This is a genomic window from Flavobacterium marginilacus (genome assembly GCF_026870155.1).
GTDB lineage: Bacteria > Bacteroidota > Bacteroidia > Flavobacteriales > Flavobacteriaceae > Flavobacterium > Flavobacterium marginilacus.
In genome coordinates this window covers 3575629-3806314 of record NZ_CP113975.1, presented here as the reverse complement: position 1 = coordinate 3806314, position 230686 = coordinate 3575629, and the positions used below count along the sequence as shown (strand labels likewise).

Annotated in this window: 199 protein-coding genes and 2 pseudogenes (1 of these 201 cut by a window edge); 73 read left to right on the top strand and 128 right to left on the bottom strand. The window is 33.7% G+C overall.

The window, feature by feature from the left end:
* From murQ to OZP07_RS15720, 5 genes are all read right to left on the bottom strand, one after another.
* Positions 1 to 465 carry the 5' portion of an N-acetylmuramic acid 6-phosphate etherase gene (gene murQ / locus OZP07_RS15740; RefSeq protein WP_281635849.1) on the bottom strand. The gene continues 351 nt to the left of window position 1, outside the view, so 465 of the gene's 816 nt are visible here — the first part of the coding sequence; its start codon is at positions 463 to 465; its stop codon lies beyond the left edge, outside the window.
* A 108-nt stretch (positions 466 to 573) separates the two neighbouring features.
* Positions 574 to 1749 (bottom strand): cation:proton antiporter, encoded by a 1176-nt coding sequence (locus OZP07_RS15735; protein WP_281635848.1) that lies wholly within the window; start codon positions 1747 to 1749, stop codon positions 574 to 576.
* A gap of 112 nt (positions 1750 to 1861) precedes the next feature.
* A complete protein-coding gene (locus OZP07_RS15730) occupies positions 1862 to 2350 on the bottom strand; it encodes an OsmC family protein (RefSeq protein WP_281635847.1) in 489 nt (162 codons plus the stop codon).
* A gap of 57 nt (positions 2351 to 2407) precedes the next feature.
* Entirely contained in the window at positions 2408 to 3076 is a 669-nt protein-coding gene (locus OZP07_RS15725) for a ZIP family metal transporter (protein ID WP_281635846.1), read from the bottom strand.
* 99 nt (positions 3077 to 3175) lie between these two features.
* A complete protein-coding gene (locus OZP07_RS15720) occupies positions 3176 to 3940 on the bottom strand; it encodes a class I SAM-dependent methyltransferase (RefSeq protein ID WP_281635845.1) in 765 nt (254 codons plus the stop codon).
* Between the two features lie 113 nt (positions 3941 to 4053).
* On the opposite strand from OZP07_RS15720, the gene OZP07_RS15715 reads away from it, so the two are divergent.
* The gene (locus tag OZP07_RS15715) at positions 4054 to 5217 is read left to right on the top strand and encodes a THUMP domain-containing class I SAM-dependent RNA methyltransferase (RefSeq protein WP_281635844.1); all 1164 of its coding nucleotides are present in this window, start codon (positions 4054 to 4056) and stop codon (positions 5215 to 5217) included.
* A 92-nt stretch (positions 5218 to 5309) separates the two neighbouring features.
* Here the strand turns inward: OZP07_RS15715 and OZP07_RS15710 are convergent, their stop codons facing one another.
* From OZP07_RS15710 to OZP07_RS15680, 7 genes are all read right to left on the bottom strand, one after another.
* The gene (locus OZP07_RS15710; protein WP_281635843.1) at positions 5310 to 6143 is read right to left on the bottom strand and encodes a hypothetical protein; all 834 of its coding nucleotides are present in this window, start codon (positions 6141 to 6143) and stop codon (positions 5310 to 5312) included.
* A gap of 49 nt (positions 6144 to 6192) precedes the next feature.
* Positions 6193 to 6426, bottom strand: a complete 234-nt coding sequence (locus tag OZP07_RS15705) for a hypothetical protein (RefSeq protein ID WP_281635842.1) — start codon at positions 6424 to 6426, stop codon at positions 6193 to 6195.
* A gap of 122 nt (positions 6427 to 6548) precedes the next feature.
* Entirely contained in the window at positions 6549 to 7280 is a 732-nt protein-coding gene (locus OZP07_RS15700; protein ID WP_281635841.1) for a hypothetical protein, read from the bottom strand.
* A 57-nt stretch (positions 7281 to 7337) separates the two neighbouring features.
* Positions 7338 to 7634 (bottom strand): hypothetical protein, encoded by a 297-nt coding sequence (locus tag OZP07_RS15695; protein ID WP_281635840.1) that lies wholly within the window; start codon positions 7632 to 7634, stop codon positions 7338 to 7340.
* A gap of 251 nt (positions 7635 to 7885) precedes the next feature.
* Positions 7886 to 8062: a hypothetical protein gene (locus tag OZP07_RS15690; protein ID WP_281635839.1), complete on the bottom strand. Its 177-nt coding sequence runs from the start codon at positions 8060 to 8062 to the stop codon at positions 7886 to 7888.
* 45 nt (positions 8063 to 8107) lie between these two features.
* Positions 8108 to 8620 (bottom strand): hypothetical protein, encoded by a 513-nt coding sequence (locus tag OZP07_RS15685; RefSeq protein ID WP_281635838.1) that lies wholly within the window; start codon positions 8618 to 8620, stop codon positions 8108 to 8110.
* Between the two features lie 56 nt (positions 8621 to 8676).
* Positions 8677 to 9570: a hypothetical protein gene (locus tag OZP07_RS15680; RefSeq protein WP_281635837.1), complete on the bottom strand. Its 894-nt coding sequence runs from the start codon at positions 9568 to 9570 to the stop codon at positions 8677 to 8679.
* 326 nt (positions 9571 to 9896) lie between these two features.
* Between OZP07_RS15680 and OZP07_RS15675 the strand changes: the two genes are divergently transcribed.
* On the top strand, positions 9897 to 10133 hold the full coding sequence (locus OZP07_RS15675; RefSeq protein ID WP_194639261.1) for a hypothetical protein: 237 nt from the start codon (positions 9897 to 9899) through the stop codon (positions 10131 to 10133).
* Between the two features lie 82 nt (positions 10134 to 10215).
* Here OZP07_RS15675 and OZP07_RS15670 read toward each other — a convergent pair whose 3' ends face one another.
* From OZP07_RS15670 to OZP07_RS15650, 5 genes are all read right to left on the bottom strand, one after another.
* Positions 10216 to 11046 carry a DUF6048 family protein gene (locus OZP07_RS15670; protein ID WP_281635836.1) on the bottom strand — a complete coding sequence of 277 codons (831 nt, stop codon included), beginning with the start codon at positions 11044 to 11046 and terminating at the stop codon, positions 10216 to 10218.
* Entirely contained in the window at positions 11018 to 11557 is a 540-nt protein-coding gene (locus OZP07_RS15665) for a DUF6452 family protein (RefSeq protein ID WP_228520764.1), read from the bottom strand. Before OZP07_RS15665 ends, OZP07_RS15670 begins: the two co-directional genes overlap by 29 nt.
* A gap of 12 nt (positions 11558 to 11569) precedes the next feature.
* Complete coding sequence (rlmD, locus tag OZP07_RS15660; RefSeq protein WP_281635835.1) at positions 11570 to 12982, bottom strand: 23S rRNA (uracil(1939)-C(5))-methyltransferase RlmD; 1413 nt, start codon at positions 12980 to 12982, stop codon at positions 11570 to 11572.
* 80 nt (positions 12983 to 13062) lie between these two features.
* Complete coding sequence (locus tag OZP07_RS15655) at positions 13063 to 13527, bottom strand: hypothetical protein (RefSeq protein WP_281635834.1); 465 nt, start codon at positions 13525 to 13527, stop codon at positions 13063 to 13065.
* Positions 13528 to 13681: 154 nt separating this feature from the next.
* Positions 13682 to 14257, bottom strand: coding sequence for a hypothetical protein (locus OZP07_RS15650; protein ID WP_281635833.1), 576 nt, complete (start codon positions 14255 to 14257; stop codon positions 13682 to 13684).
* A gap of 209 nt (positions 14258 to 14466) precedes the next feature.
* On the opposite strand from OZP07_RS15650, the gene OZP07_RS15645 reads away from it, so the two are divergent.
* Complete coding sequence (locus OZP07_RS15645) at positions 14467 to 14877, top strand: OsmC family peroxiredoxin (protein ID WP_194639255.1); 411 nt, start codon at positions 14467 to 14469, stop codon at positions 14875 to 14877.
* A gap of 79 nt (positions 14878 to 14956) precedes the next feature.
* Here OZP07_RS15645 and OZP07_RS15640 read toward each other — a convergent pair whose 3' ends face one another.
* The 5 genes from OZP07_RS15640 to OZP07_RS15620 form a co-directional block, all read right to left on the bottom strand.
* Positions 14957 to 15400, bottom strand: a complete 444-nt coding sequence (locus tag OZP07_RS15640; protein WP_281635832.1) for a hypothetical protein — start codon at positions 15398 to 15400, stop codon at positions 14957 to 14959.
* 12 nt (positions 15401 to 15412) lie between these two features.
* Entirely contained in the window at positions 15413 to 16399 is a 987-nt protein-coding gene (locus OZP07_RS15635; RefSeq protein WP_281635831.1) for an aldo/keto reductase, read from the bottom strand.
* Positions 16400 to 16508: 109 nt separating this feature from the next.
* The gene (cysM, locus tag OZP07_RS15630) at positions 16509 to 17396 is read right to left on the bottom strand and encodes a cysteine synthase CysM (RefSeq protein ID WP_194639249.1); all 888 of its coding nucleotides are present in this window, start codon (positions 17394 to 17396) and stop codon (positions 16509 to 16511) included.
* A gap of 1 nt (position 17397) precedes the next feature.
* Positions 17398 to 18189, bottom strand: a complete 792-nt coding sequence (epsC, locus tag OZP07_RS15625) for a serine O-acetyltransferase EpsC (protein ID WP_281635830.1) — start codon at positions 18187 to 18189, stop codon at positions 17398 to 17400.
* Positions 18190 to 18330: 141 nt separating this feature from the next.
* Entirely contained in the window at positions 18331 to 18960 is a 630-nt protein-coding gene (locus OZP07_RS15620) for a GDSL-type esterase/lipase family protein (RefSeq protein WP_281635829.1), read from the bottom strand.
* 228 nt (positions 18961 to 19188) lie between these two features.
* Between OZP07_RS15620 and OZP07_RS15615 the strand changes: the two are divergent.
* Positions 19189 to 19449: pseudogene (locus tag OZP07_RS15615) on the top strand (transposase); the annotation flags it as partial.
* Here OZP07_RS15615 and OZP07_RS15610 read toward each other — a convergent pair.
* The 11 genes from OZP07_RS15610 to OZP07_RS15560 form a co-directional block, all read right to left on the bottom strand.
* Positions 19424 to 19603 (bottom strand): hypothetical protein, encoded by a 180-nt coding sequence (locus OZP07_RS15610; protein WP_281635828.1) that lies wholly within the window; start codon positions 19601 to 19603, stop codon positions 19424 to 19426. The pseudogene OZP07_RS15615 and the gene OZP07_RS15610 overlap by 26 nt on opposite strands.
* Positions 19604 to 19929: 326 nt before the next feature.
* On the bottom strand, positions 19930 to 22392 hold the full coding sequence (locus OZP07_RS15605; protein WP_281635827.1) for a TonB-dependent receptor: 2463 nt from the start codon (positions 22390 to 22392) through the stop codon (positions 19930 to 19932).
* A gap of 229 nt (positions 22393 to 22621) precedes the next feature.
* The gene (locus OZP07_RS15600; protein ID WP_281635826.1) at positions 22622 to 23767 is read right to left on the bottom strand and encodes a PepSY-associated TM helix domain-containing protein; all 1146 of its coding nucleotides are present in this window, start codon (positions 23765 to 23767) and stop codon (positions 22622 to 22624) included.
* A gap of 85 nt (positions 23768 to 23852) precedes the next feature.
* Positions 23853 to 26180 (bottom strand): TonB-dependent receptor, encoded by a 2328-nt coding sequence (locus tag OZP07_RS15595; protein WP_281635825.1) that lies wholly within the window; start codon positions 26178 to 26180, stop codon positions 23853 to 23855.
* A 42-nt stretch (positions 26181 to 26222) separates the two neighbouring features.
* A complete protein-coding gene (locus OZP07_RS15590; protein WP_281635824.1) occupies positions 26223 to 26408 on the bottom strand; it encodes a hypothetical protein in 186 nt (61 codons plus the stop codon).
* A gap of 186 nt (positions 26409 to 26594) precedes the next feature.
* Entirely contained in the window at positions 26595 to 27788 is a 1194-nt protein-coding gene (locus OZP07_RS15585; RefSeq protein ID WP_281635823.1) for a PepSY-associated TM helix domain-containing protein, read from the bottom strand.
* A gap of 69 nt (positions 27789 to 27857) precedes the next feature.
* A complete protein-coding gene (locus OZP07_RS15580) occupies positions 27858 to 29987 on the bottom strand; it encodes a TonB-dependent siderophore receptor (protein ID WP_281635822.1) in 2130 nt (709 codons plus the stop codon).
* Positions 29988 to 30163: 176 nt separating this feature from the next.
* Complete coding sequence (locus OZP07_RS15575) at positions 30164 to 30652, bottom strand: DUF6265 family protein (protein WP_281635821.1); 489 nt, start codon at positions 30650 to 30652, stop codon at positions 30164 to 30166.
* Between the two features lie 148 nt (positions 30653 to 30800).
* The gene (locus OZP07_RS15570; protein ID WP_281635820.1) at positions 30801 to 33104 is read right to left on the bottom strand and encodes a DNA topoisomerase 3; all 2304 of its coding nucleotides are present in this window, start codon (positions 33102 to 33104) and stop codon (positions 30801 to 30803) included.
* A gap of 149 nt (positions 33105 to 33253) precedes the next feature.
* Positions 33254 to 33445 (bottom strand): hypothetical protein, encoded by a 192-nt coding sequence (locus tag OZP07_RS15565; RefSeq protein WP_281635819.1) that lies wholly within the window; start codon positions 33443 to 33445, stop codon positions 33254 to 33256.
* Between the two features lie 4 nt (positions 33446 to 33449).
* Positions 33450 to 34166 (bottom strand): DUF3667 domain-containing protein, encoded by a 717-nt coding sequence (locus OZP07_RS15560; protein WP_281635818.1) that lies wholly within the window; start codon positions 34164 to 34166, stop codon positions 33450 to 33452.
* Positions 34167 to 34312: 146 nt separating this feature from the next.
* On the opposite strand from OZP07_RS15560, the gene OZP07_RS15555 reads away from it, so the two are divergent.
* Entirely contained in the window at positions 34313 to 35074 is a 762-nt protein-coding gene (locus OZP07_RS15555) for a response regulator transcription factor (protein WP_281635817.1), read from the top strand.
* A 26-nt stretch (positions 35075 to 35100) separates the two neighbouring features.
* On the opposite strand, the gene OZP07_RS15550 is transcribed toward OZP07_RS15555, so the two are convergent.
* The 11 genes from OZP07_RS15550 to OZP07_RS15495 form a co-directional block, all read right to left on the bottom strand.
* Positions 35101 to 35244, bottom strand: a complete 144-nt coding sequence (locus OZP07_RS15550; RefSeq protein WP_281635816.1) for a DUF3995 domain-containing protein — start codon at positions 35242 to 35244, stop codon at positions 35101 to 35103.
* 301 nt (positions 35245 to 35545) lie between these two features.
* Positions 35546 to 36115: a hypothetical protein gene (locus tag OZP07_RS15540; protein ID WP_281635815.1), complete on the bottom strand. Its 570-nt coding sequence runs from the start codon at positions 36113 to 36115 to the stop codon at positions 35546 to 35548.
* A 43-nt stretch (positions 36116 to 36158) separates the two neighbouring features.
* Entirely contained in the window at positions 36159 to 37520 is a 1362-nt protein-coding gene (locus OZP07_RS15535; RefSeq protein WP_281635814.1) for an IS110 family RNA-guided transposase, read from the bottom strand.
* Between the two features lie 928 nt (positions 37521 to 38448).
* Positions 38449 to 39108: a DUF4304 domain-containing protein gene (locus OZP07_RS15530; protein ID WP_281635813.1), complete on the bottom strand. Its 660-nt coding sequence runs from the start codon at positions 39106 to 39108 to the stop codon at positions 38449 to 38451.
* Between the two features lie 156 nt (positions 39109 to 39264).
* Positions 39265 to 39654 (bottom strand): hypothetical protein, encoded by a 390-nt coding sequence (locus OZP07_RS15525; protein ID WP_281635812.1) that lies wholly within the window; start codon positions 39652 to 39654, stop codon positions 39265 to 39267.
* A gap of 802 nt (positions 39655 to 40456) precedes the next feature.
* A complete protein-coding gene (locus OZP07_RS15520) occupies positions 40457 to 40948 on the bottom strand; it encodes a hypothetical protein (RefSeq protein ID WP_281635811.1) in 492 nt (163 codons plus the stop codon).
* A 200-nt stretch (positions 40949 to 41148) separates the two neighbouring features.
* A complete protein-coding gene (locus OZP07_RS15515; RefSeq protein WP_281635810.1) occupies positions 41149 to 41787 on the bottom strand; it encodes a M949_RS01915 family surface polysaccharide biosynthesis protein in 639 nt (212 codons plus the stop codon).
* A 171-nt stretch (positions 41788 to 41958) separates the two neighbouring features.
* A complete protein-coding gene (locus OZP07_RS15510; RefSeq protein WP_281635809.1) occupies positions 41959 to 42780 on the bottom strand; it encodes a hypothetical protein in 822 nt (273 codons plus the stop codon).
* A gap of 692 nt (positions 42781 to 43472) precedes the next feature.
* Positions 43473 to 43913 carry a hypothetical protein gene (locus tag OZP07_RS15505; RefSeq protein WP_281635808.1) on the bottom strand — a complete coding sequence of 147 codons (441 nt, stop codon included), beginning with the start codon at positions 43911 to 43913 and terminating at the stop codon, positions 43473 to 43475.
* Positions 43914 to 44186: 273 nt separating this feature from the next.
* Entirely contained in the window at positions 44187 to 44366 is a 180-nt protein-coding gene (locus tag OZP07_RS15500; RefSeq protein WP_281635807.1) for a hypothetical protein, read from the bottom strand.
* Between the two features lie 232 nt (positions 44367 to 44598).
* Positions 44599 to 45057 carry a hypothetical protein gene (locus tag OZP07_RS15495; protein WP_281635806.1) on the bottom strand — a complete coding sequence of 153 codons (459 nt, stop codon included), beginning with the start codon at positions 45055 to 45057 and terminating at the stop codon, positions 44599 to 44601.
* Between the two features lie 259 nt (positions 45058 to 45316).
* On the opposite strand from OZP07_RS15495, the gene OZP07_RS15490 reads away from it, so the two are divergent.
* On the top strand, positions 45317 to 46324 hold the full coding sequence (locus OZP07_RS15490; RefSeq protein ID WP_281635805.1) for an IS110 family RNA-guided transposase: 1008 nt from the start codon (positions 45317 to 45319) through the stop codon (positions 46322 to 46324).
* 178 nt (positions 46325 to 46502) lie between these two features.
* On the opposite strand, the gene OZP07_RS15485 is transcribed toward OZP07_RS15490, so the two are convergent.
* From OZP07_RS15485 to OZP07_RS15420, 14 genes are all read right to left on the bottom strand, one after another.
* Complete coding sequence (locus OZP07_RS15485) at positions 46503 to 47399, bottom strand: IS982 family transposase (protein WP_281635207.1); 897 nt, start codon at positions 47397 to 47399, stop codon at positions 46503 to 46505.
* A gap of 87 nt (positions 47400 to 47486) precedes the next feature.
* Positions 47487 to 48008 (bottom strand): hypothetical protein, encoded by a 522-nt coding sequence (locus OZP07_RS15480; RefSeq protein WP_281635804.1) that lies wholly within the window; start codon positions 48006 to 48008, stop codon positions 47487 to 47489.
* 634 nt (positions 48009 to 48642) lie between these two features.
* Complete coding sequence (locus tag OZP07_RS15475; protein ID WP_281635803.1) at positions 48643 to 50466, bottom strand: DUF262 domain-containing protein; 1824 nt, start codon at positions 50464 to 50466, stop codon at positions 48643 to 48645.
* A gap of 6 nt (positions 50467 to 50472) precedes the next feature.
* On the bottom strand, positions 50473 to 51279 hold the full coding sequence (locus tag OZP07_RS15470) for a hypothetical protein (RefSeq protein WP_281635802.1): 807 nt from the start codon (positions 51277 to 51279) through the stop codon (positions 50473 to 50475).
* Between the two features lie 493 nt (positions 51280 to 51772).
* A complete protein-coding gene (locus OZP07_RS15465) occupies positions 51773 to 51946 on the bottom strand; it encodes a hypothetical protein (protein WP_281635801.1) in 174 nt (57 codons plus the stop codon).
* Complete coding sequence (locus OZP07_RS15460) at positions 51921 to 52385, bottom strand: hypothetical protein (RefSeq protein ID WP_281635800.1); 465 nt, start codon at positions 52383 to 52385, stop codon at positions 51921 to 51923. The genes OZP07_RS15465 and OZP07_RS15460 overlap by 26 nt, the downstream gene beginning before the upstream one ends.
* 171 nt (positions 52386 to 52556) lie before the next feature.
* On the bottom strand, positions 52557 to 53054 hold the full coding sequence (locus OZP07_RS15455; protein WP_194644224.1) for an SMI1/KNR4 family protein: 498 nt from the start codon (positions 53052 to 53054) through the stop codon (positions 52557 to 52559).
* Positions 53055 to 53651: 597 nt separating this feature from the next.
* Positions 53652 to 54092: an SMI1/KNR4 family protein gene (locus tag OZP07_RS15450; RefSeq protein ID WP_281635799.1), complete on the bottom strand. Its 441-nt coding sequence runs from the start codon at positions 54090 to 54092 to the stop codon at positions 53652 to 53654.
* Positions 54093 to 54153: 61 nt separating this feature from the next.
* Positions 54154 to 55515, bottom strand: coding sequence for an IS110 family RNA-guided transposase (locus tag OZP07_RS15445; protein WP_281635798.1), 1362 nt, complete (start codon positions 55513 to 55515; stop codon positions 54154 to 54156).
* 416 nt (positions 55516 to 55931) lie between these two features.
* Positions 55932 to 56528: a hypothetical protein gene (locus OZP07_RS15440; RefSeq protein ID WP_281635791.1), complete on the bottom strand. Its 597-nt coding sequence runs from the start codon at positions 56526 to 56528 to the stop codon at positions 55932 to 55934.
* Between the two features lie 189 nt (positions 56529 to 56717).
* Entirely contained in the window at positions 56718 to 57176 is a 459-nt protein-coding gene (locus OZP07_RS15435) for a DUF6985 domain-containing protein (protein WP_281635786.1), read from the bottom strand.
* 163 nt (positions 57177 to 57339) lie between these two features.
* On the bottom strand, positions 57340 to 57819 hold the full coding sequence (locus OZP07_RS15430; protein ID WP_281635797.1) for a hypothetical protein: 480 nt from the start codon (positions 57817 to 57819) through the stop codon (positions 57340 to 57342).
* A gap of 215 nt (positions 57820 to 58034) precedes the next feature.
* Positions 58035 to 58760, bottom strand: coding sequence for a hypothetical protein (locus OZP07_RS15425; RefSeq protein WP_281635796.1), 726 nt, complete (start codon positions 58758 to 58760; stop codon positions 58035 to 58037).
* A 282-nt stretch (positions 58761 to 59042) separates the two neighbouring features.
* Positions 59043 to 59426, bottom strand: coding sequence for a hypothetical protein (locus OZP07_RS15420; RefSeq protein WP_281635795.1), 384 nt, complete (start codon positions 59424 to 59426; stop codon positions 59043 to 59045).
* A 350-nt stretch (positions 59427 to 59776) separates the two neighbouring features.
* On the opposite strand from OZP07_RS15420, the gene OZP07_RS15415 reads away from it, so the two are divergent.
* Entirely contained in the window at positions 59777 to 59959 is a 183-nt protein-coding gene (locus OZP07_RS15415; RefSeq protein WP_281635794.1) for a hypothetical protein, read from the top strand.
* Here the strand turns inward: OZP07_RS15415 and OZP07_RS15410 are convergent.
* Positions 59956 to 60099: a hypothetical protein gene (locus OZP07_RS15410; protein WP_281635793.1), complete on the bottom strand. Its 144-nt coding sequence runs from the start codon at positions 60097 to 60099 to the stop codon at positions 59956 to 59958. The genes OZP07_RS15415 and OZP07_RS15410 overlap by 4 nt on opposite strands.
* 3 nt (positions 60100 to 60102) lie before the next feature.
* Here OZP07_RS15410 and OZP07_RS15405 point away from each other — a divergent pair, with 3 nt between their 5' ends.
* Positions 60103 to 60480, top strand: a complete 378-nt coding sequence (locus OZP07_RS15405; RefSeq protein WP_281635792.1) for a hypothetical protein — start codon at positions 60103 to 60105, stop codon at positions 60478 to 60480.
* An 808-nt stretch (positions 60481 to 61288) separates the two neighbouring features.
* Here OZP07_RS15405 and OZP07_RS15400 read toward each other — a convergent pair.
* The 9 genes from OZP07_RS15400 to OZP07_RS15360 form a co-directional block, all read right to left on the bottom strand.
* A complete protein-coding gene (locus tag OZP07_RS15400; RefSeq protein ID WP_281635791.1) occupies positions 61289 to 61885 on the bottom strand; it encodes a hypothetical protein in 597 nt (198 codons plus the stop codon).
* Positions 61886 to 62059: 174 nt separating this feature from the next.
* Positions 62060 to 62593 carry a hypothetical protein gene (locus OZP07_RS15395; RefSeq protein WP_281635790.1) on the bottom strand — a complete coding sequence of 178 codons (534 nt, stop codon included), beginning with the start codon at positions 62591 to 62593 and terminating at the stop codon, positions 62060 to 62062.
* Between the two features lie 175 nt (positions 62594 to 62768).
* Positions 62769 to 63473 (bottom strand): NHL repeat-containing protein, encoded by a 705-nt coding sequence (locus OZP07_RS15390; protein WP_281635789.1) that lies wholly within the window; start codon positions 63471 to 63473, stop codon positions 62769 to 62771.
* Positions 63474 to 63648: 175 nt separating this feature from the next.
* On the bottom strand, positions 63649 to 64521 hold the full coding sequence (locus tag OZP07_RS15385) for an XAC2610-related protein (protein ID WP_281635788.1): 873 nt from the start codon (positions 64519 to 64521) through the stop codon (positions 63649 to 63651).
* Positions 64522 to 65615: 1094 nt separating this feature from the next.
* On the bottom strand, positions 65616 to 66347 hold the full coding sequence (locus OZP07_RS15380; protein WP_281635787.1) for a hypothetical protein: 732 nt from the start codon (positions 66345 to 66347) through the stop codon (positions 65616 to 65618).
* A 729-nt stretch (positions 66348 to 67076) separates the two neighbouring features.
* Positions 67077 to 67535: a DUF6985 domain-containing protein gene (locus tag OZP07_RS15375; RefSeq protein WP_281635786.1), complete on the bottom strand. Its 459-nt coding sequence runs from the start codon at positions 67533 to 67535 to the stop codon at positions 67077 to 67079.
* A 795-nt stretch (positions 67536 to 68330) separates the two neighbouring features.
* On the bottom strand, positions 68331 to 68771 hold the full coding sequence (locus OZP07_RS15370; protein WP_281635785.1) for a hypothetical protein: 441 nt from the start codon (positions 68769 to 68771) through the stop codon (positions 68331 to 68333).
* A gap of 14 nt (positions 68772 to 68785) precedes the next feature.
* Complete coding sequence (locus OZP07_RS15365; RefSeq protein WP_281635784.1) at positions 68786 to 69268, bottom strand: hypothetical protein; 483 nt, start codon at positions 69266 to 69268, stop codon at positions 68786 to 68788.
* A gap of 214 nt (positions 69269 to 69482) precedes the next feature.
* On the bottom strand, positions 69483 to 70520 hold the full coding sequence (locus OZP07_RS15360; RefSeq protein WP_281635783.1) for a tyrosine-type recombinase/integrase: 1038 nt from the start codon (positions 70518 to 70520) through the stop codon (positions 69483 to 69485).
* A gap of 287 nt (positions 70521 to 70807) precedes the next feature.
* Here OZP07_RS15360 and prfA point away from each other — a divergent pair, with 287 nt between their 5' ends.
* Positions 70808 to 71884 carry a peptide chain release factor 1 gene (gene prfA / locus OZP07_RS15355; RefSeq protein ID WP_194644017.1) on the top strand — a complete coding sequence of 359 codons (1077 nt, stop codon included), beginning with the start codon at positions 70808 to 70810 and terminating at the stop codon, positions 71882 to 71884.
* Between the two features lie 134 nt (positions 71885 to 72018).
* Positions 72019 to 74217: a DUF5723 family protein gene (locus tag OZP07_RS15350; protein WP_281635782.1), complete on the top strand. Its 2199-nt coding sequence runs from the start codon at positions 72019 to 72021 to the stop codon at positions 74215 to 74217.
* Between the two features lie 286 nt (positions 74218 to 74503).
* Here OZP07_RS15350 and OZP07_RS15345 read toward each other — a convergent pair whose 3' ends face one another.
* Both OZP07_RS15345 and OZP07_RS15335 read right to left on the bottom strand, forming a co-directional pair.
* On the bottom strand, positions 74504 to 75157 hold the full coding sequence (locus OZP07_RS15345) for a porin family protein (protein ID WP_194644021.1): 654 nt from the start codon (positions 75155 to 75157) through the stop codon (positions 74504 to 74506).
* A 641-nt stretch (positions 75158 to 75798) separates the two neighbouring features.
* The gene (locus OZP07_RS15335) at positions 75799 to 77469 is read right to left on the bottom strand and encodes an IS1182 family transposase (protein WP_349293643.1); all 1671 of its coding nucleotides are present in this window, start codon (positions 77467 to 77469) and stop codon (positions 75799 to 75801) included.
* A 288-nt stretch (positions 77470 to 77757) separates the two neighbouring features.
* Here OZP07_RS15335 and pyrF point away from each other — a divergent pair, with 288 nt between their 5' ends.
* The 3 genes from pyrF to OZP07_RS15320 all read left to right on the top strand — a co-directional run bounded on the left by pyrF (position 77758) and on the right by OZP07_RS15320 (position 80419).
* Positions 77758 to 78579, top strand: a complete 822-nt coding sequence (gene pyrF, locus OZP07_RS15330) for an orotidine-5'-phosphate decarboxylase (protein WP_281635781.1) — start codon at positions 77758 to 77760, stop codon at positions 78577 to 78579.
* A gap of 139 nt (positions 78580 to 78718) precedes the next feature.
* Complete coding sequence (locus OZP07_RS15325) at positions 78719 to 79513, top strand: ABC transporter substrate-binding protein (RefSeq protein WP_281635780.1); 795 nt, start codon at positions 78719 to 78721, stop codon at positions 79511 to 79513.
* 108 nt (positions 79514 to 79621) lie between these two features.
* Complete coding sequence (locus OZP07_RS15320; RefSeq protein WP_194644027.1) at positions 79622 to 80419, top strand: alpha/beta fold hydrolase; 798 nt, start codon at positions 79622 to 79624, stop codon at positions 80417 to 80419.
* A gap of 227 nt (positions 80420 to 80646) precedes the next feature.
* Here OZP07_RS15320 and OZP07_RS15315 read toward each other — a convergent pair whose 3' ends face one another.
* On the bottom strand, positions 80647 to 81369 hold the full coding sequence (locus OZP07_RS15315) for a DUF4197 domain-containing protein (protein ID WP_194644029.1): 723 nt from the start codon (positions 81367 to 81369) through the stop codon (positions 80647 to 80649).
* 201 nt (positions 81370 to 81570) lie between these two features.
* Positions 81571 to 82425 carry a formyltetrahydrofolate deformylase gene (gene purU, locus OZP07_RS15310; RefSeq protein ID WP_194644031.1) on the bottom strand — a complete coding sequence of 285 codons (855 nt, stop codon included), beginning with the start codon at positions 82423 to 82425 and terminating at the stop codon, positions 81571 to 81573.
* A gap of 327 nt (positions 82426 to 82752) precedes the next feature.
* Here purU and OZP07_RS15305 point away from each other — a divergent pair, with 327 nt between their 5' ends.
* Both OZP07_RS15305 and OZP07_RS15300 read left to right on the top strand, forming a co-directional pair.
* Positions 82753 to 86193, top strand: a complete 3441-nt coding sequence (locus OZP07_RS15305; RefSeq protein WP_281635779.1) for a methylmalonyl-CoA mutase family protein — start codon at positions 82753 to 82755, stop codon at positions 86191 to 86193.
* A gap of 118 nt (positions 86194 to 86311) precedes the next feature.
* Positions 86312 to 87982, top strand: a complete 1671-nt coding sequence (locus OZP07_RS15300; RefSeq protein ID WP_349293642.1) for an IS1182 family transposase — start codon at positions 86312 to 86314, stop codon at positions 87980 to 87982.
* Positions 87983 to 88041: 59 nt separating this feature from the next.
* Here OZP07_RS15300 and OZP07_RS15295 read toward each other — a convergent pair whose 3' ends face one another.
* Positions 88042 to 88413 carry a T9SS type A sorting domain-containing protein gene (locus OZP07_RS15295; protein WP_281635778.1) on the bottom strand — a complete coding sequence of 124 codons (372 nt, stop codon included), beginning with the start codon at positions 88411 to 88413 and terminating at the stop codon, positions 88042 to 88044.
* Positions 88414 to 88599: 186 nt separating this feature from the next.
* Between OZP07_RS15295 and OZP07_RS15290 the strand changes: the two genes are divergently transcribed.
* The 3 genes from OZP07_RS15290 to OZP07_RS15280 all read left to right on the top strand — a co-directional run bounded on the left by OZP07_RS15290 (position 88600) and on the right by OZP07_RS15280 (position 91319).
* Positions 88600 to 89472 carry an AraC family transcriptional regulator gene (locus OZP07_RS15290; protein ID WP_194644037.1) on the top strand — a complete coding sequence of 291 codons (873 nt, stop codon included), beginning with the start codon at positions 88600 to 88602 and terminating at the stop codon, positions 89470 to 89472.
* Positions 89473 to 89745: 273 nt separating this feature from the next.
* On the top strand, positions 89746 to 90612 hold the full coding sequence (locus OZP07_RS15285) for an alpha/beta hydrolase (protein WP_281635777.1): 867 nt from the start codon (positions 89746 to 89748) through the stop codon (positions 90610 to 90612).
* 182 nt (positions 90613 to 90794) lie between these two features.
* The gene (locus OZP07_RS15280) at positions 90795 to 91319 is read left to right on the top strand and encodes a hypothetical protein (protein ID WP_281635776.1); all 525 of its coding nucleotides are present in this window, start codon (positions 90795 to 90797) and stop codon (positions 91317 to 91319) included.
* Positions 91320 to 91386: 67 nt separating this feature from the next.
* Here the strand turns inward: OZP07_RS15280 and OZP07_RS15275 are convergent, their stop codons facing one another.
* The 3 genes from OZP07_RS15275 to OZP07_RS15265 form a co-directional block, all read right to left on the bottom strand.
* Complete coding sequence (locus OZP07_RS15275; RefSeq protein WP_281635775.1) at positions 91387 to 93303, bottom strand: T9SS type A sorting domain-containing protein; 1917 nt, start codon at positions 93301 to 93303, stop codon at positions 91387 to 91389.
* Positions 93304 to 93390: 87 nt separating this feature from the next.
* Positions 93391 to 94341 carry a TerC family protein gene (locus OZP07_RS15270; RefSeq protein ID WP_281635774.1) on the bottom strand — a complete coding sequence of 317 codons (951 nt, stop codon included), beginning with the start codon at positions 94339 to 94341 and terminating at the stop codon, positions 93391 to 93393.
* A 126-nt stretch (positions 94342 to 94467) separates the two neighbouring features.
* Positions 94468 to 95484, bottom strand: a complete 1017-nt coding sequence (locus tag OZP07_RS15265) for a glutamine synthetase beta-grasp domain-containing protein (RefSeq protein ID WP_194644045.1) — start codon at positions 95482 to 95484, stop codon at positions 94468 to 94470.
* 383 nt (positions 95485 to 95867) lie between these two features.
* Between OZP07_RS15265 and OZP07_RS15260 the strand changes: the two genes are divergently transcribed.
* The gene (locus OZP07_RS15260) at positions 95868 to 98057 is read left to right on the top strand and encodes a glutamine synthetase III family protein (protein ID WP_194644047.1); all 2190 of its coding nucleotides are present in this window, start codon (positions 95868 to 95870) and stop codon (positions 98055 to 98057) included.
* A 140-nt stretch (positions 98058 to 98197) separates the two neighbouring features.
* On the opposite strand, the gene OZP07_RS15255 is transcribed toward OZP07_RS15260, so the two are convergent.
* Positions 98198 to 102946, bottom strand: coding sequence for a T9SS type A sorting domain-containing protein (locus tag OZP07_RS15255; protein ID WP_281635773.1), 4749 nt, complete (start codon positions 102944 to 102946; stop codon positions 98198 to 98200).
* 1094 nt (positions 102947 to 104040) lie between these two features.
* Between OZP07_RS15255 and OZP07_RS15250 the strand changes: the two genes are divergently transcribed.
* From OZP07_RS15250 to OZP07_RS15225, 6 genes are all read left to right on the top strand, one after another.
* Positions 104041 to 105165 (top strand): SDR family oxidoreductase, encoded by a 1125-nt coding sequence (locus OZP07_RS15250; RefSeq protein ID WP_281635772.1) that lies wholly within the window; start codon positions 104041 to 104043, stop codon positions 105163 to 105165.
* A 75-nt stretch (positions 105166 to 105240) separates the two neighbouring features.
* Complete coding sequence (locus OZP07_RS15245) at positions 105241 to 106125, top strand: OmpA family protein (protein WP_281635771.1); 885 nt, start codon at positions 105241 to 105243, stop codon at positions 106123 to 106125.
* 194 nt (positions 106126 to 106319) lie between these two features.
* On the top strand, positions 106320 to 107498 hold the full coding sequence (locus OZP07_RS15240) for an AIR synthase related protein (RefSeq protein ID WP_281635770.1): 1179 nt from the start codon (positions 106320 to 106322) through the stop codon (positions 107496 to 107498).
* An 88-nt stretch (positions 107499 to 107586) separates the two neighbouring features.
* Complete coding sequence (locus tag OZP07_RS15235; protein WP_194639620.1) at positions 107587 to 107943, top strand: hypothetical protein; 357 nt, start codon at positions 107587 to 107589, stop codon at positions 107941 to 107943.
* 20 nt (positions 107944 to 107963) lie between these two features.
* Positions 107964 to 108287 carry a hypothetical protein gene (locus tag OZP07_RS15230; protein ID WP_281635769.1) on the top strand — a complete coding sequence of 108 codons (324 nt, stop codon included), beginning with the start codon at positions 107964 to 107966 and terminating at the stop codon, positions 108285 to 108287.
* Between the two features lie 105 nt (positions 108288 to 108392).
* Complete coding sequence (locus OZP07_RS15225; RefSeq protein WP_281635768.1) at positions 108393 to 108995, top strand: GNAT family N-acetyltransferase; 603 nt, start codon at positions 108393 to 108395, stop codon at positions 108993 to 108995.
* A 138-nt stretch (positions 108996 to 109133) separates the two neighbouring features.
* Here the strand turns inward: OZP07_RS15225 and OZP07_RS15220 are convergent, their stop codons facing one another.
* Both OZP07_RS15220 and OZP07_RS15215 read right to left on the bottom strand, forming a co-directional pair.
* Entirely contained in the window at positions 109134 to 110441 is a 1308-nt protein-coding gene (locus tag OZP07_RS15220; protein WP_281635767.1) for an IS110 family RNA-guided transposase, read from the bottom strand.
* Between the two features lie 513 nt (positions 110442 to 110954).
* Positions 110955 to 112718, bottom strand: coding sequence for an ATP-binding protein (locus OZP07_RS15215; protein ID WP_281635766.1), 1764 nt, complete (start codon positions 112716 to 112718; stop codon positions 110955 to 110957).
* Between the two features lie 385 nt (positions 112719 to 113103).
* On the opposite strand from OZP07_RS15215, the gene OZP07_RS15210 reads away from it, so the two are divergent.
* Entirely contained in the window at positions 113104 to 113541 is a 438-nt protein-coding gene (locus OZP07_RS15210; protein ID WP_194639612.1) for a hypothetical protein, read from the top strand.
* Between the two features lie 76 nt (positions 113542 to 113617).
* Here OZP07_RS15210 and OZP07_RS15205 read toward each other — a convergent pair whose 3' ends face one another.
* The 6 genes from OZP07_RS15205 to OZP07_RS15180 all read right to left on the bottom strand — a co-directional run bounded on the left by OZP07_RS15205 (position 113618) and on the right by OZP07_RS15180 (position 119447).
* Complete coding sequence (locus tag OZP07_RS15205) at positions 113618 to 114835, bottom strand: peptidylprolyl isomerase (RefSeq protein ID WP_281635765.1); 1218 nt, start codon at positions 114833 to 114835, stop codon at positions 113618 to 113620.
* Between the two features lie 51 nt (positions 114836 to 114886).
* Positions 114887 to 116011: a peptidylprolyl isomerase gene (locus OZP07_RS15200; RefSeq protein WP_281635764.1), complete on the bottom strand. Its 1125-nt coding sequence runs from the start codon at positions 116009 to 116011 to the stop codon at positions 114887 to 114889.
* Between the two features lie 11 nt (positions 116012 to 116022).
* Entirely contained in the window at positions 116023 to 116661 is a 639-nt protein-coding gene (gene gldI / locus OZP07_RS15195; RefSeq protein WP_281635763.1) for a gliding motility-associated peptidyl-prolyl isomerase GldI, read from the bottom strand.
* Positions 116662 to 116665: 4 nt separating this feature from the next.
* Positions 116666 to 117670, bottom strand: a complete 1005-nt coding sequence (locus OZP07_RS15190; protein WP_281635762.1) for a DHH family phosphoesterase — start codon at positions 117668 to 117670, stop codon at positions 116666 to 116668.
* Positions 117671 to 117737: 67 nt separating this feature from the next.
* Complete coding sequence (locus OZP07_RS15185) at positions 117738 to 118994, bottom strand: chloride channel protein (RefSeq protein ID WP_281635761.1); 1257 nt, start codon at positions 118992 to 118994, stop codon at positions 117738 to 117740.
* Between the two features lie 66 nt (positions 118995 to 119060).
* Positions 119061 to 119447, bottom strand: a complete 387-nt coding sequence (locus tag OZP07_RS15180; RefSeq protein ID WP_115809958.1) for a RidA family protein — start codon at positions 119445 to 119447, stop codon at positions 119061 to 119063.
* Between the two features lie 612 nt (positions 119448 to 120059).
* On the opposite strand from OZP07_RS15180, the gene OZP07_RS15175 reads away from it, so the two are divergent.
* Together OZP07_RS15175 and OZP07_RS15170 are read left to right on the top strand one after the other, a co-directional pair.
* Positions 120060 to 120740 carry a PH domain-containing protein gene (locus OZP07_RS15175; protein WP_281635760.1) on the top strand — a complete coding sequence of 227 codons (681 nt, stop codon included), beginning with the start codon at positions 120060 to 120062 and terminating at the stop codon, positions 120738 to 120740.
* A gap of 430 nt (positions 120741 to 121170) precedes the next feature.
* Positions 121171 to 122634: a phage integrase SAM-like domain-containing protein gene (locus OZP07_RS15170; RefSeq protein WP_281635759.1), complete on the top strand. Its 1464-nt coding sequence runs from the start codon at positions 121171 to 121173 to the stop codon at positions 122632 to 122634.
* A 121-nt stretch (positions 122635 to 122755) separates the two neighbouring features.
* Here OZP07_RS15170 and OZP07_RS15165 read toward each other — a convergent pair whose 3' ends face one another.
* The 5 genes from OZP07_RS15165 to OZP07_RS15145 all read right to left on the bottom strand — a co-directional run bounded on the left by OZP07_RS15165 (position 122756) and on the right by OZP07_RS15145 (position 128071).
* The gene (locus OZP07_RS15165; RefSeq protein ID WP_281635758.1) at positions 122756 to 122938 is read right to left on the bottom strand and encodes a hypothetical protein; all 183 of its coding nucleotides are present in this window, start codon (positions 122936 to 122938) and stop codon (positions 122756 to 122758) included.
* Complete coding sequence (locus tag OZP07_RS15160; protein WP_281635757.1) at positions 122935 to 123531, bottom strand: recombinase family protein; 597 nt, start codon at positions 123529 to 123531, stop codon at positions 122935 to 122937. Before OZP07_RS15160 ends, OZP07_RS15165 begins: the two co-directional genes overlap by 4 nt.
* A gap of 180 nt (positions 123532 to 123711) precedes the next feature.
* The gene (locus OZP07_RS15155; RefSeq protein WP_281635756.1) at positions 123712 to 124971 is read right to left on the bottom strand and encodes a hypothetical protein; all 1260 of its coding nucleotides are present in this window, start codon (positions 124969 to 124971) and stop codon (positions 123712 to 123714) included.
* A gap of 43 nt (positions 124972 to 125014) precedes the next feature.
* Positions 125015 to 126658, bottom strand: coding sequence for a hypothetical protein (locus OZP07_RS15150; protein WP_281635755.1), 1644 nt, complete (start codon positions 126656 to 126658; stop codon positions 125015 to 125017).
* A gap of 3 nt (positions 126659 to 126661) precedes the next feature.
* Positions 126662 to 128071 (bottom strand): phospholipase D-like domain-containing protein, encoded by a 1410-nt coding sequence (locus tag OZP07_RS15145; RefSeq protein ID WP_281635754.1) that lies wholly within the window; start codon positions 128069 to 128071, stop codon positions 126662 to 126664.
* Between the two features lie 279 nt (positions 128072 to 128350).
* Here OZP07_RS15145 and OZP07_RS15140 point away from each other — a divergent pair, with 279 nt between their 5' ends.
* Positions 128351 to 129322 (top strand): hypothetical protein, encoded by a 972-nt coding sequence (locus tag OZP07_RS15140; protein WP_281635753.1) that lies wholly within the window; start codon positions 128351 to 128353, stop codon positions 129320 to 129322.
* Positions 129323 to 129407: 85 nt separating this feature from the next.
* Positions 129408 to 129911: a hypothetical protein gene (locus OZP07_RS15135; RefSeq protein WP_281635752.1), complete on the top strand. Its 504-nt coding sequence runs from the start codon at positions 129408 to 129410 to the stop codon at positions 129909 to 129911.
* Positions 129912 to 129920: 9 nt separating this feature from the next.
* Here the strand turns inward: OZP07_RS15135 and OZP07_RS15130 are convergent, their stop codons facing one another.
* Positions 129921 to 131495: a DNA methyltransferase gene (locus OZP07_RS15130; protein WP_281635751.1), complete on the bottom strand. Its 1575-nt coding sequence runs from the start codon at positions 131493 to 131495 to the stop codon at positions 129921 to 129923.
* A gap of 110 nt (positions 131496 to 131605) precedes the next feature.
* Complete coding sequence (locus OZP07_RS15125; protein ID WP_281635750.1) at positions 131606 to 131878, bottom strand: helix-turn-helix domain-containing protein; 273 nt, start codon at positions 131876 to 131878, stop codon at positions 131606 to 131608.
* Between the two features lie 159 nt (positions 131879 to 132037).
* Here OZP07_RS15125 and OZP07_RS15120 point away from each other — a divergent pair, with 159 nt between their 5' ends.
* Both OZP07_RS15120 and OZP07_RS15115 read left to right on the top strand, forming a co-directional pair.
* Positions 132038 to 132799, top strand: a complete 762-nt coding sequence (locus tag OZP07_RS15120) for a hypothetical protein (protein WP_281635749.1) — start codon at positions 132038 to 132040, stop codon at positions 132797 to 132799.
* Positions 132800 to 132858: 59 nt separating this feature from the next.
* On the top strand, positions 132859 to 133284 hold the full coding sequence (locus OZP07_RS15115) for a hypothetical protein (RefSeq protein WP_281635748.1): 426 nt from the start codon (positions 132859 to 132861) through the stop codon (positions 133282 to 133284).
* Positions 133285 to 133718: 434 nt separating this feature from the next.
* Here OZP07_RS15115 and OZP07_RS15110 read toward each other — a convergent pair whose 3' ends face one another.
* Complete coding sequence (locus OZP07_RS15110) at positions 133719 to 134006, bottom strand: hypothetical protein (protein ID WP_281635747.1); 288 nt, start codon at positions 134004 to 134006, stop codon at positions 133719 to 133721.
* A gap of 337 nt (positions 134007 to 134343) precedes the next feature.
* Between OZP07_RS15110 and guaA the strand changes: the two genes are divergently transcribed.
* The 9 genes from guaA to OZP07_RS15065 all read left to right on the top strand — a co-directional run bounded on the left by guaA (position 134344) and on the right by OZP07_RS15065 (position 145980).
* Complete coding sequence (gene guaA / locus OZP07_RS15105; RefSeq protein ID WP_281635746.1) at positions 134344 to 135873, top strand: glutamine-hydrolyzing GMP synthase; 1530 nt, start codon at positions 134344 to 134346, stop codon at positions 135871 to 135873.
* Positions 135874 to 135935: 62 nt separating this feature from the next.
* Positions 135936 to 137816, top strand: a complete 1881-nt coding sequence (locus OZP07_RS15100) for a LysM peptidoglycan-binding domain-containing protein (protein WP_281635745.1) — start codon at positions 135936 to 135938, stop codon at positions 137814 to 137816.
* Positions 137817 to 137906: 90 nt separating this feature from the next.
* The gene (locus OZP07_RS15095; protein ID WP_281635744.1) at positions 137907 to 139853 is read left to right on the top strand and encodes a PBP1 and LysM peptidoglycan-binding domain-containing protein; all 1947 of its coding nucleotides are present in this window, start codon (positions 137907 to 137909) and stop codon (positions 139851 to 139853) included.
* A 62-nt stretch (positions 139854 to 139915) separates the two neighbouring features.
* Entirely contained in the window at positions 139916 to 140317 is a 402-nt protein-coding gene (locus tag OZP07_RS15090; RefSeq protein ID WP_281635743.1) for an OsmC family protein, read from the top strand.
* 66 nt (positions 140318 to 140383) lie between these two features.
* Entirely contained in the window at positions 140384 to 140614 is a 231-nt protein-coding gene (locus OZP07_RS15085) for a DUF3820 family protein (RefSeq protein ID WP_194639588.1), read from the top strand.
* 248 nt (positions 140615 to 140862) lie between these two features.
* Entirely contained in the window at positions 140863 to 142476 is a 1614-nt protein-coding gene (gene pyrG, locus OZP07_RS15080; protein ID WP_194639587.1) for a CTP synthase, read from the top strand.
* Between the two features lie 120 nt (positions 142477 to 142596).
* Positions 142597 to 144492: a membrane protein insertase YidC gene (yidC, locus tag OZP07_RS15075; RefSeq protein WP_281635742.1), complete on the top strand. Its 1896-nt coding sequence runs from the start codon at positions 142597 to 142599 to the stop codon at positions 144490 to 144492.
* A 177-nt stretch (positions 144493 to 144669) separates the two neighbouring features.
* Positions 144670 to 145389, top strand: coding sequence for a toxin-antitoxin system YwqK family antitoxin (locus OZP07_RS15070; protein WP_281635741.1), 720 nt, complete (start codon positions 144670 to 144672; stop codon positions 145387 to 145389).
* 33 nt (positions 145390 to 145422) lie between these two features.
* A complete protein-coding gene (locus OZP07_RS15065; protein WP_281635740.1) occupies positions 145423 to 145980 on the top strand; it encodes a DUF4956 domain-containing protein in 558 nt (185 codons plus the stop codon).
* A gap of 44 nt (positions 145981 to 146024) precedes the next feature.
* Here the strand turns inward: OZP07_RS15065 and OZP07_RS15060 are convergent, their stop codons facing one another.
* Positions 146025 to 147902, bottom strand: coding sequence for a PEP/pyruvate-binding domain-containing protein (locus OZP07_RS15060; RefSeq protein WP_281635739.1), 1878 nt, complete (start codon positions 147900 to 147902; stop codon positions 146025 to 146027).
* Positions 147903 to 148362: 460 nt separating this feature from the next.
* Here OZP07_RS15060 and mnmA point away from each other — a divergent pair, with 460 nt between their 5' ends.
* The 6 genes from mnmA to OZP07_RS15030 all read left to right on the top strand — a co-directional run bounded on the left by mnmA (position 148363) and on the right by OZP07_RS15030 (position 155742).
* A complete protein-coding gene (gene mnmA, locus OZP07_RS15055; protein WP_281635738.1) occupies positions 148363 to 149550 on the top strand; it encodes a tRNA 2-thiouridine(34) synthase MnmA in 1188 nt (395 codons plus the stop codon).
* Positions 149551 to 149576: 26 nt separating this feature from the next.
* Positions 149577 to 151190 carry a S8 family serine peptidase gene (locus OZP07_RS15050; RefSeq protein WP_281635737.1) on the top strand — a complete coding sequence of 538 codons (1614 nt, stop codon included), beginning with the start codon at positions 149577 to 149579 and terminating at the stop codon, positions 151188 to 151190.
* Positions 151191 to 151201: 11 nt separating this feature from the next.
* Positions 151202 to 152146 carry an NAD(P)H-dependent flavin oxidoreductase gene (locus OZP07_RS15045; RefSeq protein ID WP_281635736.1) on the top strand — a complete coding sequence of 315 codons (945 nt, stop codon included), beginning with the start codon at positions 151202 to 151204 and terminating at the stop codon, positions 152144 to 152146.
* A gap of 38 nt (positions 152147 to 152184) precedes the next feature.
* Positions 152185 to 152598, top strand: a complete 414-nt coding sequence (locus tag OZP07_RS15040; protein WP_281635735.1) for a hypothetical protein — start codon at positions 152185 to 152187, stop codon at positions 152596 to 152598.
* 424 nt (positions 152599 to 153022) lie between these two features.
* On the top strand, positions 153023 to 154639 hold the full coding sequence (gene pafA, locus OZP07_RS15035) for an alkaline phosphatase PafA (protein WP_194639560.1): 1617 nt from the start codon (positions 153023 to 153025) through the stop codon (positions 154637 to 154639).
* 137 nt (positions 154640 to 154776) lie between these two features.
* Positions 154777 to 155742, top strand: a complete 966-nt coding sequence (locus tag OZP07_RS15030) for a c-type cytochrome (protein ID WP_281635734.1) — start codon at positions 154777 to 154779, stop codon at positions 155740 to 155742.
* Between the two features lie 56 nt (positions 155743 to 155798).
* On the opposite strand, the gene lysA is transcribed toward OZP07_RS15030, so the two are convergent.
* The 3 genes from lysA to gltB form a co-directional block, all read right to left on the bottom strand.
* Positions 155799 to 157025, bottom strand: coding sequence for a diaminopimelate decarboxylase (gene lysA / locus OZP07_RS15025; RefSeq protein ID WP_281635733.1), 1227 nt, complete (start codon positions 157023 to 157025; stop codon positions 155799 to 155801).
* Positions 157026 to 157347: 322 nt separating this feature from the next.
* Positions 157348 to 158802 carry a glutamate synthase subunit beta gene (locus tag OZP07_RS15020; protein ID WP_281635732.1) on the bottom strand — a complete coding sequence of 485 codons (1455 nt, stop codon included), beginning with the start codon at positions 158800 to 158802 and terminating at the stop codon, positions 157348 to 157350.
* A gap of 2 nt (positions 158803 to 158804) precedes the next feature.
* Positions 158805 to 163322 carry a glutamate synthase large subunit gene (gltB, locus tag OZP07_RS15015; protein ID WP_281635731.1) on the bottom strand — a complete coding sequence of 1506 codons (4518 nt, stop codon included), beginning with the start codon at positions 163320 to 163322 and terminating at the stop codon, positions 158805 to 158807.
* Positions 163323 to 163721: 399 nt separating this feature from the next.
* On the opposite strand from gltB, the gene sucC reads away from it, so the two are divergent.
* Positions 163722 to 164915: an ADP-forming succinate--CoA ligase subunit beta gene (gene sucC / locus OZP07_RS15010; RefSeq protein WP_194639551.1), complete on the top strand. Its 1194-nt coding sequence runs from the start codon at positions 163722 to 163724 to the stop codon at positions 164913 to 164915.
* 89 nt (positions 164916 to 165004) lie between these two features.
* On the opposite strand, the gene OZP07_RS15005 is transcribed toward sucC, so the two are convergent.
* Positions 165005 to 166150, bottom strand: a complete 1146-nt coding sequence (locus OZP07_RS15005; protein WP_281635730.1) for a geranylgeranyl reductase family protein — start codon at positions 166148 to 166150, stop codon at positions 165005 to 165007.
* Between the two features lie 187 nt (positions 166151 to 166337).
* Between OZP07_RS15005 and OZP07_RS15000 the strand changes: the two genes are divergently transcribed.
* Positions 166338 to 167903, top strand: coding sequence for a protein adenylyltransferase SelO (locus tag OZP07_RS15000; RefSeq protein ID WP_281635729.1), 1566 nt, complete (start codon positions 166338 to 166340; stop codon positions 167901 to 167903).
* 46 nt (positions 167904 to 167949) lie between these two features.
* On the opposite strand, the gene OZP07_RS14995 is transcribed toward OZP07_RS15000, so the two are convergent.
* Positions 167950 to 168417, bottom strand: a complete 468-nt coding sequence (locus OZP07_RS14995) for a DUF1456 family protein (protein WP_281635728.1) — start codon at positions 168415 to 168417, stop codon at positions 167950 to 167952.
* A gap of 171 nt (positions 168418 to 168588) precedes the next feature.
* On the opposite strand from OZP07_RS14995, the gene OZP07_RS14990 reads away from it, so the two are divergent.
* Positions 168589 to 170100 (top strand): thioredoxin-like domain-containing protein, encoded by a 1512-nt coding sequence (locus OZP07_RS14990; protein ID WP_281635727.1) that lies wholly within the window; start codon positions 168589 to 168591, stop codon positions 170098 to 170100.
* Between the two features lie 25 nt (positions 170101 to 170125).
* Here OZP07_RS14990 and OZP07_RS14985 read toward each other — a convergent pair whose 3' ends face one another.
* Positions 170126 to 170932 (bottom strand): alpha/beta hydrolase, encoded by an 807-nt coding sequence (locus OZP07_RS14985; protein WP_281635726.1) that lies wholly within the window; start codon positions 170930 to 170932, stop codon positions 170126 to 170128.
* A gap of 27 nt (positions 170933 to 170959) precedes the next feature.
* Here OZP07_RS14985 and OZP07_RS14980 point away from each other — a divergent pair, with 27 nt between their 5' ends.
* Entirely contained in the window at positions 170960 to 171391 is a 432-nt protein-coding gene (locus OZP07_RS14980) for a TerB family tellurite resistance protein (RefSeq protein WP_194639539.1), read from the top strand.
* Positions 171392 to 171434: 43 nt separating this feature from the next.
* On the opposite strand, the gene OZP07_RS14975 is transcribed toward OZP07_RS14980, so the two are convergent.
* The 14 genes from OZP07_RS14975 to OZP07_RS14910 all read right to left on the bottom strand — a co-directional run bounded on the left by OZP07_RS14975 (position 171435) and on the right by OZP07_RS14910 (position 184626).
* A complete protein-coding gene (locus tag OZP07_RS14975) occupies positions 171435 to 171785 on the bottom strand; it encodes a DUF5615 family PIN-like protein (protein WP_281635725.1) in 351 nt (116 codons plus the stop codon).
* Positions 171785 to 172015, bottom strand: a complete 231-nt coding sequence (locus OZP07_RS14970) for a DUF433 domain-containing protein (RefSeq protein ID WP_281635724.1) — start codon at positions 172013 to 172015, stop codon at positions 171785 to 171787. Before OZP07_RS14970 ends, OZP07_RS14975 begins: the two co-directional genes overlap by 1 nt.
* A gap of 76 nt (positions 172016 to 172091) precedes the next feature.
* A complete protein-coding gene (gene uvrB, locus OZP07_RS14965) occupies positions 172092 to 174080 on the bottom strand; it encodes an excinuclease ABC subunit UvrB (RefSeq protein WP_281635723.1) in 1989 nt (662 codons plus the stop codon).
* 58 nt (positions 174081 to 174138) lie between these two features.
* Entirely contained in the window at positions 174139 to 175143 is a 1005-nt protein-coding gene (gene rlmF / locus OZP07_RS14960; protein ID WP_281638482.1) for a 23S rRNA (adenine(1618)-N(6))-methyltransferase RlmF, read from the bottom strand.
* 178 nt (positions 175144 to 175321) lie between these two features.
* The gene (locus OZP07_RS14955; protein ID WP_281635722.1) at positions 175322 to 175471 is read right to left on the bottom strand and encodes a DUF2004 domain-containing protein; all 150 of its coding nucleotides are present in this window, start codon (positions 175469 to 175471) and stop codon (positions 175322 to 175324) included.
* Positions 175472 to 175535: 64 nt separating this feature from the next.
* Positions 175536 to 176432, bottom strand: a complete 897-nt coding sequence (locus OZP07_RS14950; RefSeq protein WP_281635207.1) for an IS982 family transposase — start codon at positions 176430 to 176432, stop codon at positions 175536 to 175538.
* Positions 176433 to 176506: 74 nt separating this feature from the next.
* On the bottom strand, positions 176507 to 176839 hold the full coding sequence (locus OZP07_RS14945) for a hypothetical protein (protein WP_281635721.1): 333 nt from the start codon (positions 176837 to 176839) through the stop codon (positions 176507 to 176509).
* A gap of 133 nt (positions 176840 to 176972) precedes the next feature.
* Positions 176973 to 177635 carry a thiamine diphosphokinase gene (locus tag OZP07_RS14940; protein ID WP_281635720.1) on the bottom strand — a complete coding sequence of 221 codons (663 nt, stop codon included), beginning with the start codon at positions 177633 to 177635 and terminating at the stop codon, positions 176973 to 176975.
* 146 nt (positions 177636 to 177781) lie between these two features.
* Positions 177782 to 178618: a DUF4249 family protein gene (locus OZP07_RS14935; protein WP_281635719.1), complete on the bottom strand. Its 837-nt coding sequence runs from the start codon at positions 178616 to 178618 to the stop codon at positions 177782 to 177784.
* A gap of 4 nt (positions 178619 to 178622) precedes the next feature.
* Positions 178623 to 181025, bottom strand: coding sequence for a TonB-dependent receptor (locus OZP07_RS14930; protein WP_281635718.1), 2403 nt, complete (start codon positions 181023 to 181025; stop codon positions 178623 to 178625).
* Between the two features lie 363 nt (positions 181026 to 181388).
* Positions 181389 to 182441, bottom strand: coding sequence for an alpha/beta hydrolase (locus OZP07_RS14925; protein ID WP_281635717.1), 1053 nt, complete (start codon positions 182439 to 182441; stop codon positions 181389 to 181391).
* Between the two features lie 77 nt (positions 182442 to 182518).
* Positions 182519 to 183790 carry an MFS transporter gene (locus OZP07_RS14920; protein WP_281635716.1) on the bottom strand — a complete coding sequence of 424 codons (1272 nt, stop codon included), beginning with the start codon at positions 183788 to 183790 and terminating at the stop codon, positions 182519 to 182521.
* Between the two features lie 6 nt (positions 183791 to 183796).
* A complete protein-coding gene (locus OZP07_RS14915; protein WP_194639524.1) occupies positions 183797 to 184024 on the bottom strand; it encodes a hypothetical protein in 228 nt (75 codons plus the stop codon).
* Between the two features lie 2 nt (positions 184025 to 184026).
* On the bottom strand, positions 184027 to 184626 hold the full coding sequence (locus OZP07_RS14910) for a TetR/AcrR family transcriptional regulator (RefSeq protein ID WP_194639522.1): 600 nt from the start codon (positions 184624 to 184626) through the stop codon (positions 184027 to 184029).
* A gap of 320 nt (positions 184627 to 184946) precedes the next feature.
* Here OZP07_RS14910 and OZP07_RS14905 point away from each other — a divergent pair, with 320 nt between their 5' ends.
* A complete protein-coding gene (locus OZP07_RS14905) occupies positions 184947 to 185957 on the top strand; it encodes an alpha/beta hydrolase (RefSeq protein ID WP_281635715.1) in 1011 nt (336 codons plus the stop codon).
* Positions 185958 to 186078: 121 nt separating this feature from the next.
* Here the strand turns inward: OZP07_RS14905 and OZP07_RS14900 are convergent, their stop codons facing one another.
* The 4 genes from OZP07_RS14900 to trmD all read right to left on the bottom strand — a co-directional run bounded on the left by OZP07_RS14900 (position 186079) and on the right by trmD (position 190278).
* Positions 186079 to 188316: an NADP-dependent isocitrate dehydrogenase gene (locus OZP07_RS14900; protein ID WP_194639518.1), complete on the bottom strand. Its 2238-nt coding sequence runs from the start codon at positions 188314 to 188316 to the stop codon at positions 186079 to 186081.
* A 288-nt stretch (positions 188317 to 188604) separates the two neighbouring features.
* Positions 188605 to 188955, bottom strand: coding sequence for a 50S ribosomal protein L19 (rplS, locus tag OZP07_RS14895; protein ID WP_194639516.1), 351 nt, complete (start codon positions 188953 to 188955; stop codon positions 188605 to 188607).
* Positions 188956 to 189162: 207 nt separating this feature from the next.
* A complete protein-coding gene (locus OZP07_RS14890) occupies positions 189163 to 189534 on the bottom strand; it encodes a hypothetical protein (protein ID WP_281635714.1) in 372 nt (123 codons plus the stop codon).
* A gap of 66 nt (positions 189535 to 189600) precedes the next feature.
* Positions 189601 to 190278 (bottom strand): tRNA (guanosine(37)-N1)-methyltransferase TrmD, encoded by a 678-nt coding sequence (gene trmD / locus OZP07_RS14885; RefSeq protein WP_281635713.1) that lies wholly within the window; start codon positions 190276 to 190278, stop codon positions 189601 to 189603.
* Between the two features lie 317 nt (positions 190279 to 190595).
* On the opposite strand from trmD, the gene OZP07_RS14880 reads away from it, so the two are divergent.
* Both OZP07_RS14880 and OZP07_RS14875 read left to right on the top strand, forming a co-directional pair.
* Positions 190596 to 192617: a M3 family metallopeptidase gene (locus tag OZP07_RS14880; protein WP_281638481.1), complete on the top strand. Its 2022-nt coding sequence runs from the start codon at positions 190596 to 190598 to the stop codon at positions 192615 to 192617.
* A gap of 105 nt (positions 192618 to 192722) precedes the next feature.
* Positions 192723 to 194393, top strand: coding sequence for an IS1182 family transposase (locus OZP07_RS14875; RefSeq protein ID WP_349293641.1), 1671 nt, complete (start codon positions 192723 to 192725; stop codon positions 194391 to 194393).
* 90 nt (positions 194394 to 194483) lie between these two features.
* Here OZP07_RS14875 and OZP07_RS14870 read toward each other — a convergent pair whose 3' ends face one another.
* Together OZP07_RS14870 and OZP07_RS14865 are read right to left on the bottom strand one after the other, a co-directional pair.
* Positions 194484 to 195131, bottom strand: a complete 648-nt coding sequence (locus tag OZP07_RS14870; RefSeq protein ID WP_281635712.1) for a DNA/RNA non-specific endonuclease — start codon at positions 195129 to 195131, stop codon at positions 194484 to 194486.
* Positions 195132 to 195160: 29 nt separating this feature from the next.
* Positions 195161 to 195604 (bottom strand): DUF1569 domain-containing protein, encoded by a 444-nt coding sequence (locus OZP07_RS14865; protein WP_281635711.1) that lies wholly within the window; start codon positions 195602 to 195604, stop codon positions 195161 to 195163.
* Between the two features lie 150 nt (positions 195605 to 195754).
* On the opposite strand from OZP07_RS14865, the gene OZP07_RS14860 reads away from it, so the two are divergent.
* The 11 genes from OZP07_RS14860 (at position 195755) to OZP07_RS14810 (ending at position 206100) form a co-directional block, all read left to right on the top strand.
* Positions 195755 to 197866 carry a M3 family metallopeptidase gene (locus tag OZP07_RS14860; protein ID WP_432419537.1) on the top strand — a complete coding sequence of 704 codons (2112 nt, stop codon included), beginning with the start codon at positions 195755 to 195757 and terminating at the stop codon, positions 197864 to 197866.
* 142 nt (positions 197867 to 198008) lie between these two features.
* Positions 198009 to 198524: a helix-turn-helix domain-containing protein gene (locus OZP07_RS14855; RefSeq protein WP_281635709.1), complete on the top strand. Its 516-nt coding sequence runs from the start codon at positions 198009 to 198011 to the stop codon at positions 198522 to 198524.
* Positions 198525 to 198535: 11 nt separating this feature from the next.
* Positions 198536 to 199072, top strand: coding sequence for an IS630 family transposase (locus OZP07_RS14850; protein WP_281635708.1), 537 nt, complete (start codon positions 198536 to 198538; stop codon positions 199070 to 199072).
* Between the two features lie 178 nt (positions 199073 to 199250).
* On the top strand, positions 199251 to 199814 hold the full coding sequence (locus tag OZP07_RS14845) for a CPBP family intramembrane glutamic endopeptidase (protein ID WP_281635707.1): 564 nt from the start codon (positions 199251 to 199253) through the stop codon (positions 199812 to 199814).
* A 147-nt stretch (positions 199815 to 199961) separates the two neighbouring features.
* Entirely contained in the window at positions 199962 to 200276 is a 315-nt protein-coding gene (locus tag OZP07_RS14840; protein WP_281635706.1) for a hypothetical protein, read from the top strand.
* A gap of 347 nt (positions 200277 to 200623) precedes the next feature.
* Positions 200624 to 201367, top strand: coding sequence for a hypothetical protein (locus tag OZP07_RS14835; RefSeq protein WP_281635705.1), 744 nt, complete (start codon positions 200624 to 200626; stop codon positions 201365 to 201367).
* A 185-nt stretch (positions 201368 to 201552) separates the two neighbouring features.
* The gene (locus OZP07_RS14830; protein ID WP_281635704.1) at positions 201553 to 201996 is read left to right on the top strand and encodes a hypothetical protein; all 444 of its coding nucleotides are present in this window, start codon (positions 201553 to 201555) and stop codon (positions 201994 to 201996) included.
* 212 nt (positions 201997 to 202208) lie between these two features.
* Positions 202209 to 204071, top strand: coding sequence for a TlpA disulfide reductase family protein (locus tag OZP07_RS14825; RefSeq protein ID WP_281635703.1), 1863 nt, complete (start codon positions 202209 to 202211; stop codon positions 204069 to 204071).
* A gap of 164 nt (positions 204072 to 204235) precedes the next feature.
* Entirely contained in the window at positions 204236 to 204595 is a 360-nt protein-coding gene (locus OZP07_RS14820; RefSeq protein WP_281635702.1) for a cupin domain-containing protein, read from the top strand.
* A 77-nt stretch (positions 204596 to 204672) separates the two neighbouring features.
* Positions 204673 to 205605, top strand: a complete 933-nt coding sequence (locus OZP07_RS14815) for a peptidylprolyl isomerase (RefSeq protein WP_194639491.1) — start codon at positions 204673 to 204675, stop codon at positions 205603 to 205605.
* 159 nt (positions 205606 to 205764) lie between these two features.
* Positions 205765 to 206100, top strand: coding sequence for a tRNA-binding protein (locus OZP07_RS14810; protein WP_194639489.1), 336 nt, complete (start codon positions 205765 to 205767; stop codon positions 206098 to 206100).
* A 1-nt stretch (position 206101) separates the two neighbouring features.
* On the opposite strand, the gene OZP07_RS14805 is transcribed toward OZP07_RS14810, so the two are convergent.
* The 8 genes and pseudogenes from OZP07_RS14805 to capB form a co-directional block, all read right to left on the bottom strand.
* Entirely contained in the window at positions 206102 to 206743 is a 642-nt protein-coding gene (locus tag OZP07_RS14805; RefSeq protein WP_228520768.1) for a YceI family protein, read from the bottom strand.
* Positions 206724 to 207254, bottom strand: coding sequence for a dihydrofolate reductase family protein (locus OZP07_RS14800; RefSeq protein WP_281635701.1), 531 nt, complete (start codon positions 207252 to 207254; stop codon positions 206724 to 206726). The genes OZP07_RS14805 and OZP07_RS14800 overlap by 20 nt, the downstream gene beginning before the upstream one ends.
* Positions 207255 to 207631: 377 nt before the next feature.
* The gene (locus tag OZP07_RS14795) at positions 207632 to 208450 is read right to left on the bottom strand and encodes a sulfurtransferase (protein WP_281635700.1); all 819 of its coding nucleotides are present in this window, start codon (positions 208448 to 208450) and stop codon (positions 207632 to 207634) included.
* A 357-nt stretch (positions 208451 to 208807) separates the two neighbouring features.
* The gene (locus tag OZP07_RS14790; protein WP_281635699.1) at positions 208808 to 209353 is read right to left on the bottom strand and encodes an RBBP9/YdeN family alpha/beta hydrolase; all 546 of its coding nucleotides are present in this window, start codon (positions 209351 to 209353) and stop codon (positions 208808 to 208810) included.
* Position 209354: 1 nt separating this feature from the next.
* Positions 209355 to 210179 carry an alpha/beta hydrolase gene (locus tag OZP07_RS14785; RefSeq protein WP_281635698.1) on the bottom strand — a complete coding sequence of 275 codons (825 nt, stop codon included), beginning with the start codon at positions 210177 to 210179 and terminating at the stop codon, positions 209355 to 209357.
* A gap of 101 nt (positions 210180 to 210280) precedes the next feature.
* Entirely contained in the window at positions 210281 to 211486 is a 1206-nt protein-coding gene (locus tag OZP07_RS14780; RefSeq protein WP_281635697.1) for an IS4 family transposase, read from the bottom strand.
* Positions 211487 to 211570: 84 nt separating this feature from the next.
* Positions 211571 to 211672, bottom strand: a pseudogene (locus tag OZP07_RS22270) (hypothetical protein); the annotation flags it as partial.
* Between the two features lie 212 nt (positions 211673 to 211884).
* Entirely contained in the window at positions 211885 to 213147 is a 1263-nt protein-coding gene (gene capB / locus OZP07_RS14775; RefSeq protein WP_281635696.1) for a cysteate-C-fatty acyltransferase, read from the bottom strand.
* 837 nt (positions 213148 to 213984) lie between these two features.
* On the opposite strand from capB, the gene OZP07_RS14770 reads away from it, so the two are divergent.
* From OZP07_RS14770 to OZP07_RS14735, 8 genes are all read left to right on the top strand, one after another.
* Positions 213985 to 215043 (top strand): cellulase family glycosylhydrolase, encoded by a 1059-nt coding sequence (locus OZP07_RS14770; RefSeq protein WP_281635695.1) that lies wholly within the window; start codon positions 213985 to 213987, stop codon positions 215041 to 215043.
* A 1235-nt stretch (positions 215044 to 216278) separates the two neighbouring features.
* Positions 216279 to 219482, top strand: a complete 3204-nt coding sequence (locus OZP07_RS14765; RefSeq protein WP_281635694.1) for a SusC/RagA family TonB-linked outer membrane protein — start codon at positions 216279 to 216281, stop codon at positions 219480 to 219482.
* A 10-nt stretch (positions 219483 to 219492) separates the two neighbouring features.
* On the top strand, positions 219493 to 221382 hold the full coding sequence (locus OZP07_RS14760) for a RagB/SusD family nutrient uptake outer membrane protein (RefSeq protein WP_281635693.1): 1890 nt from the start codon (positions 219493 to 219495) through the stop codon (positions 221380 to 221382).
* Between the two features lie 45 nt (positions 221383 to 221427).
* Positions 221428 to 224451: a SusC/RagA family TonB-linked outer membrane protein gene (locus OZP07_RS14755; protein ID WP_281635692.1), complete on the top strand. Its 3024-nt coding sequence runs from the start codon at positions 221428 to 221430 to the stop codon at positions 224449 to 224451.
* Between the two features lie 28 nt (positions 224452 to 224479).
* On the top strand, positions 224480 to 226216 hold the full coding sequence (locus tag OZP07_RS14750; protein WP_281635691.1) for a RagB/SusD family nutrient uptake outer membrane protein: 1737 nt from the start codon (positions 224480 to 224482) through the stop codon (positions 226214 to 226216).
* Positions 226217 to 226266: 50 nt separating this feature from the next.
* A complete protein-coding gene (locus OZP07_RS14745; protein WP_281635690.1) occupies positions 226267 to 227298 on the top strand; it encodes a DUF5627 domain-containing protein in 1032 nt (343 codons plus the stop codon).
* A 145-nt stretch (positions 227299 to 227443) separates the two neighbouring features.
* On the top strand, positions 227444 to 229117 hold the full coding sequence (locus tag OZP07_RS14740; RefSeq protein WP_281635689.1) for an endo-1,4-beta-xylanase: 1674 nt from the start codon (positions 227444 to 227446) through the stop codon (positions 229115 to 229117).
* Between the two features lie 6 nt (positions 229118 to 229123).
* Complete coding sequence (locus tag OZP07_RS14735; RefSeq protein WP_281635688.1) at positions 229124 to 230362, top strand: cellulase family glycosylhydrolase; 1239 nt, start codon at positions 229124 to 229126, stop codon at positions 230360 to 230362.
* The last annotated feature ends 324 nt before the right edge of the window (positions 230363 to 230686 follow it).

Here is a 230686-nt window from a genome sequence, read left to right as displayed (position 1 = left end):
TTTTTCGTTGCAGGCTTGTAATCCTCCAATAACATAGGGAGTTGTTCCCGACGCGGCGATGCCAATAACCACATCATTTTCATTAATATTGAATTCCTGTAAGTCAATCCAGGCTTGGGTTGCGTTATCCTCAGCGTTTTCTACGGCTCTGCGGATGGCTTTGTCACCACCAGCTATGATGCCGACAACCAGATCGAACGGTACTCCAAAAGTAGGAGGACATTCAGAAGCATCAACAACACCCAAACGTCCTGAAGTTCCTGCTCCAATGTAAAATAAGCGTCCGCCCAGTTTCATTTTGGCAACAATTTCGGTTACGAGTGTTTCTATCTGCGGTAAAGCTTTTTCGACGGCAATAGGTACGGTTTGGTCTTCTTTGTTGATATTGGTTATTAATTCTCGAACGGACATTTTTTCTAAATGTTCGTATTTTGAGGATTGCTCGGTGGTTTTGGTGAAAGTCATTGTTTTTAAGGTTCAAAAGTGTAAAACAAACACAGTTTATTTAGTATTACAAACTTAAATAAATTAATAGCAGAAAACGTCTTATAAGATAAATTTTAGAAGATGATTTTAATTGTTTTCATCCTCTGTTTTATGGCTCATAAGTCCAGACATCATTACTAATGCACTCAGAATTATGACTTGTATTACCAATGAATTATTGACTAAATCAATCACTTGATTGTCAGGAATTGAAAGGAAAAGTAAAATGGTAATCAGACCTCTTGGAGCAATAAATAAAGAAGGTTTGATGTTGATTTTAAATGCTTTAAGAGTGATGTAACGCAAAGCGAATATTCCGGAACAAATTCCAATTGCCCAGACGATGGTTGCTGTGTTTAATAATTCTTTCGTTTCTATTAAGTAGCCAAACAGCAGAAAAAATAAAGCTCTTACTAAAAAAGCAATTTCTGTGGTAAGTTCGTGGAATTTATGAACTTCTTTATTCAAAAGGTCTGGCTGTAGTTTTTGAATAAATTTATTGCTTTTAATCTCGTCAAGATTACCCAGAAAAATACCAAAAAGAAGTATGAAAATCAGCCCTGGTAAATGGTAAATTTTAGTAACAGCATATATGAGTACGATACTTAATATGATGGGAATAAATTTTACCGGATGTTTTATTTTGCTTAATAAAAACGCAAGTCCCAGCGTTGCCACAAATGATATGATAAGAATCACAAGTATTTCAAAAACAAAACCACCTACTGACGAAGCCCCAATATCGTCATTGAGTGTAATAAAATTAAAAAGGATTACTCCAAAAATATCCGATAAACTGCTTTCATAAGTGATGAACTCTTTATTTTTTGAGATAAGATTCTGTGCACTCGGAATAGCAATCGCACTGCTGATTACGGCAAGCGGAATAGCATTAGCCAATCCGATTTTGAAAGAAATATTACCAAAATAATAAAAAGCAAATGCAAGTCCAAAGCTAAAAAGGAGCATTGGTATTATAGCAACAAGTGCTGTTTTGCCAATAAATGGAAGTTTTGATTTGTTTAATTCCAATTCTAAAGAGCCCTCCAGAACAATTAAAATAAGTCCAACAGTTCCTAGAACGGGTAATATTGAGGTTAAATTTGGCACCCGAATTTCAAAAAAATCAGTTCCCTGTTTTACTGCCCAGCCCACGATTAGTAGTAATATAACCGAAGGGATTTTTGTTTTTGATGAAGTGATATCGAATATATAGGCAAGAATCAATAACAGACATATTGATATAATGATAGATGTTGTCATTTGTTGATTTTATGTTCAGTTCTATAAATATAGAGAAGAATTCTATTTTCGTTGTTTTGTAAATATAACGGATTTGTTGCAGGAAGCTACAACGAAAATGGAATTATTTGCTTCAGAAGTTTTCGATAACAGCAGAATTGGTACAAGCTGGAAAGTGAACAATTTTAAAATTACACGAATTTGCGATAAAACAAAGTTCGTTTGCTTTGGAATGCAATTCTAACGCTTCGGCAATTTTTTCTTTTTGCTGAATTACAACTTTTGGATACAATCGTACTTCTATAAAACGCCCCGAGCCATTTTCTGAAACTTCGAGAGTGGCTTCGGCATCGTCCTGATAGGAAAGGACATCAATTCCGTTTTGGGAGGAGATATACAAATAAGACATCATGTGACAGGAAACCACAGCGCTCAATAATAAATCTTCGGGATTGTATAAATTAGGATCTCCTTTGAATGCTTTGGCGGCCGAGAGGTTTAAAATTTCTTTTCCTTCAATGGTAATCTGATGGTTTTTAAGGTGTTTTTTTGAAGTCGAAATTGTTTCTTTTGGAACTGAAATCCAATTCAATTTTACTTTAAATAAATGTTTAAATCCCATGTTCTTTTGTGATTTATTATCAAACTTGTTTATAGCACTTTCGTGGCACGCCCAAATTTATAAAAAGCAAGCCAATACAATCCCAATTACAATCATCGAAACTTTGGCGATATTGAATTTGTGTCCTTCACTGCTTTCAAAAATGATAGTGGATGAAATGTGGAATAAAATCCCAATGACTACGGCGGTTATTTCTGTGTAATAATCATTCAATTGCGGAATGAAATCAGAAGCAACGGTGCCTAGCGGCGTCATGACAGCAAAGGTGATCATGAAGAAAAAGATTGCATTTCGGCTGAGTGATGCATTGATGAAAAAGGTCGTCAGAATAATGGCAATAGGGAAGTGATGAATGGCTATCCCTAATGCTAAATCTTGATGATGACTTACTGGAAATCCTTCCAAAAAAGCGTGAATACAAAGACTGATGAACAACAACCACGGAATTTGGTACATTTTGTCGTGGCCATGGACATGACCGTGTTCAGCACCTTTGGAGAAAAATTCCAGTATGATCTGGAACAAAATCCCCAGCATTATAAATACGCCAATATTGTGATTGTGGCTTTCGTAAACTTCCGGTAGTAAATGCATCACTGTAAGCGATAACAGGAACGAACCGCTAAAAGCAAGCAGAAGCTTTAGATTGGTTTTACTTTTTGGCTTTAAAAACAAGGCAATAAAGTAACCAAGAAGCACGGAAAGTAAAGGTAAAAGGTAGTTCATTTTTTGTTGTTGATTTGTTGAACTGTTTATTTGTTTTATCGTTTAATTGTGGTATTTGTTTAACCGATTAAAGAGTTAAACAATTGCTCGATTAAACAATTACTTAAAAATCATAATCAATCTTTCGCTTTCGGTTTTGTGGAATTTTTTCAGCTTATAATCACCAAAAATATCCAGTAAAAATATGTCGGCTTCGTTCATCATTTCTTCAAAGTCCTTTAGCGTAAGCGCTTTTACTTTTTCAGTGAAATGATATTTTTGATCTTTGTCTTCAAAATCAATTTCCTTGTAAATATGTCCGTCTTTCAGATAGCGTTTGATGTGAAAATCGATTCCGTCTACGTGTTTTACTTCTTCGGGAACCAAGTTATTGAGTACATTGGTAACATTCATAAAATCGATTACTGCAAAACCATATTCGGATAAGCTTTCCTTGATAGCTTTTAGAGTGGTGAGGTTATCCTCATCGTTTTCAAAATAACCAAAACTGGTAAATAAATTGAAAATAGCATCAAACTTATCTTCAAAAACCTCACGCATATCGTGTACCTGAAAATGCAGAGTTGCGTTGCTGTTTATTTGGGCTTCTTTTATGCTGTTTTCGGATAAATCGGCACCGATAACGTCGAAGCCTAATTGGTTTAAATAGATAGAATGCCGCCCTTTTCCACAGGCTAAATCCAGCACTTTGGCTTTCTCAGGAAGATTTAGGTAATGGGTGAGATTGTCCATAAACAGCTGGGCTTCTCTATAATTTCTTTCTTTGTAAAGTATGTGGTAATAAGGACTGTCGAACCAAGAGGCAAACCAATTTTCGGGATTGGCAGGGTTAATTTGTGCTTTGTTATTTACAGAATCGGACATTTATTCTTTTTCAATTAATTTAAGTCCCGCAAATTTAGTGTATTTTTGCAGAAAATATACTATTTCGGGCCGTTTGGGACTTGAAATTTAATTATTGGAATTTATACAGAGAGATGGAGAATTTTAAGATGATTGCCAAAACCTTTTTTGGTTTTGAAGAAATACTGGCAAAAGAACTGCAAATGCTGGGAGCTCAGGACGTGGAGCAGGGGGTGAGAATGGTGAGTTTTAAGGGTGACAAAGGATTTATGTACAAAGCCAATTTGTCTTTGCGTACGGCGTTGAAGATTTTGAAACCAATTTATTTTTTTAAGGCAAAAAACGAACAAGATTTATATAAAGGAATTCGCGGGACGAATTGGTCAAAATATATCAATGCAAACCAGACTTTTGTGATTGATACTACGGTGCATTCGGAGTATTTTAATCACTCGGAATATGTGTCACAAAAATGTAAAGATGCGATTGTAGATCAGTTTAGAGAAAGAACGGGTCAGCGTCCAAGCATTGATAAAGCTTTTCCAGATTTAAGAATTAATATTCATATTGATAAAGATCAGGTTTCGGTTTCATTAGATACCTCTGGAAATTCATTACATCAGCGAGGCTATAGAACCGCTACTAATATTGCTCCTATAAACGAAGTTTTAGCTGCTGGAATTTTACTGCTTTCAGGTTGGGATGGTCAGACAGATTTCTTGGATCCGATGTGCGGTTCCGGGACTTTCCTGGTTGAAGCTGCAATGATTGCCTGCAATATTCCTGCGAATATTAATCGTAAAGAATTTGCTTTTGAAAAATGGAACGATTGGGACAATGGTTTGTTTGATAATATTCAGGATAGTTTATTGAAGCGCGTTCGTGAGTTTCATTATACTATAAAAGGTTATGACAAAGCGCCATCTGCAGTTCAGAAAGCAAAAGACAATGTGAGAAATGCTAATTTGTCTGAGTATGTTTCTATACAGGAAAATAACTTCTTTGATACAGAGAAGAATTCGCAGGGAAAATTACAAATGGTTTTCAATCCGCCGTATGATGAACGTTTGGACATACACATGGAAGAATTCTATAAAAACATTGGCGATACTCTAAAGAAAAATTATCCTGGAACAAATGCCTGGTTCATCACAGGAAACCTGGAAGCCTTGAAATTTGTTGGATTGAAACCTTCCCGAAAAATAAAACTTTTCAATGCCAGTATTGAAGCCAGATTGGTGAAATATGAAATGTATGAAGGAAGCAAGAGAACGAAGTTTCAGATTGCTTCTGAATAATTTTTATAACTATAAAAAAGTCCCGATAATTACTATTTAGAATGGTGTTTATCGGGATTGACTTATTCTTAGAGAGCTGATTATGAATTATATTAATTTGACGCCCATACCTCAATTTGTCCCTTAGGCACAATTTTTTGGTATTTTGAAGTAATAGAAGGAACAATTTTATATTTATTATCCAATATTTTATTTGCTTCTATTGCGATTCCTTCATCTTCAGGATGAAAATATTTAATAATATTATTATAATTTCCCTTTACTTTATCGATTCTTGGAGCTGCCCATTGATTGTTTTTAAAGTTCTGTTGCAGATTTTCTGCATTTTTTGTTTCAAACGTAGGAGCATATTGAATATAAACTATCTTTTTTAGAATCGAACTGATAAGCGAAGATTTTAAACTATCATCTACTTGAGAAACTGGTTGCTGTAATTTAATGGTTGAGTTGTAGGTGATTTTTGGATACACTGAATTTGTTTTTTCTACACCATACAAACTGACAATTTTGTTCCATTTAAGAGTGTCATACTTAAATAAAAAGTCGCGAGGTATTTTGTATGATATTTCCTCGGTGTTTATAGCGACTTTTTTATTGCTATTTAATATAAGCGATTCAGCAAAACCAACTAACATTTCTTTATCCTGAATGGTTAATTCTCCATTTTCCGCATTATTACGTAAGTACCTTTCTAGTGTTAATAAAGTGAAATCAGAGTTTATTGTTGTCTTCATGGTGTCAGAAGATAATTTTTGTATCAATTCTCCAATCATTTTGTTTTCTTCAATCTTTTTCTCGAAAGTTTCTACCTTATTCGTTAGCCTAGAGGTTTGGTAAGTTACAACTGTACTAAAAATAGCGATGAGTGTAGTTGATAAAAATGTACCAATGACCCCCAATTTATCCCAAAAATCTTTATTTTCCATGATGTTTTTTATTTAATGGTTCTGTTGTTTTTAAATTCACTACTATCAGCTATATTCTACCAAAATTGTAGGTGATATTGAGAAAGCCAAGGAAATTTGATCTTTCTGTGTCGTATTTAACAGTAATTGGAATCCATAGATCTTTAGCTAATCGTATTCTAAATTCTAAATTGGCAGTAATGGTTTCATCATCTTCATCTGGCAATACGTTTTTATAGATTTTAGTATATTCTCCTAATGCTTTAATTTCAAAACAACTAGTTTTTTCAGGTTGGTTTCTCATTACTATAAAGTTTAAACCTGCCTTTCCATTAAATGAAATCCTTGGCATGCTAACTAAAGTAGTATCAGCATAAGTAAAAGTTCCCCTTATATCTATTTCTTGAGTCGATTTAGCAATTCCTTTTAAAAAAACCGAACTTGCTGAACATTTATTGAATTTTCCATCTGTATTTGTTGAACCATCTGCTGCAATAGTCCAAAGAGGTTTGCTTGCAATTTTATCAATTTCGGATTTTCGGATTTTCGGATTTTATTCAATGCCGCTACATATTCATTAATTTCTTCAGGTTTTGCGGCTTTATCGTCAAGTTCAGAAAGTGATTTAGATATTTTTTTGAACTCCGTTTGAATTTTAGTGTAATAAGGATTACCAGTTGTATCATTTACAACAGTAGCATTTATAATATCTTCACTAGCTTTGTTTAGTAAGTCAAGTTTCTTTTCATCTCGCAAACCAATTGCTAAATCAGATTGTATTTTTTGGAAAGTTCTGATGAATTCTTCCCTATGCTTGCCATATAAAGTTCTAGCCAAATTGATTGTTAAACTATCTCTATCATTGACAATTGCAAAAGTAAAACCTCCTGAAAAGCCTGTATATTTATAATTTTCATCAAAATTAGCTTTAGTATTAATTTGAAAGTTCCTTAAAAAATAAGATTTTTCGATAGTCAAATCTGATAATTTTGATATATCAGCATTATACATAATTTTAAAAAGTGTACTATTCAATTCTAAAGTTTTCTCTTTTTCAGAAAGATTTTTTGTTGACAATTGAATTATGTTGTAGAGAGCATCCTTGAAGTTACCTGTCTTAGCGTTCTCAATTTGCTTAAATAGATCTTGAGAAAACATGTTTGAGTAACTGAATATCAGTAAGAAAATATAATATTTTTTCATAAGCATATGTAATTAAATAAATACTTTAAAAATTTTAGAATAAATTGGGTTCGTGATATTATAATTTTTGTTGTTTTTTTGTCCGTAATTGTCGGTATAATCAACTTCAACATCAGTTTGCCCATTAATTGGATTTTCACCAGAAACTATTACATTGTATTCACCTTCTCCAATCATAAAGGTTTCATCAAAAGAACCATCTCTTTTTATACTTGTGTCATGATTACTATTGACTTTATCAATAAAAACCAAAATAGGAACAGGGACAGTTCCACCTTTAACATCTACTTTAATTCTAACACTTCCCATAATTGCTTAAGTTTAAATTAATCTTCTATTTTTTTTCGTTTTATAAAGTTTTTTTTTGAAGTTATTAACTTCAAAAAAGATTATCAATAATTTCAAAACTACAATCCATATTTATACGGTTTTTTATTGCAAAAAAAATAATAACCATTTAAGGTTGAGTTTTTTGTAAATTTTATAAAAAGTTAAGATTTCCTAAAAAAATATTCAATAAAATCTGATATTTCCTTTCCACAGGAATAATTTACACATCGTTAAAGTTTTAAGAGTAACTTCGGTGTCTCTCTCATGCCCGCAAGGACTTTATATACACACCAAGAAATAAATTCAGCACAGTCCCATGGATCTGTATAATTAAGATTGGTGTATGGAACTTTTGAACCCAAAATATATTTTTTACCAATATCTATTAAATATTTACTTGTATTCATGATTTTAAGAATTAAATAATTAGGTTTATTTTTAAGGAGAGATAGTTATTCTATAGCTTTTGACACTTTATTAAAAGCATAAGGCACGACCCCAAGTCCTAAACTCAATAAAACATTTGTAATACTTGAAAGGTCTGCTGTTTTACCCGTTAGAAAATAATTGTATGCCCAAAAACTGCAAAACGTAGATGCAAGTCCTACTGATATCATACCCGAGATAAAAGCCAAAAGTCGGCTTGCACTTTTAGGTTGTATTGTTTCTGTATTTGCGGTATTAGCTGGGTCAGGATCAGGATTCGGAGACGTAACAGTAATGGTTTCATTTTCTTTTAGAGCATCACCAATCTTATAATCTTCTTTTTTTAATTTTAAAAAAATAATTGAGGTTGTTATTACAAATAGTGCTATTGGAGCAAGTGAGATAATGATTTGATAAATATCTAATGAGTAAACTTTTGGATCTGCGTTTTCGGTAATGGCAAATGTGTCAAAGGTGGTCAGAAGCACACAAAGTGTTAAAAATGTTTTTTTACTACTTTTTTTAAGAGTTGTTTTCATAATTTCAAATTTAATTATACCTACTCTATTTCCTCTTTTCGGCTTGCGAGGGTTTATTATTTAAATTCCCCACTTTTAGCATCATATTTCATAGAAAACTTCCCTAGATCTGTTAACTTTTTTATTGTACCTCGTACAGTATTAATTCTCGTTTGATAATTTGTATTGCCTATTTGGCATAAGTTCGAAAAGGCTTTATCATAATTGCCATTGGAATTCAAGGCAAGTGCAATGCGGTCGCTTTTCGCTCTTCCCTGATGCCGAATGTCACAAATCATTTGACAAACATTTGCAGGAGCATTGTTTAATCCGTATCGGCTGTGATAGGATTTCATGTTTTCTTTATACATTTCTATTGCAGTTCCGACTTGGATTTCTCTATGCTTAGAATCATTAGTAGCCCAGTGAACAAGACGTGCTGCGCATATTAGTTCCTGATTTTCGATATCATTTAGTGTTGGGTTGAGATAATCCATTAATGGCTGAGTAGTAGAATCATTTTCTAAGGCAGAAAGAGTTCCATTAGATTTATAAAAAATCCTATTGTTGGATAATACTAATTTTGGAAAATAGTCAGTGGCATTTGGTAACTGCAGCAGTTTTCTGAAGAATTTTACAAAATCACCATTTGGAACATGAGCTCCATACTGCATAAAGCTAAAAGTAAATTGTGCTCTGTCGTAGGTATTTAAACATTTAAAAGAACCTGAACTTTCGGCCATTGCCGTTGGATAAATAAAATAGGCCCAAAATCCATATTTGGCAGCATAATCTGCTGGGTTATAAACTTGTCCTGCAGAAACCGAAGTGTTGAACAATCCAAAATTCCCTTCATATTGAGTTTTATTGCCAAAGTTGAATTTCGGTTCAGTTGAATTAATGCGCTGTGCATTGTAAGCTGTTCTTCCGTTAGAAGCAACAGTGCTTGTGATAGAAAAGTCAATTGCCATGATAGTATGTTTTAAAAATTGTTAGAAATTATCTTATCACTAATTTAAATTTTCAATAGAAGAAATTTAAATACAATTGTAATTTTGGGGCAAATTTTAAAAACATAGTCATTTGTTATTCAGTGACTTGTGTGTTTTAGTTTTGGTAGGTGCGTAAAGTTAATATATAAATTAATACAAAATTTAAAGGGGTTAATTATTGTTAAATTTATATTAATTGTATGTTTTTTTTGCTGTATAATTATGACTTAAAATAAAAAGAAGCAATTTCTGAGAAATAACTAGATTTTCTATTAATTTTGAGAAACATAATTAAATACAATAAAATGACAAAGTTACAAGTAAGAGCATTTCTATATAATCTAGGCTGTTTTGCTATATTGTTTATAACATTTCGATATTTGGTAGAGCAATACACCAATTTATCTGGTTTTTGGATTCCAATGACCGCTTTTCTTGTGGGGACATTTCTGTCTCCAAAATTTCAGGCTGCTAAAACCAAAGACGGTGAAAAACTATTCATGTCCTGGCTGTTTGTAAAAGGGATTAAGGAAATAGGATAGTTTAGTTAGACAAAAACAAAAAGAGCAAGATTGAAAATATACAGATTCAATTTTGCTCCTTTTTATGGATTCAATTTTAGGATTATTTCTTTTTAGGTGCAGGTTTTTTTGCGGTTACTACTTTTTTCTTATAAATTGGAATGAAATAAGAAACGGTATAATTAAAGCCAGCCCCAAAATTACCATCATATGTTCTGTTGAATCCAGGAATATAAAGACTTTCAAATCCGCTTGGCTGGGAATTCGTAATTAATGTTTTTAATTGAAATCCAAAACCAACATATACATTATTGAAAACTTTTACATTGATTCCAGCAGCTACTTCTATCCAGCTTGCTGTTAAACCGTCATAAGTTTTACCAAATTCAATACTTGAATCCTGTCCAAAATAAGGATTCGGATTATAAATGGAATAGCTGTTTAAACGCTCATTAAATGCACTGAAACCGCCACGGACTCCAAATGTGATAAGGTTTTCCATGTCCAGCCAATTGATATAGGCATTGTAGTTAAAACCTGCTTTGAGATAGGCTCCGGTAGTAGTAGTGTTTAATAAAGGGTCTTCAACAGTAACATCTTCACTTCCTACTTCACCATACGCATAATATTTTTTTGTCAGACGATAGTCAGCAACAAATGCTATTCCTTTATAATTTGAATCATAAAAGGACCGCGCAATTTTAAAAACATCGGCACCAAGAATCAAACCATAGCGGTCTGTTTTTGGTTTAATACTATCAATTGGCTGCTTGGGTTTGTTATCAGGATTCTTTTCAGTTACTGTTTTACCGTTGGCTCCTTTGACAATTATTTCTGCAGGTGGTGATGCGGTGGTTTTTTTTTCTTGCGCCTGAACAAAAAACAATGACAACAAAAAGAAAAAACTAAAAGAAAATTTTAATGATTGTTTCATTTTCGTATGTTATGTTGTTTTGCACTACTATCATGTATTTAATCCACATTTGATCCGCAGCTGCAGAATCGGTTAATGTAAAAGGATTGTCTGCGTCCAAATTAAATATTGTTTTAAATCCGCAGGCTCTTGAAACGTAAAAATTTTCACGTGAGTATTTGAACTGTAAATTATCTTCGTTTACAAGTAACGGATTTCGGTTGCCGTAATTGCTGATAAACCTGTATTTTACAAGATCAGTTTCTATATTTAATGGAAGCAGTATATTATTACCGCTTGTTATATATTTTGAATCACCTGATACTGATGGTGACAAAACCACACCTTCAGTCATACCTTCGCCAATTACTTTTAGATTATTAACATTTTTCAACACAGTAGGATTGTTATAATCATAAAACTGAATCAGCATTCTTGGTGTAGTGGGAGTAGTTGGGTCACAAATATCATCGGGCTCGCAGCTGGAAGAAGCGAAACCAAGAATCATTAAAAAAGCAAGTATTTTTTTCATTTATGCAGCGGCTTATCGTCTTTCCAAAAGTACAACATTTTCAACGTGATGTGTCTGCGGAAACATATCAACTGGGCGAACTCTTGTTACCTTGTATTTTTCATCCATCAAAGCTAAATCTCTGGCTTGTGTTGCCGAGTTACAGCTCACATAAACTACTTTTTGAGGGCCAATTTTCATAATCTGTTCTACAACATCCTTGTGCATTCCGTCACGCGGCGGATCAGTGATAATGACATCCGGGTGTCCGTGCTGTGCAATAAAAGTGTCGTTAAAAACAACTTTCATATCCCCGACAAAAAACTCGCAGTTGTCAATGCTATTGCGTTCGGCATTGGCTTTTGCATCTTTAATAGCGTCTGGTACACTTTCGACACCAATCACTTTTTTTGCTTTTTTAGATACAAACTGAGCAATAGTTCCAGTTCCGGTATATAAATCATAAACAGTTTCATTTCCGGTTAAACCCGCAAAATCTCTGGTTATTTTGTATAATTCGTATGCTTGATCCGAATTGGTCTGGTAGAAAGATTTAGCATTAATACTAAATTTTAATCCTTCCATTTCCTCAAGGATGTAATCTCTTCCTTTGTATAATTTAATATCAGTATCGTATAAAGTGTCATTTGCTTTATTGTTAACTACATATTGAAGGGAAGTAATCTGCGGGAATTTTTCGTAAAGGTGATCCAGAATCAATTCACGGTTCTTTTTATCGTTTTCAAAAAACTGAATCAAAACCATGATTTCTCCAGTCGAAGCTGTTCTTAGCATCAGCGTTCTCAATAAACCTTCGTGTGCTCTGGGATTAAAGAAAGTCAAACCGTTTGCATTTGCAAAAGTGCGGACTTCATTTCGGATGGCATTCGATGGATCTTCCTGTAAGTGACATTTGTTGATGTCCAGAATTTTGTCCCACATTTTTGGAATATGGAAACCAAGTGCATTTCTATTTCCTAAATCTTCTTCGCTTCCAATTTCAGCTTCGGTTAGCCAGCGGCTGTTTGAAAACGAAAATTCCATTTTATTTCTGTAAAAAAACTTTTTTTCAGAACCCAGAATGGATTCAAATTCAGGAAGTTCAATTTTGCCAATGCGCTGCAGATGATTTTTCACCTCATTTTGTTTAAAGAAAAGCTGCTGGCCGTAATTCATATTCTGCCATTTGCATCCGCCGCAGACACCAAAGTGTTCGCAGATTGGATCTACTCGATGTTCTGAAAACTCATGAAAATGAACTGCTTTTCCCTCATAATACGCTTTGCGTTTCTTGAAAGTCTGAACATCAACAACATCGCCGGGAACTACATTTGGAATAAAAACAACTTTACCATCGGGAGCTTTTGCAACCGAAACGCCTTTTGCACCAGCATCAAGGACTTTTATTTGATGAAAGACAACCTTGTCTGTATTTTTCTTTGCCATGGCGCAAAAATAAGGCTTTGGATTTATTTTTAGATTTTAATTTTAATTTTTTTTGCTAAAAATAAAAGCAAGAGGAGTCTTTATTGAAAATCATCATTCCAGTCTTTGGTGGTAACTGCCGAAATTTTATTTTCTGAGTTCATCGTCACTCTAAGCTCTTTATTTGCTTTAGCATAATCAAAAAGGGCTTTGAATCTATAAATGTTAGTATTGTCGGTCTTGTTTGGAACCATTTCTATAAAATCAAGATCTTTAAAATTACCATATTTCAGGCTGTATTTTGCACCAATTTCTTTGACTTTTTTTTCAGTTGAGTTGGCAATTACTTTATCTGTAGCTTCACTTTTTGAGAAAGGTTTAAATTTTGAAGTATTACAGGTCATTAAGACTCTTTTACCTAGTTCGTATGCTTTGTTTTTTTGAATCGCTTCTTCAGAAGTCATTTCATTAACAGAAACACTTTTGCCAATTAATTTACCATCTGCTTTTTTGGTTTTACAGCTGTAAAGTGCTAAAATGCAAATTAGTATAAATATTTTTTTCATGATTCAAGTTTTTTATTGAAACGAAATATTTATAATTAAAGTATAAAAATAATTGTACAGTTAGGACCTTATCCCGTTTTCCGCTGCACACGAGCGAAGCGAACTGACGAAGTAATCGGGCGCAGAGGATTTGTAAATGGATTTGAAGATGAGACTAATTCATAAAAGAGATTAGTGTTTTTTTTCCATTCTTTTGAATAAAAATTCTCTTGACTGGATCAATCTCAATCTTTTTATTTGAGTTTTCTTCATGTATCAAGATGTCATTGTAATACAGTTTTTCTATATAAGCATAAAATTTATCGGCACCAGAACCTTCTCCTTTTGTAAATTTAAAATTAACATCCAGAGTATCGGTATCAGTTTCTGTAATCCGTACAAAAATGGTATTTTTCTTAATGCCTTTTTTACCAGTAATACCAGTACTCCAGTAGTATTTATCAATAGCAGCGTCATATTCAATTGTTCCTCCCTGATAGACATATTTTTTTGAATTGTTCTTTGGCGGAAGAGTTGAAGGATTATATTTTCCTTCGTAGGCAATTGGCACAATGATGTTGTTATTTAGGTTAAGTAAATCGGTATTTGCTGGACTGCTAAAATAAAACTGCAATTGATTTTCTCTTACAAAAGGTTCTGCAGTTTCCGGATCCTGTTCTTCATTGTCAGAAGAACTACAGCTTATTATAGTAAGACAAAAGAAAGCTATAAAAATATTTAGCGTTTTCATTGGAGGATGTTTGATAAGCTATTAGAAATTGCTGTTTACAGAATAAATTGCTTTTTTTGTAAACAACTGCTTTACAAGTTACAATTTTTTAAATTAGCATTGTTAAATCTTTTTCAATAAGTATTATTTTTTAGTTAAATAAATTTATTTCTTACATTTTTTGTTAGTAAAAAACTTAATTTTGATTATTATCAATAAAAACAACAATTATGAAAAGAAATGCGACCGCAGTCTGGACTGGTTCCCTGAAAGAAGGAGCTGGAAAATTAACAACACAAAGTACGACCTTAAATAATACGCAATATTCATTCAAATCCCGATTTGAAGAAGGAGTAGGAACCAATCCCGAAGAACTTGCAGCAGCTGCACATGCAGGTTGTTTTACTATGCAGCTGACTGCTTTTATAGGAGAAACAAGCGCAGTTATTGAAAGCATAGAAACCAAATGCGATATTAGTTTAGTAGAAGGAACAATTAACAGTTCGCATTTAACAGTTAATGCTAAAATTGAAGGAATCTCAAATGAAACGTTTCAGGAATTAGTTACAAAAGCTGAGAAAAACTGCCCGATTTCAAAATTATTCAATACTGAAATCAGTACAACAGCAACTTTGCTTTAAAAGTAAACCAAGATTCTATCAAGAAATTAACCGCAAAGCAGAGCTTCATGAAAACTTTGCGGTTGATTTTTTTAATCAATTATGATTTTCTCTTTATGAATTCATAGTTAATGATGGTTAAAGAATAAAAAATACAATCTGCTGTAATTTTTCCTAAAATAGTTCCAGTAAAATAATTCCCTGTGATTGTAGGCGTCCAATACATACAGAAAGGCCGGATAAAAAAGAAATCCAAAATTGCAGGATAACCAAATTCCAGAAACAGATTCCAGATCAGAATCAGTATTTCCATGAAAGTAATCTTCTTGTTTTTTGCTTTATTTTCGGTAATTTTGGTTTTATACAATCTGTAAATCATTACACTATAAAACGCAGAATATTCGGCAAACGTAATTAAATAAGCAGTTGTTACCGCATTAAATATTTTACTAAACAGAGAAGCAGTCAATGCTGTGCTTGTCGCTGCAAGTTCAGAATATTTGTACCGATCAAACCATTCTTTGAAATTTGATTTTTTGGACATTTACATTTTCTTTTACCAAAGCTGATGTACCTGCGGTTTGATGTACTGCTCATAAATGGCGTTCATCGCACTGATTTTTTCAGGAGTCAGTTCGGGCATGTCGTATACAGAAAGATTAGATAAAACATGACTTTCCTTTGATGCGCCCGGAATAATACAGCTGATTTCGTTAAAACTTAAAATCCATTGCAGGGCAATAGGTGCTAAATTAGACGTCCCTGGGAAAAGAGCTTTTAGAGCATCAACAGCCTGTAAACCCAATTCATAATTAATACCTGAAAATGTTTCTCCTTTGTCAAAAGCAGCTCCGTCACGGTTAAAATTCCTGTGATCCTGTTCTCCAAATGAAGTTTTAGAATCATATAATCCCGTTAATAAACCACTCGCAAGCGGTACTCTTGCAATAATTCCGATGTCTTTTCTTTTGGCTTCTTTAAAAAATAATTCCGATGGACGCTGACGGAAAAGATTGAAGATAATCTGAACAGTAGTTACGTTAGAAAATTCGATAGCTTTTAAGGCTTCTTCTACTTTTTCTACACTGACACCCAGATTTTGAATTTTTCCCTGCTCTTTCAGACGGTCAAACATTTCAAAGATTTCAGGGCGGTAAAACACCTGTGTCGGCGGACAGTGCAGCTGAATAAGATCGATTGTTTCCAATCCCATTCTTTTCAAGCTGTCTTCCACATATTGCTGCAGTACTTTTGGCTGATAGCCTTCATTTACATGCGGATTGATATGACGCCCGCATTTTGTAGCCACATAAATGCGTTCAGAGCGGGAGCGAACGACTCTGCCCACTGCAGTTTCACTCAGGCCGTTTTCGTAAACATCGGCAGTATCAATAAAATTTACGCCTTTGTCAATTGCGGTATTGATTAATTCATCGGCGGTTTTGTCATTAAATGGCGAACCCCATTTTCCGCCCACCTGCCAAGTACCCAATGCTATTTCTGAAATATTAAAATTGGTTTTTCCTAGTTTGCGATAATTCATATTTTATAAGTTTCTAAGTTGCTGAGATACTAAGTTTCTGAGTTTTTAAATGTTGTTTTTTTAGCTTTTGTCTTAGTAACTCAGTAACTTAGAAGCTTAGAGACTTTTTTTAGTCAAATAAATCAGAAGATAAATAGCGGTCGCCACGATCACAGATAATGGCAACTACAACTCCAGATTCTAATTGATTGGCAATTTTTACGGCCACAGCAACAGAACCACCGCTGCTCATTCCTGCAAAAACACCTTCTTCTCTGGCTAATCTTTTGGTCATTATTCGGGCTTCTTCTTCGCTGATATCAATAGTTATATCCACTTTTGACCCATCATAAATTTTTGGCAGATATTCCTGTGGCCACTTTCTAATACCTGGAATTTGTGATCCATCGCTGGGCTGTGCGCCAATGATCTGGATATTTGGGTTTTTCTCTTTCAGATAAGTTGAGGTTCCTATAATTGTTCCGGTAGTTCCCATTGCAGATACAAAATGTGTTACAGTTCCATCTGTATCATTCCATATTTCGGGTCCGGTAGTTTTGTAGTGTGCTTTCCAGTTGTCGTCATTGGCAAACTGATTCAGCATGACATAGCCTCCTTCGGCAACTTTTTTGTCGGCATAATCTCTTGAACCAATGATTCCTTCGCTAGCCGGAGTCTGAATAACTGTTGCGCCATAGGCCTGCATGGTTTGTGTGCGTTCGATAGTAGAATCTTCGGGCAATACCAACTCGATTTCGATATTAAATAATTGGGCTATCATAGCTAAAGCAATTCCAGTATTTCCGCTGGTTGCTTCAATTAATTTGTCGCCTTTTTTGATCTCGCCTCTTTCGATGGCAGAAGCAATCATGTTGTAGGCAGCGCGGTCTTTTACGCTCCCTCCAGGATTGTTCCCTTCCAATTTTAATAACAGTTTTACGTTTTTATTTGCTACCAGATTGACGGTTTCAACTAATGGAGTATTACCGATTAATTCTGTTAATTTATAAGTATTCATTTTACTTTTTTTCTTTTATTTTGACTTCAGTTGTGGTGGTGTTCAATACGATTGAATCATGCGGAATTGATTTGGTTACCCATGAATTTCCACCAACGATACTATTTTTGCCTATAACGGTATTGCCTCCCAAAATAGTTGCATTGGCATAAATGCATACATTTTTTTCTACAGTAGGATGTCTTTTGGAATTTTTCATTTCCTTGCTCACGCTTAATGCTCCCAAAGTAACTCCCTGATATATTTTTACATTTTTCTCGATAACGGCAGTTTCACCAATTACAATTCCGGTGGCATGATCGATGAAGAAAGGTGAAGCGATGTCGGCACCTGCATGGATATCTGTTCCAGTAATTCGATGGGCATATTCGCTCATCAATCTTGAAAAAAGCATCAAGTCAAGCAAGTACAGCTCATGGCTCAATCTATAAATAGCAATCGCATAAAATCCTGGATAGGCAAGGTAAATTTCTTCAATTCCATTGGAAGCTGGGTCATTTTCTAAGATGTAAGAGGCGTCTTTATTTAGGTTTTCTAATACAACTGGAAGTTTATCTAAAAAGCTAACCCATGCATTGTCGCAGCAGTCTTGGGGCTTTTTGCAGGCCAAAGAAGCTATTTCTTTGAATTGTTTTTCTAATTCATCAATGCTTTCATTTAATGGCGCATTCGAATCAAATAAGGTGTAAAATAATTTTTCGGTAAACGCTTCAGTCTTCGTCTTTATGCTGTAATTTATAGTAAAATTACTTTTTAAAGCACTAATATTTTGAACAATCAGATCTTTGGTCATGATTATGAAATTGTATTGTTATTTATGAAGGCATAAAAGTAAGGTGTTTTTTAGAGAAAATAACAACGATTACTCAAAGAATTGGTTGAAGCATCACCGTTTTGCGAGATATAACAGAATCGTTTCTTTTTGGAAATTATATCACATTAAAATTTTAGATTCCAATATAGATTTCATAATAAAATATCCTTTTTTGTTTGGATGAACACCATCTTCGGAATAAATCGATTGCAATCCCTTTTGATCGTTCACCATGATCGAATAATAATCTACGTACAGAATATCATTTATTGCAGTATAATGCTGAATCATAGAGTTTAGTTTTACAATTTTTTTAGCGGGCTGTATTCCTTTTCGCCAAGGATAATCCAAAGCGGGCAGGAGGGAGCATAAAACGGGTTTAATGTTATTTACTTTGGCTAACTCACACATCGATATAAGATTCCCTAAAATAATTTCAAGAGTTGTCAGCCCAGTATTTCCTGCAATATCATTGGTGCCAGCCAAAATAATGACTTTTTCAGGTTTCAGTTCGATTACATCGGGTCTGAAACGCAATAACATTTGTGGCGTTGTCTGACCATTTATGCCTCTATTAATATAATTTTTGTTGATAAAGAATTCTTGATCATGGATTTCCCAGCCTGCTGTAATAGAATCACCAAAAAATACTATTCTTTTTTCTTTGACACACGAAGCTATAATCTGGGCATTTTCATCTTTGAATCTGTTTAAATATCCCCAATCTGGATTTTTGATTTTTTTCTCCATTATAATCTTGAAAGCAGAAAGCATTTTTTTTTTCAAAGTTAAAAACTAATCTTTAAAAATAAATGTTAGAAATTAAAATGATTTCAAGGACTTAATAACCTGAACTCGATTAATAATTTAGGGTAAAAACATTGAACAAAAAGGCAAAATCTAGTATATTTAAATTTCTGACAATTAAATATTTAACTAAACTCTACCTTATGATTTGTTTCTATAAAATTGCAGATATTAATTACAAGTATTCGAAATAATATGAAAAATAGTTTGATGGAAATGAGTGATAAAATTTTACTCCGTAAACGCTCAATAATAGAAACGGTTAACGATGAACTTAAAAATATTTGCCAAGTTGAACACTCTAGACATCGCTCATTTACCAACTTTTTGTCAAATCTTATCGCTGGAATAATTGCTTATAATTTTCTGCCTAAAAAACCTTCTTTGAAATACGAAACGGTTAAAACTAACCAATTGGCTGTATTTTATTAATCGAGTTCAGGTTATTAAGAAAAATAACTAATTCAATTAGTCCGGATTGATAAACATTGAACTCTTTAATTTGATTTGCTTCTTGTCCAACTGCAATAAAATGAGATCGGGAACCAATATCAATTCCTGCCGCATTTGTATTGAAAACTTGCATTTATTTAAAATTTTTCATAAATCTGTTTTTTTAAAAATGCGAGGAAATGTAATATCTTTGCAAAACTATTCTATACGAGATAACAATATATTTCATCATTAATTGTCTCAAAGGGTCTCCTGCCAGAGTTCTTTTTACATTTCTGCCAAAAATCTGTGAGGGGATAAATACACCATTTTAAACATAGGATTCACACCCCTCACAAATTAGCAACTCTTTGTCAAAGTAACACCTCTTTCTTGAAATCTGTAGCTAATTCGATCTGTTTGGTATTAGTTACGGATAGTCATATTGACTTAAATTTTTTGTTTTATATCCCAATACTCTTAGAACATATATCCAAGATTAAACATAAAGTTTCTAGGCGCACCAGGTCCAACCATATTGGCATTGGCTTGTGATACCACATACTCTTTGTTTTGGAGATTGTTCAGATTTAAGGAAAATTTCAGCTGCTTTATTTGATAATACAATGCTGCATCTATCAGTGAATAACCCGGCAGAATAAAATAAGCCAGTCGGGTGCTTTGTTTTGATGCAAAATTCGAACCTAAACCAACTCCGAATCCTTTGATACTTCCTTTTAGAATGGTGTATTTTGCCCAAAAACCTCCTTGATGATGCGGTGCCGCTTCTTTCCATCTGTCTACATCGGCGGGAACAGCAGTTTTGGTGATTCGTGCATCATTGTAAGCATAATTTGCATTTATGGATAGATTAGGCAAAATATTTCCAGTGATATCAACTTCAATACCTTTGGATGTTTCCTGACCTCTTTGTTCTAATAATTGTGTGTTTGTCGGATCATTGGCATTGACCAAAATATTGTTTTGATTGATCTTGTAAACAGCGATACTCGCTCCTAATTTTTTGTCAAACCAATCGCTTTTTGCTCCAAATTCGAACATTTTACTGGTAAGCGGGTCAAATGGGCCACCGTAAATTTCAGGTGCACCAATAGTTCCTGCGCTTTGTGGCTGAAACCCTTCTACATAGGTTCCGTAAATATTGATCTGCGGAATTACACTATACACTAATCCAGCTCTAGGAATCAAAGCATCCTGTTTCACTTTGGCTTCATTGCTTTTGGTGTAATTAGTAAAATCCGTATAAAATTCTTGTCTTAAACCTAACAAAAGCTGCAGTTTGTTCCACTTCATCTGATCTTGAATGTAGATACTCTGTGAAAAGTATTTTGTAGGAGCCGTTGTGGTTCTGGTTGTGAAATAATTATCAGTATTGGCAGCTGAATAATCTGGATTTGCTAAATTATAAAAAGGAACATTCGGAACTGGGTTTCCATTAGCGTCCAGCAGATACAAATTCTTTTTGGCAGGATTGTAAGTTGCTATTGAGCCGTTATTGGCAGCGTTTCTATAGCCTGATGCTACACCGTTTGTACCGCCAACGGGTACTAAACTTTGAATATAATCAGCTCCTAAAACTAATTTGTGTTCTATTTTTCCAGTACTGATATCATAATTTAGGTAAGCGGTAAGATTATCGTCATAACGGTTACGCATGCGTTCGGTTGTACTTTGCAATAAGAGCGAAGGAATTTCTTTTCCTGCACCATCAACTGCATAAGCGTTACCGCCTCTGTGTTCAACCATGTCTTCAAAGAATTTATACTTTAAATAAGACACATTCAATGAAAGCTTGCTGCTGAATTTATGGTTCATAATTGCCGATAAATAAAAGGTCTTTTCTTTTAAATAATCGCTCGCTCTGGACATACTCTGCGAAATAGGAGTGGTGAATAAACGGCTCGCTCCATCTGTTGAAGGGCCGTATAAAGGCTGTCCTCTTTCGGTTCTTCCTTTTATGATGCTGTAAACAAAATCGACATCAATTCTGGTCTTTTCGCTTGGGACAAAAGCGATGGTCGGTGCGATTGAAACATCTTCTCTTTCCTGTAAATCCCTGAAGGTTGCCGTGTTTTGATACGCTACATTCATACGGTACAGTATACTTTTGGATTCGTTCAAAGGTCCGGTTAAATCGGTTGTTGCCCGTATGGTCTGAAAACTTCCGACACTAACATTGGCTGCATTTCGATTTACGGACAGTGCTTTTTTGGTTACATTATTTATAGATCCGCCGGGTTCAGTATTTCCGTATAAAGCAGATGCGGGACCTTTCATGACTTCAACTCTTTCTAAATTGTTTAAGTTTAATGAATTAAAAGATCTTCCGCTTACTCTTAATCCATTAATGAACTGATAGCTGTTGCCCGAAATTCCTCTGATTGAAAAGCGGTTTTCAAAGTTATTAAGACTCACACCGCTGATATTTTTAAGCACATCATTGACACGAAAAGCCTGTCTGTCTATAATTAGTTCTTTGGTAACATAACTTACCGATTGAGGCAGGTCTTTTAGTGCAATACTGGATTTAGATGAAGCTACAGACATTTCGTTTCTATAGGTACGTTCGCGAAAGCCAGAAACAACAATTTCATCCAGCTGTCCGATATTTTCTTCTACTTCAAAATCAAAAGTATAATTTCTTTGACCGGCTGTTATTTCGATATCTTGTGTTTTCTTTTTTAGGCCAATTCCGGAGATGGTTATAGTATAGTTTCCTGGTTTAATGTTTTCGATTTTGTATTCACCGCTTTCGTCAGTTACTGCGCCTTTGCTGGTTCCTTTTAATTCTACATTTGCAAATTCAGCTGCTTTTCCCTGACTGTTTTTTACAGTTCCTTTTATTGCTGCGGTTTTTTGCTGTGCATTTACTATTACTGCTGATAGTAAAAAGAAACTCATTAGATATAAGAATCGTGGCATTCTTAATTTTAAATAATTCATGATTAAAGTAGATATAGGTTGTTTATTTTTATTTAGAATAAATAAAATTATTTTGTAGCAAATATAAAAATTAATAATTCTTTAACAAATGTTATTTAGATTAATTATGAATAATTTTGTTGAATAAAATTATCGCTGTTAATGTTTACTGGTATAGATATAATTGGCAGCAGGAGGGAGAATTAAGATCTAATTGCTGCTGCAATTTTTATTCGCCAGTTTCAGCAGGATCTTTTTTCTTTTTCTTATTGCGTCCCCACCAAATTAAAAAACCGGTAATTGGTAAGCCAGCCGAAACGAAACTTGCAAAAAACGCAAGCACTTTACCCGGAAGCCCTAATATACTGCCAACATGTAAATCGTAATTGATAGATCGAAATTTTTCCCCTGTGTTTTTGTTATCAAATGAATTTGTTTTAAGAATTTTTCCAGAATATTGATCGTATTCGATTGATGCATTGTTAAAGCAGTTTTCATATTTAATGAATGTATTAAATGCTGCAGCCGAATCTTTAGGTATAAAAAGAATATAATTGTCAGCTTTTGGGTGCAGCTGTTTAGTGGTATTATAAATTTTATCAAAGCTGTTTTTCGAATTAACCTGAGTAGTATCAGATACTGATTTTTCGCTTTTTTCAATTGTTTGGCCTCCGTTGAGAGCCCATTGCAGACCAGAATCATACCATTCAAAAGCCCAGATCAAACCAGTAAGCGCAATTATTAAAGCGAAAATCATCATATAATAGCCCAATATATTATGCAGGTCATAATTTTTGCGTTTCCATTTGGTAGTATCTTTCCATCGAAACCAAAAACGCTGTTTAGCTGCGCTTTTGTTTTTTGGCCACCAGAGAATAAGGCCTGTTATAAGTGAAATTACAAACAGAATTGTTGCTGTGCCTACGATAGGATCGCCAATGTCATGTTTTAAAAAAAGAGTCTGATGCAGCATTCTAACCACGAAAAAAAACTCAAAATTATAGTCTTCTAGCTTTTCAACCTTTCCTGTGTACGGGTCTATGTAGATGTACAGTCTGTCGTAATCGTCCCAGTACCAAATGCTGTTATTTTCTAATTTATTAAAACTCCAAAAAGCAACGGTGCGGTCTTTATTGTTATAAATTTTGCATCCGGAAATTGGATTTTCAGATTGGGTTTCTGCTATTGCTAACAGTTTACTGAAGGGCAGTGGTGTTTTTTTTACTTCATCTACATGATAATGTTTGTGAACAAGAGGCCGTAATTCTTCTTCAAAAACATACAAACAGCCTGTGATTCCCAAAATAATTACGATAAGACCTGAAGCCAGACCCAGCCATAAATGTATTTTTCCTATGGTTTTTTTAATTTTCATTGCTTATATGAATAGCTTTTTTATTTTAAAAGTAAAAACACCTCATAGCTTAATAGATTGAGGTGTTTTATAAAATTTAATCGGTTTAAAACTTGAATGTTAAGTTTGCTAAAAAGTTCGTAGGAGCCTGCGGTGCTCCCCAAGTACTCCAGTATTTTTCATTCGTTAGATTATTCAGTTTAATTCCGATTCTCCACGCAGGCTGTTCATAAAAAACGGTACCGTTGAAAATGGTATATGACGGAATGTAAAAGGTATTGCTGGTTGCCATGAAACTTTCATCCACATAATTGGCGCCAAAACCAATACCTAAACCTTTTAAAATACTCTGCGATTTATAAGAAGCCCAAAAGTTTACCATATTTTCAGGAGCATCGGCTGCTTTATTGCCTTGAAAAGTGGTGGATTTTACAATGCGGTTGTCATTATATCCATAGCCTGCTATAATGTCTAAACCAGGAATTGGGTTTGCAATCAGTTCAAATTCATATCCTTTGCTTACCTGCTTTCCGCCTTGTTCGTATGTCAAATCAGTATATCTCATTACAGCATTGTCATTTGTAATATTATAATAACTAACAGTGGTGCTTAGTTTTCTATTGAAAAGTTCTGCTTTTATACCTCCTTCGTATTGATTTGCATAAAGAGGATCTAATATTAACTGCTCACCGTTTGGCTGATTTACTGGTGCTAAGTTTTGGAAACCGTTCATATAATTTCCGAATATTGAGAGCTGATTTTTAATAACCTGATAAACTACGCCTAATTTTGGAGATAATGAATTTTGATTGTACGCTGGTGTGGTACCGCTTTCTTTACGGTCAAAATTATCTAAACGAAGGCTCAGCATTACCGAGATTCTGTCAGCATAACTTATTACATCCGAAACATAACCGCTGGCAGTATATTCGTTTCTTCCAGCTCTTATTGCTGGAATTCCTAGCAAGGCATCGATTTCTTTTTTTCTGATTGGAGCAAAATTTGTAGTTACATCAATCGTTCTGATTACTGCCGAAGTTGGCGTTGACGAAAAAGTATCGCTATAGTATCTGTAATTGAAACCAGCTAAAAATTTATGTTTAAGGATTCCGGTTTCGAACTCACCATTTATATTTTCCTGAATATTGGTATAATTACTTGATATTGGTCCAAAAACGGTTGCACGTGCAGTAACAACTGTCGGCGAAGTCCATGTTGGCAGAACCTGATAACTGTATTCTACGTTTTCGCTTACATAAGAAAATAAAGTTGTCGATTTCCAATGGTCAGCTATCTGATATTCTGCCTGAACAAATGCTTTTGAAGCAGATGATTTGGCATCAGCATCTTCATGAACCAGTGATTTTTTGTAATCCAATTTTACATCCTCAGGATTTGTTATGCCAGATGCAGCTACTGCACTTGGGTATAAAGGCTTAGTACTTTTAACATTGTATAATTCGGCATCAACATTAAAAGTAAGTTTTTCTGTTGCTTTAAAAGTAAGGCTGGGAGTGAAGGACAGGCTGTTATTAAACCCATAATCCAAAAAGCTTTTTTCTTTATTAACCCCGACATTTAGTCTAAAAAGTACATTTTTTTCTTTTGTAAGCGGTGTATTTATGTCGGCTGTAAGCTGATTTAGACCAAAACTTCCTCCAGTGTATGCTATTTCTGTTGACGCAGTTTCAAAAGGTTTTTTGGTAACCAAATTGACTACACCTCCAAAAGATGATGCCGAAGACCCGAATAAAGTTCCAGAAGGGCCTTTTAGAACTTCAATGCGTTCAACATTGGCAATGCCTACAGAAGAGCGTCCTGATAATGTTTCCATACCATTTCGCGAGTTAATACCAACAGTAAAGCCTCTCATTATAAGCGCAAATCCGCCGGAAGGATAATTAAGCGGTACTACACCAGGCGCATTCCTCATGGCACCGGCAATATCAACAGCAATTTGTTCTTGGAAAAGTTCTTTGGGTATCAGATTATAAACCTGTGGATTTTCCAGATTTTTCAGAGGCATTCTGGCAACGTAATCTGTTTTTTTAGAAACTCTGCTTTTTCTGCTGTTGATGGTAACTTCCTGCAATTCTTTGTTGGAAACTTTCAGCTGTAAATTAAGTGCAGCTGTTTCATGTTCTGTAATGGTTACTTCTTTTTCAATGGATTCGTAACCCGTTAACGAAACCTGCAGTGTATAAGTATCTGTTTTTACTCTGTTAAATTCGAAATTACCCGTTTCATTGGTAATCGTAAAGTATTTTGAATCTTTTAGAACCACATTTACATCGCTGGCTGGCTGTCCGTCTGAGGTAGTTATGATTCCTTTTATTTTTCCGTGATTCTGCTGAGCGAAAAGACTAACAGCCGAAAAGAGAAGTAAGCAGATTACAAGAATTAAATGTTTTATTCGAAGTTTTGAATTGTTCATTATAATTTAGATTTTATTTAATTTTTATTTAGCTGAAAAAATTTAATTCAAAAAATAAGTTTTGAATTGGTCTAATTCTGTATGTGACTGAGAATAATCGATAAACCATTTTTCTAATTTCTGAATATCTGACGGTGTCAAAGTATGGATTGCCTTTTGTAATTCCTTTGAAAAGAGCAGCGTATCAAAACTCACTTTCTCTAATATTAATATGGTATAATCAAACATGATGTATAGAATTAAAAGTTATTTATCATAAGTCTGTGTTTTATTAATTTCAAGCAAATTATTTTTATTTAGAATTAATAAAAATAATTTAATTTGTCCTAAAAAAATCCAGTCTGTAATAACTGGATTGTTCAAGTCTCAACTGCGTTTTTTGATGCTGAGATGTATTTCAGAAAGTTTTAATTACTATTCAATTACAGGATTTGTTTCTTTTTTCTTTTTCTTTCGTCCCCACCAAATCAAAAATCCAGTTATAGGAAGTGAAGCGCAGATTAAACTAAGAATAAATGCTAAAATTTTTCCAGGAAATCCAAAAATTGCTCCAACATGAATGTCATAATTTGCTGCTACTGCTTTCTCTCCTAAATTTTTATCTTTATGCGAATGAACATGAAGTAGTTCGCCCGAGTTTTCATCGAATATCAGACTGTGGTTAACATGATACGAATAAGACAATTGTTTGACAAAAACGGAATAATTTGGATGTTCGTGATCATCAATGTGCTCGTGGCCAAAATCCAAACTGTACGCAAAAGCATCTGGATATAATTCTTCGACTTTTTTGCCGATTTTGTCTAGAGTGTAGTCATTTCTTGCTTCTAAAGGAGCTTTGGTTTTAATATGTGAAAAATCAGGATAGGCTAAACTTCCGCCGGAAAATGTAATATATAGAATGGCTTGGATAAAAAAGAAAGAATAAAATAATCCTGTAAATGCTATCACAAAAGCTAATGAAGAAGCATAAAATCCTAAAATGTTGTGCAGATCATAATTCTTTCTTTTCCAGTTTTTTACTTTACTCCATTGAAAAGAAAAACGCTGTTTTCGGGCATTCTTGTTTTTTGGCCACCAAAGAATTATGCCTGAAATGAGCATAAAAACGAATATCAATGTCGGTATGCCTGTAACATAGGTTCCCCATTCGGATTTTAGCAAAAAGCTGTAATGTAACGATTTAATAATGCTGAAAAAATCCGCAGTTTCATCGTAAACACCCAGAATTTTACCTGTAAAAGGATTTACATAAACGGATTTGTAAACTACATATTCATCAAAGAAATTCCATGCTTCGGTATTGTGTTCGTAGTAGTAAAAAATATAACTTCTGCTTTTATCCATTGGAATATTTGCCCAATGCACAGGATATTTTTCCTTGGTAAATGCGTTTACTTTATCTTCCAGAATTTTTAATGGAAGTATTTTTTTGGAAGCTATATTTTGTTCTTTATGAAAAATAGCATCTTTTCGAAGATAATTTGTGATTTCTTCCTGAAACACATACAGACAGCCGGTGATAGCAATGATAAATACCAAGAGACCCGTTGATAGTCCGAGCCATAAATGCAGTTTTCCGATCGTTTTTTTGAACTTACTTTTCATTCGCAATACGTTAAAAAACTCCCCATCGAAATGAGGAGTCTGATTAAAAATCAATGCTAATTTCTAATACTAGAATTTATAAGTTAAACCAGCATATACACTTCTTAAACGTTGAGGCGTTATTGTTGACCAGCCTGAATAATATTTTTCATTTAAAAGATTATTGGCTTTTAAAGAGATACCGAATTTACTGGTGTTGTATGAAAGTACAGAGTTTAGTATAGTGTAACTTGGTAATTCGAATGTCCCAATATTTGACCTATTTAGAGTTGCATATTCACTAGCATAGTTCCCTCCAAATCCAAGAGCAAATCCTTTTAAACTGCCTTCAGGAAATGCATAATTTGCCCAAAAATTTATCAATGTTTCTGGACCTGCTTCTTCTGGTCTCATGTCTAAGTATCCTGAGCCTTCAAACACTTCATTTGTCATCTCACTTTTGTTGTTGCTAAAACCTGCAATTAAGTTTAAACCTTTGGTTGGGTTAGCAGTAAGACTAACTTCAAAACCTCTGCTATATACGGCTCCGCCTTGTATAAAGTTAGTAAAGGTGACAGGATCAGTTATTACTTTGTCTTTTACATCAATATCATAATAACTTATTGTTGCAGAAATGATGTCTTTGTATAAATTCGTTTTTAATCCAAATTCAAATTGATTGGCATGTTCAGGATCAAATGATCTCACACTTGTTTCACTGCCAATTGTAATCTGTTTTGGCAATACATTAGTAAAACCATTCATATAGTTTCCAAATAATGAAACCTTATCTTCAATTACTTGATACACTATTCCAAGTTTAGGAGACAATGCTGTTTGATCATTTGATTCGTCTCCTGTAATAGATTTAAAATTATCAATTCTTAAACTTACCATTGCAGAAAGACGATCTGTTACATTAAGAACATCTGAAGCATAAGCACTTAAAACTTGTGTTTCGGCCGTTGAATTTCCTTGAAAAGATCCTTTTAGTATTCCGTCAATACCGCCTTGAGTTAAATCTCCGGTATCAGTTTGGTCTTTAAGTGATACTACTCCATTGGCTAACCAGCCAGAACCTCCACTTTGGATTTTTGAACCAAAATAATCCAGTCCAACTACTATTCGATTTCTTAGAGAACCGATTTTGAAATCACCAATAAAGTTCTGCTGAATGTCAGTAGTATTGGTTTGGCTGTTTGCTTCATTAACGAATCTGCCAAAATGATCTCCATCTCCACCATCCCAAAGATAAGAACCATAACCTTCAGATTTAGTTGTACTTCTTGATAAAGCTGTTTGCGAAGTCCATTGGTCAGATATTTTATAAAACATCTGAGTCTGCATATTAAATGAAGGGTTGCTAATCGTTAAATCATTTGAAGTATATGATTTTTTATAATTTTGTTCGAATAAATCCATAGAATGGAATGATAGAGGAACATATCTATTTAAGAAAACCATTGGAGCATTTGCTGAGTTTCTGCTTGAAAATTCAGTATTTACTAAGAATGATAATTTGTCATTTACTTTATAACTCAAAGAAGGAGCAAAGAAAAAAGATTTACTGAATCCTGCATCCTGGAATGAATTCTCATTTTGATAAGCGGCATTAAGGCGAACAGAAAATCCTTGGCCTAAGGGAGCATTTATATCTGTCGTAACTCTGTCAAGCCCATAAGTTCCCGAAGTGTAACTTATTTCACCTCCAAAAAAATCATATGGTTTTTTTGTTACAATATTAATCAGCCCGCCGTAAGAGATTAAGCTGCTTCCGTATAAAGTTCCAGACGGTCCTTTCATTACTTCAATATTATCAACATTTATAGGATCTACTGTTGCATTTGTTACAGCTGGCAATCCATTTGTCATTGTAGGCTGTACTGCAAAACCTCTCATGCTAAAATACTCAGCGCCATCAGTACCACGGCCTGTAGATTCCCAGAGACGGGTAATACCTGTTGCATTTTTAAGAGCATCGTTAAGGTTTGTAACCACTTGTTCTTTCAATAATTCACTTGTAACGGTGTTGTAAACTTGTGGGTTTTCAATATCCTTTAGAGGCATTTTGGAAACGGTAGTGCTTTTTTCTCTTTTGTATTTGTACTTGTTGGTGATGTGTACTTCATTTAACTTACTTATGCTGTCTTTAGCAGTTTGCTGGGAATAACCAGCTATTGAAAAAAGCATAATGGTGGAGATTAAAATTACATTCTTCATTTTTATTTAGATTAATTTAAAATAACAGCGCAAATGTAAAAATTATACTTAATTTAACAATGTTTATTTAGATTAATTACAAATAAAAAAGATAAGTATGTGATTTACGTGTGTTTATAAAACAAAAAAACCTTACTTTTTGAGGTAAGGTTTCTTTTTTTGTAAAATTAAGACTGTTATTTTTCTGACTCAGCCTTTTTCATTCCGAATTTTTCTGCGCTTGGTTTGCCTAATTGGACTCCCGAAATGGAAGCAACAAGACTGTCTTTGCTTATTTGTGTATAAATGATTTTTTGAGGATAATCGTGTTTTGGATTTTCAAAAACCAATTGTTTTTCAGTTTTGGACGTTAGTCTAAAAGGAACTGCTTTGTTTTCGTTCTGTCCCTTTACAGTGGCGTTATAAAATAATTCTTCTCCTTTTTGCTGCAGTGTTATGGACTCAAAATGCAAGGTGTCTTTTCCTTTAATGAAAAATGATTCTCCTTGAAAAGTACTGTCATTGACTTGTTTCCAGTTTTCTGAAAGATCGCCGTCATCGATTTTGGATTCCCATTTCCCTAATAACCAATTGGCAGATTTTATTTGGTCTTTCTCTGCAGTTTCAGAGTTCTTGCAGGAAACAATGGCTAATAAAAGAAGTGTTAGAGTTGCTTTTTGAAACATATTGTGAGTGTTTAGGTGTTATTTTGGATATGCTAATTTATGAAAAATAGTTTGCGTTCTAAACCGCAAAGGGTACAAAGAATTATGCTAAGTTCGCAAAGCTTTGCGTTCCTTGCGCTTCCTTTGCGTTCCTTGCGGTTAAATAAATCTAAACACTTTTCGTTAAAATGTCGTAAACCAATTCTTTCGTTGGTTTTTGATCTTTTAGTTTTGCTCTGACTTCGTCAAAAGTTACTTTAAAATCACAGCCGGATTTGTACTCACCACAGCCATAAGCGGTTTTTCCTTTCAGAATAGTTCCTTTTTTACATTTTGGGCAGGTCAATGAATCTGAATCGGATGCTGTTTTAGCTTTTGGTTCCGTTTTCTTTGGTTCTAATTTAAGTTTATAATTTTCTTCAAAACGGATTAAGCCTTCAACGGTTTCAGAATCTAATTTGAAGCCTTTTATATTTACAGTTGATCCTTTTTGGACCAACCGTAAATATTGGTTTTCGGAAATTTTTTTACCTTCAAAGACATACGGCATCACAAAATCACAGCCCGATTTGTATTCACTGCATCCGTAGGCCGATTTCCCTTTTAGGATATTTCCTTTCTGGCATTTTGGGCAGGCTTCCGCCAAAATTCCATCGGCTTTCTTTTTTTCGGCTTTTACAGCTGGTTTATGAACCGCTGCAGCATGTGAAATATTGGCGCGTCTGGTCTCGCTCCGCACTTCATAGATCAGAGCTTCGACCATGTTTTTCATGTTTTTGATAAATGCACCAGCAGTAAATTCGCCTTTTTCAATATCTTTCAGCTGCTTTTCCCAAGAACCGGTAAGTTCTGCCGATTTTATTAATTCATTCTGAATGGTTTCAATCAGCTGAATTCCGGTTGGGGTAGGTAGTACCTGTTTTTTGTTCCGGACAATATACTGGCGTTTAAAAAGCGTTTCAATAATGTTTGCCCGAGTTGACGGACGGCCAATTCCGTTTTCTTTCATCAGTTCTCGCAGGTCTTCATCATCTACCTGTTTGCCCGCTGTTTCCATGGCGCGCAGTAAAGTAGCTTCGGTAAACTGATTGGGCGGTTTGGTCTCTTTCTGCAGAAAGGATGGCTGGTGCGGACCTTTTTCCCCCACAGTAAAACTTGGTAATATATCGGCTTCTTTTTCTTTGGCATTCGGATCTTCGAAAACTACGCGAAACCCTTTTTTCAAGATTTCTTTTCCGGTGGCTTTAAAAGTAACATCGGCCGCTTTCCCAATTACAGTCGTATTGGCAACCAAGCAATCGTCATAAAACACAGCGATAAAACGCTTCACAATAATATCATAAACCTGCTGCTGGTTGTACGGCAGATTGTTTTGCACTCCCGTTGGAATAATTGCATGGTGGTCTGTTACTTTTTTGTCGTTGAAAACCTTCGGAGATTTTTTTATTTTTTTTTCTAAAACCGACTGAGTTAATTGACTGTAATTCGTCAGATTTTTTAGAATTCCTGGTACTTTTGGGTAAATGTCATTTGGCAGAAAAGTCGTGTCAACTCTTGGATACGTAATTACTTTTTGTTCGTATAAAGTCTGCGCAATCTTGAGTGTTTCTTCTGCCGAAAAACCAAACTTCTGGTTGCAGTATACCTGCAAACCCGTTAAATCAAAAAGCTTTGGAGCATATTCGTTACCATTCTTTTTTTCGACAGAAACAATTTCGAAATCACTTTCCTTAACTTTTTCGGCCAGAATTTCTCCATCTTCCTTTTTTAGAAAACGGCCCTCTTCATAACTGAAAAGTGTTTCTCGGTATAAGGTCTGCAGTTCCCAGTAGGGCTGTGGCTTAAAGTTTTCGATTTCTTTAAAACGGTCCACAACCATTGCCAGCGTAGGTGTTTGTACGCGTCCGATAGATAACACTTGTTTGTAACCGCCGTGTTTTACAGTGTACAAACGAGTGGCATTCATACCCAATAACCAGTCACCAATGGCTCTGGAAAATCCAGCATAGTATAAATTGTCGTAATTGGCGGATGGTTTCAGGTTTTCGAAACCCTCTTTTATGGCTTCTGTGGTTAGGGACGAAATCCAAAGGCGCTGTATCTCGCCTTTGTATTGCGCTTCGTTCATCACCCAGCGCTGAATGAGTTCTCCTTCCTGTCCGGCATCCCCGCAGTTGATGACCACTTCGGCTTTGTCAAACAGACTTTTTATGATTTTGAACTGTTTTTGGATTCCCGAATTCTGCACCACCTTGGTTTCGAATTTTTCAGGAAGCATCGGCAGATTGTTTAGATCCCAGCTTTTCCAGTTGGGTTTGTAATCATGCGGTTCTTTTAAGGTGCATAAATGCCCGAAAGTGTAGGTCACCGCATAACCATTGCCTTCGTAATAGCCATCGTGCTTGGTATTGGCACCCAAAACGGATGCAATTTCGCGTGCTACACTTGGTTTCTCGGCAATACAGACCTTCATTTTTCTCTTCTTAATTTGAAGGCGAAATTAGGAATTTAGAATTTGGTATTGAAATGAATTTTTTATTGAGTTGTGTAAGTTATTTGCGAGGAACGAAGCAATCGCATTTAGTATATCCGTTTCAATGATTTGCTGTTTATAACTATTTTTTATTTCTCAGTTCGGTTTTTGCGGCTTTTGATCAGAGCGTAAATTGAGAATACAAAAATTATTAAGTATAGTGCGTCTAACAGCGGTTTTTGAAAACTCATATCTTCAAAATTAAAATGCTTGAACAATGCCGATCCTAAAATAATTGCTACTATGGCAAATGCAAATGACGGTATTTTTTTATTTTCCATGGTTTTAATGTTTTGTTAGTAAGTCAATTGATATTCCTATTGCTAATGTAAGAATAAAGAATGTTATCATTCCCAATAAATAACTGATTAATGCTTTGGAATAATTAGTTATCTTATTTTCTTCGAAGAAATTGCCTGTTGCCCATACTAAATAAATCATGCCAATCATTCCTGCGAGGCTCAATAATTTAAAATGAAAAACGCCTTCTATAATGGCAAAAAAAGCAAAAATCAGCATAGAAATTCCCATTGTAAAACATAACATTATGAGTAGTTCAAAAAAGTTATAACCATACTTTTTGAAGAACACTTTTAGCCAAATTGCAATGAATGTGCCAGTCAAAATATTCATATATCCATAATTTGCCTGAAGCCAGCCTAAAATTTTGACAAATGCAGATTTATCTAAACCTTCGTATTTAATATATTCATCTTCAATGTGAAAAAAATGGCTTATGAGCGTATAAATTAAGGATGTTAAAATTATGAAGATAACCGGTTTAACCAGACGGCTTCGGTTTTCGGAAATATAGTTTCTGATATTTTGTCCTGGATTTAAAAAAAGTTCTTTGATGGTGAATAAAATACCGCGGTCAAAATGTAAAACGTGCTCAATTTCGTGGCTAATATAATGTGCATCAATTCTTTTTAGTTTTGACGGCTGTCCGCAGTTTGGACAAAAGTTGTGATTTATCTCGCTATTGCAGTTTTTACAGGTCATTTTGTTTTTAATTATCAGGTAATTATTTTAAATCGGATTCGGATGAAGATTTTCTTTATCCAAAAAAGTGAAAGTTCCAAGCAAAAAAAGCGAATCGTTTTTAATTTCATTTTACACTTTTGTGTAGTTTTTACTACTTTTATAAAATGGAAAATGAAAAACACTCATTGCTCAACAGAAACAAAATAAAAGCAGTCACTGATGAAGACAAACTTCAGCTGAGCAATTATTTGGAAGTGGTAAAATCTTTTGCAAAAATAACGTATCAAAGTGTTTATGTGATCGATTATGAGAAAATGAAATTCGAATATGTTTCAGATACTCCTTTGTTTTTATGCGGTTATTCATCCGAAGAAGTACTTGAAATGGGGTATGAATTTTATTTTAAAAATGTTTACAAAGAGGATTTAGCGTTATTGAACACAATCAACAATGCTGGATTTGATTTTTATGATAAACTGCCAAATAATGAGGAGCGAAAATTATACAGTATTTCGTATGACTTTCATTTAAAAGGGAAATACAATAAACCAATTCTCATTAACCATAAATTGACACCGCTTTTTCTTGATCAAAAAGGGGCAGTTTGGAAATCATTGTGTTTAGTGTCGGTTTCTCATAATAAAAATGCTGGGAATGTTATTATAAACAAAGAAGGCTCGGCAGTTTTTTGGGAATTGGATTTATCAAACGAAGTCTGGATTGTAAAAGACAAATCGAAACTTAAAGACAAAGAACTGGAAGTACTTCGTTTGTATGCCCAAGGATTAACGATAAACCAGATTGCCGAAAAAATGTTTGTTTCACCCGATACGATAAAATATTACCGAAGAAAGATTTTTGAAATTTTTGATGTTAAAAATTTTACCGAAGCACTTTCTTTTGCGATAGATAATAAGATTATCTGAATTTTGAATCCAATCTTGGCTGTTTTTTATTTGATCAATTCTAAAATTAGTGTCAGTATTCCAATTATCAGACATAAAGGAGAAAAATATTTTGTGTCATTTTTGCCAAATTTGGCCAGCTTGATTTTTTTGAAAAAACCAACATAATTAAAATCTCCAATTGCCCGCAATGTAAAAATTCCTGCAATAATCCAGAGCCCGAATTTATAAAGCCATTGTGGTATGTCATGCCTATGTATTTAGCCGAACGAGAAAAGGGGGCTGGGCAATTGTACAGAGTCCGATTTTGAGTACCACCATCACTTTGAAACGCCTCAAACACCGTGGCTATCAATCCTTAACCGATGTTTACATCGAACTCAACCCATCTCTTTGCGAACCGCCGAGTACGTGACGCTCGGTGGTGTGAGAGGCGCACACCGTTCCTTTAGGGGCGGATCCGTCTACTCGATTAGCAGTAGTAATTTTACGCTATTTTTTCAAATAATTCATAAGAAATATTGAATCTTTTTTAAATATTATATTTGAAAATTCTTCTTGTTTTGTGCATATTTTTCCAATTTGATTTAAATTTAGACGTGTTGCTTTTAAAGAATCATTTTGGATTTGTTTTAACAAAGATTGAAATAGAAAAAATTGTTTGTTTTCATTGTTTGCAGATGGATACGCAAAAGTTATTGTTTTTCTATTTTCATATGTTATTCTTATATTTTTCGATAATCCACAATATAGTATTTGCTTTGAATTCTTAAAGATAAAATCTTCATCATTTTTATTTTTGCAAATTGCAATTATTGAATCTAATAAACTTTTGCGTATTCTCATTTGACAATTATCAATTTTTTTAGATGTTTCTGATTTGAATAAAGTTTCTGCAAATCCATTTTTGTTAATGCTCGAATAAGTTTGAAAATCTCTTGCATTATCAAAATAAGTTAATATTTCAATTTCTTTTATTTGAGTTGAATTTTCACAACTAATCAAAAAAAGAGAAGATAATAATATACAAAACATTCTACTTAAGACTGAATTTTCTCTCATTTCGTATGTTATTCTAACTAACGTTTTTGTAAATATCTAAAAACTAAATTGTTACAAAGTTAAAATCATCGACTTTGAATTGATGTTTTTCCATTTGTTTTTGTATTCTTCTTTGTACCGCTAGTTTTCTTTTTTCGTCTAAATATAAGTAATTTTCCGGATTATAGTAGGAGGTGTTTTTTACAATCATATTCCAAATGATTATACCTAATTTTCTTGCTGTTGCGCTTATGGCAGATACTCTTCCTTTTCGAAAATTAATTCGATGAAAAAAGTCTCTCAGAGGTGTTGATTCTTTTAAATTTCCGATGGCATTGGCAGCATTCCTCAGGGCTATTTTCAAGCGGTTACTCCCTTTTGGCACGCGAGAACTGAGTACTTTTCCGCCACTTATTTTATTGTTCGGAGTAAGTCTGAGCCAGCTTGCAAATTGTTTGGCTGTACCGAATTTTTTAATCCCTTCTAACCCCACTTCGCTCATTAATGTAAGTAAGGTTTGATGGCTGAATCCTTCTATCTTTAATAAATCTACTCCTTCGAAGTATTGATAGCCAATGAGGTTTAAATCAATATTTTTAGGTGTATTTTTATTAACTCTTTTATGAACTTTCGGATCCGTGTAATGTTGCTTTTTATTGTTGCTGCTGTCAATCTGGTCTTGAAGTAATTTTTTTATTTCTATATCGCAGTCTTTGATCTGATTTTGCAGATTTTGATACATCTGGTATTCCTGCTTTAGGGCAAATAGATAATCTTTACGGCCGTTGCTTTGGAGTGCTTTTTGCATTTCTGCTTCACTTTTTTTACAGTTTCCGTTTCTCAGGGAGGCTAATTTCTGAGAATCAGTTTCGCCATTACAAATGGCTTCTATCATCTTAAGTCCTGTCAAACCACAAATATCTTTAACAATTATATCCAGACGAAGGTTGAGTAAACGAAGGTATTTTTGCATTTTCTTGCTTGTGTCAGCAGCAACATCAATTAAACCGGCTCTGTGTCGGCAATAAGTTCGGAGTTGTTCAGTTTGTAAATCTGGCAAAAAACTTCCAGATAATAGGCCTATGGAATGTAATTTTTGTATCCATTGGCAGTCTTGTACATCGGTTTTCTTTCCTTTGATGTTTTTGGTAAATTTTCCATTGCACAATATCACTTGAAAACCATCGTTTATCAAAACAGCATATAATGCTTGCCAATAAGTGCCTGTACTTTCCATTGCTACAGTTTGGATGCCATTTCCTTTGAGCCAATCTGATATTGCTTTGAGGTCTTCATTATAAACACCAAACTCTCTTACGTGTTCTTCTTTTTGACCAATAGCTACAAAATGACTCCTGCTTCCGATGTCTATTCCTGCTGCTTGAGGATTGACAATCTCCATCAAAATTTGATTTTGTTCTTTCATTCTGATTCTGAACATTTAAATTAAAAAAATACTCAAAGAGGAAGTTCTTTCGGATAAATAAAATATTCTAATCGGGGTTACAAAAAAAATGTACCACCACTGGAGGTATCACACACTTCCCAACCAGGATTACACTCGTGCTATTACGCAACAGTTTACAAATCGGCCTTGCAATGAGCGTAGCTAATTTATGTTTTTTTGATTTTTTATGCAATGGCCGTTAGCTTCGGGAGGTAAGGCAGGCGGACTATGAGGGATTACCACCAACGTGATCGGGCTAGGCGAAGTGCCTTCTTTAGCCCGCTTCACTAATAATTGCTAAAATAGCCAAATTTTTTAATTTGTACTATTTTATCCATAGAAGCGGAAGGCATTTTGCTTAGCCCGTGTTATGCGTAGTTACTGATCTATTTACAATCTATATTTTTACTCAGTAACGGAGTTGGATAGACTATCTTATCTTTTCTAACCGCAATCAAAATCAATGAAACCAAATTATTTATTGTGCTTAGCAAACCTGCTAGGCGAAGTTAATAATGGGCTTTTAGGGCTCTATTTTTTTGTGATTTTAAGTTAGTGAAACTAAATGATTTATCCTATGTATTGACTTTGTCATTTATTTTTAATAACTTAGCCAAGTCTTGTACGTTGTCAAACGTATTGAAAGTGAACTTTCTACGATTCCCAATCGAAAGACTTGAAGCCTAAATGCTTTATTCTTTAAAATCACAAAAAAAATATCCCGAAAATTCATTGTGCAAGAAACTCCGTAGTCTACTGCCAATTACGCATAACGTTCCCTTGCTACAAGAGGTTTGTGATTAAATTAAGCCTTATTTTCGGATTTGCCAAATTTTCCAAGTACAAAACCATCTTTAAATTCAGCCTAATGCCCAAATCTCGTGTAACGGCTGTTGTGCGATGTTTTTTAATTCTCAGTCCACCAATTTTCAGCTTCACTCCAATTTTCAATCACTTCAGATGCCCTAAAGTTAAAAATATCTTCAGTAATTTCGGTGTTTTCATAATTATACCAATAATCATTTTTATTCTTTTCACTACCTAATCGGTGTCCATTAAAAAATGATATGTTTTTATTGTCAATATTAGATTTTGCTATTTCAACTGCAAATTGGGCACCAAACTGACTAAAAAGAAACCTTAGTAAATGAACATCATTGTTATTATTTCTTTTAAAATTCGGGAATGAACCTTTAAATCCTTTGGCTCTTAAAAAAGGAATTGTAATTTCTTTTAATGCTTTAGTTATTTTTTCTCTTTTTTCTTTTCTAGCTTTATTGTACAAGTTAAAGTGATGCTGATTTTTTGCGTTTATCAACAAGATAGATATGTTTTTTAGCTTTTCAGTATTTAAATGCTTTGTAAACGATTCATTTTCAATCACAATTAATTTTTCTTGTAAATTAATTGGATTATCAATTGATTCAATAATAGAGAAAGTTATAATAGAAATTAGCTTTTTATAGTCTTCAATTTCATTTTTAGGTTGAAATATATTTAATTGCGTTTCTAATATTTCCTCTACGGACTTTGAAATTGCATTTATGAATTCATTTATATCTAACATTTTTTATGATTTACGGCGGTTCAAAATATCGCACAACGTTCCCTTGCTACAAGAGGTTTGGGGTTAAATTAAGCCTTATTTTCGGATTTGCCAAATCTTCCAAATACAAGACCATTTTCAAATTAAGCCAAATGCCCAAATCTATTGTAGCAAGTGTTACCTGCTGTATCTTTTTAGCGGAATACTAATCACAGAATCTTTAGCATAGTAATTTTCAGTTTCTGCGTTGTATTCTTTCAGTAACATTTTTATAGTTAGTTTTTTGTCGTTATATTTTATTTTGCTCTTTTCGAATTGTAGGTTTTCCTCAAATCTAAATTCTCCAATTTTTTTCTCAAAAAGCAAGAATTCATTTTGAGTAATTTCATATTGACAGCAACCTGCTAGCAATCCACTATGAACTTTATAAATTTTAATATTTTCATCTTGAAATCTAACGTCGGGCGGTGAGATGAAAAACACAAAAAATGAAATTAAGATTCCGCCAAAAATTCCGTCAATTAGTATTGAAAAGAAAAGTAAAAGGGGAGAAATAAGATAAAACAAAAAATAAAACGCAATTTTTTTAAATGGTTTAAGATTAAAGAAAAACAAAACTATTCCGGATAAATAAAATAATATTTTGACAAATAATGTAATTCTATAATTTAAACTTATATCAAAAGAATTTCCACATAAAAAATTTACAATTAAGAACGAAACTGAAATTATATGAAATTTTAGAAATGTTTTTCTCATTTTGGTTATGTGATATAGCAGGTAACGTTCCCTTGCTACAAGAGGTTTGGGGTTAAATTAAGCCTTATTTTCGGATTTGCCTAAACTTCCCAAATACAAGACTATTTTTAAATTAAGCCAAATGCCCAAATCTCTTGTAGCAAGTGTTATAGGGCGGTTGTTTTTGTCGAAATTACGGTTTTTCACCTAAAACTTTCACGCTTCTGTTGGCAAAATCCAATTTTTGCGTTTCTGCTTTTCGGTTTATTATTTTCAATTATTTACTTTTCAAGTTTCTGTAGACAAGTTCCAACTTTCACGCTTCTGCTTTTCAAGCTTTCACATTTCCATTCCAACTTTCAAGTTTCCGCATTTCCATTCCAATTTTCACGCTTCTGCTTTGTAAACTTCCTGCGGAAACAAATGCTTATTTTCAAATTGTTTTTATCTGCGTAATTTCGGCACAACTGCCCTATAACGTTCTGGCGCTACACGAGGTTTGGGATTAAGAATGCGTAATCTTTCGGATTTGCCAAATTTTCCAAGTACAAAACCATTTTTAAATTCAGTCAAATACCCAAATCTCTTGTAACGGCTGTTAGGCGTTCGCTTTTTTTCGTGTAATTAATTTCTACTTATAAAATTCATCTTGTAGTTTCGTAAACTCTTTTTTTGAAAATTTAAATTCTGAATTCGAAAATGGACTTAATTGATTTAACATAAAGCTTTTAACTTGTTCGCTTCTAAGTACGTCGTAATAATGTCCTTTAACTAAATCATTGTCATTTTTATGTTTATTCAATATTTTTCTAATATTTATGTAATCTCTTTCGACTAAAGTTTTAAAAGCAATACAGCGTAACAAAGGAATTTCACATTCTGTGATTTGTATTAATTCTTCTTCAGTTAATTCGTTACGAAATACTTCATATTTTTTGTTTTGTTTTCCACTTCGATTAATTTCAATATTAGTGAGTCTAAAATCCCAAATTATATTTTTAACTCTTTCATTTTTAATTATTTCTTTTAGAAGTATAGTTGGTTCAAAGCTTTTCTCTTTTTCCACTTTCTTTGCGCAGTTAAGAAACAATAAAATCATTAAAATCAATAATATTCTTTTCATTTTTCAATTTGTTATATTGAAATTACAAAATGTATTTTCACGATTTCCGCTAAAGTGACGCCTAACGTTCCCTTGCTACAAGAGGTTTGGGATTAAATTAAGCCTTATTTTCGGATTTGCCAAAACTTCCCAAGTACAAGACCATTTTTAAAATTAAGCCAAATGCCCAAATCTCTTGTAGCAAGTGTTAGTGGTTGTGCTTATTGCCATTTCTGATTTATATTTTTATTCCACAATCTTTTTGCGTAATCTCTGTAATAATTTGGGGCTTCATTAAATGCTTTGTCAAAAGTGTAATTTCCACCATAATATTCTTTATCCGAAACTTTTACACGATTTTGACCTCGCATTGCTAATTTTAATTTTTCTTGGTACATTATAATTTTCATTTCGCAAGGACTTACATCACCGGTGCATGCGGTTTTGTACATTATCCAAATTTCGCCAATTCCGTCATTGTTTAAGTCTGTAATAGTCAATGTGTTTTTCAAGAAACTAGCTTCAATATCGACAGGACAATCCTTTACGAAATCGTATATTTTCCAATTCTGTTTAATACCGCTTTTAGAACGAATGTAATGATATGCGTAAATTTCAGAATCACGACCGTCATTTTCTGAGTTTTTGGTTTTAAATTCTCCTGTTTCACAAGTCAAGACAAAGTTTTCGCCTAATTTGTCATTCCAAGTTATTACGTTTTTAACTTTACCGTTATATTTAACTTCTTTTGGAATTTTGTTTATATCAATTTTAGTAACCGCAATTTTATTCTGTCCGATAATTTTTAAAGAACAGAAAACTAAAAAGAAGATAAGTTTTGTTTTATTCGGTATTTTCATAAAGTTCTTCATTTTCTAGCATAACCACTAACGTTCCCTTGCTACAAGAGGTTTGGGATTAAATTAAGTCTTATTTTCGGATTTGCCTAAACTTCCCAAATACAAGACCATTTTTAAATTAAGCCAAATGCCCAAATCTCTTGTAGCAAGTGTTGGTGGCAGTAATATTAATTATTCTCTTAGTTCTGGGTATATATCTAGCATAAAGAATCGCGTCATCAATCTTTCTTTAATTGCATCATTTTGATCCACAATTATACTTCTGGCAAAGTCTTTAATCTTCTTGGATGACCAATCCTGATATTCTCTAGTTTTTCGGAATTCTTCTTCTACTTGCATAAGTCTTTCTTCAATGCGTTCAGGAGTTAAATGATTTTGTTCATAGTTGTTGTAGACTTTTCTGAAGGCAAATTCAGTATTTTGGAATCTAAATTTTGAAGCATTTGGTGCATTTTGTCTATGTAGAGCAGTTTCAGCGACATTTAGGTCTAATGTATTAAGAAACTCAAAATAGAAGTTTGTAAAGTCTGCTAAAACTTCATCTTCATCAACCTTATCGAAAGGTCCAACAAATCCCCAAAAAGGAGCTTGAAGTTTTGGAGATATTGCGTTGTATATGTAGCCACCAAAACATGTAGCCATTGTTAAGAATAAATTATTCTTGCATAGAACATTTAGTTCAATCAATATTGGTTGCAATTCTTCCCAAGTTATTCTTTCGTAACTAGTGAGTTGTAATCCAGTTTTCGAGCCGTGCATTTCAAGATGGATTATCGGAGAAATATTCTCTGATATTACTTTGGTTCTTATACTTGAAATTGCATTAAAAAAATCCTGCTTGGAAACAACGGTAATATGGTCACAGTTAGCTTCCAAATTCTTGTTGGCCATTCCAGGATATATCGCTCGATTAAACAATCTGGTTCCTGTAAGCTCATCTTCTGGACGCAAACTTTCGATAACAAATATGTGTGAGAATTCTAATGGTTTCATTTTAGTGATATTTGTGAATTATTGCCACCAACGTGATCGGGCTAGGCGAAGTGCCTTCTTTAGCCCGCTTCACTAATAATTGCTAAAATAGCCAAATTTTTTAATTTGTACTATTTTATCCATAGAAGCGGAAGGCATTTTGCTTAGCCCGTGTTATGCGTAGTTACTGATCTATTTACAATCTATATTTTTACTCAGTAACGGAGTTGGATAGACTATCTTATCTTTTCTAACCGCAATCAAAATCAATGAAACCAAATTATTTATTGTGCTTAGCAAACCTGCTAGGCGAAGTTAATAATGGGCTTTTAGGGCTCTATTTTTTTGTGATTTTAAGTTAGTGAAACTAAATGATTTATCCTATGTATTGACTTTGTCATTTATTTTTAATAACTTAGCCAAGTCTTGTACGTTGTCAAACGTATTGAAAGTGAACTTTCTACGATTCCCAATCGAAAGACTTGAAGCCTAAATGCTTTATTCTTTAAAATCACAAAAAAAATATCCCGAAAATTCATTGTGCAAGAAACTCCGTAGTCTACTGCCAATTACGCATAACGTTCTGGCGCTTGTAGCGGTTGGGGAATAAAGATGCGAGGTTTTTCCATTAAACACAAACTTTTCAAGTACAAAACCATCTTTAAATTCAGCCTAAAACCCCAATCGCTACAAACGGCTGTTATGTGCTGGTTTTATTTACAGCCATTTGATTCCGCAATTAATTTGCCTTTTGTTAGACTATCTGTGACGAAATAAATGAATGACCTTGAATCTTCATCTTCTGTTTTTAATTTTGGATTTTTGACCATAATTTCAAATGCTATTTCCCTTTTCGATAGTATTTTTTCAATATCTATTCCTTTAATATTATAGTTATTATTTAAGTTTCGAAAATCTATGAGATTATTCAACAATTTACCTTTTTGTTTAATTTCAACATAATTTGAATCTATAAATTCAACATATCCCTCTTTTGGAATATATTCAGTTATTTTAATAGATTCAAAGTAATATCCTTCAGATAATACTTTGATGATTTTAGTATTATTATCAAATTCTAAATTATGTCTTTCGGGACAAATCCAACAACTTTGAAATAAAATGATTAACAATAGTAGCAAAATTTTTTTCATAATTCTTTTTCGTTGCGTTCTGTCAAACTAGCACATAACGTTCCCTTGCTACAAGAGGTTTGGGGTTAAATTAAGCCTTATTTTCGGATTTGCCTAAACTTCCAAGTACAAGACCATTTTTAAATTATGCCAAATGCCCAAATCTCTTGTAGCAAGTGTTACTGGAGGCTTGTTTTTGACCGAAATTATGAATTTAACCGCTGACTTTTCACGTTTCTGTTGGCAGATTCCAACCTTCACGTTTCTGCTTTTCGGTTCGTAATTTTCGGCTTATTATTTTGCTCTTCTATTTTTATTTTCGATTCCAATTTTCACATTTCCGCTTTTTAAGTTTCTGTCAGCAAATCCAACTTTCACGCTTCTGCTTTTCACATTCCAATTTTGACGTTTCTGCTTTTCGGTTTGCAATTTTCGGCGCAACGTTTTTCGGTTTTCTGCTTTTTCAAATTCCAATTTTCACGCTTCTGCTTTTTAAATTTTCTTGCGGAATCAAAACGCCTATTTTCTAATTGTTTTCTTCTGCGTAATTTCGGCACAAGTCTCCAGTAACGTCCCGCCGCTACACGAGGTTTGGGATTAAATTAAGCCTATTTTTCGGATTTGCCAAATCTTCCAAATACAAGACCATTTTCAAATTCAGCCAAATGCCCAAATCTCGTGTAACGGCTGTTAGTGGCTGTTTTTTTTAGTTTTCGTAGCTCGTTATTACTTCTGTTTTATATTTTAAATTTCGTTTTTTTTCTAGTTCTAGTACATCTGATAAACGAATTATATTCTTAAAATTCAATTTCGCATCATCTTCCCATTTTGCCAACTTAGTGTTGTTATTGAACTCTTTTAGGTTAATTGAATCATTTGCACCAAATTTTTCAAAAGAAGCATCAAGTCGAATTATATCTATTTTTCTATCAGGTCGGAAAACCATATACGCATCCATTGAAGAATTAAATCCACTAAATGAAGATTTAATAAATGTTGAATTTAAAGTGTCTGAAATATTTTGGTGTTTCCCTAATAAAAAATAGTCCTTTGGATAATCTGTAAATCGAGTAACTACTAATCCGTCATATTCGTAATAGATTTTACTTTCTTTTGAACAAGAAACAAGTGTTAGTATGAATGTCAAGAAGATTATTTTTTTCATTAGTATTTTTTTTGTTTGCAAAATAGCCACTAACGTTCCGGCGCTTGGCCTTTACTTTGTAAAAGCATAAATTTTGTAAATTTCTCAAAGGAAAGCAGAAGTGAACTACGCGCTTGGCCAGACTCATGATCCATACCTCGCATTAGTCTTCTGCTCCTCCTTGAGTTTTGTTGAATGGCTTCAAATAGAATGATAGACGACGGGTCTAATAAAGGCTTTAAAGCAAATTCAACTTTTTATTTCACTTAAAATCAAATGTATGAAAAACTATTTATTTTTTGTAGGGATTGATGTTTCTAAGTTAAAATTAGATGTTACTTTTCTTGAAAAACCATTAGGAAAGAAAACATTTCACTTTTTAGTAAGCAATGACGTCAAAGGGATTAAAGAGATTGTAAAGCAATTAAACAGCCGGAAAATTGCTTTGGAAAACGTATTGGTTAGTTTTGAAGACACTGGTGTTTATTCACTTCCTTTGGGATGTTATTTGACTCAGTACAAGATCGATTATTGGATGATTCCAGCCATTGAAATCAAACGCAGTAAAGGAATCTCCAGAGGGAAAACTGATAAAAATGACTCTAAGGATATTGCGTTTTATGCCTTAACACATTTGCACAAGCTACGATTAACACAGCTTCCAGAGTTATCATTAATGGAACTTAAATTACTTTTTACAGAGCGTGAAAAACTACTTAAAACCCTGCGTATCATAGGAAGTACCAGTGAAGGAATCGGCTACATCCCCAAAGAAGCTATGGATGATGTTTTAAAAATTAACAAAGTAGTTGTTAAACAGCTTCAAAAAGCAATCGAAAAAGTTGAACAGAAAATGAAAGAAATCATTCAATCCAATGAGCAGCTCAAATTGCAGAATGAACTCATCCAAAGTATCCCAGGAGTTGGACCACAAACTGCCTTGTATATTATCTTAGTTACCAAATCGTTTCAGTCCTTCGAAAACTGGCGACAAGTGGCTTGTTATGCAGGAGTGGCTCCATTTGAATACAGTTCGGGCAGTTCTATTAAAGGAAGGACAAAGGTCAATCATCTGGCAGATAAAAAACTAAAATCGTTACTGAATATGTGCGCTTTAAACAGCAAAAAACACGACACAGAACTTAAACAATATTACGAACGAAAAGTAGCCGAAGGAAAATCAAAAATGTTGGTTTTAAATAATATAAGATGCAAACTATTAGGACGAATTTTTGCAACCATTAACCGCGGAACACCTTATGTCAACATTAAAAAATTTGCAGCGTAATTTAGCATTTTTTACTTGGATTTTGCCATAGAATGCGAGGTTGCGAGCTTCGGAACCGTTTATTTTCGGTTAAATTAAAAATTTCTTGCGAAACGTAAACTTGAATTTACCACATAATTCGCAATCTCGCCAAACGCCTGTTAGCCGTTCGGTTTTTTCACTTGAAACCTGAACTCGATTAATAAAATACAGCCAATTGGTTAGTTTTAATCGTTTCGTATTTCAAAGAAGGTTTTTTAGGCAGAAAATTATAAGCAATTATTCCAGCGATAAGATTTGACAAAAAGTTGGTAAATGAACGATGTCTAGAATGTTCAACTTGGCAAATATTTTTAAGTTCATCGTTAACCGTTTCTATTATTGAACGTTTACGGAGTAAAATTTTATCACTCATTTCCATCAAACTATTTTTCATATTATTTCGAATACTTGTAATTAATTGGATTCCATCAACAAATAATAATTGAGAGAGTTTCTCGCTTATATATCCTTTATCACCAAATAGTTTTCCGAAAATAGCATTCAAAAAGCCCTCATTTTTCAGTGGCTCTCTATCATCTACGTTGGCTTGAGTTACAGCAAAACTTAACAATTCTCCTTTGTCATTAATGATGATGTGGAGTTTAAACCCATGAAACCAGCCCATTGTAGATTTCCCTGTAGTGGCAATACCTTTAAAAACTTTGTTTCTACTGATTCGTTTGTTTTTACAAACTCTAATTGGTGTTGAGTCTACAAACGAAATGCCTGTGCAATTGCCTAAGCAACAGGTTTTGGCAAAAATTGTCATTGGCAAAAGAACACTTTGCATTAGTTCTAAAAAGCGATTATAAGAAACTGTATTAGGAAATTCATTTTGCATATGCTTTTGGACATAAAAAATGTAATAATGCTTGAAACAGCGAAAACCACTCAAATGAAAAAGTAAATAAATTGTAATTACTTCTGATTTTGACATAATCGAAGGACGTTTGGAAGGTTTTCCTAGCAGAAAAGACTGTGTGGTTTTATCAAAATCTTTGCAAAATTCATCAACAATAGAAAAAATATCTGTAATTTTATCAAAACAAATCATAAGGTAGAGTTTAGTTAAATATTTAATTGTCAGAAATTTAAATATACTAAATTTTACCTTTTTCTACAAAATTTTCAACCAAAATTATTAATCGAGTTCAGGTTTGAAATAAGTTTTGTATTCATTTTCCGAATCTGTCATATCGATTTTTTTCGGCTTCAATTTTGGGTCAAACAAATATATTTGCCATAATTCGTCTTGTCCGTTTAATTCTAAAATTGCATTATTTCCGTTCTCCATTTCAAACTTGATTGTTTTACCATTTTTAATGTTTAAAACATTCAGTTTGTTTTTACGAAAAGTTTCAGTTGACTCATTCAAGTACCACATATAATCGTCAGCTCCAATATAAAAATCTTCCTCACCAACTTCTTTTTTACGTTTTTCAATTTGCTTGTCCGTTGGTTCGATAATAATTGCAGTTTGATTTTTTACTACAATTGTATCGATTCTATTTTTAGAAATTTCAGCATTATCATTTTTTTTAATTTCAACTTTTTTTTCCGAAATTGTTGTTACGCTATCCAGATTGTCTTCTTTGTGATTTACTATTTGGTTACAAGAAATTAATGTAAAAAATGCTAAGAAAACTGATTTATAATTCTTCATTATTTGTTGTTATATCTGCGTTCTACTAAACTGACGGCTAACGTCTTGGCGCTACACGAGGTTTGGGATTAAAGATGCGAGTTTTTTCGGATATGCACAAATTTCCAAAGTACAAAACCATCTTTAAATTCAGCCTAATGCCCAAATCTCGTGTAACGGCTGTTAGGAGGTGTTGTGACACGAACGATAAGCACGGCAGAAACTCTATTCCAATTATCTATTCCAATTGCGCAAAGTTTTTCCGCCTTCCAATATTCCGTTTCAATTTATTTCTGTATTTCCACTTCAAAAATCTTCAATTAAACCTCAAAAAAAATCGACAAAAATTTTCCGCTTTGCATGTCCATAAAGTGATTAACATTTGCTTGTCCGCAACTATTAAACATCAAGTTGCGCTTCAATTTTTCGCCAGCTCGGTTTCTGCGTCAGTTCAATATTTTCGTTCCTAAAATCCTAATTAAAACCGTCTGCGTCTCGTTCACGGAGCAATGCCTCCTAACGTCCCCTTGCTACAAGAGGTTTGGGATAAATTAAGCCTTATTTTCGGATTTGCCTAAACTTCCCAAATACAAGATCATTTTTAAATTAAGCCAAATGCCCAAATCTCTTGTAGCAAGTGTTGTAGGCAGTGTTTCTATATATTCTCTATACTCCAAATTTCTTTAATTAAGTTATTTATTGCTATAGTTCTGTTGTCAATTCCTTCTTTAAAGTTTGTTAATGAAGAAAAACCTTTTTGAATTAAATAATCTTGATTATCTAGATTATTGTAATAATTATTAGTTAAACAATTTGATAACTTTAATTCTTTTTTGAGTTTACTGACTTTAGTTAATTTGTTATCAGGCATAAATTCAATTGAGGTTGGATTTGGAATGAGTAAAAAATTTCCTAATTTTTTTTCAGTTGCATAATAAGTTTCTTCATTTTCAAAATGATTATTATACTTGTTGAATTCCCAAATAATTGGTGTTAAAACAAATCTATTATATTTTCTTGTTGCCATTAAATCATACATTTCAATGTCGTTGTTAGAATAGATATTATTTTCAACAAAAAGGGTACAACGTGCTAAAAGGTAATGAATAAACTTTCTATTACCATTGTTGTAGAAAAATTTATCTACTTCATTAATACTTTCTTTACTTGATGCTAATCTCTCTTTCAAAATCGTTTTTAATTCACTTACACTTGTATTACGTATGTCTTTAACTAAAGTATAAATTATGTATCTTAAAAATGATTGAGAACTACCTTTATAATTGATTGCTCTTGTTACTATAAGAATATCGATAAATGTTGAAACCGCTTTAAGTTTTTGCAAAATTGTTTCTTCATTATCAAGTTTATTTATTGATGACATCAATAAAGGATAGCTTAATGAAGATGCAATACCCCAATATGAAGTTAGATAAAGTCTTTCAATTCCATTTGTATATGAACTTTCATATATTTTTATTTTCTCATATAATGTTGAATAAAATTCAAAATCCCCTTTTATGAAGTAATAGAATTCATCAGAACTAGAAAGTCCAATCTTTTTGTGGTTATCTTTTACCCAAGTATGAAATCTTGTTCCTATTTTTTCAAAATCTTCATTTTCAGCACCACGAGCACCACTTCGAATTGTGTCTGCATATTGACTTCTTAACCAAGCTCTAATAAATTCTAAATCTTCTTGAGTTGAGTATTTATGCAAGTTTGAAATTTTTTCTTTCCAAATTACATTTAGTTCATCTATTTTAATTGGGTCTTTTAGATGTGTTAACAAGTAACCTTTTAACATTTCAGTTGGAGTTAGATTTAATCCTCTATCGTTCATTGTTTCAAAAATAGTATAAGCATTTTCATCACTATATGCTAGAATTTCTACAAAAACAACTTTTTCTTTTAGCCACTCAATAAATAAAGGTAGTTTGTCATTTTTTAACTCTTCCGAAAATATATTAGAAATATCAGTATATCTTTCAAACATATTTTTAATGGATTCGTCAGTTTCACTACTTATATCATAGTCTTCACTATTAAAAAGAGCTTCTAAAATTCTAGTTCTGTCTGGAACTTCAATATTATAAGTTTTTCTACCTCCTTTTTTCGAATATATTAATGGAATAATGTCTTCTGGATCATTACTATCTTTTTGAAGATTATGAAGATAAATAAGTAACAATGTAATAGAAGTTAGTCTTTGTTGACCATCAACAATCGAGCGAATGCTACCTTTTTCACAGATTACTACAGGACCAAGATAATAGGAATTATATTTGCTATTTATATCTTGAATTGTATTGCCTATTTCATAATTAGATAAAAAAGACGCTTCTAAATCCACTAATAATTGTTCAATATGTTTGTATTCCCATTTGTATTCTCTTTGGAAATAATCGACAATATATTTGTTTTGAAGTAATTCAAATAATTTTCTAGCGTTTGCTTGTATGTTGTTGCTTAAGCTCATAATATTTTAATCTAAAGATTTGATTAATAGTTTTAGCATATAATATGCTGGCTCATATATTTTTAAGTTGTCTTTATTGGGTTGAATTTCTCCGTGAAATAAAATACATCGTAAATTATATATTATTTCTATTATAGCTTGTGATAATAAATCTGTGTCATTTTTAAAAAATACACTTACAATATTTTGCATTGAATCCTTCTTTTTTTCTACAATTAAGGATTCTTTTATTTTAGGATTTATTTGTTTGAACCCATCTTTTAAGATTTCTTTATTTTTTTCACTCAACGCTAAAAAAGATGCGTCATTTATAAAATGCTCAAAATCATATTTTGTATGTTGATAGGTATAAATTGTTGCTCTTCTATTTTTTAAAACATCTACACGAATTTTTATGTTATGTGGTTGAATAGGAACTAATAATTCAATTTTAAAATTAAACTTGTTATAATCTTTTGTAAAAATTGGGTTAGGATTAGTTCTGAAATTTATTGATTTGAAACTTATAGAATTAGCTATATTGGGAACTTTACATCTTTCTAATTGCTTATGGAGTATTATTAGCTGATTTCTAAAAAAGATAGAATCCTCGTCGTCGTTTTCGAGTAAAGAAATTAATCTTGTTCTAAAAAGATTATCATCAGTTTTCACTTCTCTTAAGATTGCGCTATCTTGATTTTTAAATTGAGGATAGTTGTTACAATACCAAGCATTAAAAGGTAACCAACACTTAATAAATAATATAGAATATTCAAAATCACCGTTTGCAATTTGAAGCCATCTGTCTTTTTGGTCTATAAAATTATTAGCCATTTATATATTTATAAGTTATTTTTTACTACGATTTTTTTTAACATTGCCTACAACGTTCTCGCGCTACAAGCGGTTTGGGACTAAATTAGCGTTATTTTTCGGTTTAGCCAAATTCTTGCAAATACAAAACCATATTTCAATTAAGCCAATTGCCCAAATCGCTTGTAGCGTGTGTTATGGTGTGTAGCTTGACGATTGCTGAGCACGAACGATTTGACATTTCAATTATCGATTCCTATTTCGGTAGCTTTTCTGCCTTCCGATTTTCCGTTCCAAATAGTTTCACGCTTTTAAGTTTCAATTTCGGTTAATTCTCAAAAAAAAGCGACAAAAAAAATCCGCTTTCGGTTTTCCACAAAGCGGTTTAACGTTTGTTTGTCCGCAACAATTAAGCGTCGAATTTCGGTTCAGATTTTCGTCGGCTCGGTTTCTGTTTCGGTTTGTATTTTTCGGATTAAAACTCCTGATAAAAATTGTCTGTTGATCGTCGGAGCTATACACCATAACGTTCCCTTGCTACAAGAGGTTTGGGATTAAAAATACGTAATCTTTCGGATTTGCCTAAACTTCCCAAATACAAGACCATTTTTAAATTAAGCAAAATGCCCAAATCTCTTGTAGCAAGTGTTGGCGGTTCGGCTTTATTTCCGTCTAATATACTTTCCACTATTGGGATATGTTAGTTCCGTAAGATAATTTTCTTCTGTTAACCATTGATACCAGTGTTTATATTTTTTGTCTCTGAAATCAAAGATATTTGCAATTAAATATGGTTCATTCAACAAACCAGAATTAATTTCGATGTCAAAGTTAGCAATCTCTTGGTTGTCTTTTTTGTATGTGTAATAATCAAAATGAAGATAAATTTTTTTAAAGGTGCCTGAATTAATTTCAGATAACACTTCTTCATTTAAAACTAAGTCGCCAGGATAATAATTTATATAATATTTTTTATCATCTTTTTCTTTTCCTGTAGTTAAGTATAAATTAGCGATTTCGCCATAATTTAAAAGTCTATCATTCACTTCAATAATGAAATTCACGTTTTGAGAAAAACAAAAATTTGATATTATAAATAAAATAGATGTATAAATAATAGTTCTCATAATTGATTTCGGTTTTTCAAGCTGACCGCCAACGTTCCCTTGCTACAAGAGGTTTGGGATTAAATTAAGCCTTATTTTCGGATTTGCCTGAACTTCCCAAATACAAGACCATTTTTAAATTAAGCCAATTGCCTAAATCTCTTGTAGCAAGTGTTGGCAGATAGCCCATTTTTATTTTTCTGTTCCATCATAATTATATTCTTCAAGAGTCCATTCAATCATTACTTCGTTAATCCATTCAGCAAAATCTATATTACAAGTTTCAACTTCAGTGATATTTTCGTAATTGCAATCGTGTTGCCAAAATACAATAGGACATATTTCATTTTCAATTCTCAATAAATCTAAGCAATAATGATTTCCATAACCGTCAGGTGAAAATGGAAGAAAATATTTTGGCATCGGATTTCCTACTTCGTTATGTTCAAAATCATATATTTTGTCAAGGGAATTTTCTCCAAACTCTTTTCCAATTCCATAAATTTCAGTTGCGCTTAAAGAAAATCCATTATGTTTTTTAAGTAAGTATTTAAAATCTTTCGGTAGTTTATATCCGAGATTATTTTCGAAATCTTCAATTCGATTGTCTGTTATCGAAGTTTCTAAATTCAAAAGTGAATTAGAGAATTTTATCAACTCATTATAAATATTTAGAATTCTATTTTCCATTCAGAATTTTTCTTATGGGTTTCTGCCAACGTTCCCTTGCTACAAGAGGTTTGGGGTTAAATTAAGCCTTATTTTCGGATTTGCCTAAACTTCCCAAATACAAGACTATTTTTAAATTAAGCCAAATGCCCAAATCTCTTGTAGCAAGTGTTATAGGGCGGTTGTTTTTGTCGAAATTACGGTTTTTCACCTAAAACTTTCACGCTTCTGTTGGCAAAATCCAATTTTTGCGTTTCTGCTTTTCGGTTTATTATTTTCAATTATTTACTTTTCAAGTTTCTGTAGACAAGTTCCAACTTTCACGCTTCTGCTTTTCAAGCTTTCACATTTCCATTCCAACTTTCAAGTTTCCGCATTTCCATTCCAATTTTCACGCTTCTGCTTTGTAAACTTCCTGCGGAAACAAATGCTTATTTTCAAATTGTTTTTATCTGCGTAATTTCGGCACAACTGCCCTATAACGTCCCCTTGCTACAAGAGGTTTGGGGTTAAATTAAGCCTTATTTTCGGATTTGCCTAAACATCCCAAATACAAGACCATTTTCAAATTAAGCCAAATGCCCAAATCTATTGTAGCAAGTGTTAGCAGTAGCCATTTTATTCAGTTTGTTCTTCTTTAAACCATTTTTCCCCGTTATCCATTCTCATCAGAAAGTCAGTGAATGAATTTCCAATTTCAATATGATGCTCTTTGTCTAGGTCAATATAAGGAGTTAGCATTATTCTGATTTTACCGTCAACAAGTTTTTCAAGTCCGATAAATTCTCCACCACCATTATCTCCGATTCCTATAGTCATTTTAAGGTTGGCAATTATTTCATAACCCATATTATATTCCAGTAATTTACTGAAGTCCCAAAGTTTGAATGATTCTTCGCCAATTTGAGTTTCGTAAAAGGAATAATTTAAAAGGAATTCTTTATAATCGTTCGGCAATTCAAATCCTATTTGATTTTCAATTTCTTTAAAATCTAAGTTTTTAACTATTTCATTTTTTGGCCAAAAATACTTTTTAAGAATTTTATCAATTTCACTCATTCTTTTAATGTTTTGTGATTTTTGGATGGTTCTAACTAACGTTTTTGTAAATATCTAAAAACTAAATTGTTACAAAGTTAAAATCATCGACTTTGAATTGATGTTTTTCCATTTGTTTTTGTATTCTTCTTTGTACCGCTAGTTTTCTTTTTTCGTCTAAATATAAGTAATTTTCCGGATTATAGTAGGAGGTGTTTTTTACAATCATATTCCAAATGATTATACCTAATTTTCTTGCTGTTGCGCTTATGGCAGATACTCTTCCTTTTCGAAAATTAATTCGATGAAAAAAGTCTCTCAGAGGTGTTGATTCTTTTAAATTTCCGATGGCATTGGCAGCATTCCTCAGGGCTATTTTCAAGCGGTTACTCCCTTTTGGCACGCGAGAACTGAGTACTTTTCCGCCACTTATTTTATTGTTCGGAGTAAGTCTGAGCCAGCTTGCAAATTGTTTGGCTGTACCGAATTTTTTAATCCCTTCTAACCCCACTTCGCTCATTAATGTAAGTAAGGTTTGATGGCTGAATCCTTCTATCTTTAATAAATCTACTCCTTCGAAGTATTGATAGCCAATGAGGTTTAAATCAATATTTTTAGGTGTATTTTTATTAACTCTTTTATGAACTTTCGGATCCGCGTAATGTTGCTTTTTATTGTTGCTGCTGTCAATCTGGTCTTGAAGTAATTTTTTTATTTCTATATCGCAGTCTTTGATCTGATTTTGCAGATTTTGATACATCTGGTATTCCTGCTTTAGGGCAAATAGATAATCTTTACGGCCGTTGCTTTGGAGTGCTTTTTGCATTTCTGCTTCACTTTTTTTACAGTTTCCGTTTCTCAGGGAGGCTAATTTCTGAGAATCAGTTTCGCCATTACAAATGGCTTCTATCATCTTAAGTCCTGTCAAACCACAAATATCTTTAACAATTATATCCAGACGAAGGTTGAGTAAACGAAGGTATTTTTGCATTTTCTTGCTTGTGTCAGCAGCAACATCAATTAAACCGGCTCTGTGTCGGCAATAAGTTCGGAGTTGTTCAGTTTGTAAATCTGGCAAAAAACTTCCAGATAATAGGCCTATGGAATGTAATTTTTGTATCCATTGGCAGTCTTGTACATCGGTTTTCTTTCCTTTGATGTTTTTGGTAAATTTTCCATTGCACAATATCACTTGAAAACCATCGTTTATCAAAACAGCATATAATGCTTGCCAATAAGTGCCTGTACTTTCCATTGCTACAGTTTGGATGCCATTTCCTTTGAGCCAATCTGATATTGCTTTGAGGTCTTCATTATAAACACCAAACTCTCTTACGTGTTCTTCTTTTTGACCAATAGCTACAAAATGACTCCTGCTTCCGATGTCTATTCCTGCTGCTTGAGGATTGACAATCTCCATCAAAATTTGATTTTGTTCTTTCATTCTGATTCTGAACATTTAAATTAAAAAAATACTCAAAGAGGAAGTTCTTTCGGATAAATAAAATATTCTAATCGGGGTTACAAAAAAAATGTACCACCACTGGAGGTATCACACACTTCCCAACCAGGATTACACTCGTGCTATTACGCAACAGTTTACAAATCGGCCTTGCAATGAGCGTAGCTAATTTATGTTTTTTTGATTTTTTATGCAATGGCCGTTAGCTTCGGGAGGTAAGGCAGGCGGACTATGAGGGATTACTGCTAACGTCCCCTTGCTACAAGAGGTTTGGGATTAAATTAAGCCTTATTTTCGGATTTGCCTAAACTTCCCAAATACAAGACCATTTTTAAATTAAGCCAAATACCCAAATCTCTTGTAGCAAGTGTTACCAGTAGTTTTTTTGTTTTGCTTTGTTAATATTGATAATTTAGGGTTGTTAGAGTTCCTGTATATGTTCCTGTAATAGTATTTTGTGCATTTGAAAAAGAAAAATTGATTGTATAAATTCCATTATTATATGAAATGCTTGTTTGTCCACTTGTCATATCATCAGAACTTAGAGAAGTCCTCGAAACTAATGCTCCATTTTTAATCACAACATTTGTATTTATGCCGGTATGGTCAATAAATGGATCATTAAAATTCACATTAGTATGGGAATTTTTGACATTGTATGTTGTGTATTGAACGCTTCCAGGATTTAGACTTGAACAATACATATTAAAATCTATTAGCTGGGTTATTTTGTCTGAATAAATGAAATTATTATTTTGAATTGTTACCTCGTCATTTGTCAAAATAAGATAAAAGCTTCTCTTGTCATAAGTCACGTCAGTACCAGTATAATTTGGTTTTATAAATCCTTTTGTTAGATTTTTTTCTATACCGTTTACAATTAGTTTTCCACTATTTGTTGGAATGTTATTTATTGGATTATCATCACTTTTTGAGCAAGATGAAAATAGAATAATTGAAGTTAATAATTTAAAAATTAATTTTTGTTTTCTCATCGTATTATTTCTTATTTTTAGTAAAATTGCTGGTAACGTTCTGGCGCTTGTAGCAGTTGGGGATTAAAGATGCGAGATTTTTCCATTATGCACAATTTTCCAAGTACAAAACCATCTTTAAATTCAGCCTAAAACCCCAATTGCTACAAACGGCTGTTAGCGGTAGTCCTTTCTATTTATTCTGATTATTTACTCTTCAAAATCATCTGAATGTGAATTTGCTTTTATAAGCTTTTCTCCATTTTTAAATGATAATTGTAATCCGTGTTCAATTTCCCATTCGCATTCACAAGAAACACATAAATATATTGTTCCATTTTCACTCCAATGCAAAACTATTTCTCCAACTGTAACGAAATTCCATATTTCACTTTTAGTTTTCAAGTTTAGGTTTTTCGTATAACCCGCTTTTAGAATTTCTGCATAATATTCATATACTTTTTCTGAATCTTTATTTTTATCAGTTTCCGTTAATTTCAAAAAATTTTCAAAGGCTATTTCTGCATTTTGAATATATTCAGAATCTTTTTCTACTAATGTAATTTTTATTTTTTCATTACTAAAATATGGAATTTCTAAAGGAGAAGCTTCCAACCAATCGGAATCATATTCAGTTTCTTTTAAATCTCCGAAAATTTTTGATTTCATCGTAATTTCGTTTTTTGTAGGATTACCGCTAACGTTCCCTTGCTACAAGAGGTTTGGGATTAAATTAAGCCTTATTTTCGGATTTGCCTAAACATCCCAAATACAAGACCATTTTTAAATTAAGCCAAATGCCCAAATCTCTTGTAGCAAGTGTTAGGCGGCGTTATTTGTTGTTTATCAATTTTCTCGTTTCTGAATTAAAAATTTCTTTTGCTTCATACCAAGTTCTAGGCATTATACATTCTCCAATACTTACATAAATGATTTTATTGTCATCTTCAAGATTTTTGTTTTTTTCCTCAGTTTCTAAAAAACTATCCATTCCTGATGTTAAAATTATTGGCGTTTTATCTAAATAAAAAAGGTTCGAAATTTCACGTAATCTACTAATAACTGATTTATGTAATTCCTCATCAAAAGACTTATTTTTAGTATTAATTTGAAGTAAAACTAAATTGTCAAGTATAGTACAAGTGTGATTTTTCCAATTTGGTAAACTATCTAATTCTTTAAAAGGTTTCAAATTTTCAAAACAATGTGTTTGAATTTTATCGCTAATAGTTTCTGCAGAAACATTTCCATCAGAATTTTGGCTAAAAAGCAAGTTGTGGAAAACAATAATTATCAAAAACAGTTTTTTCATTTGTATGTTTTCTTTTTCAATTTTTAAGTTAGATTCTTTGATTTCGTGAGTTAATGTCGCCTAACGTTCCCTTGCTACAAGAGGTTTGAGATTAAATTAAGCCTTATTTTCGGATTTGCCTAAACATCCCAAATACAAGACCATTTTCAAATTAAGCCAAATGCCCAAATCTCTTGTAGCAAGTGTTAGCGGTTCGGCTCTTTATTCATAATGCTTTACAAGTACTTTTTCGCAACTTCTGATATTCTAATTAAATAATCATTTTTGATATTCATACTTAATTGTCTTGTGTTGATTAATACTCGATTTTCATTTTTGAATATTTTTAATTTTTCACTTGGATTTGATAAATCAGATTCAAATTTCACGTCAAAAAAATCTTCTATTTGATTATCTGTTAAATAGTCGGCACAAGCACATATTATTACATTAAACGATTTGTAATAATCATTTTTCAGTAATTCGATTCTATTAGAATTGTTGAAAGCTTTGATTTTACTTAATTTCGATGGTTCAAAATTAATTTCACTTAAAAAAGCATAGTCTAAAAACTCATTTTCATTTTTCTCAATTTGAGGATAAATGTTTTTCAATAATGTGTAATATTTAGTCCAAGTGTGTCCACCTTTCATTTTTGCTAAATATGGACGGAATACATTTATATAATGTTCTGAATCGTAAAATTTGGTTCTATTAGATATAATTCCATTTTCAATATAGTTTTTCCATTCATTTGGGTTTTCAATACTTTCATATTGTAATTGTTTCAGATTGCTTTCATCAAAACCTTTTTCTTTTCCTAATATCAAAATTTTGGAGTTTGGATTGCCAAAACCGACAAAATAGGGGTTAGGTTTGTTTAAATTATTTTCATCTTTATAGAATTGAGTACTTTTATCGAAGGCTAAATTCACTAAATTTTTAAAACTTTCATTATACATTTTAAAAGAGCTTTGATTACTGAATAATTTTTTTTTTGATTTATTCTTCGGATTTTCCTGATTCCAATGGAGCTGACCGCTAACGTTCCCTTGCTACAAGAGGTTTGGGGTTAAAAATGCATAATCTTTCGGATTTGCCTAAACTTCCCAAATACAAGACCATTTTCAAATTAAGCCAAATGCTCAAATCTCTTGTAGCAAGTGTTATATGAGGGCTATTTTAAACGGACTTTAATTTTCACCGTGAACTTTACACACTTCTATTTTTAGATTCCAACTTTTTTAGTTGTTACCAATTTTATGTTCATTTTTTTGCATTTCTTTTTCACAAAAAATAAAATTTAAACATATTCCGTAAGCTAATAGGAAAAAAATAAATAAAAATAGAAGAGTTATATAATCCCAAATTTGACTTTGTTTAATAATATCATTATAAAAATTATATTTTCCTAAATAATTTGATAACAGCAAAGCAGATACTACAGTAATTGTCAAATGCAAAATGAATATAATTTTTGAAAAAGATTCGGACTTTATATATTCTAAATATCTGTAAAAAGAATAATATTTGTTAATTATTTTAATCATAAAACAAATGCCAATTATAAGCATAAGCAATACGAATAAACCTAATCTAACTTCAGAATCTTGTTCGTTAAATCTCATAAATTATTAATTTTCAGTATTTGTGGTTTGTTTTCCGCTAATTTTAAGTTTCTGTTTTTTCAAGTTTCCGCATTTAGTTTTACAGTTAAATTTCAATTTAAAACGTCTGATTTATAATTTTTCTGCGGATTTTCGGATTTTAGCTCTCATATAACGTTTTGCTACTAGGCGATGTAGCGGGTTAATATTCACTATTTTATCTGTTTTGCGCCAAATTCAACAGATACAAAATTATTTTTAAATTAAGCCTAAAACCGCTATATTGCTTAGTAGCTGTTACCTGCTGTTTTTATTTTTACGTTGCAATTTAGTAATCTTTTTTTGTATGTTTGGTTTCTAAATATTTAATTATGAAAACAATTACAATTACTCTTTCCGATAATTTTGAATACGTTATATTTTCTAAACACGTTGTTTGGTTATCTTCTAACAAACAAGATGGTGGAACTTTTATTATGTTAAGTACAGGAATTAGAGTTCATACAATGATTGAAATCAAAACTCTTACTAAAATGCTCAAAGGAGAGGATTAGTTTAAAGTCAAGTAAATTTCTACATTCGCTTTTACACGTTCTAGTATTCCAATAATAGTTGCGTAATTTTTACCTTTTAGTTTTTCGACAATTTCACTTACTATTTCGTCGTTTGATTTTTCGTTAATTTTATTTTCCATTTTATGTTTTTTAGTTATAAACAGCACAGAGTTTTAAAAGTTCTTCTTAAAAACTATAATGATAAAAGTCATACAACTTCAAATGTAACAGAAGCTGGTAAATCACTAAGTGCTGAAGAATTACACAGAAGAACTTCGTATTCTTTGGATGATATTAATTTAATTTTAGCCTCTCTTTTAGAAGCTGAACTTATTGAACCTTATAATTTACACGGCAAAGTCGGAATTACTTTCTATTGTATTACCAATAAAGGTAAAAAGGCTTTTGCAAGTAAGGACTTTGTTTGGATTTATAAAGCTGACAATATTATTAAAGTAATTACTCTTATAATTGCAGTTTTAGGTCTGCTTAATTCTATTTTTGACTTTATAAAAAAATAGAGGCAATTAAAACAGAAACAGACAATATTAGATTTACAATATCAAACCAATCTATTTTTGATTTTTCCACGTTATTTTCAGTTTTTAATAACGTTACTTTTTCTGCGGATTTTCTGTTAAAATAGCAGGTAACGTGATCGGGCTAGGCGAAGTGCCTTCTTTAGCCCGCTTCACTAATAATTGCTAAAATAGCCAAATTTTTTAATTTGTACTATTTTATCCATAGAAGCGGAAGGCATTTTGCTTAGCCCGTGTTATGCGTAGTTACTGATCTATTTACAATCTATATTTTTACTCAGTAACGGAGTTGGATAGACTATCTTATCTTTTCTAACCGCAATCAAAATCAATGAAACCAAATTATTTATTGTGCTTAGCAAACCTGCTAGGCGAAGTTAATAATGGGCTTTTAGGGCTCTATTTTTTTGTGATTTTAAGTTAGTGAAACTAAATGATTTATCCTATGTATTGACTTTGTCATTTATTTTTAATAACTTAGCCAAGTCTTGTACGTTGTCAAACGTATTGAAAGTGAACTTTCTACGATTCCCAATCGAAAGACTTGAAGCCTAAATGCTTTATTCTTTAAAATCACAAAAAAAATATCCCGAAAATTCATTGTGCAAGAAACTCCGTAGTCTACTGCCAATTACGCATAACGTCCCCTTGCTACAAGAGGTTTGGGATTAAATTAAGCCTTATTTTCGGATTTGCCTAAACTTCCCAAATACAAGACCATTTTTAAATTAAGCCAAATACCCAAATCTCTTGTAGCAAGTGTTACCAGTAGTTTTTTTGTTTTGCTTTGTTAATATTGATAATTTAGGGTTGTTAGAGTTCCTGTATATGTTCCTGTAATAGTATTTTGTGCATTTGAAAAAGAAAAATTGATTGTATAAATTCCATTATTATATGAAATGCTTGTTTGTCCACTTGTCATATCATCAGAACTTAGAGAAGTCCTCGAAACTAATGCTCCATTTTTAATCACAACATTTGTATTTATGCCGGTATGGTCAATAAATGGATCATTAAAATTCACATTAGTATGGGAATTTTTGACATTGTATGTTGTGTATTGAACGCTTCCAGGATTTAGACTTGAACAATACATATTAAAATCTATTAGCTGGGTTATTTTGTCTGAATAAATGAAATTATTATTTTGAATTGTTACCTCGTCATTTGTCAAAATAAGATAAAAGCTTCTCTTGTCATAAGTCACGTCAGTACCAGTATAATTTGGTTTTATAAATCCTTTTGTTAGATTTTTTTCTATACCGTTTACAATTAGTTTTCCACTATTTGTTGGAATGTTATTTATTGGATTATCATCACTTTTTGAGCAAGATGAAAATAGAATAATTGAAGTTAATAATTTAAAAATTAATTTTTGTTTTCTCATCGTATTATTTCTTATTTTTAGTAAAATTGCTGGTAACGTTTGGCTAGTAGGCGATGGTCGGGGTTAAATATGCGTAATATTTCGGTTAATCACTATTTTTCCAAGTACAAAACTATCTTTAAATTAAGCCTAATTCCCGACTATCGCTTACTAGCGGTTATAGGCTGTACTTTTTTAGGTCATCCAAATTCCATATACAGCGATTACTGTCCAACTTCCGTAAACTTTTTTAAGAAAATAACTATGTCCACTCGCGCTGTGTGTAAATGTCGAGTAAATAACTGAAACAATGCAATTTTCGTAATTATTGTCAAAAATAGGCTCACTTATAGAGATTATTTTTTGTCTTTTCTTTGTTTTTATAAAAATTTCTTCAGCTTCTTTTTTAGTCAAACATTTTATGCTTTTTATAAGATCAGAGCTGTAATTCAATTCTTTTATTAATTCTGAATTCCAAATTCCATTATTGCTTTTTGCGACGTTTGCTTCAATTTCATTTAGTATTTTTTCAGGAACATCAAGACCAACTTCTTCTTTAAACTCTTTTAGGTCAAAAAAAGTTTTATATTTTTCACATTGAACATATATTCCTAATGTACCCTTTCCAATTTGTTCATCAATGATTTTTTTAAAAACGTCAGATTCTGAATTGTTTTGTGAAAAACTCAAAGTTGAAATAGTTAAGAAAAGCAAATAGTAAATTTTCATATTTTTCTTCTTACGATTTTTGGTAGTATAGCCTATAACGTTCCCTTGCTACAAGAGGTTTGGGGTTTAATTAAAGCCTTATTTTCGGATTTGCCAAAACATCCCAAATACAAGACCATTTTCAAATTAAGCCAAATGCCCAAATCTCTTGTAGCAAGTGTTAGTGGCTGGCAATTTATTCGGCTTCGTTTTCAAGTTCATAAATTCCTGTATCTGTTACTATAAAAGTTCCAATTTCAGTTTTTCCATATTGCCAAATTTTCTCTTCAAATGTTGCTGTTAAATTTATCTCTTTAGTTTTTAAGTCTAATTTAAAGAGTTTTTTGTTACCCATATTTGGAATGTATAAATTATTTTCGTCTACAAAAACACTTTCTGGATAACTAAGAGGTTCATAATTGTCTTCCCAACTGTATTCGCCAATTTTAAAAACTTCTTGTTTGTCAGTTAGACTTACTTGAGTTACTGTTTGTCCTGTCGGAAAAGCAAGCCATAAAAAATCAGGTTCTTGGAATTTTATATCATAAATTGGATGTCCTTCTCCAACTTCTATATCCCAATTTAAAATTGAATTTCCAAAGTTGTCAAAACCATAAATTATTCCTTCTTGGAACGTACAGAAATAAATTTCTCCATTATTACTTTTGGTTATTCTATAATTATGAACTTTTTCAGGTAATATTTCTTCAATTTTTTTATAGTTTTCTCCAACAACTGCTTTCGCAAAATATTCTTCATCTACTTTTCTTATAATCTTTGAAATGTCAAACGCATAGAAGTCGGGATTTACGCCGTTATTCCAGCTACAAATTAAAATTTCCCCTTGTCCAATGTCAAAGTTTCCTGTTTTTCCTTTATCTGTAATTTTTTTGAGTTTCACGTTTTCTTTTTTGCTTGCCACTAACGTTTGGTCGCTTGGCGATGTGGCGGACTAAGGAAGCCTAATCTTTCGGTTAATGACTAATTTTCCAAGTACAAAACCATCTTCAAATTAAGCCTAATCCCGCCATATTGCCAAACGACGGTTGGTGGTAGCCGTTCTTGTCGTCAGTTAGTTAAAAGTCCGAAAACCATTCATAGCTTTCAATTTTTTGATACTCCTTTGGAACTGTTTTTAAAACAACGCCCTCCTTTTCTGTCGGTCTATATGTTCCTTTTTTTGTTTTGATAAATTGTCCTTTATTGTTTGCATCTGGATAAATGAATTCAATTGTATCGACTTGAAGTCCATTCCATTTATACTTATAAAGTCCTACTTCTCCGGGGTGTCCATATTCTACGCCACGAATTATTTTCTCTTTCGCTGAAAATGTCGGATTGATAAATTCATAGTCATTAGTAAAATTTCCTTTGTCGGGTTGGTTTAAATAAACATTGTAAACGTCACGTCTACAACAACCTGAAGAAGGATACCAATGAACAAGAAAGTCTTTATGTCCGTCTCCATTTGCATCAAATATTGTGTCTCGGATATAAGTCATTCCGTCTTGTTCTCTGTTAATAAGTTGTTCAGCTTTGTCGTCTTGTACTTTGTATAAGTCAAGGTAAGTTGCCCAAGGAATGTGTCTGCGTAATAGAAAATACTTTTGATTGTCTTTGAAAAGTCTGCCGATTAAAATTTCTATTTTGATTGTGTAGGAACTGTCATCAGGTTGAATTTCGTATTCTTTTTTGAAATTATCAGTTTTGAATTCTGTTTGTGCAATTTTGAAAGCGTCTTTTAATGCTATGTTAAGACGTAAGCTATCAATTCTATTATCTTCTTCAATTTGTTTTTGTCTTTCTTCTTTCGTTAGCTCGTTTTTAGAGGTTGTTTTTGGAATACTGTCATTTTTAGTAATAGAATTTCCGTCTTGGTTTGCGGTCTGTCCACAACCCAAAATTATCGTCAAAATTACTAATGTTAATATGTTCGTTGTCTTCTTCATACGGTTACCACCAACGTTCCCTTGCTACAAGAGGTTTGGGGTTAAATTAAGCCTTATTTTCGGATTTGCCTAAACTTCCCAAATACAAGACTATTTTTAAATTAAGCCAAATGCCCAAATCTCTTGTAGCAAGTGTTATAGGGCGGTTGTTTTTGTCGAAATTACGGTTTTTCACCTAAAACTTTCACGCTTCTGTTGGCAAAATCCAATTTTTGCGTTTCTGCTTTTCGGTTTATTATTTTCAATTATTTACTTTTCAAGTTTCTGTAGACAAGTTCCAACTTTCACGCTTCTGCTTTTCAAGCTTTCACATTTCCATTCCAACTTTCAAGTTTCCGCATTTCCATTCCAATTTTCACGCTTCTGCTTTGTAAACTTCCTGCGGAAACAAATGCTTATTTTCAAATTGTTTTTATCTGCGTAATTTCGGCACAACTGCCCTATAACGTGATCGGGCTAGGCGAAGTGCCTTCTTTAGCCCGCTTCACTAATAATTGCTAAAATAGCCAAATTTTTTAATTTGTACTATTTTATCCATAGAAGCGGAAGGCATTTTGCTTAGCCCGTGTTATGCGTAGTTACTGATCTATTTACAATCTATATTTTTACTCAGTAACGGAGTTGGATAGACTATCTTATCTTTTCTAACCGCAATCAAAATCAATGAAACCAAATTATTTATTGTGCTTAGCAAACCTGCTAGGCGAAGTTAATAATGGGCTTTTAGGGCTCTATTTTTTTGTGATTTTAAGTTAGTGAAACTAAATGATTTATCCTATGTATTGACTTTGTCATTTATTTTTAATAACTTAGCCAAGTCTTGTACGTTGTCAAACGTATTGAAAGTGAACTTTCTACGATTCCCAATCGAAAGACTTGAAGCCTAAATGCTTTATTCTTTAAAATCACAAAAAAAATATCCCGAAAATTCATTGTGCAAGAAACTCCGTAGTCTACTGCCAATTACGCATAACGTTCTGGCGCTTGGCGAGGTTGGGGATTAAAGATGCGAGATTTTTCGGTTAAACACAAATTTCTCAAATACAAAACCAACTTTCCATTAAGCCTAAAACCCCAATCTCGCCAAACGGCTGTTAGTGGCTGGCGTTTTTTTTCTGTCTTTCATCAAACTCTTTTTCATAGCTTTCTGAGTTTTCAATTCTTTCAAAGCTTTCGAGTAGAGCAAAAAATTTGAAACCGTTTTGACTTGGTTGAATTGTAAACGCATTTATATTTCCTTCTGTATTATTGTCAATAGAAGGTACTCTTTCTAAAAGTCCGTAACTTATTAACCTTGGACCTAATCTATAATATAAAAATCCAGATTCGTCGTTAGTATTATCCCAATCCATTCCAGAACTGTAAAGAGGAATTGTTATTTTAAATAGAGTTAATAAATCTAACTCTTTTGAACCCATTTCTTTTTGCAAAACAGGTGGTATTTCTTCATATGATGTCAATAGGATATTATTCAAATTAGCAAATTTATAATCGCCAACTATTTGAGATAAAAATGATTTATAACCGTCATCTTTCTTTTTCAAAAATTTTAAATATAAGTAATATCCAATGAATATAATTCCTGCAGTGAGCAATAATACATATAGTTTAACTTCAAAATTGAAAAAATACTTGATAAACTCTTCTGCTGTTGAAACATTAATTAATTGACCAATAATTATGGCTAACAATGTAAATAAAAGTAAAATTCCATTAGCTATTACTTTACTAAAAACAGAATCTTTCCAAATATTTGAAAACTGGTTTTTTGACTTTTGATTTTGAGTTTCTTCTTGTGTAATCGTGTATTTTTTTTCTTTCTCCATTTTTTAAGTTGGATTTCTATGTTGAACGTTCTTCAACGCTTGCCACTAACGTGATCGGGCTAGGCGAAGTGCCTTCTTTAGCCCGCTTCACTAATAATTGCTAAAATAGCCAAATTTTTTAATTTGTACTATTTTATCCATAGAAGCGGAAGGCATTTTGCTTAGCCCGTGTTATGCGTAGTTACTGATCTATTTACAATCTATATTTTTACTCAGTAACGGAGTTGGATAGACTATCTTATCTTTTCTAACCGCAATCAAAATCAATGAAACCAAATTATTTATTGTGCTTAGCAAACCTGCTAGGCGAAGTTAATAATGGGCTTTTAGGGCTCTATTTTTTTGTGATTTTAAGTTAGTGAAACTAAATGATTTATCCTATGTATTGACTTTGTCATTTATTTTTAATAACTTAGCCAAGTCTTGTACGTTGTCAAACGTATTGAAAGTGAACTTTCTACGATTCCCAATCGAAAGACTTGAAGCCTAAATGCTTTATTCTTTAAAATCACAAAAAAAATATCCCGAAAATTCATTGTGCAAGAAACTCCGTAGTCTACTGCCAATTACGCATAACGTTCTGGCGCTTGTAGCAGTTGGGGATTAAAGATGCGAGATTTTTCCATTATGCACAATTTTCCAAGTACAAAACCATCTTTAAATTCAGCCTAAAACCCCAATTGCTACAAACGGCTGTTAGCGGTAGTCCTTTCTATTTATTCTGATTATTTACTCTTCAAAATCATCTGAATGTGAATTTGCTTTTATAAGCTTTTCTCCATTTTTAAATGATAATTGTAATCCGTGTTCAATTTCCCATTCGCATTCACAAGAAACACATAAATATATTGTTCCATTTTCACTCCAATGCAAAACTATTTCTCCAACTGTAACGAAATTCCATATTTCACTTTTAGTTTTCAAGTTTAGGTTTTTCGTATAACCCGCTTTTAGAATTTCTGCATAATATTCATATACTTTTTCTGAATCTTTATTTTTATCAGTTTCCGTTAATTTCAAAAAATTTTCAAAGGCTATTTCTGCATTTTGAATATATTCAGAATCTTTTTCTACTAATGTAATTTTTATTTTTTCATTACTAAAATATGGAATTTCTAAAGGAGAAGCTTCCAACCAATCGGAATCATATTCAGTTTCTTTTAAATCTCCGAAAATTTTTGATTTCATCGTAATTTCGTTTTTTGTAGGATTACCGCTAACGTGATCGGGCTAGGCGAAGTGCCTTCTTTAGCCCGCTTCACTAATAATTGCTAAAATAGCCAAATTTTTTAATTTGTACTATTTTATCCATAGAAGCGGAAGGCATTTTGCTTAGCCCGTGTTATGCGTAGTTACTGATCTATTTACAATCTATATTTTTACTCAGTAACGGAGTTGGATAGACTATCTTATCTTTTCTAACCGCAATCAAAATCAATGAAACCAAATTATTTATTGTGCTTAGCAAACCTGCTAGGCGAAGTTAATAATGGGCTTTTAGGGCTCTATTTTTTTGTGATTTTAAGTTAGTGAAACTAAATGATTTATCCTATGTATTGACTTTGTCATTTATTTTTAATAACTTAGCCAAGTCTTGTACGTTGTCAAACGTATTGAAAGTGAACTTTCTACGATTCCCAATCGAAAGACTTGAAGCCTAAATGCTTTATTCTTTAAAATCACAAAAAAAATATCCCGAAAATTCATTGTGCAAGAAACTCCGTAGTCTACTGCCAATTACGCATAACGTCTTGGCACTACAGCGGGTTTGGGGTTAAATTAAGCCCTGTTTTCGGATTTGCAAAATCTTTCAAATACAAAACCATTTTTCCATTAAGCCAATTGCCCAAATCCGTTGTAGTGGCTGTTATGCCTTCGGTTCTTTATTTATTCCAATTTTCGGTTTAGTTTCTGCACCATTTTAAAGTCAGAAACACAATTTAAACTTTAATATTATGATCTCTTTTGAAAACTTATTTAATTTTAACAGGCTTTTAAAACGCCAAAAAACTTTAAAATCTCTATCAGATAATATACACCTGCAACCAAAGTCCCAAGCCCTATTATCCAAGTCAAGCGATGAATCCACTTTTGCTGAAAAGATTGTACAATTGCAATATCGTTCAGTTTTTTATCCTGTGATTGGTTTCTTTCCTTTCGTGAAACATAACCGCCCTCGGCAATAAATGAAAGCCCTTCAAATGATATATTATATAAGTTACCACTTAATGTGCCCATTTTTTGAAAATCTTCATAAACATAATCATCTTTAACTAATTTCAATAAAGCGGAATAAAGTGTTTTGTCATCAATTTCTTTTAAAAATGCAGATTTATTTTTGACATCACTTTTTATGTGTTGGAATGTATTATGGTTAGTGTCTTTGAGATATTTTAAAAGAGCGTCTAATATTTCGAGTTCCATAAAATTATACTTTATTATTCCTTGTAATTTGGAGTATTCATAAAAACAACACTTTGGTTACCTAAAGTCATACCCATCATTTTACGTCCATTATGAAAAAACACGTTCACTTGTTTATTATTGTCAGAAGGAGAGGTGTATATATAGCTATCCATCCCTTTTATCATACCTAAACTTACTGGATTAATAAGATTAATTTCAGCACTTTGTCCATCAGGCTTATCAATAATTATTTGTAATTCGTCTTTTTTGCCATCAACAAAGAGTACATTAACTTCTGCTTTTGTAACATTCCCATTAGAGTATATATAATGATATACTTCAAATTGTTCATCGGTCGTTGGTTCTGCTTTTTTTACGACTGTGTTTTCATACTGTGATAAAGTATCTGAAGCTTTTGAATATTGTTCAGAATTTGGGTCGTACTCGTATTTTGGTTCTGGTGTTACGGTACTTGCTTCTTGTTTACCGCAAGAATAAAAACATAAGAGTAACATTAATGATGCTGTTGCCTTTTTAATCATCTTTTAAATTTAAGTATTATGAAAAACGTTCTTTTTTCTGCGTCAGTTCTGTTGAACTGAGGCATAACTATCTTATACACGAATAAAGCCAACTCTTTTTATTCTCAATTGGTATGTTATGCGCATGTTTTTAGTTTAACTTATGCATTTTATTTTTATTCGCTTTGCACAAATTTAAAATTATTTCTTACATATCGAAAGGGTTTATGATTTTTTTCAGCGATGTACTGCTTACGTGGGTATATATCATTGTTGTCTTGGGACTATTGTGTCCTAATAAATCTTGAATGTAGCGTAAATCGGTTCCGCTTTCTAATAAATGGGTGGCAAAACTATGGCGAAGGGTATGCAGACTAATCGGTTTTGTAATTCCAGCCTTTTTTGCAGATTGCTGTAATATTGATTGAGCACTTCTGCTACTGTATTGACCGCCATGCTGTCCTTCAAATAAAAAGGTTTTAGGTTTATAAATAGTGTAATATTCACGCAGTAATCCTAAAACTCTGTTAGATAATAAGGTGTACCGGTCTTTTTTGCCTTTTGCATTTTTAATATGAATCAGCATTCTTTGACTGTCAACATCAATGATTTTCATGTTTATAGCTTCACTGATGCGGAGTCCGGAAGAGTAAATTAAAGCCAATAAGGTTTTATGTTTTATATTAGCCGTCAGATCAATAAGCCTAAAGGTTTCTTCTTTACTCAAAACATTAGGCAGTCTTTTTGCATTTTTGGGACGGTAAATTTTATCAATCTCAATTTTGGTTTCCCGAATAGTTTGAAAAAATAATTTAACAGCATTGATAATTTGGTTTTGATAAGAAGCTGACAAATCATTTTTTAAAATATATTCGTTATTGAAGATCGTTATATCTTCATTGGTGATTTCAGCAATTGGTTTTTCCCGATAGAAAATCAAAAACGATTTCAAGGCTTCGCTGTAAGTAATAAGTGTATTTTCGCTATAACGTTTGGAGCGAAGCCATTGTTTGAATTTTTCTATGTTTTCAATCCCTTCAGCAGAAGGAATAGTCGGGAATAGGGTAGGGATTTTGAACCTGATCCGGTTTTCTTCAGTATCCGGTAAATGCCAGACACCTAAAGTCTGACTCCATCGGGCTCCATCTAATTGTTTGATTCTAGTTATTAAATCGGCATTTTTTTCAAAATAAACGGCTATCCGTTTTTCTTTTTTGTGCGTAATGGCTTGTGCTTTCCAGTTCATAAGGCGTATAGTTGATGGTTTTAAAGGTATTGATTTTTAGTGAAATAGTTTTGATTTGTGTTATTTTTCTGAAACGCAAAAACCTATCCTTGATGGGAGCGGCATCCTGTGGTCCTGTGGTTCAGGACCACAGATATAGGGGACAGCAGGAATCAGCTTCCAAAAAAAGACACTATAATTAAGCTGAAATTTAGTGACTAGCGGCACTATAAAATCTGTGAGTTTTAAACTTGAATCTTTACAAAAAAATATTGTAATTTTGCAGTCCATTAAAAGGAAAAAGAAAAATGTTAGATAGACTTCAATATGTAAAACAGCGTTTTGATGAGATTTCGGATTTGATTATTCAGCCGGATGTTATCGCTGATCAAAAACGCTATGTGCTGCTTAACCAGGAATATAAAAGTATCAAAGCCTTGGTTGAAAAGCGTGAAGAATATATTTTGGTTTTGGCCAATATAGAGGAAGCCAATGAAATTATTGCTGATGGAAGTGATGCTGATATGGTGGAAATGGCCAAAATGCAATTGGACGAAGCTAAGGAAAGACTGCCTCAGCTTGAAGAAGAGATTAAGTTCATGCTGATTCCGAAAGATCCTGAAGATGCCAAAAACGTGATGGTGGAGATTCGTGCAGGTACGGGTGGAGATGAAGCCAGTATTTTTGCCGGAGATTTATTCAGAATGTACACAAAATATTGCGAAAGCCAAGGCTGGAGAACTTCGGTTGTGGATATGAACGAAGGGACTTCGGGCGGTTTCAAAGAGGTGATTTTTGAAGTTTCCGGAGAAGATGTTTACGGAACACTGAAGTTTGAAGCGGGTGTACACCGTGTACAGCGTGTACCGCAGACGGAAACTCAGGGACGCGTGCATACATCTGCCGCGACAGTTATGGTACTTCCGGAAGCAGAGGAATTTGATGTACAGATTGATATGAACGATGTTCGTGTGGATTTCTTCTGTTCATCAGGACCAGGAGGACAATCGGTAAATACTACTAAATCGGCTGTGCGTTTGACACACATTCCAACGGGATTGGTAGCGCAGTGTCAGGATCAGAAATCACAGCACAAAAATAAGGACAAAGCTTTGACGGTTTTACGTTCCCGTCTGTACGAAATGGAATTGGCCAAAAAACAGGAAGAAGATGCTACAAAGCGTACTTCTCAGGTAAGTTCAGGTGACCGTTCGGCTAAGATTCGTACATACAACTATGCACAAGGCCGTGTGACTGACCACCGTGTTGGTTTGACTTTGTATGATTTAGGTAATATAATGAATGGTGATATTCAGAAAATTGTTGCCGAACTGCAGCTGGTGAACAATATGGAGAAATTGAAAGAAGCCAGCGAAGTTTTCTAATATAGATTACTTAAAAATAATAAACACTTAATTGGATTAAGATCGATTAAGTGTTTTTTTATGTTATTTTCGTACTGAATTTTAAAATTAACATTTATATAACCTTTATTAATTCTAATCTAAAAGCCAATTTAATGAAAAAATATTTATTTTTTGTTATTGTACTGTTTTCAGCGATTAAGGCCACGGCCCAATCTTATACTGGATATTTTCAGGATAATTATGCCGGTGTGCAGGGAGTATTGTTCAATCCTGCTTCGATTGCAGATTCTCGTTTTAAATCAGATATCAATCTTTTTTCTGCCAGTGGTACTTTAACTAATGATTTTTATGGTATAAGTCTGTTTGATTTATCGAAAGATTCTTATGATGTAGAAAAAGACGGGGTTAGGACTCCTAAAAAAAATAACGGAGGAATTGTTTTTGCTGATGTAATGGGGCCTTCGTTCATGTTTAATATTGCTCCAAAACATTCGATTGCCATTTTTACCAGAGCAAGAGCAATTGTAAATGCTACTGAAGTAAACGGTGAGCTTTATGACGAGCTAAAAGACGGTATCGATGATGCTAATAGTTTCAATATTCCTGTTGGCCACCCAAATTTAGTAGGACATACTTGGGGAGAAGTTGGTGCTTCTTACGCAGCGGTGTTATGGCAGAGCAAACAGCATTTTCTAAAAGGAGGTTTGACAGCTAAATATTTAGTAGGAGGGGTTAACAGTTATGCTAAAGGGTCGAATGTAACTGCAAGATTTACCAGAACAAATAATCCTTTAACCAGCAGACTTACTACAACAGGAGAATTAACACTTGGAAGCAGTCAGGATTTTATTACTGGTGATGATGATGTGAAATTCGACCCGGATTCAAAAGGATATGGTGCCGATTTTGGTTTGATTTACGAATGGAGACCAGATTACGAGTCTTATGATTTGAGTAAAGCCAAAGCAGTTGATAATAACTTTAAAGATCTGAATAAATACAAATTGCGTTTTGGGGTGTCTATTACCGACATTGGATCAATTAAATATAAACATGTAAAAGAAGAAGTTTATAATTTTAATAATACGCTTTCTCAGGCTCAGGTTGAATCGGCTGAAGATATTAAAGAGTTTTTAGCATTTTATACTAATTCGGTTATAACTTATAAAGATATAAATGTTGCGATGCCGACAGCTTTGCATTTGGATGCCGACTGGAACATTCATAATAAATTCTATTTGAATCTTAACGGAAACCTCAGCTTAGTTGATAAAGCAGGTTTGAACCAGACAAGCACAGCAAATGTATGGGCTTTGACTCCTCGTTATGAAACAAAATGGTTTACATTTTCAGTTCCTGTAAATTACATGGAATACAGCGGAACACAAGTAGGTGCTGGATTGCGTTTTGGACCTTTGTTTGTGGGATCTAGTTCAGTGATTACTAATTTGGTTTCAAAAGAGTCAAAAGCGGCTGATGTATATTTTGGTATTAAAATCCCGGTTTATCAGCACAAATTTAAAGATACAGACGAAGACGGAATCTTTGATAATGATGATAAATGTCCAAAACTTGCCGGACCTATCGAAAATAAAGGATGTCCATGGCCTGACAGCGACGGAGATTCTGTATTGGATCAGGATGATGCCTGTCCAAAAGAAGCAGGACCAGCCGAAAATAAAGGATGTCCTTGGGGAGATACCGATAAAGATACTGTTTTGGATAACGTTGATAATTGTCCTTCTGTTGCTGGATCGATTGAAAACAAAGGATGCCCTTGGGTAGATACTGATGGCGATTCAGTGTTAGATAAAGATGATAAATGTCCTGATGAAAAAGGATTGGCAGCAAATAACGGCTGTCCGGAGAGAGATGCTGACAAAGATGGAGTTCTTGATAAAAACGATGAATGTCCTACTGTTCCTGGACCAGAAAGCAATAAAGGCTGTCCTGAAGTAACTCAAGAAGCTTTGAAAGAACTTAAAGTTCAGGCAAGAGCAGTATTCTTTGTTACAGGAAAAGCAGTTTTACAGACAGCTGATAAAGGTCAGACAGACGGAAGACTTGATGCCATTAAGGAAATCATCAAAAATTATCCAAATGCAAAATTCTCTATCGAAGGACATACTGATAATGTAGGAAATGCAGCAGCTAATCAAAAACTTTCTGAAGCGAGAGCAAAAGCAGTTATGGATGCATTAATTGCTAAAGGTGTTAATCCTGAAAATTTATCATATAAAGGATTTGGAGCATCAAAACCTGTTGCCAGCAATAAAACTGCTGCAGGAAGAGCTCAAAACAGAAGAACTGAAGTAATCCACGTAGGGACTATTTATGAAGGGAAATTATAATTAAACTTTTGTTTTTTATATATAAAAAATGAGGTCTGCAAAGACCTCATTTTTTTTGTAAAATACTTTTTTTTCATAAATGGTATTATTAATCCTGCACTATAAACAAAGAGTTCAGAGTCTGCGATATTAGAAAGACTGCAGTTTGTACAATGAATGAAATGATTCCTGTTTCTTAGCTATTATACGAAATGAAAATATAAAATAATCTAATCTTTACTTCCTCTCCTTTGGAGAGGATTGGGGGGAGGAAAAATAATCAAACTATTTTATATTTCATTTGGTATTAGTTATTATTCATTTTGTAAGACAGATACAGACTTATGCTGCTGTTTTTTCCATCAGGTATGGTATAAGCAGTGCCTGCAAATTCTCTTTCTTTGCCTATTGCTGAAAATCCGTAATTGTAACGGGCACCAATTCCTATTGAATCAAAATCAAAACCGATTCCTCCTGAAATACCAATATCAGTTTTGCTGAAATCATCATTTTTATAAGTGTCTTTAAGGTCTATTAGATTTCCGTCTGCATTATTACTGACTTTGGCATCAATCAGATATGAAAAGTAAGGGCCTGAGTGAACAGTTAGGTTTTTGGTTATATTTATTTTTAGTAAAATAGGAACTTCGATATAGTTTAGCTGAAATTGTGTTTTTCCTGAGAAAACTGGATTGTTATAGGTTAGTTCTCCGCCTTTTTGTGTGTATAAAGCCTCTGGCTGTACAGAAATAATACCTGTTACAGGGAATGATAGATAAAAACCAGCATTAAAACTTGTCAATGCATTATTTTGGTTTACTTCTGTGTCATAAATTTTAGAAAAATTTACTCCTCCTTTTATTGAAAATTGGAATTCGCTTAGATCCGTCTGTGCATGAATATTGGTCAATGATAATCCCGTAAAAAGTAGTCCAGTTAAAAATTCGATTTGATTTTTCATAGTTTTGGTTTTTCATAGTTACATCAGAATCCTCATTCTTATGTTATATTATATTGGAGTTTTATATAGTTGTCATTCAGTGAGATATAGGCTATGTAAAAATATAAAACTTTTTTATATTAAGAAAATTTTTACTATTAAGTAGAGGTTATAATATTTTGGTTTTGTGAGCTTTGAGTTTTGGTGATTTTTAACTTTTTAGCTGCTTTCTGGATTTTTTTTTCTTTATTTCAGTTAATAATTGAGATAAGCATCTGTCTGAGTTAAGAACTGCCTATATAAAATTAATAATCCCTAAAAATTAAAAATTGGACGGATTTATTACAAATCGGCAATCCATTTTGTAATTTCATCTTTTGATTTACCAATTCTTTTTTGGATTTCCCCATACATTTCGTCTTCTTACCTTCTTCATACAATAAATCATCATCCGTAAGGTCAGCATATTTCTGTTTTAGTTTTCCCTTTATTTCATTCCAGTTTTCGCTTTAGCTTCTAAAAAAGTTTTTGCTACAGATTACAGATTTTAAAATCATTTTTTATCTATGAATCTGTGGCAAAATTTCATCAATTTTTGCAATCCAACCTTGCACTTTCAGTCTGCCTAACCTAATGAGGCTGTCCGAAAAGGACAGCTTTTTTTATGCTGCAAATTTCAAGAATCGATTTTGGGTTGGTTGATTAATGAAAAAATATTCTGTTACAGTATTTAAAAGGTAAATATGGTCTTTTAGGGCTCTATTTAGAACTCTGAAGGAAATTTTTAGATGAGTTTTCGACGCATCATTGTTCTTTGCTATCATTTTTCTAAAATTATGCCCGATAGCCATCAATAGAAATTCCATTTCCACTTTTTCGATGCTTGTGAAAGTAAACCGGTTGAATTTATTGTTGTTTTTTAGCTGTCCGAATACTGCTTCAACTTCTATTGGGCGTTTGCTTCGGTGTTCGAGTCCTTTTTCGCTTGTGAGCAGCTCTTTGGCTTTAGCCCTTAATTGGTTCAGGCGGTGGTTTATCTCTATTGTCCTGTTTCCTTTGGCTTGGTGACATAGACCTCTTAGCGGACATCCATGACATCTTTTTACTTGATAATAAGATACTTGTGATTCGTATCCGTTGGCCGATGTCCGTTTTCCACTGCCAATGTTTTCCATTCTTTGTCCCATTGGACACACATAAAAATCCTGCTGTATATTGTAGAACAAATTCTGGACAAGAAACGGATTGTCCTTCATTTTTTTCTTCTGTTCTTTGTGAAAATAATTATACTTTACATAGGCCGTTATATCTTTATTTTCAAGCATTTCGTAGTTTTCTTCGCTTCCATAACCAGCATCGGCTACAACTGTTTTGCTTTGTTTTTGATACATTTTTTCAAATTCCTCCAAATGGGATTTTAAAGTCGTAGTGTCGTTAGGTGTCTGATGAATGGTTACGTTGGTAATGAATTGATTTTCAGTAGAAATCTGAGGATTGTATGCAGGTTTTAACTGTCCGTTTTTCATATGGTCTTCCTTCATTCTCATAAAGGTAGCGTCAGGATCTGTCTTACTGTAGGAGTTTCTATTGCCTAAAATCACTAAATCTTTTTCGTATTTTTCAAGCTTTGGCAGGTGCTCTTCCTGAAGCTTTTGAAGCTCTTTGGTTATCTTCTTGTTGGGCTCTTTGAGTTTTTTATTGAGTTCTGATAATTTTTCTTTCAGCTCTTCCGAGTTTATTTTTTTTGGTAATTCTTCCTTGTTGACTTCTTGATTATCTGATAAAATACTGTTTTCAATGTCGGATAAGATACTGTTGATTTTTACTTCGAGCTTTTCTTTGTATTTCTCAATAGAACCCCGCCAGACAAAGGTGTATTTATTGGATTTGGCTTCTATTTTTGTTCCATCAATGTATTGGATATCCAGACTGACATAGCCCATTTCCACAAGCATTTTGACCACCTCTGCAAATAAATCTTTGATGTTTTCTTTTAAAATCTTTCCTCTAAAATCGTTAATGGTTCTAAAATCAGGAGTTGAGTTGCCTGAAATAAACATAAAATGAATGTTCTCAGTAAGTGCCTTTGCTATTTTTCGGCAGGAATAAGCGTTGCTTAAATAACTGTAAAACAAAACCTTAAGCATCATTCTGGGATGATAGGCCGAGGTGCCTCCTCCTTTATATATTTTAAGTATATGACTTATATCCAATGAATTGACAATCTTATCCACTAAGCGGACAGGATGGTTTTCTGAAATTTTATCAAAAATATTTATCGGAAAAAGTTCCGGTGTATTGATCGATTGCGATTTAAATATTACTTTAGCCATTGCTCGTTTTTTGTGCAACTCTAAGATACTATTTTAGATTAAAAACAGCAAAAAAAAGGCTGTCCTTACTTTTTGGACAGCCTCTGGTTTAGTTTTGTAGTGTTCATAATATTTCTTTAAAAATTAATAATTGATATATTCGTTTATTGAATCATTTTTCTTTTATGATATTTACAACTTTATCACAGCTTAGGCTCAAAACTCTTATACAATTGCTCAGTAATGTTGCAAAATTTCAAGTTTTTTAGATTCAACTTTGTAAATTTGCATCCCAGAACTAAACTTGATATGACAACACAACAGCTTTGCGAACAGATCAAAATCAAAAAATCATTTCTATGCGTAGGCTTAGATGTAGATTTGAATAAAATTCCGCAGCATTTATTAGAAACAGAAGATCCAATTTTCGAATTTAATAAGGCTATTATCGATGCAACTCATGATTTGGCAGTGGCATATAAGCCTAATACTGCATTCTTTGAGGCTTATGGAATAAAAGGATGGATTTCACTGCAGAAAACAATTGAGTATATCAATGAAAAACACCCAGAAATTTTCACTATCGCAGATGCCAAAAGAGGAGATATTGGGAACACGTCTTCGATGTATGCCAAAGCTTTTTTTGAGGATTTAAAATTTGACAGTGTGACTGTCGCTCCATATATGGGAAAAGATTCTGTTGAGCCTTTTCTTGCTTTCGAAAATAAACATACCATAATGCTGGCACTGACTTCTAATGATGGTGCTTTTGATTTTCAGACTTTGGAGGTGAATGGAAAGGAATTGTACAAACAGGTATTGGAAACTTCTAAAACATGGAAAAATTCTGAAAACTTAATGTATGTGATTGGTGCTACCAAAGCCGAGTATTTTACAGAAGTCCGTAAAATTGTTCCTGACAGTTTCCTGCTCGTGCCTGGTGTAGGCGCACAAGGAGGAAGTCTTTCAGAAGTTTGTAAATACGGAATGAATGATAATGTAGGTTTATTGATTAATTCTTCCCGAGCGATTCTTTATGCTTCAAACGGAACAGATTTTGCCGATGCAGCCAGAGCCGAAGCTTTGAAAATGCAGCAGGAAATGGAGGCTATTATTGGTTTAAAAGCTTAAATTGTTTAAGGTTTAAAGCAGTTCTCGCTTGAGAATAATTTAAACACAAAGTTCACAAAGACTTTCGCAGGGTTCGCAAAGTTTTTTGTGAACTTTGTTTTTTTCTTAGTGTTAAAAAAAAGTAATCCAAAAGTAAAAAATGAAACAATTAAAAGATCAGATCGGCTTTTCTCATTCTTTTGAAACGACTCCCAAACGCATTGTTTCTCTCGTGCCTTCCCAAACCGAACTGCTTTATGATTTGGGTTTGGAAGAAAATATTGCTGGAATCACTAAGTTTTGTGTGCATCCCTATCATCTCAAATCCACCAAGAAAATAGTTGGCGGTACCAAGAAAGTGAATTACGATAAAATCCGTTTATTGAATCCCGATATTATTATTTGTAATAAAGAAGAGAATACTCAGGGAATAGTCGAAGAATTAAAAAAAATCTGTACAGTGTGGGTGACTGATATTTTTACTTTAGAAGACAATTTTCAAATGATAACCGATTTTGGACAGCTCTTTGATAAGAGAACCGAAGCCAGAAAATGGAACGATAAATTGGCTTTTGCCTTGAGCGATTTTAAAAATTTTATCCAAGATTTTCCAATCAGGAACGTGGCTTATTTTATTTGGAAAAATCCATATATGACAGCTGGTTCAGGTACTTTTATAGATGAATTGTTAAAGCTGAATCATTTTCAGAATCAGTATGCTTCGCAGGAAAGATATCCCGAAATTGATCTTGAAAAAATGGATGCTGATGGAAGTTTGGATCTAGTGCTGCTTTCTTCAGAACCGTTTCCTTTTAAAGCGGAGGACGGTTATGATATAGTGAAATCTACAGATAATGCCCAAGCTGTTTTAGTGGACGGTGAAATGTTTTCATGGTACGGCACCCGATTGCTAAAGGCTTTTGATTACTTTAAATACTTACATAATAGCATTTAAAAAGTTTAGAAATCTAACAAATCAAAAGCGGAATGAACTAATAATCTGAAAAACCTGCAATTCAGAAGCCTAAAAAAGAACTATATTTGTCCAGCAAAAAAAACATAAGTGATTAATTATACATTATATAAGAACGAAAACAGCGATCAATGGGTCACGTTTGTGCATGGCGCAGGAGGAAGTTCGTCGATTTGGTTCAAGCAGATTAGAGATTTTAAAAAAAGCTACAATATTCTGTTATTGGATTTAAGAGGTCATGGAGAGTCCAAAACCACTTTAAAAACGGCATTCAAACAAAAATATACTTTTTCAGCCTTAGCTCATGATATTCTTGAAGTTTTGGATCATCTGAAAATTGAAAAATCACATTTTGTCGGAATATCATTAGGAACTATTCTAATTAGACAGCTGGCCGAAATGTACCCGGACAGAGTACAGAGCATGATTCTGGGCGGCGCTATCTTAAAAATGAATTTTCGTTCTCAGATTTTAATGCGTTTGGGGAATACTTTTAAATATGTACTGCCTTATTTGGTTTTGTATAAGTTTTTCGCATTTGTGATTATGCCTAAAAAAAATCATAAGCAGTCCCGATCACTTTTTATTACCGAAGCCAAAAAGCTGTACCAGAAAGAATTTATAAAATGGTTTAAACTCACAGCCGAGATAAATCCTGTGTTAAAGTGGTTTCGTCAGGTAGAATTGAATATTCCTACGCTTTATGTTATGGGAGAAGAAGATTATATGTTTCTGCCGGCTGTCCGTAAAGTAGTGGAAAGTCATTATAGATCATCCCAGTTATTTGTAATCGAAAATTGCGGACATGTAGTAAATGTTGAGCAGCCGAATGCTTTTAATACTGCAGTTTTATCTTTTATAAATAAACCAAAAATGGTCAGAGCGTAAATAAAAAATGCCTGCACCATTCTTGATGCAGGCAATTTTATGACTAACCAAAACCAAAATAATAAATAACCAGTTTATTACATTGCAAAGATCAGTATAATGTTTATGTTTTGCTGTTAAGGAATTGTTATTAGTTATTCTTAAAAAGTTAAGGTTTGAGATTTGTTTTTAACATATTAAAATTCTTATTTTTTTTTAATAAGCTGTTCTCTAGATTTGTATTGATTTTAATTTTTGTCCTGCAGTGCAAACACTTTTTTAAGAACATTTGATGTTCTGGCATTGATGTCGGTTCTGATGTTTTTTTCTTCAACAGCAATCATTTTAAATACTCCTTCAAGTGCTTTCTGTGTAATATAATCCGTAAGATCTGGATTTACTTTGGTAACAAATGGAATAGTATTGTACTGTTTTATGATTTTGGTCCAGATTACATCGGCGCCAACTTTACCAATTGACTGCTGCACCACGGGATTGAATTTTCCATAAAGCGGTGTCTGTGTCGATGACTGCAGATAAACAGTTGCAGCATTTTCATTTCCAAGCAGAATACTTTTTGCATCGGTTATGGTTATGTTTTTAATTGCTGTAACAAATATTGGAGTAGCTTCTTTTACAGCATCTTCAGCTGCTCTGTTCATGGCCAGTATGCCTTCATCTGCCAATTTTGACATGCCCATTTTTCGAAGTGTTTTGTCTAGTTTGGCTAATTCTTCGGGCATTAGGATTTTTACAGCTTCGTTTTTGTAAAAACCATCAAGAGCGGTCAGTTTCGAAACCTGTACCGATACGCCCTTGTTGAGAGCTTCTTTTAATCCGGCAGCAATATCTAAGCTGCTGTTGGAACTTGCTGCAGTGCTTATTTTATCTGTCGCTTTTTTTAAAATGTCTTTGAATTGTGCATTGCTGATTGCTGGCAGGATTAAGAACAGGAGTAGGGCTTTTTTCATTTTTGTTTTTAGTTAGCTGTGATTGATTGTTTTATAAGCCAGCTTTAGTTTTTAAGTATTATTTGTTTAGATTTTGTTTTTCTAATCGAAAATTGTATCAAGAATCTTTTTTGATAGTTATTGTACTGATTATTAAAGTTTTTTTTTAAAATCTGTGTAAATCTTTTTAATCTGTGGCTGACTCTATGCGTATTAGTGATATTAAGAAAACACAACCGTTTTGTTATTGTACACCATCGTTTTTCTTTCGGCATGTAATTTTATGGCTCTAGCTAGTACGATACGTTCCAGATCACGTCCTTTCATGATAAAATCTTCAATAGAATGGCTGTGGGAAACTCTTGAGATATCTTGTTCAATAATTGGTCCTTCGTCCAGTTCCTCTGTAACATAATGGCTAGTTGCACCAATAATTTTTACCCCGCGCTTAAAAGCGGAGTGATACGGTTTTGCACCCGGGAAAGCAGGAAGGAAAGAGTGGTGGATGTTAATAATTCTGTTTTTGTAAAGGGATATTAAATTTGGAGTGATAATCTGCATGTAGCGGGCCAGAACTATAAAATCAATATTAAATTCTTTTAATAGTTCAATCTGTGCTTTTTCGCCTTCTTCTTTGCTGTCTTTCGTAAAAGGAATATGATGAAACGGAATGCCAAAACGTTCGGCAGCGGGTTTTAAATCTTCGTGATTGCTTATGATTAAAGGGATTTCAAGAGGGAGTTCTCCAGCACAGTAGCGTCCTAAAATATCATACAGGCAATGATCATATTTTGATATAAATAAAGCCATTCTGGATTTTTGGTCTTGAGGATACATTGCCCAATTCATATTAAACGGAGAAGCAAGATTCTCCTGAAAATGGCTTTTTATAGATTCAATATTCCAATTAAGCTTACTGAATTCACATTCCAGCCGCATAAAAAATACGTTTTCATCTGCGTCAACATGCTGGTCAAGGTAAATAATATTTCCATCAATTGAAGCGATATAATTCGTTACCGAGGCAACAATCGCTTTTTTATCTTCACAATGGATAAGTATGGTAATTCTCTGCATTTGTTTAAATTTTCTAAAATAATTAGGAGCAATTCCTATGGATTTTTGAATGATGATGAACGATTTCTGATTTTAGATTTTTATACTGCTGAACGCAAAGATTATTGTTTTTTATAAGTTTTATAACTTCAAAAATCGAATATAGTTAATCAAAAATCTTAAATCATTTTTATTGGGTTAGGCATCGAAAATACCAATTTTTTGTGAAAACAGCCCTGTTTTCTTAGGAAAAAACAACGTTATCATATTTTGTGTTTTATATTGTTTTTGTTGATTTTTATTTTAAAATTTATGTAAATTGCGCTTTTAAATTATCATATTCATAAAATGGAATTAGTTAAACCCTACGTGCCCTTAAATAAAGTCCGAATCGTAACTGCCGCATCACTCTTTGACGGTCACGATGCTGCAATAAACATAATGAGAAGGATTATTCAGTCCACAGGAGTTGAAGTAATTCATCTTGGTCATGACCGAAGTGTAGAAGAAGTGGTGAACACCGCGATTCAGGAAGATGCTAATGCCATTGCGATGACTTCTTATCAAGGAGGACACAACGAATATTTTAAATACATGTATGATCTGCTTCAGGAAAAGGGTGCGGGGCATATCAAGATTTTTGGCGGTGGCGGAGGTGTTATTCTGCCATCTGAAATAGAAGAATTGCAGGCTTACGGAATTACCAGAATATACGCTCCCGATGATGGACGTGCGATGGGACTTCAGGGAATGATTAACGATTTAGTTGAACGTTCTGATTTTTCTATCGGAGATAAATTAACAAATGAATTGGATTTAATCGAAAATAAAACCCCTACTGCAATTGCACGTTTAATTTCGGCAGCTGAGAATTTTCCTGAAATAGCAAAGCCTTTTTTTGATACAATTCACGAAAAAAATAAAACATCAAAGATTCCTGTTCTTGGAATTACAGGAACCGGCGGCGCAGGAAAATCATCATTGGTAGACGAATTAGTGCGCCGATTTTTAATCGATTTTCCAGAAAAAACAATCGGATTAATTTCTGTTGATCCTTCAAAGCGTAAAACTGGCGGTGCATTATTGGGAGACAGAATCCGTATGAATGCGATAAACAATCCTCGTGTATATATGCGTTCGTTGGCTACGCGCCAATCCAATCTGGCATTGTCAAAATATGTAGCCGAAGCTATTGAGGTTTTAAAAGCGGCCAAATATGATATTATAATTCTGGAAACTTCTGGTATTGGTCAATCGGATACGGAAATTATGGATCATTCGGATGTTTCTTTATATGTAATGACACCCGAATTTGGTGCTGCTACTCAATTGGAAAAAATTGATATGCTTGATTTTGCCGATCTGGTAGCTCTTAATAAATTCGACAAACGCGGTGCTTTGGATGCTATCCGTGACGTGAAAAAACAATACCAGCGCAATCATAATCTTTGGGATGTAAACCCGGATCAAATGCCGGTTTATGGAACGATTGCTTCGCAGTTCAACGATCCAGGGATGAATACTTTGTATAAATCTATCATGGACAAAATCGTTGAAAAAACGGATGCTGATTTGAAATCGACTTTTGAAATTACCCGTGAAATGAGCGAGAAAATCTTTGTGATTCCTCCTCATAGAACCCGTTATTTGTCTGAAATTGCTGAAAATAACAGGAAATACGATACTATAGCTTTGAGTCAGGAGCAAGTGGCTCAAAAATTATATGGAATTTTCAAAACGCTCGAAAGTGTATCTGGAAAAGTTCCCGTGATTAACAAAGCTGGAATTGACGATAGTTCAGTTCTTCCAAGTGCATTGGCAGAACATGATGATAACAGAATTTTTATCAATCTTCTGCTGCATCAATTTGATAAAGTAAAAATGGATCTGGATCCTTATAATTGGGAAATGATTCTCAATTGGGACGAAAAAGTAAGTAAATATAAAAATCCAGTATATACTTTTCAGGTTCGTGACAAGGAAATAAAAATGGCAACACATACGGAGTCGCTGTCCCATTCTCAAATTCCAAAAGTCGCGATGCCAAAGTACAAAGCTTGGGGCGATATTCTGCGCTGGTGTCTGCAGGAGAATGTTCCTGGAGAATTTCCTTTTGCTTCTGGTTTGTACCCGTTTAAACGTGACGGAGAAGATCCTTCTAGAATGTTTGCCGGCGAAGGCGGACCTGAAAGAACTAACAAACGGTTTCATTATGTAAGTGCAGGACTGCCGGCAAAAAGACTTTCGACTGCTTTTGACAGTGTTACTTTGTATGGAAATGATCCGCATCTGCGTCCTGATATTTATGGGAAAATTGGAAATGCCGGAGTTTCAATCTGCTGTCTGGATGATGCTAAAAAATTATACTCGGGATTTGATTTGGTTCACGCAATGACATCTGTGAGTATGACGATTAATGGTCCGGCACCAATGCTGCTCGGTTTTTTTATGAATGCTGCTATTGATCAGCAGTGTGAGCATTATATCCATGAAAACAATCTGGAAGATGAGGTTTTAGATAAAATCAATAAAATTTATGCAGCAAAAGGAGTAGAGCGCCCGCACTATCAAGGCGATTTGCCTGAAGGGAATAACGGATTAGGTCTGTTTCTTCTGGGAGTAACGGGAGATCAGGTTTTACCTCTGGAGGTTTATGAAAAGATAAAAGCTAAAACGCTCAAAAAAGTCAGAGGAACGGTTCAGGCTGATATTTTAAAAGAAGATCAGGCACAGAATACCTGTATTTTTTCAACCGAATTTGCATTGCGATTGATGGGTGATGTTCAGGAATATTTTATTGCCCAAAATGTCAGAAACTTTTATTCGGTTTCAATTTCGGGTTATCATATTGCCGAGGCTGGTGCGAATCCAATTACGCAGCTGGCTTTCACACTTTCAAACGGTTTTACTTATGTAGAATATTATTTGAGCCGTGGAATGGATATCAACGATTTCGGACCTAATCTGTCGTTCTTTTTTTCCAATGGTGTCGATCCGGAATATGCTGTAATTGGTCGTGTTGCTCGTAAAATTTGGGCGAAAGCCATGAAAAATAAATACGGTGCCAATGAAAGAGCCCAGATGCTGAAATATCACATTCAGACTTCGGGACGTTCACTGCATGCGCAGGAAATCGATTTCAATGATATTCGTACGACTTTACAGGCGCTGTATGCAATATATGATAACTGCAATTCACTGCACACTAATGCTTATGACGAAGCAATTACAACGCCAACTGAGGAATCGGTGCGAAGAGCAATGGCAATCCAGCTGATTATTAATAAAGAATTAGGTCTGGCCAAAAACGAGAATCCTATTCAGGGCTCATTTATAATCGAAGAGCTGACCGATTTAGTTGAAGAGGCAGTTTTACAGGAATTTGACAGAATTACAGAGCGAGGCGGAGTGCTTGGAGCCATGGAAACGATGTACCAGCGTTCTAAGATTCAAGAGGAGAGTCTGTATTATGAAACCTTGAAACATACGGGAGAATTCCCGATTGTGGGGGTAAATACATTCCTGAGTTCGAAAGGTTCTCCAACGGTTATTCCAGCAGAAGTAATTCGTGCTGCCGAAGAGGAAAAACAATATCAGATTACTATGCTGAAAAATCTGCATCAGTGCCATGCCGATTTGGTAAAGGAACATTTAGCGACGCTGCAGGAAGCTGCAGTAAAAGGAGATAATTTATTTGAACATCTGATGGAAGCAACAAAGGTTTGTTCATTAGGGCAGATTACCGAAGCTTTATTTGAAGTAGGAGGACAGTATAGACGAAATATGTAATTATTAATTCTTCTGTAATAATTTAAAAAACAAAGAGGCTGTCCAAAAAGTAAGGACAGCCTTTTTTTTGCTGTTTTTAATCTAAAATAGTATCTTAGAGTTGCACAAAAAACGAGCAATGGCTAAAGTAATATTTAAATCGCAATCGATCAATACACCGGAACTTTTTCCGATAAATATTTTTGATAAAATTTCAGAAAACCATCCTGTCCGCTTAGTGGATAAGATTGTCAATTCATTGGATATAAGTCATATACTTAAAATATATAAAGGAGGAGGCACCTCGGCCTATCATCCCAGAATGATGCTTAAGGTTTTGTTTTACAGTTATTTAAGCAACACTTATTCCTGCCGAAAAATAGCAAAGGCACTTACTGAGAACATTCATTTTATGTTTATTTCAGGCAACTCAACTCCTGATTTTAGAACCATTAACGATTTTAGAGGAAAGATTTTAAAAGAAAACATCAAAGATTTATTTGCAGAGGTGGTCAAAATGCTTGTGGAAATGGGCTATGTCAGTCTGGATATCCAATACATTGATGGAACAAAAATAGAAGCCAAATCCAATAAATACACCTTTGTCTGGCGGGGTTCTATAGAGAAATACAAAGAAAAGCTCGAAGTAAAAATCAACAGTATCTTATCCGACATTGAAAACAGTATTTTATCAGATAATCAAGAAGTCAACAAGGAAGAATTACCAAAAAAAATAAACTCGGAAGAGCTGAAAGAAAAATTATCAGAACTCAATAAAAAACTCAAAGAGCCCAACAAGAAGATAACCAAAGAGCTTGAAAAGCTTCAGGAAGAGCACCTGCCAAAGCTTGAAAAATACGAAAAAGATTTAGTGATTTTAGGCAATAGAAACTCCTACAGTAAGACAGATCCTGACGCTACCTTTATGAGAATGAAGGAAGACCATATGAAAAACGGACAGTTAAAACCTGCATACAATCCTCAGATTTCTACTGAAAATCAATTCATTACCAACGTAACCATTCATCAGACACCTAACGACACTACGACTTTAAAATCCCATTTGGAGGAATTTGAAAAAATGTATCAAAAACAAAGCAAAACAGTTGTAGCCGATGCTGGTTATGGAAGCGAAGAAAACTACGAAATGCTTGAAAATAAAGACATAACGACCTATGTAAAGTATAATTATTTTCACAAAGAACAGAAGAAAAAAATGAAGGACAATCCGTTTCTTGTCCAGAATTTGTTCTACAATATACAGCAGGATTTTTATGTGTGTCCAATGGGACAAAGAATGGAAAACATTGGCAGTGGAAAACGGACATCGGCCAACGGATACGAATCACAAGTATCTTATTATCAAGCAAAAAGATGTGATGGATGTCCACTTAGAAGTTTGTGCCATAAAGCCAAAGGAAACAGAACAATAGAAGTAAACCACCGCCTGAACCAATTAAGGGCTCAGGCCAAAGAGCTGCTCATGAGCGAAAAAGGACTCGAACACCGAAGCAAACGCCCAATAGAAGTTGAAGCAGTATTCGGACAGCTAAAAAACAACAATAAATTCAACCGGTTTACTTTCACAAGCATCGAAAAAGTGGAAATGGAATTTCTATTGATGGCTATCGGGCATAATTTTAGAAAAATGATAGCAAAGAACAATGATGCGTCGAAAACTCATCTAAAAATTTCCTTCAGAGTTCTAAATAGAGCCCTAAAAGACCATATTTACCTTTTAAATACTGTAACAGAATATTTTTTCATTAATCAACCAACCCAAAATCGATTCCTGAAATTTGCAGCATAAAAAAAGCTGTCCTTTTCGGACAGCCTCTTTGTGAATTAGTAAGACCTAAAAGGACAAGCTTAGTTAGTAGCTATATTTTGGTCTTGAATAGATTTTTTTGATAAAGTTGATCCTTCTCTTGTAACAACAATTTCGTGAGTTACTTTTTTAGAGTTGATTACTACTTCTAAAAAGTAAGTTCCTTCTGGGAATTCTTCTAAGCTGTAAGTTTTCAAAATACCTTCTTTCCCAGTAACTGTTTCAGTATAGATAATGTTATGAAATCTGTCAGTAATAGCTACATTCGCTTTTTGAATTTGATTTACAGCAAAACTAATTTCTTTGCCATTACCGCTCAATACTCTTAGTGAGAAATCACCATTGATTGCATAAGTGCTGATTGTTGTCATTGTAACTAATACAGCTAAACTAAGTTTTAAAATCGTTTTCATATGTTCTGTTTTTAAATTTATTGGTTTAAATTTCTTTTACAAATGTACTAGGATAATCGATTGCACAACACAACAGGATTTTCCAATTTATATGTTATTTTAACCTTACGAAAACGTTGTATGTTAAAAATAGATAATATAGGACTGTTTTTTGGTAAATTTGAATAGTTTTTTAAATAAACGCTCATGAAAAAAATTAGCCCGGCATTAGAAGTTATTACCCCGACTTTTGGCAGTTCGTTTACTTTTGCAAAATATGTTGAAAATGAGAACTGTAAAGCGGATCTCTGGCACTATCATCCCGAAATGGAACTTGTTTTTGTAAACGGAGGTTCTGGAAAGAGACAGATAGGAAGCCATATTTCGTATTATTCAGATGGAGATTTGGTATTAATAGGCAGTAATCTGCCTCATTGCGGATTTACAAACGAACAAACGGGGAATAAAAATGAAATTGTTATTCAATTGCCTGCTGATTTTCTAGGAAGCGATTTTTTGAAAGTTCCAGAACTAAAAAACATTCAGCAGCTTTTTAAGAGAGCAAAAGCAGGAATTGCATTTGGTAAAGAAACCATAAAAAGGATTGCACCTATTATTGATGAGATGGGAAACCGTTCTTATTTTGATCGATTATTACGGATGATTCGGATTTTGAATGACTTAGGGATGAGTGATGAATACACCATTTTGAATGCAGATGGTTTTACGTTAGAAATGCAGGTTCAGGATAGCGATAGGATCAATGTGGTTTTTAATTATGTAAAAGACCATTTTCAGGAACCTATTCAGCTGGAAACTGTTTCAAACATGGTCAGTATGACAACTCCCTCTTTCTGCAGATATTTTAAAAAAATAACCAACAAGACCTTTACCAATTTTGTAAACGATTATCGTCTGGTTCACGCTTCAAAGCTTTTGTCGGAGAATACTAAAAGTATTACTGAGATATGTTTTGAAAGCGGGTTTAATAATTTTAGCCATTTTAACAAATCTTTTAAAGCATTTACTGGAAAAAGTGCTTCACAATACAGGAATGAATTAAAGTCTATGATTGAGTAATTTATCTGCTAAACCATTATGGACTGAAAGTCCATGGATTTGGTTAGGCAGACTGAAATCTGCGTGGTTGGATTGCGAAAATTGATCAAATTTTGCTACAGATTCATAGATAAAAAATGATTTTAAAATCTGTGAATCTGTGGCAAAAACTTTTTTAGAAGCTAAAGCGAGATGCACTGAAAGTGCATAGTTTTAAACTCTATTTAATGCCAATAAAGTAAGTTTTGTTTTAGGAAATTGTATATTTACAGTTCACCATTATAAAAGAAGAATATGAGAAAGTTACTTATAATAGGTATTGTGTTTTTATTTGGCAATACCGTTTTGTCTTTTGCATCAACAGTTGATACTCTGCAGATTCCTAGTGCTGCTATGGGTAAAACGTATAAAGCTGCAGTAGTATTACCAAATTCGTATGCCAAAGGAAAAGCAGTTTATCCTGTTCTTTATCTTTTGCATGGAGCTTACGGGCATTTTGCCGATTGGTTATCGAACACTCCCAATAAAAATACTGTTAAAGATTTAGCCGACCAGTATAATATTATAATTGTAATGCCGGAAGGCGAAACGTTTAGTTTTTATCTTGACAGTCCTGTAAATAAAAGCAGTCAGTTTGAAACCTACATCACTTCCGAAGTGATTCAGAAAATTGATAAAACATACCGAACTGTTAATGACAAAAAAGGCCGTGTTATCGCGGGACTGTCTATGGGAGGGCACGGTGCTTTATCGCTTTCGGCTAAACATCCCGAATTGTTCTGCGCAGCTGGAAGCATGAGCGGAGCAGTAGATATGGGAATAATGTTAGGAAGGGAACCGAATGATCAAGTTATAAAATTAATGCAGCCTATTTTTGGTGATCAAAGCAGTAAGCCGGACTTATATGTGCAAAATGCTGTAATGGGTATGGTTGATAAAATTAAAGCCAATAAACTAGCTTTAATTATAGATTGCGGTGTTGATGATTTTCTTATTGAATCCAATAGAGAACTGCATAGAAGGCTGGTTTATGGTAAAGTTTCCCATGATTATACCGAAAGACCAGGCGCACATACATGGGAATACTGGGAAAATGCATTGCCGTATCAGGTACTTTTTTTTAGTAAAGTTTTAAAAAGCAATGGTGTCTTGATTAATTAGAATTTATCAATTTTAGTTTTACTGTACTAATAGATAATTTTGAAGCTTTTTTTGAGTTATAACAATAGGTATATAGGTTTTTTTAATCGATAACGATTGAGTTTTTGTGAATGAATTTTTAATAAATAATTTTTTTGGCTTGATTTTTGAAATACCTTTATCGAACTTTAAATATAAATAAGATGAAAAAAATAATTACACTTTTGGCGGTTATAGGAATGTTTGGTTTTCAAGGCTGTGAAGGGCCAGAAGGACCTCCGGGAGAGCCAGGACCAGATAGTGAGGTTTTTGAGGTTTCAAAAATTAATTTCAGCTCAACAAATGGCTATGCACCGATGATTTTGCTTTCTCCTGCAATCAAAAAATCGCAAATGGTTTTGGTTTATAGATTATCGGGTTCAACTGATGGAGGAGAAGATATTTGGAAATCACTCCCTGAAACATATTATCTTAATGATGGAAGACGAGATTTTGGATTCAAATTTGATTTTAGTATTAATGATGTTAGTATCTTTATGGAAGGAAATGATTTAGGAAGTGTTCTTCCAAGTTTTAGACTAAATCAAATATTTAGAATTGTAATTATTCCGGGGTATTTAACATATCCAACATCAAAAACGACTAACAAAAAAGTTGATTATTCAGATTATAATGCTGTTATTAAAGCTTATGGTATTGATGATAGAAATGTTAAAAAATTGAATTAGATTATTTGAAACAATAACAAAAAAAAGGAAATCTCTTGATTTCCTTTTTTTTATGCCTAACGAAATATTAATTTTTCACAAATGTTTTTTGAGCAATATTGATGCCGTTATATTCAATTTTGATAATGTAAGTTCCTGTTATTAAATTTGAAACATTAATGCTTATTAAATTTGGATTTATAATGGAAAAATTATTTGAACTTACCACCATGCCCATAATATTAATAATACTTATTTTAGTTTGTGAAATATCTAAGGTGCTATTCTCAATATTGAGGATTGAAGTTGTTGGATTTGGATAAATTTTCGTGCTTTCTGGATCTGAGCTTCCAGTTAGTGAAACTTCATTACTGTAACTAGATAGTGATCCATTAATCCATTTATTATCAAAAACTGTATAGTTGATTTTAGTAATTCTTCTATAATTATAATTTGATTCAAGAGAGAAGCTAGCTTGACCTCCTCGTCCCCCATTATTCGCAACTACTTTTATAGAATTAGGTAAGTAATCTTTAGATATGGCTCCAGAAATATCTAACCAAGATCCTGTACTTCGACCAATTAACTGACTTTGCCATTGATAGGAAATAGATGTTATTTGGAGATTTGTTCCTGTAATATTAGAATCTTGAATGATTGGAGTAGAGCCAATAATTGTTTGAGGACTGTCAAATTCTGTGAGGGATGTTATTTTTAAGTTTTGATCGCAACAAATAGTATTGTTGTTTCCCATTCCTCTTGACATTATTTTTACTTCATTACTCACCCTTGATATGTTTTTGTAGCTGACGATTCTTCTTATGATGTAGTAATTGTCTTCGGATTTTGAATCCAATAGACTAGGATTAAAATCATTTAAACTGCCTAGATTCTCATTTGAGATTGCAATCCAAAGTTTTTTACCATTGGGATTATTTTTGTCAATTTTTGTATATTCCCATTTATAATTTTCTACTTGAGAGATTTCATCACCTCTTACATATATGTGAGATGGATCGTTTAAAATATTTAAATCTACAAATGATGTTTGCCCCATTATACTGATTGATTTTAAACTAGAGAATTCACAATAGCCTTCTGAATTTTCAGGGATATTACTTATAGAAATTTTATTGGACAGTATTGGTGAAGGAACCACAGTAATTGTTACAGTATTGCTTTTATTAGGTAAGTTAGTACTAGAGTTGTATCCTAAGCTTCTTGTAATTGTAATATTTTTAAGCTCAGTTGTATAATCGAAATTTAAGGTTTTATTAATTTTATCTATTTCAAAAGGTAGGCTACTGTTGATGCTGAATGAGCTGTTTATACCATAACCATAATTTTCATATGGATTTGCATATTGTGAACCAACTATTGGGGCTGGTTTGTCACCAAGTCTTACTGTCTGGTTACAGCATAAAGTATTTGATATGTTTGCTGGGTTTGGCGCATCGGCAGGTATTCCACTTCCTCCAGTACTGCTTGATTGTCTTATAACAGAAATGGGGTCGCTTTTATATATTGTACCAGAATAAGTTTTATACTCTGCATAAATAATACCACCACTAGGATCGAAATTTGAAAATTCTAATGAAATGTTAAAACTTCTTTCTGCTGTTGTGCTTCCTAAGAAAAGCATTTCTCCACCGTTGCCTCCTGTAGGGGCAAAAGCAGGAGATGAAGCACTTTTTTGTTGATAAATATTAATGGTGCCAGGACTGCTGTCATTTGGGGCGATTTTTAATGCTACTTTAACAGATAGTGTAACGGTTGAGCTATTAACAGAGCCTAAATTGATTGGTCCGGTACTTATATTTGCACCATTTACCGTTATCGGCGTTAGTGTAACTTTTTGTCCTACTGCTAATAAATTGGTAAGTAACAAAAGAACTAAATAAAGATAATTTTTTTTCATAATGTTTGCTTTTTTTGATGAATTAATCAATGGTGTAAAAATATTACAATTTTTATATTTTGTACTAAAAATTACCTGATTTAACATAAGATTTTTATGTTAAATTAAAAGTGTAATATAATAAAAAAGGGAAATCATTTCGATTTCCCTTTTTTATTATATTAATTGAGTAACTTATTTTTTCTCTTTTTCGCTAATCTGCAAAGAAACAATAACGCCGATTGCAAGTGCCAAAGCGATAAACCCAAGCGAAGCCCATTCTGGAATTTCTATATAATCATGCAGTAGCATCTTTAGTCCAACAAAACTTAAAATAGCGATCAGGCTGTATTCCAAATGGCTGAATTTTTCCAGCATATTGGCAAGGAAAAAGTATAGCGAACGCAATCCGAGTATGGCAAAAATGTTGGAACTAAAAACAAGAAAAGGATCAGCTGTAATGGCTAATATGGCAGGAACACTGTCTACTGCAAAAACAACATCCATTACTTCTATAATTATCAGTGCTACAAAAAGAGGGGTAGCAGCGTTTCCTTTTTTGGTTTTTATAAAAAAATGTTCTTTGTCCGTGTGAGTTGAAATCGGGATTATTTTTCCTAAAACTTTATAGATTATAGATTTTTTTGGGTCGAATTCTTCATTGTCATCTGAGCTGAAAAGCATTTTCATGGCTGTAAATAAAAGAAAAGCTCCAAAAACATAAGAGGTCCAGCTGAATTTTTGGATTAATAAAACTCCGAAAAAAATCATTATTCCCCTAAAAATAATTGCTCCTAATATACCCCAGAATAAAACACGGTGCTGGAGTTTTTTTTGGATTTTGAAGGAGGCAAAAATCAGTGCAATTACAAATATATTGTCTATGCTTAATGATAATTCAATCAGGTAGCCTGTTATGAATTTCATTGCTGCTACAGAAGGTTTTAAATGACTTTGGTTGACTACATAATCAGTTGAGTAAAGCCAATAGACAACTCCAGAAAAGAGCATTGATAAGGTAAACCAGATTGCTGTCCATTTGCTCGCTTCTTTTGTGCTTATTATATGCGGTGTTTTATTAAATACTCCTAAATCAAGGCCTAGAAATATAAAAATTAGAATGAGAAATAATATCCAAACGATCATAACGGCTTCTTTTAAATGTGTTCAGGTAAATTTGAACTTTATTGGTTTCTAAAGATACTGTAATTTGTTTAAATAAAAAAAGTGCCTTCGGTTAGAAAGGCACTTTTGTGATTAATTTGGTTATGATTACAACGCTGATTTTACAGTTTTGATAATTCTAGCCGCAATTTTGTATGGATCACCATTAGATGCTGGTCTTCTGTCTTCCAGCCATCCTTTCCATCCTTTTTGAACGGTCATTAAAGGAATACGGATAGAACATCCTCTGTCAGATACTCCATAAGAGAAATCGTGAATAGAAGCAGTTTCGTGTTTACCAGTCAAACGCTGATCGTTGTAAGCTCCGTATACAGCAATATGCTCAGCAGTTACAGGACGGAAAGCTTCACAGATTTTCTCGTAAGTAGCTTGATCTCCACATGTTCTCAATACTTCGTTAGAGAAGTTAGCGTGCATTCCAGAACCATTCCAGTCTGTATCACCTAGTGGTTTTGGGTGGTACTCAATATAGTAACCATATTTCTCAGTCAAACGGTCAAGTAAGTATCTAGCAACCCAGATTTCATCACCTGCTTTTTTAGCTCCTTTAGCAAACAATTGGAATTCCCATTGTCCACAAGCAACTTCTTGATTGATACCTTCAAAGTTGATTCCAGCAGCGATACATAAATCTGCATGCTCTTCAACTAATTTTCTTCCGTGTGTGTTTTTTCCGCCTACTGAACAGTAGTACATACCTTGTGGAGCTGGATAACCTCCTACAGGGAAACCTAAAGGTAATAAAGTTTTAGTGTCCATGATAAAGTATTCTTGTTCGAATCCAAACCAGAAATCATCATTGTCATCATCAATAGTAGCTCTACCGTTTGAAGGGTGAGGAGTACCGTCAGCATACATAACTTCAGACATTACTAAGTATCCATTGATACGTGTTGGATCTGGGTAGATTGCAACTGGTACTAACAAACAGTCAGATGAACCACCTTCAGCTTGTTTTGTAGAAGAACCGTCAAAAGACCAGTTTCCTAGTTCAGCAAGTGTTCCTTGGAAATTTTCGTGCTCTTCAACTTTAGTTTTACTTCTTAAATTTTGTGTTGGTTCGTATCCGTCTAACCAGATGTACTCTAATTTTATTTTAGCCATAATAATATAATTTATTTTTTTTGTTTTTTCAGATGCAAATATAAAATAATTTACTTATGTCATAAAATTGGGGGGTGCTTTTTATTTAGGTGTTTTAAATTTTTGATATTACTGCATTTTAGGAGGGGTATAATTGAAAAAATATAATTTTAGAGGGGTATAATGATTAAATTCGTAATGTGTATTTTTTGAATATTAAATTTTAATTAAGAATTTTATTACTCTCATTGAAAATTTGAGAAGTTCAGGTATTTTTTTTTGAATTATATCTAATCAAATTTATGTTCACATTTATTCGTGAATGCTTTGATTATTTGTTGAACATAAATAATTTATATTTGTATATGTTTATTCAAAGGATATTAATTTTTAAGATATAAGATATGTCATCAATTCGTTTTCAGGCTTTAAAAGAAGCTTCTAATAGAAAGCTGATTGATTTTCAGGAAACTGGAAGGAAATCAGAACTTTTTGGGTCTAATGTGTTTAATGATAAGGCAATGAAGCAGTTTTTGACTTCGGATGCTTTCAAAGCAGTGCAGGGAGCTGTTCAGTATGGGAATAAAATAGACAGAAAACTGGCTGACTATATTGCTATGGGAATGAAAGAATGGGCATTAGCCAAAGGAGTTACCCATTATACGCATTGGTTTCAGCCTCTTACAGGAACTACAGCAGAAAAGCATGATGCTTTTTTTGAAACTTCGTATGACGGAAGCGATCCATTAGAGAAATTTGGAGGTGCTCAGCTGGTACAGCAGGAACCAGATGCATCGAGTTTCCCGAACGGCGGTATCAGAAACACATTCGAGGCACGAGGTTATACTGCATGGGATCCAACTTCACCAGCTTTTATATTCGGTACAACTCTGTGTATTCCAACTATTTTTATTTCTTATACGGGCGAAGCTTTAGATAATAAAATCCCATTGTTAAGAGCTTTGTCAGTAATGGATGAGGCAGCAACTGAAGTGTGTAAATATTTCGACAAGAATGTTAAGAAAGTAACAGCTACACTAGGATGGGAGCAGGAATATTTTTTAATTGACAAATCATTAGCGAATTCACGTCCTGATCTTATTATGACTGGAAGGACTTTATTAGGTCATACTTCTGCCAAAGGACAGCAGCTTGATGATCATTATTTTGGATCTATTCCAACTCGTGCCCTAACATACATGAGAGATTTGGAACAAGAATGCATTTTATTGGGAATACCTGTCAAAACACGTCATAACGAAGTGGCACCAAACCAATTTGAATTTGCTCCTATTTTTGAAGAAGCAAATCTAGCGGTAGATCACAACTGTTTGTTGATGGATGTTATGCATAAAGTAGCAGAACGTCATGATTTTAAAGTGTTATTCCACGAAAAACCATTTAAAGGCGTTAACGGATCTGGAAAGCACAATAACTGGTCCTTATCAACTGATACTGGGGTTAACTTATTGAGTCCAAGTAAAACGCCAATGACTAATTTACAGTTTTTGACTTTCTTTATCAATACTATCAAAGCGGTAAATGATTATGAAGCTTTGTTAAGAGGTTCGATTGCCACTGCGAGCAACGATCATAGATTAGGAGCCAATGAAGCACCGCCGGCTATTATTTCCGTTTTTATTGGAGAGCAATTGACTAAAGTTTTAGCCGAATTAGAAGGAGTTTCAACTGGAAAATTATCTCCGGAAGAAAAAACAGATTTAAAGCTGAATGTTGTGGGTAAAATTCCAGATGTTCTTTTGGACAATACCGATAGAAACAGAACTTCACCATTTGCATTTACAGGTAATAAATTTGAGTTCAGAGCTGTAGGGTCATCTGCAAACTGTTCTAATGCAATGACAACACTAAATACGATTGTTGCTAAACAGCTTAAAGATTTTAAAAATGAAGTAGATGTTTTGATTGAGTCGAAAGACATGAAAAAAGATGACGCTATTTTTAATGTGCTTAGAGAATATATCAAACAGTCTAAAAAAATACTTTTTGAAGGAGACGGTTATAGTGATGCTTGGCAAAAAGAGGCTGCAAAAAGAGGACTGAGCAATTTTAAAACTACTCCGGAGGCCCTAAAAGCAAGAGCTTCTAAACAAGCTGTTAGCTTATTTGGAGAAATGGGTATTATGAATCATGTAGAATTAGAAGCCCGTTATGAAATTGAATTGGAAGAATACACCAAAAAAATTCAGATTGAAGGCAGGGTTTTAGGCGATATTTCTAAAAACCATGTAATTCCGACTGCTATCAAGTATCAGAATACTTTGATTGAAAATGTAAAAGGGCTGAAAGATATTTTTGGTTCTGAATTTGAGTCAATCGCAAAAGAACAGATTATTTTAATCAAAGAGATTTCTGGACATATCGAGGGAATTAATTCTAAAGTAGAAGAGATGACCGAAGAAAGAAAGAAAGCTAATAATCTGACTGATGCACAGGCAATGGCTGAAGCGTACTGTAACAATGTAAAACCTTATTTTGAAATTATCAGAAGCCACTGTGATAAATTAGAATTATTGGTTGACAATGAATTATGGACTTTGACTAAATACAGAGAATTACTTTTGACTAAGTAGTTTTTTTGCTGTTTATAAATTTAAAAAGGCTTTCGGAAGAAAGTCTTTTTTGTTTTCGGTTATTATCCAGCACCGAAATAAATGATACAAAAAAAGCATCCGTTTGCGGCGGATGCTTCTTGGTTAAAATTGGTTAATTATTATCTGGAAGAAATTACTTTTTGAGTACTGCTTCCTCTATTGGTGGTTAATTTTATGATATAAACTTCTTCCTGACCAGTGTATGGAATGTTTAATAAAACGGATTTATTCAAATAGCCATTAGTATCGTAGCTGGATGCAACTACAACTCCCATGGTATTGAATACTTCAATTTTTACATCGGTAACAAAATCAAAATTATAGCTTACAGTAAGCTGGTCTCTGAAAGGAACCGGAGCTGCTGTGAAAGAAGAAGTGTCACTTACTTTTGCAGTATCTGTTGAAAAAGTATTGATAAGACTTTCAACAGGAGCTGCACATTCAAGTGGTTCAACACCGTAGCCTACAAATATTCTGCATTCATCGAAAGCATTATTGATTAAATCAACAGCTGCGGTGATTTCGGACAATGTCAAGCCATTTGTGCTTCCGCCTCCCAATGCTTGATTTGCTAAGGCAAATAATCCTTGAACTGTTTTTGGAGAAATAGCATTAATGACTTTTGTCGGGATAGAATAATATTTGAACTCGTTGATTACTGGTGTGTATCCTCCAGGGGAACATTGTCTGGTTTTTGGAGCATCAGATCCACAGCCCCCTTCGGGTTCAGCAACAGCAAAAGTTCCTGTTTTTAATTCGAAATTACCAAGGTTTCCATTTATACCTATGTTAAGGCCTAAAGCAATAGTTTGTGCCAACAAAGAATTATTGATTTTGCCATTTTTTAAGTAATTAGGAGTTAATGAACTTATCTGAATATCACCAGTGAACAATACTTTGGCAGGGCCTCCTCCAGGCATAACTCTAATGATATCGTCTATATCATCAGGAGCAGTCATCCAAACAGAATGTCCGGCAGAACCAATGGTCATTGTTCCTCCATAGGAAGCTAAAGCTTTGGCAATTAAATTATAAGTACTGTATGGTTTTCCTTCGGCACATGACATGCCTCCTGGGTTACCATAGTATCCTTGTGTATAGGTGCATAATGCAGCACTGCAGGATTTAACATCGATATTGAACTGCTGTATTCTAGAACATCCTGATGCTAGAAGTACTTCTTTTATATAAATAGTGTAAGTACCAGGACCAGCGGTGAAATTTGTAATGTCACTGCCAGTTATCTGATCATTCATTGCTTGAGCATCTCTCCAGAAAGTTACGCTTTCTACAGAAGGATCTGGCAATGCTTCCTGAATTGCTGAAAGAAGACTTACAGGTAATGGAGAACAAATTTCTAGATTGTGTAATGTAAATGGTGTTGGTGTTAGAGTATTCAAAGTAACAGTTACATCATCTGTATCACTACAGCCAGAAGCAGTATGTGTTTTGGTAACAGTATAAGTAGTGGTTACACTTGGATTCACGCTTGGATTTGCATCAGTTGAAGTAAATCCTGCAGGAGAAGAAGTCCATGAATAAGTATATCCCTGCTGTGTAGCTTCACCGATTGAACCTCCGGAAGTATTAAACAGACAATTTTTGGTGAAATCAGATCCTGCATTGGCAGTAACATCCGGTTTGTTTACTGTAACAGTTACATCGTCAGTATCACTACAGCCAGAAGCGGTATGCGTTTTTGTAACGGTGTAAGTGGTAGTAACACTCGGATTCACGCTTGGATTTGCATCACTTGAAGTAAATCCTATAGGAGAAGAAGTCCATGAATAAGTATATCCCTGCTGAGCAGCTTCGCCAATAGTGCCCCCATTTGCATTCATGCTGCAGTTTTTGGTAAAGTCGGCTCCGGCTGCTGCTGTTACTTCTGGTTTATTCACGGTTACAACTACATCATCTGTATCACTACAGCCAGAAGCGGTATGTGTTTTGGTAACAGTATAAGTAGTGGTAACGCTTGGATTCACACTTGGATTTGCATCATTTGAAGTAAAACCAATTGGAGAAGAAGTCCATGAATAAGTGTATCCCTGCTGTGCAGCTTCACCGATTGAACCTCCTGATGTATTAACGAGACAGTTTATAGTGAAATCAGATCCTGCATTGGCAGTAACATCCGGTTTGTTTACAGTAACAATTACATCGTCAGTATCACTGCAGCCAGAAACGGTGTGAGTTTTTGTAACAGTGTAAGTGGTAGTAACACTCGGATTTACACTTGGATTCGCAGCATTTGAAGTAAAACCAGCTGGAGAGGAAGTCCAGGAATAGGTATAACCCTGCTGAGCAGCTTCGCCAATAGTGCCCCCATTTGAATTCACGTTACAGTTTTTTGTAAAGTCGGCTCCGGCTGCTGCTGTTACTTCTGGTTTATTTACGGTTACAACTACATCGTCAGTATCACTGCATCCTGAAGCAGTATGTGTTTTGGTAACAGTATAAGTAGTGGTTACACTTGGATTCACGCTTGGATTTGCATCAGTTGAAGTAAATCCTGCAGGAGAAGAAGTCCATGAATAAGTATATCCCTGCTGTGCAGCTTCACCGATTGAACCTCCGGAAGTATTAACCAGACAATTTTTGGTGAAATCAGATCCTGCATTGGCAGTAACATCCGGTTTGTTTACTGTAACAGTTACATCGTCAGTATCACTACAGCCAGAAGCGGTATGAGTTTTTGTAACGGTGTAAGTGGTAGTAACACTCGGATTTACAATTGGATTTGCAGCATTTGAAGTAAAACCAGCTGGAGAGGAAGTCCAGGAATAGGTATATCCCTGCTGAGCAGCTTCGCCAATTGAACCGCCTGATGTATTAATCAGACAATTTTTGGTAAAATCAGATCCGGCTGCTGCTGTTACTTCTGGTTTATTCACGGTTACAACTACATCATCTGTATCACTGCATCCTGAAGCGGTATGTGTTTTGGTAACAGTATAAGTAGTAGTTACACTTGGATTCACACTTGGATTTGCATCACTTGAAGTAAATCCTATAGGAGAAGAAGTCCATGAATAGGTATATCCCTGCTGAGCAGCTTCGCCAATTGAACCGCCTGATGTATTAACCAGACAATTTTTGGTAAAATCAGATCCTGCATTGGCAGTAACATCCGGTTTGTTTACAGTAACAGTTACATCGTCAGTATCACTACAGCCCGAAGCGGTGTGAGTTTTTGTAACGGTGTAAGTGGTAGTAACACTCGGATTTACACTTGGATTCGCCGCATTTGAAGTAAATCCTATAGGAGAAGAAGTCCAGGAATAGGTATATCCCTGCTGAGCAGCTTCGCCAATAGTGCCGCCATTTGCATTCATGTTACAGTTTTTGGTAAAGTCGGCTCCGGCTGCTGCTGTTACTTCTGGTTTATTCACGGTTACAATAACCGAATCAGTAGCACTGCATTCAGTACCCACTTTAGTTTTTGTAACAGTATAGGTTGTAGTTGCAGAAGGATTCGCAATTGGATTTGCAATATTTGGATCGCTTAGACCTGCTGTTGGTGACCAAGAATAGGTAAAACCAGCTTGGGGAGTTTCTCCAATTTGTTTACCGTCAGGATTTGTAATACAAGTTTTTGTAAAATCATCTCCTGCCACAGCTATTGGAATCAAATTCAAGTTTAACTGAATAGGAGCTCCAGGGAAATCTTTTAACTCAGACTGCGCAGAGTTTCCTGAAGATCTTGTTCTGATGAAGAGTGTGCTGATATTAAAACACGGATCGTTTGAATTTGTGTTTTTAAATACTTCTGTTAAATTGATAGCACCTTCAGCCCATTGATTAGGAGCATAACTTCCAGGATTTGTTCCGTAAGTATCAAAAGGGACTGTAGTTGTTACGTTGTTATTGGTGCAGAAGACGTTACCTGGAAATGTATTGTTAGGGACTACTACATATTCAAATCCGCCTCCAGCTTTTGCTTTCCAGACTCTAATTACAACAGTAGCATCGCCACCGCCCTGAGTAAACTCTATGGTGATTAATATGTCCCCCACAGTACGGCCGCCATCAAGACCCTGAGTAGTAAATCCGCCGCTGCCGCCAGTAATTGGCATAACACCTTTGGTAGGATCAAAATCTCCGAATGTGGCACCTGTAATGTTTAACGGTTTTTGCAGAAATTCGAAATCAATATAACTGCTTCCGTTTGTAACCTGACGGTCACCTGCAAAAATACACCACAAATCGGTAGCTTTACCAGCTCTGCTTGTACCGCTGACAAATGAGGTGCCATTAGTACTCTCTCCTCCAATTATTGCAGGATTACCAAAACTAAAATGAGCACCACAATTTTGAATCTCATTTTTATTAGGAGAGGTTCCTGCCCCCCAGGTATAGGTATTTGGATTGTCATTTATTTTGTTGGATGAAGTAAATATAGTTAAATCGTTAACATATCTATCTTGCAGAAAAAATGTCTGGGTTGGGTAAAGAAGGCTTCCGTCAAGTAAATTAAGAACTCCATGATTTGCTGGATCTGGAATAGGCGGAGGATTCGGTATGCCGTAATAAACTCTGTCAAACAAGTCTCCTACGTTTTCATAAATAGTACCGGTGGGTTCATGTGCCCATCCATCCCCATCGATAGCCTCACCAGATAAAGGAGTTGCTACTGGTACTACACCTTTAATGTTTTGTGCGTTAACCGTTGTATATCCGGTCAAGAGGATTCCCATAAAAGCCGCTGGTAAAGCTAGATTTTGAAGCCAGCTGGCAAATTGGGGTTTTTTATCTCGAATTAAAAAGCCCGTTGAGGTTAAATTCGAGAAGCCTGTTTTGAGTGAACAGGAAAAAGCGTACCAATATTCTTGAACACTTTTTATCTTAAAAGAGAAAATTTTTTTCATATTGATATAGTTTTTAAACCATAGTATCAATAGGAAAGATCAGCAGATGTTGGGTTTTCGGGAAACCAATGAATGTTGTTTCATATTGAAATAGTTATTAAATGAATTAAATAGACAGACATTTATAGATTACTGCTTTAAACAAGCAGTGATCCATACAGTCTTCATCAATAAATCTGAAATGCACGCAGGCATTAAAAAAGAAATTTTACTGCAGAACAATAATTAAATTCTTTTTCAGGCAAAATGTATAAAGCTGAAAAATCCGAACCCCAAAAGGCTCTAAAAAATTAATTGAAAAAATAGATTAAAAAACCAAAAGCCCATCTTTAGGGATAATGCAGCATTTGGCAAATGAGTAACTTCAAAAATACAGAAGTTCACAAAACGTATTCTTATAATAATTTTTTCGGGAATCCGTATAACTAGTGTGGATAACTCCTCAATCATCAAAAGATCTATTATTAAAGAACAGCAGCCAATTTGTTATTGTCCTTTTAACTATTATTCTGAATAGCTGAAAGCACCTTAAAAGTGACGATGTAAAATTAATTAAATTAAAAAAAGGATGATTGAAAAAGTTTTTTAAACCCGATGAAATCCTGATAATTACGATGAAATACTAGCTGTATAGGAATTGGAATACAGGGGACATAGTTCATGTTTGTTAAAAATAAAAAACACAAATTACTAATAATCAATTAAATACATGTTAATTATTTTGTGTTTTTAAAATAAAAAACACTTAAAATTATAAAGACTGCAGTGTTATGAAGTATTTTGAAAAAAAACCTCAGTCTTTTTAGTTAAAAACAGCTTTTTTGAGGGTAAATAAAAGGAGACGATTGGTATGGAAAAGTTTGTTAGAAATATCTTGTTTAAGTTTTTTTAAGATTAAAATTTGATTGGGATCAGACTTTAATTTTTGCCAAAGAATTATTTATTAAAGAAAAAAAACTTAACTTTATTGTACTTTTATTATGAAGACTCTGGATTTATATATTTGACCCCCAAATACTTAAATACTAATCGCCTTTAGCATCTCTTACTCTGTATCCTTAATCAGAATCAGTCTTCAATTAAATTATATTCAGATGAAAATTATACTGACAGGCGCGACAGGCGTATTGGGTTCTCAGGTTATGTATGAAATCCTCGAGTTGTTTATCAAAGAATCAATTGAGGGTAAACTTATCTTGATTTCCAGAGGAAAAAAAAGGAAAACTGCATTAGAGCGAATTAATGAATTGCTTTCCAGTGATTTTGCACCTAAAATTTTGAAAGATGCAGGTCTTGAAAAATTGGACACTTTTATTGAAATAGCAGATACTGATCTGGATGCTGTCGGAGAAAATTTTGGTGAGAGAATTAAAGGAGCTTACTTTATTCATTCAGCCGGGTATGTCAATTTATCAACAGATGAAGAACATCGTCAAAAGATTTTTGATGAAAATACAAAAATCACTAAATTTATTTTGAATAATTTCCATGATTCCATAAAAAAAATCATTTACATAGGGACTGCTTTTTCTTCAGGAGAGCGTTCTGGACTTGTTGAAAACGATTTTCATAATTTGGGTTTTATTCCCAAACACCGTAATGCATATGAAAATGCAAAATTTCATTCGGAAAATTTTGTAGCACAGCACTGTAAAGCATTGGGACTTCCTTTTCAAATTTTGCGTCCAAGTGTTATCTGCGGAAAAATGCTTGGTGACGAACATCGGTATTTCATCAGCAAATACATGGTTTTCTATCTCCTTGCCAAGTTCTTTTATTTTGCAGCACAAAGAAATTCTGAACAGGAAAATGTGCGTTTTATAATGAATAGAAATACAGGACTAAATATTATAGCAGTTGATTATGTCGCCAAAGTAATAGTATCTGTTTTTAGGAGAGATGATATCCAGCAGCTTAATATTGTAAATCATAAAAGTCTAAATTTAGTGAAAGGATTAGAACTGATTATGGCTGAAGTAGGTTATTCTAATTACACAATAGTTGAAAATACTCCCCACTTTGAATATCAGAACAATACCGAAAGATTATATTACGAGAGCATAGGAAAACATCTTAAACCTTATCTTGTTGCAAGTGCCAAAGAATACAATACAGTTTTATTAAATTCTATTCTTGAAATTCCAATTTTGGATGATGAAACATTTACCCAAATGATTCGATATGCTAAATTAAATGGTTTTAAAGATATTCATGTCTGACTTCTTACTAATAAATTTGAACAGCAGGATAAACCAATAAGTTTTATTGTAAATTTGAGGAATAAAATCCAAATTATGAAATTTCTTACTGCATTGTTATTCTGTCTTACAGCTTCTTGTGTTTTTGCCCAGGAACAGGTTTCCTTTTTTTTTGACAGTAATAAATTTGTATTAAAAAATACCGAATTATCAAAGTTAAATCAGTGGCTGTCTTCGAATAAAGAAGTTAAAATCGTGGGAGTTTATGGTTTTTGCGACGAAGAAGGAACTATTGGTTATAATGATACTCTGGCCAAAAAAAGAATCGATTATGTATTCAATACAATTAAAGGAAAAGTAAAAATCAGAGAGGATTTCAAAACAAGAAGTTTTGGAAAATTACATACTTTATCTCCCATTAAAGCAGAAAACAGAAAAGTTACCTTGTTTTATATATTGCCCAAAGATTTTGTAAATGAAGAAAAAATAATAGAGGAAAAGAAGGAAGGCATTGCAGAGAAGAAAAAACCAAGTATTAAATTCCCTGATACTTATGCTTATGAAAATCCTAACGGCACGGTTGTTACTATAAAAATCGATACTGTTTTTATGAAAAAAGTGAGTACTGCTAATGTAGGTGAAAAACTCAAGTTAGAAAACATGAACTTTTTTACAGACACTTTTGCAATAATGCCGCAATCGAGATCCGTAATGTATGAACTGCTGACGGTGATGAAAAATGTACCCGATTTGAAAATACAGATTCAAGGCCACATCTGCTGTGTTCAGAAAGATTTTAGAGATCTGAGCACTCAAAGGGCTAAAGCTATCTACAAGTTTCTTGAATTTAACGGAATTGAAAAAAGCAGAATGACTTTTGTAGGTTTCGCCAGCACAAAACCATTGTATCCCTTACCCGAAAAAAACGAAGCTGAGAGAGAAGCAAACCGCCGTGTCGAAATTGAAATCATCGCTAATTAGAGGGAAGGATCAAGATTAAAGACTGCTGCATTGATATTGCTGATTTTATAAAATTGATATTACTATTGATTTTTATTGCTATTGATTTTTATTGCTATTTAAATTGAATTTTGCCATTGATATTGTCATTGATATTGCTATTGTATAATTGTCACATTAAAATTATCTTTGCCCCTCATACACACAACTAGAAAATGAGTTCAGATACTTCAAAAAGATATGCGCAGCGCGGTGTTTCGGCATCCAAAGAAGATGTGCATAACGCGATTAAAAATATTGACAAAGGTTTATTCCCACAGGCATTTTGTAAAATCGTCCCAGATTATTTAACTCAGGATGAGGATTATTGTCTAATTATGCATGCTGATGGTGCGGGTACAAAATCCTCATTGGCCTATATGTACTGGAAAGAAACCGGAGATATTTCGGTTTGGAAAGGTATCGCTCAGGACGCATTAATCATGAATATTGACGATTTATTGTGTGTAGGTGCTACTGATAATATTCTGCTTTCTTCCACTATTGGCAGAAATAAAAATGTTATTCCTGCTGAAGTTTTATCAGCTATCATCAACGGAACCGAAGAATTAATAAAAGAACTGGATTCTTTTGGTGTAACCATCCATTCAACCGGCGGAGAAACTGCAGATGTTGGAGATTTAGTAAGAACCATTATCGTTGATTCTACTGTAACAGCAAGAATGAAACGTTCCAAAGTTATTGATAATGCTAATATAAAAGCGGGTGATGTTATTGTTGGACTGGCTTCTTTTGGTCAGGCAGCTTATGAGAAAAGCTATAATGGCGGAATGGGAAGTAACGGTTTGACTTCTGCACGCCATGATGTTTTTGGAAAGTATCTAGCAGCCAAATATCCGGAAAGCTACGATTCTGCAGTTCCAAGCGAACTTATTTATTCGGGTCAGGTTCGATTGACAGATGCTGTCGAAAATTCACCAATCGATGCTGGACAATTGGTACTTTCTCCAACTAGAACGTATGCACCAATTATCAAGAAAATTTTAGACAAATATACTTCAAAGGATGTTCACGGAATGGTGCACTGCAGCGGAGGAGCTCAGACAAAAATTTTACATTTTGTACAGAATCTGCATATCATAAAAGACAATTTATTTCCGGTTCCGCCTTTGTTTCAATTGATACAGGAACAGTCAAAAACCGATTGGAAAGAAATGTATCAAGTGTTCAACTGCGGTCACCGTATGGAAATTTATGTTCCCGAAGCTATTGCACAGGACATTATAGATATTTCAAAATCATTCAGTGTTGATGCTCAGATTGTCGGCAGAGTAGAAGCTTCTGATACTAAGAAATTAACAATTACAAGTGAATACGGGACTTTCGAATACTAAAGGGTTGTTTAATCGTTTATTCGTTTAAACGTTTAGCCAATCAGCGATTAAACAAATAAACAATTAAACGATTAAACTTTTTCTCAATATGTACGAACTACTTTTTTGGCAATATCAGGACGGAATCTATCTCAACCATCATTTGGTTTATGAAGCTTTGGCAGAACAGCAGGAAGTAGAAGGTCTTGAAATACTTCCGGTTCAGGTAATTCTGAATCGTATTAATTCGGTGTTTTCGAGCTGGGAAAAAGTAGATGAAAACAGCTGGAAAAATACCAAAGGCAAAGGTGCTTTTCAAGTTAAAACCACTCCGCAGAGCATACAGATTGATTGTTATGGAACCGAAGGCAAAACAATGAATCTACTGGCAGATACTTTGGAAGAATTCAAATGTCCGCTGTACGATCCGCAGGTTCCAGTGCGTTATGATGAAATGAATGAATAGTTTTTTCTAAAAAGAAGAAAATGTTAATATTATTATCAATATTGCTATTGTTTGTTCCTACAGTTTTTCAGTACAAAATTGGAAATAAATCATTACGTGAATCTATTGATATGAGTTTTTTGAGTATTTGTGTAATTAGCTTAATTATACAGTTTGTAATAACAATTGTAAGTTTTCTATTGTCTATATATTCAATAACCAGTGCCGGAAATAAGTGTGCAACAGGAGCAGTAGCTATTCCATTTTTTAGTTTTTTTATCACAATATTTATGTTGCTTGTAATGCTGTTGCAGTATTCAAGAAGAAAAAGATATAATAAAGAGCAGATTGAACAGAACGAATAGGATGTTTTTGTTTTGGAATTAATTCCAATTAAATTTAAATAAAAATCTGTCTAAATCGGTTTTATTCGTTTCATCTGTGTTGTGTCATTCAATATAATTTTAGGTATGTCAATAATTTCTATTTTCCCTCAAAATACAATTCTAGAAGACGATTTCGTTTTACTTAGGCCTTTAGAATTAACAGATGTTGATAATTTTTTGGATATTTCCCTCAATGAACCCGAAACATGGAAGTATTCATTAGTTCCTGCTAACGGAAAAGAAAACCTGATAAACTATATTCAAATAGCAATAAAAGCTAGAGAAAATAAAACCGAATTTCCTTTTACAGTTTTCGATAAGAAATCGGGTAAATATGCAGGAAGTACACGTTTTTATGATATTAATTTTCCTTTCAAAACAGTACAATTGGGTTATACCTGGTATGGAAAAGATTTTAGAGGAACAGGCCTTAACAAGCACTGCAAATTTCTTTTGCTGCAGTTTGCTTTTGAAACTCTTGGTATGGAACGTGTAGAATTTCGTGCCGACAACAATAATCAGCGAAGTATTGAAGCGATGAAAAGCATTGGGTGTAAAGTAGAAGGTGTACTGCGCAGTAATATGCCAACATATGAAAACGAAGTACGGCGTGACAGTATTATATTGAGTATTTTGAAAGATGAATGGTTTGGTGAGGTTAAAGAGAATCTGATTAAAAAGCTTTAGAATTTAATTTTATTGGTCTCAAATAGAGTTTAAAATTATACACTTTCAGTGCATCTCGCTTTAGCTTTTAAAAAAGTTTTTGCCACAGATTCACAGATTTTAATTCACATAATCTGTGAATTCTATCTAACTCTTTTTTTAAATCACTGATAAATAATTAGTTTCTATTTTGTATTTTTTTATCATTTTATTTATTTGTAAAATCTTTTTAGTCTTCATTTCTTGAATATATTCTTCTGTATTAACAGGACTATAATGCGTTCTTTTCACAATCATATTCCACATTATGATGGCAATTTTTCGAGCTGTTGCCGTGATTGCAGCCCCTCTTCCTTTTTTGTATGCAACTCTTTTAAAAAACAACATCAAATACCCCTCTTTTTTCCTGTCAATTGAATTGGCTGCATTTCTTAAGGTCAATGCAAATTTATTTTTGCCTTTAGGAGTTTTACTGCTCAATATTTTCCCTCCGCTAATTTTATTATTAGGAGCTAATCGAAGCCAGCTTACAAATTGTTTTGCTGTTTGAAATTTGTAAATATCAGTTCCTACTTCTGCCAAAAAACTTGCAACTGTTCCTTCGCTAATGCATTCGATAGCAAATAAATCTACACCAAATAATTTGCAGCAATGAGATTGAACATCCAGTTGTATTTCTTTTTTTCGACTTCTGTTCTTTTTTACCATTTCGATATTCTCAGGTAAGACAATTTCTTGTGTCTGCTGTTGTAAAACTTCATTTATCTTTAGGCTGTTTTTCTTTATTTTTTCTTGTATAAAAAGATAAATATCAAAACAATCCGATAATTCATGTAATAATTCAGGATTGATTTTTCCTTGTAAAGCATCCGCTATTTCCTCCTTGCTTTTCTTTACTGGTTTGTCGCAATTCTCAGCCAATTTTTCACCAGATGTTTCTCCAGACAAAATAGATTTGATGATTCGAATGCCTGAAACTCCTACAATATCGCTTATAGCAACATCTAATCGAAAATTCATTAAGCGTAATGCTTTTTGCATTTTGTTTACATATTTAACACTTTCTTCCACCAAACTTTCGCCATGTCGATGTAACGTTCGAATTTGCAAAGTACTTTCGCAAGGAAGGAAAGATCCTCTCAATAATCCTAATGAATGCAATTTCTGTATCCATTGAGCATCTTTTACATCGGTTTTTGCTTTCAAGTTTTTTGTTTGGGTTCCTTGAACCAAAATAACTTCAAATCCTTCACTTTGTAATAGCATGAATAAAGATTGCCAATAACTCCCAGTGGATTCCATGGCAATGGTTTTGATTTGATTCGTTTTAAGAAAAACAACTAATTCAGTTAGTCCCGATCGATAAACATTGAACTCTTTAATTTGATTGTCTTCTTGTCCAACTGCAACAAAATGAGATCGGGAACCAACATCAATTCCTGCCGCATTTGTATTTAAAACTTGCATTTTTTAAAATTTTCCATAAATCTGTTTTTTAAAAATGCGAGGAAATGTAATATCTTTGCTAAAATTATTCTATACGAGATAACAAAATGTTTCATCATTAATTGTCTCAAAGGGCCTCCTACCAGAGGCCTTTTTACATTTCTACCAAAATCTGTGAGGGGATAGATTCACCATTTTACAAATAGGCTTCACACGCTTACACAAGTTAGCAACTCTTTGTCAAAGTCACACCACTTTCTTGAAATCTGTGGCAAAATTTTACCATTTTTTGCAATCCAACCTTGCAGATTTCAGTCTGCCTAACTAAACCACTATGGTCTTTCAGTCTATAGTGGTTTAGATGATTTTGATTATAAATGATGGAAGAAAGGCACTTATATTTTTCTTTAGCCCTGATCGAAGCGGAAATCCTTTTATCTCGATTTTTTTCGAGATAAAAGATTGCAGTGCAGAGCAGGAACCATGTTGCCAAAAATGCCAAATGTTTCTGCTCCTAAAATTTTGAGTTGAGGTTTATGAATACTGCTTTTTCGGGAAACTGAAATGAAATGCACTTCCTTTTCCTTCCTCGCTTTCGACCCAGATCCGGCCTTTGTGTTTTTCGATAAACTCTTTGCATAAAATCAGTCCTAAACCAGTGCTTGGTTCGTTTTCGGTTCCAATTCGATTATTTTTGGTGTCAATTTTAAATAAGTCATCTATTAAATCTTGGTTCATTCCAATTCCCGTATCTTTAACTGTTATGGTAATATCTGCAGGGGTTTCTATGGCATGAATATCGATTGTGCCTTTTTTTGGCGTAAATTTTATTGCGTTCAAAACCGTATTCCGAATTATTGCCTGAAACATATTTTTATCTGCTAATACAGAGAGAGTATTTGGAATTTGGGTTTTGATGCTTATTTCTTTTTTTTCCGCAATGTCGTGTAATGTGAGAATACTGTCTAAAATTGTAGATTCTAATGGATATTCTTTTGGTTCAAATGGGACTAAGTTTTGTTCCATGCGGGTCCATTCCAGTAAATTTTCCAAGAGATTAAAAAGATTTTTTGCAGAGCTTCTCATATTTGTGGCTGCAAATTTTATTTCTTCATTGCTCATTTCATCGATATCTTCGGCCATTAATTCGGTTAAACCCAGAAAGCCATTGAAGGGGCCTCTTAAATCGTGTGCCACAATAGAGTAAAATTTATCTTTCTGTAAATTGATATTTGAAATTAAAGTGTTTTTTTCTTTCAGCAATTCGTTGTTGCTTCTTTTTGAAATATATAAGAATAAAAACAGTCCCAATAATGTAGCCACAGCGGCAGCTACTGCAATTAAAAAATATACTTTTCGGGAGTCACTGTATATTCTAAGTGTCTGGATTTCTATCTGTTTGTCTTTTAAATCAATTTCCCTTTGAAAGTCAAGATTAGCCATTTTTTTTTCGCTTTCTTCAGAAAATATGGAGTCTTTGATTTTGGCGTATTGCTCAAAAAAGTTTGATGATTTTTTAAAATTTCCCTTGTCTTTATTTCCTTCGGCCAAATAATAATAGGTGTCTTGAATATCTTTTAAAGAGTTGTATTTTATGAATTTTTTTAAAACATCCTCAAGCAGGCTAATGGATTTGTTAAGATAAATCTTTTTGTCGTTTGAGTACTTATTATCTTTGGACATTAAATAATAAGCACGGCCAAGCTCGTAATGATTATAGGTATTATACAAATTTGAATTGTCATTATAAGCACTTATAGACTTATTAAGCATTTCAATTCCTTTTTCATAATTTTTGATGTTGATGTAGCAAATGCCAATATTGGTGAGATTTATTCCAATTCCAGTGACCGCTTCGTTTTTTTTGTTAATTATTAATGCTTTATAAAAGTATATTAATGCTTTTTTGTATTCGTTTTTTTGCAGATATACATCCCCTATATTATTTAAAAGCAGCGAAATATTTCTTTCTTTTTTTGTCTGATAGCTTAATTTTAAAGCTTTGTTGTAAAAAATAAGACCTTGTTTGTAATTCTTAAGATCTATATAAATTAACCCTATATTGTTGTATAAAGCAGTGATTGTTTTAAGATCATTAGTCTTTTCGCTGATTTGAAGAGCATTATAGAAACTTTCTAAAGCATGAGGATAGTCCGATTTTATTTCATAAGAAATGCCTAAATTGGTGTAAGCCAAAACAATCTGTTCGTTATTGTTTGTTTTTTTTGCATAAAACAGCCCCAGTTTTGCATATCGGATTGCATTATCAGTCCCAATATATTCTGAGTATGAGGACATTTTTATTAATAAAACTGTCTTTTGAGAATCTTTTTTTGCCTTTTTTAATTCTGTTTTTAATGAATCAATAATTTTATTGTCATCATTACGTGCGTGAATACGGTTGCTGCAAAAAGTTAAAAAAAGTAATAAAAAAAAGATGCTCTTTTGAAACATTAATAAATGATTTTTTTTCAAAAATACATTAAATTATCTAATACGCTGTGGAAAAGAAAAATAAAAAGAATAACCTTTTATACAGCCTGCAGTCCGCACAAATTATGGTTTTATTTTTTTATGAATTTTCTGTCTTTGCCATGATTTTAAATATGTTTTTTGTTTTGGGTTAAAATACTATTGACATAAAAATAGATACCTTTGCAGAGAAAGTAATAAAAGTATAAACATGAAAATAAATCTTAAAAACGGAATTGATAAGCTCATTTTTGGAATGAAACAAAATGATGTTACTGCCATTTACGGCAAGCCTGATAAAAATTATAAGGATGAAGATGATAACGTTATTTTTGTTTACAATGATCTGAAAATCCGAATGACTTTTTATAAAGATGAGGAGATGAAACTGGGATATTTAGTAGCTTCCAGTTCAAATTTAGAATTATTTGGAAATAAAATAATTAATCGAAAAATTACTGATGTAAAAAAAGATCTGGCTCAAAAAGGAATTACCAAATTTACTCAGGAAGAGTTTGATACTTTTGAAAATTATTTTAATGAAGAGAACTGGATAATTTTTCAAACCGAATTTGAAGAGGTAGTTAAATTCGAGATTGGAGCGATCATCAATGCTAAAGATGAATTTGAGTGGAAGTTTAAAAAGTAATATTTAGATTGCTTTAAAAAAATAAAAGCCACGATAGTTATATGTTATCGTGGCTTTTTTATGTTTTAAAATTGGATTATTGCTGTTTTTCAAACATTTCCAATTCGAAAATTAAATTAGCATTTGGCGGAATTACCCCGCCGGCACCTCTTTCGCCATAAGCTAAGTTAGACGGTATAAATACAATTATTTTTTCGCCATAAGACATAGTTCCAATTCCTTCTAAAAATCCTGGGATTAAGCCGTCTTTTTTTCCAGCTTCAAAAGGAAATGATCTGTAGCCGTTTTGAGCGGCTCTGTTAGCATCAAATTTTCCATACTCTTTACTTACCTCTTCGTAGCTGCTGTCAAAAAGTGTTCCGTCTTCAAAATAACCAGCATAGTGGAAGTAAAAAGTAGAACCATCAGCAGGTTTAATACCGTTTCCTTTTTTTATTACGCTGTAAGCTAATCCAGATGGAGTAGTAGTCGCTTTGGCTTTTTCAGCAGTAAAATAAGCTAGTTTTGCTTTGATAACTGGGGCATATTTTTCTAAGTAAGCTCTTTTTGCCACTGCTTCTAGTTCAGCTTGCTTTTTTCTGTTCTCAGCATCTATTGCGGCTTGCTTTTTTTGATCTTCAGCTTTGTTGTTAAAGTAATCAGAGAATACTTTTACAGCATCAAATTTTTTGGCATCTTCACCTTTTCGGGTAATAGTAACTTTTGTAATAACATCATTTTGCACAATAGAATTGACTATAGGCATTCCTTGTGTTACCTGTCCATAAATAGTATGTTTTCCTGTTAGCCAAGGTGTGTCTTTATGAGTAATGAAAAATTGGCTTCCATTCGTTGCAGGGCCAGAATTTGCCATTGCCAATATTCCGGCTTTATCAAATTTTGAATCATTGAATTCATCTTTGAAATTATATCCAGGACCTCCGGAACCATTACCTTCTGGATCTCCACCCTGAATCATGAAATCGTTTATTACCCTATGAAATTTTAAACCGTCAAAGAAAGGTTTACCTTTTAATTTTTCAATAGTTACAAATGGATTTTTTCCTTCGGCAAGGCTTATAAAGTTTGCTACAGTAACAGGTGTTTTTTTGTACAACAATTGAACTGTGATATTTCCTTTGTTGGTGGCTATAGTTGCAAAAATACCATCAGCTGCAGCAGGTTTAGTAACATCCACAGATTTTGAAGCAGTGTTTAGAGGTTTTTTTGATGCAGTTTTTTTTGGAGTATTTTGTGCGTTTAGATTGATTATCACTAAAAAGAGTAATAATGTCAATGCGGTTTTAGATTTCATTTTTAAAAATTTTATAAGGTTCATTTAATTGTTGATCTTCGTAAAAAGTAGTTAGTTAGGCATTTTATCCATTAATTCTAGTTCAAAAATGATATTGGTGTTAGGCGGAATTACATCTCCAGCTCCAGCTTCACCGTAGCCAAGATGAGACGGAATAAAAATAACTGCTTTATCTCCAATCGCCATTTTTTCGATTCCTTCTATGAAACCAGGAATTAAACCGTCTTTTCTTCCAATTTGAAATGGAATTGGAATATATTGTTTTGCAGCAGCTCTTGCTGGATCAAATTTTCCAAAAGTTTTGGAAACATCTTCAAGGCTGGAATCAAACAAAGTACCGTTTTCTAAAAATCCGGCATAATGGATATAAACGATAGATCCTTTGGCTGGCTTTTTACCATTGCCTTTTTTAGTAATTACATATTGAAGACCGGTAGCGGTTTTAGATGACTTACTTTTTAAAGCTGTGAATTGAGCCGATTTTTGATCACAAACGGTTTTATATTTGATTTCGTATTCTTTTTTTGCTACTGCTTCAGCCGCTACTTTTTGTTTTTGGATTTCAGATTCTACTTTGAAATAATCGTAAAAAGTTTTTTTGGCATCAAACTTTTTGGCATCTTCACCATTTCTGATAATTGTTACACTTTTTATAAAGTCATCTTGTTCTATTTTGTTCACCACTTCGAGATTATAACCTACAACATGTCCAAAAATAGTATGTTTTCCGTCCAGCCAAGGAGTTTCTAAATGAGTAATGAAAAACTGGCTGCTGTTTGTGCCAGGACCATTATTTGCCATTGCCAAAATTCCTCCTTTATCAAACCTCATATCCGAAAATTCATCTTTGAATTTATAACCTGTATCTCCAGATCCCGTTCCCAGCGGATCTCCGGTCTGAATCATAAAATCTTTAATAACTCTATGGAATTTTAATCCATTAAAAAAAGGTTTTCCTTTTAGGGTGTCATTTATAATAAATTCATTTTCTCCCTCGGCTAATGTTATAAAATTTGCAACAGTTACAGGTGCTTTTTTATAATCTAATTCAAGTAAGATGTTCCCTTTGTTAGTTTCAATTTCGGCGTATAAGCCATCAGGCAGATTATTGTGCTCTTTGTTACAGGAAATTAAAGCTGTGATAAGAAGCAGTACAAATAAAATATTTTTTTTCATTCTGAATTCTTTTAATTGGTTAAGCTGTCTTTTGTGTTAGATTTTACTGGGGCATTTACTTTTGAAGCAGTTACAGTGGTCTGCATTTGTTTATTATACTCGGATTCTGGCATAAAATCATTAAGTGTCACAGTACATAATAAAGGCTGGTTAGTCCCTATTTTGTTATTGTCTCCATGATAACCGTATCCCATGTGTGAGGTGAAAAGGAAGTGTACTTTTTCTTTTTTTCGCATTAATTTGATTCCGTCTCTCAATCCCATCATGATTTCCTGTTTATCTACTTTATAGATTTGAGGTTCTAATTCTTCCTGCGAATAAATAATCTTTCCGTCTAAGTCTTTTATTTCATAGTCAAAAAGCGCAATATCACCTTTTTTCGGATTAAGACTGTCGTTAAGGTTTCTGGTTTCATAATAATACCAGTATCCTTTTTTGGAAGCAATATATTGTTTAGTCGGATCTTTTTTAATTACAGCTTCAATCTGATCCTCTTCGTTTGCTATCATTTTTTTATTTCGGGCAATAGACTGCTTCATGAAACTTCCTGATGAATGCGAAATAGGTCTTCTTGCTTCCTGAGGCTGTTTGCAGCTCGATACCAAAATGGCAGAGAAAAAAACAATCAGTAATACTTTAAAATAATTCATGGGGCTATATTTTTAAATTTTGTATTAATTTTTCAAATCTGCTTATGGTTTCTTCCATTGAAACTTCTGATTTCCCTCCAGCAGCATTACTGTGTCCGCCTCCATGAAAATGATCTCTGGCAAATTGGTTCACATCAAAATCACCTTGAGAACGGAAAGATATTTTGATAATTCCTTCCTCTTTATTTTCTATAAAAATGGCTGTAAATACAATGCCTTTTATGCTTAAACCATAATTTACAATACCTTCAGTATCTCCTTTTATGTAATCAAAACTGTTTAATTCCTCTTGAGTCAGCGTAGTGTATGATGTTTTATGTTCCATCATGACTTTCATATTCTGAAGAGCACGTCCCAGCAGCTGCAGGCGGTTATAAGAGCTGTTGTCAAATAATAAAGCAGGAATGAGTGTGTTTTCTACCCCTAGGTCAATTAATTCGGCTACGATTCGATGCGTTGTTCCTGTTGTTTTTGGAAAGCGGAATGAACCAGAGTCTGTCAATATTCCTGTGTAAATGCAGGTTGCAATTGTTTTATCTAAGTCTTGTTTTTTATCCAGAAAAGAAATGAAATTATAAATCATTTCGCAGGTAGATCCAAAAGCTACATCCGAATAAGTATATGCTGCATAATTATCAGGTTTTTGATGATGATCAATCATGATAAAGGGAGCAGTCAGTTTTTCTAAAACCACTTCCATTTCACCAGTTCTGTGGAGTGCATTAAAATCTAAAGTAAAAATTATTTCAGTTTCTTCAAGTATTTTAGTGCAGTTCTCTTTGTCTTTCTCGTATATTTTTACCGTTTCAGAACCTGGCATCCAGCCTAGAAAATCGGGAAAATCATTTGGGGAAATAACTGTTGGAAAGTGATTGTTTTTTAGCAGAAAATGGTATAATGCCAATGTAGAACCCATAGCGTCTCCATCGGGACCTCTATGAGGAATTATAGCAATCTTTTTAGGAGCTGATAATAAAAGCTGTATCGCTTGTATGTCTTGTTTATTCATAGTCTGCGAAATTACATTTTTTAACCAAAAGTTGAAAACATTTAAGAAATTATAAAGAAATATTAGGTTACAGGTATTTCAGCCCTTTTTTTCTAATGTTTTGATACAAAATAGATTTAGGTCCTTTCACGATTTGGGATTTGTAAATTCCGACAGATCCCGAAAAAAAGTAAGCAGTAATGCAGGCAATTCCAATGTAAACACCGCAGTTAATTCCAAAAAGCTCCATTCCCATGACAGTACATGCAATAGGAGTGTGCGTTGCCCCCGAGAATACAGCTACAAATCCCATTCCGGCTAATAAAGCAATTGGCAAAGGAATCATAACTGATAATGCGCTTCCCAGTGCTGCACCAACAAAAAAAAGCGGGGTAACTTCGCCTCCTTTAAAACCAGCGCCTAGTGTAAAACCTGTAAAAAGTATTTTTAGAAGAAAATCATAAGGGGCATTCTGAATTGAAAACGTGTCCACAATCATGGGAACTCCCAGTCCAATATACTTTGTGGTTCCAATAAAATAAATTACAATAGCTAAAACAGTACCGCCGATAAAAGGCCTTAATGGCGGATATTTTATGTTTTTGGAAAATAATTTTCCCCAAAAATGTGTGCTTCTGGAAAAAAGTAAGGCAGCGAATCCAAATAAAATACTGGCAGTAACTACCCAAAATAAAGCTGTAAAATTAATATCAGGGATCACAGGAATACTGTAATGAGTATGTTTTATTTCCCAAAATTCAACAGTAAAATAAGCAATATAGGCGGTCAGAAAAGAAAGAATAATGCTTTTGAAATTAATCTTACTGAAAAAAACAATTTCTAAGGCAAATACCGCTCCCGCTAACGGTGTCCCAAAAACAGATGCAAAACCCGCACTGATTCCCAGAATGATTAAAGTTCTCCTTTCAGTATGATTCAGTTTGAAGATGGAGGTGCATACATCTGCAATTGCTCCTCCCATCTGTACTGCAGTGCCTTCTCTTCCTGCTGATCCTCCAAATAAATGAGTGATCAAAGTACCTAAAAGAACTAATGGCGCCATCAAAAAGGGTATCTGTTTTTCAGGCTTATTGTATTCTTCCAGAAGGAGATTGTTTCCTTTTGAAATTTTAGAATCTGATATGTAGTAGAGATACCCGATAAGTAAGCCTCCAAGAGGCAAGAGCCAAATAATCCAAGTATTTTCGATTCTGATTTGAGTAACAAATTCTAATGAGACTAAAAATAAAGCTGATGCTGTTCCAGAAAAAATGCCTATCAAACCACAAATGAAAATCCATTTGAGCATGATAAGCATTATTTGTTTTATTTTTTGAAAATTCATTAACTGCAATACTTTTTTGAAATAAATTTTTATGCTAAAGTATTACAAATTATAATGTTTTTCGAATTATTCTGATACAACAGCAGTAAATTCAATTTCAACCAAATATTCTGGAGCAACCAATTGGTTAATACCGTAAAATCCTGTAGTTGGTTTGATGTCTTTGAAGAAAGCAGCATGCGCAGTTGCAACGGCTTCAAAAGTAGAAACATCGGTTGTGAAAATTCGTGTACGGATCACATCTTTCATTCCTACATTAAGGTCTTCTAATACTTTTTCCACTCTTTCCAAGATGTTCAGAGTTTGTGCATGAGCGTCATCTGCTTTTACTTTTTCACCATCTACGATTGCAACAGTTCCTGATACTTCAATTATGTTTCCGATACGAACTGCTCGGCAATATCCCATTTTGTCTTCCCAAGGCGATCCAGTTAAGATGTTTTCTCTTTTCATTGTTAAGTTTTTTAAATTTGTTAATTGCTGTTTAATTCGGCTTTCAAATTAGCATTGAAATTCGATTAAAGTGCGAATTTATAAAAATTAGAATTAATATAGGAGCCACTTTTTGGAGAGCGGTCTTATTGTGATTGAATTGGACTTTTTATCACAAAATCGTTGAGATATTTTAATTTCTTCGGATTATATGATTTTAAAAACCTAAGCTGATATAATGTTCATTTATGCTTAATGAATCTTAATCTCTTATGTTTTAAAAAAAAAACTAAAACTGTGTAATTTAGCACGGCATTCCCTTTTAAAAGTTTCTGACACGAATTATACTAATTTGCACGAATTAAGATTGCTGTTTAATTACACAAAATATTCGAAACTGTAAAAGTTGTAAAATTTGATTTCAATTTTGATAAGAATTAGTGTTAATTGGTGAAATTCGTGTTTATCTTTTTTTAAATGCGAATGCCGTGGTAATTTAGATTTGTAATTCAGTTATTTAGAATTTCTTAACAAGCTTGTGAAAATAAATTATGTTAGTTTTGTGATTCTATAAATATTGTTTTTTTATTTTTGAAATATGTTTTAAGGCAAAAAACCTACTTTTTTAATACGATGAAGAAACTTTTTTTATTTATTTTTTTAATTGGTTTTATAACTTGTTCACAGGCTCAGATTGAGTTTAATAATAAGTTTAAAGGGATTCCTCCTGCAAATATGAAACCAAAAATTGAGAAAAAAGATATACCGCCTGTTGACCCAAACGTACCAGTGATAATTCCGCCTAATGTTTATAAAAGCCCAAATGCAATACAGTCACCTCCAAATCCTGTTGATGATTATAAAGTAAAAACTAAAACTGAAATGTCAATGATTCAAAAGGATGAGTTTATTAATCCTGGTGATGAAGTGAGAGACAGACTGAATAAAAAAACCGACCGCCAAGAGGGGTTGGTTTACAGACGTAATCAAAATTTGGGTACTTTTAAATCCACTGCTGATGCTGCCACAGTTATGTACAGGGATGCTCAATATGTTGATGGTGATTTAATCCGAGTGTGGCTGAATGGAGTAATCATACAGTCTCAGGTATATTTGGACAGCAATTTTAAGGGTTTTGAAATAACACTTAAAAAAGGATTCAATAAGATAGATTTTGAGGCATTAAATCAAGGGGATTCCGGACCCAATACAGCCGAATTCAAAGTTTATGATGATAAAAAACAGCTGATTTCGGCTAGTGAATGGAATTTAGGAACCGGTTTTAAAGCGACTATTATTATTGTAAAAGAATAGATTGAGGACTTTTAGTTAAAAAGGATTAGCTGTTACTTTAAAACTCAAATTAGCTTTTACATCTATATCCTGACCAAAAGAGTCTCTAGTTGTAATGTTGTTTCTTATTTTATAGCTGGAACCTTTGATGTATTTGTCTAGTTTTAGATTTTAACTGCTTTTTTTGAATTTATTTTATTCTTTGTTCCAAAACAAAGGAAAGTTTTGCTGGAAAAATAAATTGAAAAATTTTTCAAAATACAATTTTTCAATTTCGAATATATAAAGTATTTTTGCGCATGCAACACAACGTACTTATTTGTTTTTGTTATGTATTTGTAAATCAGTTATTTGATTTTTTAGTATTCTTATTTTTTGAAATATTTTGATAAAAAATTTTCCCACTTCTTTCCCACTTCTTATATTTGTTTATTATAAAAACTAGTATTGTATGAAGTCAAGTATTGTATTTTCAGAAAAAAAGAAGGGAGATGAAAAAGGATATCTTTTTATAACCTATGTCGAGAGGAGAGGAGAAATTGTAGAAAAAAAGAAAATTAGTTTAAATTATAGTTTAACTAGAGATCATTTTGAAGAATACTTTAATAAGAGTTTCAACCAATTTAGACCAAATAAGAAAATTGACTTTGAAGATATTAATATCAAGATCAAGATTAAATTGGAAGAAAATCCATTTGTAAAAAAGAAGGATAAAATATATAGCCAGTTTCTAGCTTATATGGAAACTAGAAAGAATCTTAAAAATAATTATTCTACTCAAAATACTTATGAAAGTAGTTCGAATATGTTTAAGAAATTTTTATTTTATAAGTATAAAGTAATAGATCTTGATTTTAAGGAGATAGATGATGACTTTATTCTAGAGATGGAGAACTATTTTAGTAACGAAGGATTGCAGTCTTCTACAATTAGATTTTATTTTAATAACTACTCTACGGTTTTTAATAATGCAATGAAAAACAATGTCTATGTTGGTAAGAATCCTTTTAATGAACACAAAGTTAAAGTTAGTGTAAAACCAAAAAAGATTTTAGATGATTTTGATATAATCAAGTTATTAGAAATAAAAAAAGGAGATCTGTACTTTATAGAAAGTAGAATGTTTTTATTTTCATTGTTTGCTAATGGGTTAAGATGTTCGGATATGATGCTAATGAAACACGAAAACATTAAGAAGGATTATATCGAATATTTTCAGATTAAAACTAAAATTCCAATGAAAGTGAATTATAGTGATAAAGTAATATTTATTTTAATGGATTTGTTTGATTTGTTAGGTGAACATAAAAGGATTGAAGCAGAATCGAAAATTCATAAACCGCGAATAATGCCTTATAGAATTGCAAGAAAAAGATTATTGACACAAGTAGGGAATAATAGAGTAGATGAAGATTATCAGTCTTATTACGGCTATGATATAAAACCAAACGATACAGAATCTAAAATCATAATTGATGAGTTAGTGAGAGTAGAAAAAAATATCAATTTACATTGTAAGGTTATTATTAATCGGCATATTAAAAAATTAGACCCAAAAGAATTATTGTTTAAGGATTATGTTAAGGCTGAATGTTTTAACGATTATAATAAAACTATATCAATGAATAAGTTGCAGTTTGATACCTACAAGAGTAAGTTTACCTCTTATAATGCAAAGTTAAAAAGAATGGCAAAACTTTATAAATTATCTATTGAAGATATAACTACACACGTTTCTCGTTTTACATTTACAAATGTTTTATTAGAAATTAGTGGAATTAATCTAAATGATATTAGAATTGCATTGGGACATACAAATTTAGCTACTACACAAAAATATATACAAACAGGATTTGATTTTAAAAAATCTGATCTAGTAAATAGTGAGATTAACTATAAGTTTAGGAGGAAGTAATTTGATGACTTTTTATATCATAGAAATATAAAATATTTGTGGAATTGAATGTTTAGGAGTGTATGAAATGAGAATTTAACTTTCTGTCAAATGAAAGGAAGTTATAATTTTTGTAATTCTTTTAATTTAAGAATTTTAGAACCTCATCAATTTTTTCAGAAACAAATCCAAGTTCTCCAACATATCCCCAGTTCGTTGTGTCCTGATTAAAATCTTTTTGGTGTTTTTTAAATTTTTCATTCAATAGAATTAAGTCGGTTTCTAACTTAATTATAAGTTCGTTGTATCTTTTTGAAGCTTTCATTTTATTTCTAATGTTTTTCTAATCTTAACAATTGTATTATTTGATAAATTGGTAATTGATGCCAGTTTTCTAATTGAATAGTTTTCGTCTTTTATTAGTTCTAAATGTGATTGATTGTATTTGGATAAAAATTGTTCAGTTGTTTCATTAGTATTCATTTGACGGCCTTTGTAAGTTCCTTTCGCTTTCGCTATTAAAATCCCTTCTCGTTGTCTTTCCAATAAAGAACTTCTTTCCATTTCAGCCACATTACTTAAAACATCGGTAATCATTTTGAATATAGAATTAGGTTTATTTTCAATCATAGAATATAAACCAATGTTTTCTACATATACATTAATGTTGAGATTGTTTAACGTGTTTAAGGTGGTTTGAATGTCATAAGCATTACGCCCTAATCTATCAATAGAATGAACGTGTAAAGTTTCCACTTTTTTGGATGATATATCGTTCAATAATTTAATTGCGCTTGGACGCTCGTTAAATGGAATAGAACCAGAACATTTATCAATATAAGTTTTGTGTGTAGTGTTTTCTTGTCTTAAAGTTGATTGCTCGGTTGTGCTAGTTCTAATATATTTTGCGATTTTCATTATTCTTTGCTTTTTGATTGAAACAAAGATAAGGAACCTCTTTAGTTGTACCTAATTTAGGTCAGTCATTTTTGATACGATATAAAGTCAATAAAATCGAATAAAGTTTCGTGTTAATGGTAACCTGATATAAGTATAGCTTAATTTTGATACAATTCTCGACTTTTGCTTTACTTTAGATTATAATGGGAATTTGAGCAAAATATGATACAAATAGACTTTTTTATTTTCTCTTAAATGTGATGATTTAAAAATTCGACTATTTGTGTGTTTTTTTAAAACTTCTTCACTATTTTCGATTTTAGCATATTTATAAACTAAATCGACATCAATAAACTTTTTATATTTTTCAGAGAAATCATAGAATTTTTCTTCTCCAACATTGAAATAGACTAAAACAAATTTTATAGACAAGCCTTTATAGTCATAATTAAATTCTAATTTATTGATATGTTTTGTTAGGTTCTTGGTATCAATGCAAATTAAATTAATGGCTTCTATGTAATATTCATTTAAATCTTTGTCGGTAATTATTCCGTCAACTGAACCTGGTTTTTTTCCTGTTGATGATGTTCCTTTTTGAGATTGATCGGAGACTGTATATTTTATTTTCAAAAGATCTAAAACTTGTTTTGTTCGTTTATTTTCATCTTTATCTTCTATATAAGTTTTATTTTCTTGCATACTATAACAAGCCAAAAGAACATCTTCTAAAATCATATCTTCTCGAACTTTATTAATCTCGTTTGGGATATTATTTATAATTTGAGGAAAAATTAATCTGAATTTATTTTTAGTTTCAGATAATAATAAGTTGTTGAAATATATCATATAACCACAAATATATTTTTGAATATTATTTGTGTCATTTTGAACTTTGAAATTTTCTAAAAAATTATTTGAATCTATGATTAGTCTTAAAACATCTTGCAAAGCAATTTTTGCTTTGATTTTATTACTATTGGATATTAATTTTTCAATTGAAATTTGACATTCTAAACAAAATTGTAAAATAACATTCTCAAAAAACGAATCAAACGCTTGAAAATCAAAATCATTCAAGAAATCTACATAATTAATTGTTGTGCAATAGTGAAACTCGCTTGAATAAAGTTCCTCCTCATTTTTATAGACTTCTTCTGTTAAGTATTCAACTTCATATTCGTCGATAGTATAATGAATGCCATTATTATCCTCAAAAAATCTATATTCTGATTTATTTTTATTTAATTCATATTCTGATTTTGTAACTTCTCTTGTGCCTAAATACTCTACACGACTAAAAGTTCTACTAATTTGTGTTTTTTCTAAATTTATAATACCACTTATATGCTCTTCAATTTCATCTCCAGTTTTCCCATATTTTCTTACGATTTCATCTAAATCAAATTTATTATTTACAATAAACTCTTTATGCTTTATTTTTTTAAGTGTTCTCATTAGTTTTTACATTGCTTCAATTTTAAATAGATGATTTTGCTTATTATTTAGAACAATTTAATAATTGATTACTTTGATAGTTTTCTAAAATTTCAGTTACATCATTTTCATCAATGTGCTTTAAAAAAAGGTTTCTGATTCTTATAAATGGATAGCGGTTTACTAAACCATCATTATCTTTTATATAGTTTACATACTTAGTTAATAAACTTAAATCAAATTCTTCAATTGATTTATTCCGTCCAATAGAATTCCAATCCCATTTATCTTCATATTTTTTTACTAGTTCAATAGACCATTTAATATTTCTGTTTAAGCTTAAAAGATTCCAATTTATGAATTCTTGATATTTTTCAATTTCAATTAATGACCAAGTGTAATGTTTACTAAAAAGTTCCCAATCAAGAATATCTTTTATGTGAAAAATTAAACTTGGATCATATTTTTCTTTTACTATAGCTTTAGAGTAGTGATAATCTACAAAATAATCACTCAGAGAAGATGAGATAGGAAGCCTTTCTTTTTGATTAAATTTTTTTGAAAAAAATAAAAAATCTTCCTTAAATTTATGCTTATATTTCTTATAAAAATCAATTGTCCACGGTAAAAAAGTATTCATTCCTAATATTTTCCAATCCCAATAATCATAATACAATTCAATAAATTCTTCTGACCACGGTAAATTGGGATTTAAGCTAAAAAACTCCCAATCAATTTTATTTTTATATTTTTCAATTAATTTAGATGTCCATTCTATAGAATTATTATAAGTTAGTAATCTTCCATCCCATCTGTTTTCGTATTTTTCTATCAATGAATGGCTATTTTTAAAATCTACATCTCTACTTAGATGAGACCAAACAAATTCATTATTTATTGAATTTAATAATTCTTCGTCAATTACAGTGTCAACATTATACAAAATATTAGTATAAGTTGCATCAGAATATTGTGTTTCGAATATTCTAATAAATGTTGAAATGCCATTTTTTCTTTCAATTTTAATGATTTCATCCCATGTCCACCTATGCTTGAAACTTATAATTAACTCGTCTGTTAATGTCAGATTTTTACTTTTACTGAAATCTTCCCAATTTATCTTTTCTTGAAAAAGTTCCAAATTTTCTTTTGTTAATGCTATGTTTTCCCAATGTACAACATTAATATTATCTTTAATTAATTCTGCAGGTAGTTCAAAATCAAAATATTCTAAGTTTTCAATATCAATTTTATGTTTAAATTTTTCATATAAATCAAATGTCAATTTTAAACGGGGTGAATCATTAAAGAATACATAATTAAAATTTAGATAGTCAATATACTTAACTAATAGTTCTTCATTCCATTCAATATTTGAATTTTCACTGATAGATTCCCAATCAATAAATTCAAAATATTTATCAATTGCTTTTTCATTCCAAACTACTTGATTATTTCCACATAACCTTCCCCAATTTAACCTGTCTTTAAATCTTGCTATTAGCTCTTCTGTTAATGGGAAATAACTACTAATAATTTTAACAACACCATAATTATTGTCAATAATTTCTATTAAAAATTTTTTAATCCTTTCTCTTTCAAAATAGCTTAATTTCCCACCTAAAAGTTTTTCCCCAATAGCAATTTGTTTTTCAATTTTAGCTAATGAATTATTTATTGATATTAAAGATTTGTTATTTTCTTCCATATTCTAAACAGTCGTTTCGTTTTTTAGTTCTTCAAGAATTTTATTAAATTCTTCTTTTGTATCCTGAAAATAATTATTCCAATTTTTAATATTACTAATCTTGTTGAATGCATCGGTATTTTTGATTGATAATAACATTTCTTCTAATTCATTACGTTTGCGAATTAAATTTTTTAGAATTATTTTAAGTTTATCTTTTTCGTTTATTGTTTCTCCTTGAGATTTGAAAATTCCCTTTTCTAAATCTTTTAAAATTTGATTTACTTTTTCGAGATCATTTTTATCGTAAGCATTTTTTAAATCAGTAAAAATTTTTGTTGCCAATTCTTTTTGTTCTTCCATTACTTTGTCAGGATGGCAAAGTTTAGTTGCTTTACGATAATTTTTCTTTAATTCATTTTGTTTTTCTTCGTCTAAAACTAAAGGTTTTGGTTCGTTTAACTTATCGTTATATGCCTTTGAAAAATCTTCATAGTCAAATTTAGCTTCTTCGTAGTTTTGTTGTTTTTGTTTGTCATCTTTAGATTCTTTAGCAATTCTATCTGCTACAATTTTTTTGTAATGAAGAATTTTGGTAATCAATCCTCCTAATTCTTCATTGTATTTTAATTCGAAACTTCTAATCTCTTTTTCTATATCTATTTTTTCATCAGACAAAGTAGAAATTTGATATTCAAGACTTCTAATTTCAAGCTGTAAAGCAGGGATTTCAGGATCATTGTAAATACTTATTTTTTTGAATTCCCTGGTGAAATTTTGAATCAAAACCACAGCTTGACTGAATTCTTTTTTTGAACAATGATTTAATATAGTGGCTAATGAATCAAGCTTTTTATCAGAATGGTTTTTAGGAATCAAGCTCTTTGTTTTATCGATTTGATAATTAATATCTTCTAAATCTTCAAGTTTAATAACATTTAATAAAGTTTCTAAACGAATAACAATTTTAATCCACTCTATCTCAGCATTTGGATTGTAATATTTATCTTTTATTTTATCAAATTCCTGATTGAAGTCTAAAATGAGGTTGTAATCTTCTTCAATTACTGTAATACTTTCGTGGTTTGTCTTTGCTTTTTGCGTCCAGTTATATGAGCCAAAAATTAAAATAGTATTGTCAATGATACAAAACTTATTATGCATTAATGGAGCATAAGCAGTGTCTTTTCCTATCCAAAATAGTTGTCCTCCATTATTGATTAATTCCCGATAATTTATATTACTGTCAAGATTAATTTCGTGATTTGCCATAAGCAATTCAACCCGAATCCCTTCTTTAGCTTTTTGGCAAAGAATATCAAATAATTTAGTGTCAGTAAACCAAGCAACAGCAATTCTAATACTTTTTTGGGATTCTTGTAAACGAATTTCAATTTGTTTATGGATTTTTTCGAAGTAGGCTTGTGATTTCATTCGGTTCTTTTGTTCTTTTCAAATATAGAAATTATTTATCTCCTAAATTGTGAATAGAGTTTTTTGATTTACGTTTTATTTTTTTTTATATAAGTAAAAAACAACAGTTTTATTTGGATTCAATGATCTTTATTAATTTTTTCCCAAAAGCTATCTATGATACTGATATAAACTTCATATCAATATATTGTTTCTCACTTTTGAAAAAGATTTAATATTAAAAAAGATTAAAACAAAATATCCATTTCACATATAATGATTGAACTAATAAATTATTATATGAAAGTTATCATACCTCAACAAGTTACTGATTGTATCTCCAAAATAGGAAATAGAACAGCACAAAAAAATGGATATAAAATTTATGCCGCTCTTACCATAATGTCAAAAAGACAAAATAAATACGGATATTTCCCTGTCCCATCTACTTACTTGGAAAAAGTAAATAAACGCTACAAACGAGCCCTAAATGCTTTAGAAGAAGCCTCCATAATAAAACCATTCACTAGAATTGAGCAACACCCTAAATTAATTTTTGAATCAGTAGAAAAGAGATATTATAATGTTTCAAAAGGAATCTGTATGAAGTATAAATTCCTAATTGATATTACGCAAGGAATTATTGAAGATGTAGATTTTAATAATAAAAGAAAATTTAGATGGTATTCAATAATAGAACACTCAATGAATGAATTGGGTTATGTTGGTAAAATATCAAGAGATACTTTTGGAAGAAGAGTCCATCATCCAGTAATCCCAATCTATAAAGAAGATTTAAAGAATAAAGGATTTGCTATGATTGACGCCAAATGTTCTCAGCCGAAGCTCCTTTTAAATATTATAAAAGAACAAGACATCGTAGATAAAAATTATGAAGATGCATTTGAAGTAGATTTTTACAATTATTTAGTTCAAAAATTAAATCTAAATAATAGACAGCAAGCAAAGGATTTGTTTATGTATTTCTTAAATTCAAGTGGTTATGTTCCAAATTATAAAATTCATATTTTATTTCCAATAGTATCAAAATTCATTAAAAGACTTAAAACAAAGAATTATAAAGATGCCGCCTCATATCTGCAAAGAGAAGAAGCTAAGATTTGGATTGATGATTTATTGGAAAATATTCCAACAGATTTTGCCCTTCCTATTCACGATTGTTTAATAGTTAGAGATATAGAAGTTTATAATATTCTTGCGTATTGTAAAATTAAATATCAGAATATTGATTTTGAGGTAAGTTTTTTATAACTTCCTCTCAAATTAAAAAGTAATTACTTGTCTTTTTTGCCTGTTGTTATTTTATTTACGAAAATGTTTTTAAATATTTATTTTTATGGTAGAAAAATTTAAAGAATGGGTAGAATATGGGTTTGTAGATTTTGATAGTTCACAAGATGAATTCAAAATTAAAATTGATATGAAAGCAAATGATGTAGTATTAGAAACTGATAAATTAAATCTATATCAGAAATTGTCAGAAGATTATAAAAGTTTACTAAAAAGAAATTCACTTTCAATTATATTTAAGCATATCCATTCAGAGTATAAGTTGGGTACTACTAGTCGCAAAAATTTTTATAAAGGATATGAAATTGGAATTAAAATATCAGGCTTTGGTAATAAATACAAAAATCATAATCAAGAATTTATAGAATCGGTTGATTATGCAATATTAAAAGTAAAAAAGTTCATTGAAAGTGATAAACCTTTTGAGAAATATACTTTTAGAATAGCAAAACTATACGATATTAAATATAAAGATTTCATAACTATTTATATATTTAACACTCAAGATGAATATGAATTTTTGCCGGTACAATCAAGATTAAAAATCTAAAGCTAAAATTTATTTTTCCTTTTTTTTAATTTCACTTACTACCTCGTTTAGTACAACTAAACTTAAATCATAATTATCTTTATTTAATTCGTACCCAACATACTTTCTTCCCAATAGTAATGCCGTTTTACCCGTTGTTGCTGATCCCGAAAATGGGTCTAAAACAATATCTCCAATATTAGAAGTAGTCAATATTGGAAGCAAAGGCAGGTACTCTGGCATCAATGCAGGATGATCTTTAGTTGGGTCGATTCTTTGTAATTCAACTTGACGATTAGCGGCATTTGGCCCCGTAATAACATCTCCTATTTGATGTTCTTCAATAAAATCTTTAAACTTTTGGACACCTCTAGCGAGAGTATATCCTGATTCAGTTCTTTCAGTTGAAGTTGTATTTCTTCCTGCTGGAGATTTAACGACTTTAATTTCTTCATCAGTTTTAATTGAAAACTCATGATATGTATAATTCTCAATATCTTTTACTAAATGAAAGATTTTCTCATAAGTCGGCTGTAATCTTTTGCTGTTTGGTAGAGGCATCGGATTGGTTTTTCTCCAAATAATTTCGTTTACAATATACCAACCTTCTTTATCACACATTTCTAAAAGTAATCGTGTTGGAATTAGGAGATTTTCACCTTTACTATATGTTTCACCAATATTTAAAAAGAATGAACCTTCTTTTTTCAAAACTCTTTTAACATCCTTAAAATGTTTGGCTAGATTTAAAACAAACTTTTGTGGTGTTGTTTCGTGCCCTAGCTCATTTTTATCCTCAGTACTATTTCCATAATTTCTTAAATTAAAATAAGGGGGGCTGGTGAATACAACTTGAACAGAATTACTTTTCACCTCATCCATTTTTTCAGATGATTTATTGTAAATAGCATAATCATCATTTGCAATAGGCTTTAAAGAACGTTTTTGTAATGTCTTTTGAACTTTTCTTTCATCTATGATAGATTTCATCATAGTATGAGCACGATTAGCTGTAATGTCTCCTTTTACAACTCTTTCGATAAGTCCAATGTTTTTATTTTCCTCTGTTTCTTTTTCAAATGCAACAACATCCATAATACGGCGCAAACTTGACGCAGATATGTCACCAATAACTTTGGCAGCTATTTCAAATCTATCCTTACCAACAGTTCCATAACTATTTGGAGTATCTCCAATTAAATCTTTTCTCTTTCCTTGATTTACCCCAAGAGTTCCTAAAATAGATTCTGCTTCTCTTATTATTTCACCGGTAGTTTTTTTTCTTTGTTGATTATGAAAAACAATTTTATCACCTTCATTTTTGGTTGTATCTGTTCGTATTACTTTTATATACTTTTTGCCAAGAAATAGTAATGCCCTATATCTTCTGTTTCCTGAAATGATAAAATTTTCTTGATTTATGACAATAGGTTCTAACTGCCCTACTGCTTCAATAGTTTTAGCTAGGACTTTTATATCTTTACTATTCTTTTTATAATCATAAATCAATAATGATGTCGGATGGGGTCTTATCTCTGAAAGTGCAATTTCAAAAACTTCTATTGTTTCCTCTTGCTCTTCTTCTTCAAAAAATTGGTTTTGCATTTAGTTTTGATTTAGTTATCAATAGATTAACTTTCTGTCAGATGAAAGGAAGTTAAACTCATAGAAATTCAAATTTAATTATAAGTAAGAGTTAGGCTCGAAGCTTTTAACTATTTATTTTCGAAGTCAAACATAAAAGACATTTCAACACCCAATCCTACAGACAAAGATTTTATAGTACAAATGGTAGGGTTAATAACACCTCTTTCAATTCGAGTAATTTGTGGCAATGAGACTTCTGCCATATTTGCTAACTGCTCTTGGGACATATTTCTCTCCTCCCTCATCTTTTTTAGATGTTGACCAAATTTAGTTAAATACTCTTTATCCTTAGTGTAAATCAATTGTAACGGATTATTAATACGTAAAATTCCTCTAATCATTTATGATTTTACTAATCATGTATGATTAGTTTGTGATTTTTGTATATTTTTACCGTAATAAAATCTGTATAAATTATTAATTCGATGGAGTCCAGAAACCATAAAAACGGAGCGTGTCCGAAAAGCTTAAGAGTAGGAAAAATTAATTAACTAAATGAAATGAAAAAAATCAATTTAATGCTAATCATGATTACAGGGGTATTACTAATTTCTTGTGGAGGAAAAAATTCGAATAGCGAATCAAAAGAAAAAACAGAGGAATTATCAACAAGTGTAATCAATGCTGATTGTCAATGTGCGGATTTAAATCTAGTAACCAAAAATGCAGATGGTACTAATAATTACAATTTAAAGGATATACGGAAAAACGGATCTAATGAATTATATACTGGAACTTGTATTGAAAAAGACCAGCATGATTCTATTGTTAAAAAGATTGAGATTAAAAACGGCTGGGTAAATAAAGAAATTATTAGAGAAAAATATGGTAATAATTACATTACTACAAGTGATTATACATACGAAAATTTAGAAAAATCTAATGGTTGGGAAATTACTCTTAGCGGTCTAACAGAAGAAGACAATAGTGTTAGTCTTACTTATATGACTAAATTTAAAGAAATTAAAAATAAAATTACATACAGTGAATGGAGTTTGGAATTGGATAATAAAGAAATTGTTGACAAACCAAATGGTGAAATGGGATATGGATATGGAGTTTATAATATTGTATTTTGTCCTAAAACTATAAATGGAGTATTTAAAGAAAACTGGAAGCCTAATTGTATGTCAAATGCTGATTATTCCGCTATCGATCCTAGATATAGTTCATGGGAAATGAAAAAACTATCTTTTGAACAATTTTCAAAAATAATGGATGGATTAAAAAAAGAAGTTCCTCATTTTAATTATTGGAAATAATTTATTAGAAACAATTAAATAGAGTCTAAAAACTTTCAAAACGAATAATTTTAAAAAAAATGAAAAATATATTTATAACAATTTTACTTTTAGTTTTTAATTGTGGTTTCTCTCAAATAAATGGTACTTATAAGAGCAAAGATGGCTTGTATAAACTTAAAATTACAAATTACTCAAAACATAATCAATCATTTAATTTTGTGTGGGAAGGGGTAAATCCTGATGATATGTGCAGTTGTGGTGGGAGCGGAGTTGGTAGAGAAGACAACGAAGAACCGAAAAAAGGAGAATTTTTTCTAACCGAAGAAGATCCACAAGGGGGATTTAACTATATTCTAAAGTTTAATTTTACACCTGATAATACAATAAAAGTAAAAGTCATGGGTAATATTGATATGTTATGGGGGTGTGGTAACGGTTGTCGTATAGGAAATGAAATTTTCAATAAAGTAGTTCCTAAAAAAACAATTCCTAAAAAGAAATAATGAAATAGTGTTACATTTGTAACAGAACAAAAAAATCTTGTCATTACGGCAAGATTTTTTGTTTTATTTATATTGTTTGATGGTATTTTTTTGAAGACAATATCAATTCAGTTTTTCAATTTTCACCTTTAATTCCTCAATTTGAATTTTCAATCGTAACTTTTCTCTTTTTTTTAAATCCTTTTCAATTAGTAATTTTTCTTTCTCGACTTTAATATTGGCCTGGCATTTTTTAATTTTATTCCAGTCTATCATTTGACTTATTTAATTTTTCAATAAGAATGATTTCCATTAATTTAAACAATGTTGTTTCGGGATATAAATACAAATTTTTATATTTAATAATTTCGGTTTGTTGTCTTTTTAATTCCCTTTGAACTTTGGAACGTGGAACTCTCAGGATTTGTTTGATAGTTTCTATGTCGTATAGTATTTTATCGTCTTTTATAAACTTTATCATTCTTCAATCTCCAATAATTTTTTTCCAATTTTTGATATTCTTTTAAAAGGTCATCAACGTTTTCGTCTTCATCTTGTTTGTCCTCGTCTTGCTCCTCAACTTCATCATTATAGTTTAAAATGTCGTCAATGTTGTCAGTTACTTTTTTATTTGATTTGTTTGTTGCTTGTGTTTCTTCTTCCGGTAGTTCTTGATTTTCTTTATTGTATTTTTCAACAATAAACTTAACAAAGTTGGTGTGTAGGTGTGTTTTCTTTTTCATATTATAATTTCTTTTTTCTTAGAATTAAAACAAATCGATTCAATCCATATATTATATATACAAGAATTGGAAAGTGTTTTTTTAAATATGGATTTTTTAAAGGGGTAGTTCGATAGATCTGCCTTAATGTATTAGCATGTATATACATTACTTAGGTGTTGATTCAATATTTTAAAACGATTGACTTTAACTAGTCTTCTGTTCTTTTTTACTACCTTTGCAACGTTAAAAATAAAAAAAGTCGATAATAAAGTTTCCCACTTTTTGTCCCACTTTTGAACAATATGATTTTAAGTATCTAAAAATTAATAAATTACAAATAACTATACTTTTGCGCATGCAACACAACGTACTTATTTTAGATTTCGGATCGCAATACACTCAGCTTATTGCGCGTAGAGTTCGCGAATTAAATATATTCTGCGAAATTTTTCCTTACAATCATTTTCCGAGTGATTTATCAAGTTATAAAGCCGTAATTCTTGGAGGAAGCCCTTTTTCTGTTAGAGGAGAAGATGCACCGCATCCAGATTTATCACAAATCAGAGGTAAACTTCCTATGCTTGCCGTTTGTTACGGAGCGCAATATCTAGCCCATTTCAGCGGCGGAGAAGTTGCAGCATCCAACACAAGAGAATACGGAAGAGCGAATTTATCCTATATTAAAGAAAATGAAACTTTCTTTGACGGCGTTTCTGAAAACAGCCAGGTTTGGATGAGCCACAGTGATAGTATTAAAGCCCTGCCGGTAAATGGAGTAAAATTAGCAAGTACACATGATGTGGAATATGCTGCTTACAAAATAGAAGGAGAAACTACTTATGCGATTCAATACCATCCTGAAGTTTTTCACTCTAGAGATGGTTCAAAGATGTTAGAGAATTTCTTGGTAAAAATTGCTGAGGTTCCTCAAAATTTCACTCCAAATGCTTTCGTTGAAGAAATCGTTGCGGAGATGAAAGAGAAAATCGGAAACGACAAAGTTGTTTTAGGTCTTTCAGGAGGAGTAGATTCAACAGTAGCTGCTGTTTTATTGAATAAAGCAATTGGCAAAAACCTGTATTGTATATTCGTAAATAACGGACTGCTTCGTAAAAATGAATTCCAAAGTGTTTTGAATCAATACGAAGGAATGGGATTGAACGTAAAAGGAGTAGATGCTTCACAGCGTTTTTATGATGCTTTAGCAGGAGTTACAGATCCTGAATTAAAAAGAAAAGCAATTGGTAATGCATTTATTGAAGTATTCGATGATGAGTCACACAAAATTGAAGATGTAACTTGGTTAGCCCAAGGAACAATATATCCTGATGTTATCGAATCTGTTTCGGTAAAAGGACCATCGGCAACAATCAAATCGCATCATAATGTGGGCGGTCTGCCGGATTATATGAAACTGAAAATTGTTGAACCTTTGCGTATGCTTTTTAAAGACGAAGTGCGCAGAGTGGGAGCAACTTTAGGAATTGATCCAGAATTATTAGGAAGACATCCTTTCCCGGGACCAGGATTGTCTATTCGTATTTTAGGAGATATCACATTAGAAAAAGTACAGATTTTACAAGATGTAGATAAAGTGTTTATCGACGGATTAAAATCTTGGGGACTGTATGATAAAGTTTGGCAGGCAGGAGCGATTTTGCTTCCTGTAAACAGTGTTGGAGTAATGGGCGATGAACGTACTTACGAAAAAGTGGTAGCACTTCGCGCAGTAGAATCTACAGACGGAATGACTGCAGACTGGGTACATTTACCTTATGAATTCTTAATGAAAGTGTCAAATGACATTATAAATAAAGTAAAAGGTGTGAATCGTGTCGTTTATGATATTAGTTCAAAACCGCCTGCAACAATTGAGTGGGAATAGTAATTTTTTTAACATTAAGTCGTTACATTTGTAACGACTTAATTGTTTAAACCTACTTATTTATGAAAGAATTTTCAAGATTTTTATTGTTTGTTGCTTTTGTATCAAATATATCTTTTGGACAGCAATACGCAACTAAGCACACAGTACAAAAAGGCGAAACAATCCCCCAGATCGCTCAAAACTACAAAACCACACCTTCTGAAATTTACAGATTAAACCCAGAAGCCCAGAACGGAATTTCAGAAAATCAAATACTGAATATTCCGGAATCATCCTCTAAAATTCCAAATTCTGTTATTCATGTTGTAGCTCCAAAAGAAACATTGTTTGGGTTAGCCGCTAAGTATAATGTGAAAGTGGAAGCAATTCAAAACGCAAATGTGGCTGCATTGGCTAATGGACTGCAGGTAGGCCAGGAATTAGTTATACCGCAGGATTCAAAAACTGAGACTGTATCATCCAAAAATACTCATTTAGTACAGCCAAAAGAATCATTGTTCAGCATTGCCAGACTTTATAATGTATCGGTTGAAGATTTAGATAAGGCGAATACCGTTCTTTTAAAAAACGGATTACAGATCGGGCAGGAAATTACTATTCCAAATAAAAAGAAAACACTTGACGGAAGAGTAAGAGTTATCAATGCCGAAACCGTTTTTTATGTGGTGAAAGCAAAAGAAACTAAATATTCGATTGCTAAACAATTTGGGATAACCGTACAGCAATTGGAATCTCAAAATCCAGAAATTGTTAATGGTTTGACAGAAGGAAATAGACTGGCAATCAATCTTAAGGAAGTTAAACCTGCTAATGAAAATGAAGAATTGATGCTCGCTTTGGCAGAAAAGCAAGTTGTGGTAGAGAAATCTAAAGCAAATGAAAAAGAAATCAGCAGTCTAAAAAACAAACTGGAACTACAGCAGGAAATCAATCAAAGAGTAGTTAAGGTTAATGGTCTTTTGGTAGATTTGAAAGAAATTGATAATACAAAGGAAAGTTCTGCTGAAAAATTGAAATTGGTTTTAGAAGCAAATAAAAATATTCAGGAAATTCTTTTAGTGAAACTGGATTCTTTGGTTAATACGATGAGTAAAGATTTGTCGGTGTTAAAAAAGACAGAATTGGTAGATCTTGATGAGTCAGTTCGTCTGCAAAAAATTTCAAATGAAAATATTCAGAAGACGAATGAATTATCACAGCAGTTAAAAAAACAGCTGGCTGATAATAGAAAGGTATATACGAACCTGATGGATAAAGCGGAGCGTATTGCTGTAGAAGAAAATCAGACTTATAAAAAAAGCATCAGAGAGAACAGTAAATCTCAGCCTGCTGAAGCAAAAGCTTCCAAATTGACTCCTGCTGAATTAAAAACGATGGAAATGCAGCAGCGGGTGCGTGATTTGAATAATATTAAACTGATTACAAAATTGGACTCGCTTAATAATGAAAGTAAAGCCGAATTGAGACTGCACATTAGTAAAGCCGATTTTTACAGTAAACAAGCCAGAACGTTTGATGATAATTTGGCCAAATTAAAAAATCAAAGCTACCAGAATAAAGCATCAGAAGCGCAGGCAAAAACTAAAACTGCTGCTGCAAAACCGCTTACATTAGAGCAGATGAAAAAAGAATTGGCTAAACAGCCGGCAAAAGTTAAATCAATAAAAATTGAGAAAGTAGAAGGTGTTAAGGATTTGAAAGCTGGTTATTATGTCATTTTAGGAAACTTTAAGGATGCCAGGGAAAGAGATGCTTTTATCAAGAAGCTGTCTGATTCCGGTTCTTTGGAAAGTAATTTCTTTTATAATATAAATGTAATTTCATATTATGTATATTCAAAAGTAAAAGCAACTAAAGAAGAGGCGCAGTATGAGTGTATTCAAAAACTAGGGAAACCGCTTTTTGAAAAAATGTTTATTGCAAATGTAGTTTCTGAGTAATTCAATAAAAGAATAAATTAACAGTCTTTAGAGAAAATATCTGTTATAAAGACAGTATTTTTACTAAAATATAAATGACCCGATCTAACTATGAATTATTTTTTTGTAACAATTTGCACGATATTTTTTTCACTGACTTCAATCGCTGCTCAGGAAAAAATAGATAAGTACATCGTCGGTAAAGGGGAAACAGTAAATCAGATTGCTCAAAAATTTAATGTTACTCCTTACGATATTTATAAGCTAAATCCTGATGCACAAAAAGGAGTGAAACCTAATAGTGTTCTGCTGATCTCAAAAGGTAAAGGGAAAACTGCTGAACAGCCTGCAAAATCAGCGGTTAAGCAGCTGCCGAAAACTCATGAGGTACTTCCAAAGGAAACATTATTTGGTATTGAAAAAAAATACGATGTAACTGATGCCGATTTAAAGAAAGTAAATCCCGATCTTGAAAAATTAGGTTTGCAGGTGGGTCAGGTTTTAAATATTCCATCCAAGAACAGCCCAAAAACAAATATTGTGGCTAAAAGCACAGTAATTTATCATACGGTACTGCCAAAAGAAACCAAATTTTCGATAGCAAAGAAATATGATATTACTATTGAAGAATTGGAACGAAAAAATCCTGAGATTATACCTAATCTAACGATCGGATATGAGTTATTAATAAAAGGAACCAGACCGAAAGCAGCATCAAAAACCGTTGTTTCAGAAACCAAAGAGGTGCCGGTAAAATCATTGCCCGCTCCTAAGTCTGAACCTATAAGTTATATTGATTATACTGTAAAAGCCAAAGAAACTTTTTATAGTTTGTCTAAGCAGTATGGACTGACACAGCAGCAGTTAGTGGATTTGAATCCTGGTTTATCGGCTGGTGTTCAGGAAGGAATGGTTTTAAAGGTACCGTCAAAATCAAATCAGATTGCATTTAGTTCAGCTAAACAAAAAGTTGTTTTGACTAAGAAAAACAGTAATGACAAGAAAACTTTAGTATTGTTATTGCCTTTCAATATTGCCAAGAATGGAGGAGATACTATCAGTTCTAATGTTAATCGTCTGAACAATGATAAATTCCTGAATATGACTTTAGATTTTTATGCCGGTGCTTTAGTTGCGATTGATTCGGCAAAACAGGCTGGAGTTACTATGGATATTAAGATTTTTGATTCGAATGAAGCAAAAACAACTTCAAATGTTGGAACTATTTTTAGTGCTGATGATTTGGCAAATGCCGATGCCGTTGTTGGTCCTTTTTATCAGACAAATGTAGAAAAAATGGCAAACCTTCTTGGTCAGAGTAATGTGCCGGTTATTTCACCGCTGTCAAAAGATGCAGGAAATCCAACACCAAATTTATATCAGTCAATTGTTCCGGCTGCGGTTTTAAAAACGGCTATGTTTGATTTTTTAAATACAAAACAAGGCAATATAATTGCGGTTATTGATAAGAAAAGAGAAACAATTAGGAAATACATTTCTGAGAGTCAAAAACAAGTGAAAATTGCGCCTTTGACTCCGACAGGGGGTTTGAATGTTGAAGGTTTCAAAAGTCAGCTGGTTAAGGATAAAATGAATTATATCATTCTAGAAACCGCCAATACAGGAATGATTAAATATACCATAAATGCAATGGTCAGCGTAATGGCTGCTTATCAGGTGCAATTGGTTATTTTGGAGCCAAATGAAACTTTAGATACTGATGAAATTAGTTTTGAAAATTTGACAAAACTGCATTTGATGTATCCTTCGGCAACCCGAGAGAATAATTCTCCTGAAGCTCAAATATTCATGCAGAGTTACCGAAAAAAGAATAAAGTCAATCCAAGTACTTTCGCAATTCGTGGTTTTGATATAACTTTCGATACGATGATGCGTCTGTCTCAGGGCAAAACGTATCAGGAAACTGCCGAAACGATGATAACAGAACAAGTTGAAAACAAGTTTGAATATCATAAAAAAGAAGAAGGTGGTTATGTCAATAAAGGTGTTTACATCCTGTATTACGACACCGATTTGACAGTAAAAGAAGCAAAGTAGAAACGTAGTTTTAAGTATTCTGATAACTGACAACTAAAAACCATCAACCAACAACTAAAAAAATGACTTCAAAAGTAACTTATTTAGGGGATTTAAGGACTTCCTCTGTACATATACAATCAGGAACAGAAGTGCTTTCTGATGCTCCAGTAGATAATAACGGAAAAGGAGAAGCTTTCTCTCCAACTGATTCAGTTGCCAATGCTTTGGCTACCTGCATGATGACGATTATGGGGATCAAAGCAAGGGATCTGAATATTGATTTTAAAGGTTCTACAGCAGCCGTTACCAAAATCATGAATGCCGAACCAAGACGCATCGGTGCTATCGAAATTGTTTTTGAAATGGAGGGAGTTACCGAAGAAAAAGATAAAACAATTCTGGAAAGAGCAGCAATGACATGTCCCGTTTTCCTGAGTCTGAATACTGAAATTAAAAAAGATATTAGTTTCATCTGGAAATAAAAATTAAATTGTTAATAATTTCAATGAAAAGAAGCTCTTTGTTTGGGCTTCTTTTTACTTTTAAAAATGGACGAAAACCAAAAACAGCTCATAAAACTTGCTCACACCAAAATGCCTTTCGGGAAATACGAAGGCTGGTTTCTTATTGATATTCCTGAATATTACATTGTCTGGTACAGCAATAAAGGTTTTCCAAAAGGAGAACTGGGCGAACAATTGAAATTAGTTCATGAGTTAAAACTCAACGGACTCGAAGAACTGATTCGGAATATAAAAAAGAAATATCCGAAACCTTAAAATAATTAGATAATAGGAGAATTAGAAAATTGCATAATCTTTAGATAGATAATTATAAAATATTGGTTAGAAATGAATTTAATTCATTGTTTTTTAATTATCATTTATCTATTTCTTAAATTATCAGATTGACTCATGGATTAATTTTTGATTTGGCACATTTTCTAATTTTCTAATTAGCAAATTGTCTAATTAAATTTGTACTTTTGCCACGTTTTTTACACAACTACAATACAAACAGCAACAGAATGAATCAAACGAAATATATTTTTGTTACAGGAGGTGTGACTTCTTCTTTAGGAAAAGGAATTATAGCGGCTTCCTTGGCGAAATTGTTACAGGCAAGAGGTTATAGGACAACAATTCAAAAATTTGATCCTTATATCAATGTTGATCCAGGAACTTTAAATCCTTATGAACATGGAGAATGCTATGTGACTGATGATGGTGCAGAAACGGACTTGGACTTAGGTCATTACGAACGTTTTTTAACTGTTCCGACTTCTCAGGCTAACAATGTAACCACAGGCAGAATTTATCTTTCGGTTATCGAAAAAGAGCGCAGAGGTGAATTTTTGGGTAAAACGGTTCAGGTTGTTCCTCATATCACCAATGAAATTAAGGAAAGAATGCAATTGCTGGGTAAATCTGGTGATTATGATATTGTTATTACCGAAATTGGCGGTACAGTAGGTGATATTGAATCATTGCCTTATATCGAATCTGTGCGTCAGCTGATTTGGGATTTAGGTGAAAATAATGCTATCGTTATTCATTTGACTTTAGTGCCTTATTTGGCTGCTGCCGGAGAATTAAAAACAAAACCGACACAGCATTCTGTGAAAACTCTGATGGAAAGCGGAATTAAAGCCGATATTTTGGTCTGCAGAACAGAAAATGAAATTTCAGACGAAATCCGTAATAAATTAGCTCTTTTCTGTAATGTAAAAAGAGAAGCGGTTATTCAGTCTATCGATGCTTCTACTATATATGAAGTGCCAAATTTAATGCTGGAAGAAGGATTGGATGTTGTTGCTTTGAAAAAATTAGATTTACCAAAAAAAGCAGCTCCGGATTTAAAAAACTGGAACACCTTTCTAAAGAGACTGAAATTCCCAAAACATACAGTAAACATTGGTCTGATTGGCAAATATGTAGAAATGCAGGATTGTTATAAATCTATTTTGGAAGCGTTTATTCATGCAGGCGCTGCTAATGAAACTAAAGTAAATGTAGTTTCTATTCATTCTGAGTTTATTGATTCAGAGAATATTACTGAAAAATTAGGAAATTTAGATGCAATTCTTGTAGCTCCTGGTTTTGGAGAGAGAGGGATTGAAGGTAAAATCGAAGCTATTCGATTTGCGCGTGAAAATAAAGTGCCGTTTTTTGGAATCTGTCTGGGGATGCAGATGGCAATTATTGAGTATTCCAGAAATATATTAGGACTGGCAGATGCCAATTCTACTGAGATGAACGACAAAACTTCTAATCCTGTAGTAAATTTGATGGAAGATCAAAAAAATGTTACAGACAAAGGAGGAACAATGCGTCTTGGAGCATGGAAATGTGACATTACTCCAGATTCATTAGCATATAAAATTTATGGTAAGACTTCAATATCAGAGCGTCACCGCCACCGTTATGAATACAACAGCCAGTATGTTGATCAATTGCAGAAAGCAGGTTTGATTTCTTCGGGTGTAAATCCTGATACAGGTTTAGTAGAGATTGTTGAATTAGAAGATCATCCTTTCTTCATTGGTGTACAATACCATCCGGAATATAAGAGTACGGTAGCAAATCCGCACCCGCTTTTTGTGAGTTTTGTGGCAGCGGCGGTTAAAGGGAAAAAGAAGTAATAAATTAGTTTTTTAGAAAAGATTATCGTCAGAATGTAACATTGAATGAGTATTGATGACTAACAGAATCAGTCTCTAAATTTGGTTTAAATTAGGAAGACGAAAAACAACAATAAAAAAATGGAAGAAAAAAAATTAGACCTTAACTCGATTATAGGTATGTTATTAATCGTTGGTATATTCTTTTGGATGATGTACCAAAACAAACCTTCAGAGGCACAGCTTGCTGCAGAAAAGGCTAAAAAAGAATTGGTCGCAAAAGAAGCTCAGGCAAAGGCTGTGGCTGCTAAACAAGCTGTGGCTCCAGCAGCAGTTATTATGCCTGGAGATTCTACCCAATTGGCACAATTGCAAAAAACATTAGGCGGGTTTGCTTATTCTGCAACGTTGCCTTCTGCAAAAAATGATGTTACAACAATCGAAAATGATTATGTATTATTGAAAATTGCAAATAAAGGAGGGTACATTGTTGAAGCTACTTTGAAGAATTTTGAAAAATTCAAGAAAAATTCTGGACAGCTGGTTTCTTTAATCAAAGACAACAATGCCGATTTGAACATTCAGCTGCAGACAAGCGACAATCGCATTTTAAATACTAAAGACCTTTATTTTGAGCCTGCATTGACTAAATCTGGTGCTGACCAAATCCTTTCTATGAAATTGAAAGCGGGTGCCAATGAATATTTAGAATACAAATATATTTTGAAACCAAAGGATTATATGGTTGGTTTTGATATTCGTTCTCAAGGTTTGAATAAAGTACTTAATACGGGCAAACCATTGGATTTACAGTGGAATATGAAAACGTACAGAAGTGAGAAAAGCATCGCTTATGAAAATCGTTATACCGAAGTCCGTTATCAATACGAAGACAATAAGCATAACTATGTTAATGACGGAAAAGATAAAGAAGAAACACCGGACAAAGTATCTTATATTGCTTTCAAACAGCATTTTTTCGCGTCTATTCTGATAACAGATACTCCTTTTGAAAAAGCACAGTTAAAATCGAATAAATTGGCTTTGGATGAAACAAAAGATACTGTTTTTATAAAGGATCTAAAAGCGGCAGTACCTTTGGCTTTCCATAATGGTGAACTGGATTATAAAATGAGCTGGTATTTTGGACCAACTGATTATGCTACTTTGAAAGCTTATGATAAAAACATTGAAAAAATAGTTCCGCTTGGCTGGGGGATTTTTGGGTGGATTAATAAATTTATTTTCATTCCGTTATTTGGATTTTTAACAGGAGGAATTTCTTACGGAATTGCGATTATTATTTTTACGATTCTTATAAAATTAGCGATGTCGCCTATTACTTATAAGTCATTCCTGTCGCAGGCGAAGATGAAAGTGTTGCGTCCGGACATTACTGAGCTGGGTGAAAAATATAAAAAAGACCCGATGAAAAAACAGCAGGAAACGATGAAACTGTATTCAAAAGCTGGTGTCAATCCTATGGCGGGCTGTATTCCGGCTTTGATTCAGATTCCGTTTATGTATGCTTCGTTTCAGTTTTTTCCGTCTGCTTTTGAGTTAAGACAAAAAGGATTCCTTTGGGCAGATGATTTATCTTCATTTGACTCTGTTTATAAATTGCCTTTCCATATTCCATTGTACGGTGATCATATCAGTTTGTTTCCAATTTTGGCAGCAATTGCGATTTTCTTCTACATGAAAATGACTTCTGGTGATCAGCAGATGGCAGCTCCTCAGCAGGAAGGTATGCCGGATATGGCCAAAATGATGAAAATGATGATTTATGTTTCGCCAATTATGATGTTGATTTTCTTCAACAGTTATGGTGCAGGATTGAGTTTGTATAACTTTATATCGAACTTAATCACTATCGGGATTATGTTTGTGATCAAGAATTACATTGTAGATTCGGATAAAATTCATGCTCAGATTCAGGAAAACAAACTGAAAGAGCCTAAAAAACCAGGTAAATTCCAACAGCGATTACAAGAAGCTATGGAACAGGCCGAGGCTCAAAAAGCAAAAAAGAAATAATATTTTGATAAATATTGCTGAAGCTCCTAGTAAAATAGGAGCTTTTTGTTTTTTATAAAGAGAATTAATTTTAATAGTACTTGGTTTTGTACTTTTATGAAATAAATAAAAGATCATACTATTAGCCGTTTTTTGATGTTATAGTATTGATTTTTGAATAATTTAAATTAGAATTATATGTTAGCTGTTTTTAGAGTTTTTGTCCTTTTTTTATGCTGTCAGGCAGTTTTTTCGCAGACTGATGCCAATCCTGTAGATGCCAATGGTAAAAAACACGGTATTTGGAAAGGTTTTTATGCCGAATCGGGGAGACAGCGTTACGAAGGTACTTTTGACCACGGAAAAGAAGTTGGTGTTTTTAATTTTTATGATGATACAAAAGCCAAATCTATCATTGCCACAAGGACTTTCAATGCTGCAGATAACTCCTGCTACACTGTTTTTTATGACCAGAACAAGAATATTGTGAGTGAAGGAAAGGAAGTAAACAAACTGCGTGAAGGGCAATGGAAATATTATCATAAGGCCTCCAAATCGTTGATGACTTTGGAGAATTACAAGAATGGAAAACTCGACGGTGTGCGGACAGTTTATTATCCAAGCGGGAAAGCTGTGGATGAAACGATTTATAAAAACGGATTAAAAGAAGGTGTCTATAAAAAATATTCTGAGAAAGGAATTGTTTTGGAACTAAGTTTTTTTAAAAATAATGAGTACGAAGGTGAAGCTGTTTACAAAGACCCGAATAATCTTGTGATTGCCAAAGGAAAATTCAAAAATGGCAAGAAAATAGGAAAGTGGCAGTTTTTTATCAATGGCAAACTGGACAGTGAGGAAAATATGGATAAGCCAAAAAAGCCTCAGCTTAAAAGAGATAATATTAAAACTGATAAATAGGGTGAATTTAAAAAAAAATAACTTTGTGATTGTATGGATGTAATCGAACTGTTATGCCGTTTTCTGTTACTCACTTTTTCGGTGCTTTTTTTATATTTTTTCTCAAACAGAAAGAATAAAGAAGCTATTAATCCATTGATAATTGTCGTTGGCTTTTGCACATTTTCGCTGTGTTACTTATTTACCAAAGTGGAAATTGGCGTGGGGATTGGTTTCGGGCTTTTTGCTATTTTTTCAATTTTGCGTTTCAGGGGACAGACATTTTCGCTCAATGCAATAATATTTCTTTTTGCAACTATTACGCTCTCGATTTTGGATATCATGTATCCGCTTGAAAAATATGGCGTCTTGATTTTTTTCCAGATCAGTATTATTTTTTTCTATACGCTAGGCTCCCTGATGCTGGTTCACGTTTCTCCTGATAATAGAAAAAGCTGTAAATTGATTTTCACTTACGATGAATTTTTTAGCATTGACGCTTCAAATCAAAAGACAAAAATAGAAGAGATTGTTCCGTTTCCCGTTTTCGATTTCGAAATTTTAACTATTAACAGGGCGTCAAATCAAGTTGAAATTCTGATTTTTTATTAGGGTTTAATAATCAAAAATTGTCGTCAATGATTGTCTTTTAAACATCAATCATTGAAAATGCGAACCTGTTTGATGTAGAGATTTCTTTTTTCGCCTACTATTTTAAATTCAATGTCCACTGGTTTTCGGTTGAATTTATTCCAATACCGATTCATTTTGCTTTCAATCTTTTTACAGGTTTTGAATAGATTATTGATCTCAGCAATGCTTAACAATGGCTTGCTGTCGTTAAGGGAAGAATTCGAAATATAATCTACATCGACATTATCGCTTTTTTCTCCAAATATATTCAAATCATAAGCTGTAAACTGTTCGCAGATTTCTCCTTTATTAGGTTTTACAACCGAGTTTTCGCCTTTTTGAACATTCACTGTTATACCTTCAAAATCTTTTCGAAATAAATTGGTGGTGATCACAACGCCGTTTGCCAGTTCATCCGGAAAAGATCGGTGTACCAAAACTCCCATTGCAATGTTATTTTGGTCAATTCCGAAAATTTCCCTTTCCCAGTACGAACTCTCATTCCAAACACTCGCCCATACTTGCTTGATGGCTTTTTCAAAAGATTTTATCGAATCGCCTACAATTCCAGTTTTTGATTCATAAAGTCCTGCTCCGTTGAAGCCATCAATATCCTCTGCATTTGTTGAAGAACGGAATCTGAAATTTTTGAACTTTTTTTGATTACCCAGCTTTTCGTTTAATGCTGTAATTAGATCGGTATTAATAGGTTCTTTTTTGATGGCTTTCCTGATTTTTTCCAGCTGTATATTTATCCACTGAACATCTTTATTGGGATTGTTTATAAGTTCATTAATTAACGGAAAAATGTCTTTACTGTGAATGTGTCTGTTGTAGTAATAAAATGGAATTGCATATGCATTTTCGGGAACTTTGAATGTAGAATCTTTTGCAATGGCGATTAAATACGATAGATTTTGAGCTTTGGAACCTATGGATTCAACTCCTTTTTTGTTTATTTTGGATAAGTCGACAAGTCCAGTCACGGTGGTGTCCATTACGAGTTTACGTTTTTTAATGCTGCGGGCAGATTTTATTTTCTTGTCGGTTTCTTTGATGTAAAAGGTGTCAATGGCTATCTGCAGTTCTACTTTTTTGTTCAAAAGAGATTTTATTCTACTGTCGGTCAAAGCCGGGGTGTAGCCCATAATTGGAATTTTTCTGTTTTTGCCCAAAATCACTAAATGGCTCAAAGGTGTCTGCAGTTCATTAACGATGATTCCTTTTACGTTTGGCAGAACTTCTGGTGTTCCGTCCAGAACCACGATTTCATTTTCCTTTGGTTTGATGGAATTCAAATCTTTGATTTTATATTCTTTTAAAATCCCAATGCAGTTTCCCGACGAAACTTCCTGATATTTTAATTCGCTGAAAATAAATTTAGAATCCACGCAGGGAATTTTGAATCTGCCTTGCCGGTAGAGCTCTGTTTTTTCTGGGTCATTTAAATAGAACTGCAATGATTTGCCCATAAAAGCTGTTTCCTGAACAAGCTTGAAAAATTTTTCAATTACAGTAACAGGCATTTTGTCAGAAACAGCCAATTCAAAAATCCATTTATCTGTCCCTTTGATGTGATTTAAATTCCCCAGTAGATAATCACGTCCTGTTTCTTTGCTGCTGTAATTTTCTGTATTGAAAACAGCCAGTTCTTGGCTGTATCCCAAATATTCCGTTACAAATTGATAATGATGTGAGATGATGCCGCTATTGAAATAATAGAGTTTTTTCCATTTTAAATCATACACAATTTTCACCGATTCGATATTTGAGAATTTATCCGACAGCGGTTTTCCCTTCAGCGATTTATAAACTTCGTATGTAGGTATGTCTGCCACGAAGTTTTGTCCTTTGCCGGCTATAGTGAAAAATAATAAAAATAACAGAATCGATTTTTTCATTTTCATTTTTTTGTTCAGTATTAAAGGTAAGTAAAAAAGCAGATAATCTATAAAAGCTGCTAAGATTCCACTGCATTCGCATTTAAAAAAAAGATAAACACGAATTTCACCAATTAACGCTAATTCTTATCAAAATTGAAAGCAAATTTTACAAATTTGTACAGTTTCGAATATTTTGTGTAATTATATAGCAATCTTAATTCTTGTAAATTAGTGTAATTCGTGTCAGAAATTTTTAAATGCAGATACCATGCTGCGATTCTAAAAATGAATATTCGATAATGACATTAGTTCCATTTATTGCAGTATTGTTTTCATCAATTTCAAATAATGGCGGCTAACTATATTATTTGTACTTTTGCAAAAGATTAAATTATAATGTAATGAGCATTGTCTTTATCTGGCATTGGATACCAATATTGATAAGAGAATTGCATTTGATAAAAAAAAGTATCAGTAAATGAAACGAGTTGTTGTAGGTCTTTCCGGAGGTGTGGATTCAAGTGTTGCGGCATATTTACTGCAGCAGCAGGGATATGAGGTAATAGGTCTTTTTATGAAAAATTGGCACGATGATTCGGTGACCATTTCCAATGAATGTCCTTGGCTGGAAGATAGCAATGATGCTCTTTTAGTAGCTGAAAAATTAGGGATTCCTTTTCAGACAGTTGATTTGAGTGAACAGTATCAGGAGAAAATTGTTGATTATATGTTCAGCGAATACGAGAAAGGAAGAACTCCAAATCCTGATGTGCTTTGTAACCGTGAAATAAAGTTTGACGTTTTTATGAAAATCGCTTTGAGTCTTGGTGCCGATTATGTGGCAACCGGGCATTACTGCCGTAAAGGTGAAATCGAAGTGAATGGCGTTAAAACATATCAGCTTCTTGCTGGTGTTGATAATAATAAAGATCAGTCTTATTTTTTATGCCAGTTATCACAGGGGCAATTAGCCAAAGCCTTGTTTCCAATCGGAGAACTGACCAAGCCAGAAGTGCGTGAAATTGCTGCAGAAATGGAGCTGGTGACAGCAGAGAAGAAAGATTCTCAAGGTTTATGTTTTATCGGTAAGGTGCGTCTGCCTGAATTTTTGCAGCAAAAATTACAGCCGAAAGAAGGCACAATTATTCAGATTGATAAAAATGACCCTGTATATTCTAATGAAATTCAGAACGAATTGTCATTAGAGGAAGAATTGCTTTTTGCTTCCAGAAAATTACCATATACTCCAAAAATGGGAAAGGTTATGGGGAAACATCAGGGAGCCCATTATTTTACCGTAGGACAGCGAAAAGGGCTGAATGTGGGAGGAACAACCGATCCGCTATTTGTTATTGCTACCGATGTGGACACCAATACAATTTACACTGGTTTATCCAGCAGTCATCCGGGACTTTTTAAAAGCGCTCTGTTTATTGATAAATCCGAAGTGCATTGGATACGAGAAGATCTGACTTTGGTTAATGGAGAAACGATGGATGTGATGGCGCGTATTCGTTATAGACAGCCTCTGCAGAAAGCGGTTTTGCACCAATTTGAGAACGGTATGTATATTTCATTTGAAGAACCGCAGTCAGCCATTACCGAAGGGCAGTTCGCTGCTTGGTATCACAATGATGAGTTAATTGGTTCTGGAGTTATCTCTTAAGTCAAAATCTTAATTTTATGCAGGATATGAAGAAAACGTTTTTTGTTATTTTGTTTTTTTCCTGTTTTGCAGGGTATTCCCAAGAGGATGCCTGGGTGTATTTTAGTGTCAAAAATAATTCCCAAAGTTTTTACGACAATCCTTTGAATATGCTTTCCCAAAGAGCTTTGGATCGGAGAACGGTGCAGAATATTCCTTTGGATTCTAAGGATATTCCAATTGATCTTAGTTTTATTTCCCAAATTAAAGCCGTTGCGGGTATTACTGTTAAAGCCAAATCCAAATGGCTGAATGCTTTGCATATTAGAGGTACACAAACCGTTATCAATTCTTTGAAGAGTTTTTCGTTTGTTGAAAAAGTTGATTTTGCTAATAAATCACTTAACAGTACAGGAAGAAAAGCTGCTGAAGCAAAAACAAAGACAGTAAATAAAGTCATGGAAACCCAAGTGAATTTTGCTTACGGTAATTCGGCTAATCAGATTCAAATGCTTCATGGTGATGTGCTTCATCAGCAGAATTATACGGGATCAGGCAAAATAATAGCTGTTTTGGATGCTGGTTTTCCTGGAGTTAATACTGCGCAGCCATTTCAGAGACTTAGAGATAACAGCCGAATTTTGGGCGGTTATGATTTTGTAAATAGAAGCACTAATTTTTATACTGGAGACTCACACGGAACGATGGTTCTTTCGTGTATGGGCGGCTATAAGGAAAATGCTCTTGTAGGCACTGCGCCTGATGCTTCTTATTACCTGTTCAAAACGGAGGATTCTTCTTCAGAAAATCCTGTTGAAGAATCTTATTGGGTAGAGGCGGCCGAGAAAGCGGATAGTCTGGGCGTAGATGTGATTAATACTTCCTTAGGTTATTTTGAGTATGATAATGCTAATTATAGCCATACTTATAATGAAATGGATGGTAAGACGGCTTTTATAACCCGTGGTGCAGAAATTGCTTTTTCCCGCGGTATGATGGTGGTAGTTTCGGCTGGTAATGAAGGGGAGACTATGAATCCGCATATTGGAGCTCCTGGAGATGGTATTTCGGTGCTTACTGTGGGGGCGGTAGATGCTGCCAAAGCCGTAACTGCTTTTAGTTCTGTCGGTCCGTCTTTTGACGGAAGAATAAAACCTGATGTAATGGCACAAGGACAATCTGTGGTTTTATCTGATTCGTCTGGGAATATTGTAACTGCGGACGGGACTTCCTTTTCGAGTCCTATTACTGCAGGAATGGCTGCTTGTTTGTGGCAGGCTTTCCCAAATAAAACCAATAAGGAAATTAGAGCTTTAATTGTAAAGTCTGCCGATAAGTATACAAGTCCAGACAACCGATACGGCTATGGAATTCCCGATTTCAGTCTGACTTTGTCCAGCGGTTTGAATGTTACTGATTTTACGGTAAAAGATGTTTTTCTGTATCCCAACCCAGCAAGCGATTCGAGTACTTTTTCTTTTTCAGGAAATTTTGATTCTGGAATAGTGAGAGTCTATTCTGTTCTTGGTCAAAAATTGCTCGAACAGACAATTAGCAAAGAACAGCCTTCAATTTTGTTAAAAGCATTACAGACCGGTATGTACATTTATACCATAAATTGGGAAGATAAAATGTTTTCCGGTAAACTAATAAAGCAATAAACTAATTTTTTATGAACAAAATTACAAGCCTTTTCAATATTAAGTATCCGATAGTTCAAGGCGGAATGATCTGGAACAGCGGTTATAAATTGGCCAGTGCTGTGAGTAACGCAGGAGGATTGGGATTGATAGGAGCGGGGTCGATGTATCCGGAAGTGTTACGGGAACATATTCAGAAATGTCAAAAAGCAACCGACAAACCTTTTGGTGTCAACGTTCCGATGCTGTATCCTAATATTGAGGAAATAATGAAGATTATTGTTGATGAGGGCGTGAAAATTGTTTTTACATCGGCTGGAAATCCTAAAACCTGGACGTCTTTTTTGAAAGAAAACGGTATAACGGTAGTTCATGTTGTGAGCAGTTCTGTTTTTGCTTTAAAAGCGCAGGATGCAGGTGTGGACGCAGTGGTAGCTGAAGGTTTTGAAGCTGGAGGACATAATGGGAGGGAGGAAACAACAACTTTGACTTTGATTCCGATGGTGAAAGAGAAAATTTCGATTCCGTTAATTGCCGCGGGCGGAATTGCAACCGGCCGGGGAATGCTTGCCGCGATGGTTCTTGGTGCAGACGGCGTACAGGCTGGAAGCAGATTTGCAGCTTCATTAGAATCTTCCTCGCATGAAAATTTTAAGCAGACAATTGTTGAACTTCAGGAAGGAGGAACTCAATTAACATTGAAAGAATTAGCGCCTGTCCGTTTGATTAAAAATAAATTTTACCAAGATGTACAGCAGCTGTATGGACAATGTCCCAGCAAAGAGGAATTAGCTGCTTTGCTGGGAAGAGCAAGAGCTAAGAGAGGTATGTTTGAAGGTGATTTGGAAGAAGGCGAATTGGAAATTGGACAGATTGCCGGATTGATAAAAGAAGTTCTGCCGGTAAAAGTTATAATCGATAATATGATGGCCGAATTTGAGCAGGCCAAACAGCAAGTGGTTTCATTTGATTTTTAAAATTCTTACCTTTGTTTTTTCTACAAATTTTTTAAATAATGAATATATTCAGAATAAAACTTCTCCTGCTTTTTGTTTTTTTGGGTTTGAACCAAGGATTTAGCCAGACGTATAAATTTAAGACGACAGGATTAAGTGTTTCCGTAAAAGGAGCAAACGGCAAATTTGGCGATTGGAGTCCGATTAAACCAGTGAGCATAATTGTCAATCTTGATACCAAAAAAAATAGAATTGCTATTTATTCGGAGGTGATTCAATTGTTTGAGATTGTAGAATATTCCCCAACTGAAGAAAGTAAAACAGATTTAATTTACGGTTTTGTCTGCAAAGATAACAGCGGTGAAGACTGTATGCTTTCGTTTATTACCCGAAAAAACCAGAACAACATACAGCAGCTGTATGTTAAATATGCCGACAGAGTGCTGGTTTACAATATTGTCAATTTCAAATAGAGAGGTTTTTACCCGGTTCAGTTTGATAATTTGGTCTGGAAAACTCTATTTTTTAGTTATTCATTTAATTATTTCGGAAATAGTACTCTTCTTTGATTTGAAGACAGGCAGTTGTTTGGCTGTTATTTTTTTAATAATGAAAAGATGAACTGCAGTAATTTTCATTAAACTTCTTATCAGCAGTGACCGTGAGGGATAGAAATAAGCTGCCGAAGCGGCATGGATAGCCCGACAGCATTGAGGAAAGGGGCTGTATAAGCAGTACTGCATGTGAGCCCCTTTTCTCAATGGTGGCACGCCCATATTATTTTTGATGATTTAATAATTTATGGTTAAGAATTGATTATTTTATTCTTTGTATTTTTTGTTTTTTGCTGTTTTTACAAGATAAAGTGTATTTTTGTTTTTTATATAAATTGTATCTATGAGAAAATTTGTTTTGTTTTTAGTATGTGTTTTTTCTTTACAAAGTCAAGCACAGCAGCGTCCAAAATTGGTTGTTGGTATAGTTGTCGATCAGATGAAAATGGAGTATTTATACCGGTTTTCAGATGATTATTCCGCTAAAGGTTTTAAAAGAATGATGAACAGCGGGTTTACTTTTTATAATATGAATTATAATTATGTACCCACATTTACTGCTCCAGGACACGCTTCTATTTATACGGGGACAACTCCTGCTGTGCATGGAATTATTGGGAATGACTGGTATGTTCGCTCTACAGGAAAAAATATGTACTGCACTGACGATGCCAGTGTGAAAACGCTGGTTGAAGGTACTGAAAAAGAAGGGGCAATGTCGCCAAAAAATCTTTTGAGTACTACGATTACAGATGAATTTCGTATGGCAACCAACTTCAAAGGGAAAGTAATTGGTATGAGTATTAAGGACCGCGGCGCTATTTTGCCTGCGGGTCATTTTGCTAATTGGGCCTTTTGGTGTACTAAATCTGGAGCTTTTATTTCTAGTACTTTTTATGGAGATAAAATGCCGGATTGGGTGACTCAATTTAATGAGGAAAAGAATTTTATGAAATATATCGAAAAAGGATGGAGTCTGCTGAAGCCGATTGATACTTACAACGAAAGTCTTCCTGATAATAATCCATATGAGGGAAGACTGGATAAAAGTATGCCTCCTGTTTTTCCTTATGACTTGAATAAAATTTATAAAGAATCTGGAATGGAAGTCTTGAAGACTACTCCGTTTGGAAATGATTATTTGGCTGAATTAGCGGTTAGAGCTATTGAGAAAGAAGAGTTAGGAAAAGACAATATTACTGATTTCCTGACTGTAAGTTTCTCTTCAACTGATTATGTTGGGCATACTTTTGGTCCAAGATCTATGGAAATCCAGGATACTTATCTGCGTTTGGACCTTACGATTGCTTCATTTTTGGAGAATTTAGATAAAACAGTAGGTAAGGGTAATTACTTGGTTTTCCTGACTGCAGACCATGCTGTTGCCGAAAATCCGATTTATCTGAAAGATCGTAAGTATGAGGTAACTAATATTTCTTCAAAAGATATTCTTGCTTCGATGAATAAATTTTCAACAGATACTTTTGGGACTAATTTAGTTTTGAGCTACTCTAATTTTAATGTTTTTTTAAACAGAGATCTGATTAAGGAAAAAGGATTGGAATTGGCTAAAGTGAAGCAGAGTTTCAAAGAATTTTTGATGTCACAGTTTTTTGTAAAAAGAGTATACACTCAGGAAGATATTTTAACAGGTTCTGCACAGGATTATTATTTGAGTTTTATTTTCAAAGGTTATGATGTTAAACAAAGCGGTGATCTTGTAATTCTTGAAGGAGCTGGATTTTTGGAGAGTATAGAAACTGGGACAACTCATGGAACGCCTAATAGTTATGATACTAATGTTCCATTGCTTTTTTATGGCTGGAATGTTCCAAAAGGCGAATCTTATAAAAAAGAATATATAACGGAAATAGCTCCAACGCTTTCTAAAATGCTAAAAATTACTTTTCCTAATGGTACTGAATCAGAAGTTCTGGAGGAATTGTTAGTTAAAAAATAGACTGTCTTTACAGTTACAGAAATGTCCCCATTCATGCATTTGAATGGGGATTTTTTTATATCTTTTTGTTTGTTAATAGTGTGATATTTTAAGTAAAACTGTTAAATTTGAATATTTTATTTAGTAAAACATTAATTATGAAGAAAATTATAAAAAGATTTTTGCTGTTGTTTGTTATTGCTGTGGCTGCAGTTTTATTCTACGTTAAATTGGCTCTGCCAAATGTTGGCGAAATGGAATATCTCAGTATTAAGCCAACAGCTAGCCGATTAGAAAGAGGAAAGTATCTGGCAACTCACGTCTGCGTCTGCGTAGATTGCCATTCTACAAGGAACTGGAATGAGTTTTCGGGGCCATTGGCTGAAGGGACTCTTGGAAAAGGCGGTGAAGTTTTTGATCAAAGATTTGGTTTTCCGGGAAGTTTTTATTCTAAAAATATTACCCCTTCCGGTATTGGTGACTGGACAGATGCCGAAGTATTGAGAGCAATTGCCAGCGGTGTTTCAAAAGATGGCAAAGCGCTGTTTCCAATCATGCCGCACCCGCATTTTGGGCAAATGGATAAAGAGGATTTGGAATCTATTATTGTTTATTTAAGAAGCTTAAAACCGATCGAAAATATAGTTCCCGAATCTGAAGCAGACTTTCCAATGAATTTTATAATTAATACTATTCCTGAGAAACCTCATTTTTCTAATAAGCCAAGTGAAAGTGATGCTGTTGCTTACGGCGGTTATTTGTTTAACGCAGCTTCCTGTGCAGAATGTCATTCCAAACAAGAAAAAGGTAAACCGATTGCAGGAATGGAATTGGCCGGCGGTTTTGAATTCCCGATGGTTACTGGAGGTACTGCATTTTCGTCCAATATTACTCAGGATGAAGCTACTGGGATTGGAAAATGGTCTGAAGATGATTTTGTGAAACGTTTTAAATCTTATACTGATAGTTCGTATGTTTCTGTTAAAGTAAGCAAAGGTAATTTTAATACTGTTATGCCATGGACAATGTACGGCGGTATGAAAGAGCAGGATTTAAAAGCAATTTATGCCTATCTGAAAACGATTAGACCTATTAAGAATAGCGTAATCAAATTTGTGAATTAGCAAGCTGATTATTATAAAAAAAAATCCCGAAACATCAGTCTCGGGATTTTTTAGTTTTATACTGCTGCTACAGCTATTTCAGCAGGCAGCGGAATCTGATTTTGAAGCAGGTCTTCGAATTTTTCATGAGCACGGATTAAATATCCTTGTCCATTCATCCATAAAACTTCTGCTGGTTTGTATCTTGAATTGTAATTAGAAGACATTGAGAAGCAGTAAGCTCCTGCATTGCGGAAAGATAGAATATCTCCTTCTTTAATTTCAGCAATTCTTCTGTTAGTTGCAAAAGTATCCGTTTCACAAATGTATCCTACAACTGAGTAAAAACGCTCTTTTCCTTTTGGATTCGATATATTTTCGATAAAATGCTGTGATCCGTAAAACATTGGTCGGATCAGGTGGTTGAAACCACTGTCAATTCCAGCAAAAACTGTTGAAGTAGTTTGTTTTACTACGTTTACTTTTGCTAAAAAGAATCCAGCCTCACTTACTAAAAATTTTCCAGGCTCAAATATCAAAGTCAGATCTTTACCATATTCTGCACAGAAAGCGTTGAATCTTTTTGATAACTTTTTACCTAATTCATCAATATCTGTTGCGATATCATCTTTTTTGTAAGGAACTTTAAATCCGCTTCCGAAATCTAAAAACTCTAAGTTTTTGAAGTTTTTAGCAGCGTCAAATAAAATTTCGGCAGCGTATAAAAACACTTCAATATCCAGAATGTCTGATCCTGTATGCATGTGAATACCTGCGATATTCATATTAGTGTTTTCCACAATACGAACCAGATGAGGTAACTGATGCACAGAAATACCAAATTTACTGTCAATGTGGCCTACAGAAATATTAGCATTACCACCTGCCATTACGTGCGGATTGATACGTATACAAACAGGTACATGCGGGTGTTTTGCACCAAATTGTTCCAATATGGATAAGTTGTCGATATTAACCTGTACGCCTAATGCGTGTACTTCTTCGATTTCCTCCAAAGAAACGCCGTTTGGAGTATAAAATATTTTTTCTGGTGCATAACCAGCATGTAAGCCTAACAAAACTTCTTGAATAGAAACGGTATCTAGTCCAGATCCCATATCTCTCAATAACTGTAATATGGCAACATTAGATAATGCTTTCATTGCATAGTTGATGCGTAAATTAGGTACTTTTGAAAAAGCCTTCGTTAATCGATTATACTGGGATTGTATTTTTTCGGCATCATACACATAAAGTGGACTTCCAAATTGTTCTGCTAAGTGTAGTAAATCGTTTGCTTGCATCTTTAATTATTATTTTTTACAAATTTATTATTCTTTAATATTACGACCAAATTAATTGATACTATTTAACAAAATGTAACAAATTGTTTTTATTGTAACAAATAGTTCTTATTTGTTTGTTTTTTTAACTTTTTAGGTTTTCTTCAAATTTGTATTAAATGTCAAAAGAAAGGGAATTTAAAAGACTTAAATGAATAAGCTGTTAACATTTTTTTTGTCAAATAATTAAATTTTTAACGAATTGAAATTTTGTTTTTGCCTAAAAAAGAAATCCCTTGATAAAAGTGCTATCAAGGGATTTTTAAATTTATTGTTTCAAATATTATAAAGCTGGTAAATCGCCATTACCTTTTGTTGGTAAATTGCTATAACCCATCAAGTACAAATCAACTTCTCTAGCAGCTTCACGTCCTTCAGAGATAGCCCATACAATTAAAGACTGACCTCTTCTCATATCACCAGCGGTGAAAATATGAGGAACATTAGTCTGATAATTGGTTGCTTTATAATTAGTTCTAAAATCAGTTTCCAGACCTAACTGCTCTGCTAATGTTTTTTCTGGACCTGTAAAACCTAAAGCTAATAAAGCTAAATCGCAAGGCCAGATTTTCTCAGAACCTTCTTTTTCGATTAATTCAGGTCTTTGTCCTGGAGTTATTTTCCATTGAACTTCAACAGTTTTTAATCCAACTAGTTCTCCTTTTTCATTAGCAAGGAATTCTTTAGTATTAATTAGCCAGTTTCTGTCACATCCTTCTTCGTGAGATGAAGATGTTTTTAACTGTAAAGGCCAAAATGGCCAAGGAGTAGTCTCGCTTCTTCCGATTGGCGGTTTAGGCATGATCTCAAAATTAGTAACTGATTTCGCTCCGTGTCTGTTTGATGTTCCAACACAGTCAGATCCTGTATCTCCGCCGCCAATAACGATAACATCTTTGCCAGTTGCCAATACTTGGTTTTCAATTTTTTCTCCGTACAATACTTTAGTCTGCTGTGTAAGGAAATCCATTGCCTGAACTACACCTTTGCTGTCAGCACCTTTGGTAGGTAATCCTCTTCTTTCAGTTGCTCCGCCGCATAAAACGATAGAATCAAAAGAGTTCAATTCTTCCACACTAAAGTTAACACCTACGTTAACGTTAGTTTTGAAAGTGATTCCTTCAGCTTCCAAGATTTTTACGCGTCTGTCGATTATTCCTTTTTCCAATTTGAAATTTGGAATTCCGTAACGTAATAAGCCTCCAATTGCATTGTCTCTTTCAAAAACAGTAACGGTATGTCCGGCACGGTTTAATTGCTGTGCTGCTGCTAATCCGGCAGGACCTGATCCAATTACAGCAACAGTTTTTCCAGTTCTTACTTCTGGAGTCTGAGGTTTGATCCATCCTTCAGCAAAACCTCTTTCGATTATGCTTTTTTCAATATTTTCAATAGAAACCGGCTCTTGGATAATTCCCAATACGCATGATTTTTCACATGGTGCAGGACATAAACGGCCTGTGAATTCTGGGAAGTTGTTTGTAGACTGTAAAATCTGCAGTGCGCTTTCCCATTCTTCATGGTGTACCATGTCGTTGAAATCTGGAATTAAATTTCCTAACGGACAGCCACTGTGGCAAAAAGGAATCCCGCAATCCATGCATCGGGAACCTTGTTGTTTTAGTTTTTCTTTTTCTACCGGTATTGTAAACTCATTATAATTTTGTACTCTTTCAGAAACAGCAACGTTAGTTTCGTCGGTTCTGCTATATTCTTTAAATCCACCTATTTTACCCATGACTATTGTGCTATTAATTCTTGAACTTGCTTTTCTTCTGCCAATCTTTGCAATGCTTTTTTGTAATCAGTTGGCATAACTTTTGTGAAATTTTTGCTTTCGTTTTCCCAATCTGCCAATAGGCGTTTCGCCAATGGGCTATTGGTATACATCGAATGGTTTTTGATTAAGCGTTTCAATTTGGCTAAATCTTCTTCTTCCAATGTTTCTAGGGCAACCATTTCCATATTGCACAATCCATTTTCAAATTTCTTTTTGGCGTCATATACATAAGCAATACCGCCGCTCATACCAGCTGCGAAGTTTCTTCCTGTTTTGCCAAGTACAACTACTGTTCCTCCGGTCATGTATTCACATCCGTGGTCTCCAATTCCTTCAACAACAGCTGTAGCTCCAGAGTTTCTAACTGCAAAACGCTCACCAGCCATACCGTTGATGTAAGCTTCACCAGTAATTGCTCCATAAAGGGCAACGTTACCAATGATAATGTTATCTTCTGGACTGAAAGTTGCAGTCGGTGGTACTTTAATGATTAATTTTCCTCCGGAAAGTCCTTTTCCTAAGTAGTCATTACAGTTTCCGTGTATTTTGAATGATAAACCGTTGGTTGCAAATGCTCCGAAACTTTGTCCGGCAGAACCAGTAAAGTCAACAAGAATTGTATCTTCTGGTAATCCTTGAGCGCCGTATATTTTTGATATCTCATTACTTAAGATAGCTCCGACGGAACGGTCCGTATTTTTAATGTTAAAAGTAACTCTTGTTCTTTCTTTTCTGTAAATAGAAGGAATAGCTGCTTTAATAATATCAAAGTCAAGAACATTTTCTAATGCGTGATCTTGAGTAGTTGTATTATGATTTGGAACTGTTTTCGCTTTCTCTGGTTTGTAAAGAATGGTAGATAAGTCTAATCCATTTGCTTTATAATGTTTAATCGCTTTATTAACATTTAATTTCTGCGATTGTCCAACCATTTCTTTCAATGTTCTGAATCCAAGCTGTGCCATGATTTCTCTTAACTCTTCTGCAATAAAGTACATAAAGTTAATAACGTGTTCTGGCGTTCCTTTGAAGTTTTTTCTCAATTCTGGATCCTGTGTTGCAATACCTACTGGGCAGGTATTCAAGTGACAGGCTCTCATCATGATACATCCTGAAGCAACAAGCGGTGCAGTTGCAAAACCAAATTCTTCAGCTCCAAGCAATGCTGCGATAGCAACGTCACGTCCTGTTTTCAATTGACCGTCACACTCTAAAACTACACGGCTTCTTAAGTCGTTTAATATTAAAGTCTGCTGTGCTTCGGCAAGACCAAGTTCCCATGGAATACCTGTATGTTGCAAAGAAGTCAATGGTGCAGCACCAGTTCCTCCGTCATATCCTGAAATCAATATAACATCGGCTTTTGCTTTGGCAACACCGGCAGCAATGGTTCCAACACCTACTTCGGCAACTAACTTAACGTTAACTCTTGCTTCACGGTTGGCATTTTTTAAGTCAAATATCAATTGAGATAAATCTTCAATAGAATAAATATCATGGTGTGGCGGAGGAGAAATAAGACCTACATAAGGTGTAGAGTTTCTTGTTTCTGCAATCCAAGGCACTACTTTTTCACCAGGTAATTGCCCGCCTTCTCCAGGTTTTGCACCTTGAGCCATTTTAATCTGAATCTCCTGAGCGTTTGTCAGATAGTTGATAGAAACTCCAAATCGTCCAGAAGCTACTTGTTTAATAGCACTGTTTTTTGAATCTCCATTCATTTCTTTCTGGAAACGTTTTGGGTTTTCTCCACCTTCACCAGAGTTAGATTTACCTCCGATTCTGTTCATGGCAATCGCTAGATTTTCGTGAGCTTCCTGACTGATAGATCCGTATGACATCGCACCAGTTTTGAATTTTTTCACGATTTCAGTCCATGGCTCTACTTCGTCAATAGAAATAGGGTCAAGGTTGTTGAATTCGAATAAACCTCTGATAGTCATTAAGTTTTCACTTTGTTCGTTGACCATTTTAGAGTATTCTTTATAGCTTTCAGGGCTGTTCAAACGAACGGCTTGCTGTAGTTTAGAAATTGTTGTCGGATTGAACATGTGTTTCTCACCGTTTCTTCTCCATCTGTAAACACCGCCTATTTCTAAAGGCAATAGATTTGCAATTTTAGATTTAGGGAATGCATTCTGGTGTCTTTTCTTAACTTCTCTTTCAATTTCCATTAGACCGATACCTTCAATTCTTGATGGAGTGTATGGGAAATATTTTGAAGAGAATGTTTTGTTAAGACCTAAAATTTCAAAAATCTGGGCAGCTCTGTATGAATGTAAAGTAGAGATACCAATTTTGTTCATGATTTTTACAATTCCTTTTGCAATCGCTTTGTTGAAGTTTGCAATCGCATAATCAGCTTTAACGCCAGTTATGTGTCCTTCATTTACTTGGTTGTGAATAATTTCGTTTACCATGTAAGGGTTGATTGCGCTTGCTCCATATCCGAACAATAAAGCGAAATGGTGTGGTTCACGAGGTTCCGCAGATTCGATTATGATTCCGAAATTTGAACGAACCTTAAGAATGTTCAAAGTGTGGTGTATGTAAGAAGTAGCCAATAACATAGGTATTGGAGCTAATTCTTCTGTTACGCCTCTGTCTGAGAGTACAACGATGTTGCATCCTTCTGAAACTGCTTTGAAAGTTGCCTGAACACATTTTTCCAAAGCACGCTCCATACCATTAACTCCTTTTTGTATTTTGTATAAAGTAGAAATAGTAACTGTTTTGAAATCAGCGTGGTCAAGGTTTTTTATTTTATCTAAATCCTCATTGGATATTACAGGATTCTGAATTTTGATTTTTTTACAGTGAACATCAGTGATGTCAAAGATGTTGTAATCACCTCCAATTGCTAAACTTGTATCAGTAATTATTTCTTCACGAATACCATCCAAAGGCGGATTTGTTACCTGAGCAAATAATTCTTTAAAATAGTTATACAATAATTGCGGCTGATCTGATAATACCGCAAGAGGCGTGTCATTACCCATAGAACTCAATGCTTCATTACCTTGAGCTCCCATTGGGTTAATCATTGTTTTTAAATCCTCATGAGTGTATCCGAACAAGCGAAGTCTGGTTTCGAAATCAATTTGTTCAGTTGGAATTTCATTATTTGTATAAGGAATGTTGGCCAATTGCAATAAATTGTTGTTTAGCCATTCTCTGTAAGGGCGTTTTGAAACTACTGAATGTTTCACCTCTTCGTCTTCGATGATACGGCCTTCATTCATGTCCACAAGGAACATTTTCCCTGGCTCCAGTCTTCCGTGCTGTACTACATCTTCCGGTTTGATGTCAAGAACACCAATTTCTGATGACATGATTACAAATCCGCTTTTTGTCAATGTATAACGAGATGGACGCAATCCGTTTCTGTCCAATAATGCACCAATTACATTACCGTCAGTAAAAGGTATAGAAGCAGGACCGTCCCATGGTTCCATGATACAGGCATTGTATTCGTAGAATGCTTTTTTCTCATCCGACATGGTTTTGTGTTTTTCCCATGCTTCAGGAACAACCATCATCATTACTTCAGGTAAAGAGCGTCCAGTCATTAATAATAACTCGACAACCATGTCCATAGAAGCTGAATCTGATTTTCCTTCTAAGATGATTGGGAATAATTTTTTCAAATCTTCTCCAAAAACATCACTTTTCATCAATTCTTCGCGGGCACGCATTCTGCTCACGTTTCCTCTTAATGTATTGATTTCACCATTGTGACACATGTATCTAAATGGCTGTGCCAAATCCCAGGAAGGGAAAGTGTTTGTAGAGAAACGCTGATGAACCAAAGCTAAACGGGTTACCAAGTCACTGTCTAATAAATCAGTATAGTATCTGCTGATGTCTTCCGGCATCAATAGTCCTTTATATATTATAGTAGTTGTAGAACAGCTTGAAAAGTAAAACATATGACTTTCAGAAGTTCTTGAATTGCGGATTTTATGTTCAGCAATTTTTCTAGCCATAAATAATTTGGCATTGAACTGCTGCTCAGTAATATCTAAACCATTTTTACCAACAAATACCTGTTTAACGGTTGGTTCTTTTTCTGCTGCAATCTGTCCTAAATTAGAAACATCCACAGGAACATCTCTCCATCCTAAAATTGATAGGTTTTGATCTTTTATGGCAGATTCAAAAGTTTCTTTACAAAAAGCAACCTGGTTAGGGCTTTTTGGCATAAATGTCATACCTACAGCATATTCTCTAACTTCCGGGATTTCAAAATCACAGACTTTTTTGAAGAAATCATGTGGGATATCAAATAAGATTCCAGCTCCGTCTCCAGTTCTTCCATCCGAGCTTACCGCTCCACGATGTTCCAGCTTGATTAGGATGTCCAGAGCCTTATGAATAATGTCATTAGACTTAATTCCGTTCAAATTACATATAAATCCTGCGCCACAGTTGTCGTGCTCAAATTCGGGTAAATAAAGCCCTTGTTCTTTAACTCTCATGCTTGATATTTTTTTTTACAAAATTAAATATTTCTTAACATATAACGAATGAATCTATTGCATAAGGCTTGATTTTTGTTATAAAATTAAAAAAGTAATGTATAATTGACAATAATGCTGATTTTTTACTTTTGAATTGACATATCAGCAATAAATATTTTTTTTATTTTTTAAAAGAGTCTTTTTTTGTAATAAATATAGGGTTATACTTCATCTGAGTGATTATTTTAACAAAATATATGATTATTTTTAAATTTAGTTTATCTGATTGAGTATTGGTCACATTTTTAAAAGTAAGCAGGATATATGCTTAAAAAAAATTTCAATTAAATTAAATTTTGCTATTTTTGTGCCACTTTCGATCTGAAATAAATTCAGGATCCAGTCAAAACATAAATTATGAACATACACGAATATCAAGGAAAAGAGATTTTAGCTAGCTACGGAGTCCGCATTCAGCGCGGTATTGTAGCTAATAGTTCAGTAGAAGCTGTAGCTGCTGCAAAACAATTAACTACTGAAACTGGTACAAGCTGGTATGTGGTTAAAGCACAAATTCACGCAGGCGGCCGTGGAAAAGGCGGTGGAGTTAAACTTGCTAAAGGAATTGACAAAGTAGAAGGAATTGCAGAAGAAATCATCGGAATGCAGTTAATTACGCCACAGACTTCTGCTGAAGGAAAAAAAGTTCACAAAGTTTTAATTGCTGAGGATGTATATTATCCAGGTGAAAGCGAAACTTCTGAGTTTTATGTTTCTGTTCTTTTAAACAGAGCTACAGGACGCAACATGATTATGTATTCTACTGAAGGAGGTATGGATATCGAAGAAGTTGCAGAGCACACACCGCACTTAATTTTTACAGAAGAAATTGATCCAGCTGTTGGTTTGCAAGGTTTCCAAGCAAGAAGAATTGCTTTCAACTTAGGTCTTTCTGGAAATGCTTTCAAAGAAATGGTTAAATTCATTGATTCATTATACAATGCTTACATTGGTTCTGATGCTTCTATGTTTGAAATCAATCCAGTTTTAAAAACTTCTGATGATAAAATTTTAGCTGTTGATGCTAAAGTAAATATTGATGATAACGCTTTATTCAGACAAAAGAAATATGCTGATATGCGTGATATCCGTGAGGAAAATCCAATCGAGGTTGAAGCTAAAGAGGTAGGATTGAACTACGTAGATCTTGACGGAACAGTGGGATGTATGGTAAACGGTGCCGGTCTTGCAATGGCAACTATGGATTTGATTAAATATGCAGGTTTTGAACCAGCAAACTTCCTTGACGTCGGAGGAACTGCAGATGCAAAACGTGTTGAAACAGCTTTCCGTATTATCTTGAAAGATCAAAACGTAAAAGCAATTTTAATTAACATTTTTGGAGGAATCGTTCGTTGTGACCGTGTTGCTCAAGGTGTTGTTGATGCTTATAAAAACATGGGAGACGCTATTAAAGTGCCAATCATTGTTCGTCTGCAAGGTACAAATGCTGAAATAGCAAAAGAATTAATTGATAATTCTGGAATGCCGATTTTATCTGCTGTACAGTTTCAAGAAGCTGCTGATCAAGTTCAGGCTGCTCTATCTTAATTCAATAAGACAATTTATTATACTAAAAATCCTGAGTTTATGCTCAGGATTTTTTTTATGGAGTTAATGAATCTGCAGATTTTATGGTTTTAAAAAAAAATAGCGTCTTTAATTTTTTTGGTGATGCTTTTTAAGTAGTCTTTTGGGTATGTTCTTTCTCCCATAAACAAATCAGTCAGTGCTTCGGCTGCATATTGTCCGTATTTCATTAAAATAATATTTCTGAAGCTTTTTTTGCTGTAGAAATGGTAGGAGAGCACTTTGGCCTTTTCGATTTCAGGCAGAATGCCGGTTTTTAATTTTTCAGTATATAAAACTGCAGCTTTTTCGGGATCTAATTGACTTTCGATGATTGCTTCGGCTGCCTGTATGCCGCTTAAAATAGAATTTGAAATACCTTCTGCAACTAATGGATCGGCGAGACCCGCAGAATCTCCAGTTAAAAAAACATTTTTTTGAACAAAAAAATCTGTTCTAGGTGCTACGGGAATAACAAAACCATGTCCTTCTTCTTTAAGAATTTCGGTAATACCTAATCTTTTTAAATAGGCAGCATAATATTCTTTAAGGTTGATTTTTTTATTGGTTTTTATGACAACAGCAACGCCAATCGAAAGATGATTTTTTTTAGGAAAACACCATCCGTACCCATAAGGAATTGCATCAATATCAAAACGTGCATCATTTGACAATCGTTCAAAATCGGCTGCTGGAACTTCAACTTCATATTCTAATGCCGGAATTATTGTTCTTGTTTCTTTCCAACCCGCTATTTTTGCTATTGGGCTTAATGCGCCGTCTGCAGCGATAATAAATTTTGCAGTAACATCTCCTTCAGTTGTATGGATTGTCTGGGTTTCTCCAAATGTAATGTCTACTACTTTATGATTCTGTAATAAAGTGACTCCATTGTTTCTGGCTTTTTCAACAATTAAATTATCAAAAGCATCACGCATTACCATGCTGACGATTGGTTCTTTTCTTCTGGTTGTTATGCAGGGATGTTTTTGGGAAAAATAAGTGTCAATTGCATAGAATTCTTTCTCAACTACAGAAGATATGTCAAATGGCATCATTTTCAGCCCTCTAAAAACAAGACCTCCGCCACAAGTTTTATACCTTGGTAAGGTTTCTTTTTCTATAATTACTGTTGAAATTCCTGATTTGGATAATTCAAAAGCTGCCGATGCTCCTGAAGGACCACTGCCAATAATAGCTACATCAAATGATTTCATGAGTTTTTTAGCAAAACTAAATTAATATTTCGGAATCTTCAAAATTATCTGTTGTCTGCATTTTATAAATATCGTTTTACTTTCACTTCATAAGTATATCGAAGACGCATATAAAATAAAGTTATTGCAGGGTTTCAATTATGTCTCAGATATGGAATAACTTTACATAATATTAATTCAGCAAGAAATGAAACTTCATATCCAAAATACTTTTACAGCCGAACTGCCTGCCGATTCTAATGAAACCAATATTCCAAGACAGGTAGAAAAAGCCTGTTTTTCCTATGTACTGCCAAAACAGCCTTCAGATCCTTCTTTGATTCATGTATCAGAAGACGTGGCTGATTTGTTGGGAATGTCTCATGAAGATGTTTTATCAGAGGATTTTTTGAATGTTTTTTCAGGAAATAGTCTTTATCCGGAAACCCGACCATATGCTTTAGCTTATGCGGGGCATCAGTTTGGGAGTTGGGCTGGACAATTAGGTGACGGCCGCGCGATTAATCTAACCGAAGTGGTTTATAATGATAAATCATATACATTGCAGTTAAAAGGAGCAGGGCCAACGCCTTATTCCCGCACAGCAGATGGTTTTGCTGTACTGCGTTCTTCAATAAGGGAATATTTGTGTGCCGAAGCGATGTATTATCTAGGTGTGCCTACTACGCGTTCGCTTTCGCTGATGCTTTCAGGTGATCAGGTTTTACGTGATATTCTCTATAACGGAAATCCTGCTTACGAGAAAGGAGCTATTGTCTGCAGGGTTGCGCCTTCGTTTATTCGTTTTGGCAGTTTTGAATTATTTTATTCCCGAAATGATCGTGTTAATCTCAAATTACTGGCTGATTATACTATCAAACATCATTTTCCAGATATAAAAAGTGAAGGTGCGGAAAAGTATCTGGAATTTTTTAAAACGGTATCCAAAACTACGCGAGAGATGATTGTGCATTGGCAGAGAGTTGGTTTTGTTCACGGTGTAATGAATACTGATAATATGTCGATTCACGGATTAACTATAGATTATGGTCCTTATGGCTGGCTGGAAGATTACGACCCAAATTGGACTCCAAATACAACCGACAGACAGAATAAAAGATACCGCTTCGGTAATCAGCCTAATGTTGCTTTATGGAATTTATATCAATTGGCAAATGCTTTGTTTCCTTTGATAAACGATGCTAAACCGCTTGAGGAAATTTTAAAAGCTTTTAGCAGTGATTATGAAACAGAGTACTTGAATATGATGCGCAATAAACTCGGTTTTAGAATAATTAAGGATCAAGATGCTGTTCTAATTGAAAGTTTGACTGAACTGCTTCAATTGACAGAAACTGATATGACTATTTTCTTTAGAAATTTGGGTATTATTCTAAAAGAAGATTCAGATGTAATTGCTTTTGATAAAATAGCCGAAGCTTTTTACAATAAACAAAATCTTGAAGAATCTGTTTTGGATAACTGGAAAATCTGGCTTGGGCATTATAGCAGCAGAATAAATGAAGAAACGCTTACAGATGCTGAAAGAAAAGAGCAGATGAATTCAGTGAATCCTAAATATGTTTTGCGAAATTATATGGCTCAATTATGTATTGATGATGCCGATAAAGGTGATTATTCTTTACTGAATGAATTGTTTGAATTGCTAAAAAAGCCTTATGAAGAACAGCCGGAGAACCAAAAATGGTTTGCCAAAAGACCTGACTGGGCTAGGGATAAAGTAGGCTGTTCGATGTTGAGCTGCAGTTCTTAATTAGCTCTTGAGTGATATTACTGTAAACAAAAAATCCTAAGAAAACTTAGGATTTTTTGTTTTTGCCGAAATTGTATTTCACTTTTTCTACAACTGACGGTTTACCGTTACCTTTTGGGAATTGTTTTTTTGCTGGTTTTTTAACTGCAGAATTTAATTTTCCTGGAGCTTGATCAGCTCTTTCTTTTTCTGGGTCTTTGGTTTTTGGCTTAAACTCAGGTCTTTTGGAATCATTATTTTTTACAGGGATTTGCGCTTTGTGTTTGGCAATAACGTCATTCGGATTTTTTGGATTTTCTTTTGTTCCTCTCAAATGAATTACCAATCCGTTTAGGAAATTACGGAGTACCTGATCACCGCATTCCATATAGTTTTCATGTTTTTCATCACGGAAAAAAGCTCCCAATTCAGATTTTGAAATTCGGAAATCTACCAATTCTAAAATTTCCACTATTTGGTCATCACGGAGCATTAATGCTACCCGAAGCTTTTTGAATATATCGTTATTTGTCATTTTTGTATGTTTAAAGTGCAAAGATAAGCATTTGCTAATTACGATTTATGAATTAAGAATTACGATTCTCTGTTACTTAAAATAAATAATATTGTTAGTCTTGAAAATAAATTTTAATTCGATTATTTTTGACGGATAAAATGATATTGTCTTTAAAGATTATTTTGAACTATGAAGAAAATTGCACTAAGTTTTGTTCTCTTTTTTTGTTTATTGTCTGTACAAGCTCAGACTGGTCATGAGATTAAAATTAATTTGAAGAACTGTAAAGATACAGTAGCCTATCTGGCCTATTACCAATTTGATAAATTATATATTTCCGATACTTGCAAAAAAGTGATCAATGGAAATATTGTGTTTAAGGGAAAGAAAAATTTAGACAAAGGAGTCTACTTTTTACTCAGTCAGGAGAAAGGGAATTATTTTGATTTTATTATTGATGAGCAATCACAAAAACTGCAAATCACTTCTGATAAATCCAATTTACTCGAAAATCTGAAAGCCATTAATTCGAAACAAAATGAAAATTTCTTTAATTATATTCGTTTTGTATCTGCCAAAAATAAAGAATTCGACAGTTTTAAAAAATCAATAAAAGAGCAGAAAAAATCAGATTCTTCTGCAATTATAACTAAGGAATTCAAAGTCTTGAATGAGGCTATTGTAGAAACTGATTTGAATGTAATTACGCAAAACAAAGGAAATTATCTTTCTGAAATGATCAATTTAAAATCGGAGAAAACTGCAAAGGATATCCCGAAAGCTTCCAATGGCAGACCCGATAGTATTTATTCTTATAACTATTACAAAAAGCATTTTTGGCATGGAGTTAATTTTGAAGATGATGCGATGCTGAACAATCCTTTTTTTGCAAATAAAATAAAACAATATTTTAATAATGTTGTTGTTCAGAATCCCGATTCAATTTGTGTTGAGATTGATCGAATGATGCTCAAAACTAAGCAAGGCACTAAAATGAATATGTTTTTATTAGCTTATTTTACTTCGACTTATGAGATTCCAAAAATAATGGGAATGGACAAAGTGTTTGTTTACATGGTGGACAATTATTTTAAAACAGGCAAAGCCAAAGGTGTTTATGATGATAGTGTTATCAAAATTATTATAAACAGGGGTAATGTTCTAACACCGCTGCAGCTTGGGAAAACAGCTCCAGAGCTCTATATGATAGATATTCCTGGTCATGATAAAATTGCGAAAATGGGTTTTGATACAGCGAAAACCGGCGAAGAGATTACCAAAATTTATTATGCAAATAAAGAGGAAATCGAAAAAAACTATATGAGGTTATCCAGCGTAAAAGCAGATTATCTGATTCTTCTTTTTTGGGATGTAGACTGTAGTCACTGCCAAAAAGAAGTCCCTATAATATTGGAACTTTATCATGAATTATTGAAAGAAAAGAAAGATGTTAAGGTTTTTGGGGTTTATACGCAGAATGAATTTGATAAATATAAAAAATACATCATAGATAATAAAATCGACTGGATTAATGTGTATGACGGAGTTCATATTAATAACCTTAAAGATAAATATGATGTGGTGACAACGCCGGTGATTTATATTCTGGACAAAAATAAAGTTATAAAGGCCAAAGGAATTGGCGCTGAATCCATAAGAGGTATCATTAATCAAATGGAAAAAGAATATTCGAAAAAATAAGCTTTTTATTTAGAAGCCTGAAGAATTAATATCCAAGCCAAAGAACAGCATCGTCAAAATTATCACGCCATAATTTCTCGTTGTGATGGCCTCCTTTTACAATTACTTTTTTGTTGAGATGCAGACAGTAACAGCGGTTGGTGTTCAGTGATTTTTCGATGTAATTGAGGTCGGTTACCATACTGTCATCATCGCCTTCTGAATCACCGCAGAGCAAATAAATTTTAGCCTTAAGTTTTTTACTGTTTGTCATATAATTATTTATGTCTTTTCTGTTAATCCAAAAAGCGGGAGAAAAGACACCTGCTTTCCTGAAAACATCAGGATGTTTTATAACGGCATAAAATGAAACCAAACCACCCAAAGAGCTCCCCATAATTGTTGTGTTTTTAGCGTTAGGTTTCGTTCTGTATTTTTTGTCTATTTCAGGTTTTAGTGTGTTTACGATAAATTCAAGATATTTATCGGCATTTCCTCCGCCGTATTTTTCATTTTTGTAAGGAGTCAGTTCTTCGAGACGTTTTTCACCGCCGTTTTCGATTCCTACAACAATTACCTTGGCATTCAGACTGTCAAGTTTTTCGTCAACATTCCATTCTCCTGCAAATGAAGTTTTGGCGTCAAATAAATTTTGGGCATCATGCATGTAAATTACAGGATATTTTTTAGTTGAAGTTTCGTAGTTTTTTGGTAAATAAAGCCAAATCTTTCGGCTCGTTTTTAATTGGGGAGCTTCGATGGTAAAAGTAGAAATCTGCTTGGAAGCGGTACTTTCTTGAGCATCTGTTTTTCCTATAAATAAAAGAAACGGAATTAAGATAAATATTTTCAAGGCAAATATATTTTAGATTTAGAAAAAATGAATATTTTAGCTAAAAATACTAATTCGATGAATACTCAGGAAGAAAAAATGAAATTATTAGCAGATATGATTGCATTCTCGGTTGTTGACGGCAGACTGCATGAGAGAGAATATCAATTCGTCTGGATAGTAGCTCAGGAATTAGGAATTGAGAAAAATGAATTCAATGATCTGTTTCATCAAGAATTGCCTACAGGTGTTATTAAATCTGAATTTGAAAGGATTCAGCAATTTTACCGTCTGGCATTGCTGATGCATTGTGACGGAATTCTTCACCCAAAAGAGGAAGAAGCCATCCGTCAGATTGCAATTAATATGGGATTAAATCCAAGTGCTACAAACCGTATTTTGAAATTAATGAAAAATTCTCCTAACACTATGATTCCTGCTGAAGTACTGCTGGAACTCTTTCAGGAACAGCTTAATTGATTTTTGGCTTTAAGTAAAATATAAATGAAATCTTTAATGTGCTTTAAGGAACAATAATCCTCACGTTTTCATTTGTAACCACAACAAAATTATTTTCTAATTTATCAGCATAATTTGCTAATAATTTTGTCAGAACAATTATTTTTTGTTTGAAATTATTAGGCTGACATCTTATTAAGATGATTCCTTTGTGCTTTTTTTGGCTTTTAAAAATCATTTCTCCAAAATCTTTGTCAGAAGTAATTAAAATATAATTTTCTAAGATACTTTTTTGTAATAATTCCTCATCGGTAGCCCCTCTCCATTCATCGAATACGGAAAAAACTATGTGATTGTTGGATTTTAAATATTCTGAGACTGATGTTCCTACACATTCATCAATTAAAAAGCGCACTAGGAAGCAATTTTGTCTAAATCAAGAGTAGCAGTTTTTTCTAAAATGTTTTCAGCATATTGGAGACAGGCTAAAATTTGTTGTTTTTCTAATCCTTTGTATTCTTCTAAAATTTCAGGAATGCTGACATCTTGGGAAAGTAAAGAAATAATGTGCTCAACAGTAATTCTTGTTCCTTTTATGACAGGTTTTCCAAGCATTATTTTAGGGTTAATTTCAATAAGTTCCATGATTTTAGTGGTTTAAGAGAAACAAATTTACAATATTTAAAATGAAAAATCTAATTTCTGGGTTTGCTTTGATTTTTTAAATTTTATCTTGTAAAGCCTTAATCTCATCACGCAGTTTTGCTGCCTGCATAAAATCCAGATCTTTTGCTGCTTTTTCCATTGCTTTTCGCTTTTCGCGGATGAGTTTTTCTAAATCAGGTTTGGACATATAGGCGGTTTCCGGTTCGGCAGCAATATTCATAGTGTGTCCTAATTCGTATTCAGCCAATTTGTTGTTAGTGAAGGCATTTTCAATTTTTTTGTTCAATGCCTGCGGGACAATATTATTTTCTGTATTGAAATTGATTTGTTTGGTTCTTCTGTAACTAGTTTCGTCAATGGTTTTCTGCATGCTGGCAGTAATTTTATCCGCATACATAATTGCTTTTCCATTCAGGTTTCTCGCTGCACGGCCAATGGTCTGTGTTAACGAACGATGGCTTCTCAAAAATCCTTCTTTATCTGCATCGAGAATCGCAACTAGAGAAACTTCGGGCAAATCCAAACCTTCTCTTAATAAGTTGACACCAATCAAAACATCAAATATTCCTTTTCGTAAATCCTGCATGATTTCAATGCGTTCCAGCGTGTCAACATCCGAATGGATGTAACGGCAGCGAATACTAACTTTTGTTAAGTACTTGGCTAATTCTTCTGCCATTCTTTTGGTCAAAGTCGTTACTAGAACACGCTCGTCCAATTCACACCGCTGCTGAATTTCCTCAATCAGATCATCGATTTGATTCAAGCTCGGACGAATTTCAATAATTGGATCTAATAATCCAGTTGGGCGGATTACTTGCTCTACATACACGCCATCTGATTTTTGCAGTTCATAATCGGCTGGTGTTGCAGAAACATAAATAACCTGATTCTGCATGGCTTCGAACTCTTCAAATTTCAGCGGACGGTTGTCCATAGCTGCAGGCAGTCGAAAACCATATTCAACCAAATTTTCCTTACGGCTTCGGTCGCCTCCATACATAGCGTGCACTTGTGAAACCGTTACATGGCTTTCGTCAACAACCATGAGATAGTCATTAGGGAAATAATCTAATAAGCAAAAAGGACGGGTTCCTGCTTCTCTTCCGTCAAGGTAACGGGAATAATTCTCAATTCCTGAGCAATAACCTAATTCCCTAATCATTTCTAAGTCAAAATTAGTCCGTTCTTCTAATCGTTTGGCTTCAAGGTGCTTGCCTATTTCTTTGAAATAATCAACTTGTTTAACCAAATCCTGCTGGATTTCCCAAATAGCATTCTGCAGTACATCAGGCGAAGTGACAAACATATTGGCTGGGTAAATTGTCAGTTTTTCGTATCTTTCAATAACTTTGGATGTCTTTACATCAAAGCTTTCTATTTCTTCTATTTCATCTCCAAAAAAATGAATCCGGAATCCATCATCAGCATAACTTGGATAGACTTCGACCGTGTCACCTTTAATGCGGAAATTACCGGGCGTAAAATCGGCTTCGGTTCTGGAGTATAAACTTTGCACTAAACTATGCAGTAATTTGGTTCTCGAAATAACCTGATCGCGCTCAATCGCAATTACATTTTTTTGAAATTCAACAGGATTTCCAATACCATACAGACAGGAAACTGATGCGACAACTAAAATATCGCGTCGGCCTGAAAGCAGAGAAGAAGTGGTGCTCAAACGCATTTTTTCAAGCTCTTCATTAATGGATAAATCTTTTTCGATGAAAACACCCGTAACAGGCATAAAAGCCTCTGGCTGGTAATAATCGTAATAAGAAACGAAATATTCTACCGCATTATTGGGGAAAAATTGTTTGAATTCGGAATACAGCTGTGCCGCCAAGGTTTTATTGTGTGCCAAAACCAAAGTAGGACGCTGCACTTCCTGAATTACATTAGCGACAGTGAACGTTTTTCCTGAACCTGTAACTCCAAGTAAAGTTTGGAATTGTTCGCCTGCCTCAATACCTTGAGTTAATTTCTCAATGGCTTGCGGCTGGTCGCCTTTTGGCTTATAATCGGATATGACTTGAAAATTCATGTTTTAGAGTCTATGATACTGAACCGTAAAGATACAAAGTAAATAGGCTGCTGAAATCCTAAAATTTCCAGGCTTTTTGCTGTGCTTCATTCATAAAGGTCCAAGCAACGAAACGGCTTGTTTTTTGCCCTTGCGCCATTTCTATGGTTTTATGAATAGCTCCTACATGATTTAAAGTTTTGTATATTGTATTCAGATTGGACTGCTTGGAGACTAAAGTTGTAAACCAAAGACACTGCATCGGATATTTGACACTTTCAAAAATCATTTGTTTGACAAAACCCAATTCACCGCCTTCGCACCACAATTCAGCATTATGTCCGCCAAAGTTGAGAACTGGTTTAACTTCGTTCCGTTCGGCTCTGCCTCTGGTCATTGTTTTGGAAGCATTTGATGCCAGATTATTTACTTTACGGAGATTATTTTTTGCAGCTTCTTCCGATGAGGAATGGAAAGGCGGATTGCAGATAGTAAACGTAAAACGGTCTTCGGGAGTTATTATATTTTTGAAAATAAAACGGGAATTTACCTGTAACTGCAGACTGACAGCTTCGGTTAATTTTGGATTTTGACCAATGATTTTTTTGCAGTTTTGAAGTGCATTTTCATCAATGTCTGTTCCTACGAATGACCAGCCGTAAATAGAGTTCCCGAGAATCGGATAAATACAGTTGGCACCAATACCAACATCGAGTCCCATAACGTTTTCTCCTTCCGGAATGTCACCATTGTTTGCCGTTGCCAATAAATCGGCGAGAAAATGAATATAATCAGCTCTTCCAGGAATGGGAGGACAAAGGAAATTTGCTGGAATATCCCAGTTTTGTATGTCGTAATTGGTAATAAGTAAAGCATTGTTAAGTGCTTTTACTGCATCAGGATTACTGAAATCAATTGTTTGCTTCGTCTGTTCACTATCGCTCGAGCCGGTGCTGTGTTCGTTGACGAAAACAAATTCGCTTAATTCGGGGTAATTTAGCGTCAATAGTTTAAAGTCGTATCCAAATCGGTGGAGATTTCTTGGGTGCAGTGTTGTCTTTTCGGTATTCTTTGTAGGTTTCATTATTCTAAATTTCGCTGCAAAGATAGTCATTACTTTTTTTAAATTGCTATTACGCTTATTTATAGTGGTTTATTTGAGGAGTTAAAGAGAATACTAACTTTATTTACTCTTTCTTCAATTTTTCCCGGTTCTTTTTATATTATGAGTATTACTTATAGTAGTTGGCAGTAGGCTTTTCTCAGCTTTCCATTGTCATATAGTCTAATTGCCCATGCTCGTCAGTTTTTATTACAACTAAATAGTCGGTCAATTTGCGTCCAATTGTGTAATCAAATATTGCAAAATTATCTTCATCGTGAGGATAAAGTCCAACTCTTACTAACTTCAATTTTGTTAAAAGCTGCAGTTCGGGTTCAGTTGATACGTCGTCAAAGTTTATAACCTGAACTCGATTAATAAAATACAGCCAATTGGTTAGTTTTAATCGTTTCGTATTTCAAAGAAGGTTTTTTAGGCAGAAAATTATAAGCAATTATTCCAGCGATAAGATTTGACAAAAAGTTGGTAAATGAACGATGTCTAGAATGTTCAACTTGGCAAATATTTTTAAGTTCATCGTTAACCGTTTCTATTATTGAACGTTTACGGAGTAAAATTTTATCACTCATTTCCATCAAACTATTTTTCATATTATTTCGAATACTTGTAATTAATTGGATTCCATCAACAAATAATAATTGAGAGAGTTTCTCGCTTATATATCCTTTATCACCAAATAGTTTTCCGAAAATAGCATTCAAAAAGCCCTCATTTTTCAGTGGCTCTCTATCATCTACGTTGGCTTGAGTTACAGCAAAACTTAACAATTCTCCTTTGTCATTAATGATGATGTGGAGTTTAAACCCATGAAACCAGCCCATTGTAGATTTCCCTGTAGTGGCAATACCTTTAAAAACTTTGTTTCTACTGATTCGTTTGTTTTTACAAACTCTAATTGGTGTTGAGTCTACAAACGAAATGCCTGTGCAATTGCCTAAGCAACAGGTTTTGGCAAAAATTGTCATTGGCAAAAGAACACTTTGCATTAGTTCTAAAAAGCGATTATAAGAAACTGTATTAGGAAATTCATTTTGCATATGCTTTTGGACATAAAAAATGTAATAATGCTTGAAACAGCGAAAACCACTCAAATGAAAAAGTAAATAAATTGTAATTACTTCTGATTTTGACATAATCGAAGGACGTTTGGAAGGTTTTCCTAGCAGAAAAGACTGTGTGGTTTTATCAAAATCTTTGCAAAATTCATCAACAATAGAAAAAATATCTGTAATTTTATCAAAACAAATCATAAGGTAGAGTTTAGTTAAATATTTAATTGTCAGAAATTTAAATATACTAAATTTTACCTTTTTCTACAAAATTTTCAACCAAAATTATTAATCGAGTTCAGGTTTATAAGTATTGAAATATCATCTTTACTAATTTCTTCAAGATGATGTTCTAAATAAAATTTTATCGTGTCACCATCTTCGTCATTGTAGTCATTACGAATGTATATTTTATTTAGCTTGTCAAATTTATCAATATCACCAATAAAGTTTTTTACTTTATTCATTGTTGATGAATCAATAGTTTTGTCTTCAAAATTTAGGTCTATCTGAATTTTGTTTCCGTTGAATTCAATGTCAACATCATAATATTCTTTTAATTTTTCTGTTAGTAATTTTCCAAAATATGGTAATGTATATTCTGCCATTTTGTTAATGTTCTTTTTATTAGATGCCATCTGTTGAAACTTACTGTAATCTTTTACATTTTCACTGCTTTTTAGGTGATACCTAACAAATATATAAAAAAACACTACTTTTATTACAAATTATGAAATGATTCTAATCAAAACATTCCATCAATAGTAAATCGCCATCAGTGTGGCTGATGGTAACAATTCCGTCATTGGCAACGGCATTACTGCTTCCGGTTCTGTATCCCATGGTCAGAGTGTCATTTTCCAATTGATAAACCAGGTTTTCAGAATATATTCCGTTTGCAGTTCCAATAGGAATTAACGAAATTGGCGTTCCGGCGGTGTACCATTTTTCGAATTTGCTGGGTAGCAAAAATATTTTGGAATGGTCGTCGAGTATGACAATTTTAATCAGATTGCGATAACGGACAATATTGGTAAGATTGGTAATAGTGTGATCGGCTCTTCTGCCAGTGGCCCAAATAATGTTTACAGCTGGAATTTTTCTTTCGATTAAATAATCCAGCGCTTTTTCTAAATCGGTTTTGGTTTGATCTGGAGTGTAGACAATTTCCAGCGGAAACTGCTTTTCTTTATAGTACTCGGGGTCAAATCCCCTGTCAAAATCACCCAACAACACATCTACTTTTATGCCCAGTTCCATAACGCGCTCAATAGCAGAGTCGAGTACAATTACCAGTGGAGACCATTCAAGCAGCTGTCCCAGTAACTCGGGATGGCAGGCGGCTCCGTTGGCAATTATCAAAGCGGGTTCTTGGTCGTCGCGGACGATATGGTGTGAGGACATTTGATTTTAGATTTTAGAATGCAGATTTTTGATTTCAGAATATAGAATATAGATTTTTTGAATTCTACCTAGATTTTCTGTAAAGTTATGAAATATCTAAAATCTAAAATTGTTAATCTTCAGTCTTAAATGGATAGCTGGATCAGCTACTGAATTGTATAAGTGTCTGAATCTATTTCGCCGAGATGGAAGAAGCCTAACGGATAATCATCGGGATTGGTTTTGTTTACGATATTTCCTCTCAGGGTTGCCGGTGCAGTGGCAAATGGACTGCCGGTATCACTGCCCGCAATGCTGAGTAGTTTACTCATGTAATTGCTGTATTTTTCGGTGATTCCCTGCAGGCTGAACTGAATTTCGTCACCTTTTTTGAGTTTATCGTCTCTGTAGAATGCAAACATTTGATTGCCTTGATAAAATTCGTCGTTAATAACACCGTATTCAGGATAAGCAATATTTTTGTTTTTTGCACCTATCAGGTAAAAATTCTCTTCGGATCCATTGTCCTGAAAATAGAATTTGATTTCATATACGTCTTTACCTTCGATTCCTGGTTTTAAAGCCTGCTCAGTTTCTGTAATGACAGGACTGGCCATAAAAGTAGAGCTTGAAGTAAATGTCTGTCCTTTGTAGGTTATGTTAAGGGCATACTCATTTCCGATAACCGGCTTGAAATTATTGCAAGTGTATTCTCCGGTCTGTCCGTCTTCGATGAATTGGAAAACGGCAGGTGTACTCATTGTAGTGTTGGTTACTGTGACTACAGCTCCTGTGGCAGCTGGGATTGTTGTAGAATAATAATCGGTTGTGGTTGTTAATTTGATTTTCTGGACATTTCCCGTTGTTTCTTTTTCCCATTTGATAGAAGCATCTATAACTAATTTTGGCGCGGCAGTTTCTAAATCTACATTGACTACATCTTCGCAGCTGATTATTGATAATGAAGCTATTAAAAGGGTTATGTATAGTTTAATGTTTTTCATCGTGTTAAAATTTAAAGTTATAAGAAACTGAAGGAACAGCTCCAAAAATAGATAGTTTTACAGCTTCGTTTGCACCAGTATCTGCGTTTTCTCTAAAGCTGATTGAAGCGGCATTTTTTCGGTTGTAAATATTATAGATGCTAAAAACCCATTCGCCCTGCCAGCCTTTATTTTTGTATGGTTTTGGAATGTAAGTCGCCGAAATATCTAAGTGATGATAGATAGGAAGGCTGTTTCTGTTTCGCTCTCCATAGCTTGGTATCGTAATGCCTTGGTAAACATATTGTCCGTTTGGAAAGTTTGTAGGCTGTCCAGACTGTAAGGTAAAATTACCGCCAAAATTCCATTTTTGATTTAAAGTGTAATTTGCCGTTGCAGCTATGTTGTGAAGTTTGTCATAAGCTGAACGGTACCATTGGCCATTGTTGATTCCAATTTCGTCCGAGGTTCTTCCTGGAGTTCTCTGCTGTGATTTGGAAATTGTGTAGGCAATCCAGCCATTTAACTTTCCTGAATTTTTTCGCAGTAATACTTCTAAACCATAGGAGCGCATTTCTCCGTTAAGGATTACCTGTTCGATGGCTTCATTGGCAACTAAATCGGCTCCGTCAATATAATCCATTCTGTTTTTAATTTTTTTATAGAAACTTTCTAATTCTAAGGTGTATAAATTATCTTTAAAATTATTGAAATAGCCAATAGCTACTTGGTCGGCAATCTGAGGTTTGATGTAATTATCACTTGGTGTCCAGACATCGAGCGGGGTTGGGGAAGCAGTGTTAGAAACCAACTGCAGGTACTGTACCATGCGGTTATAACTTGCTTTTACCGATTGGTTTTTGTTTAATTCGTATGCTGCCGAAAGGCGTGGTTCGAAATAATTGTAAGTAGCTATAGATTGATTCTTTTTGTATGAAGTAGTTCCGATAGGTGTTGCTTTTTCATAAATTTTTAAATCTGAATCGTAAGCTACCGGCTGGTTATTCTCGTATTGATTGACAGTGGAATTTCCGAGTCTGTTAAAAATACTGAAACGGGCACCATAATTGATGGCAAGTTTATCAGTTAGAATCTGTTCCGCTTCTGCGTAAATTCCATTTTCAAAAGCGTATTTTTTTTCTAACTGCTTAAAGTTGATGGTAGAATCGGGACTGCTAGGATCTATTGTTCCCGGATTGAAGTTGTAGTAGGTGGAGTTGAATCCGTAGTTTAGTTTTATATTATTGGATATATAATGTTTGAAATCGTATTTCAGATTGTAATTTTTGATTCCGGAATCCCAATTAAATCCAAGAAAATCAAGTGTTAATCCATAATAGTAATTGCTGTAGATAAACGATAAGTTAGAAAATAATTTTTCGCTGAAAAGATGATTCCATCTTAGGTTTAATGTTGCATTACCATATGTATTGGCAAAAGTTTCGTTTAAAGAAAATACATCCCGGCCAAAATACCCAGAAAGATATAAACTGTTGTTTGGGTCGAATTTATAGTTAAGCTTAGTATTTAAATCATAAAAATAAGCTGAGTTGTCATTATTGGCTAATTTTAGAAAGAGATGCGCGTAAGAAGCACGGCCTCCAACCAGAAATGATCCTTTGTCTTTTACGATTGGACCTTCAGCAAGAATTCGGCTGGTAATTAATCCAATTCCTCCATTCATGTGGAAATCATTACTGTTTCCATCTTTTTGATAAATGTCCAAAACCGATGATGCTCTTCCTCCATATTTAGAAGGAATTCCGCCTTTGTATAATTTTAAATCCTTGATAGCGTCAGGATTGAAAACAGAGAAAAAACCAAAAACGTGAGAGGAATTAAAAATAGTGGCTTCGTCTAAGAGAATTAAATTTTGATCGGCACCACCGCCACGAACATTAAATCCAGACTGGCCTTCACCTGCATTAGTAACACCCGGCAGAAACAAAATAGATTTGATAACATCTACTTCTCCCATAACAACAGGCATTTTTTTAATTGCCGAAATAGACAGTTTGTTAACGCTCATTTCTGGTTTTCTAATGTTGGCAGTATTTTTTTCGGTACTAATTACTACTTCTTTCAGCTCCTGCCCAGATTCACTAAGAGAATAACTTTTTTTTGTGTTTTTAACTAATGAGATTTTTTCTGATATACTTTCAAAACCAACATAACTAATGCTGATTTCATATTCTCCTTTTGGCAGGGTGATTGAATAAAACCCATATTCATTGGTGGTAGTGGCTATTTTTAATTCAGGGACAGCTACGTTTACTCCAATTAGAGTTTCGTTGCTTTTGGTATCCGAAATGGTTCCGCTAATTGTGAATTTTTGTTTGTTAGAGTCGCTATTGTTCTTTTCTTGCGAAAAAACAGTAAAAGAAATCAATAGGAGCAGGGGAATGGAAATAAATTTCTTAAAAATCATCGTTTTGGTTTTGATTTTGCAAATGTCAATAAATTGAGGTTCAATTCGTACATTTAATATGTTAATCTATCGTTAATAACGTTTTCTTGCATATTTTATAAATAGTAAAAGCCATTTGAAGAAACTTTTGGTTTCAATCAAATGGCTGATAAATAGTACTGCTGTTATTTGGGGTTATTGGTCTCAAATAAAGTTTAAAACTATGCACTTTAGCTTCTGAAAAATATTCTTTTGCCACAGATTCACAGATTTTAAAATCATTTTACTTTGTGAATCTGTGGCAATCTCATAAATTTTTCGGAACCCAGCCTTGTAGACTTTTAGTCAGCCAACCAAAACTATGAACTTTCTGTCCATAGTGGTTTATTTACAATTAGCAATTCTTGGGTTGTTAGCGTTATTGCATGGAAATAGATACTTACTTTGAGGGTAAAGAGCAGTTGGATTATCAGTTACTTCTAGAGGTGATAATGCCTGTCCATTGTAGCTTGGCATTGTAATCTGCTCTGCAGAACCATTTCCTAATGCTGTTTTTTTACCAGCAGCACTTCCGTTAAAACTATAATCGATCAAAGCATCCAATAGTCTGTAAATGCCATAGTAATCATATGCATCATAAGCAGATTGTGTGTTGGGTAAGTTATGTTCGGCTGTATATGTATAGGATGAGAGAACACTTTTTTTGATTAAAATAAAATCTTTTTCTGAATCCGGAATAGCAATGTTTTTGAAAATATCAATTGCCAGCCTGTGGTCATTGGTTACGTCGTCGTCATAGACTTGGGTGATAAGTTTAGTGTTGGCAGGGAAATTCTGCAGATCTTCCTGAGTGATTTGATGGGCATACCATTGTGCCATTGTAAAAATAAAACGTCCGTTTTGTCCCCAGCCTTCGTTAATAAATGCTTTGTGAGCCAATGCGAAAGAAGCGCCGCCACCAAAGGAATGTCCCATGAACCCCACTTTGGAAGTATCGATAATATTTGGGTAATTGGTTACTGCTTTTTTAAAACTTTCCCACAAAGTGCTGTATCTTTCATCTACAGTGACACCGGTTGTCGGGTAGGGTGCAAAAACAACAACATAACCTTTTTTGGCAATGAATTCATATAGACCAATGTTGTAGCTGCTTTCTTCACCACCAAAAGGATGGGAATAAAAGATAGTTGGTCTTGGAGCGGTAATACCCTTCGGATAAAATATTTCTACATTTTTTCCGCTATATAGTGGACTTGGGAATGATATTTTGGCAACAGTATAAGTTCCATCGGATCCATAACCGCTTTGGGGTCTCGAAATTGGTCCAGCCAAATCATCATCAATATTAGCAGGTGTTGTTGGTGTATCATCATTTTTAGAACAAGACAATGTGATAAGCACGGTAAAAATTAAAATTAGGGGTGAATTAATTTTCATACATTAGGTTTTATTTGGTTTGCAGTTGGATATATATTTTGATAAATGGTTTAATCAGTAAAATAATTTTATTGCAATTATATTTCGCTAACAGTAAAAAAATCTTCCGTCTTTTCTTTTGCTCTTTTTTTACCAAGTTTATCAACCCTGTACATCAATATTATGGATATAACCGAAATGCAGACAATTATAATTCCTAAAGTGTCATAATGTTCCAGCGGACTCCATTTGTCTTTTTGTACAACAATTGTGCCTGCAAAGGCTGCTGCAATACCGCCGGCTATCTGCTGTAATGATGAATTAATACTCATAAATGCTCCTCTATCCTGCATTTCAGGTATTGCAGTTACCAAAGCTGTGGAAGGTACCATACGCCCCATAATTCCCATCATCATCAGTACATTCATAACAGCGACAATTGCAAATGGAGTAACTCCAAGATTTGTATAAATGGTAATCATTACAATGGTCCAAATGGAGCCAAACGCAAATATTTTGTATTTGTCTATTCGGTCGCTTATTTTTCCAATTAACGGCATTACTACCAGTGTTGCTATGCCTGCAATCATAAAAATCATAGGTAATTGATTTTCTGTGATGTGTAAATTGTTTATTGCAAAAGCACTGCCAAAAGGCATCATCATAAAACCTCCGATTGAAAGTAATGCTGTGGCAGTAAATCCAACCCGATAGTCTTTTTTGCTAATGGTATGCAGTAAGTGTTTAAAAGCGGACTTATCTGATTGTATTTCTAAGTGTTTTATAATTGGTTTTAATTTTACAGCTATTATTAAAGCTACAATTCCTGCCATTCCAGCAACCCAGAGAAATGGTGCATGCCAGCCCCAGGCATTAGCAATATATAATCCGATTGGTATTCCTAAAATCTGGCTGGCGCCAAATCCCATCTGTATAAAACCCATCACGCGACCGCGCTGCTGCAGTGTAAATAAATCGGCAACTATCGCCATAGAAATTGAACCTATAACGCCTCCAAAAAGTCCTGTAATTATTCGTGCTGCTACTAATAAAGGATAAGTTGTAACTATACCGCATAAAATAGTTCCTGCGATAAAACCAGCATAGAAGAATAATAGTAATTTTTTTCGGTCGAATTTATCTGCAAAGCCAGCTGTAAGCAACCCTGAAATACCGGCACTAAAAGCATAAGCAGAAACGACCAAACCAAAATGAGCAGGTTTTAGGCTTAACGATTTCATTAGTATATCTCCCATTGGAGACATAACCATAAAATCTAGGATTACTGTAAATTGTGTAATAGCCAGTAAAAAAACGGCTAATTTCTGATAGGACGTAAACGGTATGGTCTGAGTATTTTTTTGTTTCATTTTATTTTAATCTAATGGTGTGCAATTGAAATTGTATTGGTCTAAAATTTTGATTATCTGCCCTTCAGATAGTGTTTCGGTTACAATCCGCAAGACGCAGTCAATATCTTCCTGATCAATATTCCATTGCTGTATTTCAGAGTTATTATTCAGTATACTGCTTATTTTTTGTTTATCACTTTCGGTTTTAATATTGGTTGCAAATACCAATATATTTTCTATTTGGTTTTCCATAGTTAAACTTTTTGTGGTGTCAATGCTTTTATTACTAATTCAAATGCTTCTTCGGTAGCTTCCTTCGTTAGTTTGAAAGGTGTGCCTGCCATATTTTTGCCCTCATTATGAAAACGGAGTAAAGTGTATAACGGACCGTAGGCAATGCTCCAAAATACCTCTTTGGACATACAGGTTAATTCTTTTTTGTCAATAGCATTTTTTAAAAAATCACCCATTATAGTCTTAAAATTGAGTACGCTTTTTTCCAAAATGCAGTCTCTGTAGCTGGAATGACTCAAAAGTTCCCAACAGGCAACATCAAGCGGATGTTTTATGGTGTGGCGTGCCCTGTTTTCCCATTGTTTTCGCAAGCCTTCCTTGAATGGCATATCAGGAGAAAAATCTTTAATCATTTCGTTAAAGAAATTCTGGCCAATTCCTACACCAATTTTCTTTATCAGATCATCTTTGTCTGTATAATAGATATACAAAGTAGCCACTGATACACTGCATTCTTTGGCCAAACGATTCATTCCAAAACCTTCAATACCCATTTTTACAAGCATTTCTATAGCTTTTTGTCTGACCAGCTCTTCTTTATTTGTGTCTCTTGTCCGCATTTTTTTATTATTGGAAAACAAATGTATTAATTATAAATGAATGTTCGCTTATTTATGAAAATATTTTTTTTGTTTCGATCCTAAGTCAATTAGTGATGTGATTTTAATTTTTTGTTGATATCTAAATGTTTTTAGTGTTTTATGAAAAGAGAATTTTTTTAATGAAAAACAAAAATTCATTTCTGGGGTTATTGTATGATTCTAAAAAATAGTAGAATTGAAATTTTAAGCAGAAATATTTTCGCCTTAATCGATTCTAAAAAAGGATGGTTTTCTTAAATTTATCGTTTTAGATAAGTGAATAAATTAAAAAAGTATAAATGGGAGCAGTTCAGAAGTTTTATAAAAATCGAAGTCTTGGAATACTATTGTATCTGTTTTCTGCAGTTTCCTTTCAAAGTTTACATGCTCAATATTTAAAAGGACTGACTAATGTAAGAGATACTTCTTATACAACTGCCAGTGCTTTCAAAAAAACATTGAAAGACTTTCCTAATTGTACCATCGTTCCCGTAATACATTTTGATTTTGTAAAACAAAAAAAGGATATTGTTTACTGCAGTTATGGAAAACGGAAAATGAAGCTGGATGTTTTTTTTGATATAAATGAAAAGAGAAAGCAAACCGCAGTTATCATTATTCATGGTGGCGGCTGGCGTTCTGGAAACAGACAGCAGCACCATCCAATGGCACAAAAACTGGCAAGTTTAGGGTATGTGTGTTTTACTCCAGAATACCGTCTTTCTACCGAAGCGCTTTTTCCGGCTGCTATTTATGATTTAAAAACAGTTATTCGCTGGGTTCGTGAAAATGCTGATCAATATAATATCGATCCAAATCAAATAGCTGTATTGGGATTTTCAGCAGGGGGCGAGCTTGCTTCTTTTTTGGGGACAACTGGAAATATGCCGCTTTTTGAAGGTATGGTGACAAACTCTAATTCGTTATCGCAGGTAAATGCTGTTGTCGATATAGACGGTACTTTGTCTTTTGTTCATCCAGAATCGAGTGAAGGTGATGACAGCAAAAAAATGTCGGCCGGAACATATTGGTTTGGATATTCAAAAAAAGAAAATCCGAAACTTTGGGAAGCAGCTTCGCCATTGAGTTATGTCGGTGCAGCTACGCCACCAACATTGTTTATTAATAGTTCGGTAGCGAGAATGCATGCTGGCCGTGATGATTATAGAAAGGTTTTGAACGAAAATGGTATTTATTCTGAGGTTCATGAATTTGAGAATTCACCGCATTCTTTCTGTCTTTTTAATCCTTGGTTTGACCCGACAATTCAATATATAGATGGTTTTTTGAAGCAAGTTTTTACTAAATAGAAATTTAAAAGCGGCTAAGGAAAATGGTCTGAATTGTAATTTGTTATGAGGTCAAAAAAACAAGTGTAAAAAAAAGACAGCCCTTTCGAGCTGTCTCTTGAAATATATAAACCAGAATAAATTAAGCAGTTTTCAATGCTGTAATTTTATCTAAAATGGTGTTGAATGTTTCGCTTGGACGCATTGCTTTACTAACCAACTCAGGTGTTGGCTGGTAGTAACCTCCAATAGTCTGCGGTTTTCCCTGTGCACCAATTAATTCGCTGTTGATTTTTGCCTCGTTAGCTTCAAATTCAGCAGCAATAGGAGTGAAGAGAGCTTTTAATTCTGCATCTTTAGTTTGTGCAGCTAAAGCCTGAGCCCAGTAGAATGATAAATAAAAGTGAGAACCTCTATTGTCAATCTGTCCTACTTTACGAGCAGGTGATTTATCAGTAGCTAGAAATTTATCATTTGCTTCATCTAAAGTTTCTGATAAAACAATTGCTTTTGAATTATTTAATGTTTGTCCTAAATGCTCTAATGAAGCTCCTAAAGCTAAGAACTCACCTAGTGAATCCCAACGTAAATAGCCTTCTTCGATAAATTGCTCTACGTGCTTTGGAGCAGATCCGCCAGCACCAGTTTCGAACAAACCGCCGCCGTTCATTAATGGAACGATTGATAACATTTTTGCAGAAGTTCCTACTTCAAGAATAGGGAACAAATCAGTTAAGTAATCACGCAGTACGTTTCCAGTTACTGAAATAGTATCTAAACCTTTGATGATTCTTTCTAAAGTAAATTCAGTTGCTGCAATAGGATTAAGAATACGAATATCTAAAGCTGATGTATCGTAATCTTTTAAATATTTCTGAACTTTAACGATTAATTCTCTGTCATGAGCTCTGTTTTCGTCTAACCAAAAAACAGCTGGAGTGTTAGACAAACGTGCTCTGTTTACAGCTAGTTTTACCCAGTCCTGAATTGGAGCATCTTTTGCCTGACACATTCTGAAAATGTCATTAGCTTCAACAGTCTGTTCCATTAATACGTTTCCGTTTGTATCTACAACACGAACAACACCATCAGCTTTCATTTGGAAAGTTTTGTCATGAGATCCGTATTCTTCTGCTTTTTGAGCCATCAAACCTACGTTTGGAACACTTCCCATTGTAGTTGGGTCAAAAGCACCGTGTTTTTTACAAAAATCGATAGTAGCTGTATAAACGCCAGCATAACATCTGTCTGGAATAACAGCGAAAGTATCTTGCTGTTTTCCGTCTTTATCCCACATTTGTCCAGATGTACGAATCATTGCCGGCATAGAAGCATCAACAATTACGTCAGAAGGAACATGCAGGTTGGTAATTCCTTTTTCAGAATTTACCATGGCCAATGCGGGACCATTTGCAATAGCGTTATCGATAGCAGCTTCAACCTCTGCTTGTTCTGGTTTCCCAGCTATTTTAGCATATACATCACCTAAACCATTTTTGGTATCAATACCTAAATCAGTAAATAATGCAGCATATTTTTCGAAAACAGCTGCGAAATAAACTTCTACAATAGCGCCAAAAATGATTGGATCAGAAACTTTCATCATTGTTGCTTTCAAGTGTACTGAAAGTAAAACGCCTTCTTTTTTAGCATCAGCAATAGTTTCAGCAACGAAAGATTTTAAAGCTGCAATATTCAATACTGAACTATCAATGATTTCACCTGCTTTTAATGGAGTGCTTGCTTTTAAAACAGTAGTAGAACCGTCTTTTGCTGTGAATTCAATTTTCACATCATTTGCTTCAGCAACAGTAACTGATTTTTCACTTCCGTAAAAGTCACCTTTTGACATAGATGCTACTTTTGTTTTAGAAGCTGAAGACCAAGCCCCCATAGAATGAGGATTTGCTTTCGCAAAATTCTTTACAGCTCTTGGAGCTCTACGGTCAGAGTTTCCTTCACGTAAAACTGGGTTTACGGCAGAACCTAAAACTTTAGAATATTTTGTCTTAATTTCTTTTTCAGAATCGTTTTGCGGGTCTTCTGGGAAATTTGGCACTGCATAACCATGTGACTGTAATTCAGCGATAGCAGCTTTTAATTGCGGTACCGATGCAGAAACGTTTGGCAGTTTTATAATATTAGCTTCAGGTAAAGTAGCTAATTTTCCAAGTTCAGATAAAGCATCAGCTGTTTTTTGATCTTCTTTTAAAAATTCAGGAAAGTTGGATAAGATTCTGCCGGCTAGAGAAATGTCTCTTGTTTCTATTTCGATATTAGAAGCAGCAGTAAATGCCTGAACAATTGGCAGAAAAGAGTAGGTTGCCAATAAAGGAGCCTCATCAGTTAATGTGTAAAAAATTTTAGCTTTTGATGTCATTTTTTTTATTTTTTTGATCTAAATCATAAGTTTATAACGAGCCTTATTAGCAAATATAACGATTGAGATAAGGCGGGCAAAGATATGAAATGAAGTTGTAATAGTGTTTTAAAATTTATATAAAAAAATAATATTAAACGCCTATTCTGTGATATTCTTAATTTGATATTTTTAGTACTGTTTGATTTTCAAATTGTGATTTTTGACCCCTAAAAATTATCAAAAAAAAAGCCCAAATTCGACTTATATCGAACTGGGACTTTTTTGTTAGTAAAGAAGTGTAGTAAACTATCTTCTTTTATCTCTAATTTTAGCTTTTTTACCAGTAAGTTCTCTGAAGTAGAAAATTCTAGCTCTACGTACAGCACCTTTCTTGTTGATTTCAATTTTTTGCAAAGCTGGTAAGTTAACTGGGAAGATACGCTCAACTCCAATTGCTCCTGACATTTTACGGATTGTAAAAGTTTCAGTGTTTCCAGATCCTCTTCTTTGAATAACAACACCTTTAAAAAACTGTGTTCTTGTTTTTTCACCCTCTTTAATTTCGTAGAAAACTGTGATTGTGTCTCCAGCTCCGAATACAGGGAAATCTTTTCTTGTTACGAATTCGTCTTGAACGAATTTCAATAAATCTGCCATTTTATTTTTATTTTATGGTTTAAAAAGAGCAACATTCACGGTTTTCGCCAGAGGTTGGTCTAATGAGGGTGCAAATGTAGAAAATATTTATGAATTGTGAAATATGAAATTACAAATTATTTTGAAGCGATAGTTTATTTAATGGGGCTAAAAAAAAGAACTCTTATTTCTGTAAGCTCTTTGTGTAATCCGTTGTTAAAAAAGAATTTAAGGAGTCATTTTTGCTTGTTTTACTTTTTTTATAGTTTCTGCAGTTTTTCCGTCTGTTCTTGCTTTAATATCGCTGTATTTGTTAATGCCTAACGACGAAGTCAGTGTTTTGTCTCTTTTGTCAAATAATTTGTCAATTTCTTTATCGCGGTTTTCTTTTGATAGATTCTTTCCGTCAAGACCAAATAATTCCAAGACTAAGGCATTGTTTGCATTTTCATAATAGGTTTTTTCGTCTGCGCTTAGTGCAACCCCGTATGTTTTGTTGAGTTCATTCAGCAGGGATTTTTTATTTATTCCTTGAGCGAACGAAGCAGATGAAATGAAAAAAGCAGTAATTAAAATAACTTTTAAGATTATTTTTTTCATGATTTATACTTTTAAAGGTTAAAAGGCAGTGAACTAACTTTTAGTTTAAGTATAAAGGTATGAAAATTAATCATTTAATAAATCGGGTCTTCTGTTCTTAGTGTGTTCGTAGGCAGTGTCCTCTCTCCATTTGTCAATTTTTGCAAAATGACCGCTCAATAGAACATCCGGAACTTTCCAGCCTTTGTAATCAGCTGGACGGGTGTAAATTGGTCCAGAAAGGAGGCCGTCCTGAAAACTGTCTGTCAATGCTGAGGTTTCATCGCTTAATACACCAGGTATTAATCGGATTAAGGCATCAGACAGAACGAGAGCACCTAATTCGCCGCCCGATAAAACATAATCACCTATTGAGATTTCTTTGGTAATAAAATGATCACGCACGCGCTGATCCACTCCTTTATAATGCCCGCATAAAATGATAATGTTTTCATACATCGACATAGTATTGGCCATTTTTTGGTTTAGCGTTTCACCATCGGGAGACATATAGATGATTTCGTCGTAAGTTCTTTCACTTTTCAAATGAGTGATACAGGCATCTATCGGCTGAATAGTCATAACCATCCCTGCACCGCCGCCAAAAGGATAATCGTCTACACTTTTTTGCTTATTAGTTGTATAATCTCTTAAATTGTGAAAATGAACGGTTACCAATCCTTTATCTATGGCACGTTTCATAATCGAAGCTTCGAAGGGACTTCTTAATAATTCAGGTAATACGGTTATAATATCAATTCTCATGTTAAAAAAAATCTAGGTAGCAAAGTTACCATTATTAATTGGTAATTCTTATACGTACTCAAACTCAGAAAACAAAGATGATAAAATATTTTAGTTGATGTAAATGCTGAATTGGAGTATATCTGTTGCGAATTTTTTAATAAACTATTTTAACAGTATTGATTTATTAAATTATTCTTTTTTTAATTACTTTTAGCAATAAATTCAAAATCATTCAAACTATGCGATTATCTTTTAATGGTGTTCGGGAATGTACAGGCCTAATTTTACTGGCAGTACTTTCGATCCATATCACTTCTGCACAAAATAAAGAGACAATGAATAATCCCTTATTACAAAAAAGCACATTGCAATATCAAGCTCCTGCTTTTGATTTATTTAAAAATGAACATTTTAAGCCAGCATTTGAGTTCGGTTTAAAAAAACAAGAGGAGGAATTGTTAAAAATCACTAACAATCCAGCAAAACCAACTTTTCAAAATACTGTTTTGGCTTTAGAATTAAGTGGAGCTGATCTGACTCGTGCAAGCTCAGTTTTTTATAATTTGACAGGTTCTAATACTAATCCTGATCTTCAAAAATTAGAACAGGAATATGCACCAATCTTTGCAGTAAATAGAGATAAAATTTTTTTAAATAGTAAGTTGTATCAACGTTTTAAAGCAATCAGTTTATCAAGTTTAAAAGGAGAAGATAAAAAATTAACTGAAGATTATTTGTTGAAATTTGAATTGGCGGGAGCAAATTTATCCGAAGCTGACAAAGAAAAAATGAAAGCGATTAATAGTGAATTGGCAATTTTAGGAACGACCTTCGGAAATAAATTATTAACGGCAAGAAAGAATGGAGCTGTTTTGTTTGATTCTCCTGCAGATTTAGATGGATTAAGTATTCAAGAAATTGAAGCGGCCAAAGCTCAGGCGACGGCAGCTGGCAAGGATGGTAAATATTTGATTAGTTTGCAAAACACTACGCAACAGCCTGTTTTGCAAAATTTAACAAATAGAGCTTCTCGAGAAAAAATATATAAAGCTTCTTGGACAAGGTCGGAGAAAAATGATGAAGGAGATACGAGAACTACTCTAGAAAAGATCGCACGTCTGCGTTTACAAAAAGCGCAATTAATGGGGAAAAAGAGTTTCGCTGAATGGAAAATTCAAGACCAAATGGCAAAAACACCAGATAACGCAATGAAGATTTTGTCCGAAATTGCTGCCCCGGCAGTGATTAAAGCAAAACAAGAAGCGATTGAAATCCAGGCAATTATTGATGCTCAAAATGGTGGTTTTAAATTAGCGCCTTGGGATTGGGATTTTTATGCTGAACAAGTGCGTAAAGCTAAATATGATTTAGATGACAGCCAGATAAAACCGTATTTCGAAATAAAGACAGTCCTCGAAAAAGGTGTGTTTTATGCTGCTAATCAAATGTATGGTATCACTTTTAAAGAGCGTAAAGATTTACCAGTCTATCATCCAGATGTAGTAGTTTATGAAGTTTTTGATAATGACGGAAAATCAATGGCTATTTATTACTTAGATTTTTATACACGAGATAATAAAAGAGGAGGTGCGTGGATGAATAGTTTTGTAAAACAGTCTCATTATTTAAAGCAGAAACCAGTAATTGTAAATGTTTATAATTTTGAGAAACCCGTAAACGGAAATCCATCTTTGATTAGTTTTAGTAATGTGAATACTATGTTTCACGAGTTCGGACATACCTTACACGGACTTTTTGCAAATCAGCAGTATGCCTCACTTTCAGGTACAAGTGTGCCAAGAGATTTTGTAGAGTTTCCTTCACAAATTAATGAACACGCGGCGTTAGATCCAAATATTCTTAAAAATTATGCTTTACATTATGAAACTAAAAAAGTAATTCCACAAGAATTAATTGATAAAATCAAAAAATCTGAAACCTTTAACTCGGGTTATAGTGTTACTGAATTGATGGCGGCATCTACTCTTGACATGGCTTGGCATAGCGTAACTAATGAAGCAGATTTTAAATCAGCTTTAGAATTTGAAACGGAAGCATTAAAAAAATATGGTCTTTTGGTTGATGAAGTTCCAACACGTTATCATAGTCCTTATTTTGCACACATTTTTAGTGGAGGTTATTCGGCGGGTTATTATGCTTATACTTGGTCGAAAACTTTAGATTATAATGTTTATGACTGGATTAAAGCACATGGAGGAATGACTCGTGAAAATGGAGAACGTTTCCGTAAATATATTTTATCTGTTGGTAATAGTGTAGATTTGAATAAAGCTTTCAAAGATTTTGTTGGTCATGATATGGAAGTAAAACCTTATCTTGAAAATGAGGGTTTGTAATACAAATTTAAAATATGTAAAGAGGCTGTCCAAAAAGTAAGGACAGCCTTTTTTTTGCTGTTTTTAATCTAAAATAGTATCTTAGAGTTGCACAAAAAACGAGCAATGGCTAAAGTAATATTTAAATCGCAATCGATCAATACACCGGAACTTTTTCCGATAAATATTTTTGATAAAATTTCAGAAAACCATCCTGTCCGCTTAGTGGATAAGATTGTCAATTCATTGGATATAAGTCATATACTTAAAATATATAAAGGAGGAGGCACCTCGGCCTATCATCCCAGAATGATGCTTAAGGTTTTGTTTTACAGTTATTTAAGCAACACTTATTCCTGCCGAAAAATAGCAAAGGCACTTACTGAGAACATTCATTTTATGTTTATTTCAGGCAACTCAACTCCTGATTTTAGAACCATTAACGATTTTAGAGGAAAGATTTTAAAAGAAAACATCAAAGATTTATTTGCAGAAGTAGTCAAAATGCTTGTGGAAATGGGCTATGTCAGTCTGGATATCCAATACATCGATGGAACAAAAATTGAAGCCAAATCCAACAAATACACCTTTGTCTGGCGGGGTTCTATAGAGAAATACAAAGAAAAACTCGAAGTAAAAATCAACAGCATCTTATCCGATATCGAAAACAGTATTTTATCAGATAATCAAGAAGTCAACAAGGAAGAATTACCAAAAAAAATAAACTCGGAAGAGCTGAAAGAAAAATTATCAGAACTCAATAAAAAACTCAAAGAGCCCAACAAGAAGATAACCAAAGAGCTTCAAAAGCTTCAGGAAGAGCACCTGCCAAAGCTTGAAAAATACGAAAAAGATTTAGTGATTTTAGGCAATAGAAACTCCTACAGCAAAACAGATCCTGACGCTACCTTTATGAGAATGAAGGAAGACCATATGAAAAACGGACAGTTAAAACCTGCATACAATCCTCAGATTTCTACTGAAAATCAATTCATTACCAATGTAACCATTCATCAGACACCTAACGACACTACGACTTTAAAATCCCATCTGGAGGAATTTGAAAAAATGTATCAAAAACAAAGCAAAACAGTTGTAGCCGATGCTGGTTATGGAAGCGAAGAAAACTACGAAATGCTTGAAAATAAAGATATAACGGCCTATGTAAAGTATAATTATTTTCACAAAGAACAGAAGAAAAAAATGAAGGACAATCCGTTTCTTGTCCAGAATTTGTTCTACAATATACAGCAGGATTTTTATGTGTGTCCAATGGGACAAAGAATGGAAAACATTGGCAGTGGAAAACGGACATCGGCCAACGGATACGAATCACAAGTATCTTATTATCAAGTAAAAAGATGTCATGGATGTCCGCTAAGAGGTCTATGTCACCAAGCCAAAGGAAACAGGACAATAGAGATAAACCACCGCCTGAACCAATTAAGGGCTAAAGCCAAAGAGCTGCTCACAAGCGAAAAAGGACTCGAACACCGAAGCAAACGCCCAATAGAAGTTGAAGCAGTATTCGGACAGCTAAAAAACAACAATAAATTCAGCCGGTTTACTTTCACAAGCATCGAAAAAGTGGAAATGGAATTTCTATTGATGGCTATCGGGCATAATTTTAGAAAAATGATAGCAAAGAACAATGATGCGTCGAAAACTCATCTAAAAATTTCCTTCAGAGTTCTAAATAGAGCTATAAAAGTCGAAATTCACTTTTTAAATACTGTAACAGAATATTTTTTCATTAATCAACCAACCCAAAATCGATTCCTGAAATTTGCAGCATAAAAAAAGCTGTCCTTTTCGGACAGCCTCTTTTTAAATTGCAACTCTTAGTGTATCTTTTTTATGATTATTATAATTTTTTGAGAAATGGACTTAACTAAAACTCCATTCCTTATAGCTTAGCTCCTTTTCTATTTTTTCTTCTATTTTTTCAGATAGTTTTTGGTTGAAATCAATACCGGTTATTTGTTCAATCTCATCAATAGTTTTAGCAAATTTATAGAGCGGTAAATCGGATTTTTCATTTGGTACTAAAAACGAAATCATGTTCAGGCTGTTATTTTCAACCCGAACCGCAATTTTGAAAAAATAATGAGGAACCGAAACTTCTTCATCGCCGATAGTTAATAGATTGTCGTGTAAAATACTTCCAGTTACAATAAATAGAGCTGTGTATTTATCAGCCCAGTATCTCACTTTTTGTTCTAGTCTGTTCCATATACCGGCATTAAAGTCCCTGTTTTGGGGCGAGACATTCGAAGTGTAAAAAGTTTCTGTGTAAGCTTCTTTAGAAAATTTCATATCAGCCGCAGGTACAAGATGTCCTTTGTCATAACCGGTGTCTTTGTAATTTCTCCAATGTGCCGATTCAGTATCTATAAGAGGATCCTGCTTAAAATAAGGACGCTCATAATGGTGTTCATACTGAGATTTTCCAGTCAGATAATAAGCGGTCCATTCTGCTTGTTCATGTTCTTCAGAGTAGGATAAGAAATAATGCTTATGTCTAATTATACTCATAAATGAGTTTTCTTTTATGGGGTTAGAGACTAAACGCCAAATTGTGTCAAGTGGTGATCAATGTGTTTCCACATCAACTTGTTCCAATCTTTGTAAGTCATTTTTCCCCAAAAAGGATGATCCATAATTGTAATAGGTACAGGTTTTTCTGTAAAACGGCTAAAGTTTTTTATTAATTCGCTCTTTGCCTGTTCAAAATCATATTTTCCTGTAAAAATAAACTCTTTGGCAGTTGGACTGTTTTTGTTAAATCCAAAGTTAAAAGTACTCTTTTTAGACATTTTGCCCAAAAGTCTAATGAAAAAATTTACTTTTATATTCCTTTCGCCAAATGCTACTATAATAACTTCATTTGTGTGTTTAAGCATTTGATCAACGGACATTTTTCCCCATAATGGAGCAGTCTCTGGATTAAGAGTGTTGATTCTATCTATAATAGATTGATTGTCAATTTTGTCAAATATTGAATTCATATTATTTTGTAAACTTAAATATCACAAATATAATTTTTTTTTGTATGAATTGTATTAAAAAATTAACATTTTAAATACTATTTGTGATTAATGAAACGGAAATAGTTTTTTTTGTTATATTCGTATTTTAATGTAGAAAAAATATTAATTATGCAGATTCGCTATAGGTTGTTCTTTATCAGTTCGTTGTGTTTTGTTTTTTCACTTCAGGCTCAAAATAATGATATCAAAATGAAAAATCCTTTGTTGCAAAAAAGTACTTTACAATATCAGGCACCTGATTTTAGTAAAATAAAAGATGAAGATTTTAAACCCGCTTTTGACTATGGTTTGAAAATTAATGTTCAGGAGATTGAAACTATTGCAAATAATCCTGCAAAACCTACTTTTCAAAATACCGTTTTGGCATTAGAAACCAGTGGTGAAGTTTTGAACAGAGCAACAGGAATTTTTTATAATCTGACTGGTTCCAATACCAATTCGGCATTACAGGCAATTGAAGCTGAATATGCGCCAGTTTTCTCAGCACACACTGATAAAATTTATTTGAACAGTAAATTGTATAATCGTTTCAAAGCAATTGATTTGAATAAATTGAAAGGTGAGGATAAAAGACTGACTGAATATTACTTGCAACAATTTGAATTAAACGGAGCTAATTTATCTGACGCGAATAAAGAAAAGCTGAAGAAAATAAATGAAGAATTAGCGACTTTAAGCACTCTTTTCAGTAATAAATTACTACTGGCCCGAAAAAATGGAGCTGTTTTATTTGACAATGAAGCTGATTTAGACGGGCTAAGTGCCGCCGAAATTGAAGCTGCCAAGCAGAAAGCTAAAGAAGCAGGATACGAAAATAAATATTTAATAGGATTATTGAACACAACGCAGCAGCCTTTGCTGGTTAGTTTGAAAAACCGAGCAGCCAGAGAAAGAATATACAAATCATCCTGGTACCGTGCCGAAAAAAATGATGAAGGAGATACGCGTGAGGTACTCGAAAAAATAGCTAGACTGCGTTTGCAAAAAGCCAATTTGATGGGTAAAAAAAGTTTTGCTGAGTGGAAGTTACAAGATCAAATGGCAAAAACACCAGAACCAGCTATGGAACTGCTGGCCAAAATTGCAGCGCCGGCTGTAGCCAAAGCTAAAATAGAAGCACAGGAAATACAAGGTTTAATTGATGCTCAAAACGGCGGATTTAAACTGGAAGCCTGGGATTGGAACTTTTATGCTGAACAAGTTCGTAAAGCCAAATATGATTTGGACGAAAGTCAGATTAAACCATATTTTGAGCTGACAAGCGTATTAGAAAAAGGAGTGTTCTATGCGGCTAAACAAATGTATGGTATCAGTTTTAAGGAACGAAATGATTTGCCTGTATATAATCCAGATGTAAAAGTTTATGAAGTTTTTGATGACAAAGGAACTTCAATTGCCATATACTATTTAGATTTTTATACCCGTGACAATAAAAATGGAGGAGCTTGGATGAATAATCTGGTGAGTCAGTCGCATTATTTAAAACAAAAGCCAGTAATTGTAAACGTTTACAATTTCTCGAAACCAGTTGGCGGAAATCCATCTTTAATTAGTTTTGACGATGTGACTACTATGTTTCATGAATTTGGGCACACATTACACGGATTATTTGCTAATCAGGAATATGTTTCATTGTCAGGGACTTCGGTGCCGAGAGATTACGTAGAATTCCCATCTCAAATCAATGAGCATGCAGCGTTAGATCCAGCAGTTCTAAAAAACTATGCTGTTCATTACCAGACGAAACAGCCAATACCACAAGAATTAATTGATAAAATCAAGAAAGCAGAAACTTTTAATAAAGGCTATGATGTAACCGAAATTTTAGCGGCATCAACACTTGACATGGCTTGGCACAGTGTCGAAAAAGAATCTGATTTTAAACCAGCATTGGTTTTTGAGAAAGAAGCGTTAGAAAAATACGGTTTATTGGTTAATGAAGTGCCTACGCGCTATCATACTCCTTATTTTGCGCACATTTGGGGAGGCGGTTATTCCGCGGGTTATTATGCTTACACTTGGTCAAAAACTTTAGATTATAATGCATTCGACTGGATGCAGGCCAATGGAGGTATGACAAGAGAAAACTGCGAGCGCTTCAAAAAATACATTTTATCTGTTGGTAACAGTGTGGATTTAAATAAGGCGTTCAAAGATTTTATCGGTCATGATATGAAAACCGAACCCTATTTAAAAAATGCGGGACTATCAGCAGAGTAATTTATAAAACTCAATATATAAAAATGGCATTCGAAAGGATGTCATTTTTTTTGGAGTTATACCGAACAAAAATATAATATCGACCAATTTTTATAATTGGTTTTTTTATATTAAATTTGGATTATATTGTAAAAGTGACACTATGGCACATTCAAAAATTTTGACTATCAAGGAAACGGAAAAAGAAATTAAAAATTTGCTCAAACATTCTACTCCATTTATTGGTCAGCGTTTGAGAGTTTTGTTGATTTTAAAACAAAACGAAAAAACAGGAATTTCCAAACGTGAGGCTGCTAAATTAGCTATGGTCGATCCAAACAGCGTTCATAAATGGAGAACATTGTATATTAATGAAGGAATTGAGGGTTTGATGAAACATCAAAGAAAAGGTTTCAAGCCCTCTGTTTTCAATTCTGCTGAACACGATATGCTGGAAACAAAACTCAACGATCCCCAAAACGGGCTCCAAGGCTATGTTGAATTGAAAGATTGGATTGAAAAAGAAACGGGGAAAACCTTCAATTATAATACCTTACTTTATTACTGCATTAGAAATTTTAAATCAAGCGTAAAAATAGCCCGAAAAAGCCACGTTAAAAAAGATGAAAACCAAGGAATCTCTTTTAAAAAGACTTCGGAAGAATCTGCCAGGAAATAGCACTGAATGCTGTGGGGGATTTTAAATCTGTAAATCTATATTTTCAAGATGAATCCCGTTATGGATTATTCACTAGCAATGGCAAATCAGTTACTGCTATTGGTGTGAAACCAATTTGTACTTTTCAGCAAGTATTCAGATCAACTTGGCTTTCCGGAGCATTTTCTCCAATAACAGGAGATCATTTTCAATTAATACTTCCACACTGCAATGCGGATAATTTTCAAGTATTTCTAAACAACTTCTCAAAAGAAAATCCCAAAGAACTTAAAATAATGGTCTTGGATAATGGAAGATTTCATAAAGCTAAAAAATTAATTATTCCTGAAAACATTGTTCTTGTTTTTTTACCACCATATAGCCCAGAACTTAATCCCGCTGAAAAAATGTGGGCAAAATACAAACGACAGTTCTCTAATAAATTTTACAAGTCATTAGAGGACGTCGAAAATTTTATTACTGATGCAGTGAAAAATACAACTAAAAATGAGGTAATGAGTATCTGCGGGTATGGCTATGTGTTTTTAGATCAAATTTGGACTATATAATATGTGTGATTGGTATTAGTTGTTTTTCGTCAGTTTGCTTCGTTCAGATAATTGCTTACATAAAGAGTATCTGCAGATTTTTCTGTAAATGCAAACAGTAATTTCCATAACTTCGTTTTTTGCTGGCAGAAAATTAAATAGCGTATGTTTTTATTAATCAATTAAATAATAGTTTAAAATGAACAATGAAATAAGATTGGCATTAGTTAGGACGTTACCGTTTTTGATCGTTATTTGTGCTGTGATGATATTAATTAAACGCGGGAAATTCAAATCTGAAGAATTAGATCTTAGAAAACCTCAGTCGATCAAATACTTTCTAATTTGGACAATTGGGTTTCTGCTGTATTCATTGCTGGTGGAATTTTTGCTTTATTCATCATCAATTTTGGAAATAGATAAATGGAATCATTCACTGTCTTCATCACTTATCTTGATTCCAGGTGCTGTTATTCTTGCTCCTATAGCCGAAGAACTGCTGTTTAGAGGCTTTATCTTAAATTTATTGAACAAGAAAAAAATAAACAATCATCTTGCAGTTTTAATTCAGGCCTGCTTCTTTGTTCTTCTCCATAATTTCACGTATCAAAATACTCTGTCTTCGAATATCGGAATAGTGCAAAGTTTAGTTGATGCCATGTTATTTGGATATGCACGACAATATACAAAATCACTTTATACACCAATAACAATGCATATGACAGGCAATGCTATTGCGGTTATTGAGAGGTTTATATTTTAAAAAGAGTATCGAAATTCTTCTTTTAAAAGCTGTATAAAGTAAAATTTAATACATTAGCTAACTTGAAATTTGTGAAAAAATTGCACAGAGCTATTAGTTGGCGGTCAGTTGAAACCGAACTTACGAAGAAAAAAACGAAAGAAAATTATGAAACAGAAATTAACAAAAGGCGAAATAGAAGCTTCCGAGAGAACTCGTTTTTACAGAATATACAAAGATGAAGAGATAGAAAATATAATTAAGAAACTATATACTACAAGTGAAAGCGCATTGACTGATGATGAAAATTTGATGAATAAAATATTAATGACTCGAGATGAAAATTTTGTAAATTATAGTAGAATAAATCTTATTATGATGGAAAATTTGCTGAGTGGATTTATTTCACAAAATCCGATAAGCAAAACTAAATTATTAGTTTATCTTGAATCAATCAAAAATGCAATTCATAAAAAAGGATAAATGAAAAACCTTTTTCTCTTGTAGAAAATTGTAATACAATAAATAGATTTTAATTTTAGAAACTTGGAATATGAAAAACTAAATTATAAAAGTTTGAGTATGCTAACGGCAATTTGAAAAACAGAAACGTAAAAAATATAGGTTTGTAATAGTAATTTCGATTAAAAAACAACCGAACCGCCAACACTTGCTACAAGCGATTTGGGCATTTGGCTTAATTTAAAAATGGTCTTGTATTTGGGAAGTTTTGGCAAATCCGAAAATAAGGCTTAATTTAACCCCAAACCTCTTGTAGCAAGGGAACGTTAGTGGCAATGGTATCGAAGAATTGACAAGACTAAAAACCTATGAAAAAAGATCGCACTAATTTTTTTGAAAACGGCTGGAAACCAATAATTTTATGGATTATTTCCATTGGACTTTTGGTTTCCTCTGAAATATTAAAAAACCATTTATTTGGAAGTATTTGTTTTGCTTTATTTGGATTTAGTCTTTTAGTTCTATTGATTTCTGCAATATATCAGTTATTTCAAAAAAAATGGCTTAAAAGCTTTATAGCTTTTGTATTGTTTAGCGTAACAATATTTGCAGTTATAGTTTATACAGTTGCTATGTTTTGGATAGAGCAAGAAACGCCAGATACATGGGCGCACAACCTAAAAATACCAACAAATATAAAAATTGATAATCCTGCTGATATTAGTATTGATGAAAATAAACCAGATAGCTTAACAAATAGAATTGTAAAACAAACAGAGTTTCAATTATATAATTCATTTCAGCCAGGACTTTATGAATACGACTTTTGGATTGGAAAAATTGAAAGCGGAATTATATATTTAAAAGCATTTGAGATTACCCAGAATCTAGAGCTTTCTAGTGAAAGATTACGTGAAAGCAGTTCAATTAATGTTTATAATCCAACAGACAAAATAATGAAGTTTGGTACAAGTTCTCATTTTACAATTTATGAAGGCGACTGGGGCGACCCTTATGCCGGAAGATTTGAAGTTTGGTTTAAGCCTGACAATGGTGCGAAAGAACGAAAACTATATTCAAAGAATTATAAAATAGAAGGATGGATGAGATAACGAAAAACGAGCTACAGCCACCAACAGCTCCCACAACGGATTTGTAAAATCTGCTTAATAGAAAGTTGGTTTTGTATTTAGGAGATTTGGCAAATCCGAATAAAGGGTCTAATTTCGTCCCAAACCACTAGAGCAGGCGGGATATTATAATTTCCAAAACCCTTAATACATTTTTAATAAAATAAATGAAATTTACATTTTATATATTCACATTTTTATTGTTCAATCAATTGTATTCGCAGAAAATTATTGTGCAGACAATGTATAAAAGCATTCCGCCACAAGAGTTTTCGCTGGAGAATAACGAATTTGTTTTTGATTTAAAAGAAGGAACTCTGAATAAAAAAAACACTAAGGACAATATAGAAAACAAGTATTATATTGAGTTTAGAAAAGAATTTTACGATGAAAACAATAATTTTTATTTTGTAGAATATAAAACTGATTTTAAAAAGAATACTCACAATTCAGTTGATAAATCTGAAGTCGGCATTTTTACTATTATGTATGATAAAAAAGACGGAATCGTTTTGACTGTAATTTTAAACTTTATAAATGCAGACGGCGCCGCTTTATACTTGACCGAAAAAGGGGAAGAATCTCCAAAAGTCAAATCCCTTTTTGAATGATTTTAAGCATTTTCAACATTATTTTTCAAACGCAAAAAATAATCCCATCTGCTTTATTTAACGGACTTGCCTGTTTAAATCTTAAATAAAAGTTATTTTTATAATAGAGGATTTTTCTGTAGTAAAAATCAATTATATTTACTTTATAGTTTCTATATAATCAGTCAGTTAGATTTTATGGCCTGCTGGCACTAACGCTAAATATTTATAAGATGAAAAAAACAGTAATGTTGCTTTTTTTGGTGTGTTTTAATATGGGATTTTCGCAAATCGGGAAACTGTATTTGAAAAATTCAAAACTAATAATTGGAAAAGAAAACACTTATGTTTACGAACCGCCCAAAGGAACAGAAATTCCAGATGGAGCCAAAGTTAGAGTTATTTATAATGACAATTTTGATTTTACAGGCGACGGTGCTTTGTTAATTAAAAAAGCTGTTGGTTACGAATTTGCTCTTCAGGTTCCAGACTCAATTAAATATTTTGTAGCAGCAATCGTTGATGGGAAAAAAGTAGTTGAAAACAATAAAAATACTGGATATGATGTGTTTTTAAATTCGTCTCAAGCCGATATGGGAAAATGCTGGGCAGCAAAAATTGAGATTTTAAACTATGCAAGTAATTCATTGGCATCAAAACTGAATTTGAAACTCGAATCCAGTCCTGCAGGCATATTGTCAGAGTACAATAAAATGTTTGTAAAGTATCCCAAGATGAAAGAGGGTAAAAGTTATGAGAATTATTTATACATAAAAGAGGCTTCTAATAAAGAACAAACGAAAAATGAAATGCTGGCATTTGCCAAAAAATGCGAAAAAAAGAATTCTGAAGACTATTTGCTGGTTGCTGCGCGACTTTATTCGCGTCTTAAAATGACTGACGAAAACAAACTGCTGGAAGATAAAATAAAAGCAAAATATCCAAAAGGCAGTTTTGAATCCAGCAATTTCTTTTTTGATTTTGCGAACCATCCGGATAAAACAGAAACTTATATTTTGGAACGCTTGAATCTTTATACAAGTACATTTAGTAATATTCCTGTAATGTATAAAGATTATTTTTATACCAGTTTAATGAAAATATATTTAGACAATAAAGATTTTGAAAAACTGGATCAGTATGAAAAATTATTATCCAATAAAAATAAGGCGGCGGGACTTTATAATAATTATGCATGGGGATTATCCGGACAAGATTTTGTAACTCCTGCTAAAGATATTGAATCAGCCGAAAAAGCATCAAAAAGGTCACTGGACATAATAGCAGATCTTCAAAAAAAAGCTCCTTTTCCTGAAGATCTGCAGGGAACTCACGATATGTACGCAGATACTTATGCCCTAATATTATATAAGTTAAATAGGTTTGAAGAAGCTTTTCAATATCAGGATAAGATTTATCAAATGGGGGATTTTGGTCCAGATGGAAAAGAGCGTTATGCAGTTTACATGGAAAAAGTAAAAGGCTTAGAAGTTACTAAAAAATATATTGAGGACGAGCTTTCAAAAGGAACAAATTCAAGAGTGCTTCTTGCTCAATTGGAAGCTATATATGGAAAATTAAATCTGTCTTTGGATTCTTTTAAAGTTATTAAAGCAAAATCCATTGAAGCTGCAAATGCAAGTGCAAAAGCTGCTATTGTTAAGAAATACGGCAGTACTGACGCTATCAATTTCAGTTTGAAAAATCTGGAAGGAAAAGTAATTAATCTGTCCGATTTAAAAGGAAAAGTAGTAGTTCTGGATTTTTGGGCGACTTGGTGTGGTCCCTGTAAGGCTTCATTCCCTGCAATGCAGGAATTAGTGACCAAATACAAAGACAAGAACGTAGAATTTTTATTTGTGAATACATGGGAAAAAGGGAAGGAAAATGAAACTACTGAGAAAGTTACCAATTTTATTAATGATAAAAAATACAGTTTTAATGTAGTCTTTGATTATGACGATGCTATTACTGCAAAATATAAAATTGAGGGTATTCCAACTAAAATTTTAATTGACAAAAATGGAAGCGTAGTTACATTTGGTTCTTCTGAGGAAGATTTAATACATCTGATTGATGAGCAGTTAAGCATGTAGTTTTAATAACTACTGGCTAGCTCACAAAATTTCTATAAATAACTCAAAGGATGCAATAAAATGATCTTACGATTGTATGAATTGCAGTCTTTGAGTTATTTTTGCATAGAACGATAGCCAGACATAATGTTTAAGGCACATTTTAAACGATAAAATAAAAAGCAATGCAGAGTTTTGGAGCAAGCAAAGAATTTATAAAAGATGATGAATTCGATTGGGAAGTTGTTGGAGAAGGCATAAAACGCAAAATAATGGGATATGATGATTCTATTATGATGGTCAATGTTCTTTTTGAAAAAGGAGCTGTTGGAACACTGCATGAGCATTACCATTCGCAGGTTACTAATGTTGCCAAAGGTGCATTTGAAGTAACCATTAACGGTAGTACAAAAGTGATGAAAGAAGGGGATTGTTTTTATATTCCGCCTCATGTGATTCACGGCGTACTCTGCCTTGAAGATGGTCTGCTGATTGATGTTTTCAGTCCTATCAGAGAAGATTTTATGCAGAAAAAAGCATATTAATAGAGAATTCTGAAAATTTACAAATCGTCAGCTCTAATTATTTTTGTAAATTTGCACCTCAATAAAAAATAAACACAATGGAAAACGGAATATACGCTAAATTCAATACCGCAAAAGGAACGATTTTAGTAAAATTAACACACGATTTGACACCAGGAACTGTAGGTAATTTTGTTGCTCTTGCTGAAGGGAACATGGAAAACAAAGTAAAACCGCAAGGGCAGAAATTCTATGATGGTTTAAATTTCCATAGAGTGATTCCTGATTTTATGATTCAGGGAGGATGTCCAAAAGGAACTGGAACAGGTGATCCAGGTTATAAATTTGATGATGAGTTTCATCCTTCTTTGAAACACGATAAACCAGGAGTGCTTTCTATGGCTAATTCTGGTCCAGGATCTAATGGTTCTCAATTTTTCATCACACATGTGCCAACTTCTTGGTTAGATAATAAACACACTGTTTTTGGGCATGTGGTAGAAGGACAAGATGTAGTTGATGCTGTTGCTCAAGGTGATTCATTGGACACATTAGAAATTATCAGAGTTGGAGAAGAAGCTGAAAAATGGAACGCAATTGAAGCTTTTATTGGTTTAAAAGGGGCCCGCATGAAAAGAGAAGCTGCTGCAAAAGCAGAATCTGAAGCGAAAATGGAAGCATTGGCTGCAGGTTTTGAAAAAACAGAGAGCGGTCTGCGTTACCAATTTATCCAAAGAGGTTCTGGTAAAAAAGCAGAAAATGGTAAAACGGTTTCTGTACATTATACAGGACAATTACCAGATGGAAAAGTTTTCGATTCTTCTTACCCAAGAAAAAAACCAATCGAATTCCCATTAGGAAGAGGAAACGTTATCGAAGGATGGGACGAAGGTATTGCTTTACTGCAAGTGGGTGACAAAGCCCGTTTCGTAATCCCTTCTGACTTAGGCTACGGACCAGCAGGAGCAGGCGGTGTTATTCCTCCAAATGCTATCCTGATTTTCGATGTAGAATTGATGGACGTTAAATAATTATTAGTTATTAATTGTTAATGATTATTTTAGAATAAATAGAGAATCCCAAAATAATTACAGTTTTGGGATTTTTCTTTTAATGTGGTTAAGACTCTAAGTTTCTAAGTCAGAAAAAGAAAAAACTTAGTATCTTAGAATCCATAAACTTTAAGGAAAATGGATTTATCTTGGTCAGAATTTGAAAGAGTAGAAATGCGGGTAGGAACAATACTCGAAGTCAATGATTTTCCTGAAGCCCGAAAACCTGCTTTTCAGCTCACAATTGATTTTGGAACCGTTATTGGAATACGAAAAACATCGGCGCAAATAACTAAACGATATTCCAAAGAAGTTTTAGCAGGAAGACAGATTGTGGCTGTAATCAATTTTCCTAAAAAACAGATTGGAAAGTTCATGAGCGAGTGTTTAGTGCTTGGTGCCGTAGGTGAGGAGGGAGATGTGATTCTGCTGGCTCCTGATTTCAAAATTGAAAACGGACTGCGGATCGGTTAGTTTATTCCAGTTTTTTTATTAATTCGATATTACCGTTTATCCTTACTTCTTCGCCAATTAAAACACCGCCGGTTTCCAGAGCTGTATTCCATGATAAACCATAATCTTTACGATTTATAATTCCTTTAAATTTAAGCCCTGCTTTTGTGTTTCCCCAAGGATCTATATTGCTGCCTCCGTAGTCTAAATGTAAAATTGTTGGTTTTGTAATTTCTTTGATGGTCAGTCTGCCGATTATTTCAAATGACGCTTCACCGATTCTTTTAAATTTAGTAGAATAGAAAGAGATTTTTGGAAATTTTTCGGCATCAAAGAAGTCTGCACTTTTTAAATGAGCATCTCTGTTTTTGCTATTGGTATTGATGGAATTTATAGCAGCAGAAAAAGAAAATACAGCATTTTCAAAATCTTCTTCCGCTTCGGCAGTTCCTTTAATTTCATCAAAACGACCGGTTATGGAAGCGATTTCAAGGTGTTTTATTTTGAACATAACCTCCGAATGTGAAGGATCTATTTCCCATTTCATATTTTCTATGGTATTGTTTTTTGAACTTTGGTAATCTTTAAGGGTGTCAATTTGAGGTATCATCGTATTGTAATTTAGAGTTGTTTTTATCTGTTGATTATCCGTTATTCTTTTCATAACGGCTCATTACAAGCCCATTCGAAAAGACATTTGTCTGAATGTGTTTAAAAGTAATATCATGGTTTAGCCAGCCAAATAGCGGAATGCCTTCACCTATAAGAACGGGTACTCTGCTAATTATAAGTTCATCGAGTAAATTTTCTTTCAGAAAGCTTTGTATTACTTTCCCGCCGTCTATATAAATGTTAGCATATCCTTTTTGCGAAAGATAGAGCAGTAACTCTTTTGGTGGCATCAAAAGAACGGTGGCTTTTTCTTTTAGACTTTCAGGTATGTGTTTAATCTGGGAGCTCAATACAAAAACTTTTTGCTGATAGAACCAATCGGGAAAAGTGAGTATTTTTTCGAAAGTGCCTCTGCCAATTACAATAGCGTCAATTTTACTGATGAATTCGGTATAGCTTTGGCTGGTTTCTGGACTGTCGAATTGAATTAACCAATCGATTTCTCCCTCTTTTCGCGCAATAAAACCATCAAGGCTGGTTCCTATGTATGCGTGCGTTTTCATGTGAGGACTAAAAAATGCTGTTGCAGTTCAATTTTTTCCAGTCCTTCTCGATGGTGCTAAATGGCAAAAGGGAAATTATAAATATTCTTACCAAGATGATGGATGCATATTTTTTCATGATTTTTTCTTTAATAGTGAGAATAAAAATGATACATAAAGGTAATAATTTTAAACTCATTTTAAAGTGATTTTTATCATGTAATTAATTGTTATGTAGTGTATTATGTTTTTTTAAGAAAATATGATTCCGCGTCTTATGACTGAAGAAAACAGGATCGTTTTTCTGGCGGGATAATTTTAAATATGTAAAACAGATTAAAAAAGGCAGTTCTATTTAAAATAAAACCGCCTTTTATATGAAATTTATTCTTTGTTCTTTATTTCTCGATAGGAAGATCACTGATGCCCCATTCAGTCCAGGAACCATCGTAAACGGCTTTTGGATTGTCCGAAATCAATTCGCAGGCTAGCAAAACAATGCAGGCGGTAATTCCGGAACCGCAGGTAAAATATAATGGCTGGCTGTCCAGTTTTAGGATTTCCTTCAATTCTTCATTTGATTTGAATTTTCCGTTTTGCTGCAGTTCGGTGAACGGAACGCTGATGGAACCGGGAATATGTCCGCTTCTCAATCCGGCTCTCGGTTCTTCGTGAGTGGCGTGAAATCGGTCAGCTGATCTTGCGTCCATGAGAACGGCTTCTTTAGTGGAGATGTTTTCCAGTATCTGTTCTTTGTTTTTGATTAATTCTGGCTGGAATTTGGCGGTAAAATTCCCTTTCGGATAATTTATCTGATTTTGTTTTTCGGTTGGAAACCCTTCTTTAATCCATTCTGGAAGTCCGCCATCCAAAACAAAAACTTTTGAATGTCCCATCGCTTTGAACATCCACCAGGCTCTGGGACTGGAATAAATTCCTAAAGTGTCATAAACTACAATTGTGCTGTCGGAGCTGATGCCTAATTTTTGGCTTTCAGCAGTGAATTGCTCTTCCGAAGGGAAAGTATTTGGCAGGGGATTACTGGTGTTGCTGAAATTATTTTTGATATCAAATAAACGAGCGCCCTTTATCTGTAGATTGGGATTTTGGTTTTCTAAATTTGATTGATTCTGTTCTAATCTTGCTTCAAGTATAATTAGATCAGTATCGTTTAAATGTTCTTGAAGCCAAGCTGCGGAAACTATAGGGTTAGTCATTTTAAAAGTTTTTTGTGCTTATGTTATAGAATAAACGGTATTAATTTTTAAACATATAAGTCATGTAAGTTAAAAGCAGGTAGTTTGTCAAAAGAGTGATTAATACCATTTATGAATATAAAACAGTCTTTTTGTTTTTTCCTCACCCTAGCCCTCTCCCAAGGAGAGGGGATAAAAATTAGATTATTTTATATTCATAAATGGTATAAAAGGGAATATAAGCTAAAAAAAATCTATGCAGGTTTAAGCGGCTTTGCTTAAATGAACTTTTGATTTTACTTGATTTTTTTAAATTAAAAACTTATATGACTTATATGTTTCAAAAATGTATTTGACGAAATAATGTTATTTGTAGAATTAAGTGATTTTTTTGATTAACTGCTGTAAATAATTCTGGCCTTCTTCCCAATATTCGAGATTGGAATCGGAGTTGATGTGTCCCAGCTGACCGATATTTATGAAATCACTTCCCCAATGAGCTGCTAATTCTTTGGTTCTTTCTAGTGACATGTAAGTATCGTTTTCGGTTCCAATAACCAGCGTAGGAAAAGACACGGTCTGCGTTGGAATAGGAGAGAAGTGTCTCAGAAAATCTGGTGTGTGTGCAGGAGAATCCACGTCGGCGGGGGCAACGAGCATAGCACCTATGATATTTGGACTGCTGTTTTGGGCTGCCCAATGCATTATTAAGGAAACGGCAAGGCTGTGTGCAACTAAAATTGTTGGTTCATTTATTTTTTTAATAGTTTCGTTAAGTCTTGCGAGCCATTCGCTGAGCTGCGGTTCGTCCCAATTGTCCTGAATGACTTTGGTTGAATTGTTGAATTTTTGTAACCAATAACTCTGCCAGTGTTTTTCGTCCGAATCACCGAGTCCTGGAATGATTAATAAGTGTGGGGTCATTTTATTTCTTTTTTAATGCTGTAATTCTTTTGATTTCCTGTACAACTAATGGGAAAGCCGGTTCCGTCATATTGTGGCCGTAGCCTTGTAACTCGTATAAAGCGGTTTGCGTATGTCCGGCAATTTTCATCATTCGTGCCATATAGGCGTTTTCTTCGTAGCGGCCCAGCATTTCCTTATCTCTGTCACCTGTGATTAGTAATAAAGGCGGAGCATCGGCACGAACGTGATATAAGGGAGCGAATTCATCGATTATGGGCTGTGTTTCAGGAATGCCTCTTTCTTTTCGAATTTCAAAATGACTGATAGTCTGAGCACTCAGCGGAATCAATCCTGCTATGGAATTGGCGTCTATGTCATAAGTCTTCAGCCATTTTTTGTCCAGCCCCACCATCAACGTCAAAAAGGCACCGGCCGAGTGTCCTGAAACCAGAATTAAGGAACTGTCACCGCCATAAGACGCTATGTTTTTGAATGTCCAGGCTATGGCAGCTGCGGTATCCTCAATACATTTTTGTGTTTTTACTTTTGGCGATAATCGATAGTTTACAGAAACTACACAAAATCCTTTGTCTTTTAATCCTTCCGGAAGTTCTTTACTGCCTGAAGTTAAACCGCCGCCATGAAACCAAATCACGGTGGTAAATCCTTTGACATTTTTTGGGTAATAGATATCGAGTACACAGCGCTCTTTTATATATGAATCTGTTTTGGAAACAGCTTCACTGTAATAGGGAATACTGGTAACAGTAGTGTATTCTGTTTTTTGGGCGGTGATTATTGTTATTGTGAATAACAGTAATGCTGAAAGAATAAATCTTTTCATTTTCTTTTTTGGTTTAGTGCTATAAAAGTACAGAATTTTTATGCGCTGTCTGTGCTGGTTCTTATGAAAATATAAACTTTCAGAATAGCCCCGATTACAGCCTACCGTGTGGACACATCTAAAAACAATTGCCATCCCTCCATTATTGAAGCAAATTTCTGTATTCCGATAGAGAAAGTGGTTATTCCTGGTTTTCTCCCACTTGCATATCCTTTCCATCCACCAAGCCTTGCAATAACCCAAACATATCTTTTTAAATCCTTTTGGATATGAGGATTTTTTAATTTTTCTGTTTTTCCTTCTAATTTTATCATTTGATATTCTAAACATTCAAGTTCTTGATCTGAAAAACAACTTCTCGCTTCTATTTCTTCCTCTGGAATACTATATGCTATTTGCATTAAAAATAGTTTGACAATTGTCTCCATCATCATTAAAGACAATTTTCGAATAGATTTTGCAGAACCTAATTCGCTTGCTTCTATATTAAATCCTTCCTTTTTTAGAATTCTAAAAACCTCTTCTATAATCCATCTACAAGTATACCATTCGATACATTTTAAGGCTGTGTCTAGGTCTAAGACTTTAATGGTTGTTAGTAATCTCCAGCATATTGGATTATCAATGTTATCGCCAATTTCTTTTGCTTCGATGATATATAAATCAAGGCTTTTGGGTGCATTCTTTGAAACTAAATCATTTTTTTGGATAGTTACTTCAGAAAATCTAACTTCTAAGGTAGCTTCCCGTTTGTTTATATTTCTTCTTTTATCACCTTCTAATTCTATCGTATATTTCCCTTTAAGAGGTTCATTGGCTATAAAACTAAACAATTTAACCTTGTTTAGTAGCGTTCTGTTTGCTCTTGCTCTTACCAATAATTCCGTCTTTTGATCTGGAATCATTGCAAATTGCTCATAAATATCACCTTCTCGATCCTGAATGATGATGACTTTTTTTGATTTCTCTAAAACTTCCTTGGATTTTTGGGAAGATTCTATCCATTTATAAGATTCCTTTTCTTCAATTGGAAGCAAATTATAATTCCTTTCCTTTTTTGTAAGTTTCTCTAAAGGCCTGTTCCATATTTTTACATCTGAAAAGCCATACGGAACAAAACTATAAGCATCTATAACGAAACTAGGATGCAGTAAAAATCCAATTCCTCCTTTTGCTGCAGCATTAGTCAATCCTATAAATTCGTCTTTTTTAACTCTGTTTTTATGATTATATAAATTGATCTCACTTGTGTCCTGTATACATAAAACTGTTTTGTCTTGAGCTGAAAAACAGCAGTTTGCTGACATGTTTTTAATTAATTTCGATTCTGAAACTCTTTTGTTCTGCAAGAAACGATAAACTGCTTTACATTCTGAATCGCTTTGTGTAAGCTGACGTACCGAATGAACACAATTATGAAATAAACTATCTAATATTAAATTACTCCTTTTTAATAGTCGAGAATCATCAATGTCTGTAAAATATCTTCGCATATTATATCTTTATTTAGTGATAAAAATAACGAAATTGTATTTGTGTCCACACGGTAGGATTACAGCGGCATCCTGTGGTCCTGGGGTTCAGGACCACAGATATAGCGAAAAGCGGGACTGAACCTGATCAAATATACTGATGTTCTGCTCCCCAAAAAAAAATCCATCAGCCTTTTGACCGATGGATTTTTTATATGTAAGGTTGCTTATTGTTAAGCTTCCATATCAACAGTAGTTTTGCTTGCGATTTCTTTGTAAGTACCGTTTGTTAATTTCTCACGGATAGCTTCGAAAGCAGACAAAGTCTCGTCAATGTCTTGTAGAGTGTGAGAAGCTGTCGGAATCATACGCAATAAAATGATTCCTTTTGGGATTACTGGATACACCACGATCGATAGGAAAATACCGTAGTTCTCTCTCAAATCGTTTACCATAACCATTGCTTCCGGGATACTTCCTTCCAAGTAAACAGGAGTGATGCAGGTGTTGGTGTCACCAATGTTGAATCCTCTTTGTTTCAAACCGTTTTGCAGTGCGTTTACGTTTACCCAAAGTTTGTCTTTGATTTCCGAAGACTGGCGCAGTAATTCCAAACGTTTCAACGAACCGATAGTCTGGATCATTGGTAACGCTTTGGCAAACATCTGTGAACGCAGGTTGTATTTTAAATAATCGATAACGTCTTTGTCAGCAGAAACGAAAGCTCCGATATTCGCCATAGATTTGGCAAAAGTCGAGAAATAAACATCGATTCCGTCCTGACATCCTTGCTCTTCACCTGCTCCGGCACCTGTTTTTCCAAGTGTTCCAAAACCGTGTGCATCGTCAACTAGTAAACGGAAATTGTATTTTTCTTTCATTGCTACAATTTCTTTCAGTTTTCCCTGCTGTCCGCGCATTCCAAAAACACCTTCGGTAATGAATAAAATCCCTCCGCCTGTTGTTTCGGCAAGTTTTGTAGCACGTGCCAGGTTTTTTTCCATGCTTTCGACATCGTTGTGCTTGTAGGTAAAACGTTTTCCGCTGTGTAAACGAACACCGTCGATAATACAGGCGTGAGCGTCAACATCATATACAATCACGTCGTTTCTGGTAACCAAAGCATCGATGATAGAAACCATTCCCTGGTAACCGAAATTCAATAAATAAGCTGACTCTTTCATTGTAAAAGCAGCCAATTCCTGTTCTAACTGCTCATGATATTTAGTGTGACCGCTCATCATACGCGCTCCCATTGGAGCTGCTGCTCCAAATGCAATTGCTGCATCAGTATCAGCCTGACGCACTTCTGGGTGATTCGCAAGACCCAAATAGTCGTTTAAACTCCAGTTCAAAATATCTTTCCCCTGAAACTTCATTCTTGGTCCTAATTCTCCTTCTAATTTAGGGAAAACAAAATAACCTTCAGCCTGTGAAGCCCATTTTCCCAGCGGACCTTTGTTGTTTTGAATTCTTTCAAATAAATCTTTTACCATAATATATATTCTGTAGTACTATTAATTTTAAGTCCCGTTACAAAGTTCCGGAATCGGGAGCAAAAATAATTATTTATAATGTATTAGCATCTTGAAAGTAAATTTATTTTTAGAAGCTGGCTGCTTTGATAATCTGCTTCGCTTGGATTCTATTGTTTGCTGTTTCTGATGTAGCTGCTGTAGTTGTTTTTGGATACGGCTGCACAGGAAATAATAGGTTTATTGTTATTATGTGCAGCTAATAAATTGGATATTCATAGATAATGCTTTTTAGAAATATAAAGTGCTTTTTACCTCACCCCTCCGGTCTTCTCCAATCGAGAGGGGGTAATTGGATTGTTTACTGCTTCTAAATGATGGAATATATGTTTTTGTGTGGTCTTTAGTTGTTGAATATTTGTTGTGTTAGTGTAATTATTGATTATTAACTATTTAATTAAGTTATTTTTTTTACAATGTGTTTTTTTATTGGTAAAAAATTATGAATTTCTAATTTAACCCTCTTTATTTTCCAATTTGTCCCTGCTGATCGGTTTATGTAATACTTTACTTTGTAATTGAAGTTTTAGTTGTGTGACTACAGCTTATACTATTACTATTTATTAACGAAACCAATTAAAAGACCATGAACCGACCTTATGATTAATTACTGCAGTGCACTGTTATAAAGATTTTTTTTGCTGATTTCAAGAAAAGAAATTTCAAATAAAAAGAGTCTGGATACTTAATGCATTATTTAAACTATTATTCAAATACCGTAAAAAAAGATTGGTACTGATATAGTGGTTTGAACTGAATACTAGAAAATTAATTTAACAATTTAAACATTTTATGTAAATGAAAAAAAAGTATGTACTTATGCTGGGCATTATTTTATGTGCCTGTTCAAAAGATGAGGTTGCGGAAGTTAATCAGACAAGCGCAACAGCTGCTCCTGCAACTGAAAATACGGTGATAAAAAGCAGTTCTTTGACTGCTAAAGTTGGAGCCGCATCCATTGCCGGATTAAACTGGGCTGACGGAAGAGATAATTTTGTAGACGGCTGGGTGATTATTTCGGGGCTTGAAGCAGGAGACAGTTATGCAACAGTTGTCGCTAAAACCGATGCTGTTTTGAATGGTTTTACAAGTAAAATAAGCGGTGTTAATACAATCCGCATCCCGATTAATCCTCCTTCGGTTGCTGAGAGCTGGTGGGCTAGTTATCAAGGGGTAATCGATAAAGCGACAAGCAAAGGCTGGAAAGTTATTATTGCCTGCTGGGAATCATCTTCGTCTAAAGACGGTATTATTGATAATACGACAGCCTTTTGGAGCATGTGGAATACGGTAATAACTAAATATCAAAGTAATAGTAATGTATATTTTGAGCCTTTTAATGAGCCTCATGGGTATACTTTGGCTCAATTAACTGGTATTTATGCCCAATTTCTTTCCAATTATCCAAATGTTCCAAAAGCAAGAATAGTTCTGGATGGTATAGGATATTCTGAGAATGTTACTGGAGTGGGGGCTGACAGCCGTTTCAACGGCTGTTTACTTGGATTACACAATTATGCCTTTTGGGCTACAAGATCTGTTACTCAATGGAGGGCTGACTGGCGTAGCCGGATAGGGAGTTATGGCAGCCGCACGGTTATTACTGAATTTGGTGCTACAATGAACTCTGGTAAAGATTACCAAAATGGAAATCAGACCGATAATGAAATTGCCTATATAGTTGCAACCAGTGATGTATGCAGGACTGATAAGATTGCCAGCGTTTACTGGCCAGGTCTAAGAGATGGTGACTCTTATAGTGTATTTAACAGAGGAGGCAGCGGTACGAATATTTCTATTAACACTGTTAATAGTTCCGGTGTATTCCGTATACGATACGGCTGGGGGGAGAATTGATGCTAAGTTTGAGTATAAACTTCACCCTGGGATCCTTTCCAGAGGAGAAATTTAATGTTTAGAGTGATTATTTGAATGGAGGAAGGCCTGATACGGCCTTCTTTTTTTTATGTTAAAAAGCTTTGCTTAGCGTATAAAAGTAAGTAAATACTCTTTTTTTATCGGAATAATTTATATTTTACTTTCAGTAATAGTGTACGGTTTTTAGTTTTTCCTTTATCAATAGGTTTTACATTAGTAAATTTTTCTTAGCATTTTAGCTTCCGTATAGGAATAGATTTTGGTTTTATCAAAACGAAAAATTATTTGGAAAATAGTATTTTCAAATAAAGAAGGTATATTTTGATTCATCTGTCAATTTGAAATGATATTGTCTTTATAAATTAGACAGCTTCTTTAAGAAATAACCGCAATCTGTCTTTCTCTCCTCTTATTTATAAAACATAAGCTTAGTCTTGTAAAACTCATTAATGCGGGACAGTTTTCTGCAGTTTGTTACATTTTATTTTCATATGTAACGTAGTGTAAAGTATCTGTAACAAACGAATAGTCTGCCTCTGTTTTTAATAAATACTTTTGAATCATCTAATTTTTTATTGATTATAAAAAAAAAACAGGTTTTATTTTTAATATCAATAATTATGTTCTTAAAACCTGAAATTGTTCGTATCACATGATTTGGTGTTTCTGTTTCTTTTCAAAATTTATTAAAGCAATATTTTTTAAATGAGAAACAGCATTGGTCTCCAAGACAGAAATAGGCAGCAGTTTTAAATATTTGATTTTTGATAAAAACATTAGTAAACAAATTGCATTTAATGAAAAAAACAACCAAACAAACAACCAAGAATTTATTAACCATTATGACCAAAATTTTATTTTTTCGAAAAACTTTTTTAAGGTCTGCTTTTTTTTGCCAGCCTTTAATCCTCAAACCTTATGAGGAATGTAAAAACAGTAAAACACAAAAACGATTCAAAAAATTTTTGAGTAGCAGCTTGAGTCTGGATGCAGAGAGCTTTGTCAAGACCATTTATAATCCACAAATCCAAATGATCTCGCTTAAGCATTGATAATTTGAATATGGGATTATAAATAACAGCCTGAATTAAAATAAGAATATTATCAATTTCCGGCTAAAAATATAAAATTAATTTAATCAAGTCTGTATCTGTTTATCAGCAGTATTGATAACAGTATAAAGTATGGATCAAGTTCAAAAATATTTAAATAACATGAAAATAAAATTATCTAAAATTCTAAACGGAGCTATGTATCTGCCTTTAGGAGTTTTGTTTCAGTTTTTGTTTATCACCCAATTATCAGCTGCAGAGAAGGACTTCTCTGGTTCAAGATATGTTGTAAACAGTAACATTAAGCAGCAAATTACAGTTACAGGAAAGGTAACGTCGTCAGAAGACGGCAAAGGTGTTCCAGGGACTACAGTTTCAGTAAAAGGCGAAAAAAATTTGAGTGTTTCCACAGATTTCGATGGAAGATATACCATTAATGTGCCGTCTGATGCTGTTTTGGTATTCAGTTTTGTAGGATTTAAAACGGTTGAAAGATCAGTTGAGAATAATAAAGAAATCAATGTGGTACTGACACCTGAGAAAACTTCCTTAGATGAGGTTATTGTAGTAGGGTATGGAAAACAGAAAAAAGCAAGTTTAGTAGCAGCAATTACCCAAGTTTCCGGAAAAGTTCTGGAACGTGCCGGCGGTGTTCAAAGTATTGGTGCTGCATTGACAGGTAATGTGCCGGGTTTGATAACATCAGCCAGTTCAGGTATGCCAGGAGAGGAAGATCCTCAGCTTTTTATACGTGGTGCAAGTACCTGGAATAATGCACAGCCTCTTATTCTTGTTGACGGTGTAGAACGTCCAATTAATAGTGTTGAGATTACTTCGGTAGAATCTGTTTCGGTATTAAAAGATGCATCAGCGACTGCGGTTTATGGGGTTAGAGGTGCAAATGGAGTAATACTTATTACTACCAAGAGAGGCCAGTCTGGTAAAGCATTAATAAGAACTACTTTTAATACGACCGTGAAAACTCTTTCTAAATTACCTGCTAAGCTGGATTCTTATGACGGGTTAATGGTTAAAAACAGTGTCATCGAAAACGAGCTGGCATTGAGTCCATCAAGCTGGGCTGATTACGTTCCTCAGGCTATTATTAATAAGTATAGATATCCAGCAAATGTAGCAGAATCTGAGCGCTATCCTAATGTAGACTGGCAGGATGCTTTATTTAAGGACTATGCGATGTCTTATAATGCAAGTTTAAATGTAAGCGGCGGTACTAAATCTGTTAAATATTTCGCATCAGCAGATTTTTTAAGAGAAGGCGATATGTTTAAAAAATATAATAATAATAGGGGGTATGATCCCGGATATGGTTATAACCGTCTGAATGTTAGAAGTAATTTAGATTTTCAAATTACTTCTAGTACAGTGTTTAAAGTTGGTCTTGCTGGTTCCCGCGGTATCAAGAAAAGTCCTTGGGGTGCATCAGGAGGCGAATATACCATGTGGGATGCTGCATATTCAACAGCTCCAGATGTTTTCCTGCCATATTATGAGGATGGTTCTTGGGGGTATTATGCTCCAAATCAAGGAAAAGCATCAAATTCTGTAGCGAATCTAGCGAGAAGCGGTGTTCAATATGTGACTACAACAAGATTAAACACAGATTTTACACTCGAACAAAGTTTTGACAAATGGGTAAAAGGGTTAAGTTTTAAAGGAATGGTCGCCCTAGATAATTCATTTGTAGAAGGAGACAGAGGAATAAGTGATTTGTATAATGATGCACAGGAAAAGTATATAGATCCAGTTACCGGCGTAGTACTTTTCAAAAAAGCTTATGATTCTAATAACAGGTTTGATTTTCAAGAAGGCGTTAAATGGAGTACCACTGGAGGTTCAGTGAGAGATTGGAATACTTATCGTAAACTTTTTTATCAATTACAGTTAAATTATCAGGCAAAGATTGCTGATAATCATCATATAACCGCTTTGGGGCTTTTTAGCAGGGATCAGTATGCGTCGGGAAGCGAGATTCCTCATTATAGAGAGGACTGGGTATTCCGTACTACTTATAATTATGCCGATAAATATTTTATTGAATATAATGGAGCTTACAATGGATCTGAAAAGTTCAACGAGAATAATCGTTTTGCATTTTTCTCTTCTGGCGGTCTAAGCTGGATTATTTCGAAAGAAAATTTTATGAAGAGTACTGATTCGTTTCTTGATCTATTAAAGATTAGAGCCACTTATGGAGAGATCGGTGATGATAATATTAATGGCAGATGGCTTTATCAATCCCAATGGGCATATGGCGGTAATTCTGTTTTAGGAACAACCGGTGAGTCAGCAGAGGCAAGTCCTTATACTTGGTATAAGCAGGCAACTGTTGGTAATGAAGATGTGCACTGGGAAAAAGCAAAGAAAAGTGATATAGGTGCTGATTTTTCTTTCTTTAAAGGATTTGTTACTGGTACGTTTGATTATTATAAAGAAGACCGAACTGATATTTTATTAGCAGGAGGCAGCAGGGCAATCCCTTCTTATTATGGAGCTGTCGCACCGGTTGCAAATTTAGGTCGAGTTCAAAATAAAGGTTATGAATTAGAATTAAAGTTCAATCGTACTTTTGGGAATGGTTTGAATTTATGGTGGACCACTAATTTCACTCACACAAAAAATAAAATAATAAGTGCAGATAATCCTGGATTACTGCCTAATTACCAAAAAAGCGAAGGATATTCTATTGGTCAGGCTCATTCGTATGTAAGCCAAGGTTACTACAATACTTGGGATGAGTTATATGCTAGTACAATTCACAGTACAAATGATGCGGCAAAACTTCCAGGGAATTTTAATATCCTAGATTATAATGGAGACGGTGTTATTGATTCTAAAGATAATATTCCTTTCGGCTATACAGGAACACCGCAAAATACTTATAACAATACAGTTGGTGTTAACTGGAAAGGTTTCAGTGCCTTTGTGCAGTTTTATGGTGTAAATAATGTTACCAGACAAGTTGTTCTTACCAGTTTATCAGGCCAAAATCATGTTGTGTACGATCAAGGATCCTACTGGTCAAAAGATAACACAGATGCAGTTCAGCCTGTTCCGCGCTGGCTGGCTACCGCTAGTGAGTATAACAACGGGAGCAGATACATGTATGACGGATCTTACCTTCGTTTGAAAAATGCTGAAATCGCTTACACTTTCGACGGAAAAACAAATTGGATTAAATCGTCTGGACTTCAAAGCATACGATTTTATTTAAATGGAAATAATTTGTTTTTATGGTCTAATATGCCCGATGACAGAGAAGCAAATTATGCAGGAACCGGCTGGGCATCACAAGGTGCTTATCCAACTGTAAAAAGGTTCAATTTAGGAGCTAACATTATATTCTAAAATTACAACTATGAAGAATTATATTAAAATACTATCAAAGTACAGCTTAATTATAAGTTTGCTTTTACTTTCAGGATCCTGTAATGAGTATCTTGAAAAATCTCCTGATTCAGATATATCTCCTGAAGAGGCTTTCAAAAATTTTGAAAATTTTCAAGGATTTACTGAAGAATTGTACCAAAGCATTCCTGATTTTACCAATGGATATTGGACAAATTCATGGAATTGGGGAGAAGATGAAATTCAGTCTACAGCCCGTGATTTCCACTTTATATGTAAAATCGATAAAGGAGATTTTTGGGGCTGGCAAAGAGAATATGACGGATGGCAGGCTGGCTGGATAAACAGAAATACTGTCAGCACAGATAATGACCGTATGCATAAGGATTTGTGGACATTAGGCTGGGCAGGCATCCGTAAAGCCAATATTGGTCTTGCCAATATTGATAAAATGACTGAATATACCCAAGAAGAAAAGGATTTAATCAAAGGACAGTTACTGTTTTTTAGAGGATGGTTTCATTTCGAGTTTATGCAGTATTTTGGAGGTCTTCCTTATATTGACGAAGTACTTCCTAGTGATCAGCCGCTTAAACTGCCAAGACTTAGCTACCAAGCGTGTGCTGACAAAGCTGCTGCCGATTTCAGAGCTGCTGCTGACTTGCTTCCTGTTAATTGGGATAATACAGTTATTGGAAAAAGAACATTAGGAAAGAATGAGCTTCGTATCAATAAAATAATGGCTCTTGGCTATTTAGGTAAAAATTATTTATGGGCGGGAAGTCCGTTGATGAATAAAGTATCTACAGGGAATGCTGCTTATAATGCAGAATATTGTAAAAAGGCGGCTGCAGCTTTTGCAGAATTATTAACTATTACTGAAAGCGGTACTTCACAATATAAATTAATGCCGTTTGCAAAATACAGCGATAATTTTTATACAACCGGAAGTAACTGGAAAATGCCAGGCGGTACTGAAGCTATTTTTAGAGGTCCGTACTGGGGAGCAAACGGATCTAACTGGGGTACTTCTAAGCAGTATCAGCCAGCACCTCAGATATGTGACGGGGATGTAAAATTCCTTCCTACAGCTAATTATGTTGATAATTATGGAATGGCGAATGGAAAACCTATTAAAGATATAACTAAAGCTGATGCAGATTCAGGATATGATCCAAGATATCCTTGGAAAGGCCGTGATCCGCGTTTTTACAATGACATTGTATATGATGGTGTAAAATGCGTTACAGGTTCTATTCCAGCTGCTGAAGAAAGCAACCGTTATGCAAACCTTTATACAAACGGCAGCTACCGAAATATAAGCACAGGAAGCAGAACTGGTTATCTGCTGTATAAGTTTATTCCCAGAAGTGCAAATAAGTTTGATGATGGATTTGGATACGGTAATAACTTAAATATCCACCTTCCCTGGATGCGTCTGTCTGATATCTACATTATGTATGCTGAAGCTGCAGCGCAGGGTTATGGCTCAGTTACAGGAAAAGATCCAAAATATACAGGAACTGCTGTAGATGCTATAAATGTAATTCGTGACAGAGCGGGCGTTGGACACGTTGCAGCAGATTACCTAGGTTCATTAGATTTATTTATGAACGAGGTTAGACGTGAACGTGCTGTGGAGCTGAGTTTTGAAGGACACCGCTTTAATGATCTGCGCCGCTGGTTATTATTGATTCAGAGTCCTTATACAATTAAAAAATCTATTGAATTTGACCGTGCTGCTCCATTTGATGCAGCAAAGCCAAGCGAAAATAGAGTTATAAATATTCGTGAGGAAGTGATTTTGGTGAGAAACTTTAGCGAAAAGCATTATTGGCTTCCGTTAAAAAATGCAGATGTAAATATGTATTTAGAATTTTCACAAAATCCTGGATGGTAATTAAAATGATTATTTTAAAAAATTTAAAAATAAAATTATAGAATAATGAGATATATACAACTTAAAATAGTGTTATGTTTTGTGCTATTTGCTTTCTTACCTGCCAAGATTTTCGCTCAAATTGACCAAAAAATAAATTTAGCTGGAATTGTTATCGGAGCAGGAGGAAAACCACTTGTGAATGCAGCTGTTGTCAGTAAAAAAGATAATGTTAAAGCAGCTACCGATAAGAACGGGAGCTACTCAATAACCGTAACAGCTGATACAGATATTGAGTTTAGCGCTGCTGGCTATACTGCACTTGTACTAAAAGCAACAACTGCTGTAAGTGACATAAATTTAAACAAAGAGAATTCAAATTTAGTTCAGGTTGCTTTTAAGAAAGAAGAAAGCAAGGATTTAATGGGAGGTGTTTCTTTTGTAAATCTGCCTGAAATTTTAGAAAAAAACTATACAACTTATAGTTTAGATGGAGTCCAGGCTTTAATTGGAGGACTTAATGGTAATCTCTGGGGAATGAACGGCATTCTGGTGTTAGTAGATGGAGTTCCCCGTGATATTAATACAGTATTGTCTACAGAAGTTGAGCAAATCACTTTTCTAAAAGGGGTTTCAGCGGCCGCACTTTATGGAAGCCGCGCTGCAAAAGGGGCGATTTATATTACAACGAAAAAAGGGAAAGTACAAAAACAGCAGATTACAACCAGATTTGATAACGGAGTATTTGTACCAAAGAGCCTACCAAAATATTTAGGTTCTGCCGAATATATGCATTATTATAACCAAGCCCGTGTTAATGATGGTTTGGATCCAACATATACTGATGAAACCATTTATAATTATGCATCTGGTAAAAATCCATATAGATATGCTGATGTTAATTACTATTCACCAAAATACGTTAAGGAGTTTTATTTTAATTATGATGCAAATATTGAGATAACAGGAGGAAATAAATCAGCACGATACTATACTGTTGCTAATTTTTCGTCTCAGCAGGATCCTTTACAAAGTTTTGGAGAGGCTGCAAATAATAACAATAATAGATTCAATGTAAGAGGAAATGTAGATATTCAAATTAATAACCGCATTTCAGCAACAATCGGGGCAAATGCGATATACAGCAATTCCAGAGGAGTAAATACAAACTACTGGAGCAGTGCAGCTACTCTGAGACCTTATTTATTTAGTCCATTAGTACCAATCAGCATGATTGAATCAAGTGATGATGCATCAATGACTCTTGTAAAAAACAGTAACTATATAGTTGATGGACAGTATTTATTAGGCGGTACGCAGCTTAATCCTACTAACCCTTTTGCAGCTATTTATGCTGGAGGCCACACTACCTTTACAAGCCGTCAGTTTCAGTTCAATACAGGGGTTAATGTTGAGTTAGGTGATGTTATCAATGGGCTGACATTTCATACTGATTTTGCAGTAGATTATTCTAATTCGTACAGCCAGTCCTATAATAACACATATGCGACTTATGAAGCATCTTGGAATAACTATGCAGGTATAGATCAGATTACTTCCTTAACAAAGTACGGGAAGGATTCAAAAACTGGTATTGAAAACATCAGCGGGAGCTCTCTTTCTCAAACAGTTGCTTTTTCCGGGCAGTTTAATTATTTGAAAAAAATTAATGAGCAGCATAATTTATCAGCAATGCTTATTGGTTCAGGATATCAGCAGAGTCTTTCTGCTGTTTATCATAAAACAAGCAATGCTAATTTAGGTTTGAATTTATCGTACAATTTCGATCAGAAATATTATGCAGAATTTAATGGGGCATATGTTCATTCAGCCAAATTTGCTGAAGGTAATCGTGAAGGATTTTCTCCTACGATGTCTTTAGGATGGAAATTATCTGAAGAAGATTTTATGAAGGACGTGACTGCTGTTAATAATTTAAAATTGAATGTTTCAGGAGGTATTTTAAATACAGATTTAGATGTTTCAAATTATTACTTATATGAAAGTATATATAGCCAGACAGACGGACAGTGGTTCAGCTGGAGAGACGGTGCTCTTAACAGAAGTACTGATGTTAGAAGAGGTGAAAATTTAGATTTAGGTTTTGCAAAGAGAAATGAGCTGAGTGCTGGATTAGAAGGAGCCTTCTTTAAGAACTTTATAACCTTAAATACTAACTTTTTTGTTAATGAAATTAATGGAAATGTTATTCAGGCTTCAAGTTTATATCCAAATTATTTTGTTACGAACTTCCCTAACACTTCATTCCTGCCTTATATTAATTATAATGATGATAAGCGTATTGGGTTTGATTTTGATGTAAGATTCAATAAAAAAGTGGGGAATGTTGATTTAGCACTTGGATTAACAGGTACTTATGTAGATACAGAAGCTACTAAGAGAGCAGAATTATACGATGACAGTTATCAAAACAGACAGGGCAGACCTTTAGATGCACTTTGGGGCCTTAAAAGCGATGGTTTTTTTACGGATGCACTTGATATTACTAATTCACCATCACAGACTTTTGGACAAGTTAAACCAGGAGATATTAAATACATAGATCAGAATGGCGATGGTATTATTGACAATAAAGACGAAGTCTATTTAGGTAAAGCAGGCTGGTATGGAGCTCCATTTACATTTGGTATTAATTTTACGGCTAAATGGAATAATTTCACATTTTTCACAATTTTCACAGGACAAACAGGTGCTTATGCGATGAAAAACAACACCTATTTTCAAATGGATGGTGAAGACAAATATTCTATTAACGTAAGAGACAGCTGGACAGAAGAAACTAAAGAAACTGCAGTCTATCCAAGGTTATCTTCATTGAGCAGTGATAATAATTTCCGCTCTTCAGATTTCTGGATGTATAGTACCAACAGGGTAAATCTTTCTAAAGTACAGCTTACTTATGACTTTCCAAAAAAGGCACTTCAAAAAACTTTTTTTAATGAGCTTAGTGTTTATGCACTTGGATCTAATCTGTTAACTATATCTCAAAACAGAGATATTATGGAATTAAGCATCGGAGGAGCACCACAAACCAGATATTATAATCTGGGTGTTAAAGCATTATTTTAAATTTAAACACACACTTAATTTAATTATTATGAAAATAAGAATATTAATTTTTATATCCGTTCTGTTTGTTTTTTGCAGCTGTGATGATTTGATTGATCCGGCAATAGAAAACAATAGAGGGCTTGAAGATATGTATGCAGAAGCTGAATATGCGCAAGGAATTCTACTAAATGCTTATACAAGACTTCCTGGAAACAGCTGGTCATTTAATGATGTGGCAACAGATGATGCTGTATCAAATGATATAGCAAACAATTACCATAAGGTAGCGACAGGTCAATGGACTTCAAACTTTAACCCATTAGATCAATGGACCAATTCGAGAGCTGCCATTCAGTATCTGAATATTTTTCTTTCTGAAGCTGGTAAAGTACAATGGGCAAAAGATGAAAAAGTAAGTCTTTTGTTTAGAGACCGTCTGATGGGAGAAGCTTATGGATTAAGAGCTTTATACATGTATTATTTACTGCAGGCTCATGCTGGTACAGCAACTAATGATCAGCTATTGGGAGTTCCGGTGCTGTTGGCACCTGAAACTGCAAGTTCCAACTTCAATGTGGCACGTTCTTCTTTTGAAGACTGTATGAAACAATTGTATAGTGATGTAAAAAAAGCTACTGAATTACTGCCGTTAGATTTTGAAGATGCAAGTACACTGCCTCCAGGTTACGATAATTTAAGTGACTACAACCGTGTTTTTGGACAATATGCGAGACAAAGAATGTCTTCAAGAATTGCACAAGTGGTAAGAGCTCAAGCTGCTTTATTGGCTGCTAGTCCAGCTTTCAGCGCAAGAAATACAACCACTTGGGATGATGCGGCTAAATATGCCGGTGCATTATTAAACCTGAACGGCGGAGTTGCCGGAATAGCTTCTAATGGATTGAATTGGTTCAGTGATGCTGATGAGTTAAAAGCTATGGGAGCTGGAGTTAATCCGCCAGAAATTCTTTGGAGAGGTGATATTGGTGATAGTAATAATTTAGAAAGCGATAATTTTCCTCCAACTCTTTTTGGAAAAGGACGTGTCAATCCAACACAGAATTTAGTTGATGCTTTCCCAATGGCAAACGGTTATCCTATTTCTGCTGCCGGCAGTAATTATGATGCTACAAAGCCTTATGACAATCGTGATCCCCGTTTGAAAAAATTCATTTTAGTAAACCAGTCAACTGCGGGTGTGAGTAATTCTGTAATTACTACAGCTAGTGACGGTACTACAAATGATGCATTAAACAAGGTTGGTACATCTACCCGTACAGGTTATTATATGAGAAAATTATTGAGACAAGATGTGAATTTAAATCCAACTTCAATCAATAATCAGAGACATTATAAACCACGTATGAGATATACTGAACTGTATCTTATTTATGCAGAAGCTGCAAATGAAGCATGGGGACCAACCGCAACGGGAACTATAGGATTCTCTGCCTATGATGTTGTTAAAGCGTTAAGAAAAAGAGCTGGAATTGTTCAGCCTGATCCTTACTTGGAATCGATTAAAGCTGATAAAACGGAAATGCGCAGCTTAATCAGAAATGAGAGACGTTTGGAATTATGTTTTGAAGGATTCAGATTTTGGGATTTGCGCAGATGGAATTCAAATTTAAATATTTCTGCAGATGGTGATAAAATCCAAGGAGGAGTCCATCAAAAAATTACTGTTGAAAGCAGACTTTATAAAGACTATATGAAATTTGGGCCAATTCCATATTCAGAAGCTCTTAAGTTTAATGCTTTACTGCAAAACAAGGGATGGTAGAACATTAAGATTCTACTTAATGTATTAGGAAATTTAATAATTAAAGAAAAATGAAAAACAAAATATTTTTAATGCTAGCAGCTGTACTTGTCACTATGGTTTCATGTACTAATCAAGATGCAGAGTTTGATAATTTTGACCATCAGTCGGTTTATTTTGCTTATCAGTACCCTGTCAGAACGATAACATTAGGAGAAGACATATTTGATACCACTTTAGATAATCAGCACAAGTGCAAAATAATGGGAACTTTAGGCGGAGTTTACAGTAATGATAAAGATGTAACCATTGATATTGCTGTTGCAAATTCGTTACCAGCCGGTTTCTTGTTTAATGCTGGCGATAGTGAAATTATTGCTATGCCAAGCAATTACTATACACTTGCGAGTAATCAGATTGTTATCCCAAAAGGCCAGATTACCGGAGGTGTTGAGGTACAATTGTCTGATGCTTTTTTTGCAGATCCTTTATCTGTAAAAAAGACCTATGTTATTCCTCTTGAAATGAAAAAAGTAGTGAATGCTGATACTATTCTTTCAGGAAAGGCTTTAGTGTCTAATCCATCAAAAGTATTAAGTACAGACTGGAGCAGTCAGCCCAAGGACTTTATTTTATATGCTGTAAAGTATGTAAATCCTTGGGACGGCAATTATTTGAGAAGAGGTAAAGACGTTATTCTTGGAAATAATGGAAATACGGCTCTTAATAAAACAGTTGTCAGACATACTGCCTACGTAGAAACTGATCAAGTTTCTAAAATTAATACCAAATCATTAAGTACAATTGATTTTCCAGTTACTGTCAAAGATGCATCTGGAGTTAATATCAACTTTAATCTGACACTTACATTTGATAACGAAAATAAATGTACAGTCTCCGGAAGCAGTGCATTATTTACAGCAAGCGGTACAGGCAAGTTTGTGAAAAAAGGAGAGAAAAACAGTTGGGGAAGTAAAGACAGAGATGCTCTTTATCTTGATTATAAAGTTAATTTCCAGGATTTTAATGTAACTACAAAAGATACATTGGTACTGCGTGATAGAGGAGTAACTGCAGCTGTCTATAGTCCAGTTAAGAAATAAAGCCATTTAGAAGGAATATAAAATAATCCGATCCTATTTCCCTCTTCTACTATGGAGAGGGGGTGGAGGAGGTTAATAAAAAACTATTTTATATTTCTAAATGGTATAATTGAAAATTTTATTAAAAATTAAAAATTTAAAGAAGATGAATAAATTATACAAAGTACTGCTATTGTCTTCAGTTTTGATGACGGCTGCATCCTGTACAAACGATAATGTTTTAAAGTACGATTATGAAAAACCTACGAGCATTGCCAATCAGGAAGCGATTGATGTCTATTCTGATTTAAAAAGCTACGTAAATAGAACGGCTAATCCTAATTTTAAATTAGGTGCTGGTATTTCATTGAATGATTACACAAGTAAAAGCTTGATGTATAGATTAGTTAACACGAATTTTGATGAGATTACTTTGGGCTATGAAATGAAACATGGCGCAATAGTGCAGGCAGATGGGAGTCTTGCTCTTGACAATGTCAATAAATTGCTAAAAACAGCCAAAGAGGCTAATGTTACAGTTTTTGGTCATACACTCTGCTGGCATGCGAATCAAAATGCGGCATATCTCAAAAGCCTGATTGCTCCAGATATTCTATCATCAACAGGGCCAGGCTGGAACCTGATCACTGCAAATGATTTTGAGACTGCTGATGCATCCAATTATCAGGTCAATAATAATGTAATAACATCGTTTACAGCTGCAGGTCAAGGCGCTAATGGAACAGGCAGAGCACTTAAATTAACAAATGCCAGCGTGCGTGCTAATGAATGGGATGCACAGTTTTACGTTAAGTTTTCTCCAGGGGTACAAATAGGCGAAAAATACAGACTTACTATGGATATTCGCGCTGATGCTCCAGCATCATCTCCTACACAGGCACAATTAAATGTAGGGGGTTATAAGCATTGGGATTTCTTTGGTAATCTTTCATATACTGCCACATGGACAACTTATATTAAAGAGATTACGGTTACTAAGGAGATGGAAACTTGTAATACAATTGCTTTTAATCTTGGAAAAACGGCCACTAGTTTTTATTATGATAATCTTAAAATAGAAAAGTATAGCGCAACTGGAAGTGTTCAGACAAAAGATAAAACTCCAGAGCAGAAGAAAGCTATTATTGGTGATGCACTGGATAAATGGATAACAGGGATGGTTAAAAATTGTGCTTCGTATGTAACCGCATGGGATGTTGTTAATGAGCCAATGGATGATGGAAAACCGTATGAATTAAAAACTGGTGCAGGTAAAGCAAATATGGCTGCTGATGAATTCTACTGGCAGGATTATCTAGGGAAAGATTATGCAGTTGAAGCGTTTAGACTTGCTAGAAAAAGCGGTAATGCAACGGATAAATTATTCGTCAATGACTACAACCTTGAGTATAGTACTGATAAATGTAAAGGTCTTATCCAATATGTTAGTTATATTGAAAGTAAAGGACAAAAGGTTGATGGTATAGGTACTCAGATGCATATTACAATCAATTCTGATAAAGCCAAAATTGAAACAATGTTCCAATTGCTGGCAGCTACGGGTAAACTTATAAAGGTTTCAGAACTAGATGTTGCTGCAGGCCTTAATCCAACAGAATTTGACCTTAGAAAACAAGCTGATATGTATAAATACGTGGTGGATATGTATGCAAAATATATTCCGGTAAGCCAGAGATACGGAATTACTGTTTGGGGATTAATAGACAGTAAATCTGATTCTTCATGGCTGCCAGACCAGCATCAAGGTTTGTGGGATCTTAAGTACACACGTAAATTTTCTTATGCAGGTTTTGCTGAGGGACTTAAAGGAGCAAAGTAATAAATTATGAAATTCAATTTATTATTTACAGGAATAATTTTGCTTGTATTTTTAAGTTGCGGAAAGGATGATGTTCCTGTAAAGGATACATCTTCAATTGAGGCTGCGGTATCGTGGCCTCAAAAAACTCCGCAGCTTAAGGTAGATGGCAGGTTTTTGAAAGATCCATGCGGTAATAAAGTTTCACTGCATGGAGTTGCCATTACTCCAAGTCCTTGGTTTAATGGATGTGCCGCTGGACAGTGCAGATGGGATAACTATAATGTAACGGGCTGTTTAAATTACAATAATGGTGTAATTGACAAGCTTTCAAATAGTAAGAATGAAGATTGGTATTTAAATTATATCAGGCTGCATATTGACCCGTATTGGTCTAATAATCCAGGTGCCGCCACAAAAGGAGAAGATGATATCTCTCAATTTAATTTTGAGCGATTTAAATTGGCTGTTGATCAAGTTATTATTCCGCTTATTCAGCATGCTAAGTCAAGAGGAATGTATGTAATACTCCGTCCTCCTGGTGTTTGTCCTCAGAAAATTGATGTTGGTGACGATTATTATAATTATTTATTTAAGATCTGGGATTACTTGTCCAATCATTCCAGTTTGAAAAATGCAGAAAATGTCATGTTCGAATTAGCCAATGAACCCATTACGATTAAAAGTACAAATGGGGATTTTGGCAGTAATACTCAGCCACATTTTGATGCTTTGAAACTGTTTTTTCAGCCAATGGTTAATAAGATACGGTCAAATGGAGCGAACAATATTATTTGGATTCCTGGTTCCGGATATCAGTCGCAGTATAAAGGATATGCCGTAAACCGAATTGAAGGGACAAATATTGGATATGCTGTACATATCTATCCAGGATACTGGGGCAGAGATAATAATGATCCTATGGTTTTTAGGGCAAATTGGAATGAAAATATTAAACCGGTTGCTGATTTTGCCCCGATAGCTGTTACAGAAATTGATTGGGCTCCTGCAGGATATGATGTCTGGGGAAAAGGCGGAGTAACCGGAACAGCAGGACAAAGAGGGTTTGGAGCTAATTTTAAAACTTTGGCCGATGAGTCTGGAAATGTTATATGGAACCTGCTGTCTCCTGAAAATCTTATTGATAAAGGATCTTTGGATGGAGGAATTGCATATAACAGTGATCCTGAGGCTTGTGCTTTTCCTGTTCATAAATGGTTTAAAGAATATGCAAAGAAATCAGTCATATGCAGTTCGGTAAAATAAACTGGTTGTTTTTTATTGTGGTTTTAACTAACGATTAGTTGTTAAGTAGGTGTGGTTTGAATATCCCATAGGTCTTAATTAGTAAAGCAAAATAAAATTTGCTTAATAGTAAGGCCTTAAGGGGTATTCTATTTAAATTTTTTGTTATTGTTTCTTTTATTGGTCAAACCAAGCTGATTTGGCTGAAAATCCGAATAGGAGCTATTGTAATATATTGTGACAGACCGCAAACTCTTTCAAATGCCCACTTACTGGAGCAATGTGCTCCAAAATAGTAAAAAATGGTTTTGCACCCCTTAAAACCAGAATTAAAAATACCTCCCT

Excerpts from the sequence above, each read along its gene's own strand:
- OZP07_RS15505 (WP_281635808.1), bottom strand. The coding sequence starts at position 43,913 with ATGAAAAAAATTTTGCTACTATTGTTAATCATTTTATTTCAAAGTTGT.
- OZP07_RS15420 (WP_281635795.1), bottom strand. The coding sequence starts at position 59,426 with ATGAGATTTAACGAACAAGATTCTGAAGTTAGATTAGGTTTATTCGTA.
- OZP07_RS15155 (WP_281635756.1), bottom strand. The coding sequence starts at position 124,971 with ATGAGAACACTTAAAAAAATAAAGCATAAAGAGTTTATTGTAAATAAT.
- yidC (WP_281635742.1), top strand. The coding sequence starts at position 142,597 with ATGGAAGAAAAAAAATTAGACCTTAACTCGATTATAGGTATGTTATTA.
- OZP07_RS14925 (WP_281635717.1), bottom strand. The coding sequence starts at position 182,441 with ATGAAAATTAATTCACCCCTAATTTTAATTTTTACCGTGCTTATCACA.
- OZP07_RS15170 (WP_281635759.1), top strand. The coding sequence starts at position 121,171 with ATGAAGTCAAGTATTGTATTTTCAGAAAAAAAGAAGGGAGATGAAAAA.
- OZP07_RS15245 (WP_281635771.1), top strand. The coding sequence starts at position 105,241 with ATGAAATTTCTTACTGCATTGTTATTCTGTCTTACAGCTTCTTGTGTT.
- OZP07_RS15470 (WP_281635802.1), bottom strand. The coding sequence starts at position 51,279 with ATGGCTAATAATTTTATAGACCAAAAAGACAGATGGCTTCAAATTGCA.
- OZP07_RS14910 (WP_194639522.1), bottom strand. The coding sequence starts at position 184,626 with ATGCGGACAAGAGACACAAATAAAGAAGAGCTGGTCAGACAAAAAGCT.
- sucC (WP_194639551.1), top strand. The coding sequence starts at position 163,722 with ATGAACATACACGAATATCAAGGAAAAGAGATTTTAGCTAGCTACGGA.
- gltB (WP_281635731.1), bottom strand. The coding sequence starts at position 163,322 with ATGAGAGTTAAAGAACAAGGGCTTTATTTACCCGAATTTGAGCACGAC.
- OZP07_RS15325 (WP_281635780.1), top strand. The coding sequence starts at position 78,719 with ATGAAACAATTAAAAGATCAGATCGGCTTTTCTCATTCTTTTGAAACG.
- OZP07_RS14880 (WP_281638481.1), top strand. The coding sequence starts at position 190,596 with ATGAATAATCCCTTATTACAAAAAAGCACATTGCAATATCAAGCTCCT.
- OZP07_RS15210 (WP_194639612.1), top strand. The coding sequence starts at position 113,104 with ATGAAAATAAATCTTAAAAACGGAATTGATAAGCTCATTTTTGGAATG.
- pyrG (WP_194639587.1), top strand. The coding sequence starts at position 140,863 with ATGAATCAAACGAAATATATTTTTGTTACAGGAGGTGTGACTTCTTCT.
- OZP07_RS15350 (WP_281635782.1), top strand. The coding sequence starts at position 72,019 with ATGAAAAAATATTTATTTTTTGTTATTGTACTGTTTTCAGCGATTAAG.
- OZP07_RS15140 (WP_281635753.1), top strand. The coding sequence starts at position 128,351 with ATGAAAGTTATCATACCTCAACAAGTTACTGATTGTATCTCCAAAATA.
- OZP07_RS14915 (WP_194639524.1), bottom strand. The coding sequence starts at position 184,024 with ATGGAAAACCAAATAGAAAATATATTGGTATTTGCAACCAATATTAAA.
- OZP07_RS15640 (WP_281635832.1), bottom strand. The coding sequence starts at position 15,400 with ATGTCCAAAAAATCAAATTTCAAAGAATGGTTTGATCGGTACAAATAT.
- OZP07_RS15125 (WP_281635750.1), bottom strand. The coding sequence starts at position 131,878 with ATGATTAGAGGAATTTTACGTATTAATAATCCGTTACAATTGATTTAC.
- OZP07_RS14810 (WP_194639489.1), top strand. The coding sequence starts at position 205,765 with ATGGATTTATCTTGGTCAGAATTTGAAAGAGTAGAAATGCGGGTAGGA.
- OZP07_RS15070 (WP_281635741.1), top strand. The coding sequence starts at position 144,670 with ATGTTAGCTGTTTTTAGAGTTTTTGTCCTTTTTTTATGCTGTCAGGCA.
- OZP07_RS15060 (WP_281635739.1), bottom strand. The coding sequence starts at position 147,902 with ATGAAAAAATCGATTCTGTTATTTTTATTATTTTTCACTATAGCCGGC.
- OZP07_RS15565 (WP_281635819.1), bottom strand. The coding sequence starts at position 33,445 with ATGGAAAATAAAAAAATACCGTCATTTGCATTTGCCATAGTAGCAATT.
- OZP07_RS15295 (WP_281635778.1), bottom strand. The coding sequence starts at position 88,413 with ATGAAAACGATTTTAAAACTTAGTTTAGCTGTATTAGTTACAATGACA.
- OZP07_RS15100 (WP_281635745.1), top strand. The coding sequence starts at position 135,936 with ATGAAAGAATTTTCAAGATTTTTATTGTTTGTTGCTTTTGTATCAAAT.
- OZP07_RS14945 (WP_281635721.1), bottom strand. The coding sequence starts at position 176,839 with ATGGCAGAATATACATTACCATATTTTGGAAAATTACTAACAGAAAAA.
- OZP07_RS15045 (WP_281635736.1), top strand. The coding sequence starts at position 151,202 with ATGAACAAAATTACAAGCCTTTTCAATATTAAGTATCCGATAGTTCAA.
- OZP07_RS15600 (WP_281635826.1), bottom strand. The coding sequence starts at position 23,767 with ATGAAAATTAAAAAAACCATAGGAAAAATACATTTATGGCTGGGTCTG.
- OZP07_RS15235 (WP_194639620.1), top strand. The coding sequence starts at position 107,587 with ATGTACGAACTACTTTTTTGGCAATATCAGGACGGAATCTATCTCAAC.
- OZP07_RS15285 (WP_281635777.1), top strand. The coding sequence starts at position 89,746 with ATGAGAAAGTTACTTATAATAGGTATTGTGTTTTTATTTGGCAATACC.
- OZP07_RS15540 (WP_281635815.1), bottom strand. The coding sequence starts at position 36,115 with ATGAGAGAAAATTCAGTCTTAAGTAGAATGTTTTGTATATTATTATCT.
- OZP07_RS15715 (WP_281635844.1), top strand. The coding sequence starts at position 4,054 with ATGGAGAATTTTAAGATGATTGCCAAAACCTTTTTTGGTTTTGAAGAA.
- OZP07_RS15605 (WP_281635827.1), bottom strand. The coding sequence starts at position 22,392 with ATGCCACGATTCTTATATCTAATGAGTTTCTTTTTACTATCAGCAGTA.
- OZP07_RS15290 (WP_194644037.1), top strand. The coding sequence starts at position 88,600 with ATGAAAAAAATTAGCCCGGCATTAGAAGTTATTACCCCGACTTTTGGC.
- OZP07_RS15560 (WP_281635818.1), bottom strand. The coding sequence starts at position 34,166 with ATGACCTGTAAAAACTGCAATAGCGAGATAAATCACAACTTTTGTCCA.
- OZP07_RS15005 (WP_281635730.1), bottom strand. The coding sequence starts at position 166,150 with ATGAAATCATTTGATGTAGCTATTATTGGCAGTGGTCCTTCAGGAGCA.
- OZP07_RS15300 (WP_349293642.1), top strand. The coding sequence starts at position 86,312 with ATGGCTAAAGTAATATTTAAATCGCAATCGATCAATACACCGGAACTT.
- OZP07_RS15480 (WP_281635804.1), bottom strand. The coding sequence starts at position 48,008 with ATGAAGAATTATAAATCAGTTTTCTTAGCATTTTTTACATTAATTTCT.
- OZP07_RS14980 (WP_194639539.1), top strand. The coding sequence starts at position 170,960 with ATGAATATTTTAGCTAAAAATACTAATTCGATGAATACTCAGGAAGAA.
- OZP07_RS15205 (WP_281635765.1), bottom strand. The coding sequence starts at position 114,835 with ATGAAATCTAAAACCGCATTGACATTATTACTCTTTTTAGTGATAATC.
- OZP07_RS15260 (WP_194644047.1), top strand. The coding sequence starts at position 95,868 with ATGTCATCAATTCGTTTTCAGGCTTTAAAAGAAGCTTCTAATAGAAAG.
- OZP07_RS15020 (WP_281635732.1), bottom strand. The coding sequence starts at position 158,802 with ATGGGTAAAATAGGTGGATTTAAAGAATATAGCAGAACCGACGAAACT.
- OZP07_RS15735 (WP_281635848.1), bottom strand. The coding sequence starts at position 1,749 with ATGACAACATCTATCATTATATCAATATGTCTGTTATTGATTCTTGCC.
- OZP07_RS15365 (WP_281635784.1), bottom strand. The coding sequence starts at position 69,268 with ATGTTACTCTTATGTTTTTATTCTTGCGGTAAACAAGAAGCAAGTACC.
- OZP07_RS15730 (WP_281635847.1), bottom strand. The coding sequence starts at position 2,350 with ATGGGATTTAAACATTTATTTAAAGTAAAATTGAATTGGATTTCAGTT.
- OZP07_RS14935 (WP_281635719.1), bottom strand. The coding sequence starts at position 178,618 with ATGAAAAACATTAAACTATACATAACCCTTTTAATAGCTTCATTATCA.
- OZP07_RS14920 (WP_281635716.1), bottom strand. The coding sequence starts at position 183,790 with ATGAAACAAAAAAATACTCAGACCATACCGTTTACGTCCTATCAGAAA.
- OZP07_RS15670 (WP_281635836.1), bottom strand. The coding sequence starts at position 11,046 with ATGAAACAATCATTAAAATTTTCTTTTAGTTTTTTCTTTTTGTTGTCA.
- OZP07_RS15595 (WP_281635825.1), bottom strand. The coding sequence starts at position 26,180 with ATGAACAATTCAAAACTTCGAATAAAACATTTAATTCTTGTAATCTGC.
- capB (WP_281635696.1), bottom strand. The coding sequence starts at position 213,147 with ATGGTAAAAGATTTATTTGAAAGAATTCAAAACAACAAAGGTCCGCTG.
- OZP07_RS14805 (WP_228520768.1), bottom strand. The coding sequence starts at position 206,743 with ATGAAAAGAATAACGGATAATCAACAGATAAAAACAACTCTAAATTAC.
- OZP07_RS14815 (WP_194639491.1), top strand. The coding sequence starts at position 204,673 with ATGGAAAACGGAATATACGCTAAATTCAATACCGCAAAAGGAACGATT.
- OZP07_RS15265 (WP_194644045.1), bottom strand. The coding sequence starts at position 95,484 with ATGGCTAAAATAAAATTAGAGTACATCTGGTTAGACGGATACGAACCA.
- OZP07_RS15030 (WP_281635734.1), top strand. The coding sequence starts at position 154,777 with ATGAAGAAAATTATAAAAAGATTTTTGCTGTTGTTTGTTATTGCTGTG.
- OZP07_RS14795 (WP_281635700.1), bottom strand. The coding sequence starts at position 208,450 with ATGACTAACCCTATAGTTTCCGCAGCTTGGCTTCAAGAACATTTAAAC.
- prfA (WP_194644017.1), top strand. The coding sequence starts at position 70,808 with ATGTTAGATAGACTTCAATATGTAAAACAGCGTTTTGATGAGATTTCG.
- OZP07_RS15220 (WP_281635767.1), bottom strand. The coding sequence starts at position 110,441 with ATGCAAGTTTTAAATACAAATGCGGCAGGAATTGATGTTGGTTCCCGA.
- uvrB (WP_281635723.1), bottom strand. The coding sequence starts at position 174,080 with ATGAATTTTCAAGTCATATCCGATTATAAGCCAAAAGGCGACCAGCCG.
- OZP07_RS14870 (WP_281635712.1), bottom strand. The coding sequence starts at position 195,131 with ATGAGTATAATTAGACATAAGCATTATTTCTTATCCTACTCTGAAGAA.
- OZP07_RS14995 (WP_281635728.1), bottom strand. The coding sequence starts at position 168,417 with ATGACAAATAACGATATATTCAAAAAGCTTCGGGTAGCATTAATGCTC.
- OZP07_RS15705 (WP_281635842.1), bottom strand. The coding sequence starts at position 6,426 with ATGAGAAACCAACCTGAAAAAACTAGTTGTTTTGAAATTAAAGCATTA.
- OZP07_RS15165 (WP_281635758.1), bottom strand. The coding sequence starts at position 122,938 with ATGAAAGCTTCAAAAAGATACAACGAACTTATAATTAAGTTAGAAACC.
- OZP07_RS15650 (WP_281635833.1), bottom strand. The coding sequence starts at position 14,257 with ATGAAAACGCTAAATATTTTTATAGCTTTCTTTTGTCTTACTATAATA.
- OZP07_RS14905 (WP_281635715.1), top strand. The coding sequence starts at position 184,947 with ATGGGAGCAGTTCAGAAGTTTTATAAAAATCGAAGTCTTGGAATACTA.
- OZP07_RS15400 (WP_281635791.1), bottom strand. The coding sequence starts at position 61,885 with ATGAGAAAACAAAAATTAATTTTTAAATTATTAACTTCAATTATTCTA.
- OZP07_RS14970 (WP_281635724.1), bottom strand. The coding sequence starts at position 172,015 with ATGGAACTTATTGAAATTAACCCTAAAATAATGCTTGGAAAACCTGTC.
- OZP07_RS15185 (WP_281635761.1), bottom strand. The coding sequence starts at position 118,994 with ATGAATTTTCAAAAAATAAAACAAATAATGCTTATCATGCTCAAATGG.
- OZP07_RS14900 (WP_194639518.1), bottom strand. The coding sequence starts at position 188,316 with ATGACATCAAAAGCTAAAATTTTTTACACATTAACTGATGAGGCTCCT.
- OZP07_RS15510 (WP_281635809.1), bottom strand. The coding sequence starts at position 42,780 with ATGAAACCATTAGAATTCTCACACATATTTGTTATCGAAAGTTTGCGT.
- OZP07_RS15200 (WP_281635764.1), bottom strand. The coding sequence starts at position 116,011 with ATGAAAAAAAATATTTTATTTGTACTGCTTCTTATCACAGCTTTAATT.
- OZP07_RS14835 (WP_281635705.1), top strand. The coding sequence starts at position 200,624 with ATGAAAAAAGATCGCACTAATTTTTTTGAAAACGGCTGGAAACCAATA.
- OZP07_RS15655 (WP_281635834.1), bottom strand. The coding sequence starts at position 13,527 with ATGAAAAAAATATTTATACTAATTTGCATTTTAGCACTTTACAGCTGT.
- OZP07_RS15270 (WP_281635774.1), bottom strand. The coding sequence starts at position 94,341 with ATGATCGTTTGGATATTATTTCTCATTCTAATTTTTATATTTCTAGGC.
- OZP07_RS15250 (WP_281635772.1), top strand. The coding sequence starts at position 104,041 with ATGAAAATTATACTGACAGGCGCGACAGGCGTATTGGGTTCTCAGGTT.
- OZP07_RS15720 (WP_281635845.1), bottom strand. The coding sequence starts at position 3,940 with ATGTCCGATTCTGTAAATAACAAAGCACAAATTAACCCTGCCAATCCC.
- OZP07_RS14760 (WP_281635693.1), top strand. The coding sequence starts at position 219,493 with ATGAAGAATTATATTAAAATACTATCAAAGTACAGCTTAATTATAAGT.
- OZP07_RS15580 (WP_281635822.1), bottom strand. The coding sequence starts at position 29,987 with ATGAAGAATGTAATTTTAATCTCCACCATTATGCTTTTTTCAATAGCT.
- OZP07_RS15275 (WP_281635775.1), bottom strand. The coding sequence starts at position 93,303 with ATGTTAAATCAGGTAATTTTTAGTACAAAATATAAAAATTGTAATATT.
- OZP07_RS15440 (WP_281635791.1), bottom strand. The coding sequence starts at position 56,528 with ATGAGAAAACAAAAATTAATTTTTAAATTATTAACTTCAATTATTCTA.
- guaA (WP_281635746.1), top strand. The coding sequence starts at position 134,344 with ATGCAACACAACGTACTTATTTTAGATTTCGGATCGCAATACACTCAG.
- OZP07_RS15430 (WP_281635797.1), bottom strand. The coding sequence starts at position 57,819 with ATGAAAAAACTGTTTTTGATAATTATTGTTTTCCACAACTTGCTTTTT.
- OZP07_RS14790 (WP_281635699.1), bottom strand. The coding sequence starts at position 209,353 with ATGACCCCACACTTATTAATCATTCCAGGACTCGGTGATTCGGACGAA.
- OZP07_RS14745 (WP_281635690.1), top strand. The coding sequence starts at position 226,267 with ATGAAAAACAAAATATTTTTAATGCTAGCAGCTGTACTTGTCACTATG.
- OZP07_RS14890 (WP_281635714.1), bottom strand. The coding sequence starts at position 189,534 with ATGAAAAAAATAATCTTAAAAGTTATTTTAATTACTGCTTTTTTCATT.
- OZP07_RS15515 (WP_281635810.1), bottom strand. The coding sequence starts at position 41,787 with ATGAAAATACCGAATAAAACAAAACTTATCTTCTTTTTAGTTTTCTGT.
- OZP07_RS15665 (WP_228520764.1), bottom strand. The coding sequence starts at position 11,557 with ATGAAAAAAATACTTGCTTTTTTAATGATTCTTGGTTTCGCTTCTTCC.
- purU (WP_194644031.1), bottom strand. The coding sequence starts at position 82,425 with ATGCAGAGAATTACCATACTTATCCATTGTGAAGATAAAAAAGCGATT.
- OZP07_RS15395 (WP_281635790.1), bottom strand. The coding sequence starts at position 62,593 with ATGAAAATTTACTATTTGCTTTTCTTAACTATTTCAACTTTGAGTTTT.
- OZP07_RS14845 (WP_281635707.1), top strand. The coding sequence starts at position 199,251 with ATGAACAATGAAATAAGATTGGCATTAGTTAGGACGTTACCGTTTTTG.
- rlmF (WP_281638482.1), bottom strand. The coding sequence starts at position 175,143 with ATGAAACCTACAAAGAATACCGAAAAGACAACACTGCACCCAAGAAAT.
- OZP07_RS15360 (WP_281635783.1), bottom strand. The coding sequence starts at position 70,520 with ATGAACTGGAAAGCACAAGCCATTACGCACAAAAAAGAAAAACGGATA.
- OZP07_RS15090 (WP_281635743.1), top strand. The coding sequence starts at position 139,916 with ATGACTTCAAAAGTAACTTATTTAGGGGATTTAAGGACTTCCTCTGTA.
- OZP07_RS15590 (WP_281635824.1), bottom strand. The coding sequence starts at position 26,408 with ATGTTTGATTATACCATATTAATATTAGAGAAAGTGAGTTTTGATACG.
- OZP07_RS14855 (WP_281635709.1), top strand. The coding sequence starts at position 198,009 with ATGGCACATTCAAAAATTTTGACTATCAAGGAAACGGAAAAAGAAATT.
- OZP07_RS15710 (WP_281635843.1), bottom strand. The coding sequence starts at position 6,143 with ATGGAAAATAAAGATTTTTGGGATAAATTGGGGGTCATTGGTACATTT.
- OZP07_RS15405 (WP_281635792.1), top strand. The coding sequence starts at position 60,103 with ATGTTTTTTAGTTATAAACAGCACAGAGTTTTAAAAGTTCTTCTTAAA.
- OZP07_RS15450 (WP_281635799.1), bottom strand. The coding sequence starts at position 54,092 with ATGAGTGAAATTGATAAAATTCTTAAAAAGTATTTTTGGCCAAAAAAT.
- OZP07_RS14830 (WP_281635704.1), top strand. The coding sequence starts at position 201,553 with ATGAAATTTACATTTTATATATTCACATTTTTATTGTTCAATCAATTG.
- OZP07_RS15495 (WP_281635806.1), bottom strand. The coding sequence starts at position 45,057 with ATGAAAAAAATAATCTTCTTGACATTCATACTAACACTTGTTTCTTGT.
- OZP07_RS14780 (WP_281635697.1), bottom strand. The coding sequence starts at position 211,486 with ATGTCAGCAAACTGCTGTTTTTCAGCTCAAGACAAAACAGTTTTATGT.
- OZP07_RS15130 (WP_281635751.1), bottom strand. The coding sequence starts at position 131,495 with ATGCAAAACCAATTTTTTGAAGAAGAAGAGCAAGAGGAAACAATAGAA.
- rlmD (WP_281635835.1), bottom strand. The coding sequence starts at position 12,982 with ATGGCAAAGAAAAATACAGACAAGGTTGTCTTTCATCAAATAAAAGTC.
- OZP07_RS15145 (WP_281635754.1), bottom strand. The coding sequence starts at position 128,071 with ATGAAATCACAAGCCTACTTCGAAAAAATCCATAAACAAATTGAAATT.
- OZP07_RS14820 (WP_281635702.1), top strand. The coding sequence starts at position 204,236 with ATGCAGAGTTTTGGAGCAAGCAAAGAATTTATAAAAGATGATGAATTC.
- OZP07_RS14770 (WP_281635695.1), top strand. The coding sequence starts at position 213,985 with ATGAAAAAAAAGTATGTACTTATGCTGGGCATTATTTTATGTGCCTGT.
- OZP07_RS14840 (WP_281635706.1), top strand. The coding sequence starts at position 199,962 with ATGAAACAGAAATTAACAAAAGGCGAAATAGAAGCTTCCGAGAGAACT.
- OZP07_RS15485 (WP_281635207.1), bottom strand. The coding sequence starts at position 47,399 with ATGATTTGTTTTGATAAAATTACAGATATTTTTTCTATTGTTGATGAA.
- OZP07_RS14765 (WP_281635694.1), top strand. The coding sequence starts at position 216,279 with ATGAAAATAAAATTATCTAAAATTCTAAACGGAGCTATGTATCTGCCT.
- OZP07_RS15410 (WP_281635793.1), bottom strand. The coding sequence starts at position 60,099 with ATGGAAAATAAAATTAACGAAAAATCAAACGACGAAATAGTAAGTGAA.
- OZP07_RS14990 (WP_281635727.1), top strand. The coding sequence starts at position 168,589 with ATGAAGAAAATTGCACTAAGTTTTGTTCTCTTTTTTTGTTTATTGTCT.
- OZP07_RS15065 (WP_281635740.1), top strand. The coding sequence starts at position 145,423 with ATGGATGTAATCGAACTGTTATGCCGTTTTCTGTTACTCACTTTTTCG.
- OZP07_RS15305 (WP_281635779.1), top strand. The coding sequence starts at position 82,753 with ATGGAATTAGTTAAACCCTACGTGCCCTTAAATAAAGTCCGAATCGTA.
- OZP07_RS15535 (WP_281635814.1), bottom strand. The coding sequence starts at position 37,520 with ATGAAAGAACAAAATCAAATTTTGATGGAGATTGTCAATCCTCAAGCA.
- OZP07_RS15150 (WP_281635755.1), bottom strand. The coding sequence starts at position 126,658 with ATGGAAGAAAATAACAAATCTTTAATATCAATAAATAATTCATTAGCT.
- OZP07_RS15085 (WP_194639588.1), top strand. The coding sequence starts at position 140,384 with ATGGACGAAAACCAAAAACAGCTCATAAAACTTGCTCACACCAAAATG.
- OZP07_RS15570 (WP_281635820.1), bottom strand. The coding sequence starts at position 33,104 with ATGAAGGTCTGTATTGCCGAGAAACCAAGTGTAGCACGCGAAATTGCA.
- OZP07_RS15115 (WP_281635748.1), top strand. The coding sequence starts at position 132,859 with ATGAAAAATATATTTATAACAATTTTACTTTTAGTTTTTAATTGTGGT.
- OZP07_RS15135 (WP_281635752.1), top strand. The coding sequence starts at position 129,408 with ATGGTAGAAAAATTTAAAGAATGGGTAGAATATGGGTTTGTAGATTTT.
- OZP07_RS15725 (WP_281635846.1), bottom strand. The coding sequence starts at position 3,076 with ATGAACTACCTTTTACCTTTACTTTCCGTGCTTCTTGGTTACTTTATT.
- OZP07_RS15415 (WP_281635794.1), top strand. The coding sequence starts at position 59,777 with ATGAAAACAATTACAATTACTCTTTCCGATAATTTTGAATACGTTATA.
- OZP07_RS14875 (WP_349293641.1), top strand. The coding sequence starts at position 192,723 with ATGGCTAAAGTAATATTTAAATCGCAATCGATCAATACACCGGAACTT.
- OZP07_RS14865 (WP_281635711.1), bottom strand. The coding sequence starts at position 195,604 with ATGAATTCAATATTTGACAAAATTGACAATCAATCTATTATAGATAGA.
- OZP07_RS15335 (WP_349293643.1), bottom strand. The coding sequence starts at position 77,469 with ATGGCTAAAGTAATATTTAAATCGCAATCGATCAATACACCGGAACTT.
- OZP07_RS15180 (WP_115809958.1), bottom strand. The coding sequence starts at position 119,447 with ATGAAAAGAGAAAACATCTTAACTGGATCGCCTTGGGAAGACAAAATG.
- OZP07_RS15700 (WP_281635841.1), bottom strand. The coding sequence starts at position 7,280 with ATGTTTTCTCAAGATCTATTTAAGCAAATTGAGAACGCTAAGACAGGT.
- OZP07_RS14735 (WP_281635688.1), top strand. The coding sequence starts at position 229,124 with ATGAAATTCAATTTATTATTTACAGGAATAATTTTGCTTGTATTTTTA.
- OZP07_RS15230 (WP_281635769.1), top strand. The coding sequence starts at position 107,964 with ATGTTAATATTATTATCAATATTGCTATTGTTTGTTCCTACAGTTTTT.
- OZP07_RS15575 (WP_281635821.1), bottom strand. The coding sequence starts at position 30,652 with ATGTTTCAAAAAGCAACTCTAACACTTCTTTTATTAGCCATTGTTTCC.
- trmD (WP_281635713.1), bottom strand. The coding sequence starts at position 190,278 with ATGAGAATTGATATTATAACCGTATTACCTGAATTATTAAGAAGTCCC.
- OZP07_RS15160 (WP_281635757.1), bottom strand. The coding sequence starts at position 123,531 with ATGAAAATCGCAAAATATATTAGAACTAGCACAACCGAGCAATCAACT.
- OZP07_RS15225 (WP_281635768.1), top strand. The coding sequence starts at position 108,393 with ATGTCAATAATTTCTATTTTCCCTCAAAATACAATTCTAGAAGACGAT.
- OZP07_RS15255 (WP_281635773.1), bottom strand. The coding sequence starts at position 102,946 with ATGAAAAAAATTTTCTCTTTTAAGATAAAAAGTGTTCAAGAATATTGG.
- OZP07_RS15190 (WP_281635762.1), bottom strand. The coding sequence starts at position 117,670 with ATGAATAAACAAGACATACAAGCGATACAGCTTTTATTATCAGCTCCT.
- OZP07_RS15315 (WP_194644029.1), bottom strand. The coding sequence starts at position 81,369 with ATGAAAAAAGCCCTACTCCTGTTCTTAATCCTGCCAGCAATCAGCAAT.
- OZP07_RS15050 (WP_281635737.1), top strand. The coding sequence starts at position 149,577 with ATGAAGAAAACGTTTTTTGTTATTTTGTTTTTTTCCTGTTTTGCAGGG.
- cysM (WP_194639249.1), bottom strand. The coding sequence starts at position 17,396 with ATGAATACTTATAAATTAACAGAATTAATCGGTAATACTCCATTAGTT.
- OZP07_RS14755 (WP_281635692.1), top strand. The coding sequence starts at position 221,428 with ATGAGATATATACAACTTAAAATAGTGTTATGTTTTGTGCTATTTGCT.
- OZP07_RS15555 (WP_281635817.1), top strand. The coding sequence starts at position 34,313 with ATGGAAAATGAAAAACACTCATTGCTCAACAGAAACAAAATAAAAGCA.
- OZP07_RS14785 (WP_281635698.1), bottom strand. The coding sequence starts at position 210,179 with ATGAAAAGATTTATTCTTTCAGCATTACTGTTATTCACAATAACAATA.
- OZP07_RS15455 (WP_194644224.1), bottom strand. The coding sequence starts at position 53,054 with ATGGAAAATAGAATTCTAAATATTTATAATGAGTTGATAAAATTCTCT.
- OZP07_RS14800 (WP_281635701.1), bottom strand. The coding sequence starts at position 207,254 with ATGAAAACGCACGCATACATAGGAACCAGCCTTGATGGTTTTATTGCG.
- OZP07_RS15585 (WP_281635823.1), bottom strand. The coding sequence starts at position 27,788 with ATGAAAAGTAAGTTCAAAAAAACGATCGGAAAACTGCATTTATGGCTC.
- OZP07_RS15675 (WP_194639261.1), top strand. The coding sequence starts at position 9,897 with ATGACAAAGTTACAAGTAAGAGCATTTCTATATAATCTAGGCTGTTTT.
- OZP07_RS14825 (WP_281635703.1), top strand. The coding sequence starts at position 202,209 with ATGAAAAAAACAGTAATGTTGCTTTTTTTGGTGTGTTTTAATATGGGA.
- OZP07_RS15645 (WP_194639255.1), top strand. The coding sequence starts at position 14,467 with ATGAAAAGAAATGCGACCGCAGTCTGGACTGGTTCCCTGAAAGAAGGA.
- OZP07_RS15695 (WP_281635840.1), bottom strand. The coding sequence starts at position 7,634 with ATGGGAAGTGTTAGAATTAAAGTAGATGTTAAAGGTGGAACTGTCCCT.
- OZP07_RS14940 (WP_281635720.1), bottom strand. The coding sequence starts at position 177,635 with ATGTCCTCACACCATATCGTCCGCGACGACCAAGAACCCGCTTTGATA.
- OZP07_RS14860 (WP_432419537.1), top strand. The coding sequence starts at position 195,755 with ATGCAGATTCGCTATAGGTTGTTCTTTATCAGTTCGTTGTGTTTTGTT.
- OZP07_RS14950 (WP_281635207.1), bottom strand. The coding sequence starts at position 176,432 with ATGATTTGTTTTGATAAAATTACAGATATTTTTTCTATTGTTGATGAA.
- OZP07_RS15685 (WP_281635838.1), bottom strand. The coding sequence starts at position 8,620 with ATGAAAACAACTCTTAAAAAAAGTAGTAAAAAAACATTTTTAACACTT.
- OZP07_RS15175 (WP_281635760.1), top strand. The coding sequence starts at position 120,060 with ATGAAGAAACTTTTTTTATTTATTTTTTTAATTGGTTTTATAACTTGT.
- OZP07_RS15635 (WP_281635831.1), bottom strand. The coding sequence starts at position 16,399 with ATGAATTATCGCAAACTAGGAAAAACCAATTTTAATATTTCAGAAATA.
- OZP07_RS15620 (WP_281635829.1), bottom strand. The coding sequence starts at position 18,960 with ATGGAGAAAAAAATCAAAAATCCAGATTGGGGATATTTAAACAGATTC.
- OZP07_RS15110 (WP_281635747.1), bottom strand. The coding sequence starts at position 134,006 with ATGAAAAAGAAAACACACCTACACACCAACTTTGTTAAGTTTATTGTT.
- OZP07_RS15040 (WP_281635735.1), top strand. The coding sequence starts at position 152,185 with ATGAATATATTCAGAATAAAACTTCTCCTGCTTTTTGTTTTTTTGGGT.
- OZP07_RS15370 (WP_281635785.1), bottom strand. The coding sequence starts at position 68,771 with ATGGAACTCGAAATATTAGACGCTCTTTTAAAATATCTCAAAGACACT.
- OZP07_RS15380 (WP_281635787.1), bottom strand. The coding sequence starts at position 66,347 with ATGGAGAAAGAAAAAAAATACACGATTACACAAGAAGAAACTCAAAAT.
- pyrF (WP_281635781.1), top strand. The coding sequence starts at position 77,758 with ATGACAACACAACAGCTTTGCGAACAGATCAAAATCAAAAAATCATTT.
- OZP07_RS15680 (WP_281635837.1), bottom strand. The coding sequence starts at position 9,570 with ATGGCAATTGACTTTTCTATCACAAGCACTGTTGCTTCTAACGGAAGA.
- mnmA (WP_281635738.1), top strand. The coding sequence starts at position 148,363 with ATGAAACGAGTTGTTGTAGGTCTTTCCGGAGGTGTGGATTCAAGTGTT.
- OZP07_RS15095 (WP_281635744.1), top strand. The coding sequence starts at position 137,907 with ATGAATTATTTTTTTGTAACAATTTGCACGATATTTTTTTCACTGACT.
- OZP07_RS15385 (WP_281635788.1), bottom strand. The coding sequence starts at position 64,521 with ATGAAGAAGACAACGAACATATTAACATTAGTAATTTTGACGATAATT.
- OZP07_RS15435 (WP_281635786.1), bottom strand. The coding sequence starts at position 57,176 with ATGAAATCAAAAATTTTCGGAGATTTAAAAGAAACTGAATATGATTCC.
- OZP07_RS15490 (WP_281635805.1), top strand. The coding sequence starts at position 45,317 with ATGAAAAACTATTTATTTTTTGTAGGGATTGATGTTTCTAAGTTAAAA.
- OZP07_RS15475 (WP_281635803.1), bottom strand. The coding sequence starts at position 50,466 with ATGAGCTTAAGCAACAACATACAAGCAAACGCTAGAAAATTATTTGAA.
- OZP07_RS15345 (WP_194644021.1), bottom strand. The coding sequence starts at position 75,157 with ATGAAAAATCAAATCGAATTTTTAACTGGACTACTTTTTACGGGATTA.
- OZP07_RS15280 (WP_281635776.1), top strand. The coding sequence starts at position 90,795 with ATGAAAAAAATAATTACACTTTTGGCGGTTATAGGAATGTTTGGTTTT.
- OZP07_RS14740 (WP_281635689.1), top strand. The coding sequence starts at position 227,444 with ATGAATAAATTATACAAAGTACTGCTATTGTCTTCAGTTTTGATGACG.
- OZP07_RS15445 (WP_281635798.1), bottom strand. The coding sequence starts at position 55,515 with ATGAAAGAACAAAATCAAATTTTGATGGAGATTGTCAATCCTCAAGCA.
- OZP07_RS15000 (WP_281635729.1), top strand. The coding sequence starts at position 166,338 with ATGAAACTTCATATCCAAAATACTTTTACAGCCGAACTGCCTGCCGAT.
- gldI (WP_281635763.1), bottom strand. The coding sequence starts at position 116,661 with ATGAATTATTTTAAAGTATTACTGATTGTTTTTTTCTCTGCCATTTTG.
- OZP07_RS15460 (WP_281635800.1), bottom strand. The coding sequence starts at position 52,385 with ATGAGAACTATTATTTATACATCTATTTTATTTATAATATCAAATTTT.
- OZP07_RS15375 (WP_281635786.1), bottom strand. The coding sequence starts at position 67,535 with ATGAAATCAAAAATTTTCGGAGATTTAAAAGAAACTGAATATGATTCC.
- OZP07_RS15530 (WP_281635813.1), bottom strand. The coding sequence starts at position 39,108 with ATGTTAGATATAAATGAATTCATAAATGCAATTTCAAAGTCCGTAGAG.
- OZP07_RS15240 (WP_281635770.1), top strand. The coding sequence starts at position 106,320 with ATGAGTTCAGATACTTCAAAAAGATATGCGCAGCGCGGTGTTTCGGCA.
- OZP07_RS15120 (WP_281635749.1), top strand. The coding sequence starts at position 132,038 with ATGAAAAAAATCAATTTAATGCTAATCATGATTACAGGGGTATTACTA.
- OZP07_RS14750 (WP_281635691.1), top strand. The coding sequence starts at position 224,480 with ATGAAAATAAGAATATTAATTTTTATATCCGTTCTGTTTGTTTTTTGC.
- OZP07_RS15690 (WP_281635839.1), bottom strand. The coding sequence starts at position 8,062 with ATGAATACAAGTAAATATTTAATAGATATTGGTAAAAAATATATTTTG.
- OZP07_RS15520 (WP_281635811.1), bottom strand. The coding sequence starts at position 40,948 with ATGAAAAGAATATTATTGATTTTAATGATTTTATTGTTTCTTAACTGC.
- pafA (WP_194639560.1), top strand. The coding sequence starts at position 153,023 with ATGAGAAAATTTGTTTTGTTTTTAGTATGTGTTTTTTCTTTACAAAGT.
- OZP07_RS14930 (WP_281635718.1), bottom strand. The coding sequence starts at position 181,025 with ATGATTTTTAAGAAATTTATTTCCATTCCCCTGCTCCTATTGATTTCT.
- OZP07_RS15425 (WP_281635796.1), bottom strand. The coding sequence starts at position 58,760 with ATGTATAATGAAAGTTTTAAAAATTTAGTGAATTTAGCCTTCGATAAA.
- lysA (WP_281635733.1), bottom strand. The coding sequence starts at position 157,025 with ATGCAAGCAAACGATTTACTACACTTAGCAGAACAATTTGGAAGTCCA.
- epsC (WP_281635830.1), bottom strand. The coding sequence starts at position 18,189 with ATGACCAAAGATCTGATTGTTCAAAATATTAGTGCTTTAAAAAGTAAT.
- OZP07_RS15610 (WP_281635828.1), bottom strand. The coding sequence starts at position 19,603 with ATGCAAGTTTTCAATACAAATGCGGCAGGAATTGATATTGGTTCCCGA.
- rplS (WP_194639516.1), bottom strand. The coding sequence starts at position 188,955 with ATGGCAGATTTATTGAAATTCGTTCAAGACGAATTCGTAACAAGAAAA.
- OZP07_RS15215 (WP_281635766.1), bottom strand. The coding sequence starts at position 112,718 with ATGTCCTCATACTCAGAATATATTGGGACTGATAATGCAATCCGATAT.